Annotated in this window: 230 protein-coding genes, 1 riboswitch and 1 other annotated feature (2 of these 232 only partly in view); of the genes, 25 read left to right on the plus strand and 205 right to left on the minus strand. The window is 47.1% G+C overall.

Annotated features, from left to right (window positions below):
- From B9Y93_RS07265 to B9Y93_RS07355, 19 genes are all read right to left on the minus strand, one after another.
- Positions 1–1,129, minus strand: partial view of an acetate kinase gene (locus B9Y93_RS07265; protein WP_085493630.1) — the 5' portion only. 77 nt of this gene lie to the left of the window's left edge; 1,129 of the gene's 1,206 nt are visible here — the first part of the coding sequence; its start codon is at positions 1,127–1,129; the stop codon falls past the left edge of the window.
- On the minus strand, positions 1,126–1,998 hold the full coding sequence (locus tag B9Y93_RS07270) for a 3-hydroxyacyl-CoA dehydrogenase family protein (RefSeq protein ID WP_085493631.1): 873 nt from the start codon (positions 1,996–1,998) through the stop codon (positions 1,126–1,128). Before B9Y93_RS07270 ends, B9Y93_RS07265 begins: the two co-directional genes overlap by 4 nt.
- 145 nt (positions 1,999–2,143) lie before the next feature.
- Positions 2,144–3,667: an AAA family ATPase gene (locus B9Y93_RS07275; protein WP_085493632.1), complete on the minus strand. Its 1,524-nt coding sequence runs from the start codon at positions 3,665–3,667 to the stop codon at positions 2,144–2,146.
- Positions 3,639–4,199 carry a hypothetical protein gene (locus B9Y93_RS07280; RefSeq protein ID WP_139829144.1) on the minus strand — a complete coding sequence of 187 codons (561 nt, stop codon included), beginning with the start codon at positions 4,197–4,199 and terminating at the stop codon, positions 3,639–3,641. The genes B9Y93_RS07275 and B9Y93_RS07280 overlap by 29 nt, the downstream gene beginning before the upstream one ends.
- A 225-nt stretch (positions 4,200–4,424) precedes the next feature.
- A complete protein-coding gene (locus tag B9Y93_RS07285) occupies positions 4,425–4,964 on the minus strand; it encodes a cell wall elongation regulator TseB-like domain-containing protein (RefSeq protein ID WP_085493634.1) in 540 nt (179 codons plus the stop codon).
- Positions 4,965–4,978: 14 nt separating this feature from the next.
- Positions 4,979–6,289: an amidohydrolase gene (locus B9Y93_RS07290; protein WP_085493635.1), complete on the minus strand. Its 1,311-nt coding sequence runs from the start codon at positions 6,287–6,289 to the stop codon at positions 4,979–4,981.
- Positions 6,264–6,935, minus strand: coding sequence for a redox-sensing transcriptional repressor Rex (locus B9Y93_RS07295; RefSeq protein WP_085493636.1), 672 nt, complete (start codon positions 6,933–6,935; stop codon positions 6,264–6,266). The genes B9Y93_RS07290 and B9Y93_RS07295 overlap by 26 nt, the downstream gene beginning before the upstream one ends.
- A 51-nt stretch (positions 6,936–6,986) precedes the next feature.
- Complete coding sequence (gene dinG, locus B9Y93_RS07300; RefSeq protein ID WP_085493637.1) at positions 6,987–9,839, minus strand: ATP-dependent DNA helicase DinG; 2,853 nt, start codon at positions 9,837–9,839, stop codon at positions 6,987–6,989.
- Between the two features lie 107 nt (positions 9,840–9,946).
- Positions 9,947–10,708, minus strand: a complete 762-nt coding sequence (locus B9Y93_RS24530) for a tetratricopeptide repeat protein (protein ID WP_085493638.1) — start codon at positions 10,706–10,708, stop codon at positions 9,947–9,949.
- A 118-nt stretch (positions 10,709–10,826) separates the two neighbouring features.
- The gene (gene panD / locus B9Y93_RS07310) at positions 10,827–11,210 is read right to left on the minus strand and encodes an aspartate 1-decarboxylase (protein WP_085493639.1); all 384 of its coding nucleotides are present in this window, start codon (positions 11,208–11,210) and stop codon (positions 10,827–10,829) included.
- On the minus strand, positions 11,195–12,097 hold the full coding sequence (panC, locus tag B9Y93_RS07315; protein WP_097675942.1) for a pantoate--beta-alanine ligase: 903 nt from the start codon (positions 12,095–12,097) through the stop codon (positions 11,195–11,197). The genes panD and panC overlap by 16 nt, the downstream gene beginning before the upstream one ends.
- 1 nt (position 12,098) lies before the next feature.
- Entirely contained in the window at positions 12,099–12,965 is an 867-nt protein-coding gene (gene panB, locus B9Y93_RS07320) for a 3-methyl-2-oxobutanoate hydroxymethyltransferase (RefSeq protein WP_085493641.1), read from the minus strand.
- 266 nt (positions 12,966–13,231) lie between these two features.
- Positions 13,232–14,200 (minus strand): biotin--[acetyl-CoA-carboxylase] ligase, encoded by a 969-nt coding sequence (locus B9Y93_RS07325; protein WP_085493642.1) that lies wholly within the window; start codon positions 14,198–14,200, stop codon positions 13,232–13,234.
- Between the two features lie 159 nt (positions 14,201–14,359).
- On the minus strand, positions 14,360–15,760 hold the full coding sequence (locus tag B9Y93_RS07330; protein WP_085493643.1) for a CCA tRNA nucleotidyltransferase: 1,401 nt from the start codon (positions 15,758–15,760) through the stop codon (positions 14,360–14,362).
- Positions 15,761–15,805: 45 nt separating this feature from the next.
- Complete coding sequence (gene bshA, locus B9Y93_RS07335) at positions 15,806–16,972, minus strand: N-acetyl-alpha-D-glucosaminyl L-malate synthase BshA (protein WP_085493644.1); 1,167 nt, start codon at positions 16,970–16,972, stop codon at positions 15,806–15,808.
- Positions 16,973–17,105: 133 nt separating this feature from the next.
- Positions 17,106–17,822: a bacillithiol biosynthesis deacetylase BshB1 gene (gene bshB1, locus B9Y93_RS07340; protein WP_176228866.1), complete on the minus strand. Its 717-nt coding sequence runs from the start codon at positions 17,820–17,822 to the stop codon at positions 17,106–17,108.
- Complete coding sequence (locus B9Y93_RS07345; RefSeq protein ID WP_085493645.1) at positions 17,822–18,247, minus strand: methylglyoxal synthase; 426 nt, start codon at positions 18,245–18,247, stop codon at positions 17,822–17,824. Before B9Y93_RS07345 ends, bshB1 begins: the two co-directional genes overlap by 1 nt.
- Positions 18,248–18,359: 112 nt before the next feature.
- Positions 18,360–19,163: a 4-hydroxy-tetrahydrodipicolinate reductase gene (gene dapB, locus B9Y93_RS07350; RefSeq protein WP_085493646.1), complete on the minus strand. Its 804-nt coding sequence runs from the start codon at positions 19,161–19,163 to the stop codon at positions 18,360–18,362.
- A 2-nt stretch (positions 19,164–19,165) separates the two neighbouring features.
- The gene (locus tag B9Y93_RS07355; protein ID WP_085494008.1) at positions 19,166–19,483 is read right to left on the minus strand and encodes a nucleotide pyrophosphohydrolase; all 318 of its coding nucleotides are present in this window, start codon (positions 19,481–19,483) and stop codon (positions 19,166–19,168) included.
- Between the two features lie 213 nt (positions 19,484–19,696).
- On the opposite strand from B9Y93_RS07355, the gene B9Y93_RS07360 reads away from it, so the two are divergent.
- Positions 19,697–20,569, plus strand: coding sequence for a YitT family protein (locus tag B9Y93_RS07360; RefSeq protein ID WP_085493647.1), 873 nt, complete (start codon positions 19,697–19,699; stop codon positions 20,567–20,569).
- Positions 20,570–20,657: 88 nt separating this feature from the next.
- Here B9Y93_RS07360 and B9Y93_RS07365 read toward each other — a convergent pair whose 3' ends face one another.
- The 13 genes from B9Y93_RS07365 to B9Y93_RS07425 all read right to left on the minus strand — a co-directional run bounded on the left by B9Y93_RS07365 (position 20,658) and on the right by B9Y93_RS07425 (position 29,877).
- The gene (locus tag B9Y93_RS07365; RefSeq protein ID WP_176228867.1) at positions 20,658–21,557 is read right to left on the minus strand and encodes a sporulation protein YpjB; all 900 of its coding nucleotides are present in this window, start codon (positions 21,555–21,557) and stop codon (positions 20,658–20,660) included.
- A gap of 154 nt (positions 21,558–21,711) precedes the next feature.
- Positions 21,712–22,182 carry a VOC family protein gene (locus tag B9Y93_RS07370; RefSeq protein WP_338113912.1) on the minus strand — a complete coding sequence of 157 codons (471 nt, stop codon included), beginning with the start codon at positions 22,180–22,182 and terminating at the stop codon, positions 21,712–21,714.
- Positions 22,183–22,364: 182 nt separating this feature from the next.
- The gene (locus B9Y93_RS07375) at positions 22,365–23,015 is read right to left on the minus strand and encodes a DUF1405 domain-containing protein (RefSeq protein ID WP_085493649.1); all 651 of its coding nucleotides are present in this window, start codon (positions 23,013–23,015) and stop codon (positions 22,365–22,367) included.
- 100 nt (positions 23,016–23,115) lie between these two features.
- Positions 23,116–23,988: a c-type cytochrome gene (locus tag B9Y93_RS07380; RefSeq protein ID WP_085493650.1), complete on the minus strand. Its 873-nt coding sequence runs from the start codon at positions 23,986–23,988 to the stop codon at positions 23,116–23,118.
- A 17-nt stretch (positions 23,989–24,005) separates the two neighbouring features.
- Positions 24,006–24,677, minus strand: coding sequence for a menaquinol-cytochrome c reductase cytochrome b subunit (gene qcrB / locus B9Y93_RS07385; RefSeq protein WP_085493651.1), 672 nt, complete (start codon positions 24,675–24,677; stop codon positions 24,006–24,008).
- Positions 24,678–24,693: 16 nt separating this feature from the next.
- Positions 24,694–25,236 carry a QcrA and Rieske domain-containing protein gene (locus tag B9Y93_RS07390; protein ID WP_085493652.1) on the minus strand — a complete coding sequence of 181 codons (543 nt, stop codon included), beginning with the start codon at positions 25,234–25,236 and terminating at the stop codon, positions 24,694–24,696.
- 165 nt (positions 25,237–25,401) lie between these two features.
- Positions 25,402–25,845 (minus strand): DUF2487 family protein, encoded by a 444-nt coding sequence (locus B9Y93_RS07395; protein WP_085493653.1) that lies wholly within the window; start codon positions 25,843–25,845, stop codon positions 25,402–25,404.
- An 83-nt stretch (positions 25,846–25,928) separates the two neighbouring features.
- A complete protein-coding gene (locus tag B9Y93_RS07400; RefSeq protein WP_085493654.1) occupies positions 25,929–26,108 on the minus strand; it encodes an IDEAL domain-containing protein in 180 nt (59 codons plus the stop codon).
- 26 nt (positions 26,109–26,134) lie between these two features.
- The gene (locus B9Y93_RS07405; RefSeq protein WP_085493655.1) at positions 26,135–26,641 is read right to left on the minus strand and encodes a gamma carbonic anhydrase family protein; all 507 of its coding nucleotides are present in this window, start codon (positions 26,639–26,641) and stop codon (positions 26,135–26,137) included.
- 90 nt (positions 26,642–26,731) lie between these two features.
- Complete coding sequence (locus B9Y93_RS07410; protein ID WP_085493656.1) at positions 26,732–27,865, minus strand: hypothetical protein; 1,134 nt, start codon at positions 27,863–27,865, stop codon at positions 26,732–26,734.
- A 172-nt stretch (positions 27,866–28,037) separates the two neighbouring features.
- Positions 28,038–28,625: a histidine phosphatase family protein gene (locus B9Y93_RS07415; protein WP_085493657.1), complete on the minus strand. Its 588-nt coding sequence runs from the start codon at positions 28,623–28,625 to the stop codon at positions 28,038–28,040.
- Positions 28,626–28,691: 66 nt separating this feature from the next.
- Positions 28,692–29,294 (minus strand): zf-HC2 domain-containing protein, encoded by a 603-nt coding sequence (locus tag B9Y93_RS07420; protein WP_085493658.1) that lies wholly within the window; start codon positions 29,292–29,294, stop codon positions 28,692–28,694.
- 7 nt (positions 29,295–29,301) lie between these two features.
- Positions 29,302–29,877 carry an RNA polymerase sigma factor gene (locus B9Y93_RS07425; protein WP_085493659.1) on the minus strand — a complete coding sequence of 192 codons (576 nt, stop codon included), beginning with the start codon at positions 29,875–29,877 and terminating at the stop codon, positions 29,302–29,304.
- Positions 29,878–30,708: 831 nt separating this feature from the next.
- Here B9Y93_RS07425 and B9Y93_RS07430 point away from each other — a divergent pair.
- The gene (locus B9Y93_RS07430) at positions 30,709–31,506 is read left to right on the plus strand and encodes a DUF2935 domain-containing protein (protein WP_085493660.1); all 798 of its coding nucleotides are present in this window, start codon (positions 30,709–30,711) and stop codon (positions 31,504–31,506) included.
- A gap of 132 nt (positions 31,507–31,638) precedes the next feature.
- Positions 31,639–31,935 (plus strand): phosphatidylinositol kinase, encoded by a 297-nt coding sequence (locus B9Y93_RS07435; RefSeq protein WP_085493661.1) that lies wholly within the window; start codon positions 31,639–31,641, stop codon positions 31,933–31,935.
- 471 nt (positions 31,936–32,406) lie between these two features.
- Here B9Y93_RS07435 and B9Y93_RS07440 read toward each other — a convergent pair whose 3' ends face one another.
- From B9Y93_RS07440 to B9Y93_RS07575, 27 genes are all read right to left on the minus strand, one after another.
- A complete protein-coding gene (locus B9Y93_RS07440; protein ID WP_085493662.1) occupies positions 32,407–33,495 on the minus strand; it encodes a prephenate dehydrogenase in 1,089 nt (362 codons plus the stop codon).
- A gap of 2 nt (positions 33,496–33,497) precedes the next feature.
- Positions 33,498–34,595, minus strand: a complete 1,098-nt coding sequence (hisC, locus tag B9Y93_RS07445) for a histidinol-phosphate transaminase (protein WP_085494010.1) — start codon at positions 34,593–34,595, stop codon at positions 33,498–33,500.
- A gap of 47 nt (positions 34,596–34,642) precedes the next feature.
- Positions 34,643–35,449 (minus strand): tryptophan synthase subunit alpha, encoded by an 807-nt coding sequence (gene trpA / locus B9Y93_RS07450; protein ID WP_085494011.1) that lies wholly within the window; start codon positions 35,447–35,449, stop codon positions 34,643–34,645.
- A gap of 2 nt (positions 35,450–35,451) precedes the next feature.
- A complete protein-coding gene (gene trpB / locus B9Y93_RS07455; protein ID WP_085493663.1) occupies positions 35,452–36,669 on the minus strand; it encodes a tryptophan synthase subunit beta in 1,218 nt (405 codons plus the stop codon).
- Positions 36,635–37,360, minus strand: a complete 726-nt coding sequence (locus B9Y93_RS07460) for a phosphoribosylanthranilate isomerase (RefSeq protein WP_176228868.1) — start codon at positions 37,358–37,360, stop codon at positions 36,635–36,637. The genes trpB and B9Y93_RS07460 overlap by 35 nt, the downstream gene beginning before the upstream one ends.
- A gap of 11 nt (positions 37,361–37,371) precedes the next feature.
- Positions 37,372–38,199 (minus strand): indole-3-glycerol phosphate synthase TrpC, encoded by an 828-nt coding sequence (trpC, locus tag B9Y93_RS07465; RefSeq protein ID WP_085493665.1) that lies wholly within the window; start codon positions 38,197–38,199, stop codon positions 37,372–37,374.
- Complete coding sequence (trpD, locus tag B9Y93_RS07470) at positions 38,189–39,229, minus strand: anthranilate phosphoribosyltransferase (RefSeq protein WP_085493666.1); 1,041 nt, start codon at positions 39,227–39,229, stop codon at positions 38,189–38,191. Before trpD ends, trpC begins: the two co-directional genes overlap by 11 nt.
- Positions 39,226–40,647 (minus strand): chorismate-binding protein, encoded by a 1,422-nt coding sequence (locus B9Y93_RS07475; protein WP_085493667.1) that lies wholly within the window; start codon positions 40,645–40,647, stop codon positions 39,226–39,228. The genes trpD and B9Y93_RS07475 overlap by 4 nt, the downstream gene beginning before the upstream one ends.
- Positions 40,648–41,019: 372 nt before the next feature.
- Positions 41,020–41,397: a chorismate mutase gene (gene aroH / locus B9Y93_RS07480; protein WP_085494012.1), complete on the minus strand. Its 378-nt coding sequence runs from the start codon at positions 41,395–41,397 to the stop codon at positions 41,020–41,022.
- Positions 41,397–42,521: a 3-dehydroquinate synthase gene (gene aroB / locus B9Y93_RS07485; protein ID WP_085493668.1), complete on the minus strand. Its 1,125-nt coding sequence runs from the start codon at positions 42,519–42,521 to the stop codon at positions 41,397–41,399. The genes aroH and aroB overlap by 1 nt, the downstream gene beginning before the upstream one ends.
- A 9-nt stretch (positions 42,522–42,530) precedes the next feature.
- The gene (gene aroC, locus B9Y93_RS07490) at positions 42,531–43,700 is read right to left on the minus strand and encodes a chorismate synthase (protein WP_085493669.1); all 1,170 of its coding nucleotides are present in this window, start codon (positions 43,698–43,700) and stop codon (positions 42,531–42,533) included.
- Positions 43,701–43,893: 193 nt separating this feature from the next.
- A complete protein-coding gene (locus B9Y93_RS07495; RefSeq protein WP_139829145.1) occupies positions 43,894–44,121 on the minus strand; it encodes a hypothetical protein in 228 nt (75 codons plus the stop codon).
- A 114-nt stretch (positions 44,122–44,235) separates the two neighbouring features.
- Positions 44,236–45,102 (minus strand): CheR family methyltransferase, encoded by an 867-nt coding sequence (locus tag B9Y93_RS07500; RefSeq protein ID WP_085493671.1) that lies wholly within the window; start codon positions 45,100–45,102, stop codon positions 44,236–44,238.
- Between the two features lie 159 nt (positions 45,103–45,261).
- Positions 45,262–45,705 (minus strand): nucleoside-diphosphate kinase, encoded by a 444-nt coding sequence (ndk, locus tag B9Y93_RS07505; RefSeq protein WP_085493672.1) that lies wholly within the window; start codon positions 45,703–45,705, stop codon positions 45,262–45,264.
- 208 nt (positions 45,706–45,913) lie between these two features.
- Positions 45,914–46,888, minus strand: coding sequence for a heptaprenyl diphosphate synthase component II (hepT, locus tag B9Y93_RS07510; RefSeq protein ID WP_085493673.1), 975 nt, complete (start codon positions 46,886–46,888; stop codon positions 45,914–45,916).
- Between the two features lie 8 nt (positions 46,889–46,896).
- Positions 46,897–47,775 (minus strand): menaquinone biosynthetic enzyme MqnA/MqnD family protein, encoded by an 879-nt coding sequence (locus B9Y93_RS07515; protein WP_085493674.1) that lies wholly within the window; start codon positions 47,773–47,775, stop codon positions 46,897–46,899.
- Positions 47,765–48,370, minus strand: a complete 606-nt coding sequence (locus B9Y93_RS07520) for a UbiX family flavin prenyltransferase (RefSeq protein ID WP_085493675.1) — start codon at positions 48,368–48,370, stop codon at positions 47,765–47,767. Before B9Y93_RS07520 ends, B9Y93_RS07515 begins: the two co-directional genes overlap by 11 nt.
- The gene (locus tag B9Y93_RS07525) at positions 48,370–49,239 is read right to left on the minus strand and encodes a UbiA-like polyprenyltransferase (RefSeq protein WP_085493676.1); all 870 of its coding nucleotides are present in this window, start codon (positions 49,237–49,239) and stop codon (positions 48,370–48,372) included. The genes B9Y93_RS07520 and B9Y93_RS07525 overlap by 1 nt, the downstream gene beginning before the upstream one ends.
- Positions 49,232–49,969 carry a demethylmenaquinone methyltransferase gene (locus B9Y93_RS07530; protein ID WP_085493677.1) on the minus strand — a complete coding sequence of 246 codons (738 nt, stop codon included), beginning with the start codon at positions 49,967–49,969 and terminating at the stop codon, positions 49,232–49,234. Before B9Y93_RS07530 ends, B9Y93_RS07525 begins: the two co-directional genes overlap by 8 nt.
- 78 nt (positions 49,970–50,047) lie before the next feature.
- Complete coding sequence (locus B9Y93_RS07535; protein ID WP_085493678.1) at positions 50,048–50,881, minus strand: heptaprenyl diphosphate synthase component 1; 834 nt, start codon at positions 50,879–50,881, stop codon at positions 50,048–50,050.
- 119 nt (positions 50,882–51,000) lie between these two features.
- Positions 51,001–51,561 carry a hypothetical protein gene (locus B9Y93_RS07540; RefSeq protein WP_085493679.1) on the minus strand — a complete coding sequence of 187 codons (561 nt, stop codon included), beginning with the start codon at positions 51,559–51,561 and terminating at the stop codon, positions 51,001–51,003.
- Between the two features lie 106 nt (positions 51,562–51,667).
- Positions 51,668–51,895, minus strand: coding sequence for a trp RNA-binding attenuation protein MtrB (gene mtrB, locus B9Y93_RS07545; RefSeq protein ID WP_085493680.1), 228 nt, complete (start codon positions 51,893–51,895; stop codon positions 51,668–51,670).
- Between the two features lie 225 nt (positions 51,896–52,120).
- Positions 52,121–52,393, minus strand: a complete 273-nt coding sequence (locus tag B9Y93_RS07550) for an HU family DNA-binding protein (protein ID WP_085493681.1) — start codon at positions 52,391–52,393, stop codon at positions 52,121–52,123.
- A gap of 168 nt (positions 52,394–52,561) precedes the next feature.
- Positions 52,562–53,575, minus strand: coding sequence for an ABC transporter permease (locus B9Y93_RS07555; protein ID WP_085493682.1), 1,014 nt, complete (start codon positions 53,573–53,575; stop codon positions 52,562–52,564).
- Positions 53,576–53,580: 5 nt separating this feature from the next.
- Positions 53,581–55,173, minus strand: a complete 1,593-nt coding sequence (locus B9Y93_RS07560) for a sugar ABC transporter ATP-binding protein (RefSeq protein WP_342351851.1) — start codon at positions 55,171–55,173, stop codon at positions 53,581–53,583.
- A 30-nt stretch (positions 55,174–55,203) separates the two neighbouring features.
- Complete coding sequence (locus B9Y93_RS07565; RefSeq protein WP_085493683.1) at positions 55,204–56,328, minus strand: sugar ABC transporter substrate-binding protein; 1,125 nt, start codon at positions 56,326–56,328, stop codon at positions 55,204–55,206.
- A 273-nt stretch (positions 56,329–56,601) separates the two neighbouring features.
- Positions 56,602–56,871 carry a hypothetical protein gene (locus tag B9Y93_RS07575; RefSeq protein WP_085493685.1) on the minus strand — a complete coding sequence of 90 codons (270 nt, stop codon included), beginning with the start codon at positions 56,869–56,871 and terminating at the stop codon, positions 56,602–56,604.
- A gap of 375 nt (positions 56,872–57,246) precedes the next feature.
- On the opposite strand from B9Y93_RS07575, the gene B9Y93_RS07580 reads away from it, so the two are divergent.
- On the plus strand, positions 57,247–57,708 hold the full coding sequence (locus B9Y93_RS07580; RefSeq protein ID WP_085493686.1) for a DinB family protein: 462 nt from the start codon (positions 57,247–57,249) through the stop codon (positions 57,706–57,708).
- 136 nt (positions 57,709–57,844) lie between these two features.
- On the opposite strand, the gene spoIVA is transcribed toward B9Y93_RS07580, so the two are convergent.
- The 27 genes from spoIVA to B9Y93_RS07710 form a co-directional block, all read right to left on the minus strand.
- Positions 57,845–59,323 (minus strand): stage IV sporulation protein A, encoded by a 1,479-nt coding sequence (gene spoIVA, locus B9Y93_RS07585; protein ID WP_085493687.1) that lies wholly within the window; start codon positions 59,321–59,323, stop codon positions 57,845–57,847.
- Positions 59,324–59,639: 316 nt separating this feature from the next.
- Positions 59,640–61,316, minus strand: coding sequence for a glutamine--tRNA ligase/YqeY domain fusion protein (locus B9Y93_RS07590; RefSeq protein WP_085493688.1), 1,677 nt, complete (start codon positions 61,314–61,316; stop codon positions 59,640–59,642).
- Positions 61,317–61,756: 440 nt separating this feature from the next.
- The gene (locus tag B9Y93_RS07595; RefSeq protein ID WP_244903309.1) at positions 61,757–62,476 is read right to left on the minus strand and encodes a hypothetical protein; all 720 of its coding nucleotides are present in this window, start codon (positions 62,474–62,476) and stop codon (positions 61,757–61,759) included.
- A gap of 30 nt (positions 62,477–62,506) precedes the next feature.
- The gene (locus B9Y93_RS07600) at positions 62,507–62,854 is read right to left on the minus strand and encodes a 2Fe-2S iron-sulfur cluster-binding protein (protein ID WP_085493689.1); all 348 of its coding nucleotides are present in this window, start codon (positions 62,852–62,854) and stop codon (positions 62,507–62,509) included.
- Entirely contained in the window at positions 62,851–63,456 is a 606-nt protein-coding gene (locus B9Y93_RS07605) for a nucleotidyltransferase family protein (protein ID WP_085493690.1), read from the minus strand. Before B9Y93_RS07605 ends, B9Y93_RS07600 begins: the two co-directional genes overlap by 4 nt.
- Positions 63,457–63,489: 33 nt before the next feature.
- The gene (locus B9Y93_RS07610; protein WP_085493691.1) at positions 63,490–63,810 is read right to left on the minus strand and encodes a 2Fe-2S iron-sulfur cluster-binding protein; all 321 of its coding nucleotides are present in this window, start codon (positions 63,808–63,810) and stop codon (positions 63,490–63,492) included.
- Between the two features lie 11 nt (positions 63,811–63,821).
- Positions 63,822–64,001 carry a DUF2768 family protein gene (locus B9Y93_RS07615; RefSeq protein ID WP_085494015.1) on the minus strand — a complete coding sequence of 60 codons (180 nt, stop codon included), beginning with the start codon at positions 63,999–64,001 and terminating at the stop codon, positions 63,822–63,824.
- A gap of 116 nt (positions 64,002–64,117) precedes the next feature.
- Complete coding sequence (locus B9Y93_RS07620) at positions 64,118–65,749, minus strand: helix-turn-helix domain-containing protein (RefSeq protein WP_244903310.1); 1,632 nt, start codon at positions 65,747–65,749, stop codon at positions 64,118–64,120.
- Positions 65,750–65,855: 106 nt separating this feature from the next.
- Positions 65,856–66,872 carry an ABC transporter substrate-binding protein gene (locus B9Y93_RS07625; protein WP_085493692.1) on the minus strand — a complete coding sequence of 339 codons (1,017 nt, stop codon included), beginning with the start codon at positions 66,870–66,872 and terminating at the stop codon, positions 65,856–65,858.
- A 254-nt stretch (positions 66,873–67,126) separates the two neighbouring features.
- Complete coding sequence (locus B9Y93_RS07630; protein WP_085493693.1) at positions 67,127–67,408, minus strand: stage VI sporulation protein F; 282 nt, start codon at positions 67,406–67,408, stop codon at positions 67,127–67,129.
- A 79-nt stretch (positions 67,409–67,487) separates the two neighbouring features.
- Positions 67,488–68,519 (minus strand): NAD(P)H-dependent glycerol-3-phosphate dehydrogenase, encoded by a 1,032-nt coding sequence (locus B9Y93_RS07635; RefSeq protein ID WP_085493694.1) that lies wholly within the window; start codon positions 68,517–68,519, stop codon positions 67,488–67,490.
- The gene (gene plsY / locus B9Y93_RS07640) at positions 68,509–69,123 is read right to left on the minus strand and encodes a glycerol-3-phosphate 1-O-acyltransferase PlsY (RefSeq protein WP_085493695.1); all 615 of its coding nucleotides are present in this window, start codon (positions 69,121–69,123) and stop codon (positions 68,509–68,511) included. The genes B9Y93_RS07635 and plsY overlap by 11 nt, the downstream gene beginning before the upstream one ends.
- 11 nt (positions 69,124–69,134) lie before the next feature.
- Positions 69,135–70,457 (minus strand): ribosome biogenesis GTPase Der, encoded by a 1,323-nt coding sequence (gene der / locus B9Y93_RS07645; protein WP_085493696.1) that lies wholly within the window; start codon positions 70,455–70,457, stop codon positions 69,135–69,137.
- A gap of 72 nt (positions 70,458–70,529) precedes the next feature.
- Positions 70,530–71,144 carry a hypothetical protein gene (locus tag B9Y93_RS07650; RefSeq protein ID WP_085493697.1) on the minus strand — a complete coding sequence of 205 codons (615 nt, stop codon included), beginning with the start codon at positions 71,142–71,144 and terminating at the stop codon, positions 70,530–70,532.
- 96 nt (positions 71,145–71,240) lie between these two features.
- A complete protein-coding gene (rpsA, locus tag B9Y93_RS07655) occupies positions 71,241–72,446 on the minus strand; it encodes a 30S ribosomal protein S1 (protein ID WP_085493698.1) in 1,206 nt (401 codons plus the stop codon).
- Between the two features lie 109 nt (positions 72,447–72,555).
- Complete coding sequence (locus B9Y93_RS07660) at positions 72,556–73,146, minus strand: lysophospholipid acyltransferase family protein (protein WP_085493699.1); 591 nt, start codon at positions 73,144–73,146, stop codon at positions 72,556–72,558.
- A 3-nt stretch (positions 73,147–73,149) separates the two neighbouring features.
- On the minus strand, positions 73,150–73,851 hold the full coding sequence (cmk, locus tag B9Y93_RS07665; protein WP_244903311.1) for a (d)CMP kinase: 702 nt from the start codon (positions 73,849–73,851) through the stop codon (positions 73,150–73,152).
- 161 nt (positions 73,852–74,012) lie between these two features.
- Positions 74,013–74,273 (minus strand): hypothetical protein, encoded by a 261-nt coding sequence (locus tag B9Y93_RS07670; RefSeq protein WP_085493701.1) that lies wholly within the window; start codon positions 74,271–74,273, stop codon positions 74,013–74,015.
- A gap of 141 nt (positions 74,274–74,414) precedes the next feature.
- Complete coding sequence (locus B9Y93_RS07675; protein ID WP_085493702.1) at positions 74,415–75,068, minus strand: flagellar brake protein; 654 nt, start codon at positions 75,066–75,068, stop codon at positions 74,415–74,417.
- Positions 75,069–75,538: 470 nt separating this feature from the next.
- Complete coding sequence (gene ypeB / locus B9Y93_RS07680; RefSeq protein ID WP_085493703.1) at positions 75,539–76,876, minus strand: germination protein YpeB; 1,338 nt, start codon at positions 76,874–76,876, stop codon at positions 75,539–75,541.
- Positions 76,877–76,986: 110 nt separating this feature from the next.
- Complete coding sequence (locus B9Y93_RS24535; protein WP_169027933.1) at positions 76,987–77,136, minus strand: hypothetical protein; 150 nt, start codon at positions 77,134–77,136, stop codon at positions 76,987–76,989.
- 114 nt (positions 77,137–77,250) lie between these two features.
- The gene (gene prsW / locus B9Y93_RS07685) at positions 77,251–77,994 is read right to left on the minus strand and encodes a glutamic-type intramembrane protease PrsW (protein WP_085493704.1); all 744 of its coding nucleotides are present in this window, start codon (positions 77,992–77,994) and stop codon (positions 77,251–77,253) included.
- A gap of 151 nt (positions 77,995–78,145) precedes the next feature.
- Positions 78,146–78,754 carry a genetic competence negative regulator gene (locus tag B9Y93_RS07690; RefSeq protein ID WP_085493705.1) on the minus strand — a complete coding sequence of 203 codons (609 nt, stop codon included), beginning with the start codon at positions 78,752–78,754 and terminating at the stop codon, positions 78,146–78,148.
- 296 nt (positions 78,755–79,050) lie between these two features.
- Positions 79,051–79,509 (minus strand): hypothetical protein, encoded by a 459-nt coding sequence (locus B9Y93_RS07695; protein ID WP_085493706.1) that lies wholly within the window; start codon positions 79,507–79,509, stop codon positions 79,051–79,053.
- An 85-nt stretch (positions 79,510–79,594) separates the two neighbouring features.
- Positions 79,595–80,422 carry a metallophosphoesterase gene (locus B9Y93_RS07700; protein ID WP_244903312.1) on the minus strand — a complete coding sequence of 276 codons (828 nt, stop codon included), beginning with the start codon at positions 80,420–80,422 and terminating at the stop codon, positions 79,595–79,597.
- Between the two features lie 16 nt (positions 80,423–80,438).
- Positions 80,439–80,804, minus strand: coding sequence for a hypothetical protein (locus B9Y93_RS07705; protein ID WP_085493707.1), 366 nt, complete (start codon positions 80,802–80,804; stop codon positions 80,439–80,441).
- Entirely contained in the window at positions 80,801–81,391 is a 591-nt protein-coding gene (locus tag B9Y93_RS07710; RefSeq protein WP_085493708.1) for a CPBP family intramembrane glutamic endopeptidase, read from the minus strand. The genes B9Y93_RS07705 and B9Y93_RS07710 overlap by 4 nt, the downstream gene beginning before the upstream one ends.
- Before the next feature lie 669 nt (positions 81,392–82,060).
- Between B9Y93_RS07710 and serA the strand changes: the two genes are divergently transcribed.
- Positions 82,061–83,650 (plus strand): phosphoglycerate dehydrogenase, encoded by a 1,590-nt coding sequence (serA, locus tag B9Y93_RS07715; RefSeq protein WP_085493709.1) that lies wholly within the window; start codon positions 82,061–82,063, stop codon positions 83,648–83,650.
- 158 nt (positions 83,651–83,808) lie between these two features.
- Here the strand turns inward: serA and B9Y93_RS07720 are convergent, their stop codons facing one another.
- The 30 genes from B9Y93_RS07720 to B9Y93_RS07865 all read right to left on the minus strand — a co-directional run bounded on the left by B9Y93_RS07720 (position 83,809) and on the right by B9Y93_RS07865 (position 113,052).
- Positions 83,809–85,254, minus strand: a complete 1,446-nt coding sequence (locus tag B9Y93_RS07720; RefSeq protein ID WP_085493710.1) for a HAMP domain-containing sensor histidine kinase — start codon at positions 85,252–85,254, stop codon at positions 83,809–83,811.
- 1 nt (position 85,255) lies between these two features.
- Positions 85,256–85,972: a response regulator transcription factor gene (locus B9Y93_RS07725; protein ID WP_085493711.1), complete on the minus strand. Its 717-nt coding sequence runs from the start codon at positions 85,970–85,972 to the stop codon at positions 85,256–85,258.
- Positions 85,973–86,041: 69 nt separating this feature from the next.
- Positions 86,042–87,295: a cytochrome c biogenesis protein CcsA gene (gene ccsA, locus B9Y93_RS07730; protein WP_085493712.1), complete on the minus strand. Its 1,254-nt coding sequence runs from the start codon at positions 87,293–87,295 to the stop codon at positions 86,042–86,044.
- A complete protein-coding gene (resB, locus tag B9Y93_RS07735) occupies positions 87,292–88,962 on the minus strand; it encodes a cytochrome c biogenesis protein ResB (protein ID WP_085493713.1) in 1,671 nt (556 codons plus the stop codon). Before resB ends, ccsA begins: the two co-directional genes overlap by 4 nt.
- A gap of 16 nt (positions 88,963–88,978) precedes the next feature.
- Positions 88,979–89,512: a thiol-disulfide oxidoreductase ResA gene (resA, locus tag B9Y93_RS07740; RefSeq protein ID WP_085493714.1), complete on the minus strand. Its 534-nt coding sequence runs from the start codon at positions 89,510–89,512 to the stop codon at positions 88,979–88,981.
- A 178-nt stretch (positions 89,513–89,690) separates the two neighbouring features.
- Positions 89,691–90,434 carry a pseudouridine synthase gene (locus B9Y93_RS07745; protein ID WP_085493715.1) on the minus strand — a complete coding sequence of 248 codons (744 nt, stop codon included), beginning with the start codon at positions 90,432–90,434 and terminating at the stop codon, positions 89,691–89,693.
- 153 nt (positions 90,435–90,587) lie between these two features.
- Positions 90,588–91,121, minus strand: coding sequence for a spore maturation protein (locus tag B9Y93_RS07750; protein WP_085493716.1), 534 nt, complete (start codon positions 91,119–91,121; stop codon positions 90,588–90,590).
- Between the two features lie 39 nt (positions 91,122–91,160).
- Positions 91,161–91,766 (minus strand): nucleoside recognition domain-containing protein, encoded by a 606-nt coding sequence (locus B9Y93_RS07755; protein ID WP_370738989.1) that lies wholly within the window; start codon positions 91,764–91,766, stop codon positions 91,161–91,163.
- Between the two features lie 67 nt (positions 91,767–91,833).
- Positions 91,834–92,961 carry a D-alanyl-D-alanine carboxypeptidase family protein gene (locus B9Y93_RS07760; protein ID WP_244903313.1) on the minus strand — a complete coding sequence of 376 codons (1,128 nt, stop codon included), beginning with the start codon at positions 92,959–92,961 and terminating at the stop codon, positions 91,834–91,836.
- A gap of 199 nt (positions 92,962–93,160) precedes the next feature.
- Positions 93,161–93,616: a GerW family sporulation protein gene (gene ytfJ, locus B9Y93_RS07765; RefSeq protein ID WP_085493718.1), complete on the minus strand. Its 456-nt coding sequence runs from the start codon at positions 93,614–93,616 to the stop codon at positions 93,161–93,163.
- Positions 93,589–94,236 (minus strand): DUF2953 domain-containing protein, encoded by a 648-nt coding sequence (locus B9Y93_RS07770; protein WP_176228869.1) that lies wholly within the window; start codon positions 94,234–94,236, stop codon positions 93,589–93,591. Before B9Y93_RS07770 ends, ytfJ begins: the two co-directional genes overlap by 28 nt.
- Before the next feature lie 221 nt (positions 94,237–94,457).
- On the minus strand, positions 94,458–95,165 hold the full coding sequence (locus B9Y93_RS07775) for a metal-dependent hydrolase (RefSeq protein WP_085493720.1): 708 nt from the start codon (positions 95,163–95,165) through the stop codon (positions 94,458–94,460).
- Positions 95,165–95,773: an SMC-Scp complex subunit ScpB gene (scpB, locus tag B9Y93_RS07780; RefSeq protein WP_085494019.1), complete on the minus strand. Its 609-nt coding sequence runs from the start codon at positions 95,771–95,773 to the stop codon at positions 95,165–95,167. The genes B9Y93_RS07775 and scpB overlap by 1 nt, the downstream gene beginning before the upstream one ends.
- Positions 95,742–96,533, minus strand: a complete 792-nt coding sequence (locus tag B9Y93_RS07785) for a segregation and condensation protein A (protein ID WP_085493721.1) — start codon at positions 96,531–96,533, stop codon at positions 95,742–95,744. The genes scpB and B9Y93_RS07785 overlap by 32 nt, the downstream gene beginning before the upstream one ends.
- A gap of 67 nt (positions 96,534–96,600) precedes the next feature.
- Positions 96,601–97,068 carry a 6,7-dimethyl-8-ribityllumazine synthase gene (ribH, locus tag B9Y93_RS07790; protein WP_085493722.1) on the minus strand — a complete coding sequence of 156 codons (468 nt, stop codon included), beginning with the start codon at positions 97,066–97,068 and terminating at the stop codon, positions 96,601–96,603.
- Positions 97,069–97,155: 87 nt separating this feature from the next.
- Positions 97,156–98,388, minus strand: a complete 1,233-nt coding sequence (locus tag B9Y93_RS07795; RefSeq protein WP_085493723.1) for a bifunctional 3,4-dihydroxy-2-butanone-4-phosphate synthase/GTP cyclohydrolase II — start codon at positions 98,386–98,388, stop codon at positions 97,156–97,158.
- Between the two features lie 84 nt (positions 98,389–98,472).
- Positions 98,473–99,141: a riboflavin synthase gene (ribE, locus tag B9Y93_RS07800; protein WP_085493724.1), complete on the minus strand. Its 669-nt coding sequence runs from the start codon at positions 99,139–99,141 to the stop codon at positions 98,473–98,475.
- Between the two features lie 2 nt (positions 99,142–99,143).
- Positions 99,144–100,268 (minus strand): bifunctional diaminohydroxyphosphoribosylaminopyrimidine deaminase/5-amino-6-(5-phosphoribosylamino)uracil reductase RibD, encoded by a 1,125-nt coding sequence (ribD, locus tag B9Y93_RS07805; RefSeq protein ID WP_085493725.1) that lies wholly within the window; start codon positions 100,266–100,268, stop codon positions 99,144–99,146.
- 393 nt (positions 100,269–100,661) lie between these two features.
- Positions 100,662–100,816: riboswitch (FMN riboswitch) on the minus strand.
- 243 nt (positions 100,817–101,059) lie between these two features.
- The gene (locus B9Y93_RS07810; protein WP_085493726.1) at positions 101,060–101,494 is read right to left on the minus strand and encodes a peptidylprolyl isomerase; all 435 of its coding nucleotides are present in this window, start codon (positions 101,492–101,494) and stop codon (positions 101,060–101,062) included.
- A 168-nt stretch (positions 101,495–101,662) separates the two neighbouring features.
- Positions 101,663–102,994: a diaminopimelate decarboxylase gene (lysA, locus tag B9Y93_RS07815; protein ID WP_085493727.1), complete on the minus strand. Its 1,332-nt coding sequence runs from the start codon at positions 102,992–102,994 to the stop codon at positions 101,663–101,665.
- Between the two features lie 96 nt (positions 102,995–103,090).
- Complete coding sequence (locus tag B9Y93_RS07820; RefSeq protein ID WP_085494020.1) at positions 103,091–104,767, minus strand: spore germination protein; 1,677 nt, start codon at positions 104,765–104,767, stop codon at positions 103,091–103,093.
- 336 nt (positions 104,768–105,103) lie between these two features.
- Positions 105,104–105,859, minus strand: coding sequence for an RNA polymerase sporulation sigma factor SigF (sigF, locus tag B9Y93_RS07825; protein WP_085493728.1), 756 nt, complete (start codon positions 105,857–105,859; stop codon positions 105,104–105,106).
- An 11-nt stretch (positions 105,860–105,870) separates the two neighbouring features.
- Entirely contained in the window at positions 105,871–106,317 is a 447-nt protein-coding gene (spoIIAB, locus tag B9Y93_RS07830) for an anti-sigma F factor (RefSeq protein WP_097675987.1), read from the minus strand.
- The gene (spoIIAA, locus tag B9Y93_RS07835) at positions 106,317–106,670 is read right to left on the minus strand and encodes an anti-sigma F factor antagonist (protein ID WP_085493730.1); all 354 of its coding nucleotides are present in this window, start codon (positions 106,668–106,670) and stop codon (positions 106,317–106,319) included. The genes spoIIAB and spoIIAA overlap by 1 nt, the downstream gene beginning before the upstream one ends.
- A gap of 86 nt (positions 106,671–106,756) precedes the next feature.
- On the minus strand, positions 106,757–107,905 hold the full coding sequence (locus tag B9Y93_RS07840; protein WP_170936546.1) for a D-alanyl-D-alanine carboxypeptidase family protein: 1,149 nt from the start codon (positions 107,903–107,905) through the stop codon (positions 106,757–106,759).
- A gap of 368 nt (positions 107,906–108,273) precedes the next feature.
- The gene (locus B9Y93_RS07845; protein ID WP_085493731.1) at positions 108,274–109,602 is read right to left on the minus strand and encodes a pyrimidine-nucleoside phosphorylase; all 1,329 of its coding nucleotides are present in this window, start codon (positions 109,600–109,602) and stop codon (positions 108,274–108,276) included.
- A 40-nt stretch (positions 109,603–109,642) separates the two neighbouring features.
- Positions 109,643–110,476: a purine-nucleoside phosphorylase gene (locus B9Y93_RS07850; RefSeq protein WP_085493732.1), complete on the minus strand. Its 834-nt coding sequence runs from the start codon at positions 110,474–110,476 to the stop codon at positions 109,643–109,645.
- A 71-nt stretch (positions 110,477–110,547) separates the two neighbouring features.
- A complete protein-coding gene (locus B9Y93_RS07855; RefSeq protein ID WP_258960862.1) occupies positions 110,548–111,738 on the minus strand; it encodes a phosphopentomutase in 1,191 nt (396 codons plus the stop codon).
- Between the two features lie 73 nt (positions 111,739–111,811).
- Positions 111,812–112,753, minus strand: a complete 942-nt coding sequence (locus tag B9Y93_RS07860) for a tyrosine recombinase (protein ID WP_085493733.1) — start codon at positions 112,751–112,753, stop codon at positions 111,812–111,814.
- Between the two features lie 62 nt (positions 112,754–112,815).
- On the minus strand, positions 112,816–113,052 hold the full coding sequence (locus B9Y93_RS07865) for a DUF4227 family protein (RefSeq protein ID WP_085493734.1): 237 nt from the start codon (positions 113,050–113,052) through the stop codon (positions 112,816–112,818).
- A gap of 243 nt (positions 113,053–113,295) precedes the next feature.
- Between B9Y93_RS07865 and B9Y93_RS07870 the strand changes: the two genes are divergently transcribed.
- Positions 113,296–114,687, plus strand: a complete 1,392-nt coding sequence (locus B9Y93_RS07870; protein ID WP_085493735.1) for a S8 family peptidase — start codon at positions 113,296–113,298, stop codon at positions 114,685–114,687.
- Positions 114,688–114,731: 44 nt separating this feature from the next.
- Here B9Y93_RS07870 and fur read toward each other — a convergent pair whose 3' ends face one another.
- The 4 genes from fur to B9Y93_RS07890 all read right to left on the minus strand — a co-directional run bounded on the left by fur (position 114,732) and on the right by B9Y93_RS07890 (position 117,895).
- On the minus strand, positions 114,732–115,196 hold the full coding sequence (gene fur / locus B9Y93_RS07875) for a ferric iron uptake transcriptional regulator (RefSeq protein ID WP_085493736.1): 465 nt from the start codon (positions 115,194–115,196) through the stop codon (positions 114,732–114,734).
- A 106-nt stretch (positions 115,197–115,302) separates the two neighbouring features.
- Positions 115,303–115,923 (minus strand): stage II sporulation protein M, encoded by a 621-nt coding sequence (spoIIM, locus tag B9Y93_RS07880; RefSeq protein ID WP_085493737.1) that lies wholly within the window; start codon positions 115,921–115,923, stop codon positions 115,303–115,305.
- Positions 115,924–116,029: 106 nt separating this feature from the next.
- Positions 116,030–117,277, minus strand: coding sequence for an endonuclease Q family protein (locus B9Y93_RS07885; RefSeq protein WP_085493738.1), 1,248 nt, complete (start codon positions 117,275–117,277; stop codon positions 116,030–116,032).
- Positions 117,278–117,292: 15 nt separating this feature from the next.
- Positions 117,293–117,895, minus strand: coding sequence for an NUDIX hydrolase (locus B9Y93_RS07890; RefSeq protein WP_280522881.1), 603 nt, complete (start codon positions 117,893–117,895; stop codon positions 117,293–117,295).
- Between the two features lie 118 nt (positions 117,896–118,013).
- On the opposite strand from B9Y93_RS07890, the gene B9Y93_RS25035 reads away from it, so the two are divergent.
- A complete protein-coding gene (locus tag B9Y93_RS25035; RefSeq protein WP_258960861.1) occupies positions 118,014–118,145 on the plus strand; it encodes a hypothetical protein in 132 nt (43 codons plus the stop codon).
- Positions 118,146–118,393: 248 nt separating this feature from the next.
- Here the strand turns inward: B9Y93_RS25035 and B9Y93_RS07895 are convergent, their stop codons facing one another.
- The 5 genes from B9Y93_RS07895 to B9Y93_RS07915 form a co-directional block, all read right to left on the minus strand.
- Complete coding sequence (locus tag B9Y93_RS07895) at positions 118,394–119,497, minus strand: Gfo/Idh/MocA family protein (protein ID WP_085493740.1); 1,104 nt, start codon at positions 119,495–119,497, stop codon at positions 118,394–118,396.
- Positions 119,494–120,354 carry a sugar phosphate isomerase/epimerase family protein gene (locus B9Y93_RS07900; RefSeq protein WP_085493741.1) on the minus strand — a complete coding sequence of 287 codons (861 nt, stop codon included), beginning with the start codon at positions 120,352–120,354 and terminating at the stop codon, positions 119,494–119,496. Before B9Y93_RS07900 ends, B9Y93_RS07895 begins: the two co-directional genes overlap by 4 nt.
- A 116-nt stretch (positions 120,355–120,470) precedes the next feature.
- On the minus strand, positions 120,471–121,643 hold the full coding sequence (locus tag B9Y93_RS07905; protein ID WP_085493742.1) for a Gfo/Idh/MocA family protein: 1,173 nt from the start codon (positions 121,641–121,643) through the stop codon (positions 120,471–120,473).
- Between the two features lie 444 nt (positions 121,644–122,087).
- The gene (locus tag B9Y93_RS07910; RefSeq protein WP_085493743.1) at positions 122,088–122,963 is read right to left on the minus strand and encodes a helix-turn-helix transcriptional regulator; all 876 of its coding nucleotides are present in this window, start codon (positions 122,961–122,963) and stop codon (positions 122,088–122,090) included.
- Positions 122,964–122,999: 36 nt separating this feature from the next.
- Complete coding sequence (locus tag B9Y93_RS07915; protein WP_085493744.1) at positions 123,000–124,127, minus strand: M20/M25/M40 family metallo-hydrolase; 1,128 nt, start codon at positions 124,125–124,127, stop codon at positions 123,000–123,002.
- An 80-nt stretch (positions 124,128–124,207) separates the two neighbouring features.
- On the opposite strand from B9Y93_RS07915, the gene prli42 reads away from it, so the two are divergent.
- Positions 124,208–124,312 carry a stressosome-associated protein Prli42 gene (prli42, locus tag B9Y93_RS07920; RefSeq protein ID WP_085493745.1) on the plus strand — a complete coding sequence of 35 codons (105 nt, stop codon included), beginning with the start codon at positions 124,208–124,210 and terminating at the stop codon, positions 124,310–124,312.
- Positions 124,313–124,412: 100 nt separating this feature from the next.
- On the opposite strand, the gene lipB is transcribed toward prli42, so the two are convergent.
- From lipB to lpdA, 5 genes are all read right to left on the minus strand, one after another.
- Complete coding sequence (lipB, locus tag B9Y93_RS07925) at positions 124,413–125,144, minus strand: lipoyl(octanoyl) transferase LipB (protein WP_085493746.1); 732 nt, start codon at positions 125,142–125,144, stop codon at positions 124,413–124,415.
- 54 nt (positions 125,145–125,198) lie between these two features.
- On the minus strand, positions 125,199–126,569 hold the full coding sequence (locus B9Y93_RS07930; protein WP_085493747.1) for a dihydrolipoamide acetyltransferase family protein: 1,371 nt from the start codon (positions 126,567–126,569) through the stop codon (positions 125,199–125,201).
- Between the two features lie 158 nt (positions 126,570–126,727).
- Positions 126,728–127,711, minus strand: coding sequence for an alpha-ketoacid dehydrogenase subunit beta (locus tag B9Y93_RS07935; protein ID WP_085493748.1), 984 nt, complete (start codon positions 127,709–127,711; stop codon positions 126,728–126,730).
- A complete protein-coding gene (locus B9Y93_RS07940) occupies positions 127,711–128,739 on the minus strand; it encodes a thiamine pyrophosphate-dependent dehydrogenase E1 component subunit alpha (RefSeq protein WP_085493749.1) in 1,029 nt (342 codons plus the stop codon). The genes B9Y93_RS07935 and B9Y93_RS07940 overlap by 1 nt, the downstream gene beginning before the upstream one ends.
- Before the next feature lie 252 nt (positions 128,740–128,991).
- The gene (lpdA, locus tag B9Y93_RS07945; protein ID WP_085493750.1) at positions 128,992–130,413 is read right to left on the minus strand and encodes a dihydrolipoyl dehydrogenase; all 1,422 of its coding nucleotides are present in this window, start codon (positions 130,411–130,413) and stop codon (positions 128,992–128,994) included.
- 234 nt (positions 130,414–130,647) lie between these two features.
- On the opposite strand from lpdA, the gene B9Y93_RS07950 reads away from it, so the two are divergent.
- Positions 130,648–130,968 carry a DUF2627 domain-containing protein gene (locus B9Y93_RS07950; protein ID WP_085493751.1) on the plus strand — a complete coding sequence of 107 codons (321 nt, stop codon included), beginning with the start codon at positions 130,648–130,650 and terminating at the stop codon, positions 130,966–130,968.
- A gap of 55 nt (positions 130,969–131,023) precedes the next feature.
- Here the strand turns inward: B9Y93_RS07950 and B9Y93_RS07955 are convergent, their stop codons facing one another.
- The 28 genes from B9Y93_RS07955 to B9Y93_RS08090 form a co-directional block, all read right to left on the minus strand.
- A complete protein-coding gene (locus B9Y93_RS07955) occupies positions 131,024–131,623 on the minus strand; it encodes a hypothetical protein (protein ID WP_085493752.1) in 600 nt (199 codons plus the stop codon).
- A 144-nt stretch (positions 131,624–131,767) separates the two neighbouring features.
- Positions 131,768–132,973: a VanZ family protein gene (locus B9Y93_RS07960; RefSeq protein WP_085493753.1), complete on the minus strand. Its 1,206-nt coding sequence runs from the start codon at positions 132,971–132,973 to the stop codon at positions 131,768–131,770.
- Between the two features lie 713 nt (positions 132,974–133,686).
- The gene (gene spo0A, locus B9Y93_RS07965) at positions 133,687–134,505 is read right to left on the minus strand and encodes a sporulation transcription factor Spo0A (RefSeq protein WP_085493754.1); all 819 of its coding nucleotides are present in this window, start codon (positions 134,503–134,505) and stop codon (positions 133,687–133,689) included.
- A gap of 179 nt (positions 134,506–134,684) precedes the next feature.
- Positions 134,685–136,082 carry a SpoIVB peptidase gene (gene spoIVB / locus B9Y93_RS07970; protein WP_085493755.1) on the minus strand — a complete coding sequence of 466 codons (1,398 nt, stop codon included), beginning with the start codon at positions 136,080–136,082 and terminating at the stop codon, positions 134,685–134,687.
- A 122-nt stretch (positions 136,083–136,204) separates the two neighbouring features.
- Positions 136,205–137,926, minus strand: coding sequence for a DNA repair protein RecN (gene recN / locus B9Y93_RS07975; RefSeq protein WP_085493756.1), 1,722 nt, complete (start codon positions 137,924–137,926; stop codon positions 136,205–136,207).
- 29 nt (positions 137,927–137,955) lie between these two features.
- Positions 137,956–138,405 carry a transcriptional regulator AhrC/ArgR gene (gene ahrC / locus B9Y93_RS07980; RefSeq protein WP_085493757.1) on the minus strand — a complete coding sequence of 150 codons (450 nt, stop codon included), beginning with the start codon at positions 138,403–138,405 and terminating at the stop codon, positions 137,956–137,958.
- 94 nt (positions 138,406–138,499) lie between these two features.
- Positions 138,500–138,967 (minus strand): hypothetical protein, encoded by a 468-nt coding sequence (locus tag B9Y93_RS07985; protein WP_085493758.1) that lies wholly within the window; start codon positions 138,965–138,967, stop codon positions 138,500–138,502.
- A 107-nt stretch (positions 138,968–139,074) separates the two neighbouring features.
- Positions 139,075–139,923, minus strand: a complete 849-nt coding sequence (locus tag B9Y93_RS07990) for a TlyA family RNA methyltransferase (protein WP_085493759.1) — start codon at positions 139,921–139,923, stop codon at positions 139,075–139,077.
- A gap of 25 nt (positions 139,924–139,948) precedes the next feature.
- Positions 139,949–141,847 (minus strand): 1-deoxy-D-xylulose-5-phosphate synthase, encoded by a 1,899-nt coding sequence (gene dxs, locus B9Y93_RS07995; RefSeq protein ID WP_085493760.1) that lies wholly within the window; start codon positions 141,845–141,847, stop codon positions 139,949–139,951.
- Positions 141,848–142,008: 161 nt separating this feature from the next.
- Positions 142,009–142,959 carry a polyprenyl synthetase family protein gene (locus tag B9Y93_RS08000; protein ID WP_085493761.1) on the minus strand — a complete coding sequence of 317 codons (951 nt, stop codon included), beginning with the start codon at positions 142,957–142,959 and terminating at the stop codon, positions 142,009–142,011.
- Complete coding sequence (gene xseB, locus B9Y93_RS08005; RefSeq protein ID WP_085493762.1) at positions 142,904–143,164, minus strand: exodeoxyribonuclease VII small subunit; 261 nt, start codon at positions 143,162–143,164, stop codon at positions 142,904–142,906. The genes B9Y93_RS08000 and xseB overlap by 56 nt, the downstream gene beginning before the upstream one ends.
- The gene (gene xseA / locus B9Y93_RS08010; RefSeq protein WP_085493763.1) at positions 143,154–144,524 is read right to left on the minus strand and encodes an exodeoxyribonuclease VII large subunit; all 1,371 of its coding nucleotides are present in this window, start codon (positions 144,522–144,524) and stop codon (positions 143,154–143,156) included. The genes xseB and xseA overlap by 11 nt, the downstream gene beginning before the upstream one ends.
- Positions 144,525–144,538: 14 nt before the next feature.
- Positions 144,539–145,399, minus strand: coding sequence for a bifunctional methylenetetrahydrofolate dehydrogenase/methenyltetrahydrofolate cyclohydrolase FolD (gene folD, locus B9Y93_RS08015; RefSeq protein ID WP_085493764.1), 861 nt, complete (start codon positions 145,397–145,399; stop codon positions 144,539–144,541).
- A 152-nt stretch (positions 145,400–145,551) separates the two neighbouring features.
- On the minus strand, positions 145,552–146,046 hold the full coding sequence (gene nusB / locus B9Y93_RS08020; protein ID WP_085493765.1) for a transcription antitermination factor NusB: 495 nt from the start codon (positions 146,044–146,046) through the stop codon (positions 145,552–145,554).
- A 135-nt stretch (positions 146,047–146,181) separates the two neighbouring features.
- The gene (locus B9Y93_RS08025; RefSeq protein WP_085493766.1) at positions 146,182–146,412 is read right to left on the minus strand and encodes a DUF2273 domain-containing protein; all 231 of its coding nucleotides are present in this window, start codon (positions 146,410–146,412) and stop codon (positions 146,182–146,184) included.
- Positions 146,413–146,426: 14 nt separating this feature from the next.
- Positions 146,427–146,960: an alkaline shock response membrane anchor protein AmaP gene (amaP, locus tag B9Y93_RS08030; protein ID WP_085493767.1), complete on the minus strand. Its 534-nt coding sequence runs from the start codon at positions 146,958–146,960 to the stop codon at positions 146,427–146,429.
- A gap of 66 nt (positions 146,961–147,026) precedes the next feature.
- A complete protein-coding gene (locus B9Y93_RS08035) occupies positions 147,027–147,434 on the minus strand; it encodes an Asp23/Gls24 family envelope stress response protein (RefSeq protein WP_085493768.1) in 408 nt (135 codons plus the stop codon).
- A 114-nt stretch (positions 147,435–147,548) separates the two neighbouring features.
- Positions 147,549–148,892: an acetyl-CoA carboxylase biotin carboxylase subunit gene (gene accC / locus B9Y93_RS08040; protein ID WP_085493769.1), complete on the minus strand. Its 1,344-nt coding sequence runs from the start codon at positions 148,890–148,892 to the stop codon at positions 147,549–147,551.
- A 44-nt stretch (positions 148,893–148,936) separates the two neighbouring features.
- On the minus strand, positions 148,937–149,431 hold the full coding sequence (gene accB, locus B9Y93_RS08045; RefSeq protein ID WP_085493770.1) for an acetyl-CoA carboxylase biotin carboxyl carrier protein: 495 nt from the start codon (positions 149,429–149,431) through the stop codon (positions 148,937–148,939).
- Positions 149,432–149,679: 248 nt separating this feature from the next.
- The gene (locus tag B9Y93_RS08050; RefSeq protein WP_085493771.1) at positions 149,680–150,393 is read right to left on the minus strand and encodes a SpoIIIAH-like family protein; all 714 of its coding nucleotides are present in this window, start codon (positions 150,391–150,393) and stop codon (positions 149,680–149,682) included.
- Positions 150,394–150,423: 30 nt separating this feature from the next.
- Complete coding sequence (spoIIIAG, locus tag B9Y93_RS08055) at positions 150,424–151,089, minus strand: stage III sporulation protein AG (RefSeq protein WP_085493772.1); 666 nt, start codon at positions 151,087–151,089, stop codon at positions 150,424–150,426.
- 99 nt (positions 151,090–151,188) lie between these two features.
- Positions 151,189–151,977 carry a stage III sporulation protein AF gene (gene spoIIIAF, locus B9Y93_RS08060; protein WP_085493773.1) on the minus strand — a complete coding sequence of 263 codons (789 nt, stop codon included), beginning with the start codon at positions 151,975–151,977 and terminating at the stop codon, positions 151,189–151,191.
- Positions 151,978–151,998: 21 nt separating this feature from the next.
- A complete protein-coding gene (spoIIIAE, locus tag B9Y93_RS08065) occupies positions 151,999–153,249 on the minus strand; it encodes a stage III sporulation protein AE (protein WP_244903314.1) in 1,251 nt (416 codons plus the stop codon).
- Positions 153,250–153,267: 18 nt separating this feature from the next.
- On the minus strand, positions 153,268–153,657 hold the full coding sequence (gene spoIIIAD / locus B9Y93_RS08070) for a stage III sporulation protein AD (RefSeq protein WP_085493774.1): 390 nt from the start codon (positions 153,655–153,657) through the stop codon (positions 153,268–153,270).
- Positions 153,658–153,667: 10 nt separating this feature from the next.
- A complete protein-coding gene (gene spoIIIAC / locus B9Y93_RS08075; RefSeq protein WP_005546700.1) occupies positions 153,668–153,871 on the minus strand; it encodes a stage III sporulation protein AC in 204 nt (67 codons plus the stop codon).
- An 11-nt stretch (positions 153,872–153,882) separates the two neighbouring features.
- A complete protein-coding gene (gene spoIIIAB, locus B9Y93_RS08080) occupies positions 153,883–154,404 on the minus strand; it encodes a stage III sporulation protein SpoIIIAB (protein ID WP_244903315.1) in 522 nt (173 codons plus the stop codon).
- Positions 154,397–155,392 carry a stage III sporulation protein AA gene (spoIIIAA, locus tag B9Y93_RS08085; RefSeq protein WP_085493775.1) on the minus strand — a complete coding sequence of 332 codons (996 nt, stop codon included), beginning with the start codon at positions 155,390–155,392 and terminating at the stop codon, positions 154,397–154,399. The genes spoIIIAB and spoIIIAA overlap by 8 nt, the downstream gene beginning before the upstream one ends.
- Positions 155,393–155,494: 102 nt before the next feature.
- Positions 155,495–155,764, minus strand: coding sequence for a YqhV family protein (locus B9Y93_RS08090; protein WP_085493776.1), 270 nt, complete (start codon positions 155,762–155,764; stop codon positions 155,495–155,497).
- Between the two features lie 182 nt (positions 155,765–155,946).
- Between B9Y93_RS08090 and comA the strand changes: the two genes are divergently transcribed.
- The 3 genes from comA (at position 155,947) to B9Y93_RS08105 (ending at position 158,191) form a co-directional block, all read left to right on the plus strand.
- Complete coding sequence (comA, locus tag B9Y93_RS08095) at positions 155,947–156,765, plus strand: phosphosulfolactate synthase (RefSeq protein ID WP_085493777.1); 819 nt, start codon at positions 155,947–155,949, stop codon at positions 156,763–156,765.
- Between the two features lie 64 nt (positions 156,766–156,829).
- Entirely contained in the window at positions 156,830–157,561 is a 732-nt protein-coding gene (locus B9Y93_RS08100) for a 2-phosphosulfolactate phosphatase (RefSeq protein WP_085493778.1), read from the plus strand.
- Between the two features lie 165 nt (positions 157,562–157,726).
- A complete protein-coding gene (locus tag B9Y93_RS08105; RefSeq protein ID WP_085493779.1) occupies positions 157,727–158,191 on the plus strand; it encodes a DUF441 domain-containing protein in 465 nt (154 codons plus the stop codon).
- A 56-nt stretch (positions 158,192–158,247) separates the two neighbouring features.
- Here B9Y93_RS08105 and B9Y93_RS08110 read toward each other — a convergent pair whose 3' ends face one another.
- The 5 genes from B9Y93_RS08110 to B9Y93_RS08130 form a co-directional block, all read right to left on the minus strand.
- The gene (locus tag B9Y93_RS08110) at positions 158,248–159,501 is read right to left on the minus strand and encodes an aspartate kinase (protein ID WP_085493780.1); all 1,254 of its coding nucleotides are present in this window, start codon (positions 159,499–159,501) and stop codon (positions 158,248–158,250) included.
- A gap of 218 nt (positions 159,502–159,719) precedes the next feature.
- Positions 159,720–160,277: an elongation factor P gene (gene efp, locus B9Y93_RS08115; RefSeq protein WP_085493781.1), complete on the minus strand. Its 558-nt coding sequence runs from the start codon at positions 160,275–160,277 to the stop codon at positions 159,720–159,722.
- Positions 160,278–160,315: 38 nt separating this feature from the next.
- Complete coding sequence (locus tag B9Y93_RS08120) at positions 160,316–161,389, minus strand: M24 family metallopeptidase (protein ID WP_085493782.1); 1,074 nt, start codon at positions 161,387–161,389, stop codon at positions 160,316–160,318.
- A gap of 42 nt (positions 161,390–161,431) precedes the next feature.
- The gene (gene aroQ, locus B9Y93_RS08125) at positions 161,432–161,881 is read right to left on the minus strand and encodes a type II 3-dehydroquinate dehydratase (RefSeq protein ID WP_085493783.1); all 450 of its coding nucleotides are present in this window, start codon (positions 161,879–161,881) and stop codon (positions 161,432–161,434) included.
- Positions 161,882–162,071: 190 nt separating this feature from the next.
- Positions 162,072–162,632: a YqhR family membrane protein gene (locus B9Y93_RS08130; RefSeq protein WP_085493784.1), complete on the minus strand. Its 561-nt coding sequence runs from the start codon at positions 162,630–162,632 to the stop codon at positions 162,072–162,074.
- Between the two features lie 313 nt (positions 162,633–162,945).
- On the opposite strand from B9Y93_RS08130, the gene B9Y93_RS08135 reads away from it, so the two are divergent.
- A complete protein-coding gene (locus B9Y93_RS08135) occupies positions 162,946–163,827 on the plus strand; it encodes a DUF1385 domain-containing protein (protein WP_240968203.1) in 882 nt (293 codons plus the stop codon).
- A gap of 32 nt (positions 163,828–163,859) precedes the next feature.
- Complete coding sequence (locus tag B9Y93_RS08140; RefSeq protein ID WP_085493786.1) at positions 163,860–164,180, plus strand: hypothetical protein; 321 nt, start codon at positions 163,860–163,862, stop codon at positions 164,178–164,180.
- Positions 164,181–164,208: 28 nt separating this feature from the next.
- On the opposite strand, the gene B9Y93_RS08145 is transcribed toward B9Y93_RS08140, so the two are convergent.
- From B9Y93_RS08145 to mntR, 3 genes are all read right to left on the minus strand, one after another.
- Positions 164,209–165,210, minus strand: coding sequence for a patatin-like phospholipase family protein (locus B9Y93_RS08145; RefSeq protein WP_085493787.1), 1,002 nt, complete (start codon positions 165,208–165,210; stop codon positions 164,209–164,211).
- A 156-nt stretch (positions 165,211–165,366) separates the two neighbouring features.
- The gene (locus tag B9Y93_RS08150) at positions 165,367–166,920 is read right to left on the minus strand and encodes a family 10 glycosylhydrolase (protein ID WP_085493788.1); all 1,554 of its coding nucleotides are present in this window, start codon (positions 166,918–166,920) and stop codon (positions 165,367–165,369) included.
- Between the two features lie 95 nt (positions 166,921–167,015).
- On the minus strand, positions 167,016–167,441 hold the full coding sequence (gene mntR, locus B9Y93_RS08155) for a transcriptional regulator MntR (RefSeq protein ID WP_085493789.1): 426 nt from the start codon (positions 167,439–167,441) through the stop codon (positions 167,016–167,018).
- Positions 167,442–167,764: 323 nt separating this feature from the next.
- On the opposite strand from mntR, the gene splB reads away from it, so the two are divergent.
- Positions 167,765–168,817 carry a spore photoproduct lyase gene (splB, locus tag B9Y93_RS08160; protein WP_085494025.1) on the plus strand — a complete coding sequence of 351 codons (1,053 nt, stop codon included), beginning with the start codon at positions 167,765–167,767 and terminating at the stop codon, positions 168,815–168,817.
- Positions 168,818–168,887: 70 nt separating this feature from the next.
- Here splB and B9Y93_RS08165 read toward each other — a convergent pair whose 3' ends face one another.
- The 19 genes from B9Y93_RS08165 to adhE form a co-directional block, all read right to left on the minus strand.
- Positions 168,888–169,604 (minus strand): cytochrome c biogenesis CcdA family protein, encoded by a 717-nt coding sequence (locus B9Y93_RS08165; protein ID WP_085493790.1) that lies wholly within the window; start codon positions 169,602–169,604, stop codon positions 168,888–168,890.
- A gap of 39 nt (positions 169,605–169,643) precedes the next feature.
- Positions 169,644–170,453, minus strand: a complete 810-nt coding sequence (locus B9Y93_RS08170) for a metal ABC transporter permease (RefSeq protein ID WP_085493791.1) — start codon at positions 170,451–170,453, stop codon at positions 169,644–169,646.
- Positions 170,454–170,477: 24 nt separating this feature from the next.
- Positions 170,478–171,224, minus strand: a complete 747-nt coding sequence (locus B9Y93_RS08175; protein ID WP_085493792.1) for a metal ABC transporter ATP-binding protein — start codon at positions 171,222–171,224, stop codon at positions 170,478–170,480.
- 38 nt (positions 171,225–171,262) lie between these two features.
- Complete coding sequence (locus B9Y93_RS08180) at positions 171,263–172,294, minus strand: metal ABC transporter solute-binding protein, Zn/Mn family (RefSeq protein WP_425320334.1); 1,032 nt, start codon at positions 172,292–172,294, stop codon at positions 171,263–171,265.
- Positions 172,295–172,549: 255 nt separating this feature from the next.
- Positions 172,550–174,532 (minus strand): methionine--tRNA ligase, encoded by a 1,983-nt coding sequence (metG, locus tag B9Y93_RS08185; protein WP_085493793.1) that lies wholly within the window; start codon positions 174,530–174,532, stop codon positions 172,550–172,552.
- Positions 174,533–174,628: 96 nt separating this feature from the next.
- Positions 174,629–174,912: a binding site (T-box leader), on the minus strand.
- Between the two features lie 108 nt (positions 174,913–175,020).
- Positions 175,021–175,296: a membrane protein insertion efficiency factor YidD gene (gene yidD / locus B9Y93_RS08190; protein WP_085493794.1), complete on the minus strand. Its 276-nt coding sequence runs from the start codon at positions 175,294–175,296 to the stop codon at positions 175,021–175,023.
- Positions 175,293–175,739, minus strand: coding sequence for a Fur family transcriptional regulator (locus tag B9Y93_RS08195; protein ID WP_085493795.1), 447 nt, complete (start codon positions 175,737–175,739; stop codon positions 175,293–175,295). Before B9Y93_RS08195 ends, yidD begins: the two co-directional genes overlap by 4 nt.
- A 148-nt stretch (positions 175,740–175,887) precedes the next feature.
- On the minus strand, positions 175,888–178,110 hold the full coding sequence (locus B9Y93_RS08200) for a stalk domain-containing protein (RefSeq protein WP_244903316.1): 2,223 nt from the start codon (positions 178,108–178,110) through the stop codon (positions 175,888–175,890).
- 435 nt (positions 178,111–178,545) lie between these two features.
- Entirely contained in the window at positions 178,546–180,180 is a 1,635-nt protein-coding gene (gene nagZ, locus B9Y93_RS08205; RefSeq protein ID WP_085493796.1) for a beta-N-acetylhexosaminidase, read from the minus strand.
- A gap of 93 nt (positions 180,181–180,273) precedes the next feature.
- Positions 180,274–181,878: a response regulator gene (locus tag B9Y93_RS08210; RefSeq protein WP_085493797.1), complete on the minus strand. Its 1,605-nt coding sequence runs from the start codon at positions 181,876–181,878 to the stop codon at positions 180,274–180,276.
- The gene (locus tag B9Y93_RS08215) at positions 181,875–183,788 is read right to left on the minus strand and encodes a sensor histidine kinase (protein WP_085493798.1); all 1,914 of its coding nucleotides are present in this window, start codon (positions 183,786–183,788) and stop codon (positions 181,875–181,877) included. Before B9Y93_RS08215 ends, B9Y93_RS08210 begins: the two co-directional genes overlap by 4 nt.
- A gap of 105 nt (positions 183,789–183,893) precedes the next feature.
- Positions 183,894–184,724, minus strand: a complete 831-nt coding sequence (locus B9Y93_RS08220) for a carbohydrate ABC transporter permease (protein WP_170936525.1) — start codon at positions 184,722–184,724, stop codon at positions 183,894–183,896.
- On the minus strand, positions 184,724–185,608 hold the full coding sequence (locus B9Y93_RS08225; protein ID WP_085493799.1) for a carbohydrate ABC transporter permease: 885 nt from the start codon (positions 185,606–185,608) through the stop codon (positions 184,724–184,726). Before B9Y93_RS08225 ends, B9Y93_RS08220 begins: the two co-directional genes overlap by 1 nt.
- Before the next feature lie 123 nt (positions 185,609–185,731).
- Positions 185,732–187,102 (minus strand): ABC transporter substrate-binding protein, encoded by a 1,371-nt coding sequence (locus B9Y93_RS08230; protein WP_085493800.1) that lies wholly within the window; start codon positions 187,100–187,102, stop codon positions 185,732–185,734.
- 305 nt (positions 187,103–187,407) lie between these two features.
- The gene (locus tag B9Y93_RS24830) at positions 187,408–187,749 is read right to left on the minus strand and encodes a GNAT family N-acetyltransferase (RefSeq protein ID WP_244903317.1); all 342 of its coding nucleotides are present in this window, start codon (positions 187,747–187,749) and stop codon (positions 187,408–187,410) included.
- Positions 187,701–188,003 carry a hypothetical protein gene (locus B9Y93_RS24835; RefSeq protein WP_244903318.1) on the minus strand — a complete coding sequence of 101 codons (303 nt, stop codon included), beginning with the start codon at positions 188,001–188,003 and terminating at the stop codon, positions 187,701–187,703. The genes B9Y93_RS24830 and B9Y93_RS24835 overlap by 49 nt, the downstream gene beginning before the upstream one ends.
- A gap of 333 nt (positions 188,004–188,336) precedes the next feature.
- Positions 188,337–189,077: a pyruvate formate-lyase-activating protein gene (pflA, locus tag B9Y93_RS08240; RefSeq protein WP_085493801.1), complete on the minus strand. Its 741-nt coding sequence runs from the start codon at positions 189,075–189,077 to the stop codon at positions 188,337–188,339.
- 148 nt (positions 189,078–189,225) lie between these two features.
- A complete protein-coding gene (pflB, locus tag B9Y93_RS08245) occupies positions 189,226–191,487 on the minus strand; it encodes a formate C-acetyltransferase (protein ID WP_085493802.1) in 2,262 nt (753 codons plus the stop codon).
- Between the two features lie 563 nt (positions 191,488–192,050).
- Positions 192,051–194,666: a bifunctional acetaldehyde-CoA/alcohol dehydrogenase gene (adhE, locus tag B9Y93_RS08250; protein WP_085493803.1), complete on the minus strand. Its 2,616-nt coding sequence runs from the start codon at positions 194,664–194,666 to the stop codon at positions 192,051–192,053.
- Positions 194,667–195,170: 504 nt separating this feature from the next.
- Between adhE and B9Y93_RS08255 the strand changes: the two genes are divergently transcribed.
- Complete coding sequence (locus tag B9Y93_RS08255) at positions 195,171–195,884, plus strand: Crp/Fnr family transcriptional regulator (RefSeq protein WP_085494029.1); 714 nt, start codon at positions 195,171–195,173, stop codon at positions 195,882–195,884.
- A 62-nt stretch (positions 195,885–195,946) separates the two neighbouring features.
- On the opposite strand, the gene B9Y93_RS08260 is transcribed toward B9Y93_RS08255, so the two are convergent.
- The 7 genes from B9Y93_RS08260 to B9Y93_RS08290 all read right to left on the minus strand — a co-directional run bounded on the left by B9Y93_RS08260 (position 195,947) and on the right by B9Y93_RS08290 (position 202,954).
- Positions 195,947–196,738, minus strand: a complete 792-nt coding sequence (locus B9Y93_RS08260) for a hypothetical protein (RefSeq protein ID WP_085493804.1) — start codon at positions 196,736–196,738, stop codon at positions 195,947–195,949.
- Positions 196,739–196,857: 119 nt separating this feature from the next.
- The gene (locus tag B9Y93_RS08265) at positions 196,858–198,813 is read right to left on the minus strand and encodes an FtsX-like permease family protein (protein ID WP_085493805.1); all 1,956 of its coding nucleotides are present in this window, start codon (positions 198,811–198,813) and stop codon (positions 196,858–196,860) included.
- Positions 198,788–199,597, minus strand: a complete 810-nt coding sequence (locus tag B9Y93_RS08270; protein ID WP_280522882.1) for an ABC transporter ATP-binding protein — start codon at positions 199,595–199,597, stop codon at positions 198,788–198,790. The genes B9Y93_RS08265 and B9Y93_RS08270 overlap by 26 nt, the downstream gene beginning before the upstream one ends.
- Positions 199,594–200,664 carry a sensor histidine kinase gene (locus tag B9Y93_RS08275; RefSeq protein ID WP_085493806.1) on the minus strand — a complete coding sequence of 357 codons (1,071 nt, stop codon included), beginning with the start codon at positions 200,662–200,664 and terminating at the stop codon, positions 199,594–199,596. Before B9Y93_RS08275 ends, B9Y93_RS08270 begins: the two co-directional genes overlap by 4 nt.
- Positions 200,661–201,380: a response regulator transcription factor gene (locus tag B9Y93_RS08280; protein ID WP_085493807.1), complete on the minus strand. Its 720-nt coding sequence runs from the start codon at positions 201,378–201,380 to the stop codon at positions 200,661–200,663. The genes B9Y93_RS08275 and B9Y93_RS08280 overlap by 4 nt, the downstream gene beginning before the upstream one ends.
- 246 nt (positions 201,381–201,626) lie before the next feature.
- Entirely contained in the window at positions 201,627–202,490 is an 864-nt protein-coding gene (locus tag B9Y93_RS08285; RefSeq protein WP_085493808.1) for a DegV family protein, read from the minus strand.
- A 146-nt stretch (positions 202,491–202,636) separates the two neighbouring features.
- A complete protein-coding gene (locus B9Y93_RS08290) occupies positions 202,637–202,954 on the minus strand; it encodes a MazG nucleotide pyrophosphohydrolase domain-containing protein (protein ID WP_085493809.1) in 318 nt (105 codons plus the stop codon).
- A 216-nt stretch (positions 202,955–203,170) separates the two neighbouring features.
- Between B9Y93_RS08290 and B9Y93_RS08295 the strand changes: the two genes are divergently transcribed.
- A complete protein-coding gene (locus B9Y93_RS08295) occupies positions 203,171–203,713 on the plus strand; it encodes an acyl-CoA thioesterase (protein WP_085494031.1) in 543 nt (180 codons plus the stop codon).
- A gap of 79 nt (positions 203,714–203,792) precedes the next feature.
- On the opposite strand, the gene B9Y93_RS08300 is transcribed toward B9Y93_RS08295, so the two are convergent.
- Positions 203,793–204,176 (minus strand): winged helix-turn-helix transcriptional regulator, encoded by a 384-nt coding sequence (locus B9Y93_RS08300; protein WP_085493810.1) that lies wholly within the window; start codon positions 204,174–204,176, stop codon positions 203,793–203,795.
- A 172-nt stretch (positions 204,177–204,348) separates the two neighbouring features.
- Here B9Y93_RS08300 and rbsK point away from each other — a divergent pair, with 172 nt between their 5' ends.
- The 6 genes from rbsK (at position 204,349) to B9Y93_RS08330 (ending at position 211,189) form a co-directional block, all read left to right on the plus strand.
- On the plus strand, positions 204,349–205,350 hold the full coding sequence (gene rbsK / locus B9Y93_RS08305; RefSeq protein WP_085493811.1) for a ribokinase: 1,002 nt from the start codon (positions 204,349–204,351) through the stop codon (positions 205,348–205,350).
- Between the two features lie 533 nt (positions 205,351–205,883).
- A complete protein-coding gene (gene nhaC / locus B9Y93_RS08310) occupies positions 205,884–207,287 on the plus strand; it encodes a Na+/H+ antiporter NhaC (RefSeq protein WP_085493812.1) in 1,404 nt (467 codons plus the stop codon).
- Between the two features lie 266 nt (positions 207,288–207,553).
- Positions 207,554–208,387 (plus strand): 5-dehydro-4-deoxy-D-glucuronate isomerase, encoded by an 834-nt coding sequence (kduI, locus tag B9Y93_RS08315; protein ID WP_085493813.1) that lies wholly within the window; start codon positions 207,554–207,556, stop codon positions 208,385–208,387.
- A gap of 51 nt (positions 208,388–208,438) precedes the next feature.
- Positions 208,439–209,206, plus strand: coding sequence for a DeoR/GlpR family DNA-binding transcription regulator (locus B9Y93_RS08320; RefSeq protein ID WP_085493814.1), 768 nt, complete (start codon positions 208,439–208,441; stop codon positions 209,204–209,206).
- A gap of 31 nt (positions 209,207–209,237) precedes the next feature.
- Positions 209,238–210,008, plus strand: a complete 771-nt coding sequence (gene kduD / locus B9Y93_RS08325; RefSeq protein ID WP_085493815.1) for a 2-dehydro-3-deoxy-D-gluconate 5-dehydrogenase KduD — start codon at positions 209,238–209,240, stop codon at positions 210,006–210,008.
- Positions 210,009–210,037: 29 nt separating this feature from the next.
- A complete protein-coding gene (locus tag B9Y93_RS08330) occupies positions 210,038–211,189 on the plus strand; it encodes a glycoside hydrolase family 88 protein (protein ID WP_085494032.1) in 1,152 nt (383 codons plus the stop codon).
- Positions 211,190–211,360: 171 nt separating this feature from the next.
- Here B9Y93_RS08330 and B9Y93_RS08335 read toward each other — a convergent pair whose 3' ends face one another.
- Complete coding sequence (locus B9Y93_RS08335; RefSeq protein ID WP_085493816.1) at positions 211,361–212,218, minus strand: AraC family transcriptional regulator; 858 nt, start codon at positions 212,216–212,218, stop codon at positions 211,361–211,363.
- Positions 212,219–212,451: 233 nt separating this feature from the next.
- Complete coding sequence (locus B9Y93_RS08340; RefSeq protein WP_085493817.1) at positions 212,452–213,141, minus strand: TerC family protein; 690 nt, start codon at positions 213,139–213,141, stop codon at positions 212,452–212,454.
- Positions 213,142–213,520: 379 nt separating this feature from the next.
- Between B9Y93_RS08340 and msrA the strand changes: the two genes are divergently transcribed.
- Entirely contained in the window at positions 213,521–214,471 is a 951-nt protein-coding gene (gene msrA / locus B9Y93_RS08345; protein WP_085493818.1) for a peptide-methionine (S)-S-oxide reductase MsrA, read from the plus strand.
- Between the two features lie 245 nt (positions 214,472–214,716).
- On the opposite strand, the gene B9Y93_RS08350 is transcribed toward msrA, so the two are convergent.
- Positions 214,717–215,268 (minus strand): hypothetical protein, encoded by a 552-nt coding sequence (locus B9Y93_RS08350; RefSeq protein WP_085493819.1) that lies wholly within the window; start codon positions 215,266–215,268, stop codon positions 214,717–214,719.
- A gap of 292 nt (positions 215,269–215,560) precedes the next feature.
- Here B9Y93_RS08350 and B9Y93_RS08355 point away from each other — a divergent pair, with 292 nt between their 5' ends.
- Positions 215,561–216,424: a DegV family protein gene (locus B9Y93_RS08355; protein WP_085493820.1), complete on the plus strand. Its 864-nt coding sequence runs from the start codon at positions 215,561–215,563 to the stop codon at positions 216,422–216,424.
- A gap of 126 nt (positions 216,425–216,550) precedes the next feature.
- Here the strand turns inward: B9Y93_RS08355 and B9Y93_RS08360 are convergent, their stop codons facing one another.
- From B9Y93_RS08360 to B9Y93_RS08400, 9 genes are all read right to left on the minus strand, one after another.
- Positions 216,551–217,087: a hypothetical protein gene (locus B9Y93_RS08360; protein ID WP_085493821.1), complete on the minus strand. Its 537-nt coding sequence runs from the start codon at positions 217,085–217,087 to the stop codon at positions 216,551–216,553.
- Positions 217,088–217,157: 70 nt separating this feature from the next.
- Positions 217,158–218,933 (minus strand): sensor histidine kinase, encoded by a 1,776-nt coding sequence (locus B9Y93_RS08365; protein ID WP_085493822.1) that lies wholly within the window; start codon positions 218,931–218,933, stop codon positions 217,158–217,160.
- Between the two features lie 16 nt (positions 218,934–218,949).
- Entirely contained in the window at positions 218,950–220,530 is a 1,581-nt protein-coding gene (locus B9Y93_RS08370; protein ID WP_085493823.1) for a response regulator, read from the minus strand.
- A 396-nt stretch (positions 220,531–220,926) separates the two neighbouring features.
- On the minus strand, positions 220,927–223,455 hold the full coding sequence (locus tag B9Y93_RS08375) for a beta-mannosidase (protein ID WP_085493824.1): 2,529 nt from the start codon (positions 223,453–223,455) through the stop codon (positions 220,927–220,929).
- A gap of 118 nt (positions 223,456–223,573) precedes the next feature.
- Positions 223,574–225,250 carry an extracellular solute-binding protein gene (locus B9Y93_RS08380; protein WP_085493825.1) on the minus strand — a complete coding sequence of 559 codons (1,677 nt, stop codon included), beginning with the start codon at positions 225,248–225,250 and terminating at the stop codon, positions 223,574–223,576.
- A gap of 138 nt (positions 225,251–225,388) precedes the next feature.
- Entirely contained in the window at positions 225,389–226,285 is an 897-nt protein-coding gene (locus B9Y93_RS08385) for a carbohydrate ABC transporter permease (RefSeq protein WP_085493826.1), read from the minus strand.
- A gap of 31 nt (positions 226,286–226,316) precedes the next feature.
- Positions 226,317–227,273: an ABC transporter permease gene (locus tag B9Y93_RS08390; RefSeq protein ID WP_085493827.1), complete on the minus strand. Its 957-nt coding sequence runs from the start codon at positions 227,271–227,273 to the stop codon at positions 226,317–226,319.
- 307 nt (positions 227,274–227,580) lie between these two features.
- A complete protein-coding gene (locus tag B9Y93_RS08395; protein WP_085493828.1) occupies positions 227,581–229,257 on the minus strand; it encodes an extracellular solute-binding protein in 1,677 nt (558 codons plus the stop codon).
- Positions 229,258–229,519: 262 nt separating this feature from the next.
- Positions 229,520–230,686: the 3' portion of an extracellular solute-binding protein gene (locus B9Y93_RS08400; RefSeq protein WP_085493829.1), read on the minus strand. The gene runs 495 nt beyond the window's last position; the window shows 1,167 of its 1,662 coding nt (coding positions 496–1,662); the start codon falls outside the window, past its right edge; its stop codon occupies positions 229,520–229,522.

Here is a 230,686-nt window from a genome sequence, read left to right on the forward strand (position 1 = left end):
CCACTTTAGAATTCGGCGTGGAAATACGGCGTGGCTCTTTTGAACGAATCTTGTTCAGCTCCGGATCAATTTCAACACCCAAGAATGTCAGCTTCTCACATGTATGTTGTCGGATAACGGCAGAGTTCTCACCTACACCAGCCGTGAACACGATCGCATCGACGCCATCCATAGCCGCAACGTAAGAACCAATGTATTTGCGAAGACGGTACACGTACATTTCAAATGCAAGTGTTGCATTTGGCTCGCCTTGCTCCATACCTTCTGTAATCTCGCGCATATCACTGGATGAACCGGAAATCGCCAACAAACCGCTGTGCTTATTCAGCATGGAATTGACTTCATTGACCGTCAAGTCTTCCTTCATCATAACAAAAGGCACAATCGCAGGATCCAAATCACCACTGCGCGTACCCATCATCAAGCCTTCAAGCGGAGTCATACCCATAGAAGTATCGACAGATTTGCCGCCTTCAACAGCCGTCAAGCTTGCACCGTTACCAATGTGGCAGGTAACAATCTTAAGATCTTCAACAGGGCGGCCAATTGTCTCTGCTGTCACTTTACTTACGTAATCATGCGATGTTCCGTGGAAACCGTAACGACGCACCTTGTGCTTCTTGTAAAGCACCTTAGGAATCGCATACATGTACGCTTTCTCAGGCATTGTGGAATGGAATGCCGTGTCAAACACCACAACTTGCGGAATGTTAGGCATATTTGCCTCAACAGCGCGAATCCCCATCATATGTGCAGGATTATGAAGCGGAGCCAAGTCAAACAGACTTGTAATCCCAGCTTTTACTTTTGCATCAACGATTACAGACTCCTTAAACAAGTCGCCGCCCTGTACGACACGGTGTCCTACAGCATCAATCTCCTCGATGGATTTGATAACGCCAACTTCAGGGTCAGTAAGCTTATCAAGAACTTTACGAACAGCCGTCGTATGTTCGAGAATTTCACTTACTTCAGTCACTTCATCTGTATGATGCGGCTCATGAACGAGAATAGACGAATCCATTCCAATACGCTCAACACGACCTGCTGCAAGAGCCGTTTCGGTTGTCATGTCATAGATCTGATATTTAAGCGAGGAGCTGCCTGCGTTAATTACGAGAACTTTCATATTCTATCCCCATCCTTGTTATACTTGAAGAATCCTTCTCCAGTCTTCATTCCAAGTTGATTCGCACGGACCATCTTCTTCAGTACGACGGAAGGACGATACTTAATGTCTCCAAATTCGCGGAACATACGCTCCATAGCTGCGAGTACCGAATCCAAACCGAAACGGTCAGCCATTTCAAGCGGGCCGTACTGGAAATTATATCCGATTCTCATTGCGTTGTCGATGTCTTCTGCAGTTGCAACACCCTCTTGGAGGACGTGGAGTGCTTCATTGATCAACACGCAAATAATCCGTGAAGTGACGAAGCCTGGCGACTCATATACCATGACGCCTTTCTTCTGAACAACCTCTTCAACAAAGCGTTTTGTTTCATTAAACGTTTCGTCAGAAGTTTTTAACCCACGGATAATTTCTACCAGCTCAACATTGGCAACTGGGTAAATAAAATGCATGCCGATGACGCGATCAGGATATTTTGTGTTGCTTGCAAGTTCTGTCAGCGAAAGTGTTGACGTGTTGCTCGCCAAGATCACATTGCTCGGGCATACATTGTCAAGTTCTGCAAATACTGCTTTTTTAGCTTCTAAATCCTCAGAGATTGTCTCGATAACCATATCGCAAGCACTAATCTCTGCAAGATGTGTCACTTTGTGAATGCGGGACAAGATAAGCTTCTTCTCTGCTTGGGTAATTGCCCATTTTTCAAGCTGCTTGTCCAGACTTGTTTCAATCATTTCATAGGCATGATCAAGCTTCTCTGTCGTTTGCTCCACCAACAGCACGTCCAGGCCTTTGACTGCCAGCATCTCTGCAATGCCTTGGCCCATTGTACCGCCGCCGATGACGCCGATTTTTTTGAAAAACATGGTCTCTTCCACCTTTCAATGTTGCTAACACTGTTCTAATATTGTGTCCGACAACTCCTCAACAATATTAAACAAATTAATGCATAGGTAACTCACTTTATATTACCATGTTTCCTTCCCTCATAATGAAAAAACCAGCCATTTTTCAGGCTGGTAATTGTTTACTGTCACATAATAGACAACGGAACTGCTCTCCAGAGAGCGTCTCATCTTGAATCAGGATATCAAGCGAGCTTGTAAAGGTGGAACGGTGAGCTTCTAGCAGCTCTCTTGTACGGGTAATGAGCTGATCCAGTATCTCATTCATCTCTTTGGACAAAGCCTCCAATGAGACATGCTTGATCTTGACGATGCCAAGGTTCGTTAGACCCGAATTGACCATTGTTTCAACAATTTGCAGAGCTTGATCGAAATCTCCTTGTGAGCCTGTACTGCGATGTCCGTAGAACATCTCTTCAGCAACTGCGCCTCCGAGTGAGATCATAATCTGCTCTTCCAAATAAGGAAGAGTGTATAAATAACGATCATGCTGCGGCTGGTGTCGTACATAGCCAAGCGCTTGTCCCCGCGGACTAAGGGATACCTGAGACACAGATTGAGGACGAAGGGACTCCGCTACGATGGCGTGGCCAAGTTCGTGCAGCGCAACGCGCTTGCGCTCTTCTTCATTGGTCTCGCGGTCTGTCTTCTCACCCATCATCACCTTGTCGATGGCATAAGACAAATGTCTGGCTTCAATCCATTCTCGCTGTTCTCGCATCGCATAGATTGCGGCTTCATTCAGCACGCTTTCAAGCTGTGCGCCAGAGAAATTAAATGTCTCCTCTGCAACCTTGTCCATATCCACATCCTCAGCCAACGGCTTATTCGCAGCATGCAGCTCCAAGATTTGCTTTCTGCCCTTCTTATCCGGCATGTCCACTTGAATATGCCGATCAAATCGCCCAGGTCGCAGCAAAGCCGGATCAAGCATCTCCTTGCGGTTTGTTGCTGCCATAATTAGAATTCGAGGCGACTCCTGCTCATACAAGCCGTCCATCTCCGTAAGAAGCTGGTTGAGCGTCTGGTCATATTCTCGCTGCTGTCCGCCCTCGCGCTTGCCTCCAATCGCATCAATCTCGTCTATAAAGATGATGGCATTCGACTTCTTCTGCTTCTGAGCAGATTGCCGAGCCTCTTTGAATAAGGATCGAATGCGGCCTGCGCCCACACCGACATACATCTCAACAAATTCACTGCCTGATACGCCGATAAATACGGCATCGGAGTAATTGGCTGCTGCCTTGGCCATCAGGGTCTTGCCTGTGCCTGGAGGTCCAGTCAGCAATATCCCCTTTATTGGACGTATGCCAAACTTGGCGATTTGCTCAGGCTTAATCAGAAAGTCAAGGGCTTCAATCAACTCATTCTTCGCACGATCTTGACCCCCAATTCCCTCGAACGAATACTTGCTTGAATGATCAGCCGAACGAGATGCTGCCGCTCCGCTGCGAAACAACTCTTTGCCATTGGCACCGCCACGGAATTTGACGGCCACAGCCAATAATCCAATTGCAGCGCCTGCGATTACAATTGGCCATATGTTAAGTCCGATATAAGCCAAAAACAACAACAAGATAACAGCAAAACCAGCCGCCATCTCAGGCCATCTCAGATTGTGGTTCTTCATTCGGCCACACCCCTATTCGGCTTCCATGAAGCGGAAGCACAATGGATTTGAATCCTGCCTTATCTGTTAAGCTGATATAAATATTTCGTTCATCCATAGCAGTATCCACCTTCACGGTTGGATCTTGTTTCATTAAATCTTGTAAGCGTGCCGGGATATCGCCATACCGCTGGTGGCTCATTGCCTCAGCTACTGAGAATAGCGCTGTTGACCAGAACTGCTCCAAATGCTCATTAGTAGCTTGATTCATAATGTTCACTTGAATATCGCGCGATTTCGCTTCTTTTCCTGCAAGCTTGTATACCTGCTCCATAATCGCAGCCAGCTTGCTCGGTGACTCAAGCGTCAATTGAACCTTCAATTCACTTGGGCTCCAAGCGACTTCAGCATGCTCTACATGCTCTATATTTGACAGTGCGGTGGCAAGCGGCTTCTCCATCCATTGAGCACGAAAGAATGTATAACCTCCAAACAGCACACCAGCACTTATAACCATAGTCAGTAAAAGTGGTACTACACGAATCCTCTTCAATCCATATCCCCCCTAATCACTATTTCGCTGACGGCGAGTATATAGGAAAGTATATCATATGAATCTATCAAACTGTGTATGCAATGGCTGGAAGAGCATTCAACTGCCTGCAATGTAGTTTCCCTCTTGCAGCAAACTCCTCCCTTCGCTGGAAGAATGACTTCACTTCTATCATTCCAACAAAAAAAAGCGCCAGACTCTTTGCTTCGAGTCTGACGCCCTATTCTATTGATTAGGCATGGCGTACGCATCACCTACGGGAGAACCATCGCTGAAGCGGAAAAATTGATAGTACACTCTTTTTTTTCCTTCTTCATCTTTTCGGCGAACTTGGGTTTCCCACACATATTCAGCTTTTTGATCCAGGTTCACTTTATTCAAAGAAATACGTATAATGCTGGCTTCTGGATACAAGGCTTTCAGCTGATCTTGAATCTGAGCTTTTGTCTTGCCTTCCGACGCTTTAAAAGCCTTAACATCGTCATCCTGAACCCATACCAGCTGTTCTTCTCCACTCGCATCGGTCCCTCTGACTACATACGTCACCTTATCCCACACAGAACGCTCCACATCAAGCACCTGCTCCAGTTGAACAACCTGGTTAGCCTGTTCGATGGCCTTCTGCTCTTTGGCATTCTCCACCGAATCTATGGAGATCATATAGCGAATAAATAGGACAATTGCTAAAAGGAGCACGACTGCAGCGCCAAAAAACCATAACCCCGCCCGGTTGCGGCGTCTATATCGACTTCTACTTCTCACCATGGGAACAACACCACCTAACGCGTTAGCAAGCCTTCGAACGCACGAGCTGCTTCATCGCGAATGCGCTCCTCATCCATGGTCAGGCATTGGCCATCCTTCACAATATGCTTGCCATCAACAAATACATGGGCCACATCTCTGCCTGTAGCAGAATAAACCATATGCGATACAAGATCCGTATGCGGAAGCAGATGCGGCTGATCAATATTAATCGCGATAAAGTCAGCCTTCATGCCAGCCTCCAATAGACCAACATCTTGAAGCTGAATCATCTTCGCGCCATTCACCGTAGCGATTCGCATCGCTTCAGCAGCAGGTACTGCGGTTGGATCGCCTGATACCCCTTTGTGAATCAAAGCGGTTAGGCGCATCTCATCAAACATATCAAGATTGTTGTTGCTTGCAGCCCCATCTGTTCCCAAGGAGACCTGAACACCAGCCCTCATCAGATCTGGAATCCGTGCAACTCCACTAGCAAGCTTCAAATTGCTAGCTGGGTTGTGGGATACCCCAACGTTATACTTGGCCAGCACTTCAATCTCCTCATCCGTCAAATGCACCGCATGTGCCACAAATGATGGACGACTGAAGAATCCGAGCTTCTCTAAGTGAGCCACAGGTCTAAGGCCATAATCGGTTACATTCTGCTGAACCTCAGCCTCAGTCTCTGACATATGAGTATGAAGCATAAGATCAAGATCATGAGCCGCCTGTACAAACTTCTCGATAAACGCTGGTGGACAAGTATAAGGCGCATGTGGCGCCAGCATAGTCGTAATTCGTCCATTTGCCGCATGATTCCAATCCTTAGCAAATTGAACAGCTTCCTGCAGCTTCTGCTGCTGAACCTCTTCACTGCAAAGGCCGATCGCGCCTCTCATCAGCGCAGCTCGAATTCCCGATTGCTCACATACCTTAGCCACTTCGTTCATATGGTCATACATGTCGACAAAAGTGGTCGTTCCTGTCTTGAGCATCTCAAGCACAGCCAGAGCAGTGCCTGCGCATACATCCTGATCGGTAAACTTCGCTTCCATCGGCCACATTTTATTTTGCAGCCACTCTTGAAGCACCATATCATCCCCGTAGCCGCGTAGCAGCGTCATAGCAGCGTGACCATGTGTATTTACAAGGCCCGGCATGAAAAACAGCCTTGAGCCGTCCATTTCCTCTGCGTCATCTGCTGCATATTCTGAAGGCAGTGTTTCACCAACATATACAATGCGGTCCTCTTCTACAACCATGAAGCCTTGAAGGGTCGTTTGCTTTGAATCAGCACCTAACTGGGCAAATCTGCCGTTACGAATGATTAACCGTTTCGCCATTCTCCACTTTTTCCTTTCCATCTTCTTCTTGCAAATAATAGGCAAGACTGAATAAGTCTGTCGTAAAGTCTGCTGCGTGCACTCTAATATGTGAAGGAACCTTCAGGATGACTGGTGCAAAGTTCAATATCGCCTCTACCCCAGCTTCCACAAATTGATCAGCAACATGCTGCGCTTCTGGAGCCGGCACTGTAATGATACCAATGCGAATATTCAATCTACGGACCGTATCTCTGAGATCGTCCATAGCCATTACGGTCAAATTGTTAATCTGTGATCCAACCTTATTCGGCATAGCATCGAACACAGCCACAATCTTCATGTTGTCATTAAGATAGACAGAATAGTTGCAGAGCGCATGCCCTAGCTTACCTGCACCGACCAAGCCAACATGAACCTCTTGATCCAATTTTAGAATGTGGCGAATCTGCTCAATGAGGTAAGACACATCATAACCGATTCCTTTTCTTCCAAAATCTCCGAAATAAGCAAGATCTTTTCGAATTTGAGCAGGATTCAGGTCCAGCTTCTGCCCTAGGTCCTGCGAAGACACTGTCAGCACTTCACGCTGCTTCAATTCCATCAGATGCCGCAAATAAATCGGCAAGCGTCTGACAACGGCCTCAGAAATCTTAAGAGTTTTCATATAAAAGCGGCTCCTCCCAATAATGTATTCTAATAGTTCTTGTCCGCGAGCTTATTCTTGTTCTTCGAACCATGCCTCAATGCGAGGGACAAGCTGATCTGTAGCCATATGCTCCATCTTAGGACCTGGCAGCGAGTATAAGAAATGCTTGCCATAACTCGTCTCGATCACTCTCGTATCATAAATAATAACGATCCCCTTGTCTTGAGATGTTCGTACAAGGCGCCCGAATCCCTGCTTGAAGCGAATGACAGCTTGCGGTACCGCAAGCTTGCGAAACGGATTCTGCTTATTGCGCTTTAACCGCTCAGATTTGGCTTCAAAAAGCGGGTGATTCGGCGGTTGAAACGGCAGCCTGACAATTGCAAGACAAGTCAACGCTTCCCCAGGAATATCTACCCCTTCCCAGAAGCTGCTCGTTCCAAGCAGGACGGAAGCGGAGTTCTCCTGGAAGCGCTTTGTCAGCTTGCTGCGGTTGCCGCTGTCCATGCCTTGGCCCAAAACTTGTATGCCGTCCGGCTGCAAAGCGTCCTTCAACGGCTCGTATACATCCTTAAGCATGCGATAGGATGTAAACAACACGAGCATTCGGCCTTTGGTCACGCGCGCAACCTCAGCCAAGGACTCCGCAAGTTTACCGTTAAAATGAGCATCATAAGCTCCCCGCACGGTCGGGAAATCTCTTGGTATGACGACGAGCGCTTGCTCTCGATAGCGAAAAGGCGAAGGGAGGATAACATCATTTAGCCGTCCGCTCGCTTTTGCATCCTTAAGCCCGATCTGCTCTTCTATATACTGAAAAGACTTGTCCACAGACAGTGTTGCCGAAGTTAAGATAACACTTTTCTTCGGCTCGAAGAAATAACGATTCAGCTGTTCGCTAACATCGACAGGCACCGCATACATTTGCACGGATTTGAATTTGAACTGCGCATTGGCCTCCATCCAGTACACAATATCTGGATCAGTGCCTTGGATGAACTGTCTAAATTCATCCCGTACTGCTGCGATCTCCTTGAAAAGGCCTGCTACATCTACAACAGCGCCTTGAAGCTCCTCATCATCGATATCCTTCCATTCGTTGACAAGCTTCTCTCCCGTACGTACGATATCATTTAGTCTAGTATGAACGTCCTGCTCCAACTCATGAACCGCATTCCATGAATCCGGCCGACTTGAAGCTTTCAGACGCAGCACGGTCTGACCCGCTTCAGCTTGTCCGGATTCAGCTGACGGCATGAGCTGATACAAAGCTTCATACAGCCTATCCCACACTTCGCGTGCATCCATAAGCTGTGCGTACTGCTTCTCAATACCTTCTGCCCAAATAAGCGCCTTCTCATTGCCGGATAGACGAAGCTTGGTCTGTAGAAGAGCAAGTGCTCCATTCTTACTATCTTTAAACAATTGAACAAACGGATGAATCAAGGAGAAATATTGCAGATGAACCCCGAGATGCTTGCCTGCTGTCTCTTCAAAATGGTGCGCTTCATCAATGACCAAATGTTCATAGGTTGGCAGCAATCGATGGTCCGCAATCACATCTGTAAAGAGCAAGGAATGGTTTGTAATCACCACATCAGACAAATTAGCGTCATTTTTGGCACGATGATAGAAGCAGCGCCTAAACCAAGGACAAGCTCGATTCAGGCATGAATCACTGTCACTTGCAACCGTATCCCAGAATTCAGGTCCCTTGTGAATGAGATGCAGTTCTTCATCATCACCTGTCTCGGTCTCGCTAAGCCATACCATCATCTGCGCCGCGGTCAGCACATCATCTCTTGCATGGACAAATTCTCTATAGTTAATCTTATGCTCGAATTTGCGCAAACACAAATAGTGGCTTCTCCCCTTCAAGATCGATGCTTGGAAGGGAACAGGCACAATCTTGGCTAAGAGCGGCAAATCCCGCTGTCTGAGCTGCTCCTGAAGATTGATCGTGTGTGTGCTAACAATCACTTTCTTTTCGTTCTTAACACTATGATAAATCGAAGGGAGCAAATACCCTAGCGACTTACCGGTTCCTGTACCCGCTTCTATGAGAAGGTGGCGATCCTCCTCCAAACACTCATTAACAGCGTTAAACATCTGTTCCTGCGCATCGCGCGTCTCATAATTAGCTAACTGCTCTTGAAGATTATTCTTGATCTGCTCCATAAAGCTCTTAAATGATACATCTTCTAGAGAAACGTCCTCCAATCCTTCTCGAGGCGGCAATTCATCTGTCCAATCTTGAACCTTGAAGGCAATCTGCCGGAAGGGATTGACCTCGCCTTCGAATTGGAGCCTTGCTGCATCTTGCTCGCGCTCCAGCAGCTTATTGTACAGAAGCCAGCCAAGGTCACGCTCCTCCTCGCCCAGCAGATCTACGATTCGCTGAAGGGTTAGCAGCGGAAGGTCATCTATAGCCTTAAGACAGCGGATAAGAATATCCGCCGTTGCGAGCGCATCACTATCTGCTTGGTGGGGCCGATCATGGACGATGCCAAAATGATTCGCTACAATGCTGAGCTGATAGGAGGTCAACGATGGGAACAAAATTCGCAGCAGTTCAATGGTATCTAGAATTCGCCCCGTAAACGGCAAATATCCCGTACTTTCCAAAGCTTGCTTTAAGTATTGAAAATCAAATGCCACATTGTGGCCGACAAGAACGACATCATTCAATAGAGGAACCATGCCGGTCATTGCCTCGTCAAGATCAGGGGCATCTTTGACCATCTGATCTGTTATTCCGGTTAATTGGGTGATGAATTCAGGGATGGATACGCTGGGCCGTACCAAGGTATGATATTCATTCTCAATCTTAAGCTCATCACTAAGAACAACCAGTCCAATCTGGATAATCTCATCGCCAGGCTGGTTGCCAGTCGTTTCAAAGTCCAAAACGGCAAATCTCATTCTCACAATTCCTCTCGACTCTAATGCTTTTAGCATAACAGATGTGCGCTCATTTGGAAATGACTAGAGGGCAACATCTTGCGAAAAGATGTTCCCCTCCTGCCTGTTCAAGCCATATATTCCATTCTCTTCTCCCCGTATTGAAGGCTGCCGCTGTTCAGCATACATACCTTAATATTTGAGATTGGCTCAGGTATGGTTGGATCTGCAAAATGGGATTTCTGGAAGTAATGCTGAGCTTTCTCCGTATTTTTTTGCATGGCGGATATGCATCCAAGAGCATTGTACGCTAGTGCCTTTAGTTTATTATTGTCTGTTAGTGGAATCATAAAATGAAAATGATTGCAGGCTTCTTGAGCACGTCCTAACAGCAAATAGGAATAACCAAGATAAATGCGCGCCTTCATCGAATCGGGCTGAATGCGAACTGCTTGTTCCAGATGCCTGATTGCATGACTATACATTTTAAGCACAAAATACCCTTGTCCACACTGTATGGCTTCTTCGCTCTCTGTCTCGTCAATAACAACTGCCGGTTTTACCGCTATTTTATCCTGGCAAGCTTGAAGCAGCTTAGCTGAGGATGCAGGGTTCCCAGACATTCCTGCCTCTGTCGAAGACGATCCAGCTGATGCTTGATTCATTCCTCCTTGAGCGGTGAAATGAACAGCATCGATATTGTTTTGAGTGCGAACAAGTGCCAGCTTCTCTTCAAAGCGAAGCCACTCCTCCACAATTTGGTCACTCATGGAGTGAAGCAACGTTAACTGTTGGTCGAGTTCTTGTTTTTCCTTATCCTTTGCTGATGGATAATGCTTCAAGATATCATCGAGCAACTCATTCATCGTCGCGAACATGTGCTGCAACACGTTTCATCCCACCTTCTGCTGTGATGCTTACGATTGTTGTGCGGCTCATGTTCATTTTGTGTACAGAGGGGCTATTTCATCCGAACCAATGTTTCCTGCCTCACGCCAGCATCTTCAATTAGCGAATGGTTGCATGCAGCTCTTCCTTTGCAATTTCAACCGGCTGATTGCGGTCATTGACAAACACCACTTTAGGATCGTATGCTCTGGCTTCCTCATTCGTCATGGTGGCATAAGAGATAATAATGACATTGTCTCCAGGCTGTACCAAGCGAGCAGCGGCGCCATTCAAGCAAATCACTCCAGAATGCCGCTTGCCGGTAATGACATATGTCTCGAGGCGCGCTCCATTATTATTATTGACAATTTGAACTTTTTCATTAGGCAGAATGTCAGCTTGCTCCATCAGCTCTTCATCAATCGTAATACTGCCTACATAATTCAGATTAGCCTCTGTGACGGTGGCGCGGTGGATCTTCGATTTCATCATTTCACGGAACATGGGAAGGATTCCCCTTTCTTCTTCGTAATCCGAATGTTGTCAATTAGACGCGTGCTGCCAAAGCGAACCGCAAGCGCAATTAGCGTATCCGCATCTTGAGCTGGAAGAAGCGTATCTTCTGACAGCCTCTCAAGGGATGGGAAGGATATGACTTCCACATACTCGATATCAGCAAGCGGCGCTTGACTTATCCTCTCAATAATACCAGCTTTCACCTGCTCCACAGCCAGCACATCTTCCTCCAGCTTGCCGACTGCCTGTAGCAAGGATTGAGACAGCATCAAAGCTTGTTTACGCTGCTCTGGAGACAAGTACACGTTTCTTGAGCTGAGCGCAAGCCCATCTGCTTCTCGAACAATTGGACAAGGCACGATTTCAACGTCCATATTGAGATCTGCAACCATTTGAGTCAGGACTGCTACCTGCTGAGCATCCTTCATGCCAAAGTAGGCGCGAGTCGGCTTCACCATGTGGAACAGCTTCGATACGACTGTTGTTACGCCATCAAAGTGGCCAGGACGCGAGGCTCCGCAAAGCAAGCTCGTCAGTTCAGAGACAGCCACTTTCGTCTTGGTTGTCGTCGGATACATTTCCTCAACAGTTGGCAAAAATGCGATATCAACCCCAGCACGTTCTGCTGTCGCCAAATCCCGTTCCTCATCTCGCGGGTAGCGATCCAAGTCTTCATTAGGGCCAAATTGAATCGGATTTACAAAGATACTCAGCACAGACAAGTCATTTTCTTGACGAGAACGCTCCAATAGGCTTGCATGTCCTTGGTGGAGATATCCCATCGTTGGAACAAAGCCAATCGAAGAGCTGGGCTGCTCCACCTTATATGTTCTAATCGCAGCGACCAGCTCTGCTACTGTACGAATGACTTTCACTTCATGACTCCACCTTTCTATGCCCATACAGGCTTTCAAGCACCTGATCATCCGCTCGGAATGTATGCTCCGGTGCTGGGAAGGAGCGCCCCTTCACTTCTTTTACATATTGGGACACACTGTCTCTAATAACAGCACCAAGATCCGCATAGGTCTTCACAAAACGCTTTTCACGATAAGACGGCGTATACTTCAAGATGTCATGGAACACGAGCACCTGTCCATCCGTTACTGAACCCGCACCAATGCCTATTGTAGGAATGCTCAGCTTCTTCGAGATCATCTCTGCAACCTGCTCCGTTACAAGCTCAAGCACAACGGCGCATGCGCCTGCTCGTTCCAGTGCCAGGGCATCTTGAAGGAGACGCTCTGCATCCTCACGTGTCTTGCCTTGAATCCGATACCCGCCGATCTGGTGAACAGCTTGAGGCGTTAATCCAATATGGCCAACTACAGGGACGCCAGCCTTCGTACAGGCATCCACCATTAATGCGATTTCAACGCCGCCTTCCATCTTAACTGCATTCGCATGACCTTCCTGCATGAGTCGACGCACACCACTTAGGGTCTCGCTCACCGTGCTGTTGTAGGTCATGAACGGCATATCCGCAACCACGAAGGTATTAGGAGCACCTCGTCGAACCGCTCTTGTATGATAGACCATGTCATCGATCGTCACAGGCAGGGTGGAGTCGTAGCCAAGCACAACATTACCTAGCGAGTCTCCTACCAGAATCATATCAACCCCTGCTTCTTCCACGAGCGCAGCAGAAGGATAATCGTAAGCTGTGACCATCGTAATCGGTTCGTTCTTCTCCTTCATCTGCTTCATCTTCACAATGCTGAGCGGCTGTTTGTGTGCTGCCATTCTCATCAGCTCCTTTTCATCGGACTTCTCTTTTTAGTTTGCGCAAAACAAAAAAACCTTTTAGTGTTTCCACCAAAAAGGTCCCAAAGCAAAAAAGAGGTCGCATGCGACGCACTTTCTGTCTCGGTCCCCACGGCTCAGAGCAGAATTCGCTGCAATAACAAGGAATATGTACTTGTCTGTCAGCATTGACGCTTTGTTTTGCGAGTGCAGTTCTTTTCAGATACCGCCTACGTGCCTAGTATAGCAAAAAATAAATCGTTTCACTACAAAAAGTGAACATCCCCTGAGAACACTTTACGATATTGTCCGTCACGGCCAAGCAGCACCAGCGCACCGCTCTCATCCAAGCCCTGCGCAACACCATTTACTTCTCCATAAGGGGTGTTTACACTTATCGTACGTCCTATCGTTATGCTTTGTGCTTCCCAAAGCGTACGCACTGGCCCGAATCCTTGCTCCTCATACAATTGGTACAGCTGTTCCCATTCATAGAGAATCTCGGCGACCAAAGTGGCACGGTCTATCTCTTTGCCAGAGGCAATCTTGAGCGAGGTGGCTTTATCCTTAATCCCTTCTGGATAATCCTGCTCATCCAGATTCACACTTATGCCGATCCCTGCAATGACACTGAGCAGACGCTCATCTTCAGCGAAGGACTCAAGCAGAATTCCGCATATTTTACGCTCGCCAACCAGTAGATCATTCGGCCATTTGATGCCGACATCAACAGGAACTACACGCTTAATCGCTCTGCACACGGCAACAACCGTCAACAGTGTAAGATGCGGCGTGAATTGTAGCGGAATCTTCGGCTTCAGCACCATACTCATCCATATCCCTTTGCCTGGCGGTGAGTGCCATGGACGGTTCTGACGTCCCCTGCCTGACGTTTGCTCCTCCGCAAGCACGAGCGCGCCTTCTTGCGCCCCTTCTTTTGCCCAAGACAAGGCTTCGTTTTGTGTCGATTCCGTTTTGCTGCGAATTCTGAGCTGTCGGCCAAATCGACTCGTTTTGAGCTTCAGCAGCAGCGTACGCTCATCAAGTCGAGTAGGCTGCTGAATCAGGCGATATCCAAGCTTCGGCACAGCCTCAAAGTCGTAGCCCTTGGCTCGTAAACGATTGATTTGTTTCCATACTGCTGTACGCGATATATTCCATTCTTTGCTAATCTCTTCACCTGATATATATTCATCAGGATGATTCTGAAACCATTCCAGCAAACGATCACTCATAATAAACACTCCTTCCTATACAACATATAGTTGAGTTCATAAGCAAAGAAAAGAATGAAACCTATTTCTCTGATCCCTTGGCATGTCTGCCGTTTTTTCTTAAAAGAAGCAGAAGCTACCAACTGTTGTCAAGGGAAGTTTCTTCTCCGATCATCAGGCTCAAGCGCCATGATGCGCACGAAGCCACTGCTCAGCCTCCTGCAGCAGAAGCTCCGCTTCGTTCAGGAGCAAGCCCTCTGCCGTCTTCAGCCATACATGCTCCAAGCATGCGCGGACCCAAGGTCCGCCTTGACGAGTCGTGACGGCAAGGAGGTCCTTGCCGCTCAGCTTAAGCTGAGCAAGCGACTTGGCAGGCATCGCATCGATCCATGCCGATGCGTGCTCATATAGAACGTGCATGCCCTCATGCTGATAAGAGGGCAGCACGGATACGTCTTGGCCAAGGGCAGCGCGCATGCCTGCACGCGCTTCCCGCTTGGCCGCACATGGCGCGGCCGCCTCCGCCAAGGCGCGGCTGCACGCAAGCGCTCCGCGCACGGCGTTCTCGCCATAGGCAAGAAGCGCCTGCGCGACAGCGAGCCGCATAGGAGCAAGCTCCCCTTGCGCGGCTCGCCCGCTTGAGACGGCCGGCCGGTACGCATGTGCGGCCGCCTCAAGCCTTGCGAAGGCTGAGAGGACGCTCACGATGGCGTCCTGCTCCGCCTTCGAGAGCCGCAGCGCTTTCGCGTCCTGCGCTGCGGCTTCAGCGGTCGCGCCAAGGCCTATCGCGACCGCCGCCAAGCGCTGCTCGGGCGTATCTACCCGCCCGAGCGCGCCGTAGACGGGCAGCCATGCCGGCCCGTCCTCCCGACCATAGATGCGAAGCGGCTCCTTCGTATGCCTAAGCACGCCGCTTCGCACCAGCATGCTCCAGCCCTTGGCAGGATCAGGGCCTGCTGTCAGCTTCCACAGCTCATCGCACACGCGTTCCATCGCAATGTGGCGAAGCAGCGTTTTCTTCGCCATGATGCCCCGCCATACACTCTTTGCAAGCCGCATGCGAAGCACCGAGGCGAAGCGAATGCCTCTAAGCATGCGCAGCGCATCTTCTGCATATCGTTCCTCTGCTTGTCCCACGGCACGGATCCATCCATGCTCTAGGTCGGCTGCCCCGTGGAACGGATCATGCAATTGCCCATACCGGTCCATCGCGATCGCATTCATTGTATAGTCCCGCCGCCTAAGATCTTCGCTCAGATCCTGAATATAATGGACTTCAGAAGGTCTGCGATAATCGGAATAACCAGCTTCTGATCGGAAGGTCGTCACCTCAAAGGTATAGCCATGACGAACAACGGTCACCGTTCCATGCTGGAGTCCAGTTGGAATCACTCGCTCAAACAAGGAAGCCACGCGCGCAGGCTCTGCGGACGTGGCAATGTCAACATCATGAACGGGTCGATCGAGCAATGCATCCCTAACGCATCCGCCTACCAAATACGCTTCATACCCGTGGGCTTCAAGCACCTTTATCACTTCATAGGCTTCCTCAAACAATGAATCCTGCTGCGATCGCTTCATTCATAATGCTCCTTTTGTGTTTTCATTGATCATTTCTTACCACCCTTAATCCTCGCACAGCGGAACCTCAGTTGACACTTCTCTGCCTAGTACGCGGTGATAGATCTGCTCATATTCCCAAGTGATCTTATCATTGCAGAACACATGCTGGGCTCGGTACAAGCAGGCTTCCTTCATGCGAGTGGCCAGCTGGTCATCGCTAAGCAGCAGAGCAGCATATTCCGCCATTTTCTCCGTATCCCCAATCGGAGCCAAGAACCCGGTCTCCCCATGAGACACCAGCTCAGGCACACCACCGGTAATCGAACCAATCGTCGGCACACCGCAGGCCATCGCTTCCAAGGCAACAAGCCCAAAGCTCTCCTTCTCTGATGGAAGCAAGAGCACATCCGCAAGAGAAATCACTTGAGCAATCTCGTCTTGCTTGCCTAAGAAATGCACACGATCCTCTAGGCCCAGCTCACGAATTCTGCATTGAACCTTCGGCATATCCGGTCCTTCACCAACCAGCATTAAGCGAACAGGCATCTTTTCAGCAACGCGCTGAAATACATCTACTACATCGGATACTCTCTTCACAGGACGGAAGTTCGAGATATGCATCATGATCTTCTCATGAGGATAAGCGAACTCCGAGCGAAGGTGCGAGATTTCTCTCGGATAATAGACACGTTTATCGATAAAATTATACGTTAAATCAATATCTCGCGTAATATCCAACAGATCCCTCGTCTCCCGAATGAGATCTTGCGATACCGCCGTCACTGCATCACTTTCATTAATGGCAAAACGGATCATGTCTTTTAAAGACTCGTCTTGCGCAAGCACCGTTATATCGGTGCCATGAAGCGTAGTCACAACCTTTAGATTCGGATGCGCCAGCTTCTTCGCAAGATACGCACATACCGCATGAGGCACTGCGTAATGAACATGTAGAATGTCCAGGTTCTGCATATTGGCCACCTGCGCCATCTTGCTCGCCAATGACAAGTCATAAGGTGGATAGCGAAACACATAATAGTCATTCACATCAACTTCATGATAATGAATGTTCTTTTGAAAAGTAGTGCCTAATCGAAATGGAATATTATGAGTAATAAAGTGAATTTGATGTCCTCGTTCGGCGAGCAGCTTGCCAAGCTCTGTCGCTACAACACCTGATCCGCCTAAGGACGGATAGCATGTAATGCCAATTTTTAGTCCATCGCCCAAGACGTTCCCTCCTTTAATCTTCTGCTGGCTGAACAATTAGAGGAACCTGACCAGCTCTGTTCTCTCGGAGTCGCTAGTTGTTGATTGACTGCAATTAGAGAGGGTGTGAATTGCCAATAAGAAGGATATCGTCTTAACGTAATGTTTCATTCTTATAGGGCAAGAAATATGAAACGGCAAACGGACCCTTTGATATGAATCCTTCCGCTAGCAGCATGCCGCGGCCTTGCCCAAGAAGGCTGTCCCTTGCCTCCACTCGCTCTACATAGCCCTGCGTTAAAGGTGTTGCCACTGACTCTGAACCGATCGGTGTAAATTGTGACTGATAGGCACGCAGCGCCATGCGCTTTTGCTCATAGAACTCCGACACATCCACCACTAGATCGGCCTGTACCGTATCATTGATAAAATAGTAATAGGCTTGCTCAACCGTATGGGCTGGCAATTCAGGCATATAGCGTCTTAGCTTCGCATTAAACACTGCCTCTTGAACGATGCGCGAGCACATTACATGATCAGGATGCCGATCCTCCCAATACGGAGCGAATACAAGCTTAGGCTTGTGCTTTCTAATAATGGCTACGACAGCATCAATATGCTCCTTGATGAGCTGCAAGCCGCGATCAGGAAGACCAATCGTTCCTCTAACATCAAGGTTGAGAATACGACTCGCTTCCTGCGCTTCCTCTTGCCTAAGCTCAACGCTGCCATTCGACGACATCTCCGCGTAGGTCAGATCATATATGCCGATCCTGCACCCGGCCTGCTGATGCTTGGCCAATGTTCCGGCCATGCCAATCTCCACATCGTCAGGATGCGCTCCAATAGCGAGAATATCGAGCTCGATCATTAGGCTTCATCGACTCCTGGCTTATATTTGTTCGGCAGTTCTCTCCATGCGAATTCTCCGCGCTCTAACGCCTTGACTAGAATCTCAGCTGTCGCAATATTGGTCGCGACTGGGATTCCTTGAACATCGCACAAACGAAGCAGAGCAATAATATCCGGTTCGTGAGGCTGTGCCATTAACGGATCACGAAGGAAAATAATCAGATCCATCTCATTTCGAGCAACTAGTGCGCCGATCTGTTGATCGCCGCCGAGCGGTCCGGATTCAAAACGATGAATGGTCAAATCCGTCTGCTCCATAATTCGAGTGCCTGTCGTACCTGTTGAGAACAACTGATGACCTTCAAATACTTTTTCGTACGCGATGACAAAGTTCACGATCTCTGATTTCTTACGATCATGTGCAATAAACGCAATGTTAAGCATACTATTCTCTCCTCCAGCCTGCCCTAGTAAGTTGTATTTTCATCATTTTAGCCGCAATTGCAGTGCGCTGAATGGTGTTATTATTATCGTATCTGTCTATGTCTTGTGAAGATCAATCCATCAAATGCTCGAAGCCGTATACGAGTTCATGAAGCTCCATAACCTTCTTAACAGCCAGATTGACACCTGGCATGTATCCTGCACGCTCATAGGAGTCGTGACGAATCTTAAGCGATTCGCCATGCCCGCCAAAGATCACTTCCTGCTGTGCGAAGATGCCTGGCAAGCGTACGCTGTGAATCCGAAAGCCATTGTAGTAGCCGCCGCGTGCGCCTTCAATCTTCTCTTCTTCGTTCGGATTGCCTTGGCGTCGCTCCTCGCGCACCTCTGAGATCAGTTCTGCCGTCTTAACAGCCGTTCCGGATGGCGCATCAAGCTTCTGATCGCCATGATACTCAATAATCTCTACATTAGGCAGATACTTCGCCGCTTGCTTAGCAAACTGCATCATCAAAAATGCTCCGATCGAGAAGTTCGGAGCGATGATTGCACCAATACCCTTGTCCTTGCACAGCGTGCGAATGTCATCGATCTCCTCTGTAGACAGGCCCGTTGTTCCTACAACAGGACGAACCCCATGCTGGATGGCCGTCACCGTGTTCTTCATAACAGATGAAGGTGTTGTAAAGTCAACAATCACATCGGGCTTCGTGGAAAGCAGCGCTTCCTCAAGTTGGGAGGTTACGATAATACCTGTCGTTTCCACTCCGACGAGACTGCCTGCGTCCACTTCACCAGCAGAATGATCAACTGCAGCAACAAGCTCCAGCGCATCATCTTGCAGCACCATCTTTACAACTTCCTTACCCATGCGGCCGCCTGCACCGACGACACCAACTCGAATGCGATCTCCCATGCTTACACTTCCCCTTCTTTGTCTATTCTCGTCCAACGATCGGCATCTCTTGTATTGAACTTATGCATGACTTCATCATGCGCTTTAGTGAGATCAATCCCTAAAGAGTTGGCAAAGCACAATAGAATGAACAAGAGGTCACCCAGCTCAAGTGCAATGGAATTATCCTCTTCCTCAGGTTTCTTTGGCTTCTCGCCATATGCGTGATTGACTTCACGCGCGAGCTCTCCCGCTTCCTCTGTTAGGCGCGCCATCAAGGCCAATGGACTGAAGTACCCTTCTTTGAATTGCGAAATGTACGCATCCACTTCACGCTGCATTTCAGCGAGCGGCTTCTTGCGAAGCGTATCTAGAAATTCCTTATGGTTGCTTGTATTCAAGGTATCCCCTTCTTCTATTATGTAGCATTTTAATACAGTCACATGTATTAACTATGTTATCTCAAAGCACACTGGAAAACAAATGCTTTTTATCCCTGGTTGATTTCGATATACTAAGAACGCATGAGAATAATGGAGTGAAGGAGACCTACTATGAATGCATCGGTGCTCTTCAAGAAGATCGGACAAATATATCTTCCTATTACAATTGGAACCGCAATTTATGCTTTCGGATTAATTTACTTCATTCTGCCGAACCAGCTCATGGAAGGTGGCGTTACTGGGATCACCGTACTGCTTAATTATGCCCTTGGCGTTTCGCCGTCTCTGTCTACCTTATTGATCAATATCCCCTTGTTTTTAATCGGATGGCGCTCGCTTGGCCGTACGCAAATGATCTACAGCATTTATGGCGTCCTTTCCTTAACCTTTTTTCTATGGCTGTTCGAACAGGCGGTTAAGCTTGGTTACTTGAATCCGTTCCGAACCGAGAATGATATTATACTTGCTACATTATATGCCGGGGTTACATTAGGTGCAGGTCTAGGTATCGTCTTCCGCTTTGGCGGCACCACTGGCGGTGTCGATATTATTGCCAGAATAGCCAATCGCAAGCTCAGTGTCAGTATGGGACAATTCATCCTCTTCCTCGATATTTTCATCATCGGCTCTTCTTTGTTCTTCATTACGAAGGAGAAGATTCTCTACACGCTCGTTACGGTCTTTATCTCCTCCAAGATGATTGACTTTATTCAAGAAGGAGCTTATGCTGCCAAAGCCTTCACGATTATTACAAATGAACCGCATCAAATCGCCGACCAAATTACGAAGGAACTCGAACGCGGCGTAACGCTTATACCTGCTATCGGATATTACTCTAAGGAAGAAAAGCAAATGGTCTATTGTGTCGTCAGCCGCTCTGAGCTGAGAAGAATCAAATCAATCGCAAAAGGCATTGATCCAAAAGCCTTCATTATCGTAAGTGAAGTCCATGACGTGCTGGGAGAAGGCTTCAAGGAAGATTAAGCGCCCATACATAAAGAAGAGCCGTGATGCCCTCTCAAGGAGAATATCATCGGCTCTTATTCACATGGATGAACTTGGCCCCATACGGTTACGAAGAAGGATTCCAAGGTCCTGATCGTATTTGTTCTTCGTCGTCTCGATATTTTTGATAAGCCACATAAGCCAGCGTCACCGTAACGATACATGTCAGCCAGATGATCGCTCGCAGCGGCAGCGGCTCTTCATTATTCACCGAGAAGGTAGTCAAATCCTTGGAAGCCCCGAACAACTCCTTCATCCACATTCCCTCGTAGTCCTGCAGTGTACGCTTCACCTGCTCTATTGACACTTTTGATTGATGGGATTGCTGGATCAATGCGACAACCGATTGTATCATTTCAATCGTATTGGCAGAACGCTGCAAGGAGGCCGCCGGCAGAATTCGATCCATATGCTCGAGCCACTTCAGACTTGTCTCTTTCCACTGCATGGAATCTACTGCTTGCAGCATTTGATCCATATCATTGCGTAAAATATCCGCATACTGCAGCCACATGGGCTGATCAGGATGCGTTATCGTATCTGTAGCAAAGCGAAACCTTGCAACTGCATGCTCTAACGCATCATCATCACGCTTTGCTGCATGAAATTGTTTCTTCAATTGAACATAGCTGTCTGTCAGCACATGAATGTGCTCTGCCTTCCACTCATCAAACAGATGAGGTGCGGCCAAGGCTTTTTCCAACTGGACAAGAATTTCAAAGGCGCCATTGGCGTCACCTTCAACGATCTTCCGATACATCTGCTCTGCCGTACGGTCCACAAGTGCCCACTCTTGACTTGCGGAAGGATTCATAGAAGATAATTTGGATGAATCTTGTTCGGCTGCCGTTCGCTCTTGTGTGATTGATGCAAGCTCCGACTGCTCGTTAGCAAATATCGTCGCAGGTATCAGCATGCTCATGACAATCATTACAGCGAGCACATGTAGGAAACGCGTTCGTAGCATGGACATCCCTCCCCCATTACTCTATGGGTTTAGGAATTGAAATAGAACGTGCAGTGAGTACATCGCTGCATTCCTTTTACATATCATTGAAGTTCTCACAGCTAGCTTTGATTTCACCTATTCAACGGTATTGACTTTCATTCCTGTATCCAGCTTAGGGACGGTCCTTTTGATCGTATTCCAGCAGCTCGATCAGTATCTTCAAGTCTTGCACAGTATCCATTACTGCATATCGCCCACCATGAAATACTCCAGTCTGTTCTACAGGCATTCCCTTCGCTTCCATATCCGCTTGCTGTCCATGAATATCCTTCACCACAAATGCAATATGATGCGGACCTTCGCCCTTCTCATCCAAATGGTTTCGCCACGAGCTCGGATGATGGTCAGGCTCAATAAGCTCCAGTTGAAGTTGATCTAGATGAAAGAATGCTATCTTAGCTCGTGCATTCGTATTCGTTCCTTTATAGTTTGTTTTCGATTGCTCTGGTGCCCCTGTCCAAAACCATTCAGGCTGTTCCATTCCGAAAAAGGCTGCGTATGATGCAAGCGTCTTTTCGATATCATGAACCACGATGGCGATTTGTGCGATCATGTTTGACCCTGATGAATGTTTCATATTCATGTTCTCCTCCTTCAATACAAAACTTTATTAATAGCAGATCAATCAAGTTGAATCGAAATTCAAAACCCTATCTATCCTGCTTAACTTCGTCACAAGAAAAAAAGAAAACAACAGCAGGCTATTGAGCCAAACTGCTGTTCTACCTTTGATCTTGGTGCTTTCCTTGAAATAACAACCCTTGATTACAATGACATTTTCCTCTCCAAGCGTTCACGGTACATCCAAGCAGCCAAAGCCGCGGCAGCACTCAACCCTGTCAGCACACTTGTAAACACCGCTACTTCCCTTACATGTTCATAAAGTGGAGCAGGCAGCCAAGGGAAAATATCGTATGTATAATCCAAAATATCATTTAGCCAGGTCCACGCTGCTGCAACACCAATTGCGACAGCCCCAAATCGGAACAATCTAACAAACAAAAGTGCTTCGACTGCCATTGCCAAATGAGAAGCAACAAGCATCCAATCCTGCCAGATCAGCGATTCGCCATGATACGCGCCGGCAAAGATAATGGCACAAGCCCAAACGCCATATTTGACAGACGTTACGACAGCAAGCGCCTCGATGATGACCCGAACATAATAAAGAGGCCCCTGTGTCTTTTTATGCCCGCAAATAAGGAACAAGATCGCCAGCGTAAAAAACAAGCTAGCCGTCGGACTATCCGGCACGAAGATGATTTGCCACTTCAAATCATGCTCCCATGTATACTTCAATTGCCCCCCATACCAGTAGTACCCGTATATCGTACCTAGCAAATTGCTTATGAAGAGAGTCCACAGTACCCAACGCTGCGACAAGAATGAACGGCTCCAAAAAAATGACAAACGCAACCTTACACCTCCATAATGTCCTCCAACCTTTATGTACCATCATACCGCTCTTGTTAAAAAAAATACAGCCTGACCGATCATACGGCCAGGCTTGCATTATTTATTCTGTTGATGACTTCTGCTTGGCAAGCCATGCAGCGATGCTTGTAATCTCATCTTCGGTTACACCCGCAGCAAGTGCCTGCTCATACTGTGCTTTCATAGGACCTTCATGCAGCACTTTAAGAATATCATCTTGGGATAAGCTGTCCCCTAGGCCTCGAAGGCTAGGTCCCACACCGCCTTTGAGATCGGTGCCGTGGCAGCTTAAGCAGCCGGCTTTCTTCATCAGTTCCATCGCCGGATCGTCTTTATCCACAAGCGCAATCTCTTGATTCGGCTTCGGCTGGCCTGTAGGCTTGCCTTCCATGGCAGCCTCACGCGCCTTCTCCTCACGCTCGATATGCTCCGGAATGATATTCAGCTCTTTCAATTCGTGCTGGTATTCATTCCAAGCTGTCTTCGTCAAGAAGACCACTGCAATCAAAGATACAATCATCATGGAGCTTGCAATCGGACGGCGGTAGAAGCGGCGCTCTTTGCCAGTATCAAGGAATGGCGCCAGCATTAAAGCTCCGAAGGCGATTCCAGGAATGAGCACGGTGCCGAACACGACATAGCTTCCTGATGCATATGGATATTTCAAAAATTGATATAAGAACAAGAAGTACCAATCTGGGATAGGAATAAAGCCTGTGTTGTTTGGATCGGCTGGGTAGCCTAGAGGTGCAGGTTCTGAGATGGTCAATACTAAGAAGGCAACTAGCGCGACACATCCTACCATCCATTCTTTAAGCAAGAAGTTAGGTATGAATGCTTCAGACTTTCCCGGAAAAGCAGAATAGTCTGGCTGAAGCAGTGGGTTCACTCTTTTCTTTACACGAGAATCACCCACATAAATGACTTTCTCTTTCGGTGAATGTCCATGTGACATCTAACGCTCCTCCTCTCTTATAGCGGTCCCGAAATGCCTTGTCGGCGGATCATAATAAAGTGAGCACCTAACATGGCTAATAGTGCCGCTGGCAGGAAGAAGACGTGAATCGCGAAGAACCGGGTCAATGTCTGAGCCCCTACAATCTCACCGCCCTGCAGCAATTCCTTCACGTAAGGCCCGATATAGGGAACAGTGTCCGCAATCTCCATACCAACCTTTGTTGCAAAGTACGCTTTGTTATCCCATGGCAGCAGATAACCGGTGAAGCCAAGGCCCAGCATGATAAAGAAGATCAGCATGCCGACAACCCAGTTCATCTCACGAGGGGCCTTATAGGAACCCGTGAAAAATACGCGAAGCGTATGTAAGAACATCATAACAATAACCAAGCTTGCTCCCCAGTGATGCATCCCGCGAACGATCTGGCCAAAGGCCACCTTCGTCTGCAGATACTCTACACTGTAGTATGCATTAATAATATCCGGTACATAATACATGGTAAGGAACATGCCGGATAGAATCTGGATGACCGTAATGAAGAACGTCAGGCCGCCGAAGCAATATACGAAGGCCGAGAAGTGATGCGCAGGGTTAACGTGCTCTGGCACCTCATGGTCAGCCACGTCTCTCCACATCGGCGTAATATCAAGACGCTCGTCAATCCAGTTGTACACCGTTTTAAACATCTGTCTTTACGCCTCCTTATTGGACCCTTGTATTCGATTGCTTGCTGCCCAAATAAACAAAGCCGTCTTCGCTCACCTTGACCTTATACTCATCAAGCGGAGCACGGGCTACAGCCAACTGCTTGCCTTCTTTGGTATAGTGCGCACCATGACAAGGGCAGAAGTATTGGTCTTTGAATTTCTCATTGTTGTTCCATGATACTGTGCATCCCAAATGCTTGCATGTAGGTGACAAAGCGAGTATTCCCTTTTCATCCTTGCATATCCAAGCTGTCATTGTAGGCTTGCTCTCGTACCAGCCATCGACCTGCAAGACTTCGAAATTGAACTCCTGCGGCTCAGCAGTCAGCTTGCTTACTTCAACAACCTTGACATAATCCGAATCGGTCTTCTTCTGCAGCAACGGGTCTACTGCAAAGCGAACCATTGGCAATGCCGCTCCGCCGATCATGAAAGCGCTTGCCCCACCTAACGTGTAAGAAAGAAATTGTCGACGTGACATTTCTTTACGTGCCGTCGGTCCGTGAGGATTGTGCTCGTTCTCATGCGGTTTGCTCATCGTCTCTTACCCCCTTTACCCAACCGTTCTTGCAGCTTAGCGTGATCATTATCACATCATAACTAGGACATTCCTATAATATCCCAGCCCCTAAACACCGTCAAGAATTTACCAATTAATTTGGCAACTTTAGCCATGCACCTTCATAGAAATGTTGGTATTTTGTCACAATTGTTCACTGAATTGTGAACGATTCCACAGCTCTTCCACTTGTTTTCGGACTTGTCTCTCATCTGAAGCGCTCCCATTGCCGCTTGGCGCTAATACCAAATCAATCGCTTCACAGGATTCTCCCGGAAGCTTGTTCCAAATGCTCATTACCACAACATGCCGAAAGCCGTACTGCTTCAACTGTTTAGCCACTTCATCCAATCGTCTCCACTCAGATCGAATGTCAGATTCATTAACATAGTGATAGGCTGGGTACGTCACTGTCCTGCCCATAAACGGAACTTCGATCAAGTCAAGAAAATCTCGCAACTGCTCCAGCTTGTTTACCGCTTCAAAGGGAGCCTCATTCCCGGACATCCCTGTAACGGGTATGACGCAAGTGTCCAAGTAAGGCTTTAGCTCTTGCCATGATTGCTCTGTAATTTCACTGAATTTCATGTTGTCGCCTCCACAATTTTCCTATTGCCTTTCCCTTATTATACTTGTCCCGAAAAAAAAATGAAGAACCACTTATCGGTTCTTCATTGCAATGTTTTCAATTCATTGGTCAACATCCGGAACGCCGCTTCATCTCCGGCTGCTAATGCTTCGTCAATGGCGACGTAAATCTTGTTCGTCCGATGCTTCTTGATCGCATCGTCCCATACCATCTCAGCGGTTAAGCTCAGCATGGCTTCATACGTTTCTTTCATTTTGTCCATAGGATGCACCCTCCAAACCTTAACGATTAAGAGATCCTATATTCCTTTCCCTTCAACACATAACTATCCGTTGTACGCTTCATCCGTAGTAAATCCTCTTCTGTCAGCTCGCGAACAACACGAGCAGGTGTGCCTAAAGAAAGGGTATAGGCCGGTATCTTCGTGTTTTCGGTTACTACCGAACCTGCCCCTATTAAAGCATATTCACCGATGTCTGCCCCGTTCAGTACAATAGCCCCCATGCCGATCAATGTACCTTTGCCTATGCGGCAGCCATGTACGATAGCGCCGTGTCCCACAGACACGTGATCTTCTATGATTAGAGGCTGATTCGTATTGACATGCCCTATCACACCATCTTGAATGTTGACGCGATCGGCAATATGAATAGGTGCCAGGTCACCACGGAGTACCGCGTTAAACCATACAGTCGACTCTTGACCGATAGTAACCTCTCCGATGATCTTCGCTCCTGCTGCGATATAAGCAGAGGAAGCGATTATTGGTTTCTTTCCTTGATATGGTATAAACATCCGCAACCCTCCAGCCTCCCTGTTCCGATTATGTCGCACATGCTGCGCATAACAGAGCAGGAAAAAGTTGGTCTCATCTTAGCAAGCAGGTTACGGCTTGTCAACGACAAGCGAGATCTTCTCTTCATGTGGAACATAGATGTCCTGAATCAATGTTTGACCACGCTTCGTAATCAGCACAGAAGCTCCATATTCAGGATCTTCTCCGTAACGAAGCAATCCTAGGTGAATCATCATCTTAAGAATACGCTGTCCAAGAATGGATTCTGGCGTATCATAATAAAATGGCCTGACATATGGAACTAAGGTTTGCTGCAGCGATTCTGTCGTGGTCCATTTCTCTGTGCAGCGCTGTATCCAGTGGACAAGCGACAACAGATTCGGAATCGCGTTCTTGTAGAGCTTGAGCCAAAAGCGATACACGGGTTGAAGCGCTTCATATGCCGCACCTTGTGTAAGGCGTTCTTCTCCGGCCGCCGTTAAGTTCAGACAGCCATTGCCTTCTTCGATCCAGCCCCGATAAAAGGCATAGTCATAAATAAGAGAGAGTCGATCCGGATAGTTATGAAATCTCCTTCCATAACCAAATCTCCATTCCCCCTTGGCAATTACCGGCTCTCGAACAGCGAGCTGCTCCAGCAGCTGCTGCTGCGAACGCTTGTACATAACCCCTTCGCTGCTTAATTGGACCATCTCTTGATCGATATAGCGAAGCAAGAAGATAATATCTTCTCCTAAGCGCCCATCTTCGTCTCGGTAGGCCTCTGGACTAGGGACCACATGCAATTGCTCTTTGAATCGCTGGTGAAGAACATCTCTGAACCTAAGCTTCAAATCTGAGGGAATATGCAGCAAATACTTCGTCTGCTGCGTGCATCCATTAAACAACCAACCACTGTGCTTGAATTTAAGGATTGTATCCCTAGGGTTAAACACCTGACTCGAATTCGGGTCAGAATCAAATCGAGCTTGCTGTACACGCGCAATCAACTCTTCGATGCTGAAGAAGCCTTGCTGGTCGAACAGGAGCGAATTCAAAAAGCGTGTTTCTTCAATCGACATCTTGCTCACATGCTGCTCAAACAATTCTTTTCTGCCAAGCTCTAATAGAATCGATTGAATCAATTCATGCTTGGAGTTTATATTGCATTCGCACTCATATTGCTGAGCAATTCGTGCTAGCTGTTGAATATCCGCATAGCTCAGCATATCCGCCAAGTTCATTGTTCACCCCCACTCTACTCGATGGCGAGCCATATCATGTTGTACAGTATCCATTATTGGAATTTTCGTTTCATTTATACGAGTGGACTGGAAAACTTTTAATTATTCTATGAAAACCAAAAAAAGCGCGCCCTATAATAGGGCACGCTTCGAATGGATTGATATCTTCCATTTATGATTCTACATGTGCTGAACAGTTGAATAATAGCGGCTTCCAGCCAGCGTCGGATCGTTCGATGACGGTAAAGGACAAATTCCCGATATGACCACTGCATTCTTCGCCAAATAAGGAGATAAACAGCTGTGCAAGCCAGCTTCCATGAGATACAATCAGTACATTCTGATCCCGTGTGCGCTCGGCAATCTGCTCTAAGGCTGCCGCTGCTCGTTCTCTAAGCTCTGCATCACTCTCTTGGCCAAGCGCCTGGGAACGCCAATCCGCTCCCCACTTTTCCTCTCGTTCTGCTGCCGTGGTTCCTTCAACAACGCCAAATGCTCGTTCTAACAAGCCTTCATGAGGTTCGAGCAGCGGTAGTCCCAGCTCAGCAGCAATAATTGTTGCTGTCTCTTCCGCTCGCTTCAAGCCGCTAGAAATGACAAGATCAAAATTATAATCCTCGTCTTTAAGACGATGTGCAAGCAGCAGTGCCTGTTCCCGACCTCGATTATTCAGCGGGATGTCCGTCTGACCTTGAATGCGCCCTGCCGCGTTCCAATCTGTTAATCCATGTCGAACCAAACCAATTCGTTGATGCTTCATCTTGTTCTCCTACTGCATATAGTCTGCTCACCTTTGTCTACAAGCGCACTCTATCCTTATCGAATGCTAACTTCGGACTCGAGTCAGCCAATTGACAAGCAATAGAGTAGCAATAATGCCGATAAGCGATAGTGCGATCCAATACCCAGGTATGGTAGGTGCCACATGCAGCAAGAATGGTTCGCTTGTACCTGCTCCCGGCAGTTCAATCTGAATCGCATTCGGACTCGTCTCTCCTGCAATCGCGGTTGGAACAAGCCCTGTAGTGGGAATACTAGGAATCTCTTGATCAGCTCGAACCGCAAGCACAACGATACTGCATATAAAGATGGACACACAAAATGCAATAATGCCAGCCAGCTTATTGCGAAGCAGCGGACTCATCCGGTAGCCTCGACGCTGCACAGGCATCAGCCAGCCACTTTCGTTATAAATTCGCTCCATGACAAGCTCGGGTCGGAATGAGGAGGACACTTCCAACTCGTTCTCCTCTTCATCCTCCCAGTCAATCAGCGATTCGTCCCATTCTTCACTTGCCGCCCATATTCGGTACTGCTCCGCACAAGCTTCGCATTCCAGCAAATGTTCCTCAATCGCTAGACGTTGCGGATCGTCAGCAGGCATACCAGCATATTCCGGTAACCACTCGAGCGCTTCCGCACACTCCATCCTACCGTCATCCCTTCAATCCGGGCTCCGATACATATCCTTCCAGCTGCACCTTGATGCTAGCACGCGCTCGGAACAGCAGTGATTTCACTGAGCTTACGGTCTGTCCAAGCTGCTGCGCGATCTCTTGATAGTCCAATTGATCGTATTCTCGGAGAATGAGAGCCGATCTCTGCTTCTCTGGGAGATTGTTGATCGCTTGGCGCACAAGGTGAACCTTTTCGTTTCTAAGTAACGCATTCTCAGGCACAACTTCACTCGGCGCTTCCGGAACAATGCTGTAATCCTCATCAAGCGATACTTGAATGCTGCGCTGCTTTCTCAGCTCGCTTAGAACGGTATTCCGGGCAATCGTGTAAAGCCACGTAGAGAATGAAGCTTCCGCTTCACGGAACGTATGTAAACTTCGGAACGCCTTATAAAATGTATCTGCACATAAATCTTCAGCCAATAATTCCAGCTGGGTATTCTTCAACATGTGATGAATAAATGATAAGACCTTGCGTTGATAGCGGGTCATTAATTCCGCGTAAAGATCTATATTGCCTTCCTTAATCTCGCGAATAATATGGGAATCCGTCATGGATTGCAATCCTCCTAAGCTTTCCATTTCGTTCCCGATACGCTACCTTAACGTGTATACTTCATAAGAGGGTAAAAAGTTGCGGATCGGATTGCTTTTTATAAGGTTGAAATTCGTATAAAAAAGCATGAACCTGACAATTGATGCATAACTTTGTCAGACAATAAGGGATAATGTTATTTTATCACATGCATCTTTTCATGGACCTTAATTTTTCTTAAGAATTGGGATTGTTGGATAAACGTCCTATCCATCATACGTTGCAGACCGATGATCTAGAACGCCTATTCTGCATCATGCATTGGGTCTAACAACCGTGTAATCGAATACACGGCTGTGTTTGGCAAAAAGCAATCATACACAATAATTAACGCACCGACGAGGACATATGTTACATCCAAAATGGCTTCCATTTAACTTTTCTTCCTTACGATACCAATTCCCTATGCTACTGAATCTTCATGTTCTTTTCAATCCCTTTACCTTATGCATTTATGACAAATCAAGGACAAATGGCAATCCGATAGTGAACTGCCTTTTTAATATTGTCTAGGTTATCCTAGTATCAATGTAGAGAAAAGAACAGAGATTACTTAACAAATTAATAGGACATCTGATTGCTCAAGACCTATCCGTTTCCTATACATCTCTGATTCATAATCATCTTCTTTAGATCCAATATCACTTCTCTATCTGTTCTTTCAACATGCGACAATGGATAATCACATAAGTAACTGAGCTGCTGCTTTTTATCGGAATATGCATTCATCAGCTGGAATAACTTATACAAAGTTTTTGAATGATTGCTACTCATGCTGGAGGTGAGATGGTTTGTCCAATATTTTTGTGTCACGATCTTTAGATGAAATTCGCTTCTGGTCACGGATTATGAAGGAACACTCCCTATTTCTAAAACTCGGATTTAGATGCGAGGATACACAGCTCATTAATGAAGCAAACCAGTTTTACGCGCTGTTTGATCAACTTGAAAGGAAATCACATGACTTTACCTTAGATGCAGATCCCCAACAAATCGTACGTTTTAACACGGAAGTGCATAATGCTGCAGTACATATATGGGCATTTAAACGCAAAATATTAGGACTCGTGCTGACATGTCAAATGCCTGGTGCAAATAACTTCCCCTTGCTCATTGATCATACAAGCAGAGAAGCAAATTACTTCAGAACACGTTTGGAACAATTAAATAGCGGACAATTAGATCCTCTTCCTGATGCAATTATTAATGAAAATGTGTTCTTTCTGCGAATCATGGCTGATCATGCTAAGTTTATTGGCCACCTACTTGATCCATCGGAAAGACAGCTCGTTGAGCAAGCTCGCAACTTCAGTCACGACTTTGACCAGCTGTTATTTCAAGCAAGAGATTTAGACTCCATGCGGCCTCAATCCTTAACACAACCCTTACTTGATCAATTTTTAGATCAGAATCGTGTGTCAGTAGCCTCCCTTCGTGATTTCAAAAAAACCGCTAGAGATTTGATTGAAGCCTGCAAAATCAAAAGTATTATTCATCCTTTGCTAGCTGATCATGTATTTCGCGAAGCTGAACGCTTTCTTGAAATTATTGATTTGTTTGAGCAAAGCTTACTCCATGTACAACCGTAATCATCCAAAACATTATCGCTCCCCACACAAGGACGGTTTCCCCATCTTTGTTCATATAGACTTTCGCCGTGATCGACAAGAATTTGCAGTAATAGACTGTTGTTGTAGTTACAATACCCTGGGAGGTTGGAAATGGACCAGAACTACCTTCGACAGTTGTGTTGGTGTTGTATGAACAAATATGTTGGCATCAAAACCAACGATGGTAAATCCTACGACGGTTTTATTGCCGAAGTCGATCAAGATCATGTCATCCTTGCCGTTCCCACGGATGAGATGATGGAGCAAATGCAAGGGCAATCTGCCGAACGCGCTTCATACAGGCAATTTGGTTTTCAGCCTGGATTTTTTCCCCGCCGCCGTTTCTTTAGGCGCCGTATCCCCTTTTCAACAATAGCCGCTTTATTTCTATTGCCGTTCTTCATCTAACAAAGATCATCACTTTAGTTTAGAGCGGCATAATAAGCCGCTCTAATGGTATTCATAAAGCATAGAGTATACAAGTTTAAAGCAAATGATTAGGCATAAGCACGTTATGATAAATGCCTAAAAGAAATTAAACGATAACAAGAAGACTTGGAATTCCACTTTCCCCGTACTTACAACTTCAAATGAGGGGGTTGTACCGAGAGGCTCTACCTAATAAATCAACCTACAAAAAGTATTGAACATAACCAAAAAAAAACCGCCTACGCAATGTAGGCGGTTGCACACATCTATGTGTACAATTTGGATAGGAGTGGAGAGAAACCATACTGTACTGCTATTATAATGTATACGTTTTCAAACTGTCAATAACTTCTACTAACTTTTTTCTTCATTTTTCAAATTTTTCCGTTTCGTTCGATATTCCCCAATAAAGTGATAGAGGCTTCCCATAGGAAGCCTCCAAATACTTGCTTATACAAACACATTATAACCCATAGCAGTTAGCAGCTCATTAGATTGCTCCCAATCCTTCTCTTGACGGAAAGATAAACGAAGCACGCCTGGTACATCTTCGCGGCTCTCAATGATTTGCAAATTGCTAAGATTCAATTGATGGTTCCCTAGAAGGGTGGCAATCTTCCCGATAATACCTGGCGTATCCGGTACTTCAATGTGAAGATCATACAAGGAGTGAAGCACGCCCTTGCGGCGTTCTGGCATACGACTGCGAAAATCGCCTGATTCCTTAAATGCTTCTCGAATCCGCTCCCCATCCTCCTTCTCCAATGTCTCCATCCAGTTCTCTACAGAATGCTTCCAATCCGCAAGCAACTCCAGCACAACCTCGCGATTGTTCAGCAGGATATCCGACCAGATGACAGGATCGCTGGAGGCAATTCGCGTAATATCGCGAAAGCCGCCAGCAGCAAGATGAACATACATATCATTGTCGTCATTGTATTTCTTGACTTGATTAACAAGTGCGGATGCGACGATATGAGGCAGATGGCTGATTGCTCCTACTACTCGGTCATGCTCCACGGGATCCAATCGAATGATGTGCGCTCTCGTATATTGAAGCAGCTGAACGAGGCGCTCATACGCCTCTTCATCCACGTCATTTTCGGGTGTCAGCACATAATAAGCATTCTCAAACAGCAATGTAGAGGCCGCCTCAACGCCAGAGCGCTCCGACCCAGCCATCGGGTGTCCACCAATAAAGTGAATGCCTTCCCAAGCAAGCTCTCTTGCCTTCCTCGTTACCGACGCTTTGGTGCTTCCAACATCAGTAATTACACAACCGCGTCTAAGCGGTAAAGCACGAAGTTCTGATAATACGTTATCCAGAAGCCCTACCGGGGAGCATACAAATATTACATCCGCATCAATTACGGCCTCTTCCAGTGAGGTTGTGGCCTTGTCTACAACGCCACGCGCGACATACTTAATTGTAGATGCTTCATTTGGAGAGTATCCAACCACTGTAATGCCGGGCTTTCCCTTAAAACAAAGGGCGAGAGACCCACCAATCAGTCCCACGCCCAGAATGGCAATGTTCATGCTCATGATGTCACCTTAGTCTTCTCTAGAATTCGCTCAATCGCTGCAATGAGCCCTTCGTTCTCTTCTTTGGTCCCAACTGTCACACGCAGGTGGTTCGGATATAGTTTATGCCCGGCTCTTGTGATATAACCTTCATGCAGCAATAGCTCGAACATTTCCTTCGCTGGCATCTTCACATCGAACATAATGAAATTGCCATGTGCAGGGAAGCTCTGGATATGGAGCCGCTCGAATGCTTGTTGCAAATAAACGATGCCCTCCGCATTCTTCACCTTGCACGTTTGGACAAAGTCCTGATCCTCAATTGCTGCAATCGCAGCTGCTTGGGACATGCGTGTCGTATTAAATGGCTCGCGCACCTGATTGATAGTGTGAATCACTTCAGGGGCACCAATGCCATATCCAATACGCAGTGACGCCAACCCATAAATCTTCGAGAACGTGCGAAGCGTAATTAAGTTGTTATAGGCAGGAAGAAGCTTGAATACATCCGGGTATTCCTGATCCGTTACATATTCGCAATACGCTTCATCAAGTACAACCAAAACCTGGCTTGGAATGCGCTCCATAAAGGACACAATCTCCTGATGGCTTACGATGGTACCCGTTGGATTATTAGGATTACAAATCCATACAATCTTGGTCTTCTCGGTTACCGCTTGAAGCATGGCCTCTAGATCATGCGTGCCGTCCTTCATTGGCACTTCAATGCTGATTGCCCCTTCAATCTCCACATTATGCTTATACTGAGGGAAGGTCTGATCCGCCATAATCGTTTCATCACCTGAAACCAGATAAGCGCGGCAAATCATCAAAATGACATCATCAGAACCCGCTCCGAATATGATCTGATTCGGTTCAACCTGATAATGCTTGGCCACAGCTGAAGTAAGATCAATTGCAGCACCATCAGGATACAAATTCAACTGCTCTGCCTCAGCAAGCATCGCCTGCTTGACTTTGGATGAGGACCCATATGGATTCTCGTTCGATGCAAGCTTAATCACTTGATCAAGTCCGTATACGCGCTTCACGTCCGCGATAGACATGCCGGGCTGATATACGGGAAGATCGACTACTGAACGTTTTGGTTGCACGACAACCACCCTTTCCATATTTCCTCTAAAGGTAAGAGTTTACCAAATTATGATTTCAATTGTCGCACAAATTGTGAAATTTGCAAGACCCCATCTTGAGCTGTGCTCGGATCTTGCAGCAGCGGTATGCATTCTTCGACCTTGCGGACGATCGCACTGCCTACAATAACGCCATCACAGTGAGGTCGGAATCGCTCAACATGCTCGGGCTTGGAGATCCCAAAGCCAACGGCAATCGGCAGCGCTGTCGAGCCTCTTACTTCATCAAGGAAGCGATCCACCCGCTCGTCGAAGCTGTCTCTCATCCCTGTGACCCCTAGTGTGGATACACAATAGATAAAGCCTCTTCCCTGCTCAACAATTTTTGCTACCCGCTCCTTTGATGTTGGAGCAACAAGCGGAACAAGATGGATGCCGTGTCGATCTGCGATTACTCTAATCGGATCACTTTCTTCAATAGGAAGATCCGGAATGATCACGCCGCTAACCTCATGTGCCGCCATTGCTTCGAAGAATCGCTCTAGCCCATATTGAAGCACAGGATTAAAGTACGTAAACAAAACATAAGGAATCTGAGCGCCCGCAAGGCGTGCTTGTTTAGCAAGCTTCATTCCGTCTTCAACGGTAATCTGATGCTTCAACGCTCGTCCTGAAGCTCGCTCGATAACCGGACCATCGGCTAGCGGATCAGAATAGGGTATGCCGAGCTCTATCAGATCTGCGCCCGCCTTTTCCAGCTCCAAGAGCAGTTCAAGGGTAATCTCCTTAGATGGATCGCCTACTGTGATAAAAGGAATCATCGCTGTTTCTCCGCGCTCACGAAGAGATGCAAACGTTGTATCAATACGATTCACGCTCATTGCTGCTCCACTCCTTCCAGTGCTTGCATAATGGTACCTACATCTTTATCTCCTCTGCCGGATAAGCATACGACAATAATATTCTCCGGATCCAGCTCAGGCGCTACCTTCACGCAGTGAGCCAGTGCATGAGAAGATTCAAGCGCCGGCAGTATGCCCTCTGTGCGGCAGAGCAGTTGGAGAGCTTCAAGAGCTTCCGCATCCGTAACAGACACATATTCTGCTCGCTTCACATCCTTCAAGTGCGAATGCTCAGGCCCAACCCCAGGATAATCCAATCCAGCTGAGATGGAATGAGCAGGTTGAACTTGCCCGTATTCATCCTGCAGCAGATAGCTAAGGGAACCTTGGAATACACCTGGTCTGCCCAAGGTCATCGTTGCCGCATGCTCTTTTGTATCGATGCCTCTGCCAGCCGCCTCAGCCCCGATTAAACGCACCTCTTCATCAAGTATGAACGGGTAGAACATGCCCATCGAGTTGCTGCCACCGCCTACTGCAGCGATACAGACATCTGGAAGACGGCCTTCCGCCTCCAAGATTTGCTTTCTCGTTTCGTCTCCTATAATGCGCTGGAAATCGCGGACAATCATCGGATATGGATGAGGTCCTACGACAGAGCCCAAAATGTAAAAGGTATCTTCAACATTTGCAACCCAGTAGCGAAGCGTCTCATTGCCTGCATCCTTTAAAGTACGCGTACCTGACGTTACTGGAACTACTTCTGCTCCAAGCAGACGCATGCGAAATACATTGAGTTCCTGGCGCTTCATATCTTCTTCGCCCATAAACACCTTGCACTCCATGCCGAGCAATGCTGCAACCGTCGCTGAGGCCACGCCATGCTGACCCGCGCCTGTCTCTGCGATAATTTTGGTTTTGCCCATCCGTTTGGCCAACAATGCTTGGCCAATCGTGTTGTTGATCTTATGAGCACCCGTATGGTTAAGATCTTCGCGCTTCAAGTATATCTTTGCTCCACCAAGCTGTTTGCTTAGTCTTTCAGCATAATAGAGTGCTGTTGGCCGTCCTGAATAATGTTTGAGCAGATGAATAAGCTCTGCTTGGAACTCTGGGTCAGCCGTATGCTTCTTATAGGCCTCCTCAAGCTCCATGAGCGCGTTCATGAGTGTCTCTGGAACGAATCGTCCTCCAAAGGAGCCGTAGCGTCCTGCTGTATCAGGATATGGATAAGTTAGTACTGGATTGGTCATGGCTTCTCACCCTTTCGATGAATTGTTTCACTTTTTCGATATCTTTTACGCCTTTGGTCTCTACACCGCTTGATACATCTACTCCATCCACAGGATATTGAAGCAATGAAGCAACGTTGTCAGCGGTCAATCCGCCAGCAGCATAAAGTGGCACATCCATTTCTCTTATCTGCTCTGCTATTAGGGGAATCAGCTCCCAGCGGAAGGACTTGCCGCTTCCCCCTCCATGCACGGGGTCATGCGTATCCAGCAAAAGACCGCTTATTGCATGTTTGATGTGATTTACTTTTGCCAAGGCTCCAGCTTGCAGCTTCTCGCTAATAGCCCCATCTGACGATAGATGTTCCACTGATTGTGCAATGGGTACCGTTACCCAAATATCCACGCCGTAGCGTTCTCTTACAGTAGGAATCCAAGTGACGTCCTCCGGTAGATGAAATTGCACAGCATGAAGCGGCACCTGCTTCAACACATCACTGAGTTCCTGCTCACTCGTGCACCCAAATACGCCGACATATTGTACGGATGAGCCGCAGGGCTCTGCTTGAAGACTTTCAATAATACGAGCCGCTCCTAGCGGATCAATCTGACGTTTGCTTTTCGTAAATACAAAGCCCATATAATCTGGTTTTAATACCGCCACTTGGCTCGCAATGCCAGTTGTAGTGATTCCGCAAATCTTCACCTTCATTGCTCGATCCCTCATTTATCGCTGGTTGCAATCGTTGTCGCTTCATTCACCTTCAGGCCGCCCATAAGGTCAAGGACGCCTTCTGTAACATTTGGCTGTCTCATAAAATGTTCTCCGATCAATACCGCATCGACACCCTCCTCAGCAAGCCGTGTCATATGGGAAGGAAGATGAATTCCACTTTCACTAACCGTTACAACCTTGCGAGTAATGTTGGACAGCAGTCGATACGTCTGCTCAATATCGGTCTCGAATGTTTTTAGATTGCGATTGTTAATCCCGAGCAGTTCAACACCATCCAGCTGCTGTACACGATCAAGCTCCTCTTCATCATGAACCTCGATTAACACTTCCATTCCTGTGCTTGATGCCAAGTGAATGAATTGCTGCAGCTCTCGATCAGTCAGAATAGCCGCGATCAGCAGCACTGCATCTGCCCCGATTAATCTGGCTTCAATAATCTGCTCTTCGCTGATGATGAACTCCTTGCGAAGCAGCGGAAGGTTAACGGCATGCCTAACTTGCTTGAAAATGTCCACGCCGCCTTGAAAATATTGAACATCGGTTAGTACAGACAAAGCGTCGGCTCCAGCTTGCTCATAGCATTGGGCTATGCTTATCGGATCAAAATCTGTCCGGATTAGCCCCTTGGAGGGCGAGGCCTTCTTCACTTCTGCAATCAGCCCGACCTCACGATGCTTCTCACTTGTCAATGCAGCTTTGAAGCTCGTGCAGGGCGGAAGCTTTGCGATGATCTCTTCCGCTTCCTTCCGATCAAACACGCTTCGCAGCTGGCGTACCTCTTCTTGCTTCGTCTTCACTATGCGATCAAGAAACATGGCTAAGTCCCCCTGACGTTTCAATCCATTGCTCCAGCTTGCTTTGTGCCTTGCCTGAGTCGATCGCATCCGCGGCTATTCGCACGCCCTCTCGAATGCTGTCAGCTTGCCCAGCTACATAGATACAAGCTGCTGTGTTGGCGAGTACAATGTCTCGAATCGCTCCGCGCTCACCTTGAAGCACACGATGCATCAGCGAGGCATTCAAGGTAGCGTCACCTCCCAGCACTTCCGTCAGCGGCTGCGTTCGAAGCCCAATATCCTCCGGAGTCAACTCATAGGTCGTAACTTCACCATGCCGCAGCTCGCTTACTCGCGTGGGTGCGGACAAGCTGATCTCATCAAGCCCATCCTCGCTAGATACAACCATCGCCCGCTTCAATCCCAACTCCCTTAATACAGCAGCAACCGTCTCCGTGCGAGAGTGGTCATAGATGCCAAGAAGCTGCCGATCCGCTCCCGCAGGATTCGTTAATGGTCCCAGCATATTAAAAATTGTGCGAACACCGAGCTCTCTTCTCGGTGCGGCCGCATGCTTCATCGCAGGATGGTACACCTGCGCGAACATAAAGCAGATTCCGATCTCATCCAAGCATTTCGCCGCCTGCTCGCTCGTAAGGTGAATGTTGACGCCAAGCGCCTCAAGCACATCGGCGCTTCCTGCTTTACTCGATGCTGAGCGGTTGCCGTGCTTGGCAACGCGAACCGATACCGAGGAGGCGATAATCGCAGATAATGTAGAGATATTAAACTTGTGAATGCCAGACCCTCCTGTGCCGCACGTATCGAGCAATTGTTCTCGATTGGTCTGAACCAGATTGCATTTGCTTCTCATCGCTTCGGCAAACCCTGTGATTTCTTCTACCGTTTCACGGTTTAAGCGAAGCGCTGCTAAAATAGCCCCGATCTGGGCGGACGTTGCATGGCCATCCATAATGTCTTCCATCACTTGCCGTGCTTCTGCTCTCGCTAAGTGTTCTCCCATCACGACGCGCGAGAGCGCTTCTCGAATACGTGTATCTTGATTCATCCCAAGATCCCCCTCTCCATATTGTCCATAGGTGATTCCAGCACCATAAAATAATCTTGATTGACTTGAGAGAATCGTTGGAGTGGGAAACTTCTTGGCGCATGAACACAACTCTCTTTTGCCTTCATTCCAAACATCTGCTCAGCAGTGTGTACGATGTGAAGCAGCGATCTTGCAGCATCCATCAACTGCTGGGCTTTCGCTTCCGGGGCATCGTCAGTGTTTATTTGCAGACCAGCTTGAACATATGCCTTGCCATATTTGAACACGATATTGTTCTGAACGGTACAAAAGTCTGGCTTATTGCTAAAGCTTATATAACCAACAGCTCCTCCATACATTCCTCTAGCATGATGCTCAAGCTGTGAGATCATATTCAGCGCAGCTGCCTTAGGATTGCCAATCGCCTCTTCACTCGGAAAATGGGTGGACAAATCAGCGATAAAGTCCTTTTTCTGGTCTGTCTTGGCGTATCCTGTGGCCCCATGCAAGCCTGCAGCATCAGAACTAGGCTTCATGAAGGAGGCTTCGGAAGAACCCATAATCGTCTCATCTGCCAGCTTCAATAGATACATATAGGCGGATGGTTTGGATCTACGCAGCATTCGATAGGCATCTAACGGATGCACTTTAGTGGAGCATTCCAAGCGCTGCGAGACCACAACCTTGGTTATCTCGCCTTGAGCAATGCTCTCTTGCGCTTGTTTGATCTTTACGGTTAGTGCTGCTTGTGTATTATCCTGATCGTCAATAGATGCGCCCTGTTGCCGTTCCAATCGGTGTATCGAGCGTTTCTGCTTCAAGTGGTTCATTCCAGCGATGATGGTTCGTTCCAATTGAAGAAGCCGCTTGCTCGCAGCTTCATAGCTTGCTTGAAGCTCTTCGTCAGTGACACCTTCAGGAAGATGAATATTCACGATCATTCGCATCTCTTGATGCAGATGATCGAACACAATCAATTGATCACAAAACATGAGCTGAAGATCGCTAATATTCAGATCATCCAGGGTGTGTCTTGGCGAGCTTGCCAATTGCTGAACCAGATCGTATCCCAAATACCCTGCCACTCCCGCGGTTAAAGGCGGCAGCTCTGGCAGCGCAGGACTGCGATATGCCTGCAGCAGCTGACGCAGGGCGCTGGTTAGATCCTCATCCAGAGTCTGCTGCTGATCTCCTTCTTGTAGAAATAGCACCCCATTCTTCCCCCTTAGGATAAGGAATGGAGCCATGCCGATGTAAGAATATCTGCCCCACGTTGTTCCGTTCTCAGCGCTCTCCAGCAAAAATGCATAGCGTTCCTGCTTGAAGCACTGATACACGCGAATCGGAGTTTCCATATCTGCGAGCATCACACGTGAGATGGGAATCACGTTGTATTCTTTTGCTAGTTCCATCACTTGCTCCATTGACGGATACATGATCTTCACTCCTTCTCTCTCAACCGTCTGGTGAGAAAAATGAAGCAGAGGGTAATAAAAAAAGCCTCTACCAAAGTAGAGGCTTCATTTCACACGATATGAGTAGATCGCAATAGCAAGCAGAAAGTAGGTATGATTCAAATAAGAGATTCGTATTCAAATGAATACAGCTATCCCGCGAATCGGCTTCTGCTGCCTGCGTAATTATTCCGTTAACTCAACTCTGCTCTACTCAACTCATCTAAAACTCTGCTCAACTCTGCTAATGCCACTATACACCATATCAAGTTTGATCGTCAATCCGCAATTTGAATGAATCCAAAGCCTCATTATCCACGCAAGACGAAGCAGGGCTGAAGCTGTATTATGCGATTAAACCGTCTTCCGATTGACCAGATCAGGCCTTAGCTTCGCGGCTTCATTCAAATAGACATGTTGAATGTCGGCTTGACCTTTTGTTGTATTCACATGAAGCATAATGCGTACGCACAGCGGCAGACTGCCGGGAACCGGCATTTCAACCGAACACATAATCGGTACAAGCTCCCATCCTGGAAGGGAACGAACGGCCACTGCCGGGAAGACCGCATCAATATCCTCTGTTACGGTAATCCATATGCTGGCGATGAATTCAGGCTCAATGCCATTTTGCTCTACAATTTGATGCAAGAGCTCTGTTGTCGCTTGGAGAATCTCTTCACGATCATTAGCTGTGACCGTTGTAGCTCCACGTACTCCTCTAACAAGCATCATCCTCGTGCTCCTCCTTTCAGCTCGTCTACGATCTCACGCACGAGTGCGACCGGCACATCGCGCCGTATCTCAACCTTCCCTATTGCTGTAGGAACTACGAAGACCATCTCGCCCTCGCTAAATTTTTTGTCATGCATCATGGCTGACATGATATCCTCTGTATCGTAGGAAGCTGGTATCTGGGTAGGAAGTCCAAAGGCTTCGATCATCCGACGCGTGTACGGGAGGATATCCGCTGCTTCGCCTAGCCGTTCTGCCAGCATCGCTGAACCGATCATGCCAATCGATATCGCTTCGCCATGCAGCAGCTCGCCGTATTGCCCTACGGCTTCTAATGCATGACCTATCGTATGTCCGAGATTAAGAATGGCGCGCAGATCCTGCTCCCGCTCATCCTTGGATACAACCTGAGCTTTCACCGCGCAACCAGCATAAAGGCCATATTGAAGCACTTCTTCCCGAAGAGACAGCAGTTCATCTGCATGCTCAAGACACCAATCTGCAAAGCGCTGATCCCAGATCAGTCCATGCTTAAGCATCTCCGCAAGGCCTGCTCTCACCTCCCGCAATGGGAGGGTTAAGAGCGTGCTTGTATCATAGACGACCATCTCGGGTTGATAGAAGGCGCCAATAATATTTTTGGCAAGCGGATGGTTGACCGCAACCTTGCCGCCAACACTGCTGTCATGAGCCAGTATCGTGGTCGGTACCTGAATAAAGCGCACACCTCTCATATACGAAGCCGCGACAAAGCCAGCTAAATCCCCGACAACGCCCCCGCCAAGCGCAACAACCGCAGATTTGCGATCTAGTCCTGCTTCTAGCGCTGTCGTTATGCAAGCCTCCAGATGAGAAAGCGACTTGGAGCTCTCTCCTGCTGGCACAACATGCACAGCAACACGATATCCAGCAGCTTCAAGCGATTGTTTGGCTGTGCTAAGATGCAGTGCTTCTACATGTGTATCCGTAATGATCATCATCGGACTTTTCGTGGACAGCTGCTTGCTAAGACAAAGCTCCCCAAGACGTTCAACCAGCTTGGAGCCAATCCAGATCGGATAGCTTCGGTCTCCAAGCTCTACGCGCAGCTCCGCTGCTTGCAATTGCTCATTTATATGCATAGCGCTCACCTAGTATTGAGAGATTTGTTCAAGGTAGTGATTTAGGTTAGCTTGAATTTCTTCCATGGAATCGCCGCCAAACTTCTCAAGAAAGGCTCTGGCCACTTCCCAGGCAACAACGTGCTCCATGACAACACTTGCTGCAGGCACGGCGCACGCATCCGATCTCTCTACTTGAGCTGTAAAGGCCTCACGCGTATCAATGTCTACGCTGCGGAGCGGCTTGTACAGCGTCGGTATAGGCTTCATCACACCGCGAACCACGATCGGCATGCCATTGGTTGTGCCTCCCTCGAAGCCGCCAAGGCGATTCGAGGCGCGAGTATAACCCGTTCCTTCATTATACTCAATCTCATCATGCACTTGAGAGCCGCGGAGCTTGCCTGCTTCAAAGCCAATGCCGATCTCCACCCCTTTAAAGGCATTAATCGACATCACCGCTTGTGCAATCCGTCCATCCAGTTTACGGTCATATTGTACATAAGTGCCCAAACCAACGGGCACGCCTTCAATGATGCACTCCACGATTCCGCCGATAGAGTCTCCTTCTGCTTTGATCTGATCAATATAAGCTTCCATGCGAGCTTCCGTGTCCTTATCGACAACCCGAACGGAGGATGCTTCGGTACGTTCAATCAGCTCATCAATGCCAAGCTGATGCGGTGGAGCCTCGATCTCGCCGATGCGAATCACTTGGCCAGCAACCTTAATGCCAAACGCCTGCAAAAACTGTCTCGCGATCGCACCGACAGCAACGCGGGCAGCAGTCTCACGAGCGCTCGAACGCTCAAGAACATTGCGCAGATCCTTCAAATTATACTTCAGACCGCCGTTAAGGTCGGCATGTCCTGGACGCGGGCGATGAACTCGGCGCTTCTCCTCATCCGTCCCTTCCATTGGCTCTACGTTCATAATCTTCGTCCAATGTGTCCAGTCATTATTCTCGACGACAAGCGCAATCGGCGCTCCCGTTGTGCGACCGTGGCGTACACCGCCTACAATTTGCGCTGTATCCTTTTCAATTTGCATGCGCCGTCCGCGTCCGTAGCCTTTTTGGCGGCGGTGCAATTGGAAATTCAATTCTTCAAAGTCAATGGTCAAGTTGCTTGGCATGCCTTCGATAATGGCAGTCAATTGAGGACCATGTGTCTCTCCAGCTGTTAAGTATCGCAAACTCACAGTAACTCCCCCTATTACTTTGCCGCTGTAAATGGCTAAATTTCCAAAACTCTTTTGCTCATTATAGTATAGCAGTTAACGTTTGACAAGAAAGCAAAAACACGCCGCCATCGCATGCAATGATGCTTTGGGACGTGTTTTATCATGAAGTAGCACGATAAAGAACGAAGTTCTGAGCTAGAACGAGCGTTTGTTAATTGTCAAAGCGGCCTCTCGCAGACACGATGAACTCATGCTCTGACTGGACCGAGGACAAAAGTTTTGCATAAGACCACTCGTACTGCTGTCTAAACTCGCGATCATATCTCCACTCCTCTACACAGCGCTCCATCGGACATAGTTCAAGCCCCAAAATCTGTGCACATTCCTGAAGAGACAGAAGCCCTTTTCGATACGCTGAGATGACTTTTGCCTTATCCAAGCTGATTACCTCCGTTGATGTCAACTCATCGGTCGTCCTAAGGCTCCCCCTCCTTTTTCAAGAACGAATCCCGATACCCCTAGTATTCGTCTTTCGCTAGATTCTATACTCCCCTTACTTCTTCCGATAGAAAAAAGTCTCCAGAGATTCTAGGTTGTACTGGGAGGGATTGAAGATTTGCTCGGTGCTGCCTACAAACAGCACACCTCCTGGCCTCAGCGCCTGCGAGAATCGCATATATAATTCCTGCTTCGCTTCTTCCGTGAAGTATATCATCACATTTCTGCAAATAATCAGGTCATGCTGTGTATCAAAAGCATCCGTAAGCAGATTGTGCTTGCGGAATTGAATGCCTCGCTTCAGCTGATCTTGTATGCGAAGCATCTCCCCTGATTGGGATGCATAGCGAGTCTTGAACGGAGGAGGAACATCCTTGAAGGAACGCTCCAAGTAAAGTCCCTCCTTCGCTCTTGCCAGTACATTATCATCAATATCTGTAGCGATAATCGTAGATTGCGTTAACAGCCCAGCGTCATCTAGAATCATCGCAAGACTATAAGGCTCCTCGCCCGTAGAGCAGGCTGCACTCCAGCACTTTAACCGTTTAGAGTCCTTGAGAAGCTCTGGAATGATCTGATCCTTAAGCGTATGCCAGCGGCTCGGATTTCTCCAGAATTCGGACACATTTATCGTCATTCGATCGAGAAATTCGTGGTAAATCTGAACGTCCTTATTCATCGCATCTGCAAACGCTGCGAAGGTCTCGAAGCCAAGCTTCATGCGTAACGTGTTCAAGCGTCTGCGCATTTGCGCTTCCTTGTATTGCGCTAGATCAATACCGCTTTTTTTCTTAATGCGCTCAATAAAGGCAACGTAATCTCTTGTCTCTTCTTCTGTATACGTGATAATGCCAGAAGGAAGCTCCGTCGGCAGTTCGAGTGCCGGCTTAGGCCTTCTATCTTTTTCTTGTCGATCCAACATGGTTTCTCCTCACCTTCAATCCACGATCCTAACTAAAATAGCTTACTATATATATCGAAAAAAACACGGTCGAATGTTACATCCGCCGTGTTCATTCCTTATGCGTTATATCATGAAAGCTCTTACAAATGTCAAGGTGTTGAACAAACAGCCCTCAGCTTACAGCCAAGGCTCAATGGAACGATCAAAGCGAACCAATTCCTGTTCAATAAACATATTGCCAATCTCACGCTCCGCACTTTCCACAGAGTCCGAGCCATGCACAAGGTTAAAATTCGTATGTGATGCAAAGTCTCCACGGATGGTGCCAGGTACAGCGTCTGTTACCTTTGTCTTGCCAATAACAGTACGTGACAGCGTGATGACATCATCACCTTCCCATACCATCGCAAATACAGGTCCTGACGTAATAAAATCCACCAATTCACCAAAGAATGGCTTTTCCTTGTGTTCAGCGTAGTGAAACTCAGCCTGTTCACGAGAAACGAGCATGAATTTACCGCCAATCAGCTTTAGACCTTTTCGCTCAAAGCGAGTTACAATTTCACCGATAAGACCGCGCTGCACGCCGTCTGGCTTTACCATGATGAATGTGCGTTCCATACGTTCACTCCTTGATAAGATGGTTATGTCCTATAACACAAGCATTATACCAAATTTTTCATGTTCGTACACGCAAAAGTTTGACGCTCAGAAAAGAAAATGAACTCAGCATCAGATGAGTTCATCCTTCTCACTCGATAAATTGGCGATTCATCGACCTTGTCTAAGAGGTTATCTTGGCCAAGTGGCCTTGTGCAATGAACGATGGTCAATGAGAACGATTCGCAATAAAATGTGCAATGTCCTTTAGGCTTTTCTTCGCACGCTGGTTAGGCAGCGCCTTCAAGGCTTCGAGCGCCTTGTCCAGATATCGATTCGCCAGTTCCTCTGCTGTGCGAATGCCTTGGCTTCCACGAATAAGCTCCAGCGCTTCTGTCACATCAGTTTCGCCATTTCGCTCCCGAATATGATGAATGTGAGCAAGGAGTGGTTCGCGAAGCTTCGGCTCCTGTAGAGCATACAGAACAGGAAGCGTAATATTCCCCTGCTTAATATCATTGCCAGGCGGCTTGCCTAATTGAGCCTCTGTTCCTATGAGATCCAGAACATCGTCTCGAATTTGGAAGGTCATTCCGACATTGTAGCCATATCGATACAGAGCTTGGCTGACCTTGGCACTCGCGCCCGCTGCTAATGCGCCAAGCTGACAGCTGATCGCAATCAGAAGCGCAGTCTTTCTGCGAATGCGAAGCAAATACTGACGAACCGATTGCTCCGTGTTGAAGAAATCCCGAATCTGCTCCATCTCGCCTAAGCACATCTGCACCATGGCTTTAGACAGGATTTGATGGATGGACGGATTCTTAAGCTCCGTTATGAGCATCAAAGCTTTCCCATAAATGTAATCGCCGGTATACATCGCAATGCGATTGTCCCATTTCGACTTTACCGTCAAGTTGCCTCGCCGTGTATTGGCATCATCGATGACATCATCATGTACGAGCGAAGCCATATGAATAAGTTCCAATGGGACCGCAACCCGCTTAAGTTGTTCCAAATCGTATGTACCGAATTTGCCAGCAAGCAAGACGAATACAGGCCGTATCCGCTTGCCTCCTGACTTTAAAAGATGCAGGGAAGTCTCGTTCAACAGTTCATGATCAGAAACAATCGTTCTCTCCAACTCACGCTCAATAAACGAGACATCCGATTTCATTGTTGCGTAAATGTCCCACAGTTTCATGCTTTCACCTAACCAACCGTATTTTCCGACCAAATGTCAAGACGTACCTCATGATCGATTAATCCTAATTCATAGGCATATTCAAAATAAAGCTGCAATCCTCGCTGCTGTGCTGAACCAAAATCGTGATTAAGGCCAGCGAAATAATAGCGCCAATATTGTGCTGTACCCCCAATCTGCTTCACAGCCTCTTGCACAAGGGATTCAGGATTCGCAATGCTCAACTGCTTGCTTGCCTCAAACGCATCAACAATCTCTCTAATCTCTACAGGGCAGCGCTCCACAATATCTTTGCGAACCGCCCACACAGCAAAGGTCATCCATTCACCAGTCCAGTCATGCCAGCTCTCGCACAGATCCATAACCTCATACTTCGGATTCTGCACATTGTCCCAGTAAGCGCGAATGGCATGGTCGCCGATTAACAGCGCTCCATCGGCTGCTGCCATCATCTGTTCCAGCACAGGCTCCATCGACAGATACTCAGGTGACGCTTGGTAACGCTTTGCCACAATGATCTTCAGCAAGTTAATCGACGTTGCCGAAGTAGTCGTCAAAGCAATCTTCCCATGCAGCACTTCACTGAGCGGCTTCTTCAGGAAGAGAAGGATCGAATTCACCTTGCCCTTGGCACTAACAGACAGATCCGGGAATAGTGCATAGCTGTCGCTGGATACGCCATAAGCAAAGGAGGAGATAGGTCCCATATCAATCGAACCTTCCTTCATCGCTTTGTTCAAGGTGGCCGGCACTGCTGGAATCATCTCAACCCGAGCCGTTTGGAGCTTGGGATTGAAGTGATAGAACATAGGCCACACATTCGTATAGTTAATGCGCCCGATTCGAATTGTTTCTTTTTCTTGCTCATGCTGTTGTTCATGATTCATTCGAATCCCCCCACCGTGTAAACAGTTGATGATCAATATCGAGACTATCCAATACTTTCCCAACGAGGAAATTCACGATATCATCTAGCGTTTTCGGCTTATGATAGAACGCCGGCATCGCCGGAATAAGCTTCACACCCATCTTCGACAGCTTCAGCATATTCTCTAGATGTATGGCATGCATTGGCGTCTCTCTAGGTACGAGAACAAGCGGACGTCCTTCCTTCATCATCACGTCAGCTGCTCTTGCCATCAGATTGTCCGATGCCCCATGGGCAATCGAGGAGAGCGTCCCCATCGAGCAAGGCATAATGATCATGCCTTGCACGCGAAATGATCCGCTCGCAATGGTTGCACCGATATCAGCAATCGGGTGAACTTGAATGGCAGCCTCAGCCCCAAAAGCTTCTATAATCGCATCTTGACGCTTCGTCGCTTGCCAGTCCAACTCTTCCTTCAATACCCGCCATCCGGCTTCCGTAATCAGCAGATGAACAAAATGCCCTGCGTCCAGCAGAGATTGAACAAGGCGAACGCCATATATGGCTCCGCTCGCCCCAGTTATGCCTACAACCCAACGCTCTTTCTCGTTCATCAGCCCAACACCACCATGTCAAATAAAGTGAAGAAGAAGACAACCATGCTGAGCGTTCCATTCATGGTAAAGAATGCCGTATTCAGACGTGTCAGGTCATTAGGCTTTACAATCAGATGCTCATAGATTAAGAGACCACACGCAATCACAACACCAAGAATATAGATCCAGCTCAGATTAGTAAGCCAGATGAGCAGTACGAATCCAAGCATGGTTACAATATGAAACCCTCTTGCAATCTTCAAAGCACCCGGAATGCCAAAGCGCACAGGAATAGAGTGCAGACCTTCCTTCTTGTCAAACTCATAATCTTGGCAGGCATACACGACATCAAAGCCTGTAGTCCAGCAAGCGACGGTAATAAAGAAAATAATGGCTGGCCAGTCAATCACATTCGTGACCGCAACCCAGCCGCCTAATGGAGCTAGTGCAATTGTGAACCCTAAGATTACATGGCACAGCCAAGTAAAGCGCTTTGTAAATGAATAAAAAACAAGCATAAACACGGCGATCGGAAGTAAATAGAAGGATAATGGCTCAAGCATCCACGCCGCTAGTATTAGAAGTCCAAAGGACACCCCTGTGAAAAGAATGACTTCTCCTGCCTTCAAAAGACCCGCAGGAATAGCGCGATTGGCTGTGCGAGGATTCTTCGCATCAATCGCTGCATCTATGAGACGATTAAGGGCCATTGCTGCGCTTCTAGCACCTATCATCGCAACAAGCACCCAACCGATCTGGGCCCAGGACGGCAGATGGCCCTTTTCAACCATTGAGCCAACTAGAGCCCCCATAAAGGCAAAAGGAAGGGCAAACAGCGTATGCTCGATCTTAATCATCTCAAGAAAAATTTTAACCTTTTTAAACATGTTCATTCCCCTTTGTTCCGATGTGCAGAGCAGCGATTCCTCCCGTCAGCGGGTAAGCATCCACATTTACTAATCCCGCATCAACGAACATCTGCTTAAGCTCTTTATGGTCAGGGAATGAAGCTAATGATTCCGGTAGCCATTTATACTGATCGTATCGCTTCGCGACCCACTTGCCAAGCATCGGAAGCAACCGTTGGAAATAGAAATAATAAATGCCCTTGAATGGCTGCCAAGTAGGCTTGGACAATTCCAAGCATACAACCTTGCCGCCCGGCTTCACCACTCTTCTCATTTCTCGAAGGACCTGCATATAATCAGGTACATTGCGAAGACCAAAGCCTATCGTCACATAATCGAAGGTATTATCTTCAAAAGGCAGATCCATCGCATTGCCTTCTATCAAGCGAATTTGCTTTGCGAGTCCTAGCTTATCGATCTTTTGCTGCCCATACTGGAGCATATGCGGGCTGAAATCAAGCCCCGTCAGTTGACCGGTCTTGCTTTTTTCAGCCATCTGAATCGTCCAGTCGCAAGTGCCGCAGCACAAATCCAGCGCATTCTGCCCGACTTGCATGTTCATCTTGCTCATGGTGAATTTTCGCCATGCCTTATGTCTGCGGAAGCTCATGATGTCATTCATAATGTCATACTTCGGCGCAATACTTTCGAATACAGAGTGAACGTACTGCTCCTTTTGCTTCCCGGTCTTTGGCGATTGTGTATTCAATTTACGTCACCCTTCCCCCTATTAATCGCCTTGCCTTATGATAATGGAAGGTTCTAATCTATCCGCGCTAAGCAGCTTCTAAGTGGACAGGCTCGGCACTTCATTCTCAATCACTTCAACATCTAGTTGAAGCTGACGCTTGCATTGATTCAATACGTCCCCCACTTGCTTGCTCGCCTGCTCCAGCATGCTTTCTAGTGCGGATTGAACTTGATACTTCGTAATAAGTTCCTTCCATATGCTCTCATCCCATGCTCGATCCTTCAAGAGAGCCTGTTCTTCTGATGTTCCCTCCTGCAGAATGCGCCAATAGGCGTAGCTTCCATCAAAGGATGAGTGTGATTCTGTTTTCTTGATCTCTTGCTCTACGACCTCAAGATGAGACAGATCATGCAGCGCCTTCCCCCACAATTCAGCATCTTGGGCGCGCATTCCCGTATCCCACGCTTGAAACACACATTGCTTCAGCTTCGTGCGCTCCAGCATATAGGATTCTGCAGTCATCTTAAACTGCTTCATCTTATCCACCATCGTCATCTTCATGCGATTCACTTCGCATACCGCGCGACTTAACAGATAGATCGCATCAATCTGTCCAGCTTGCGCAAGAAGGTGATAGAATCGGCTGCTAAAATAGTCTCCCGCAAGCACCTTCAATTGTCTCGAACGCATATTGCGATCATCTCCATGCTCACTTGCAAGCTCGACCGTATCATGAGTATCGAGAGCTAGCTGAACAAGAGATGTCACGATCTCAGGCAGCCGGCCTAGCTTCGCTTGATGGCTCCGACTCATAAAAGCACACAAAAGACCCACCCTGGCACTAGCCAATTCAGGCAGCTTTGTGTGCGCTTGAATCATATCATGCGACGCATAGAAATGTACAAGTTGCGGTATACGGTAACCCTTCATGTAAAATGCCTCCGAGTGCTGTCATCCTATCGGATGTCGTGATCTAAATCATTATAGCATAGGTTATATTCATGCGGACAACATTTCTTACCCATCAATATCCATACTCTCCCAGTTTTTTAAGGAAATGATGACAGTTTTGGGTCAAATATCTTGTGCCAGATCGATGTGTACGTCATGCGAAGCGCTTGCTCTGTCTCTTCTGACAATCGAGCATCCGCTTGTTTCATTTCAAGAATGCGCTCCATGGTGGCCTGCTCCTTCAGCGCATCAAGCCCAAGCAGAATTTGCTTCTTGTGCGCTTTGCGATCATCAATGACCATGCGAAGCTCCAGCCTGTTCACATTGTTCATCTCATGGAAGCTGAAGTTCAGCCAGTGCGCCATCTCTTCATACAAGAGCGCTGGATTCATAATGGAGGCAGCCACCTTCACATCCAGAATCAAGCTTCCGTCTTGGTTAAAGTGTACACGTGATATCGGCAAAGAATGATTAGCGCTTTGCAATTGATCGACAAGCAGTTCCTCTTGCAATTGCTTAACCGAACGATCGGGAGTAAACACGGGCAGATCACCGCCTTTGTCGCGTTCGCGTCCATCAAGCGACGCCAAAGCGCCTAAGCCTGCAGTCAACGTAAGTGTCATAAGGATGGAAAGGAGGAATAAACGAAGCTTCTTCAAGCAGATTCACCTCTCAAGCATTTCCCTCGCATCTAAGATTAGTCTCGTCGGATGCAAGGATGTCCATACCTCATTCTACAACGAAAAAAAGCAGGCTATGCCTGCATTATTCATCCTTATCGGTATGAATGACTCCATGCTTTGTCATAATGACTGCTTTTCCTCTTACTTTCACGGCAGAAGTATGATCGGTGAACTGTGCGATGAGCACCTCATTCTTATCAAGCTTCTCCATATGATGAAAACGGGTATCTTGTCCACGCGTCAATCCGATAACTTGTACCCCTTGTTCTTTCGCTTTGACCACAATATAATCATTCTGATTCTGTTCCATAACGCTGTATCCTCCTCTAGCGTACATGCCGTTCTGCAAACATTCAGCATGTCTGTCCATATCTTAATCATGAATGCTTGCCAAGGGCTTGTCAACTGTTCTGGCGGCTTGCGTTTCGGATCATTGACCTTGTGGTCATTGCCTAATCATGTGAGCATCGAATCCTTCATAGAATCAAGCCGTGACAATACGATGCCACGGCTTGAATATTGATGTCATATATGATTAGTTAATCCCGTCTTTCAAAGCTTTACCTGGCTTGAAAGCAGGCACTTTGCTTGCAGGAATCTCGATCTCTTCACCCGTTTGAGGGTTACGTCCTTTGCGAGCAGAACGCTCACGAACTTCAAAGTTACCGAATCCTACTAGCTGAACCTTATCACCGGTCTGAAGGGCATTGGAAATCGCATCAAATACGGCATCCACCACTTTCGTTACGTCCTTCTTCGAAAGTTCAGTCGTCTCAGAAACCTCAGTAATCAATTCAGATTTGTTCATCTTAAGCTCACCTCCCAATTGAAATATGCCTATGCTCCCATTCTTGCACGGAAATCCTATACTTTATACCTTACAAACCGCAGAATCTCGCAATTTATAGGCCTTTTTGCCATGACAACAGATTTATAGTAATATATGGAGATTCGAATTGCAAGAAAATTCATCCAATTATGCGGCGCGGCGCTTCTTTACGACATAGAAGGTAACCGCTAACGCCAAGATGAGCACAGTTCCTTTTATGATGTCATGCGTGTAGTACTGCAAGTTCATCATCGTCAGTCCATTAACCAGCACTCCGATCAGCACAGAACCGATAAAGGTGCCGAGCACGTTCGGCTTGCCTGCGCCAAACACAGAGAATCCGACAAATACCGCCGCAACCGCCTCCATCAGGAGCGGCGCTCCTGCATCTATCTGCCCTGTGCCGACTCGTGAAGCAAACAGGATGCCTCCTACAGCTGCACATATGCCAGACAGCACATAAGCCCATGTCCGTACCCGCTTCACCTTAATGCCTGATAAGCGCGCAGCTTCTTCATTGCCGCCAGTCATGTACATCTGTCTGCCAAAACGCGTGTAGGCCAAAAATATATGCGCAGCAGCAACGGCAAGCAGCATGAGTATGACGGGAATAGGAACCGTGAAGTTCCCTACATAGAATTCCCCTTGCCCTATCGTCAAAAAAGCATTGGACATAACGCCAGGCGCTTTCGTGCCATCAGTCATCTGCATATTGTTATAAATGGAGTAGCCCTTCGTGTATGTTTTATGTATGCCTGCCACGATATACATGACGGCTAACGTAGCCAGCAAATCTGGAATCTTGAACCTTACAATAAAAAAGGAGTTGATAAGGCCAACGCAAGCACCGATCAAAAGCGGAACGATAATGACGATAAACAGCGGCATCTCATACCAAACCATCAGGGAGGCTGTCACCACTGTTGTCAGCGATACCGTTGAGCCAACAGACAGATCAAAGCCGTCCACGATGAGGGAAAAGGTGACTCCAATCGCTATAAACGTCACAATCGATATTGATCTTAAAATATCAGCGATATTGGAGCCGGAAAAGAAATATTCCAGCTTGATCGCAAAGAAGGCAAATACCCCTAGGATGACGATAATCGCCCCATAACGAAATGCAAATTGCAATAACTTATCTCTATAGCTTGTTTCCATGTAGGTTATTCCTCCCGCCCTGCGCTTGCATAGAACAGCAATTGCTCTTGCGTTACTTCATTGCGGCCAAATTCCTTTACGAATTGCCCATCGCACATGACAATCACTCGATCTGCAATGCCTATGGCCTCGCCAAGCTCACTCGTAAAGTAAAGAATGGCTTTTTGCTGAGATGCAAGATCTCCTATAATTCGAAAAATATCCCGCTTCGCTCCGACATCCACACCCTTTGTCGGTTCATCGAAAATATAAATGACAGCGTCGCTTCCCACCCATTTTCCAATGGACACCTTCTGCTGATTGCCCCCGCTCAAGTAGGCAACCTCGGTCTCACGAGAAGCCGTCTTGATCCCGAATTGCTCGATAACACGCTCAGCGATTGATGTCTCTTGTTTGCGATTCAAAAAGCCGATGCGGGTCAGTTTATTTAAGATGGGGAGCGTGATATTGGTTCTCACGGATTCCTGTACAAAGACTCCTTCTTTTCTGCGCTCCTCAGGAATATGGGCAATACCTGCTAATAAAGCATCCGCAGGATCCTTCATGTTCAGCTTGATGCCTCTAACACGCACTTCTCCGGCCTGCATAGGGTCTGCACCGGACAATAGCCTTGCGCATTCAGACTTTCCCGCTCCAACGAGCCCGACAATGCCAACAATTTCTCCTGCTCGAACCTCTAAATCCACTCCTCGGACTTTAGTTCCAGCATGAAGGCCTTTGGCTTCCAGCAGAACATCATGGATGTTTGACGTCCTAGGCGGAAATTGCTCTTGGAACGGCTCACCAAGCATCTCTTTGATAACCTCATCTGGGTTTGTATCTGCAACTTCGGAGGTAAAGACATGCTGGCCGTCCCTCATTACGGTCAAGCGATCACATTCTCCAAACACTTCAGGGAGCCGATGCGATATAAAGATAACGATAAACCCTTGATCGCGCATTCTTCGCATTACCCGAAACAGCACTTCAGTTTCCTGCTGGCTTAACGGCGCAGTAGGCTCATCAAAGACAACCACCTTGGCCTCTTCGATTAATGTTCGTGCAATAAGCACCATCTGTTTCTCTGCTAGACTTAACCGTTCCACAACATGAGAGAGAGGGAGGTGTACCCCTAGCTGATCACAGGCTTGCTGCGCCATTCGTTGAATGGAAGAGGGATTCACCCATAGGCGCTGCTTCGCATCTGCCATTCGATCGAGCATAATATTTTCAGCGACGCTAAGCTGCGGCACTAAGGCTGTATCGACTTCCTGATATACGCAATGGATACCCAGTCGCTTCGCATCTGTAGGCGTCTTGATCTCAAGGCGTTCCCCATGAAGCTTGATCTCCCCGCGATCCAGCGGATAGGCTCCTGATAAGATTTTCATCAAGGTGCTCTTGCCCGCTCCATTCGCCCCTAATAGAGCATGGATTTCTCCCCCTCGCGCTTCAAAATCCACTTGCTTCAAGGCTTTAACGCCGCTAAAGGCTTTTTCAATTCCCTCCATACGAAGCAAGGAACGGGAAATGCGTGTAGCCGCACTTCCCGTTGAGTGTAGAGACTCCTTAGTTTGAGCTGCAGAGGATTTGGAGGCTGTATGGTCTGGTTTGCTCATGTTCATCATCACTCCCACCTTGTTCACCCATTACTTGCTGTATTCGCTCATCCAATCCTGCTCGCCTTGTGTGCTGCCGCCCCAGCCCTTTACATACTCTCCAAGCTCATCTGTAGAGATTTGCTTATCGGCAGGCAGCTGATCACGATGCACATAGACAGGCTCAAGAATAACCTTGTCCTCGGTCTGGTCGCCATGCAGCTTCTGGAACAAATAGCGAACTTGAATGCGTCCGATATCCTTTGGATCTACAGCGGCACTAGCCACCCACGGACTTGCAGGGTTCTGCAGCATTTGCAAATCCTCATCACTCATGTCAATTCCGTAGATCTTGATATCCGTACGTCCCGCTTGTTGGATCGCACGCGCCGCACCCTTGGCAAATTCATCATAGGATGCCCATACCGCTGTGATCTCGCCTTCCTTCGGATATTGCTTAAGAATTGCTTCCATTTTGGCTTGTGTATCAAGTGCTGTACTATTCGATACACTTCCAAAGGCTGCAATTTCCTTAATGTCTGGATATGTATTCAAAAATTGCTCATAGGCAACCTGACGTCGCTCCATCGGTGCAAAACCTGCTGTCCAGATCTTAACGATATTCCCTTTGCCCCCTGCATCCTTCGCGAGCTGCTCCAACGTCATCTCCGCCATCTTCTGGTCCCCTTGCTCGATGACTGTAATGCCTGGGATCTCAACTAAGGCATCAAAGGCAACCACTGGAATGTTCGCCTCTTTGGCCTTGTTCATGCCAGCCGTTAACGTAGCTGCGTCACCATGGTCAGTCAGGATGCCGTCGAATTTCTGGTTCACGGCCATCTCAAGCTGCGAAGCCATCTTGGACTTGTCCGTTTCTGCTACAAAGGTTGTCAGCTCGCCGCCAAAGCGCTCCACTTCCTCCTTTACGCCTGCCAAGTACTGTTGGGAGAATGTGCCTGAATTGAACTCCATCACTAAGGCGATCTTCTTGCCTTTAAGATCTGAAGCTTGATCTGCCGATGTTTCCGTTACCGGCTCAACCTTTCCCGATCCTGATCCAGCAGGCTCGGAGCTGCCGACAGTCTTGACGCCGCAAGCACTCACAAGCATGGCGAGCATCAGCAGCATCGTCAGGATTATGGCCTTTCTCTTTTTACCGTGCGCAATTTGTGTCATCACTTTGTTCTCCGCCCGTAATCCTTTTCTTCTTGTTGAACGTCCATCCAAGTTTTTCCTCACGTTCATAGACAATAATATAACGACTAATTCCTAGTATGTAAATCGGTTTTGTTAAATTTATGCTGAATTTTTTAATCAAATGTCGAATAAAACGCATTAAATGGAAAAACAAGCTATAAAAGGCGCATTCCAATAAAAAAACAGAGGCGCCAGGACCATATTCATCCCGCTTCCTCTGTCTTGTGATCATGGCATGAGCCATAAATTATGTTATTGTTCGGACTCCTGCTCAAGCGCTGCATCAAGCAGTGCATCAAACAAATCATCATCATCCGTTAACCGCTGATCAAGCTTCAGGAATTCCTCTTCATCGCCCGATTCAGACGTGAAGTGAAGGCTGTAGTCCCAGTCTCTCCCCTTCTTGCTAAAGAAAGAAATCTCATACGGGAATTGATAGCCTTCCAAACGGAACACCACATTCCCCTGCAGCGATTGATCTGCGTTCTTGGTCATATTTGCTTCTTGAATATGCAGTTCCATCTTGTTGAACCTCATTTCTTATGTACTCTACTTTTACAATCTCTGTATCCCTAACTTTATCATAACCGAAATTACGCTTCTGTACAGACCTCACACGCAAAAAAGCACGCCGAATCAGACTCTTGGTGACAGGACACAACGAACGCCCAGTTTCATCGCTCGCTCCCATTCTTAAACAGCAAAGCTAGGTTAAACCATGTTATTGATCATTGATTTTATCGAACATACGTTCTATAATAAGCGTGGCATCTTGATCGGAGATGATTAATCGATGAATTTAAAGAAATGGAATTGGCCAGCTGATGCCTTGGACCTTTGGAAGACCTATTCCATTAGCCTATACGAATTGTCAAAATGATATTGGAGGAATGTAATGTGGCGACGATTACTGATGTCTGTCGAGACTTAGATAAATTGACTGTTTTTATTTCCAATTTGACCCCTTACTCTGATGATGTACTTTGCAAACAAATCATTGGCACATGGTCCATTCGGGACATTATCAGTCATATTATGGGCTGGGACAAAAACGTTATGAAGACCCTTAATCAGATTATCCATAATGAAGAAGTAGAACTAGAAGAACATCACGATGTGCAGGCATTTAACGAAGCATCTGTTGCTTTCGGTAGAAAAATGAAACCGCATGATTTATTACAGGAAGCAATCTTGCAACGCAAACAATTGATATTAACACTGCACTTGGTTTCTGAAAAAGCATTCATCACACAATTCCATAATAGCGCGTATACACTAGAAGCCTTTCTAAAAGAAATGTTTATTAATCATGACCAGCATCACGAAAAACAAATCATGCAGCACCTTCAAAACGGTTAGATAGCATGCGATCAATAACCGCCTCTCATTGGGCGGTATTATCGTCATCAATAATCAACAATACAAGGAAACAGAACCAATAGCAAAAAGAGTTCACACATTGGATGGCACCAATGAAATGAACTCCTGTTTGCTTCTAGAGGATGATGGCGATAAGACCGCCAGATCCTTCATTGATAATACGTCCAAGGGTTTCCTGCAGTTTATAGCGAGCGTTATCCGGCATCATGGCAATCTTGCCTGATATTCCTTCACGCACAATGGAATGAAGGGATCGTCCGAAGATATCCGACTCCCAGATCTTCGTTGGATCATTCTCGAAGTCCTGCATCAGATAGCGCATCAGCTCTTCACTTTGCTTCTCAGTGCCAATAATCGGTGCAAACTCTGATTCTACATCGACACGTATCATGTGGATCGATGGTGCTGTAGCCTTCAGACGAACGCCAAAGCGCGAGCCCTGACGAATAAGCTCTGGCTCATCAAGAGCCATCTCAGCGAGCGTAGGTGCAGCGATGCCGTAGCCTGTTGTCTTCACCATCTCCAGCGCCTCTGCAAAGCGGTCATATTCACGCTTCGCATGCGAGAATTCCTGCATGAGCTGAAGCAGATGGTCTTTGCCGCGAATCTCGACGCCGACGACCTCCATCAAGATCTGATCGTAGAGCTCATCAGGCGCATACAGATCAATCTCAGCGACACCTTGGCCCATATTCATACCGCTAAGTCCTGCGCGGTTAATGAATTCATATTCTAAGAACTGCTGCACGACGCGATCAACATCGCGAAGTCTGCGAATATCCTTTACCGTATCACGCACTGAATTCTCATAGGAGCTGCGGAGCCAGTGCTGCTCTTGAAGCACCATCACCCAACTCGGCAGGTTGACGTTGACTTCGTGAACAGGGAATTCGTAGAGCACCTCACGAAGAACCCCCATCACATCATCCTCATTCATGCTGGCCGCGCTCAGTGCGAGCACTGGAATATCGTACTTGGTTTGAAGCTCATTACGAAGCGCCTGCGTCTCTTCACTCTTCGGGCGGGTGGAGTTGATGATCATAATGAACGGCTTTCCTACCTGCTTTAGTTCTTCAACCACACGCTCTTCTGAGGAGACGTATGAGTGGCGAGGAATCTCAGCAATCGTACCATCCGTTGTAACCACAACACCCAAAGTGGAGTGCTCTTGAATGACCTTGCGTGTGCCAATCTCAGCAGCTTCCTGGAAAGGAATTGGGTCTTCAAACCAAGGTGTGCTGATCATTCTTGGCCCATTCTCGTCTTCATATCCCTTGGCGCCTTCGACGGCATAGCCTACACAATCAACCAGTCTTACATTCACTTCAAGACCTTCATCAACCTTAATCTGCACCGCGTTATTCGGTACGAATTTGGGTTCCGTCGTCATGATGGTCTTGCCTGCTGCGCTTTGCGGCAGCTCATCGACTGCACGTATGCGGTCTGATTCGTTTGTAATATTAGGCAATACGACGGTTTCCATGAAGCGTTTAATGAATGTCGACTTCCCCGTGCGGACCGCACCAACGACCCCGAGGTAAATATCCCCGCCGGTACGCTCGGCTATGTCCTTAAAAATGTCTACTTTCTCCAAATGATATCCCCTCCTCAATTAATTCCCGACGGACCTTGTGTTGCGACGAACGCCGCCACCGTCCATCAGAAACGATTGGCACCGTTGCTAGATTTGAGCTGTTGCCGTTGTCGCCAGTGTTCGCCGCCGAGCTAGAACGTCGTACATGGGCATTGCGACGCAACTCGTACATGCTCTTGGACTAGTATCATCTTATTTAGAGATTCACGAGAATATGACGCTCAGCACAAAAATATTTCGCATAAAAGGAATCAGCCCGCTTTTTTCCTTCCTAGCTAGGTATATGAGGGATTGGAGAAAGTATGCGCAATACGCGCTATTTCTTCCACGAGTCTTTGAGAGCAACAATACGGTTGTATACCTTTCGCTCTGACGAGGAATCCTTCATGTCTTCGATAAAATAACCGTGGCGTACGAATTGTACCCGCTCGCCGGACTCCACTCGGGATAGAGAGCCTTCTGCTATAGCGTTCTTATAAGTGACAAGCGAATGAGGATTAAGAAGCATACTCCAGTCCGGCTCTTTCTCATTGAACTTGGCGTCTGAACGCAGCAAGGAATGATAGAGTCGCACCTCTAGCGGCACCGCATCGCTAGCAGCCACCCAGTGAATGGTTCCCTTGACTTTTCTGCCTTGAAAGCCTGACCCGCTCTTCGTCTTCGGATCATATGTGCAATGCAGCTCCAGGATATTCCCTGTAAGCTCATCCTTAACCACATGATGGCAGTGAACATAATATGCGCCTTTTAACCGCACTTCGCCTCCTAGCGTTAAGCGGCGATAGCCTTGCTCCGGGACTTCCATAAAGTCTTCCCTCTCAATAAACAGCTCCCGTGTAAAAGGCATGGCCCGACTGCCAAACACATCATGTTCGGTATGAAAGGGAATGTCCAACCACTCCGTCTCGTGCTGATCCCTATTCGTGATGATGAGTTTGATCGGATCAAGGATGGTCATGTACCCTTTGGTGCTGCCTTGCAAATCAGCGCGAGTGATATGGTCCAATGTATGAAGATCAACAACGGACTCATGTCGAATCAGCCCGATCTCCGCCACCCATTGACGTATATGCGAGGCTTGATAGCCTCTTCTTCGCATCCCCATGACTGTCGCGAGCCTTGGGTCATCCCAGCCATCTACATCGCCACGCTCGACAAGTTGACGCAAATAGCGTTTGCTTGTGACGCTGTCTTGAAGGTACAGCCTGCCGAATTCCCTTTGTCGTGAGGGTTCAGCCAACTCCAGCTGCTCTTGCACCCACTCATACAAGGGACGATGATCCTTGAATTCGATGGAGCATAATGAGTGTGTAACGCCTTCGATCCAATCTTGAATCGGATGGGCAAAGTCATACATCGAATAGATGCACCAGCTGTCCCCAGTTCGGTAATGGCTGGCATGTATAATCCGGAACAATATCGGATCGCGCATATTCATATTCGCACTTGCCATATCAATCTTCGCTCTCAACACACACGCGCCTGATGCATATTGCCCGGCGCGCATTGCTTCAAACCGCTGTCTGTTCTCCTCGACCGAGCGGTTGCGATACGGACTTTCCTTCCCGCTTTCCGTTAATGTTCCTCGGTATATCGCTGTATCCTCTGCGCTCAGATCACATACATACGCAGCGCCACGTTCAATCAGCTTAAGGGCCGCTTCATAGATCGTCTCCGCATAATCTGAGCCATAGTAAATGTGGGGTCCGGGATCATATCCCAGCCAACGAATATCTTGAAGGATCGCCTGAACAAAGGCCTCATCTTCCTTTAGCGGATTCGTATCATCAAATCGGAGATGGAATTCTCCGTCAAAGACCTTGGCTAAGCTTGCATTCATATGGATCGCATACGCACTGCCAATATGAAGATATCCATTGGGTTCTGGGGGGAATCGTGTGCATATCGGCCGATGAAACACCTGATGCTCACAATCCTCCTTTATCATCGTATAAAAGGCATGAGGGTGAGTAGCTTGAATGTCTTCTTTCATTGTCTATTCCTCCTTCGTATAAAATAAAAAATCTCGTCCCCAAGACGTATTGTCTTGGGGACGAGATTCTCGTGTTGCCACCCCTAATTTATCGATATGTTGCCATATCCACCTTATCAGGTACGGCACAGCTAGTGCTGTGATTATACCCTAGCTCTATAACAGGAGCTCCTGTCACACCATCACCTACGGATCCGATGTGCCGCTCAGAGGCTTGGTTCACGTGTTCACCAACCTCCCCCTTCTCAGCTAACGGGGTTCTCTGTACAGGTCAGCTCATCGCTACTCTTCTCGTCATTGCGCATGTCACAGTATTCCATTCGTTCAATCGTGAATTTATGATAATGTAGCATATTCGAGTTCATGAATCAAGCTCCTCAATCAGCCTCATTCTACGATCCTGTATGCATGGAACTAATCCTAAATGCATGTACTAGCCTCTAGGGTACAGGAACTGGCTTCTCACCAATCCAGCGATAAGCGGTTGACTTCACGGGCGAGTATAGGCCTTGTTCAATTAAGATCGGTCTAAGATCCTCATCTGTCTCCTGCGGTTGTATCTGAGACTGTTCAATAGCCTGCATAAGATCACGAGCGTAGTCTGCAAACACTTGTCCCTGCTCATTGAGCATAAAAGAAAGCTCCTCGCCGCTGTAAGGACTTCTAATAGGCTTCTCATTTGCTTTAATTGCAGCCAGATCAATCTCATAATAACCCTCATATCGCCGTTCACCGAGGGGGAGCTTCCCATTCTGCTGCTGGTACTGCTTGATCTTTCTCTCTAGATCATTTGCTCGTTGAGCAGTCTTCAGGTCCATGACTCGAACGGTCGGATTCGTCTCTTCATCAAGAATCAAATATCGATTCATTCCGCCGCTTTCAAACGCATCACGAGGGATTGTATTCAATACATCCTTTGCCTGCAGCTCCTGAAAGTCGATTTCAAACTTCTCATAACGAGAGACGGTCTCATCTGCCGTAATGAGCGGCAGCAGACCTGTCTTGCGCTGATAATCATCTACCGCATGCTGTACAAGCACAATCCCATCTTTAGCCGAGCTTAGATTCTCTTTTCGCTGCTCCTTCGGATACAAGCAGCCTTGCAGCAGCGCGCACATGAGAACAATGACAACGGCAGTCCAACCATGTCTTGGCTTCACGATCTGGCTCTCCCTCCCGACAATCTCAAGCTACCATAACGAGTCATCCTCTTGTTCCAATAACTTCTGACGAATAATGGCTTTCAGCCGATCCTCAGGCACGCTCACCGTAATGTCCGCTCCACTATCGCGGCCAACCCGTGCCTGGCAGGCCAGACGAAGCCCATTCTTCTCCTGAACCCCAAGCTTCAAGCGTTCTTGCTTCGAAGGCGGTTCTATTCCTTCTCCTTCAATATGTACTTTGCACATCAGGCAAGCTGCGCGTCCCTGACACCGTGTTCGGATAGGAACACGCGCTAGACGTGCAGCATCAAGCACACTTTGGCCGCCCCTTGCCGTAACCCACTTGTCATCTGGCATAAATCGAATACGCGTCATCGTGCCAATCCTTTCATGCAGCCTGGAATAAGCTCATGGAGTCTGTCCTTGATCGTCTCGACAGGTTCGCAGCAGCCGAGCACATATGCAATTGCACGCTGATGCTTCTCTGGCTCTGCCTCCATGGCTTTGGCAATGGGCAGGAATCGATCCTCACGCTCACGCAGCAGATTAAACACAAGCTCATGGGACAGCGGCATCAACCGAATCTCCATGCCCTCTTCCTTCCACAAAATGGCGTGTTGATCCAGTCCGTCACGGACCGTTGTATGGTAGCTGCACCAGCTTGTCCGCACATGGAATTCACCCACAAGTTCGACTGTGGCAGCACCGATCTGATAATGGCTGAGCAAGGAGCGGTACATCGATGTCTCATTCCATTCTGACTGATCCATTGACCACTGCTCCCATTGTTCCTGCAGCCTAATCGCATCTTCTTCATTCGCATATATATCGATATCTTGCGGTTCTTTATCCAGCGCCACCCTTTGCAGCAATAATGCGCAGCTGCCTCCAAGCAGCCAAGTTGTTGAAGGAGGATCTATTGCTTTAAGCTTCTGCAAGGCACTAGTTAGCGTTTCATTTAACGGGGTTGTACTCATTATTCTGACTCCAATACTCTGCAATTTCCATCATTACCCGCGGGCAAGCCATGATCTAAAATATGGCCGATGCACCGCATAAATATCGCCAGTAGATTCAATCACTGCTTGGCAGCTTAAACGATAGCCTTCCTCGAATTCTTCCTCGTCCATTCGATTCCATTCGGCATCGGTAATCTCATTCAAATGTTCAGCGCCCTCAAGCACCTGACATCTACAGCGGGCACAAGTGCCTCTTGAACAATTATAATTCCAATCAACCTTTAACTGAAGAGCGGCATTAAGGAGCGTGCTCCCAACAGGTGTAACCATCGTTTGCTCCTGCGTTCTTCCCATTAAACGAAGTCTAGCCATGAGTTCACTCCTTAAAACATTGATATTAGTCCATACAAAGCGCCTACCATCAGCATGATAAACGCCACAAAGGTCAGTACGCCTCGAATCCAGCCTTTCGTCTTATGACGAGCGAAAGCAACGATAATCGCAGAAAATGCCATGAGGCCGATTCCTATTAACGATACCCACATCTTCGTCATACTGTCCATGCGCATGTCTCCATTCTCCCAAAAGTATCCTTATTATACCATTCGACAAACGAAGAAGAAATACTTATCCGGCAGCCGACATTTTTTGCAAGGATTGTGCTAGCTGCTTGCTTGCGCTAACCTAACGCATCTAAGACGTCCTTTATTTTTTGCAAATGAGAGAGCACCCCATAGTTCATCCAGGTGAAAAAATCCACTTCGTAAACACAGCTTGTCTGTACTGCTCGTATGGATCTCCACTCAGGCGTTTGTGTGATCGCTCGCTCCTCCTCTGTATACCTCGAATGACCCTTGTCAAAAGTGATAAAGAGATGGTCTGCTTGAAGCATAGGCAGCTCTACCATGGACAACAGTATTTTCCTCTGCTGCCTCGTGCGCCTCAAGACAAAAGGATCCGGAGCCAAACCAAGATCCTGATGCAGGATGGGACCTGTATAACCATGCTCGCTGCTCGAATATAAGCTGATGCTGCCAGCGGAGATGCGAAGAAAAGCAACGGTTTGCCCATTCATCTTCTGCTTCAGGCTCAACTTGGCTAAGCTTGCTTTATGCCGGTACTCATCAATGATGTTCTCAGCTGTCCCCCTTTTCCCAAGCAAATCTGCCACTGTTCTTAATGTCAGCTGCCAATTCTCACCGAAATGCCTAACGACATAGGTTGGGGCAAGCTTCTGCAGGCTTTGCGTAGAGAACCACCGATCTGAGCCTCCATCAAGCACAATAAAGTCAGGTTTGTAGGAGCTCAACTGATTGACATCTTTCTTACATAGATCATAAGCAGGCACATGACAGAGGTTAAGATAATCCTGCTTGCCCCAGCGGTCATGACTGCACTGCATAACGGGCGTGATGCCAAGCGCCATCAAGAAATCTTCTAGGAAAGGGGCAAACACACGCACATTCTCTCGATGATTGCGGCGATACTGGCCAGGAGAGATGCCAATGTCCTGTTTGAACTTGCGGCTAAAATAATGCTCATTCGCAAAACCAACCTGATCTGCAATATCAGACAAGCGATCATGCGTGACCAGCAGCAGTTTCCTCGCCTGAATCATGCGCTGCATGTTGATAAACTGCAGTGGATTTTGTCCTGTCAACTTCTTAAAGATACGAGAATACTGCCAACGAGGCACCTTATACCGATCGGCAAGCTCATCTACAGTCAGTATATCGTTGTAATGGAGCTTAATATAAGCGATTGATCGTTCAACGGATTGCTTCATACTCTCTTCAAAGCTCGGTGCTTTATTTTGCTGCAACAGAAATAGCAGCAGCTCTTGAAAGCGCACCTGTACCAGAAATTGCTCAATGGGATCTTGGCTGTTCTTGTATTGATCCATTTCTTCCACATAAGCCACGACCTGGGAGAATGGCTGACCATGCAGCTCACCTATGCGCTGCAAAGCGGTTGGCATCGCAAGCTTAGCATTCCTTTGATTATGGGATGATGGGCCATCTGGAGATGATACCCATTCTACAGCCCATTCCAATATAAAGAGTTGAAAATCCTCGGATTCACTTCTGATGGCTGCTTGATTGCAGGTAGATACGATATACGTTCTTCCTCGACTCAATCGAATGGATGCACCGGGATAGATCAACTGACCTTCACCATGCAGTACCACGAGCAAGCTAGATGTCTGCTTCAATTCAAATACCATCTTCTTGTTGTCTAGTGAAGCCATGTGCTTGACGTTCGTTAGTCGATAAATCCAAGGATGCTTATGAAAATCATTGAAGCTAACCATAACTATACTCATCCCTCTTGTTGAGAATTATTATCAGTGTAACTATATATAAAAAAAGAAAGCGAATCAACAACAAGTTGATCGCTTCCTCTTCAGCATTATTTCGTTATGGTACCATCCACTCGATGAGATCATCCGCCTTCTTCATGTTGGCAACAACAGCGCCTGATTGCCAGTGCGTTCGCTCCGCTCTATACACATGTCCGGCCTTTACGGCAGGAAGGGACTTCCAGAGCGGGCTGTCAAGCAGCGACAGCACATCTCTATTCTCCTTAGAGGCCCAAGTTCCGTTGGAAGGGAATATAATGATATGATCAGCATTAAGCTCAGGAATCTTCTCCTCTGATAAAATCGCTTGAGAATCTGTCATGTCACGAACAAATGGATGTGGAGTTAATCCCATTTCGCTGTAGATGCTGCCCGTATAGCGATTGTTAATACCGAATAAAGCAAGCGTCTTATCTCCGGCATTCAATCGAAGGACTGCTACCGTGTCTTCATGGACAGCTTGAACGAGCTTGTCCTGGGTATCATTCATTTTCTTCGTATATTCCTCCATGACCTCTTCACCTTTTTCAGGCATATTTAACAGTTCAGCGATCTTCTTAACGATTTGTGCTGGTTCTTGAAGAATTGCTTCTGGCAAGCGATAAGTAGGTGCAATCTTGGAATACTGTTCATACTTGGCTGCGTCGACTGCTCCATCCACAATAATGAGATCCGGACTAGCCTCCAGCAATACTTCCATACTGCCTGTAATATCGAAGGTCGGCACATCGAGATTCAAATAATCCTGCTTGCCCCAGCTAGGATGATACCACTGCATGACTGGCGATGTCCCTAGTGCAGTTAAGTAGTCCTCCAAATAAACGCCCATTACTCGTTTCGGATTTACAGGTATCGTAACCTCACCGAACTCATCTCTCACCACTTTTGTTGCTGCTGGCTCTGTTTGGCTAGACTCCTGCATGCTTGCTTGTCCTTTTTCAGAAGCTGAGGCTGTCGAAGGCGAATTCTCTGTTGTCGCCCCTTGAGATGCCCCGCAGCCTGCCACAGCAATCGCCATTAGCAGGATGAACAGTGCCCTGAATGGCTTTCGTGTTATTCTTTTAACTCCAAACATATGTCCCCACTCCTATAATACACTTAATAGGTATTGTGCATGAATATCAATGATAATCATTCTCACTAATACATGTTTCATTTTACCTTGACTCCTTACCTACCACAATACACATTTTCGATCATTTTTTTATACAAATTTAAATGTCTGCCTAATAGCCGAAGCACTTAAAGTCCGGAAGTACAGTATCCGTTAGCAGCACAAAAAAGGCGACAATGTCGTAACATTATCGCCTTCTTCTATGTCGATTCACTTTATTTCTTTTTCATGAGAAGTCCCATTAGCGATTCAAGATTGCCCGCATTCATCCCGCTCTTCTTAATCGTAGAGACGATATCATTAACCGTTGATTCGGTAACGGGAACCTTGGCCATCTGCGCCACCTGCTTAATCAACTGACGAAGCTGAGCTTCATTTTGCAGGGTAGAGGCATTAACCGAGCTCGCTACTTTCTTGATTTGATTCTCAGTAATAGGCTTCTTCACTTTTTTATTAATGGCATTAAGCGCATCTTTGGGAACTTTGCCGTTACTCATATGGACCCTCCCTGGCTTTGTACTCCGTATAGTGTATGTACAAAAGCTTAGAGTGGTGAGCCCAGTCAGCCCTCAGCCATTAGATCCACTTGGTCTGCGCAACATCTTCCTGCTCATTTTTCCGAACACGGCCCATCAAGAGCTCTACCCCTGTCTTAGGCGCCATTCCTTCAAACAATACATGATAGAGCACGTCAGCAATCGGCATCTGCACCTGATACTGCTTGGCCAGCTGGCATGCGGCCTTCGTCGTCCGAATGCCTTCAACCACCATACCCATATTCTCAAGCACCTCAGCGAGTGCCTTGCCTTGTCCAATCATATATCCCGCACGCCAATTCCGGCTGTGCTTACTTGTTGAAGTAACAACGAGGTCACCCACGCCTGCTAGTCCTGCAAAGGTCAATACGTCTGCTCCCATCTCCACGCCTAAACGCGCGATCTCCGCAAGTCCACGCGTAACTAACGCCGCCTTCGCATTGTCTCCATAACCTAGCCCGTCCGATAAGCCTGCACCAAGCGCAATGATGTTCTTCAAGGCGCCCGCAAGCTCAACACCGACCACATCGCGATTGGTGTACACTCTAAAGTAAGCATCATTCATGAAGACAACCTGTGCCTTGTCCGCCGTCTCCTCTGAGGTAGAGGCTACAACGACCGTCGTCGGCCGCTTCATGACTACTTCTTCCGCATGACTTGGTCCAGACAGCACCGCAATCTGATCCTCACGACATTGAAGCTCTGCATGAAGGACTTGCGACATCCGCTCCAAAGTCTCGATCTCAAAGCCCTTCGTTGCATGGATAACCGTCATGGCATCTGACACAAACGGCTTCATTTGCTTCGCTACCTGCCTCATAGCAGAAGATGGGGCTACGACAAGACAGAGCTGCGCATCCTTCATAGCCTCTTCGATATTCGTTGTGGCAACAATCCCCGGATGGAGCGTACTGCCTGGCAAATACTTTGAGTTCGTGTGCATCGTGTTGATCTCGTCGGCCTGTTCTTGACTGCGCGTCCAGACCATCACCTTATGCCCGTTATCCGCGAGCACCTGACATAATGCCGTCCCCCAGCTTCCCGCAACGATTACCGCAACCTTATCTGACACGAGATACGCCTCCCTTGTTAGACCCTAGTCGATTCTCTGTACCCTGCACCAGCTTCTTAATATTTGTTCGGTGTCGGTATACCGCAAAGACAAATAAAAGGGCACTACCAAGAATATTGCTCAGATGATCCCCGTAGATCCACATAAAGATCGGCGTCAATCCGGTAAAAATAAGAGAGCCTAGTGATACATAACGCTTCCACACAATCGCAAGTATGGCAATAATGCCGGCAATAAGAGCTGGAATAAAGGAGAGCATCGCAAGCACACCGATCGTTGTCGCGATTCCTTTTCCACCGCGGAACCGAAAAAAGATCGGCCAGTTATGCCCCGCTATCGCTGCAATACCGCAAACGACAGGCACCCAATCAGCATCAGCCACCAGCCGCCCGATCACGACGGCAACTATGCCTTTAAGAGTATCCAGCAGCAGCACACCGATGGCAGGACCCTTGCCCAGGACACGCAGCGTATTAGTTGCTCCTGCATTGCCGCTGCCATGATGTCTAATATCAATTCCTTTTAACCATTTTGCAATAAGTACACTAAAGCTGACAGAACCCAATAAATAACTGCACACGATCGCAATGATTGGCAATGTCACGTTCGTCTCACCTAACCTTCATCTGATTTTCTGCGAGTAAACAGCCTAATCGGTGTACCCTCAAAATCAAATGAAGCACGAATCCGGTTCTCCAAATAGCGTTCATACGAGAAGTGCATGAGTTCTGGATCGTTGACAAAAATAACGAGTGTTGGCGGCTTCACCGATACCTGTGTAACATAATTGATGCGCAATCTTCTGCCCTTGTCCGTTGGCGGCGGGTTATAAGCCACTGCATCCGATACAACATCGTTCAACAAGTGGGTAGAGATACGCTTCGAATGCTGCTCTGCCACATGCTGGATCACAGGGATCAGCTTATGCAGGCGCTGCTTTGTCTTTGCAGACAAAAATACAATTGGCGCATAAGACATAAACAGGAAGTGGTCACGAATGGACTGCTCGAATTCCTGCATCGTACGATCATCTTTTTCGACCGCATCCCACTTATTGATGACAAAGAGCGTAGCTTTGCCTGCCTCATGGGCGTAACCAGCGATATGCTTGTCCTGCTCAATAATGCCTTCCTCGCCGTTAATGACGACCAGCACAACATCTGCACGCTCAATCGCCTTCAACGAGCGCATAACACTGTACTTCTCCGTAGTCTCGTACACTTTGCCGCGCTTACGCATTCCAGCAGTATCGATGATGACGTACTTCTGTCCGTCCTTCTCGAACGGGGTATCCACTGCGTCACGCGTCGTACCGGCGATTGAGCTGACAATAACACGCTCTTCACCTAAAATCGCGTTTACCAAAGAGGATTTCCCTACATTCGGTCTTCCAATCAATGCGACCTTAATGACATCTTCGTCATATTCATCATCTTTTGGCTCAGGTAAATTCTCAATGACCGCATCCAACAGATCGCCAATACCTGTCCCATGTGAACCAGAGATTGCGATCGGATCGCCAAAGCCGAAGCTGTAGAACTCATAGATGTCATCCATACGGTTCAGATTATCTACTTTATTGACAGCAACAATAACTGGCTTGCCAGAACGGTAAAGGATCTGAGCAACCTCTTCATCCGCCTGCACAACCCCAGACTTTGCATCACACATAAAAACGATAACGTCCGCTTCCTCAATCGCGAGCTCCGCTTGCATGCGAATAGAGCGCAGAATTTCATCTACGCCGTCAATTTCAATTCCGCCGGTGTCAATGATGTTAAACGGCTTCCCGCCCCATTCACCTGAACCGTAAATCCGATCTCTCGTCACGCCAGGCTTGTCTTCTACAATTGCCAGTCGGTCGCCGATGATGCGGTTAAAAATCGTGGACTTTCCAACGTTCGGACGCCCGACGATGGCAACAACGGGTTTTGCCATGCAGTTCACTCCTCATCTTCTAAAAGCATATACACGTACTTCATCATATCAAAAAATGTTCGGATTGGCTAACTATTCCGAGCTTCTAAGCCCGAAGAATTGTTGAAAAATCATGATCACTGCTGCACAGCAGCGCGCCGTGCCAAAGGCCAGCCACCATACATCAAAAGTCGACAAATTCCCAAGCGTTATGCCATTCATCCCAGTTACTCTCCATTGGATAAGACCTTCGCCAATCCATAAGCTGATCGTCAGGATCATCCATTGTCCCCTCACAGTAGGCGTGGACAATAAAGCAACAACACCCGCAAACAAAGCATAACCCCAAAGAGGGATAATTGGGATGAATCCTCGACCTGAATAACGCTCCATCTCCAAAATAAAATAACAGCAGGTAAGGATCATCATATGAGAAAAAATAAGCAGCTTCGATCCAGTATCTTGCTCGGAACGAAGAAAGGTTCTGCCTCCAAGCAGGCCAACACCCCCCCAGATCAGCCAAGCAGCATTAATCTTGAAGCTGTATAATGCCAATTCATACCCAGAGAGAAGCAGCCATAAGGCCATCATTACAATGAGCAGCACAGGAATGCTTTGATCAAAAAGCAAGCTCCCCCATCCTGTAAGCACAAGAACAATCAAGCAAAGAACAATAATCATAGAGAGCACGCCAGGCAAGTATTCCATGCTTCTTCCCTCCTTCAAAGCTTAGTATTTGAAAAGGAGAGAAAAATAATCGGCGGGCTTCAAGTCAGCCCGCCGATCGTGATCTGATTCAAGATATTATTTAAGCTTGTTCAACTTGTCTCCAAAGCGCTCAGCAAGCGTAAAGCTCATGCTTTCGTTGCTCAAGGACACGTTCGGATTATTCAGGTTCTGCTGTTGCTGCTTTGCCTTCTTCTCTGGCTTAGGTGCAGCAGCTGGAGCTTCTTCTGTTTCTTTGATGCTCAAGCTGATGCGTTTTTCGGCAGGGTTGAAGTCCAGCACTTTCACTTGAACCTCTTGGCCTTCCTTCAGAACCTCGAATGGCGTTCCAATGTGGCGGTGTGAGATTTGGGAGATGTGCACAAGGCCTTCAACACCGGGAGCAACCTCAACGAATGCACCGAAGTTGACAAGGCGCTTTACCGTACCTGTAATGATATCGCCAATCTTGAACTGCTCTGCAGACGTTTCCCAAGGACCAGGCAATGTTGCTTTAAGGCTCAAGCTGATCTTGCCGTTGCCTGGATCTACTTTCAGTACTCTAACCTTAACCTGCTGTCCTTCTTCAACTACATCAGAAGGCTTCTCAACATGATGCCAAGCAAGCTCGGAAATATGAACGAGACCGTCTACGCCGCCAACATCAACGAATGCGCCGAATTGTGTCAAGCGTTGTACCGTTCCTTCCAGCTCTTGTCCTTCCTGCAGGCTTTCAAGCACTTGCTGCTTGTTTGCTTCGAATTCAGCATCAAGAACATCTTTTTGAGAGAGAATCAACTTGTTGTTCTCACGATCGATTTCTTTTACTTTCACACGAAGCGTGCGGCCTTTGTAATCACTGAAGTCTTCAACAAAATGACGCTCAACCATCGAAGCAGGGATGAATGCGCGAACGCCTACATCTGCAACAAGACCGCCTTTTACGACGTCTGCCACAACAACTTCGAATACCTCTTGGCTGTCAAAGCGTGCTTGAAGAGTTTCCCAAGCAGATTCACTGTCTACTTGACGCTTCGATAGAACCAAACGTTCTTTGTTGTCATCTACGCTAACAACCTTCGCTTCAACCTCTTGACCAACTTCCACAACATCAGAAGCCTTGTCAACAGTCAAGGAAGACAATTCGCGTACTGGAATAATACCGTCATATTTATATCCAATGCTTACAACTGCTTGATCATCGTCGATTTTGACAATTGTACCTTTGACGGTATCTCCTTTTTTGACAGCAATCATATTATCCATTGCTTCTTGTTGCTCGTTGACTTTTGTTTCCTCAGACATGTCATAACCTCCTCGATTAGAACCCCATTTATAGAAACCTGCATGATTGCAGTGTCCATAACCATGAGCATACAAAATAATACCTGTAGTATCTTACCAATAGTGCAAATTATGCACGAGTTCCTTGTTCTTCCTGCAAGATACGATGGATGTGCTCCATGATTCGTTCTGTCGCCTTCTCCAACATATCACTGCTCTTTTCTTCAAGAATGTCGGTCATGTCGATCGCAGGACCATAGACAACTCTTGTCTTGCCAAATAACTTATAGGAGCCCACGACGGCAACCGGAACAATGGCAGCACCGCTTTTCAGCGCGATCATCGCAGCGCCTTTTTTGGCAGCTGCACCGCCCGTATTGCGGGTTCCTTCCGGGAAGATTCCCATCATCTTGCCTTCTCTGAGAACTTTAAGGGCCTGCTTGATGGTATCCTTACCTACGCCGCTGCGGTTCACAGGAAATGCCCCGAGCTTCGCAATGATCGATCCAAGTAACGGCACGTCAAAAAGTTCCTTCTTGGCCATAAAGCTGATAGGCCGCTTTATGAATACGCCGATCGCAGGAGGATCCAAAAGACTAATATGGTTGGAGCATAGAACGACGCCCCCGGTCTTCGGGACATAATGCAGGTTCTTCGCTTCAAGCCGGAATAATAGTTGATAAATAATCTTAAGTAAATTTTTCGCAAAAGTATAGAACATCAGCTATTGTTCACCCTCAATTCGCGACAACGTCTCCTTGACCATCAGCTCTACGATCTCGTCAATCGACATATGTGTTGTATCAAGAAGCAGCGCATCCTCCGCTTGTCTAAGCGGTGAAATGACTCGATTCTCATCTTGCCGATCGCGTTCTGCGATCTCGTGCTTAAGCTGCTCAAGGGTAACCTCTGATTTGTCTTTCAGCTCAGCATAGCGCCTCTTTGCCCGTTCGTCTACCGAAGCTGTCAGGAACCACTTGAATTCCGCTGAGGGAAGAACGATTGTCCCAATATCGCGTCCGTCCATGACGATGCCTTTCTTCGTCGCAAGCTCACGCTGCATCGCAACCAGCTGTTCTCGAACATCTTCATGCTGAGCAAATTGTGAAGCCATCAGACTGATCTCAGGAGTTCGAATTTGACGAGTCACATCAAGCCCATTCAGTAATACGCGTTGGCCATCTTCACCAGGCAGCAGCTCAATACGTATATCTTTCATTGCCTGCTTAGCCTTGCTGGGCTCAGATGGTCGAATTCCTTGTTCAAGCATATGTAAAGCAACTGCTCGATACATCGCGCCTGTATCAATATAAATATATCCTAGCTTACGGGCAACGTGTCTTGCAACGGTGCTTTTTCCTGCACCAGCAGGTCCATCAATCGCGATGTTAAAGCGAGTATTCTTCTGCTGATAAAGTGTGCTCAAACCGGGCCTGTCTCCTCTCATCCATCATCCGCATAGGTATCGGAGCCCACCTCAAACAAAAAGCAGGCTTTGCCTGCGGACGTGAAAATTATACCACACCTTGAAAGGGGATGCAAAATAAGAATAGCCTCCTTGCGCACAAAGACAGAGGCTTCAAGAGTCTATTCACGCTGTATCGTCTTAGCATAAGGAATCCCTTCAAGCTCCTCTACAGGGCACAGCCACTCTCGAATATCCGGCTGAAGCAGCAGCGCTTGAGCGATAACACATAACACAGCAAATGCAACGAGACAGCGAGCGATAATGCGAATGATGTGATCCCACCACTGAATGAGCATTGCGTGCCATTCACGATCACTTATGTTTCTCCGATTGTGATCTTTATCTTTCCGATGCGCACGTTTACGATGTTGTTCCTTCAAGCTGCCTCACCTCTCGCAGTCATCATTACGAGTAGTGTGTCATATGCTCACATATCCTATGCATAAAAAGAAGGAATCCTGTTCGAACACATCGCTCGCTGACTTATGAGATAAAAGCTCGAAGGTTCGATTGCCTCACCTTTATCCCTTTAGCCGTTTGCGATCCTCGATTTGCTTGTCGAAGCAGTAGCGAATAATCTTCTCACGATCTCCATCCATAATGGCTTCAAACTCCACCATGATGAGCTCTGTCACTTCGGTCCTGAGTTCGGTTCTTACTATGCGCCCTCGAAAAGAGATATAGTCATTGCCCGCTGGCTTTTGCGGAATATACAGCGTACAGGTGAGCGCTTGATTGCTTTTCATGCCCCATCTCTGCTGTGCCGTAAAGGACAGCCCTCCTCCACTGATATCAATTGTGCGCACCTCAAGCGTCGGCTCATCATCTTGGTGCACCTTCAGTTCCAGATCAGCTTTGACACGCAAGTAAGCTCGTCTTTGCAGCTTCCTTAATTCCTCAGCCTTCGGCTTCGGTACGGCAAGCATGACAATGCCATCCTGTTTGCTTCCAACCACCTTTGCAAAAAAGGAGTGCTTCATTCCCTCCTCCTGAACATATTCGATCTCGAGCCGTTCGTGGCTGAACTTGCTGCTTCTTGCTGTTCCCTCTTGTATCGGGAGCTCAAACCATATTCTTTTATCATCGACCTCTGTTACCCTTGCCTTATAGACTCCATCCCCTGGTGCAGCAGAATCTGGAGTGATAAAGAGCATATCATTGATTTTGGGCAGCATTGCAACGTCCTCCTAATGACCCCATATTCATTCAATCATCCTTTATCCTCAAATACAGTTGATGGTATGTAAGGATGATGTTTGCTTTAATAGTCCATTATACCTATTTAATTATAGGCAATGAAGAGGAGGATGGGAATATAAATTTTCTGTCCTACTGAATTCTTCTCATTCTTATACGTTCAATTCACTTCAATGTCTCGTTTCCTCCACATTTATACAGCCTCGCTATGCTATATTAAAACTTGATGAATACGAGGAGGTGCGGATATGAGTACTGGGCATTCATGCGTGGGATGGAAGAGCTGTAAGCGCCTCAATCCAATCTAGACGCCTGATCTATTCCTGATCAACATGAAGGTTGTCCATAAGAAATGTGCCAATCTATACATCTTTACCTAGAGCCGTAGAATATCAAAAAAAACGCAATGGCCATATTTTGCTGACCATTGCGTTAGTTCTATTCATCATTAGCTTGATACGGGTTCAATGCTCTCTTCGAGACCTGTATCTGCATTAATGTAAATTCGATACCCTTGTTTGTCAAACGAACCGCCAAATTCATAGCAGAGCACTTTTTGCGACACTTCATTGTTAATCAAAGCTAGGCGGGAATAATTCACCTTCATATCCGGGTTCACATGTGAAAGGGCTTCATCCTTCGTAAGCTTCGGCTTCAGATTAACCTTCGTCTTGTCCGCATGATGATACACATAATCTGAGGCCTGCAACCCCGTAATCTCGCCATTATCAAGCGCAACGCGCACCTGCAGCTGCTTTGGATACATATAGATCCCATTTTCTACAGGGACAAAAGTCAAGCTCTCGATATTGTCGTTTACTTGATAACGAACGGGCTCCATTTGGGGATAGCCGTGTTTTTTCAAAAAGCGCGACGCGCTCATCATCGCATCATCGTTAGAAATGTCCTTTTTATCCACGTTGCGTGAATTAAAATAGGAGAGAAGCTGTCCTTGAAGCGTAAAGTCAAGGCTGATCTTGCCGTTGCCATCCGTGCGCATTGCACTAACCGTATACGTCTCATACTCCTTGGAATTGCCATTCTTCTGCACCTTGATATCCTTCACTTCATAAGCTCTTAAGAACTTCATCGCTTTGTTCTTAACATCCTGCTCGCTTATAGGCGGCCCTTCTAGCATTCGCACTGAACGCTTCGCATAAATGCTTGCGACTGAAGGCCCCCAGTTAATCTCTGGATATTGTCCAACCTTGTTGTCCACTGTCTTAAAGCCATCAATAATCGTATTGTCATTGATCTGTTTTTCGGTGGCAATCGCGGATTCAACATCCATCCATCTGAGATTTTTATCTATGACACTTTTCTCTACCTTCAGCAAGTCATCGGATATTTGCTTCGAGTTGGCATATAACGTTTTTAAGGTTTTCATTTCATCTTGGTTAAGCGGCTCCTTCGTCATATCGCGAACCGCAGCGCGATAGGCAAAGTTCGAGATGCGAGACAAGAAATCCTCTGTCTGGCTGAATGGCATTAAGGTCAGCGGCAATTGATTGATTTCGTTTTGCGCCTCACTCGTTAAACGCCACACATTAACCAAGCTTTTGCGATGCATCCCTTGTGAAGCAGAATGCACAGCCAAAGTCTGACCCAACTCATTATGTAGCTTATTCATGTGATAGGACAGGTCGTGGAAGGCACGCTGATATTGGTTTTCTGCTTTTAGCAAAATGCTGTTTTTCTCTTGATGCTCCTGATAGCCCCAAATGACCGCTCCTATTAAAAAAAGCGTGACGATGGGAAACATCACCGCACTCAATCGTTTATACATGAACACACATCTCCTCACACAGCAAATTAGACGATTTAAGGCTATTTTGCTAGTTATCGAGTATCTTTATGCATTCATGGTTACGAAGGCAATGTTTCACACATTCACGCTTACCCATGCTGTTCTTCAATCATGAACTCTTCGCGGTTATCGCAAAGGCACTGCTTGAAGCCTGTTTCAATCTTTCCTTTTTCCCGTTTGCCGCGCAAAATAAATTTCTCACCGCAGCGCTTGCAGCGTATGGTTACCTTTACTCGCATCTCTTGTGCAGCACTCCTTCTTTATCCATCTAAACCCACCTCATAATCGTTAAAAGGACGTTTAGGTGTTGTCCAGTCAATAGAAGTATGCCCACAAGATATTTTTTCCAACCGTTAAGACGGCAGGTTGCTTGAATCATCCTCAGCCTTCATTAAGCGAAACGGAGATCTTAAATTAGCCCGCTTCACCTTCCCCATGCCAAAATACCACAAGAACAGCATCAGCGGCACAATAAACCAGAGCCAATTCGTCATCGTCAGCATGATCAGATCATAGATTCCATGCCAAAAAATAGGGATAAGCAAAGAAAAACATAAGTATCTTTTCTCAAGATGACCTTTGGAGAACTTCGCCTTGCCCATGTAGTAGCCCATCAGAACGCCAAATAAAGCATGTCCCGATACAGGCAGCAAGGCCCTCACCAGCAAGAACCCAAATGATGCAGGATTGGATAATGCATACATCACATTCTCAACTGTGGCAAAGCCTAATGAGACAGCTACTGCATAAAGAATGCCATCATAATGTTCATCGAATTCAATATGGTTGTAGATTAAGTAATACAGCACAAACCACTTTACCGTTTCCTCTACCCCAGCAGAGATCAAAAAGGAGTAGCTGAGCGGATGGCTGCCCCATAAGCTAACAAAACCATGCTGAATCGCCATAATGGGAAGCACAATCAGGAATCCCACAAGAAATATTCGGAGCACCATTACAATGGGCTCGGAAGCATAAATGTCTTTTAAGTAAAAGTAAACCAACAGAGCGATGCCTGGAGCAATTGCTGCTGTTAATATGGCGGCAATTGGAGTGGATATTGTTATGGACTCTAAAGCTGCATCAACGTAGTTCAAGCTAACATCACTCCTTTATCGACATCATCATGTCTTGCCCCTTCGATGGACACCTCTTCACACGAACATGCATATAGTAAACATGCAGAAAGCAATAGAACAGCAAAAAGGAGCGCCAACCCCATGGCTGAGCACTCCCTAAGCGGTGTACTTATACACTACGCGGTTTGAAGTGTTGAACCGTAACCGCGATTGCATCTTCTGCAATAATCACTTTCCCATATTCCTCCAGAATTGCCGTAGTGACGGAAGTCGCTTCACCATATTCTGCAAGAATTGCGATCAGGGCTTGCAAGCGGCTGCCCTCTAGAGTTGCTGGTTCAACATGATATATCCATTGGCCGTTATATTGATAAAGCGCCCCGGATACGTCGAATTGACCGTGCACTCCATGAGCTGCCTCGATGAAATCATCAAAATCACGGAAGGCAAATACAACCGTATCGCTTTCCTCTAAAGTAACTTCCATCTCGTATACATCATCCAGCTCATCATCTTCAGCGGCTTGAGCCCCTTGCCAACGCGTGCGTGTGACAATCACGACCATGCCTTGGGCTGGCATTGCGTATACTTCAACGGCTAATGGTCCCGTCGCATCAAATCCGAGTTCTGTATATGCTTGATCCATCATCTCTGCAAAAAGATCCTGCAGCTTAGACATTTCCTTCCACAGGTCTTCCCGCTGGATCCCGCGTTCTGATAGGTCGTCGAACGTAAGAAAAATACGGATTTTATCTTGGCTCAATCGTTCGATCTTCATGACAGGACCCTCCTTTACTACTCCAGTTATAACAGATTATGAAGCAACATATAATATGTGCTGAAAATGGTTCTATGTAAAACATGTTATCATTATTTTTCAGCTTTTGCACCTACTATTATTAAAAACCTCCGCTTCTACCATCATATGAGAAGAATACAAGAAAAAGCCGTTGAAATATTCAACGACTTTTTCATTCGTATTCAAGTACTCCTTAAGAAGCCCTATCCCTACATCGATTTGATGTTATGACGGCGATGATGGCGCTTCTTTCTTCTGCGGACAAGCTCAGCCTTTCAATGGGGCGTCGCTTGACCTCCCTTATTGCGTGCTGAATCAATGGACTTCACATCTGTATGCGTGTGGCTAACTGCAGAAACGTGGGGCTTTGCAGTCCCGCTCTCACGCATGATGGCATCAACTTGGCGCTTCACTTCAGGATCACGCTCAATAAGTTCCTTCACATGCTCCAAGGTGTAGGATGGCTGTGAAGAGGATTGAGTCGTGGAAGATGTGCTGGCAGCTTTGGATGAAGAACCAGAAGAACCACCCGCCATTTGAGAAGCATCTGTGTTTGTGGCTACCTGGAAGGCTGTCTCCATCACTTTTCCTTTTGCTTTGCCCATCACATCCGTGACCATATCTCCAGCTAATTGGATCTTGGATTGAAGATGGGAAAGTGATCGGCGATCTGCCATATACATGCCGGTTAATGCACCAATCGCCATACCTGCGATAAATGTTGTGATTCTCACCGCTGTTCCCTCCTTAAGGATTTAGGATCAGTTGTAGTGTGAGCACAACACGGGTCCCACATTCGCTTCAATTTTAGGAAAACGTTCATTTGGAGCGTAGCGTTATAAAATGCGCCTCTGGACTGGAGAACAATCTCAAAGGCACATGTGAGGTGCCAAATCCTTGGCTTATGAATAATCTTAGGGGAGTTGTCCCCTCTCTCGCAATGTCATACCAGCCGGCTCTATACGTGCGGTACATGGCTCCTGTGCGTATCGGGCCATAAAAAGGGATATTGATCTGTCCGCCATGGGTGTGGCCACAAAGCAGGAGTTCCACTTCGGATGGGATAGGCTTTTTAATCACGGCTGGATCATGACTGATCAATATGGTGCAGTGAGGTTCTTGGACCACTTCTTCCATTGCACACGCAAGATTGGTTCTTCCTGAGCGAAGATCATCTATGCCAACGAACCACAATATACCATCATCTGCTTCACAGCGCATCGCCGCATTGTCAAGAATGCGAATGCCAAGCGATTCCACTAGATTATCAAGTGTTCTGGTATCCGCCTTATTGTCATGATTGCCATGCACAAATACAGCTGGCCCGAGTTCCCTCAGCCGCTCTAGATTCGCCTTGCAGCAATCAAATGAATGTCCCCGCTCAATAACATCTCCACCAATGACAACAAGCGCTGCTGCTTCATGCGCATTGATCTCTTCCATATGTGCATCGGTAAGACGCCTAAGATGCAAGTCACTAATAAAAAATAGCCGGGTGCCATCAAAAGCTGGATGTAATCCTGCAAGCGTAATTGTCTCTTCGGTTACTTGGAATCGGCGCGCCCATAGATACATAATCAGGAGCAGCACACATCCAAGCAACATTGCGGTTGCCAAGCAAATGATCAATAGGTCTATAAAGAACACTCCTTCACTACCCTTCTCATGCTACCATATGACGCCCCCATAATAACAATGATACCAACACCGCCAAGAAGATAATAAATAGGAGGTTGTAGAACCATTTTGTAATTTGGGTATAATTCGAAGGAAACAGTTCTTTACGAGAAGGCAGCTCACTCTCGGCAGCCCCTTTTTCCTCTAACAGACGCTGACGTTCAAGTTCTTGTTCCATCTCAATAATCTGTCGCTCAAGTTCCAATTCCTTGAACTTTTGCTCCCGGCTTTCCTTTAAGCTCTTCAACGCCTGAAGAGCCGGACTATTCTCTTCATCACCGATCGATACGTTCGCACCATTTCGTCTTTGTTCGTCTGTTTGATAATAAGATGTCCACTGCGTCTTACTCATACTTCCCTCCGGTATCGAAGAATCAATCCCATAATGAGATCAATAATAAAATGAGCCGTTATAGGTGCCCATAGCGATTCCGTGTATTGATAAATGTAACCTAGACCGTAGCTGATACCAAAAACCATTGCAGTTGGAATCCAATGCTTCAAATAACGGACATGAATGGCCGCAAATACAATGCTCGTCCAATAGATCCCTAATGTGTGCTGAATCGCCCCCCGAAACAACAACTCCTCACAAATGCTGACTATTAGCGCAATAGCGACGATATGCCATACAGGACGTTCACGGAATAGTCGCTCATTAATGCCCCCGTCGTCTGTTGCTTCCTCAGGAACAATGCGCGACACGATCAGATCGAGGATAATCGCAGCCGCAGCAAAAGCAGCTCCCCATACAAATGGCGTCGACGATATTGGAATGTCGAGCAATGCGATTGGATTTCTTCGACTGAATAGGATCCAAAAGATTGCAACAACTAGCGTAATCGCTTGTGTCAAATATAAATTCAGCAGGAGCATGCGATCATCTATCTGGTCGATTTGCACTTGCCTTGTTTTAAATTCATTCCATTTTTTCTTCATGCCATCCCTGCCTGTGCTTTATTTCATATCATTTTCACTTCTTTTTCTAAAGTCTATCATAACGCACAAAAGTACAAATGTCAGTTTCGTTCGACAATATTCTTATTAGACTGTCTTAATGTGTAGATTCCCTTCTGTTTAGCGACAAATTCCCCCTTACTCATTTTTACAAGGAATACAATCCCATTACCTTCGTTTTTTACAATCACCTCTGCTTCCAACACCTGTAATGTCAGCAGTTATTTTCATTCATCTTTATGATTTCTTAACAATAACATATGATGTTGTTAATATCATTCGTGTTTTAACCTATTGACAGAGGGTCTTAGGCATGGTACATTTAGTAAAAATTTCATGAGTTAGAAACGATGAAGGAAACGAACCGTGATGATGTCCTCAGAGAGCCGATGGCGGGTGTGAATCGGTGGCAGCATGACAAAGTTCCAGCATTCCAGAGTTATTGAACTGAAAGTCTAGTGACGATTAGGTCCAATCGAGTAGAACCCGTTAGCGTTCTTGATCTTCAATAGAAGATCCCAAGGGTAGCTGTGCGAACAGTTATCGAAAAAGGGTGGCACCACGAAACCAACTCTCGTCCCTTACTACGGCCGTAGTATGTGATTGAGAGTTTTTTTATGCATTTATTGCGTTTACTAAGGAGGAATTGCCATGTTTAAAGTATTAGTATCTGATCCAATCAGCGATTTTGGTATTCAATTATTGATGGACGCTCCGGATGTCACTGTTGATAAGAAGCCTGGGTTATCTGAGGATGAGCTTATCGGTGTGATTGGAGAGTACGATGCGCTGCTCGTGCGAAGCCAGACAAAAGTAACCCCTCGCATTATGCAAGCGGCCAAGAAGCTCAAAGTCATTGGACGTGCAGGTGTTGGTGTCGATAATATTGACTTGGACGCTGCAACCAAGAGCGGGATTATCGTGATTAATGCTCCTGATGGCAATACCATCACAACATGCGAGCATGCCTTTGCTATGATGATGGCACTTGCAAGACATATTCCACAAGCTTATGTAAAGACGATTCAAGGCACATGGGATCGCAAATCCTTTGTTGGCGTTGAGTTGAGAAACAAGACGCTCGGTGTCTTGGGCATGGGACGCATTGGCAGTGAAGTTGCCAAGCGCGCCAAAGCATTCGGCATGGAAATCATCGGTTTCGATCCGTTTATGACTGAAGAACGCGCAGAGAAGATCGGGGTTAAGCTCGGAACTGTTGATGAGATTATTCGCCAGGCTGATTTCTTGACGGTACATACGCCGTTGACAGCGGAGACGAAGCATATGATCGCTAGACCGCAATTCGAAGTCATGAAGAAAGGCATGCGTATTGTCAATTGTGCGCGGGGAGGAATCATTGATGAGCTCGCGCTTGTAGAGGCAATTGATGAAGGCATTGTGGCTGGAGCTGCATTTGACGTCTTTGAAGCGGAGCCGCCGCAGGCTGACCATCCGTTCCTTACTCATCCTAAGATCATCGTGACGCCGCATCTCGGGGCATCCACGATTGAAGCGCAGGAGAATGTTGCCATCGATGTATCCGAGCAAGTCCTGCATATCCTTCGTGAAGAGCCGTTTAAAAATGCGGTGAATATGCCGCCAGTACCTGCTACAGTCATGAATAAGATTCAGCCTTACTTTGGTCTGGCTGAGAAGCTTGGGTACTTCACGGCACAAATGTCAAAAGGACCATTGCTTGAAATCGTAGTCAATTATTCGGGTGATCTTGCGGAAGTGGATACGCAGCCTATCACGCGCTATATTGTGAAAGGCGTGCTTCGCCAGCATCTCGGCTCTGATGTCAATGTTGTCAACTCCATGCATCTTGCCAAAGTAAGAGACATCAATATTATTGTGCAGCAATCTTCTGTCGCCAAGGGCTTTACAAATCTGCTATCTGTAACGCTTCGTACGAACGAAGAGGAGCGCCATGTTGCAGGTACGCTGCTGAACGGTTATGGCGAACGCATTGTTCAGATCGACAAGTATCCTGTAGATGTTGCTCCTGAAGGCCACTTGCTGCTAGTTAAGCATAATGACAAACCAGGCCTAATCGGTTCTGTAGGTACTTTACTTGGCGACAATGGCATTAACATCGCCACGATGCAGGTTGGACGCAAGATCGTAGGCGGTTCGGCAATCATGGTTCTGTCTGTCGACAAGATCGTTACTGCAGAAGTGATTCAAGCACTCAAAAATATTCCAGATCTAAACAAAGCAAAAGAAATCGTATTCTTCTAGAATCGCCAAGTGTTTCACGTACAACAATATTTAAGGTGATAAAATGACGTTTGTCGTTGGCAAACGTCATTTTGCATGCTTCAGGCACATCTAATACTCTTCATCCTCGACAAAAAGAAGCCTGCCTATTGGCAAGCTTCTTTAATCGTTGTCCTTATTCACATAATCATCGTTTCTTCAACAATAGGTGACACTGGTATTCCAATCGAGAAGGTCGTTCCTTTACCAAGGTCGCTGCTAACCTGAATAACCCCTTTATGAGCTTCTACAATATTGCGTACAATGGCGAGGCCCAAGCCTGTTCCAGCTGCCGTGCCTCTTGTTCTCGCTTTGTCTGCCTTGTAGAAGCGTTCAAAGATGTACGGAACATCTTCCTTCGGAATGCCTTGTCCGTGATCTTGAATGTGAATCCACACCCTCGCTTCATCCTGAAGTGTTGCAGGCACGTAATAGGTGCGCAGAATGATCGGTTCGCCAGATTGAGAATGTCTAAAGGCATTATCCATCAGATTGGTCATCACCTGTTCAAGCCGGTCTTCATCAGCACGCTCTAGCTCAGGCAAGTCCTGTTCACATTGTGAGACAATGCCAATATCTCGTTCACTAGACAAGACATTGTATTTGCGAGTTACCTTATCAATAATACCATTTACCTCTACTCGACCCCAGTGCATCTGCATGTGACCTGCTTCCATTCTCGCTAGATCAAGCAAATCTCGAACTAAGCGGCCCATTCGCAGCGACTCGTCATGAATGACCTGAACAAGCTCTTTTCGTTCTTCTGGAGAAGAAACAATGTCGTCGAGCAGTGCTTCTGAATAACCTTGAAGCATGGATAATGGTGTTCTAAGCTCATGAGAAACATTGGCTACAAAGTCCTTGCGAAGCTTCTCAAGCTTCACTTCTTGCGTCACATTACGGAGCACGGCAACGACGCCCCGGACCCGATCTGAATTATAAAGAGGGCCCATCACAACAGACCATACTTCTTCCTTCACATGTATCCGATCCGAAACTTCGGTCGCTTCCTGAAGGACTTGCTGATAGAGCGCACGAAGCGGTCCAGGAACTGCGTTCGTATCCGCAGCTTCCTCCTCATCCCACTCCAGCGAGTTCCATCGGCTTAGATTCACTTGTCCATGAGGATTCGCAAGCAGCACATTACCATCAGCATCGAACGTTATCACAGCATCCGTCATGCTTCGCAGGATGCTGAACAGATGTTCTTTCTCTTGATGAAGATCCTGAATGACAAATTGCAGCTCCTCAGCCATATGATTGAATGTTCTTGCCAATTCTCCAAGCTCATCCGTGGAGCGGATCTCCACTTTCTTCGTATAATCACCCTGTGTTATGGTATCGGCTGCTTCCTTAAGCTGCCTTAGCGGTTGCGTAATCTTCGTAAATAAGAAAAAGGCAAAAAAGGTCGTAAGCGAAAAACCAATAATCGCCGTATAAATAAACAGTCGCTTAATATCATTTGGATGGGCAAAGTTGCTGTCTATGTAAGGCAGCAAATAAATGCCTAGAAACAACAACACGCACGCCACAAGCCCAATAATCGTCATCCACAGCTTACCAACAACACTTCGCCAAAAACTCACGTTATTTAGGCACCTCTAATTTGTAGCCGACTCCCCATACAGTCGTAATCATCGAAGCCGCTTCCGGAGATACTTTATTCAGCTTCTCACGAAGTCTCTTCACATGCGTATCGACAGTGCGAAGGTCGCCAAAAAATTCGTAATTCCAAACATCTTTAAGCAGCTCTTCTCTCGAATACACTTTGTCCGGGGACACCGCAAGATAATGCAATAGCTCATACTCCTTCGGCGTCAAGCTGATTTCTTGGCCTCCCGCTGTTACGCGGTGAGCATCATGCTCAATCACAAGATGAGGGAACACGATATTATTGCTTGTCTTCGAATCACTAGATAAGTAGGCAGTCGCAGAAGAGCGTCGAAGCACTGCCTTCACGCGATAAATGACTTCTCGCGGGCTAAAAGGCTTGACAACATAGTCATCTGCCCCAACTTCGAAGCCTTGCACCCGATTCATCTCTTCACCTTTTGCAGTGAGCATAATGATCGGAGTGGATTTGACTTGGCGAAGCCTTGTTGTTACCTCAATGCCGTCAATGCCTGGCAGCATCAGGTCAAGGAGTATCAAGTCAAAATCTTCATTTATGGCTCGACGAAGAGCTTCTTCTCCATCCTCAGCCTCCGTAATGGCAAACCCTTCTTTTTCTAGGTACATTCTCAGTAGTCTTCTGATTCGTTCCTCATCATCAACAACGAGTATACGATTCACGTGTTCGGTCATGAAAATACCCCTTTCCAGATCGGTAACGTGCATTGATGTTAGCCTCAATTAACTTCCATGACTTGCTGCTTACACGCCTGCATAGGAATGCAGTCCGGAAATAATGAGGTTCACCCCCAACAAGGTAAACATCACAATAATAAATCCGATCACGGACAGCCACGAGGACTTGGCCCCAATGTAGCCGCGTGATAGTCGGAGATGTAAATATGCACTATAGAATAGCCACGTAATCAGCGCCCATACTTCCTTCGGGTCCCACGCCCAGAATCTTGACCAGGCAATCTGAGCCCATATCATGGCAAAGATGAGCCCTCCTAGCGTAAATACAGGAAAGCCAATGGCATTCGCTCGATAGCTGATCTCATCAAGATCTTCTGGATCAAGCCCAGACAAGAGAGGCTGCAGCGCTCTTGCGATCGGCTTGCGAATAATGAGTCTTACAATACCATACAACAACAGCCCTGATAGGATGGACCATGCTACTGTATTCAGCTTTCTTCCCGCCTGAGCGCCCTCCATCCACTTAGGAGCTTCCAGAAGCGGCAGCTTAATGCCTAGGAGCTTCTGATCTTCTTTCACTTCTCCTTGATATGGAGCAATGAGAGGTGGCATTTTATACATAATTGTTTCTATTGTACTATTGATCTGACCCTGATTGTCAACTGTCTCTAGCCTTTGATCAATAGCAACCTCATAATCTGCCGAACGATAGCCAAACACCACTGCAACAAACCCTACAATGATCATGATCAGCACCATAATAACTTCGAGCGAACGCTGTGCACGCTTGGCAGATGAATTATCCCACTGAACGGTTCGAATTAAGTACATGAGTCCCGCAACGAATCCAATTGCGAAGAATGCTTCACCAGCAGCTGCCAGGGTTACATGGATTTTCAGCCAAATCGAGTCCAATTGAGGAATAAGCGGCTGAACTTCACTCGGGAACACAGACGCATACGCCATAATGAGCACGGCGAGCGGAAGTGCAAATACCCCCATAACATAGGAGCGATAGATAAAGAATATAACGATATAAGCGCCGATGATCATCATCGCTAAAAATGACATAAACTCATACATATTGCTGACAGGAATGTGTCCGCCGCCAATCCAGCGTGTAATAAAATAGGCAAGCTGAGCAACAAATCCAAGAAGGGCTATACTAAAGGATATTCTTCCCCATTTTTGTTCATGTGCTGCGGGATCTTTGGTTTTCATTTTCCGTCCGGCAACTGTAAATACGAAGCTGATAAATCCAATACAGAACAAGAAGAATGCTACAAGATACGAATCCTGACTAAAGGCTAACCAGTTCACGCCTTATTCCCCCCACGATCAATTGCCTTGCTATCCACTTCCATGCTTATCTCCTGCAGAACGCGTGCAACCTCATGCCGTAGGCCATACCAATTCTTATTCGTATGGGCACCAAGGACAAGATGATTGCCGTCCAACTTGAGCCACATTCGTCGATGCTGCCAATAGAAGCCCATTACCAAGCCGATCATGCTGATCGCCGCGCCAACCCATATCCAAGGAAGCGCAGTATCTTTTCGAACATTAAGATAGCTCTTGGAGTCTGATATCGTTACATCGTTCATGGATTCCACGTCGATGATGATATGCTGCATGATGTCCTTGTTCAGTACATTTTCTTTGAATCGCAGCTTGTCTTTTTGCAGCGGAAAGTACATGTAAGGCTCACCATGCGCTTCAAGCCCTGGGCCTCTCACTAGAAACACAAATGCTGGAGCATTAGGTTCTGGCGATTGAGTCCTTGGCTCACCGTTCTCGTCGAGCGTAAAGTCTAGATACTTTTCTTTGAGTTCGAGTGTATATGGACCGATCTCATAAGTGGAAGCCGTATTGCTCATTTGAACCTCAAAAGAGCCGAGCACTTCACCGCTACTGGCATCTTTTAGGACCGGTTTAACAGCTACAAGCTTAGGTGTAAGGTCAAAGTCGTATTGATATACCATAAGACCATCGTATTCCAAAGGATCATTGACTCGAATGTCATGCTTTGCTACCTCAACGAGCGTCGGCTCCTTCACGGGATCATCACAGTCAGCCGTGCATCGGAACAGCGTTGCTTTCGTCTCAAACAGCTTGGGCATGATCCTTCCTTCTTCTACGAATTGTTCAGGCATCTCTTCATCGCTGTAGTATTCAACTGTAAACTTATCGTTCTGTAAATAATACGAAGTGTCAGGGATTGGCTGAGGCGTCCCCTGCGGAAAAGCTGCATAATATTCCATATGCCATCCAGGAATGCTCCGAGCCAGCACCGCTAACAAAAAAATGATGAGTCCGATATGATTAATATAAGGTCCCCAGCGGCTGAAACGATTCTTCTCAGCCATCAGTGCTCCATCTTCTGCAATTAACCGATAGCGCTTCTTCTTTAATGCGCTTCCAATCTGCTCCAAAGCCTCTTGTCCGGCAATCCCTTCTGGCAGATCAGCATCGACCACCACACGCTGGCGCTTTAGGAACTGGTCGTGCTTGCGAACCTTCTGCTTATGAAGCGCTCGATATAAAGGAAGCACCCGATCCAAGCTGCATATGACAAGAGAAGCTCCAATCATCACAAGCAGCAGAATAAACCACCAAGATTCGTATGTATGAGACAAACCAAGCAAATAATAAATATGCCCAAGCGTCCCGTAAGTCTCCTTATAATAGATGGAGGCATCCAAGTTAATGAATTGGCTTTCCTGCGGATAGATGGTACCAAGCGAAGCGCCTATTAATGTAATGACAATCAAAATCACGGCAATTTTTACGGAGGAAAAGAAGTTCCACACCCTATCAATGATTCCGGGATTGGCCTTTTGAGATTTGCGCGCAACGCCATCATAGCGCATCTCAAGGATCTCTGTGCTGGAATTCTCCTCGGTCAAAGGCTTGCCGCAATGCTCGCATAATACGGTTCCCAAAGCATTCTGATGCCCGCATTCACACTTCGTGTTCTGAAAGGCCATAACAAGTCCCCCCCTATCACGATGAGGCTGCATCGATCATTTGCATTAGATAAGCATCCAGCTCTTCAGCGGTTACTTCTCCTTGCTTGATCGCATGCACCTTGCCGTCAGGCTGAACAAAAAAGGTAGTCGGTAGGGGGCGAATGCCAAAGGCTTTGGCTGCCGTCTTCTTGCTGTCAAGCCACATTGGGAATTCCACGCCCATCTTCTCGATAAAATTCGATACGACAAGCGCATCTTCTCCATAATTGATGCCGACAATGTATACGCCCTTATCCTTCCACTTCTCCCAGGCGCTCTGCATAGCAGGCATCTCCCGCTTGCATGGCTCACACCAGGTTCCCCAGAAGTTGAGCACCATAATACTGCCCTTATAATCGGAAAGGGATTGAATATCACCGTTCAACTCTTGGAGCTTGATGTTGGGCACAGAGCTGCCCACAACTGGCACTTCATTCGATTGAAGCAACGAAGGAACGATCGCAAATCCACCAATGATTAGAATGACCGCAAGAATGGCAATCTGTACAACTTTGTTGCGTTTTCCCATGAAAGATCGCCCTTTCTATGAATTGTTTCACAAATGAGCAACGATTTCGTGACAATTCTACGACATCGTTTCCATCCATTATAATCCATTAGCAAGGGCTGACCTCTTCCTTAATATGAAAATTATGTGTCATAGATTGACAAATTTTAAACTTTAGGCAGTCGTCATCTCGACCGCGCTATTGCTTCGTATCCTTGTCAATCTTGATGGACTGCTTCAATTCATTAACCTCAGACTTGGTCAACTTGCGATGAGTGCCTCTAGCAAGCCCTTGAAGCGTAATATTGGCGAACTGCACGCGCTTTAGCAGCGTTACCTTATGTCCAATCGCCTCGAACATGCGGCGAACCTGACGATTCTTGCCTTCATAAATGATCATGCTGATTGTCGCTTCATTTTTGTCGGGATTGACGTCATAATACTCCACCTCTGCAGGCTGAGTCATGCCATCTTCAAGCATAATCCCCTGCTTCAGCTTGTCTAAATCGTCCCCATGCGGAACCCCTTTAACAGTCGCCAGATACATTTTGCCTACATGATGCCTAGGATGCATCAAGCGATTGGCAAGCTCTCCATCATTCGTTAATAAGAGCAGACCCTCTGTGTCATAATCCAATCGACCGATCGGATACACACGCGTCTTAATTCCTTTAAGGTAATCCTTAACGGTTTTGCGTCCTTCTGGGTCCGACATGCTCGTAATAACACCTTTTGGCTTATAGAGCGCAATGACAATCTTCTCAGGCTGCCTGAGCGGTCTTCCATTAATTGTAATCACATCTGTATCCGGATCCGCCTTAACCCCAAGCGTCGTAACAACCTTATCATTAACTTGAACTTTTCCTTCAAGGATGTATTGTTCACACTTGCGCCGTGACGCCACACCTGCATTTGCTAAGATCTTCTGAAGTCTTTCTTCCATGTTTGCTATTCACCTCAACCCTTATCATATCTGTTTGTGAACAAGACCACAAGCGAAAGTTCAAACTTTTGCCTTATATTGACGAACGCCTCCAGCATTAAGCCAGAGGCGTCGGAGATGCTGCTAGGATTCTAACGATGCTGCTTTACTTGATCAGGAAAATACAAAGAGACAAATCATAACTGCCGCAATAAATCCAATTAGATCAGAGAATAAGCCAACCTTAAGGGCGTATCGCCCTTTTCGTATACCTACTGCTCCAAAGTAAACAGTTAGCACGTATAAGGTAGTATCTGTGCTTCCTTGAATGGTTGATGCAATGCGTCCTATCATGGAATCAGGGCCATAGCTCTTGATGAGGTCAGTCGTGAAGGCAAGGGAACCTGCTCCAGTGATAGGACGCAGAAACGCGAGCGGAAACACCTCGCTTGGCACACCCATCCATTCCAAGTAGGGCTTGAAGAAACCCAAGATCCAGTCCATGGCTCCCGAGGCTCGGAATACGCTGATTGCAACCATCATGCCAACCAATGTCGGTATAATGTTGATCGAGGTCTGAAATCCATCCTTCGCACCTTCTACAAACGACTCATACACCGGCACTTTTCGAAAAAATGCATACAAAGGAATAAACACAATAATCGCTGGAATGGCCCATGTTGATATGGCCGATATGATCGAATACAACCGCCTTCCCTCCTCCCCATGGTGGTCAAGCTGTCTTCGTTATCCTGTTCGTTCTAACGGCATTTTAGGTGATGTTGATCTCTTTGCTGGCGGAGCATGGCGATTGCGGTACCAGCGATCTGCAATAATGGCTGCAGCTGTAGCGATCATGGTTGCAATAAGGGTCGTACCGACAATCTCTGCAGGGTTAGCGGAATTGAAGTTCATTCTAATCGCGATAAGTGTGGTTGGAATTAAAGTGATGCTGGCTGTGTTTATGGCAAGCAGCGTACACATCGCTGGAGAAGCAGTCTCTTTGTCCGGATTTAACTTTTGCAGCTCCTGCATTGCTCGAATCCCCATTGGAGTTGCTGCATTGCCAAGACCAAGCAGATTGGCGCTCATGTTCGACATAATGAATCCTAGCGCGGGATGATTTTTAGGAACATCGGGAAACAGGAAACCCACGATTGGACCTAGCAGTTTGGCAAGCTTCTCCAACAGCTTGGCATCCTCTGCAATACGCATCATGCCAAGCCAAAAAACCATTACGCTAATTAAGCCAAAGCTCACACCTACTCCCGTCTTTGCCCCATCAAAGACCGCCTCGGTTACAAGCTCAATACGTCCCTGTGCGGCGGCTGCAATAAAACCAACAAGCAGCATAAATATCCATAATGCATTAATCAACGCGATCCTCTCCCCTCTCGCGAATGATGTACCGATTTGTATGTTAATCTAACTGCTTCTTGTCTAGAGACTTCGCTCTTAAAGGAACCTGTCCGATCCGCTCATTGTCAAGCCAAATCTCAAGCTTTGCTGGCGAGCCGAATTTGTACTCCGGGCTGCTTGGCTGGTTTGGTATAATCTTGGTTGCAATCCGAGTTTTCTCTTCATTAGATAGCGGATAACTCCACTCAAGCAGCGATACAAGATCGCTTCCTTCAATCTGCTGGCCTTTTCTTATAATCTGCTGTGCTGGATACACCGTAAACCCATAATCAAGCATCCGGCTGTGGTCTACCCAATCACTGCCATCATTTAGCGTAACCGCGGCCAGTTGCTGCCCATTGCGTGTTGCAGAGCTAACGAGACATCTTAGCGCCGTCTTCGTGTAACCCGTTTTCACTCCATCTGCGCCTTCATAGAGAGAGAGCATTTTATTTTTGTTCAACCATTTGTAATCCCAGGCATCGTTCGGATTCGGGGCGGTCTTAACCTTCGTCTTCACAATATTTCGAAAAGTTGGATTATGGAGCGCATAGGCGGTGATCTTAGCTAAGTCATTCGCTGTTGTATAATGATCTTTCGCATCTAGACCATGCGGATTGCGAAAGGAAGTATGCTCAAGTCCAAGCTCTCTAGCCTTTTCATTCATGAGATAAACAAATCCCTCTTCTGAGCCTCCTACATGCTCAGCGATGGCGGTAGCCGCATCATTGCCTGAACGAAGCATGAGCCCATATACCATATCCTCAAGCTTCATCTTCTCGCCTAAGCGCAGATAGATGGAGGAGCCTTCTTTTCCAACTGCATGATTGCTTGTCTTGACGATCTCATGAAGCTTCCCTGATTCTATCGCAATAACCGCTGTCATGATCTTCGTAGTGCTCGCCATCGGAAGCTCCACATCCCCTTGCTCCGAATACAGGATCCGTCCTGATTCCACATCAATAAGCGAGGCTGCCCTTGCATTCGTTCTAGGCAACCCGCTTCCTTCTTGCTGCTTCGCCTTTCCTTTTGCAGTAATAGCCTCTATGCCTGCATGTGCCGCATGGACTTGAGCACTGTTAACTACACCAATAGTAGCGATCATTATTGCTATTGCCGATATATAAAGTTGTCGTCTTGCTCTTCGCATGTGAGCCTCCTTGAGATGTAAGCCTGTACCTAAGAAGTTAATTCATTGTATGCAGCCAAGCTCCAAGGTATGTCCACCTTGTCTTAAGCAGCACATCAAGATGAAAAAAATGCGTCAATTCCATTTGCCAAGGCTTTTGTTTCATGATCGGACCTCGATCACAGCCTACATAAACGGAGTTGACGCCTTGAGCAATCCATCATGGAATAATAATATCCTCATGATGATCATTCTTATTCATTTCTTTTCCTCGAAACAAAGCGTCGATTCTGTCGATAACCTGTGGAACAGCATCAATCAGCTTTTCAATAAGATGCGTTTGATTATCTGCGGATACCACTTGAACTCCTTGCTTGCCCACAATCAAAAAGGCAATCGGTGTAATATATAATCCACCACCGCTACCGCCACCAAACGGCTTGGTTGTGTGGTCTGAATAGTGTTGATCTTCGTGTTTTTTATCTTTATCTCTGCGTTCAACAATCTTGAGATCGCTTCCCCCTGCTGCAAACCCAAGTGCCACTCGGCTAATCGGAAGAATTACGCTTCCGTCAGGTGTCTGAACAGGATCGCCTACGATCGCGTTCACATCAACCATTGTTTTTATATTTTCTAAGGCCGCCCTCATTAACCCTTCGATTGGATGTTCTGCCATACCTTATGTCCTCCTTTGAAGTCCAGCAAACGAAATATAAGCGTAACTACTGCAGCAGTAGCTTTTGCAATACGAACACGGGATATACACACCATGCGGGTAGAAAAACACAGTTCTTGAAAATTCGGCTCAACCTGCAGCCTAGGCATCGTGTGAAAACTTAAATATTGAGTTAATAGACCCGTTCCATATGCTACGCTTCCCCAGACTGCTCCTGTAGCCATTGCAGTTAAAGGAGCTTCGTCGAGACCAATCTCGGTATCCCATATAAACGTATCTACTTTCACCACTTTGAGCCAATTTAATAGATCAACCATATCCAGCAAGACTGACAGGTCAACATTCATATTCAATTTCGCCTTGCCTTGATTAACTGGGCTAAGCCGCTGCTTCTTTTTAACACCTAGGTCGACATGTTTCACCCCTTTGAACTGTACACTGCGCACTTCATATCGCCACCTGAATAACCCATACCACATTCGAATTCCAATCCAGATCCGCTCATGTCTGCCTGACTTCTGTATGACGATTTTGCATTCAGCATGGGATAGCAGAAAGCTTATTACGACCAACAGCACAAAGGCAAGGATGCCTAGCAGAGTCCACAGCCACACGCTCATCGCGACACCTGCCTTTTCCATTCTAAGGATATTATGACCAACGAGAGGAACGCTCATTCTTCCATTTCAAAAGAAAAAGCCAAGATAGAAATTGACGCTTAAGAGCACCAAATGTTCCATCTTGGCTTGTTATCCATCATGCATATAACAAGATTGATATTTTCACACCTCATCTTTACTTACCTGCACACTCAAAGAAAGCAATATGCTGAACGATTAATCTACTCTTGTACAGACCATTGCTCCGTATTCAACACCTGGCCTGGCTTCATATAAATACCGTGAATCCCCATGCCTTGCAGACGCTCTACATAATCTCGTCCATCCTGCACAATAGGCGGGAATGTGTTGTAATGAATAGGCACAACGTGCTTAGACTTTGTCCATTGGGCAGCAAAGAGCGCATCCTCTGGGTCCATCGTGAAGAAACTGCCTATAGGCAAGAACGAGAGATCCGGCTGATACCGTTCCCCGATTAGCTTCATATCACTGAACAAGGCTGTGTCTCCTGCATGATAAATCGTTAATCCGTCCATCTGAATAACGAGGCCTGCCGGATTGCCCATATAGATCGTTTGTCCATCTACTGTTAAGGAAGAGCTGTGCAGAGCCGGTACGAACTTCACATTTCCAAAGGCCAGTGATGCTCCTCCTCCTAAGTTCATGCCGACGGTGTTGTTTACGCCTTGCAGCGCCATATAATCTGCTAGTTCAACAATGGCTGCAAGCTGTGCATCATTAGATATTGCAATAGCTGCCGCGTCAGCAATATGATCGCCATGCCCATGCGTCAATAGTACATAATCGGTCTTGATGTCATCTGCCTGAACAGTTGCTTGCGGATTGCCGGTCAAATAGGGATCGATGATGACATTGTGGTCCGTTCCGTGCAGTTGAATACACGAATGCCCATGAAAGGTGATATGCATTAAGCGCCGCCTCCTACATCGTCTATCGTTAGTTGCCTATTATTTAATTTCTCGAACAGAAGGTTCGTATCCTCCTCAAGCCCCTCCGAAGCATCAAATTGATTGGCTTCTGGAAGCTCAGACAAATCAGCTAATCCGAAATAATCAAGAAACGCTTTGGTCGTCCCATACAAGATCGGTCTTCCAATCGCTTCAGCGCGTCCGACCTCTTGAATCAGGTCTTTGTTGACAAGCGTATGGATGGCTCGCTCAGACTTTACACCTCGAACTTCTTCAATGTCCACACGTGTAATCGGCTGGCGATATGCAACAATGGCCAGCGTCTCCAGCGCCGCTTGAGACAGAGAAGATCTTGACGGCGAATATGCCATTCGCTCAAGGTATGGAGCATGCTCAGGCAAGGTAGCTAACTGATAGGAACCCGCTATCTTTACAAGCTGAATCCCTCTCTTGTCTCGCTCCAGTTCTCCTTTAAAATCATGAATCGCATCTTCAACCACTTCCTGCCGCATCTCTGTAATCTCAGCAAGCTGCTTTAAAGTGAGGCCTTCCTCCCCTACCATAAACAGCAGCGCTTCAATAATCGATTTCAACTTCTGAAATTCCACCTTCATCCAACTCCCCATGCCATTGAATCACAATATCTTCAAATAATGAATCCTGATAACATTTTATCTGTTTCATCTTCATCAGCTCTAATAATGCAAGGAACGTAACGACAATCTCATGCCGAGACATGCTCTCGTCAAGCAGCTTGGAGAACATCACTTTAGAGCCTCTCCCGCTTGGCTTAAGTGTGGTAATAATGTCCCTTATGCGATCCTTCACTGATATCTCATCGCGATGAATGGTAGCGACCTGATCTCGTCGCGAGGCTTTGCGAAGCGCCTTCTGGAAGGCCTGAACAAGATCATCGATATGAAGCCCCTCAACAGGGTTGCTTGGCGTTGATGGCATAAAGGGGGACAAATCCTCTGCTTCCTTTGAAAAAATCAAACCTCGTTCTAATTCCTTATCCTTTAATTGCTCAGCAATGTTTTTGTATTTGCGGTACTCAATGAGCTTGCGAATAAGCTCTTCTCTAGGATCAGGCTCATCATCATAGTAATCTGGGAACTCCTCCCACTCCATTACCGGGGGCTTTGGCAGAAGCTGATGAGATTTCATAGACAAGAGTGTTGCAGCCATAACCAGAAACTCGCTCGTAATCTCAAGCTCAAGTTCCTGCATGCTTTGCAGATACTCCATATATTGATCCGTAATTTCATGAACCGAGATATCTTGAATTTGAATCTCGGATTGATCAATGAGATGGAGCAGCAGGTCGAGCGGACCCTCAAAAGACTCCAATTTATATGTAAAGGGCACTCCCTCATACCTCCTGAAAAAACAAATGTAGCACCCAACCGAAGTTAGGCACTACATTAAATAAGCACTATTTTAACTGATTAGTCAAGTTCGCCATTTCAATTGCGGTAGAAGCTGCTTCCCAGCCTTTGTTGCCTGCCTTCGTTCCTGCACGCTCAATCGATTGCTCGATGGAATCAGTCGTCAGGACGCCGAAGATGGTAGGAACACCCGTCTTCATGCCCACTTGCGCAACGCCTTTTGCAACCTCGCTGCATACATAATCAAAGTGAGGTGTTGCCCCGCGAATAACTGCTCCTAGTGTAATGACAGCGTCATACTTGCCGCTCTCTGCCATTTTTTGTGCGATCAAAGGAATTTCAAATGCACCCGGCACCCAAGCGATATCAATCTCGTTATCCTGTACGCCATGGCGCTTCAGTGCATCAAGAGCTCCCGATACAAGCTTCGATACGATAAACTCGTTAAAGCGTCCGGCTACGATACCATATTTTAATCCATTCGATACTAGATGTCCTTCAAATACGTGTGGCATGATCCATCATCCTCCAAATATATATAAAATGGTTGTACTTCAATGATTTAGCGCTTGTTCGTTAAACGAGATCACAAGCGGTAACACTTACTGTTCATTTTGTTCGATATCGTCGAACTTCAAAAGATGTCCAAGCTTCTCCTGCTTCGTGTGAAGATAGCGAGCATTATCCTTGTTCTCTGGCATTTGAATCGGAACTCGTTCCACGACCTCAAGCCCATAGCCTTCTAGGCCCTTAATCTTGCGCGGATTGTTCGTCATCAACCGAATGTGGCGCACTCCGAGATCCTTCAGGATCTGCGCACCGATTCCATATTCTCTGAGATCCGCAGGGAAGCCAAGCTTAAGATTTGCTTCAACGGTATCATAGCCCTGCTCTTGGAGCTCATATGCCTTCAGCTTGTTAATCAACCCAATGCCTCGTCCTTCTTGGCGCATATACAGCAGCACGCCATTGCCTTCGTTCTCAATCATCGTGAGAGCCGCCTCTAATTGAGGTCCGCAATCGCAGCGATGGGAATGGAACACGTCTCCGGTCAGGCATTCAGAATGAACGCGCACAAGGATTGGCTTGGCACTGTCAATCTCGCCTTTGATCATAGCAACATGTTCTTTATGATCGACGTCGTTCGTATAGGCCGCGATACGAAATGTGCCGAAGTCTGTCGGTAGATTCACTTCAATCTCGCGATTAACGAGGCTTTCCTTCTCATTGCGATATCGGATAAGATCGCGAATGCAGATTAATTTCATATCATGCTGCTTCTTAAACTCCACGAGGTCGGGCAATCGAGCCATCGTGCCGTCTTCTTTAATAATTTCACAGATCACCCCAGCAGGACTAGCCCCGCACAATTGAGCGAGATCAACAGCAGCCTCAGTGTGGCCGGCGCGTCTTAGCACGCCTCCTTTTTTCGCAATGAGCGGGAATATATGTCCTGGGCGTCTAAAGTGCTCAGGCTGCGTCTTCGGGTCAATCATAGCTTTAATCGTTAAGGAGCGCTCATAAGCGGATATCCCCGTGTCCGTGTCCACATGATCAATGGACACCGTAAACGCAGTTCCATGATTGTCCGTATTGCGTGCTACCATGGGAGGCAGATCCAACGACTCTGCCCGATCTGGTGTAATCGGCACACAGACTAGTCCTCTGCCTTCGGTGATCATAAAGTTAATAACTTCAGGCGTTGCGTAATCGGCTAATGCGATAAAATCGCCTTCGTTCTCACGGTCTTCGTCATCGACGACAATCACAATCTTGCCTTCTTTAAGATCCATAAGTGCATCTTCGATCGCATCAAAAACAATAGGCTCCTGCATGATTTGTTTCTCCCTTCTCGACTATCCTGTTGTATGCCTATTCACAATAAAGCTTCAGCTTCCAGCGCTGTGAGGCCATGCTGATTATAAGAAACCATTCTCTTCAAGAAACGATTTGCTTATTGAGGAACGAGGCTGTGCTTGATTGGACTCTCCTTTTCCGTAACGCAGCAAATGCTCGACATACTTTCCAAGCACATCGCACTCGATATTCACGCTATCTCCTGGATGCTTATGTGCAAGCGCCGTTTCCTGTAAGGTGTGCGGAATAATGGAAACCGCAAACCCATCCTCGTCCGCACGCGTTAACGTTAGACTAATGCCGTCGATCGTAATGGACCCTCGCGGGATCAAATATTTCGCTTCAATGGTACCATCGACAGGGCGAAATTCAAATCGGATCGCGTTCGCATCAGGAGTTCGATTTGTAATGATTGCAACCCCGTCCACATGGCCTTGAACGATATGACCACCAAAGCGTCCGTTGGCAAGCATCGCTCGCTCTAGATTGACTGGGTCCCCAGGCGCAAGATCTTTAAGCGTCGTATGGCGAAACGTTTGCGGCATAACATCTGCAAGAAAGGATTGACCTTCCAAAGCCGTAGCTGTCAAGCAAACCCCGTTCACAGCAATGCTGTCCCCAATCTGGACATCCTTCATCACCTTCAATGCTCGAATTCGAAGCACCATCGCTTCTCCTCGCTTGTTAACCGCTTGAAGGGTCCCCACTTCTTCAACTAATCCCGTAAACACGTTCAAAGCCCTCCTTTCTCTTGGCTTGGATAGAGCGGCACACCACTGATAATTACATTATCACCAATCGACTCCACCCTTACTTGTTCCAATTCAAGAGCATCGCTCATCTTCTCCGGTCCATCAAACATGAAGCTGCCGGGAGCTTCCTTATGCCCTACAATCTTAGGTGCAATCATGAGCACGATGCTGTCAATCAATCCAGACTGCAGCATCGCTCCATTGAGCGTTCCCCCGCCTTCTAGCAGTATGGACCCGATCTCTCTCTTGCCAATTTCCTTCAGGGCTTCTCTCATGTCCACCAAGGGTCCATCATTGACAACGATAACACTGACACCCCGCTTCTCAAGCTCGCTTATCTTTGCTTTGCTTGCTTGAGACGTAGTCAAGATCCAGGTTGGTGCAATCTTGTCTTGAATGACTTTCGCCTCCAAAGAGATGCGAAGCTTAGAATCAACAATGATACGAACGGGATGGAGTGCGGGTACGCTCAAGCGTGTCGTAAGCGATGGATTGTCCGCTTCAATCGTTCCGATGCCAACCATAATGGCTTGATGACGATGGCGCATCGTATGGACGCATTCTCTGGCTAGTTCATTCGTGATCCATTGGCTGTGCCCTGTATGCGTTGCAATGCGGCCATCCAAGGTCTGAGCTGTCTTCTGGGTGACATAAGGGAGTTTGGTCGTCATGTACTTGGCGAACATCTCAATCAAATGGAATGCTTCTTCTTGCAGAACACCTTGTTTAACTTCAATCCCATGCTCTTCTAGGATTCGAACGCCATTGCCTGCTACGACAGGGTTTGGATCTGTGCAAGCAATGACAACCCGCTTCACCCCAGCTTCAATTAAGCGAAGGCTGCAGGGCGGAGTCTTGCCATAATGACTGCAAGGTTCTAAGGTCACATATGCAGTAGAGCCAGCAGCCTCAGCTTGAGCCATTCGAAGGGCATGCACTTCAGCATGGCCTTCCCCACGTTTCAAGTGCGCACCAAGACCAACCACACGTCCATCCTTCACAATGACGCACCCTACAGCGGGATTAATGCTTGTTTGACCAATCACTCGTTCCGCTAAGTCAATGGCAAGCTTCATATAGAATGTATCATCCATTATCGGCAGCATATCGATCACCTCTCTTCACGATGATTCACCACTTGCGTTCCATTCATTCGCCAACAAATAAAAAGGCCCTTCGGAGAGGTTTCCGAAGGGCAGTATGTTCGAAATTGATTCAGGACAAATAAGCAATGTGATGCTGGCCAACATACGCAGGCATAATGACTGCGCGAACCATATCAAGCAATCTAAGGCGATGAGCACACAAGACCAACTTGATATAGACATGACTGCACCATTCATCTTGTTCACGTGAAAAAATGCACAGAGAAATAACAAAAATCTCTTGTTTGCTTCATGTGAAAAAATGAACACCTTAAGCGTACGACCACTTTTACGTCTGTGAACAAATGAACAAACAAGTGTACAAACATAAAAATAGAACATACCTCTTGTCCTGACTCCCTTCTCCCATCCAGACTATACTGTCGGCCTCGGATTCTCACCAAGTCCACCGTGCAAAGCTCAGCTTCACAACGGGTCACGGGCTGAAAACAAACAAGTGTTTGCTTAATACCGCCGGTCGGGAATTGCACCCTGCCCTGAAGGTTTGTCTGATCTCCTGCATGCTATCGGATTATCGAAGCATACATGAAGATTTTCACTTAGTTTATCATTGTCATGATGCAAATTCAAGTGCTTGATCCTTTTTTCACAAGATCATTCTGATTGTAGAGTTGTGAACTCATGATCGTACATAGTTGTTTTGCTGTATCGTCTTTACCGAACAAACAGAAAAAGCCCTTTTATCCAAAATCACATAAAAGGGCCGTTCCCAAAAGAAAGAATATATTCTACTATTCTTCGACGACTGTAACTTCCTTCATCTTGTCGCCTTGCTTGATGGCATCAACATGCTCAACGCCTTCGATTACTTGTCCAAACACAGTATGGACACCATCGAGATGCGGGAATGCATCGAAGCAGATGAAGAACTGGCTGCCGCCTGTATCTTTGCCTGCATGCGCCATCGACAATGCGCCTTTGACATGCTTGTGCGGGTTGCCTGCTGTCTCGCACTTGATCGTGTAACCTGGTCCGCCAGTACCTGTGCCGCTAGGACAGCCGCCTTGGGCAACGAATCCTGGAATAACACGATGGAAGTTAAGTCCGTTATAGAAGCCTTCATTTGCAAGCTTTTCAAAGTTTGCTACTGTCCCTGGAGCTTCCTTTTCAAACAATTCAATGACCACAAGGCCGCCTTTTTCTAATTCAATCTTCGCTTTTTTCATGTTCATGAACATCCTTTCTCATGAGCGGAAATAAAAAACAATGTGTTTAGTATACCATTACAGCTCCTGAAGATACAACAAGCGCCTCTGAGCATCTCCACCATACAATCGGGGAGCGTCATAGGCGCTAAATGCAGGCTTCAACAACCGCTTGTAACGGCTGACAGCTTATTGATGCACTTCTTGCTTAGCAAGACGAGCAGGAATCACATCATTGCCGATGATATTGTCATGGGATTCGCGCTTAACCACAAGATCCGATTGACCATCCTTTACAAACACGACTGCCGGCTTGCGTATACGATTGTAATTGCTCGCCATCGCGTAATTGTAGGCACCCGTACAGGATACCGCAAGCAAATCGTCATGATTCACTCGTGGAAGGTTTACATCCCAGATCAGCATGTCTCCGCTCTCACAGCACTTCCCTGCAATCGATACAACCTCAGCAGGCTCCTCTGCGGCACGATTGGCGAGTACTGCTTCATACTGCGACTCATACAGCGCAGGACGAGGATTATCCGTCATTCCACCGTCGACTGCAACATATTTGCGCACGCCCGGAATATCCTTAATCGACCCAACAGAATACAGCGTCGTGCCCGCATCTCCTACGATACTGCGGCCTGGCTCTACCCAAATCTCTGGCAATGCATTATAGATGGCGCTGAAGTTCGTCTTCACCGCATCCGTAATGGCCTTAACATATTCGGAGACATGCAGCGGCGTATCCCCTTCGATATAACGAATGCCAAAGCCGCCGCCGAGATTCACGACCGTAAATTCTATCCCAAACTGCTGCTTCACGTCAGCGGCGAACGCTGCTACTCGAGCAACAGCCATTTGGAAGCCTTCCACTTCAAAAATCTGTGAGCCAATATGGGAGTGAACCCCTAGCAGTTCAAGCCCCTCTGCATCTTGTGCCTGCTTGATGGCTTCAAGCGCAGTGCCATTGCCAATATCAAAGCCAAACTTCGAATCCGTTTGACCTGTGGAAATGTACTCGTGAGTATGCGCTTCAACCCCTGGTGTTACACGAAGCAGAATCTTCACCGAGACACCGCGTTCTTTGGCCATATCGTTCAGTATATGAAGCTCGAAGAAGTTATCGACGACAAAGCAGCCAATGTTCGCATCAAGGGCCATCGCTATCTCATCAGGCGTTTTATTGTTGCCGTGGAAATGAATGCGATGAGCAGGGAAGCCTGCTTGCAGAGCGGTGTACAATTCACCGTCAGACACAACATCCAAAGACAGGCCTTCCTCTTCTGCAATGCAGCACATGGCCATCACACAAAATGCTTTGCTTGCATAAGCCACTTGGAAATTCAACCCCGAAGCCTTAAATGCATCCGTATATTGACGGGCACGTTCACGAATAAGCGCTTCATCTACAATATATAATGGCGTGCCGAACTCAGCCTTCAAAGCCGTAACGTCACACCCACCAATGGTCAAATGTCCTTTTTCATTAATCGTACTCGTACCGTGTAAATACACTCCCATTCCCCCTACGATTCCCAAGTCATTCCTTTCATCAAATTATAGCAAGAAATGGAGAACGCGCAATATGGATTTTCGTGCGGATCATTTGCATTAATCCGTTTCATTTGGGCGCATCTTTGTCGAATCCTTGGTTTTATTGAAGCTCGGTCGATTTTTATTGTCCAAAAGCGGCATGCGGAACAAGATGCTGAACATCGCCTTCGCATTGAATGGAATGAATGGCCAGAGATAGGATGAATTGTAGGATCGATGGATCGCAAGACCTACAATAAACAGCGTCGTCCCAATGACGAAGCCCGGCACCTTAAAGGCAGCGACAGCAATAAGCAGCGCGAGCCTTACGATGCGGTTTGCCAGAGACAGCTCATAGCTTGGCGTAGCAAACATTCCTATTGCGGCAACGGACATATAAAGAATAACCTCATTTACGAATACCCCTGTCTGAACTGCGATGTCACCCAGCAGGATCGCTGCTACCAAGCCTATTGCCGTAGCAAGCGGCGTTGGGGTGTGAACGGCAGCCATCCGAAGCAGATCAATTCCAAGCTCTGCCAGCAAAAACTGCAAAATAATCGGCAGCTTCGCACTCTCATGGGGGCCAACAATTTGCAAAAATGCCGGCTTAAGCTCAGGCTGCATCACAAGCAGCAGCCACAATGGAAGCAAAAACAGCGATGCAAAGATTCCGATAAAGCGCACCCAGCGTAAATAGGTCCCGATAAAAGGAGTTTGACGATTCTCCTCCGCGTGCTGGCACAAGTCAAAAAAGGTTGTTGGCAATATCATGACAGATGGAGAAGTATCGACAAACAGCACGACACTGCCATCCATAAGATGCGCAGCCACCGAATCCGGCCGCTCAGAGTACCGAACTAGCGGATAAGGATTCCATCCCTTGTTGATAATCGCTTCTTCCAGCTGTTTATCTGCAAGCGGAATGCCTGATAAATTTACTTTTTTAATCTTATTGCGAACCGATTCCACCAGCCGTTTGTCAGCTACATCATCAATGTATGCGATACACACATCCGTGCGCGTCCTTCTGCCTACTTGAATCATCTCATATTTGAGACCGGGATCTCTAAGTCTTCTTCTTACAAGGGTTACGTTCGTCAACAGGGTCTCTGTAAAGCCATCACGCGCTCCGCGAACGACTCGCTCCAAGCTCGGCTCATCGGGTCCGCGGCTTGGAAATGTCTTGACATCGGCGACTAGCGCTGTCTTCTCATGCTCAATAAAGAACGCACTGCCTCCAGCAAGCACCTTGTTAATGACTTCACTGAACTTTGTTACCTTCTCCACTTGAATATGCGGAATATAGTAGTCAAAAAAAGCCTTCAGCGCATTCGAGCTGACCTGAGACTTGTCAAGCATCGATAGACGCGCTAAGATCATCGTCATCACTTCATCTTTGGCGAATCCATTCAAATAGAAGATGCCGACATTATGATCGCCAAACGTCATTTCACGAACAATCACGTCAAATGACTCCCCAAGGCCGACAACTTCCTTAAGAACGCGCTTAACCTCTCGAAGATGACGCGGTATTAGATCATCATGCTGCCAATACTCAATTGACTGCACCAGATCATCTGATCGCTCGTGGTCCCGCATGCTTTGCACTCGTCTCTCGTAAGCAGCTACTGGTCCTTTGTTATGCGGTTCTCCCGATGAATCGTCGCTTGCTTCTTCCGCAGCATTGGAAGCTTGCTTTTGCGGATCGTGCCGCTCGGATGTATGGATATCATTGCTGGAAAAATCGGTCATCCCCTTTAAGCCTTCCTGTTGTTCATCTCCACTCTCCTTCTGATCCTTCTTCTTTGTATCTTCCTCATGATCTGTCCCCATTAGGTGAGCCTTAATCTCTTCTAATAGGCCGTGTTGTCCTGCATCCGATCCTGAACCTTTCTCTGCCACAGATCATCCCTCCTCATACCTTCACATCTGACTTAGCAAACAAAAGCGCGTTTGCATCATGTGTAACTATCGCTGGTGTTAGTATGGGACAGAATGCACAACTTCATGACAAGCTTGCTGAAAAAAGAAAAAAGCCGAGCATTCAAAGGTTGATAACTCCCTTTGAGACAGCTCAGCTTTCGAACGCTATTGTGCAATTTGAGATTTGATGGACTGCAGGATTTTCTTCTCCAGCCTAGATACCTGGACTTGAGATATGCCAAGCCGGCTCGCAACCTCAGATTGCGTCTGGTCTCGGAAATAACGAAGATACACGATCAATCGTTCACGCTCATTTAGGCCCTCAATGGCTTCGTTTAGCGCCAGCTTATCAAACCATTTCTCCTGTGAGTCATCCGAGATTTGGTCCATGAGTGTAATCGGATCTCCATCATTTTCAAATACGGTTTCATGAATCGAGGTCGGGGGCTTGTTCGCCTCCTGAGCAAAAACAACATCCTCAGGCGACACCCCTAGCTCATCCGCTACTTCGCTAACGGTTGGCAGTCGATTGTAGCGCTTTGACAGCTCATCTTTTGTCTTGCGCACCTTATTAGCCATTTCCTTGAGAGAACGGCTAACCTTAATCGTTCCGTCGTCGCGAAGAAAGCGTTGGATTTCTCCAATAATCATTGGGACCGCATACGTTGAGAACTTGACATCATAGGACAAATCAAACTTGTCCACCGACTTCAATAGACCAATACAGCCGATTTGAAACAAATCATCCGGCTCGTAGCCGCGATTCATAAAACGCTGAACCACGGACCATACAAGTCGAATATTGCAGTTCACCAGCCGTTCACGAGCCAGTCCGTCTCCCGATTGACTTAGGGCAATGAGTCGCTTGACCTCAGCGTCGTCCAGATAGCTGTTTGACGTTTGCTTCATATCAACATCCATTGGCTCAACCCCTAATTGTACAGCGCTTTTTTGGACTCGATGCGCTTTTTCATCCGAATGCTAGTCCCTGCTCCAGGCTCGCTGACAACCTCGAACTGGTCCATAAAATTCTCCATAATCGTAAAACCCATGCCTGATCGTTCCATGTCAGGCTTTGAAGTATAAAGCGGCTGTCTTGCCAGCTCAATATCCTCTATGCCATTGCCTTCATCTGATACGGTGATGGTAACCTCATCTCCTTCAATCTCAGCACTGATGCTCACCATGCCGTCTGTCCGGTTCTCATAGCCATGAATGATGCAGTTGGTTACTGCTTCGGAGATCACGGTCTTGAGATCCGTCAACTCTTCCAAGGTCGGGTCCATTTGAGATACAAAGGCTGCGACTGTAATGCGGGCAAAGGCCTCATTTTCCGATCGGCTCGAGAACTTCAGGTTCATTCGATTCATCTCATCCATCATGACACAACCTCCAAACCGTTCAGCGCATTGCGCTCGTTTTCATATACACTAACGATCTTGAATAGACCTGATAGTTCAAATAAACGGCGAACTGCCGGATTAAGCTCGCATACAGCCATGGTTCCTCCCTTGGCCTTCAATAGTTTGTAGCGTCCAAGTATGACACCAAGGCCAGAGCTATCCATGAACGTTAACTCCTTCAGACTTAAGATCAAGTGGCTTACCTGTCCTCGTTGAATGGCATCATCCAGTTGAATGCGTACAAGCTCAGCAGTGTGATGATCCAATTCCCCTCGCAAACGGGTAATTAATACATTGCGGCGGTGCTCAAGATCCACCTGTAAGTTCATGTCCTTCACTCTCCTCCCATGTTGCGATACCATTTCGTTGCGAAGACTTCCATATCCTGCTTGCCGACAAAACTAGAAGCTAGGTTCTATTCCTTGACAAAAAACAACTTGCTGCAGGTCCGTTTGAACATCGTCCACCAGTCAGCTTTCGCAACGGATTGCGCAGATTCGACAGGATATTCCTTTACCGCTTTATCGCCTTGATAGACCACGATCTTGCCAAGCGATTGTCCCTTTTCAATAGGAGCCTTAATAGACTGCGGCGCGACAAGCTCGTAGCGCACCTGATCCTTGGCATCTCCTTTTTTGATCAGCACTTGATAAGAACGCTCTGCATGAATGTTCAACTTGGCGTCCATTCCTTTTTCTACCTTGACTTCACCAATGGGATCTCCCTTTTTGATCAACGGAACACTTGCATATTGGGCAAAAGCATAGTCAAACATTTGCGATACTTCATTATTGCGTGTCTTTGTGTTGGGTTCGCCGAGCACAACAGCAATAACTCGAAGATTATCCCGTTTTGCCGTCGCAGACAAACAGTATTTCGCTTCAGACGTATAGCCCGTCTTCAGCCCATCCGCGCCTGTATAGAATCTGACCAGCTTGTTGGTGTTGACAAGCCAGAATTTCTTGTCCGTATTCTGTCGCAAATAATCCTCGTACGCCCCAGTGAATTTCGTAATCTCTGGGTATTGGAGCAATGCCTGAGACATCAAGGCTATATCGTGTGCAGAGGTATAATGATTGTCAGCAGGCAGGCCATTGCAATTCACAAAATGCGTATCGTTCATGCCGAGCTCTTTTGCCTTATCATTCATCATCTGAACAAAGGCTTGCTCTGAGCCTGCAATCTTCTCTGCCACTGCAACCGATGCATCATTCCCAGAGGCCATCGCGATGCCTTTCAGCATCTCTTCAAGCGTCATTTCCTCTCCTGGCTCCAAAAAGATTTGCGAACCGCCCATCGAAGCGGCATATTCGCTCGTACTGACCTTGTCTGTCATTTTCAGCTTCCCATCACGGATCGCATCCATCGTAAGCAGCATGGTCATAATCTTCGTAATGCTTGCTGGCGGGAGCTTATCGTGACTATTCTTCTCGAAAATGATGGTTCCGGAATCGGCATCCATCAGTACTGCAGAGCGAGAATTCTGAGCAAGCTGAACTGTTGCCTCTGAAGATGCGGCTGGCAGCGTTTCGTCTGCCCCGTTGATTTGCCCAATACCCTCCATCGGTGGAACATCAAGCGCCGATACCTTCGCTTGGGCAGGCAATAGCAATGAAGCAGTCAGCGTCATAACCGTACAAAAGTAAACCCAACGATTCAAGATCGTCCCCTCCTAAACACATGTTGCAGCATCTATACATCATGATGCTGACCAACTAATTTGGCATAAGCACGCTAAAAAAGGCGTGAGTCTGTTACACATTCTTGTCCGATTGCATGCAAAATATTCCTGCATGATCACATGATTGCAAGATTACTCCTAATTATTTGCCCATACAAAAAAATCGGGCGCCTCAGTATTGAGACACCCGATTGCAGCAAGCTGCCAGACAGATAAAATATGATAGTGAGGATTCATTCCTCTATGATCATTTACACAAAGCGCTGAACGCCATCCTTTGAGACGATTGCATAGACAAGCGGCTTCTGCTCTACAGCTGAGGAAGACAGCTGATAGGCCTTCACAATCCGGGCGGATGCTTCGCTTGCTCTAGATTCATCATTCACATGAAGAATCGCAAGTACGTCGCCTGCTTGAACTGGGTCGGCTACTTTTTTGCGCAGATCAATGCCTACCGCAAGATCAATCTGGCTTTCCTTGGTCTCACGGCCTGCGCCAAGAAGCATGGCGGCAATCCCGATGCTTTCCGCTTCGATCGCAGCAACATATCCTGAAGACTCGGCCTTAACCTCAATCTTCTTCGCCGCATGCGGCAGACGTTCAGGGTGCTCGATCATATCTGCATCCCCTTGCTGAGCCTGTACGAGCTGCTTCAAGCGCTCGAAGGCAGAACCATCTTGGATGTGAGCCTCAAGCTTTGCTTTCGCTTCATCAATGGTTCCTGCCTGTTCGCCTAAAACGAGCATATGCGAGCCGAGCGTCATGCAGAGATCATGCAGATCGCTTGGTCCGCGCCCTCGCAGCGTATCGATTGCCTCTTCAACCTCCAGCGCATTGCCGATCAAATGTCCAAGCGGCTGATCCATATCCGAGATGATCGCTACGGTTTGTCTGCCAACTTCTGTACCGATATCCACCATCGCTTGTGCAAGAAGAATCGAATCATCCAGCGTCTTCATAAATGCTCCGCTGCCCGTCTTAACATCAAGCACGATTGCATCTGCTCCTGCTGCTATCTTCTTGCTCATGACAGAGCTTGCAATCAACGGGATAGAGTCCACTGTTGCCGTAACATCACGAAGCGCATAGAGCTTTTTGTCGGCAGGGGTAATATTGCCGCTCTGCCCAATAAGCGAAACCCCAATCTCATTGACTTGCTTGAAGAATGCTTCTCGGCTCAATTCCACCTGAAACCCTGCGATAGATTCCAGCTTGTCGATCGTTCCGCCTGTATGCCCAAGCCCTCTTCCCGACATTTTAGCAACAGGTACGCCCGCTGCCGCTACCATCGGCGCAAGCACCAAGGTCGTTTTGTCGCCCACTCCGCCAGTTGAGTGCTTATCAACCTTAATGCCGTGAATGGGGCTAAGGTCGATCTGATCGCCAGACTTCGCCATTTCAAGCGTGAGATGCGCTGTTTCCTGTGCATTCATGCCTTTAAAATAAATCGCCATAGCAAAAGCGCTAATCTGATAATCAGGAACGGATCCTTCACTGTATCCTTGAATCATAAACGCAATCTCTTCTTGGGACAGAACCTCTCCATCGCGCTTTTTATGAATGATGTCAACTGCTCGCATGTGTCAGCCTCCTTGATGTGGGTTCAACTTACTTGCAGCATTAAGCCATTGCCGGAATAATATCTAGAACAAGCTTCAGGAACTGCTCTCTTACTTTGTCAGCAGTCTCCATCACTTCCTCATGGGACAATGGCTGATCCAAAATACCTGCTGCCATGTTGCTAATGCAGGATATGCCAAGAACCTCCATACCTGCATGACTTGCTACAATTACCTCAGACACTGTAGACATGCCGACAGCGTCTGCTCCTAACGTTCTTAACATTCGAATCTCCGCTGGCGTCTCATAGTTAGGACCTAGCAAGCCGGCATATACGCCCTCGCGGAATGTAAAGGAATGCTTGGCAGCAACCTCATGAGCTGCTTGGCGGAGCCTCTTGCTGTAAGCCTGAGACATGTCTGGGAAGCGTGGACCAAGCTTATTGTCATTGGCGCCGATAAGCGGGCTTGTCCCTGTCATGTTCAAGTGATCGCTGATCAACATCAGGTCTCCCGCTTCAAAGGAAGTATTTACGCCGCCTGCCGCATTCGTTACCAGCAGCTGCTTTACGCCAATCGCCTTCATGACTCGCACGGGGAATGCTGTCATCTCCGGGCCATAACCTTCGTACATATGGAAGCGCCCCTTCATAAGCACAACGCCGCGGCCTTGAATTGTGCCGATCAACAGCTCCCCTGCATGTCCTTCAACTGTGGACTGTGGAAAGTGCGGAATGTCGCTGTATGCGATCGTTGTAGGATTCTCAACGAGATCAGCTAGCACGCCTAAGCCAGAGCCTAGAATAAGACCCACCTCTGGGGCAACCTCTGTTTTTCCTTTAATGTACGAAGCTGCTGCTTCAATGTGTTCAAATGACAACCTTGCTTGACTCATGATATGATCCTCCATTTACCCATGTATTATGGTACATTCGCTTTGTTAATCTATTCTAACATCGGTCAGGCTTACAGTTCAGATAAGAAGCTAGTACCGATCTTAGGCATCTGCGCACCAAAATTATCTGCTATTGTTGCGCCTAGATCCGCATAAGTGGCGCGTACGCCAATGGTGCTTCCAGCTTTGATAGATGGGCTGTATAGCAGAACTGGAACATACTCCCGTGTGTGATCCGTACCCGGGTGAACAGGGTCATTGCCATGATCTGCTGTAATCACAAGCAGATCCTTCTCCCCTGTCCGCTCAAGGAAATCCGGAATAGCCGCATCGAACTCCTCCAGCGCCTTCGCATAGCCTTCTGGGTCGCGCCGATGTCCATATAATGAATCGAAATCCACAAGGTTCGTGAACAACAAGCCTTCAAATGGCTTCGTCATCTGTTCTAAGGTGACTTCAATCCCATGGGCATTGCTCTTCGTAGGATAGGACTCCGCAATGCCTTCGCCAGAGAAGATATCATTGATCTTGCCAACAGAGATGACATCCTTCCCTTGGTCCTTAAGCGCATTCAACACGGTTGGTTCAGGCGGCTTCACAGCATAATCATGGCGATTGGATGTTCTGGTGAAGCTGCCAGGCTGTCCAACATAAGGTCTGGCAATAACTCGTCCGACTGCATAAGGCTCTTCAAGGGTCAATTTTCTAGCAATTTCACAAGCGCGGTACAGCTCGTCTAGCGCAATAACGTCTTCATGCGCCGCAATCTGGAATACGCTGTCTGCAGACGTATAAACAATCCATGCCCCCGTCTTCATCTGTTCTTCGCCATATTCAACCAGAATCTCTGTGCCTGAAGCAGGCTTATTGGCTAGAACTTTTCGCCCAGTGGCTTCCTCAAATTGCTGAATAAGTTCTGGTGGAAAGCCGTCAGGGAACGTGTTGAATGGTGTTGTAATATGCAGCCCCATCAATTCCCAATGCCCCGTCATCGTATCTTTGCCTGCTGAGATCTCTGCCATCTTGCCAAACATTCCTGCGGGCTTATCTACGCCGCGAACAGTACCGAGATCCGCAATATTGCCTAGTCCAAGCTGCTGAAGGTGCTCAAGCTTGATATTAGGAACCCGTTCAACAATATGTCCAAGGGTATGCGACCCCTTATCGCCAAACTGCTCTGCATCCGGCAATTCACCGATGCCAACACTGTCCATAACGATAACGGTGATCTTGTCAAATTTTTGATTGGATTTTTGTGTCAACGCCAATCACTCCTCTTTTATCTTCTAAGTTAGTCTGTCTTCGAATGCTTGTCTCCATTCCAGCTAAAAGTCATCATGTTGACTTGCGTGCACGAGGGTGAGCCTGAGTATATACTTCCTTCATGCTTAATTTTTTTGGAGATATGGCATAGCGCTGGGTTGTGGCAGGGTCCGCATGACCGAGCATCTCTTGAACTGCACGTACATCAGCTCCATTTTGAAGCATGTGAGCGGCAAACGATTGCCTTAACGTATGAGGCGTCAAGGATGCAGGCAGCGACAGCACCTCAGCATGCTTTTTCAACAACTTCCAGAAGCCCTGTCTTGTTATGCGCTGTCCTCTCGAATTAAGAAACAATGCTTGTCCATGAGAAGCCGTCTCCCTTAACTCACTATCCACTTCAGCATGTCTAGCATACTCCGGCCTTCCATGCTGCAAATAGAGCTGAAGCGCCTCTATAGCCTCTTGTCCAAGCGGAACAATCCGCTCTTTTCGGTTCAGCTCCAATCGAACAAACCCTAGCTGCAGGTGAACATCTTCAATATTCATTTGAATCAGCTCTGAGATTCGCACACCCGTTCCATACAGCGTCTCAAGCATGGCTCTGTCCCGCATCCCTTGAACCGATTCAGGGTCAGGCTCTGCCAAGAGCTGCTCTACCTGTTCAACAGACAGCAGCATCGGTTCTTTCTTTGACGGCTTGGGAAGCTCAATCGCAAGGGCAGGATTAACTGCCAGTTCGCCTTCTTTCACGATGTATTGAAAAAAGGAATGAAGCGCAGCTCGATGGCGTTGTACCGTGCTCGCAGCCTTGCCTTCTTGCCGCAGTGTGCCAATATAATATTGAACATGATGAGGGGCAAGCTGAGCTGGTTCTTGCAAATCTTCTTTTTTTGCATACTGTATAAAGGCGGTAAGGTCTCTTCTATATGCATCAAGGGTATGTACCGACAGCTGACGCTCTTCCTTTAAGTATTGTAGGTAAGGTTCAAACAGCCTATCCCATTTTGTCATTGGCAACCCCCCACTACTTGTACTTTCTCTATCATACATCATGCTCTAGCCTTATTGCACCATCATTCCCCCAACCAGTAAAACAAACGAATTCTAGAAGTGATGGAGTCTGATTCCAACTGAAGATCTGGGTCCGATTGAAACACCTTCACCGCTCTGCCGTGCGGAATTCTATATTTGTCAACAGGAGCAATCCAGTCTGTCACCGTATTAAATATTTGTACCACTGCATAGGTGCAAATTAAAAAGACAGCAATGAACTTCAACCGATCAAGCCACTTGCGTACCGAGATAATCAAGAGAATCCCCCCGTATTTTGGGTTAGCTTGGTGACAAGCATTATTTGTCCTTCTATCACGATATGAACCCCGCAATCGCTTTATGCGCTTCACAGGCATTCTAAATGGACTGCATGACATAGCCTTGGCGTTCAATGGACCTGCAGGATTTACTCCGCATCATCACCGTTTCATAGGCGGCTACATACTATAATTCATCTTGACACGTTGCTTGAATAACGATTCGTCAGGAGGATGAACGACATGGCAAAAAAGGTATCTCAGCTCTTAACGGCAGCCATACGGAGTGTTCCGGAGGAACGCAAAATTCGCAAAATGATCGTGATGAAAGATCACGACAGTTATCTTGAGTGCATCCAGCAGCTATACGATCAGGGCTACAAGCCAATCAAAACCATAGATACTGCTCATCTTCTATGCTGCCATCTCGATGCACAGCTCTTGAACGATTCTCTCCTCCAGCATCCAGCTATTCATCATATTGAGACCGATGTGAGAGTTCATGTTCATCCCATAGGCAGCAAGAATCAACGGATGCATCAAGTGCAATCCTCGAAAAAGAAGAGGCAGCAAAGCATCCGAATCCCATGGGGCATCCGCGCCATACATGCTCCTGCTGTCTGGCCGCAGACACGAGGAGCTGGCGTCAAGGTTGGATTTATTGACACAGGCATATCCCCTCACCCTGACTTATGGATTCAAGGCGGAGTCAACACCATCGCCTATGGCGAGTCGTTTGAAGACGATAATGGCCATGGCACACATATCGCGGGAACCGTGGCTGCTCTTGGCAAGCAGGGCATGCTGATTGGTGTTGCTCCTGACATATCCCTATACGCTGTAAAATCCTTGGACAATCAAGGCGATGGATATGTATCCGATATTTTGGATGGTATCGAATGGTGCATTCGAGAGCGCATGCATATGATCAACATGAGCCTTGGACTTGATGCACCGAGCCGCTCCTTAAGAAACTCGATCCGCAAGGCACAGCAGCAAGGCATCATCATCGTCTCCTCCGCAGGAAACAGCGGACCGAACAGCCGGATCATTGACGAGCCTGCCAGCTATCCTGATGTGATAGCCGTAGCAGCCTCCAATCAAAAAGGACGAATCGCCCCATTCAGCAGCAGAGGAAGAGGCATTACCATTACCGCACCCGGTGTAGACATTCTCTCGACCTCGCGTGGGGGCGGATTCGGGACCGAATCGGGGACATCCATGGCTGCTCCTCATGTGACAGGTACGATCGCATTAATGCTGAGCTTAAAGCCCAACCTAAGCGCAAGCGACATCCAACAAATCCTGATCAGCTCCTCGCAGCGTCTCAAAGGATATCGCAACAATTCTCAAGGGGCTGGACTGCTCAACACAGCACGCGCCATTCAAGACATGCACACAGGCGCAGATAAAAAGATGCCATCTGCTTCTTCCAAGCCAATAGATGCTTTTAACACCCCTAGTCTCGCATTACCCCTCCGACCCTTCGTTCAAGCGAGCAAACATCGAAAAAAACGTCATATCCCTAAGAAAAATAAATCTTCGATCCCTCTGCTTGTTGAACCTCAAGTCAAAGCAACCCAAGCTGGAAATCGCAAAGTTAACTCCTTGAAAAAGAACACGAAAAAGCCCTAGAGATGTCTCCAGGGCTTCCTTCGTTCGTTATATTGAGTTCCGCGTCACGACTCGGTATCCTTCTTCTGATCCTTCTCCTGGCAGCTCTTGCAGATGCCTTGGAAGTCCAGTCGGTGATCAATGACGTGAAAAGAGTATTCCTTCTCCAAACGTTCCTCTAAAGGTCCAAGCCAATCGTCCATTATCTCTTGCATGCTTCCACATTGAACGCAAATCAAATGGTGATGATGATGCTTCGTATCGTCACCACGCAAATCATATCTCGCTACTCCGTCTCCGAAGTTAAGCTTATGAACAACGTGCAGTTCACTTAACAATTCCAATGTTCGATACACGGTGGCAAGACCGATTTCAGGAGCTTTCTCCTTGACGAGCATAAACACATCTTCTGCGCTAAGATGGTCTTCTTCATTCTCTAAGAGTACTCGTACTGTCGCTTCACGCTGCGGTGTCAGCTTGTATCCTTGGGATTGAAGCTGCTGCTTAATCTTATCAATCTGCGCTTCCATGGTCTGGTCTCCCCCCTTGCCGCCTAGCCACAATTCGACTCACTTCTACCATTATAGGTGCGAACAGTAAGGAGTGTCAAATGATTTGCTAGAAGTTAAATGCAGATTAACCATGGATGATCGTAGAACCGACCCAAGTCATAAATAAAGGGCTTACCCAATGCACAATTGCAGCCGCTGCAACAAGTCCTATACATGCGCTTACCTGAACTACCGCGTAGTTCAAAAATGGCGTGCGAAGCGACTTCATCTTCGGAATCATAAGCCGATTCTTAATGACGTGCAGCGAAAAAGCAAGCGAGGCCACACTCGCGATGAGCAGCAGGGGAATCGCAATCATATTCTGAGGCGCAATCGTAGCTGCTGCAACAACAATCCCTTTCCAGGAGTATTGTCCGACAAGCGTTCCGACTGTAAAGCCCACAAACACTCCCTTGGCGAAGTCCATTACCAATATGAGCGGGAATCCAATAATTGAAATGCCAAACACAGCAATAATCAGGATCCAGCGCCAATATTGCCACAATGCCTCCCAGAATGCGGCGTTTGTTGTATTCTCTCCGGCGCTTTGGAATACATGCTGCAGCTGCCGAGATAAGTCCTCCTGCTGATCGAGTGTTAATGCATTCACGAGGAGTGCTCCAAACACCACTCCTGTTATAAAGATGATCGACACAAAAATATATAGGTGAAGATGCTGACGCACGCTTGGCATCATAGAAGGCATAACATTCTCCCCTCTCTAGTGAACATTCTATTGCTCGTTCACATCCTATGCGAGAGCATGTCCAACTATGCCAAGGAAGAATAGTACGATTCATTTGTACATATGATCAGCCTCGTTCAATCCGTCCGTAGATGCCGCCGCCGCCGCTCTGAATCTTCACTTCGCCGCTTCTTGCTGCATGGAGGCGCTCCGCAAGCTCGGAGCCAATCACATCCCTTAATTGTTCTACCGTAGCCTGATGAAGAACATTCATCTCGGTATGGAAGACTGCAAGCAGTTTCTCAAGCGTCTTGCTGCCAATGCCAGGAATGTATTCGAGCGGAATTTGATAATGATAAGGCGGTCTTTGCTGACTAGCCACCTTCGCCAAATCCTCGCTTCGATCCGCAATTGCCTCTATGCGGTCATGCACTCCCCGAACAAGACGCTTGCTTCCACATACTAAGCAGCGAAAGCTTCGTTCCCATGCCGGATTCAGTGCTGCTTGTTGAGCTTCTTCATGAGCTAGAAGATGGCCATTCAAACAAGTCGTGCGATGATACTTGCCAAGCTGCGGATTAAGGCCATAATTCGCGGCAATCCTGCAGCCTTGCTGGTCTCTAAGCGCCATGGACCATTCCTTGAAGGATGCGTCATGAAGTACCAAAGCATTGTACTCTCGCGCAATTTTGTTTAAGGAGTGCGCATCGGAGTTTGTGAGAAACGAAAAGCGATCAAGCTCAGACAACCGTTCTGCCATGCAAGTATCTGCACTTAATCCAAGCTCAACGCCATCCACGGAATCGAGATCAAGAATCGACGCCATCTCTTTCGTACAGCTCCCAAAAATACTCTTATGGGGTGTAAAGATATGAGCGGGAATAAATAAGCCGCCATGAGACATCGTCTCCGCTTGCAGTGTTCTTGCATCGACATAGATCCGCTGCGTGGACAAACTCATGTTGCGAATGTGAGCGGACATCCATTGTGAAAAATGCTTCATCGCGTAGAAGCTTGGCATGTAGCACAGAACATGCGCCGAACCTGAGCCCTCGCGCACCTCGATCTCCGCACCGAGCATGATGGTTGTATTTTTGTAGCGAATGCCTCCATCTGGATGCTCTGTCATTTCCCCTGCCAAAAGAAGATCCTCGATGTCTTTTTGTACCCCTGGAGCGTGACAATCAATGATGCCAATAAGATGAAGACCTTTCTTATCCGCTGCCTCATGCGCAATATTTTCGAATGTCAAGCTGCGGCTGCCGCTCATCTTCACTGGACGACCTTCTGATGTAGCACCAATATGAATGTGAAAATCCCCATAATATAGCGATGGGGATTGCTGCTCTATATGTGTTGTTGGATGATTACTCATGCTGACGCACCTGCCTTATATTGGCCATTGTCCTGTCAGTTCATAGATTTGCCAGGCATAGATAGCATTAACCGTCTTCGCATCTGAGATTCGTCCATCACGCATCGCCTCAAATGCCTCTTCAAGCGTTATTTCCAATACTTCTAGGAATTCATCTTCATCGGTATGCATCTCTCCAGGCGTCAAATGATCTGCTGCATAAATGTGAATGATTTCATCTGCAAATCCAGGCGAGGTATATACAGAGCTCAGATGGACTAAATGTTCCGCCTTATAACCCGTCTCCTCCGCAAGTTCTCTTCTTGCCGCTGTCTCAGGCTCTTCGTCTGGATCAAGCTTGCCTGCAGGTATCTCAATTTGAGAGCGGCCCAAGGGCTTGCGATATTGATCAACAACGATCATCTTACGGTCATGGATCGCGAGCACAGCAACTGCTCCTGGATGCCTTACAATTTCCCTTGTTGCGGTTGAACCGTCTGGAAGCGTTACGGTGTCGACCTGCAGGGAGATTACTTTTCCTTTAAAAATATTTGTCGATTCAACAGTCACCTCTTCGAATCGCTGATAGGGTGACCGAGCCTTGCCTTCATCCTGCCCATTGCGTTCAGTAAATGCCACACCAATTCCTCCTTCAATCATTTAACTCGTTAGGAATAGATCCGTTCATCAAGTCATACACATTATACCACTAGTGCTTGTCCAACAATCAATACACGATAAAAAGGGGCGTTCTTCGATGAAACAATATACGACGGATCAGCAACTATGGCTTAGTGGAAAACCAAGCGAGATAACTGCAGCATTAAGACGCATGGTGATCCGAAGCGGCAAGGAGACCACACTTCAACAACTGCTTCAAAAAAAGTAGACTGGCTGTCAATCTTTCACGATCGTTTGCGGTCATTGATTTATGCATCTTCAAGTATCAGCAATAGTTTGGGTGCTGGTGTCGGAGTTGGTGCCGCATAATCTTGTTCATGTGATGCAAAAAAGGCGCCTCCCGCAGCGGAAAGGCACCTTTTTTTATAGCGATTCGACAGTCAATGGTAGTTAAACTTGAGGTCTAGGAATGACGACTATCTATCGCACCTAACATTCACGCATCCATAAAAGCAGTCATCCCTGGTGCAATAGTTCGTGATTGGAATTGGTGATATGAATGGCTTGCTTCTGCGCTAACAGGCACAACTCCGCTGCTTTGAAGGCATGAGCTTGTGTCATAGCATGCTCTGTACGATGAATGCAATCCAAGATCAGTTCGCCAAAGAAGGGATAGCCGACTTTGCCGTTGACATGCTCATGATGCTCGCCAGCTTGATTCACCCAATAGACATGATCGCCTTCTGTGGAGCGGGCAACATCAATATATTTTCGAAGCTCAATATACCCGTCTGTTCCTAAAATGATGGTGCGGCCATCGCCCCAAGTCCCAAGGCCATCAGGCGTAAACCAGTCTACCCGAAAATATTGCGTGGCGCCGTTATCTCCGACTAAGGTAGCGTCGCCAAAGTCTTCAAGCTCCGGATAAGCCGGATTATGATAATTCCCCACTTTACTATGGAGTACCTTCGCATCCTTACAGCCAGCATAATACAGAAACTGTTCAATTTGATGGCTGCCGATATCGCATAGAATGCCGCCGTACTTTTCCTTTTGGAAAAACCAGTCTGGTCTAGTTGAAGCATTCAGACGATGAGGACCCAATCCCATCACTTGAATCACCTTTCCAATCGCGCCTCGCTCAATCAGCTGTCCCGCATACACTGCACTTTCCACATGCAGACGCTCGCTAAAGTAAACCATATATTTGCGGCCCGTCTCGATTACTTTGCGCTTTGCCAGTTCAAGCTGCTCAAGCGTCGTAAATGGCGTCTTATCGGTAAAATAATCTTTACCATGATCCATTGCCCGCAGCCCAAGCGAGCAGCGCTGAGAAGGAACTGCTGCAGCCGCAACAAGCTTGACCTCTGGGTCTTGAAGCACTTCATCTTCACTGCTCGCCACTTGAACATGCGGGTAGCGCTCCTTAAAAGCCTGAGCTTTGTCTGGATCAGGATCGTATACCCACTTGAGCTTAGCGCCTGCCTCTTGAAGTCCGTTGCACATCCCGTAAATATGCCCATGATCGAGCGCAATCGCTGCGAAGATGAATTCACCGGGCTGCACGACAGGCTTGCTGTCATGCATCGGCGCATACATCATGCCATCTTGACGATTCATCGAGTAACACCTCTAACCTGATCATTAAGCTTTGATATCCATTGTACATAGTACGCAATCATATCTTTAGTAGAGCGTGTGCCGCTAAAGTCCTCAACGCCGCAGAAACCGTTGTAGTTGACTTGAGCCAGATCCTCGAGTACTTGCGTCCAGTTCACAAGGCCTTCCTCCATGGGACTCCACGCAAAGGCTTGGCCAGAGCGTTGTTCCTTTGGCACAGCGTCTGCATTCTTCACATGGACATGCGCCAAATAATCGCCCAGCAGCTCAAGCCCCATACGATGGTTCTCGTAGCCCTCGAATACCATGTTGCCCGGATCAAAGAGCACGCCATATACGCTCGAATCAAATGAGCTGACCAATCGATATGCCGCACTAGCGCTGGCGGAGATCGTCATGTGGTGGGTTTCCACGACTCCCTTGATGCCATGATCACGCAGCATCGGCTCCAGACTCTCCATATAACGAAGCTGTTCGTCCAGCAGTTCATTATACGAGCGCTTGCGGTTGTAGCCATGCACGCCGATGCGAACAATCGGAGCTTCAAGTGCTGTTGCTACACGAAGAACCTCTTTTGCTGCATCCAGATCGCCAACGCCAAGATATGGCATAACGCCTGCTGGTTCTATGCCATGCTCTTTGCACAAAGCTTTGATTTCCTTAAGCTCGACATCGGAAATGCCTGGCTCAATCGTTGCCATATTATTGCCCCAGAACGATGCTGGTTGAGAGCGCTGATCCGCCGGTGTCTCCTTGAATCTCCACTCCAATCCTTTAAGACCCGCTTCAGCAGCATATGGAATCAGCTCTTTTACGGACAAATCAGGAGAAGCTACTGTAAACAACGACCATTTCATATCTCGCACCGCCTTCATAAAATTATAGAGCTTGTTAATATCCGTTCAACATTCTGATCACAATGATTGCGTATCGTTTCCGTAAAAAGTGAATGCTAGTAAAGGGCTTGCCACTGTTATCCAAATGTCTTTGACATATCCACAGTGCCCGATGTCGCTTCCGCTTTAGGCTTTTGGTAGCGGGAAGTCTCAATTCGCTGGTTGAGCTCAGACAAGAACAGCTCCTCATCAATCGGCAGATCGACCCAATTGTCTGTCCAAGTAGAGAGCAGCATCGCATTGGACAAGGTTAAGCCATGAATGCCTTCCTCGCCTGGTGCAAGCAGCGGCGTGCCGTGCTGAATGCACTTCACCCAATCCATCATAATGCCATCATGACCCGTCATTTGGCCGTGGATGGGAATGTCGCACTTCCAGCATTCAGGCGCGCCAAATGCGCCTTTAAAGGTTTGATTGAATTCTGGCTCAGGCGTACGCAAGCGCCAGAAGGTCATCTTATCGTTTTCAATGACCACCTTGCCACGATCCCCTGACACTTCAAATCGGTTCGTACCTGGCGCTTCTCCCGTTGTCGTGATAAAGACGCCTGAAGCTCCGTTTGCATATTCCACATAAGCCGTGACATCGTCTTCAACCTCAATATCGCGATAATGGCCAAAGCGGCAGAATGCGCGCACACGCGTAGGCATCATGCCAATGCTCCACTGCCAGAGATCCAATTGGTGAGGGTCCTGATTGATCAACACGCCGCCGCCTTCGCCAGCCCAGGTGGCACGCCATGCGCCAGAGTCATAGTAGCTTTGTGAGCGATACCAATTCGTAATAATCCAATTTGTCCTTCTGACCTCGCCAAGCTCGCCACTCTGAATCAAATCTCTTAGCTTCTGATAAAGAGGATTCGTGCGTTGGTTGTACATAATGGAGAAGACCTTGCCGGATTGCTGAGCCGCTTCATTCATCTGACGCACCTGCTTGGTATAGACACCTGCCGGCTTCTCAATCAGCACATGCAGTTCATGCTTAAATGCCTCAATGGCCAAGGAAGGGTGGCTATAATGCGGTGTAGCAATGATTACGGCATCAATCAAACCCGATTGAAACAGCTCGTTTTCATTAGTGAAAAAAGCGATGTTTGAGCCTAGTTCCTTGCTCACCCACTCCTTCTTCTCCTCCACAGCATCGCAGATCGCTGTTAAGACAGCCCCTGTAATTTTGTTTGCTGCTAATTGCTTGGCATGATAGGCGCCCATATTGCCTACCCCAATAACACCTACGCGAACTGGATTCATCTTATAGCCTCCATTTACGATTTATCGTCATTCTAGATCGTGTTCCATGTCCTTAACGTACCATAGAGATGAGCGAATACGCTTACATCCTATTGCCTCATTTGATCTTTCATTTAACTCTGGTTGGCATACCCAGTTTCACATCTCCTTCTCATCCATAACCTTAATATCAGGGGACGCCTTGGTTATCACGAAGGCAAGCTAATGCCTTCCAATCCTCAACATACGTACGATGTCGAACAGTCACTGGATTCTATTAAAAATTTGCGGCATTATGATATCGAGAATGTGATTTGTTATCATGGAGGGTTATGAAGGATAACGTGAACGAGCGAATTGTAGAATTGTCGGAATGGCCAACATGGTGAAGGGTTAAACGAACTCGATCATGACAGCATCTAAAAAAGGTGCACCCACTTCACATGGGTGCACCTTTTGTATGGATTAAGATAAAGACAAGTAGGACTCCATCTGAAGCTGCACTTTTTTCCGATACGCTTCGGGCGTGCAGCCTACAATCTGCTTGAACATGCGTGAGAAATGAGGAAGGTGCTTGTATCCGACTGCATAGGACACCTCCGTTACTGGAACCTGCGGCTCTGCAACGAACATCACCTTAGCCTGATTGATGCGGCGGTGGTTCACATACTGGAAGATGGTAAAGCCCGTAATCTCCTTGAACAGCTTGCTGACATAGTGCTTATTCAGATGCACCTCTTGTGCAATCTCATCTAGAGACAGTTCTTCTGTATATCGCTGTTCTAACACACGAATTACTTCTTCGACATGTCGCTCTCTGTCACGCTGGTGTTCAAGCTGAGCAAGCGGTTCAGAGAACCAATCGTAGATGCAGTACAGAAGATCAAGCATGGCAATCTTAGCACGCTGGCGGCCTGCATAGCTTTGTTCACGAAGCTTCGTTTCCATATGCATAAACCGTTGTTCCGCCTCTATCCTCCGCTCCTCAGACAATTTAAGACGCGCTGTCTTCAGCTCAACAAATGGCCGAAGCAGCTCTCCTTCTTGTCCTTCTCCCCGTGCAGGATCAATGTTGTTCACAAATCTTGCATCAAAATGAAGAATCGAGCGCACATAAGGGGTGCGATTATCAATAATGGGCCGATGAAGCGTCAGTCCGTTCATAATGATGAGGTCCCCTGGCTCGAGCATATAAATTCGATCCCCGATGAGGTACTGCACACTTCCCTCATGAAACAGGTACACTTCATAGTTCGTGTGAGAATGAAAAGACGGTGTTCCATAAGGAACTGCTGAACGGTACTGAACATCAAATATTTCATTTTGATGAATCCAGGACATGCGCCTCTCCCCCTCATTAGGCTGCCCTAAGCTCCATTACTTCGTTGCTTCGTTAATAATTGCAAGCACAAGCTCAGAGGTCTTCACAAGATCATTCGTATGAATACGTTCCTTCGTTGTATGAATATCCATATAGCCAACTGCTAAATTCACCGTAGGAACACCATGTCCATTGAAGATATTCGCATCGCTGCCGCCTCCGGAATGGAACAGTCGAGGTGTAAGGCCGAGCGATTCGATCGCACGAGATGCAAATTGAACAACCTCGTCTTTTTCGCCAAAATTAAAGGCAGGATACATGATCTTGCTATCGAATTTTGCAGTTGCACCGAATTCAGACGCAGCAGATTCCAATGCTTCTTTCATCGAAACAAGCTGAGCTTCCACTTTCTCCTGTACAATACTGCGAGCTTCGGCATCCAGCTTTACATAATCCGTTACAACGTTAGTCGGTCCTCCACCTTCGAAGCGCCCAATGTTTGCAGTTGTCTCGTGGTCGATGCGGCCGAGCTTCATGCGGGAAATACCTTTGGATGCAACCTGAATGGCACTAACGCCATCCTCAGGATTCACTCCTGCATGCGCAGACTTTCCAAGGATCTCCATCGTGATCTTCGCTTGAGTAGGCGCTGCAACTGCAATAGCTCCAACTTCGCCGTTGGAGTCAAGCGCATATCCGAAGTCCGCTTGCAGCAGGCTGCCGTCCATGGCGCGAGCACCGTTCAGCCCTGACTCTTCCCCAACTGTAATGACAAATTGAAGCTGGCCATGCGGCAGGTTTTGTTCTTGAACGACACGAATAGCTTCAAAGATGGCAGCAAGTCCTGCTTTGTCGTCAGAACCGAGAATGGTCGTTCCATCGCTGTGAATGAGTCCATCCTCATCAACGATAGGCTTAACCCCCTTGCCCGGTGTCACGGTGTCCATATGGGAGGTGAAGAATAATCGCTTCGCTTGCTCATGACCTGCTGCGGCCGGCCAGTTTACAATCAGATTGCCAGCCTCGTGGCCTGTCACACTTGTGGTATCATCTTCCATCACCTCAAGGCCAAGCTCCGCAAATTGCTTTTTCAGCTCATCGCAAATGGCTCTTTCAAATCTGGTCTCGCTATCGATCTGTACTAGCTGTAAAAAGTGATTGACCAAACGTTCCTGATTTACCATGATGACTTTCCTCCAAACATCATTTTCGTTTACAATATAGACAAGACTGATGGATAATCGGAAAGGAGTGTATCCGAAACATGAATTCAAAGCGCTGGTTTCGTATCGTTGTCTACGTGATGTTAGCGGCAATGATTCTATCCACCTTGTTTGTCCTTATTGAGCCTCTATTGTACGGGTTATAAGAGGCTATGCCCGCATAAAGCCATGCCGCTATTGGCATGGCTTGTTTGCCTATCTGCTGATGAACGCGAACTTACATATCCTCATTCAGATTAGCAAGCTTTAGCGTAAGCTGTCTGCCTCACTGATATGACGATACCCGAAGATAGATTCAAAATAAGGCAGAAGCTCTTCGCCTACTTGCTCCACCGTAAAGGTCTTGCCTGTCATGTCCTCAAGTGAGGTCACGCCATACTGCTGAATGCCGCATGGGACAATTCCTGAGAAGCCTTCATGCTGTATGCCCTTTTTAATGTTGAATGCGAATCCATGGCTCGTTATGAAGCCCTTTCTCGTTCGAGAACGATTGAACTTCACGCCTATGGCTGCTATCTTGACATCACCGATCCAGACACCGGTATAGTCTTCCTTGCGGCTGCCTTCAATACCAAATGAAGCGAGATATTGAATAATGACCTCTTCCAAGCGCCGCAGGTAGCCATGAAGATCAAGGGATGCTCCCTCTAGCAGAATAATCGGATAGCCGACTAGCTGCCCAGGTCCATGATACGTAATATCACCACCACGGTCGATTTCATACACCTGAATCCCCTGGGCCTTAAGCTGGTCTGGTGATAGCAGCAGATGCTCAGGATGACGCTGCGAGCCAATCGTATATGTAGGGGGATGTTCTAGAAGAAACAGCGTTTCCCTAGCCTCTCCCTTATCCACCGCTTTAACGGTTTCCCTCTGCAAGTCCCAAGCTCTTTGATAATCGATTCGACCGCATGCACGAACGACGAGCGGTTTGACGTTATCTCGATTTGAATCGTTACTCTGCACCCATTCGTTCATAAGAATTCACACCTTCTGCTAGAAAACTTAAAATCCTACCCTTCTAGCATGCCTCTAATACAGCTTCGTTTCAAGGTTGTAGGACTCAATATTTTCCTTAACGCGCTGCAAGAACCGGCCGCAAATCACGCCGTCCAAGATTCGATGGTCAAGCGACAAGCACATATTGGCCATTGAGCGCACTGCGATCATATCATCGATTACAACCGGCTTCTTCACGATGGATTCAAATGTAACAATTGCAGCCTGCGGGTAGTTGATGATTGGATAAGACAAGATGGAACCGAAGGAGCCTGTGTTATTAACAGTAAAAGTCCCGCCCGTCATATCGTTCAGCGTCAGCTTGCCTTCACGTGTCTTACGGGCAAGGTCCTCGATTTCCCGAGCAAGACCCGCAATATTTTTCTGATCCGCCTTGTGAATGACAGGAGTCAGCACCGAGTCTTCTGTGCCAACGGCGAGCGACAAGTTGATGTCTCGCTTCACAATAATCTTATCTACGGCCCAGACGGAGTTCATAATCGGATAATCTTTAATCGCATTAACGATTGCTTTCACAACAAATGCGAGATAAGTCAGGTTAATGCCTTCTTTACGCTTGAATTCATCTTTTAGCTTATTGCGAAGCTGAACCAGATTCGTAACATCCACCTCAATGGTGGTCCATGCATGTGGAATCTCGGACACGCTCTGTCTCATATTCCGAGCAATCGAATTACGGATTGGCGTTACATCAATCAAGTATTCGCCTCTTGCTGTATGCGCTTCGGATTCAATCTCAATCTTCGGAAGACGCGGAGTCTCGCTGAGATGGATACCGGAATTGCGAACTTGAGACATGGCAGCAGAAGATGTAGATTGCACAGCTTGCTGAGATTGCTGAATGTTTGACTCAGCAGGACGCGGAACAGAACGGCTATGCTCCGATCTGACTGGAGCTGCGCTAGTTCCTCCTTGTTCGATGCTTTGCAGCACATCCTTGCGGGTAATGCGGCCGCCAAGCCCCGTTCCCTGCAGTTGGCCAAGATCAATGCCATGCTCCTGCGCAAGCTTCTGGACAGCTGGAGAGAATCTTCCTCTCATGCTGGTATCTTGTGACAAGGATGCGCTCATAGGCTCGCCTGCATTTGCAGTGCTGGACGAAGCCGGAGCTTGAGACACTGCGGCTAGCTCGTGGCTCTTCATGCGGCAAATGACTGCGCCTACTTCCACCGTTTCGCCTTCATTCGCAATCAATTCCTGCATAATTCCGCTCTCTGTAGCAGGAATCTCAGCAACAACCTTATCTGTTATGACCTCGCAAATGGGTTCATATGCATCTACAGCATCACCAGGCGCTTTTAACCATTTCCCAATTGTTGCTGACACCAATGACTCAGCGAGCTGAGGCATTGTGATCTCTATCCATTGGTCTCTATCTGCCATATTGATGATCACTCCTAACCTGTTAGTGGACTCCATGCGATTAACCTCTAGTTCGCGACAGCTTCATCAGGCAGATCTGCTACACTAGAGGTTATCATCCAAGTGAACGGATCGAGAATGTCTTCTATCCGAACGAATCGATATGAATGTAATAAGAACTAGAATAAGGCCAACTGCTTCATCGCTTCTTTGACTTTATCCTTATTGAGCATATACTCGCGCTCAAGCGGCGGGCTGATTGGCATTGCAGGCACATCAGGTCCACACAAGCGCATAATTGGAGCATCAAGCTCAAAGAGCAGTTCCTCCGCGATGATCGCAGATACTTCAGCCCCTACCCCGCCTGTTTTGTTGTCTTCATGGACGATAAGCACTTTGCCTGTCTTCTGTACAGCCTCAAGAATCGCCGTCTTGTCAAGCGGCTGCAGGGTGCGCAGATCTAGAATATGAGCGCTTATCCCCTCTTGCTCCAGCTCTTCAGCAGCCTCCATCACAAAGTGAAGCGGAAGGCTGTAGCCAATTACCGTAATATCTGTTCCTTCACGCAGCACATTAGCTTTGCCGATTGGCACTATATAATCCGTGTCAGGCACTTCACCAGATACCATGCGGTAACATTTCTTATTTTCGAAGAACAATACCGGATCTGGATCTCGCACGGCTGCTTTCAACAGGCCTTTTGCATCATATGGGGTATATGGAGCAACAATTTTAAGTCCTGGTGTTCCGAAAAAGACGGATTCTGCACACTGAGAATGATACAGCCCGCCGAAGATGCCTCCGCCAATCGGTGCACGAATAACAACCGGACAGCTCCAATCATTATTTGAGCGATAGCGAATCTTTGCCGCCTCGCTAATTATCTGATTGGTTGCTGGGTACATAAAATCAGAATACTGCATCTCGGCAATCGGCTTCATGCCGACCATAGCCGCACCAATTGCAACACCTGCAATGGCAGACTCAGCCAGCGGGGTGTCTAACGCGCGATACTCGCCAAACTGCTCATACAACCCCTTGGTTGTTGTGAATACGCCTCCCTTAACGCCGACGTCCTCACCAAGCACAAAGACCTCATCGTCTCGCTCCATCTCTTCTTTCATCGCGAGACGTATCGCATCAATGTATTCCATCTTTGCCATCAGAATGCCCCCTCCTCTGTCTTAGCATACACATGCGTGTAGGTCTCACTCGGATGTGGGTATGGCGCTTGCTCAGCATAACGCGTCGCTTCATTAAGTTCAGCAGTAAGCTCTTTAATTAACGCCTCATCCTGCTCCTCTGACCAAATACCGCAATCGATCAAATATTGCTTGAACTTAGGCAGTCCATCCTGCTTGCGGTATTCCTCCACTTCTTCCTTCGTCCGATAGGCCATATCATTATCTGAAGTGGAATGCGGCGACAAGCGATACATCATCGCTTCAATTAGGGTAGGTCCTTCTCCTGCTACCGCTCTTTCTCTTGCTTCTTTCACCACACGATAGACTTCCAGCGGGTCTGTTCCATCCACGCGATATCCAGGGAAGCCGTAACCAAGCGCACGATCTGCAATGCGTCCTGCAGATTGCTTTGCAAATGGGACTGAGATCGCGTATTGATTATTTTCACACATAATGATAACCGGCAGCTTATGAACACCAGCAAAGTTGCAGCCTTCGTGGAAATCGCCTTGGTTGCTTGACCCTTCGCCGAACGTCACGAATGATACGTTATCCTGCTTGCGCATCTTGGCAGCTAGTGCAATGCCAACAGCATGAGGCACCTGAGTCGTCACGGGGCTTGATGCGGTCACGATTCGATGCTGCTTAGAACCAAAGTGTCCCGGCATCTGTCTGCCGCCGCTTGATACATCCTCCGCCTTAGCGAAGTTCGCCAGCAGCAAATCCTTAACGGTTAATCCAACTGAGAGTACAAACCCGTAGTCACGATAATACGGCAAATAGTAATCGCGTTCCCGATCCAATGCAAAGGCTGCTGCTACTTGTGCAGTTTCTTGACCAATGCCGGATACATGAAATGAGATTTTGCCAGAGCGCTGCAAAAGCATCGCACGCTCATCGTATTTGCGAGCCATTAGAATCATGCGATACATATCGATCGCTTGTTCGTCTGACAATCCGAGCTGTACATGACGAGATACTTCAGTCGTTGAAGATTTGGGTGTCATGGCGTAGCCTCCTTTATAAAAAGCCGCTAGGCTTCGTAGTCTCATACAATTTGTTACCAGGTACTAATACTTGAACCTAAATGTATTATACTCTTAGCCAGCAAAAAAGAAAACGACCGATGTAAGGAAGTGATTAAAATCGTGCTGTAACATGCTTCCAGCTGCATCACATCAAGGATGCACAAGGCAGGTTCTCATCGCAGCAAGCATGGTCCTTCGCTCAAGCATTGTCTAGTAAACACCGAACAACAATTATATAACGAGCGCTTTGCCTTCGACTGCAAGCATCACTTCACTCATGATCTCAGATAAGGTTGGATGAGCGTGAACCATCTGTCCCAGCTCCCATGGAGATGCGTTCAATAGCTTCGCCAAGGAGGCCTCACCAATCAATTCCGTTGCATGCGGGCCGATGATATGAACGCCTAATACGTCATTTTGCTTCTGATCGACGATGACTTTGACGAATCCATCTGTCTCCCCTTGCACCAACGCTTTGCCAATTGCGCTGAATGGAATCTTACTTACCGTAAGTTCATATCCTTCCTTGCGCGCTTCCTCCTCGGTATATCCAATAGAAGCCGCCTCCGGCTTTGAGTAGATGCATTTAGGAATCATGGTATCCACCACCTGTACACCATGCTCCCCGTTAATATGCTTCACCGCAGCAAGCCCTTCTGCTGAAGCAGCATGTGCAAGCTGCAATCCGCCAATGCAATCCCCGATCGCATAAATGTGCGGTTCATGGGTCTGCATGAACTCATTGACCTGGATAACCCCTTTATCCACTCTCACATTTGTATTTTCAAGCCCTAGATGATCTACATTCGCAGCTCGTCCTATGGAGACGAGCACCCGTTCTGCTTGTATGTTCACGGGTTCTCCTTGCTTCCCTACGATCATATGCACACCCGCTTCATCCTTCGTAACCGCTTCAGGCTCTACATTTGCATTCGTGTGGATTCGTATGCCTTTTTTCTTCAATAGCTTTTCCATTTCCCTGGAAATATCTGCATCCTCCAATGGAAGAATGCGTGGGCCAGCTTCAATCAGATCAACTTCCACCCCAAAGTCATGCAGCAATGACGCCCACTCTACGCCAATAACTCCTCCGCCGATAATTGCTGCGCTCTTCGGCAGACTTGTCCATTCTAGCGCCTCATCGCTCGTTGCGATCTGGTCGCCATCTGGCTCAAGGCCTTGAATGACACGAGGACGAGAACCTGTTGCAATAATAAGCTGCTTGGGAACGACTGTGATTGCCTCATCATCTCCAAGCTCAACGGCAACTGAACCGCTCTTTGGAGAGAAGATGGACGGTCCCATGACTCGGCCATTGCCATGAATAACTTCAATATTGTTCTTCTTCATCAAGTATTGAACACCGCGATGAAGCTGATCAACAATCGCCTGCTTCCTCGATTGCACTGCTTCAAAATCAACTCGAATGCCTTCAATATGTATGCCAAATGCTTCGCTTTGCTTGGCTTGTGCAAGCACCTCAGCGCTTCTCAGCAGCGATTTGCTAGGAATGCAGCCTCGATGCAAGCAGGTTCCTCCTAATCGATCCCGTTCAATCACGACAACGCTATAACCAGCTTGCGCTGCTGCAATGGCAGCAATATACCCACCTGTTCCTCCACCTAATATCGCGACATCTACTTGCTTTGTCATCCATCTTCACTCCTATTCCACAATATAATGAAAGAATTCATCCATTCTCTAATCTATGAATATTGATACTATAGTTGTATGCACAGCTACTATAGTATTGTACCTTCTTTTTGGATCAGAGCCAAACATGTCGTATTCTCCATATGTTCAAATTTATCGAAATAATCGACAGACATTGTTTTTCAGGTTAAACTAATTATTGGAATTATTTTATCCAAATTGAGGGATTCTAACATGAAAACAACGTTGTCTCGATTCATAGCTGTATTATTGCTTGTCATTCCTGGATTTATGGCGACTGCTGGGTTTCTGTTCATGAAAGATGCCATCTTCTATTATATTGCCGATCATGGCAATGAGCTTGTAGCGAACCCCGCTTTTGAATGGATGAAGTTCATCGGAGGACTGCTCTTATTTGCGATTGGCGCCGGCTTTATTGGAGGATGGGTATTCTTTAGAGACCGCAAACGCAATTATGTAGCTCCAAGGTTTCGCAAGAAGAAGCCAAGACCGGCTGATCGTCCTATTCGACGAGGCAATGGTCAAGCACAATAAGCAAAAAAGTGAAAGAATGCAGCAAGAAGCACCTCTAATCGAGTGTGCTTCTTGTTTATGCTTTAGGATATTTTCGATATTTCTTGACTCGTTTTGTACGTTTTGAGTCCTGATCTTGGTTTCTCGATTGGAGCTTTCTCTTTCTCTGAGCTTCTATAACCGCAGCTGTTTCTTCGGCTGCTACAATATCTGGAGCTAGCTCCGTATCTTCCAATGCCTCAAACAATCCCAGCCCTTGATTAATCTCCTGATTAAACAACATATCGGGTGTTAATCCGAGCTTCGTGAAATCACCGCCCAAAATGACTTGCACATTCTTATTTCGACTAACGATGACCGATTCGATGACGAGCCATTCATATAGAAGCGCCGCAATTAATGCCGTCTTCTGCACGGTTAATGGCCTTCTCGGCGGTTGAGGCGGAAGAGGGGGCCGCTGTCCTTGTGACGGCGGTGGTTGGCCCTGTGGCGGAGGAGGCGGCGGCTGGCGCTTCGCGTTCCGGTATTCATTACCCTTAGCCTTATGCTGCTTCTTCTCCGCTTCTGCCTGTGCCTGAACCCCAGAGATAGACGGTATATGCCAAAGATCTTGAAGATCACATGTATGTGGGTCCACGTGAGATTGGCTCGGAACATGCGAATCCCTCGACCGCATTCACAGTCCCCCTTTTTCCAACAACAGATCGTCATTGGACAATTCTATGCTGCCATAAACAAGGCTCAAACCTAGTCTGTTATAGTATAGTCGAGGACAAAGAAAATGGTGAAGGCAAGCGCATATTTCATTTGAACAGACGATTTAGCTCGATGTACCCTGATGATCCTCCATCTCTTCCCTTAACGTAATCACATTTCTGGTTCCACTAACCCGCTCGTAAAATAAAATTTTATTTCCCCTGAACAGTTGAATCACAAAATACGCGCCAAGAACAAATACAAACACGGCTCGCACTAGCAGCAAGGCAACATCCGCGTATGCGGGAAGTTCCCCATAGTTGGCAACCCATGCCATAAGGGAAAATAACCCGTAAACACCGTAATACAATAAAGCGTACCGCTTGACGAGATCCATAAAGGTAATTTCTTGCAGCTCTCCTTCCCGACGGTCTGCGATAACATGAATGCGTGTGATCCATTTGCCCAACGTCCGCCCTCCCGTCACCGTAGGGATAACCATAAAGTAGATCATGATCACGATCACGAAGCTAAAGGCGTTAATAAAAGATTTTTCCAATGATCCTATGTCTGTTGTCTGAAGCACTACAGCTGAGCTTGCTGAGACAATCATTGACAAGATCGAGGTTGCAATTCCAATTATGATATTATCGAAAATATAGGCAATACCTCTTCGAATAAAGCCTACCGTCATTTTGTCCAGTTCCACGTCCTTATCTAGATTCTCTGTCTTCGGCAAGAAAGCAGCCAGAATAGGCGTGATCCAGTATCCGATAATACCACCAAGCGTGTTAAGCATCAGATCATCCACATCAAATAAACGATAAGGGCACTGATAAATGCCATACAGGCCCGTCAGCTGCGTCAATTCGAAGAATAAGGACAGGCCCAAGGAAAACAAAAGGGTCGCGCCAAGCCCTTTACGAAAATAATATCTAAGATATACCCCCGCTGGGATCGTTAAAAAGATATTGAACAATGCTTGTAAAAAGGCCCGTTCCTTAAATAGATGCATGAACGAGGCTGGTTCGCTCCAGACGACTCTGGTTTCTTTTAACGTATCGGATATAAAAGTGAATGGTCGAAGCTGCATATAATGCGTAAGCGCTTCTCGGGTCGTACAATTGTTCACATTCGCCGGCAGCGGCAGAATGACCAGATAGTATGCTGACATCGCATACAGCAACAAAGAATAAAGGATAAAAGCTCGGTATTTATTGACATAGCCATATTTTCTATACTGGATGATGAGAAATGGAAGGGTTAGAAAAAAGGCGGCAATCGGAAAAGTAAACAGTGCGATCTTGATCGGAAATAAATACTCATTCAATTCAAAAACCTACTTTCTTGCGTCTTCATGATGTTCTTATAGCATCTCCATACCTGTTTCGACCAAATCAAGCGCGAAGCATCTCAAGCATTTCCTTATGTTTGAATACTGAGGGGCTTCATCATTGTACCTTAATGCGGTGCCTTGACAAGGTTCTAATGCCGAGATTCAAAGAAATGTCAAATTTCATGAAGCTATGACGTAGTAAACGCTGCAATTCACGTCATTTTTTACTACTAACCTCTCTGACAGACGTCCCTAACTAATTTGGGCCTGCCCTTGCTTGGATTTGAAATTGGACTATATTGTTTCACGCAAATAACCTCGGCGCAACTGGCGTCGAGGCATAATGATTCATTTAGCATGAAGTTCAGTTAGAATTAAGCATATGCTATGCGTTCTTCCCTTACTAAAATAAACAACGCCTATTCAACGAAAGTCTTGGCATTGAATAGGCGTGTATGGTATACAACATAACTGTGAGAAATGCGAGGATTCACTGGAATCAATATCTGCACAAGCCTCACTGTGCTAGCCAGCGAGAAAATGCTCAGCAAGAAGATCAATCCGTGATCAAAGTGGAGGTTAAGAGAAAAGGTCCAATGGTATCATCATGGCTTTCATCATACTTGACGATATGCTTGCAGCAGATCCTGAGAATTGCTAGTCAAACAATCGTTAGCCAAAAGTTAGATCCCTTGTTTTGCATGGCATCAGGATACTTTATGCTCAATTCTCAGCTTATCCGCTACCATCGCAATGAACTCCGAGTTCGTTGGTTTAGACTTGCTGATATTAATCGTGTAGCCAAATAGACGGCTGATGCTGTCGATGTTGCCGCGGGTCCAAGCAACTTCAATCGCATGGCGAATGGCGCGTTCAACGCGAGAAGGCGTCGTTTTGTACTTTTCCGCGATTGCGGGATACAATGTCTTCGTAATGGAGCCGAGAATCTCAATATTGTTGTACACCATGGTAATCGCTTCACGCAGGTATTGATATCCCTTGATATGAGCAGGAACGCCAATCTCATGAATGATTGAGGTAATGTTGGCATCCAGATTTTTCGTTTTCGCCATCGGCACGACATTTGACTTAATGATGCTGGACATGAAGCTGTTCGCACTGCTGCTTGTGGCTTGCACGACACTCGTGCCTGCCAATTGACGAATTCGGTTAGCCAGGACCTCCATGTCAAACGGCTTCAATATGTAATACGAAGCACCAAGCTGTACTGCACGCTGCGTAATGCTCTCTTGACCAAATGCGGTCAGCATAATGATCTTAGGCTGAGGAGACAAATCCATCTGACGAAGACGCTCCAGCACACCAAGCCCATCCAGATGCGGCATGATGATGTCCAAGATTAGAACGTCAGGGATTCTGTCTGCTTGCTCCAGGAACTGCAGCACCTCTTCACCGTTATAAGCAATGCCAGCAACGGCCATATCCTCTTGTTCGGTCAAGAAATCCGATAACAGGTTCGTAAATTCTCGGTTGTCGTCCGCTAATAATACCTCAATCTTTTGCACTTAGGATCCTCCCTTAAACAAGTTTCGCAACACGTCTTCGTTGAAGCATGGTGAATTTCTAATTTTCGTTCTCTGATCATGTTATTCGACACCCCAAATAAAAATCCTTCTGTCGAAATCATTTTTTATGATTTTTTTCTTTATTTTTTTGAATAAAACGATTATAATAATTAATTTGTTTAAAAAACTACACCATTCTCAACATTTCGCTTCATTTCGACAAATGAAGAAAGGTTCACGCGCATGCTGTGAACCTTTCCTTGCTCATTCCATTCGGCTTCTGACAAGACAATGCCGGCATCCTGAAGCATCCACTCAATAAAGCACCCATAACCTGAGCTCGGATTGTTAACAAAGACATGCGTAACAGCTCCGATTAATTTATCGTCTTGAATAATCGGACTGCCTGACATCCCTTGTACGATGCCACCTGTCTTCTCGAGCAGCCGCGGATCGGTTACTCGTATTACCATGCCCTTCGTTGCGGGGGAGGATTGTCTTGTGACATGAACGATCTCGATCTTGAACCGTTCAACCTGCTGGCCGTTAACGACTGTCAAGATCTCGGCTGGACCAGGCTTCACTTCTTCATTAAAACCAATAGGAATAGGCTTCGTGAACAGACTATGATCGGGATTCGCTGTCATCTTGCCGAAAATGCCAAACGGTGTATTGCGCTCCACATTGCCGAGGACACGGCTTTCTTTGACAAAATTAGCTCGTTTTTCACCCGGCTCGCCATTTTGACTCTTAGAGATCGAAGTTACGTTGGATTGCAAAATTTCTCCTTTTCCTACAACGATCGGAGTTTGAGTGTCCATATCCGTAATGACATGACCTAATGCACCATATACCCCTTGATCCGGAGCATAAAAAGTCAAGGTACCGACACCAGCAGCAGAGTCGCGAATATACAAGCCAAGCCTCCATAGTTTATCTTCAACATCATACGCAGGTTTAAGCTTTGCATTGATTTGCTGTTTGCCTCTTTTTACCGTTAAATCAAGCAGTCGATTCGATTCGCCCGCTTTCTTTACGACATCAGCTACCTGAGACACATCTTGGATCTTCTGTCCATTCATCTTGACGATAAGATCGCCGAGCTGGATGCCTGCCGTTTCGCCTGGAGAAATTTTCTCGTTTTCCCCATTATTTACGAGATGATGACCTACGACCAGAATACCATCAGACTTTACCTTTACCCCAATGGTCTGCCCGCCTGGGATGACCTTGAGATCAGGCACCACATTGACCTTAAGCGTCTTTAAAGGAATACGATTGAAGAGCTTAAGCTTAAGTTCTGCTTGTCCTGCCCGCTGTGAAGAAAGGGATATTGGACGATTAGGCATAACATCGAGCGAAGCGGACTTTACTCCATTTACTTGCAGGATGTCCGGATGATCCACCTTGGCGCTTGCCATGACAGGAACACCTAGACTCAATTGCTTTTGCTGACCTTCAAATAATCGCAACTTGCTTGGTAAAGCAGCATAAGTGCGGAATGGGGTCGTTGTGCAGCCCACAATAATCATGATGACAAGCACAAGTCCTAACAGTCGTTTCAAGTTGGGGTTCAAAGGTGATTCACTCCTTTGCAGTGAGGCTACCGACTTCAAGGGGCACCCCCCTCAAATCGTAACTTTAAGGTAACCTTGACCCCCCTGTTTTATAAGTGAAAATGATTCCTCAATCCCTTGATTTACGCACCTTTCTGACGTTCCGCCAACTTAAGCATTTCCTGTGCATGATGGAACGTTTTCTCGGTCACCTCAACTCCGCCCAGCATGCGCGCAAGCTCTTCCACACGTCCAGCTTCATTAAGCTCTCGTACTTTAGTGGAGGTCCGCTCATCGATTACCTGCTTCTCGATATAATACTGATGATCTGCCATACAAGCTACCTGAGGAAGGTGCGTAATCGCAAACACTTGTCCATTTGCAGCAACCTGCGACAGCTTCTCTGCGATAGCTTGTGCCGCACGTCCGCTTACTCCAGTATCCACTTCATCAAATATAATGACAGGAATTCGGTCCACCTCGGCAAAAATGGTTTTTAGAGCAAGCATTATTCGTGATAATTCACCGCCAGAGGCGATCTTATGCAGTGGCCGCAAAGGCTCGCCAGGATTGGGCGAGATGAGGAATTCCACATCATCAAAGCCTTGCTTCGTGAATTTTGTTTCCAAGCCATCTACTTCAACGCCATTTGACTCCTGCAGGCGATCTATGCGAATGCCAAGGCGTGTCCGCTCCATCTGAAGATCCTTAAGCACCTGCTCAATCTTCACAGTAAGCTCATCTGCCAGCATTCTGCGCAATTGAGAGAGGGCCTTCGCTTGCTTCGTTAAGCGTGCTAGCTGTTCTGCTTCCTGCTGCTCAAGCTTATGGATGAGATCATCTTTATTCTCAAGCTTCTCCACCTCGGCTTGAATATGCTCAAGATGATTCAGCATGTCTTCAATTGTTGAACCATATTTACGCTTAAGAGATGTAATGAGATCAAGGCGGTCTTCAATATCAGCAAGACGTTCAGGATTAAATTCAATCTGTTCCCGATAGTCGCGCAGCTGATAAGCAGCATCCTCCAGCTGATAAAAAGCATTATTGAGCTGCTCAACAATGGGCTGGAACTTCTCAGGATCGACGTTTACAATCTGCTCCATTCGATCGACAGCAACCGTAACCGCCTCCATCGCGCCATTTCCATACAGGCGTTCGTACGCTCCAATTACATGGTCCATTAGTTTTTCTGCATTGGATAGTTTGCGCTTCTCTTCCTGCAGCCATTCGTCCTCGCCAACTTTTAACTGTGCGGATGATAGTTCATCAATCTGGAAACGATAAAGATCAAGCATCTGATACGTTTGCTGACTCGTCTGCTTCAACTGCTCGACTTCTTTTCTGATGCCGACATATCGGTTATATTCGTTTCGGTATGATTGCTTCACTTCTAACAAAGCTTCGCCGCCATAAGCATCAAGCCAATTCAAGTGCTTGTCTACACGCAAAAGGGATTGGTGCTCATGCTGTCCATGAATGTTGATCAGCATTTCTCCCACTTCCCTAAGCATAGTCAGATTGACCATATGTCCATTCAAGCGGCAGGAGCTCTTGCCTTGAGCCGTTAGCTCACGACGAATAATCAGCATCTCATCCCTAGAGGCCGTTAGACCAAGGCGTTCGATTGTATCCCATACAGGATGATCTACATCTAGATCAAATGCGGCTTCAACCTCAGCCTTATCACAGCCATATCGTACAAAGTCTGCTGACCCTCTTGCACCCGCGACTAAGCTAAGAGCATCGATAATGATTGATTTCCCTGCTCCTGTCTCCCCAGTTAATACATGAAAGCCTTGATGAAAATAAAGCTGTACCGATTCAATAACGGCCAGTTGGCGTATCGTTAGCGCTGCTAGCATTCGGGTCCCCCTCCCAAACTGTTCCCAAATTAGGACATGTAGCCCATCACTTGGTCGATGACTTGCTTTGTCTTTTCCTTGGATCTGCAGATCATCAGGATGGTATCATCTCCGCAGATCGTACCCAAGATATCGTTCCATTCCAAGGAATCCATATGCACGGCAATGGCATTAGCTGTTCCCGGCAGGCATTTGATTACGACTTGGTTCTCCGCACTATCGATGCTTACGAATCCATCCAGCAGCGCCCGCTTCAATTTTTGAGCGGGATTGAAGCGCTGATCGATCGGAAGGGAGTATTTATATCTTCCGTTATTCATCGGCACCTTAATCAAGTGCAGTTCCTTCATATCGCGAGAGACGGTGGCTTGAGTCACATGGTAACCTGCCTTGCGCAAGGAATCGACCAATTCATCTTGCGTCTCTATATCGTTGTTCATAATAATTTCTTTAATCTTAATATGCCTTTGTCCCTTCATACGGACCTCCAAGTCAATTCATCAATTGGTTTGTTATGTTTATTTTACACGATCTTTGTTAGGATTACTTCTGTTAACAGCAATGAAAAAACATTCATTCGCTAGTTGATGCAGGCTCTCCTACTTCCATACGGATCAACCTTACACTTCGTTCCGCCAGATTCACCACAAGCACGCCGTCAGCATCGGGAAAAGCGTAAAAGTAAGGAAGCCATTGCTTTCTCAGTCCAGCAGCATTCCAGTCCAACTGCATGCGCTCACGAGCAATACGAACCACATACCATCGTTCCTCCTGCTGCGCCACTAGATCAACCCACAATCTGCTCGGGAGCTCTTCACTGTCATCTAGATAAAAAGACATCGGCACATGGAACTTCCCGCCAATAATCTCAAAGCCCTCTTTCTCAAGCAGAATCTCGACTTCTTCATCATGAACGTAATATTCAGACAAAAAAAGCTGCTCCAGCGGCTCTTCTCGGTAAAGCGAGCGATAGAAAAACACGACTACCCAGATCACGGCAATGACGATGATCAATATAAGCACTATTCCCTCGTTAAACATTGCTTATCCAACACCTGCCCTGTAGGTTGGTAGGAACTACTGGCTTTACGCCAAAAGAAACCCACCCTAGAGGAGTGAGTTTCTTGGTTGCTGCTTAGCTAAGACGCTTATGAAGACACGGAACGAAAGGTTCGATTCGCTTCTGTAACAACGTCATCAATCCTATCTCGGGATACGTAGGCTGCTTGCGGTTCAGATGATTGCCCCTCTATAGGAACAACCTGCCAATAAGCTAGAAATTCAATATTTCCTTCTCCGCCTGTGATGGGAGAATACGTTAGTCCTTTAAGCTCAAAGCCCATATCTGCGGCAAAATCCAAAATATCACGCAGTACCGAAATATGCGTGTTTGGGTCCTTGACTACTCCAGTCTTGCCAACCTTGTCTCTGCCTGCTTCGAATTGCGGCTTAATCAAGGCGATGACCGTGCCCGGCTTCGCAATAATGGCTTTGAGCGGTGGGAGAATCAGCTTCAACGATATAAAGCTGACATCGATCGTCGCCATATTTGGCGTCGGACCATCCAAGTGCTCACGCTCAACATATCGGAAATTAGTACGCTCCATGACCTTGACACGCTCATCATTGCGAAGAGACCAATCCAGTTGGTTGTAGCCCACATCTATAGCATAGACGAGACTTGCACCATGCTGAAGCGCGCAATCGGTAAAGCCTCCCGTTGAAGAGCCGATGTCCATCATCGTAATGCCGTCCATATCAAGCTCAAATGTGCGAATAGCCTTCTCCAGCTTAAGGCCGCCTCTGCCCACATAAGGATGGGGCGCACCTTTCACCGTAATCTCAGCTGCCCGCGGGATCTTCATCCCAGGCTTCTCAATACGTTCGCCATCGGCGAACACTAATCCTGCCATAATCGAGGCCTTGGCTTTCTCACGGCTCTCGAAGTAAGCCTGCTCGACCAGCAAGACATCAATGCGTTCTTTCGAAGTTGACATGCCTTAACTCCTGTCTATATGGCTGCTATGCTCGACTTAAGCGATTATCCCCTCGAGAATACAGCAGCGCTCTCATTTCCTCAACAAGATGCTCTGCGGTTAATCCAGCCTCAGCCCGTTGTTCCTTAATGCTTCCATGCTCAACAAAATAATCCGGAACCCCAATTGGATATACGATCTGGTTGAAGATATGATGGGTTGCATAGAACTCCAATACCGCGCTTCCAAGCCCGCCTGCAAGACATGCTTCTTCAAGCACAACCATCGGCAGATGCTCTTTTGCCAATTGCAGCAGCATCTCTTCATCCAACGGCTTGATGTATCTCGCATTAATGACTCGAATATTCAAGCCCTCGCGCTTGAGCAATTCACTCGCTTCCTCCGCAACTGGAATCATCGGGCCAATTGCCAGAATGGCGGCACTGTCCCCTTTTCGCACGATCTCCCATTGACCGATTGGTATCGGGGTCAGTTCTTGATCGATGACAGCCCCTGTGCCATTAATCCGAGGATAGCGAACAGAGATCGGCCCTTCATTATAATCAACAGCCGTCTTCATCATCCGGCGAAGTTCATTCTCATCCTTCGGCATCATCATGACCATATTTGGAATATGACGCATAAAGGCAATATCGTACACCCCTTGATGGGTCTCTCCATCAGGCCCAACAAAGCCCGCTCGGTCAATGGCAAAGATGACATTGGCATCCTGACGGCAAATGTCATGCACGACCTGATCATAAGCGCGCTGCAAGAAGGTCGAGTATACCGCAAAGATAGGCTTCATCCCTTCTATTGCCAGAGCGGCACACATCGTCGCAGCATGCTGCTCCGCAATGCCGACATCGATCATCCGGCCTGGGAATTTCTCTGCGAACTTGAGCAGCCCAGAACCGCCTGGCATTGCAGGTGTAACGGCTACAATTCGTTCATCCTGGCTTGCAAGCTCCATGAGCACATTGCCAAATACCTCGGTGTACATCGGATTGCCGACAGCCTTCATCACTTGGCCAGATTCAATCTTATAAGGTGTAATTCCATGCCACTTGTGCGAATCAGCCTCGGCAGGCGAATAGCCCTTTCCTTTTGTCGTCATGACATGTACAAGCACAGGACCTTCTACTCGATTGGCCTGCTCGAACGTCTCCAGCAGCTTGCTGACATCATGGCCATCGACAGGTCCCAAATAAGTAAAACCAAATTCTTCAAACAGCATTCCTTGAACGACAAGGTATTTGAAACCGTCTTTTACACGCTCCGCTGTCTTTGCGAGCTTCCCGCCAATCGCTGGGATTTTCTTGAGAAGCTGTTCGAGCTCTTCCTTTGCCTTCACATAGGTACGATCCGATCGAATTTTGGACAAATAGTTATGCATCGCACCAACATTTGGCGCAATCGACATCTCATTGTCATTCAGAACGACCATCAGATTGCTCTTCTCATGCCCAATATGGTTCAAAGCCTCAAACGCCATGCCGCCAGTCAAGGCACCATCGCCAATGATGGCCACTACTTTGTTGCTCTCACCCTTATAATCTCGGGCAAGCGCCATTCCCATAGCAGCCGACAAGGAGGTGCTGCTGTGTCCAGCCTCCCATACATCATGCTCGCTCTCCGAGCGCTTAACAAACCCACATAGACCTTGATATTGGCGAAGCGTATGGAAGCGGTCCTTGCGACCCGTTAATATCTTATGAACATAGGCCTGATGCCCAACATCGAACAAGAACTTATCATCAGGACTGTTATACATGTAATGAAGGGCAATTGTGAGCTCGACTACACCAAGATTCGGTGCTAGATGTCCACCAGTTGCAGATAATTGTTCAATTAAATATTGTCTTATTTCTTGAGCAAGCGTTGGCAGTTGCTCTACCTTAAGCCGCTTCAGATCACTTGGTTGATTTATCTGTTCGAGCAGCACGGGAATTCCCTCGCTTTCCTCATTCCGTCTATAGCCTTAACAGAAAGGATCAAACCTCACTAGGCATCATGAATGATAGGTGGTTTGTGATAATGAACATTATCATTCCATTCTACATGGGCATTATTATAACATAATTTACGAAAAATCACGCTTATCGATCAATGATCGCGATTCATCAAAAAATCAGCCAGCTCTAGCAGGCGCGCAGCATATGGAAGATCCACTTGGATCACGCCTTCCTTGGCTTCGCGAGTCAACCGCTCCACTGCTTCTTTGGACGCCTCTAATCCGATAAAGTAAGGATAGGTTACCTTTCCACTCTTCTCATCGCTGCCCTTAGGTTTGCCAATCACAGCTTCGTCACCAACGATATCGAGAATATCGTCTTGGATCTGAAAGGCTAGGCCTAGCTTGCGTCCATAAGCGGTCAAGGCATGAAGCTGCTTCTCAGAGGCCCCTCCGATCATAGCGCCTGCTCGAAGAGCAAATACAATCAAGTCGCTTGTCTTATGCTGGTGAATATATTCAAGTTCTTCAATGGATGTTAGGCCCTGTTCTCCATTCATATCGGCCATCTGTCCGCCTACCATGCCGCTCATCCCTGCATATTGAGCCAGTTCGGAAGTAATCTTCAGTATAACCTCTGCTGGCACATTCGCTTCACTGCTAATCTGGCTGACACAATAAAAAGCATGCGTGAGCAAAGCATCGCCCGCAAGAATGGCTGTAGCTTCACCATACACTTTATGATTGGTAAGCCTTCCACGACGGTAATCATCATTGTCCATTGCCGGCAGATCATCATGGATAAGAGAGTAGGTATGTATCATCTCAACAGCGCAGGCGGCGTGCAGGGCTGCCTTGCGATTGCCCTTCAAGCTCTCACAGGCGGCCATTACAAAGATGGGACGAAGCCTCTTACCGCCTGCCATAAGAGAATAGAGCACAGCTTCCTTTAGAGGTTCGGGAACAAACCAAGACGTCGGGAATGCTTTAGGGAGCGCTGCTTCGATCTCGTCTTTCAGCTCATTTAGATACGAGGAAAGAGACGCTTCACTCACCTTGATCACCTGCTTCCACCTGGAACGGCGCTTGAATCCATTCCCCATTCTCTTCTGTCAGCATTTCAATCTTACGCTCGACTTGGCTGAGCTTAGTATTGCAGGATTTAGAGAGAAGCATTCCTTCTTGGAAGAGCTCAATTGCTTGTTCCAAAGGCACATCCCCATTTTCTAACTGCTCAACGATTTGCTCTAGTCGCTCCATTGCAGCTTCAAATGATAATTGTTGAATCTCTGTCGGCTCATGACTCATCCTTGTCTCTTCCTTTCATCGACCATACTTGACAATCCAGCTGACCGTCCTCCAGCTTAACATGAACGATATCTCCCAGATCAACCTGAGATAAACTTCGAATTAGCGTCGTATCCTGTTCATCATACACAAGGCTGTAGCCTCTCGACATTACCTTCAATGGGCTGAGTGCATCCAGCTGCTTCATCATAAGATGCAGCTCTCTTTGGTGCTGATTCCATCGCCCGTTCATGATCACCTTGAGATCTTTGGTGTGCTGAGCCAGCTTGCTGCGGGCCAGCTTGGCTTGGTGAGATGGAGATTGCTCCTTAAGACGGGCAGTCAGGCGTTCTTTCTCCATCGAAGCGCGTTCAATGACTGTCCGGCTTCTAGCGGCAAGCCGATCTTTCAAACGTTCAAGACGTTCCCTATGAATCATGACGCTTTGCTTAGGCTTTCGCAGTACAGCAGATTGCTCAGCACGAAGCAGCCGTTCCTGCTGCACAGCAACTAGCCGTTCCATTCCACGGGCCATTCGTCTGCGCAGATGCTCCAGATGCTGCCTCATATCGTCTTGATGCGGTACTGCCAACTCTGCAGCAGCAGTTGGTGTCGGAGCTCGCAGATCCGCAACAAAATCAGCAATCGTAAAGTCCGTCTCATGTCCAACCGCAGATATGATTGGAATGCTCGAAGCAGCCATGGCTCTCGCAACCGCTTCTTCATTGAATGCCCACAGTTCCTCTAATGATCCTCCGCCTCGACCTGCAATAATAACGTCGACTTGACCATGACGATTCAGCTGCTCAATGGCAGCTGCTATGCTGCTTGATGCCTGCTTGCCTTGAACGAGAACAGGAACAAGCAGTACAGGCACAGAAGGATGGCGTCGCTGCAGGGTGGTCAAGATATCGCGCACCGCAGCTCCTGTCGGTGAGGTGACAACACCGATGGCCCTTGGAAAGGCAGGAACCTTGCGCTTTCTCTCTTCTGCAAAAAGTCCCTCTTCATCCAGCTTCCGCTTCAACTGCTCATAAGCAAGATACAAGCTTCCAATCCCATCAGGCTGCATGTGCTGGGCGTAGAACTGATACTGGCCATCGCGTTCAAATACGGTAACATGGCCCCGAGCAATCACGCGCATGCCTTCTTTCGGACGAAAGGCTAACTTCTGATTGCTCGAAGCGAACATAATGGCTCGAATACGGCTGTCTGCATCCTTCAATGTAAAGTACATATGTCCGCTTGAATGGTGCGTGAAGTTAGAGATCTCGCCGCGCAGCCAGAAGCTCTGAAGAAGATCATCGCCATCCAGCTTCATTCGGATATACCGATTCAATTCTTTGACGGATATGATCCGGTCCTCACCCGTTCGTGCCATGTTATCCTCCCCTGTTACACTTCGATCTGATGAATCCGTTTTGCTGCCTTTAGGGTATTATGCATCAACATTGTAATGGTCATTGGGCCAACGCCGCCTGGAACCGGGGTAATCGCGCTGCTGAGCTCTCGAACAGAGTCAAAGTCGACATCGCCGGCAAGCTTGCCATTATCCAAACGATTCATGCCCACATCTATTACAACCGCGCCTGGCTTCACATATGATGCATCAATGAACTTCGCTTTTCCAATCGCAACGATCAGGATGTCCGCTTGCTGTGTCAGCTCCTTCATATTGCTCGTGCGCGAGTGGCACATCGTTACAGTAGCATTCTCGCGTTGAAGCAATAAGGATACTGGCTTGCCTACAATGTTGCTGCGTCCAATTACGACAGCATGCTTGCCTGCAATCTCGAGATTATAGCGTTTCAAGATCTCGATTACGCCAGCAGGGGTGCATGGAAGCAAGGAATCATCGCCCAGAACCATATTTCCTACACTAACAGGATGGAAGCCGTCAACATCCTTGTGTACGGCAATGGCGTCAATGATGGCTTTCTCATGAATTTGAGCAGGCAGTGGCAGTTGAACGAGAATCCCATGGATAGTCTCTTGCTCATTCAGCTTGTGAACCAACTCAAGCAGTTGTTCTTCAGTCGTATCTTCCGGCAAGCGATGAACCTCGGAATAATAGCCGAGCTCAAGACATGCCTTATGCTTATTGCGAACATACACTTGCGATGCCGGGTCTTCTCCGACAAGCACAACTGCAAGACCTGGCTGCAGATTCACTGCCTTTAAGCGTTCTACCTCTTGCTTGATCTCTTCGCGAATCGCTTGAGAAACATCCTTACCGCTTAACAATAATTCTGACATCATGATCTCCCCCGAGTTTATGTGATAAGCTCATCCCTTACCTGCTTAGCATTCATTTACAACGCAATCTTGTGCCCTATGAACGCAATTATGGATGAGAAAGCTTGACGCATGGTATTGATGTGATGATGGAATGTGGATTGTTATTCGACTTACTCCTTGCTTTCCTGCCCTAATTCTTTTGCCGATTGCTCGAGGCTTGTCCCTTGAGCTTCAAACTCGCGAAGCATTTGTCCAAGTACGCCGTTCACGAACTTGCCGGACTCGTCTGTACCGAAGTGCTTTGCTAGTACAACCGCCTCATTAACAGCGACCTTCGGCGGTACATCTTCGCGGTGCATCAGCTCGTAAGCCGCAAAACGAAGAATCTGGCGATCGACTCTCGACAAACGATCCACCTGCCAATTTTTCAAATATAGCGCCAGGCGCTCGTCGATAGCTGCTCGCTCTTCCCACGTCTTGCTGACCCATGCTACGACATGATCAAACATCGCCTTCGCTTCACGCTCATGCACGCTGCTGATCTCGCTTTCTTCTTGTTTCGCTTCATCCATGACCATTTCAACAGCCTGTTCAGGATTAACGCCGTTCATTTCCATCTGATACAGACTTTGAATGGCCATTTCTCTAGCGATACGTCTTTTCATTGTTGACCTCCTGCGATCATTTACATGTCATTTCATTTGTATTGTAGCCTTTTGAACGAAAAAATCCTATGCATGTACCCCGAGCACTCCATCGGATGTCCGAGGATGACGCAGTCGTTCGGAGCCTGCATAGGATTACTTAAGCCATCTCCAACGCTCAGATAACCACATTCTTATCTGCTGCAGAGGAAATACCGGCCCTAAGTTCAGATCTTTGTGCTTCCCAAAGGTATACCCGATAAATACGAGAAGCGCAACGAACAGCATATTCCAAAAGCCTACGATTAAGTATAGAATGCCAAGCGCACATCCAGCGATTATTCCGATGATGCGCCCTCCATGGCTCTCCCATAACTGCTTCCACATGGAACGTTCACCACCTATTCAACGCGTGACTTAAAGGTCTGAGTTTGAATGACGTTCGCAACATACACAGACACATTCGACACCGGAATGCCTGTAATCTCATGAACATAATCTCGAACATTGCGTTGAACTTCTTCAGTCATTGCAGGTATGGACGTTTCCCCATCCACTACAGCCCGAATCGTAATATCAAGACCCGCTTCATTCACCTTAATACGAGCTTTAAGATCCTTCATTCCACGCACTCGCGCCGCTGCCTTCAAAGCAATATTCTCTACCGTCTCCATCGAAATGCGAATATCGCCAATCTCTGTACGCTGATCGATTGAATGGAGGGAAGTGCGCTCACGGCGAAGTGAAACGTAGAAGAAACGAACGCTTAGAATAAACAGTATGGATGCTACTACAATTAAAGCTGTAGGCAGCCATGCCGGTGCCACGAACTTCCCAGGCACTAATCCTGTCGCCAAAATGATCAGCGCTGCAGACAGCACGCCAACCGCCAAGCTATATATAAATAACAGCAGTCTATCGAATATTCTGCTCAATAGTCGCGCCTCCTTGTTGAATTGCAGTAACCCCCTGCCATATGGAGGGGGTTCTCACATCCAGCATTATTTAACGCGAGAAGAATCCGGCTCTTCCAGCTTCTCTTGCGACTTGAAGTGAACACCGTGTACATGCACGTTAACCTCAATGACATGAAGCCCTGTCATCATCTCAATGGAGCGCTTCACATTGCTTTGAATATTCGAAGCAATCTCAGGAATTGGGTTGCCATACAGCACAATAATAGATACATCAACCGCAGCTTCGCGTTGACCTACCTCTACTTTTACACCTTTGGAAAGATTTTTGCGCCCGAGCAACTCAGCAATGCCGCCAGCAAAGCCGCCGCTCATGCCAGCCACACCCTCTACCTCAATCGTTGCAAGACCTGCAATAATTTCGATAACCTCAGGTGCGATCTGGATATTGCCTAGATCAGTACGCTCGAAATCAGGGATCATAATTTCACTCATCCTTATTCCATCTCCTTTACTGTATTCATCTTCATAGCTAATCCTGTCCACCTATTAATCCATACTATATCATTTGCCTGTTGCTTATGACAAACGAGTGGTGATTTCCAGCGATTATACCTCATTCTCTTCTAGGAATTTAATGTCAAAGTCGCCTCGAATAAAGGTTGGATGCTGCAGTAAGCGCATATGGAATGGAATCGTGGTATGGATCCCCTCAATGGCAAACTCCGATAGTGCACGCTTCATTCGTTCAATGGCTTCCTCACGAGTAGGCGCCCATACAATCAGCTTCGCAATCATGGAATCATAATGCGGAGAGATTGTGTATCCTTGGTAAGCAGCTGAGTCCACACGAACGCCATAGCCCCCTGGAGGCAGATAAAATGAGATCTGACCTGCTGAAGGCATAAAGTTGCGGGATGGATCTTCTGCGTTCACTCGACATTCAATTGCCCAGCCATCAATAACGATGTCGTCTTGAGTCACAGACAATGGCGTGCCTTGAGCAACCATAATCATCTCTTTGATAATATCGATGCCTGTAATCATTTCCGTTACAGGATGCTCCACTTGGATACGCGTATTCATCTCCATGAAGTAGAATTCACCAGTTGGGGCCAGCAGGAATTCCAGCGTGCCTGCGCCGCTGTAATGAACAGCATGCGCTGCCTTGACAGCTGCCTCGCCCATCGCTTGACGGATGTCCTCGCTGATGACCGGACATGGCGCTTCTTCAACAAGCTTTTGACGTCTGCGTTGAACAGAGCAATCACGCTCACCAAGGTGAATGACGTTGCCATGCTTATCCGCTACGATCTGAATCTCGACGTGCTTCATTCCTGTCAGGAACTTCTCAAGATAGACGCCAGCATTGCCAAAGGCTTTCTCCGCCTCTTGCTGTGCTTGAGACATCTGCTTAATTAAAGACGCCTCGTCTTCAGCTATGCGAATCCCTTTGCCGCCGCCGCCGGCAGTAGCTTTTATGATAACAGGATAGCCAATGTCGCGCGCAATCATGAGCGCATCTTCCAGATCTTCAACAAGACCGTCGGAGCCTGGAATGACAGGCACTCCTGCATCTTTCATCGTTTGCTTCGCTACAGACTTGTCACCCATGCGCTCAATGGCATCAGCGGATGGTCCGATAAATGTAATGCCGCAGGAGCTGCAGATCTCAGCAAAGTCTGCATTCTCTGCCAAGAAGCCGTACCCTGGATGAATAGCATCACATTCTGTTAGTGTAGCGACACTCATAATATTCGTAAAGTTCAAGTAACTGTCTTTGGACGCTGTTGGCCCAATACAGTATGCTTCGTCCGCAAGACGGACGTGAAGCGCATCGCGGTCTGCTTCTGAGTATACAGCAACAGAAGCAATGCCCAGCTCTTTGCATGCACGAATGATGCGCACGGCAATCTCACCGCGATTGGCGATCAGAATTTTTTGAAACTTCATCTTTCACCCTCCCTTGGCTTATGTAAAGCATCTTTCCTGCTGCCTCATTCAGGCTTAACCAAGAACAGGGGTTGTCCATACTCAACCAATTGACCATTTTCAACGAGAACCTTTACGATCTCGCCTTTGACTTCCGCTTCAAGTTCATTCATCAGCTTCATCGCTTCAAGAATGCAAACAATCGATTTCTCGTTTACCTTGTCCCCAACTTGTACATAGGAAGGAGAGTCAGGGGATGGCGCTGAATAGAATGTGCCCACCATTGGAGATACGATTTGGTGCAAGCCTGCATCGCTATCTTCCTTCGCTGGTGCTGCAACTGTCTCTGCTGCAGCTGGCGCTGGTGTCGCTTGTACCGCCGGAACGGCTTGAGGAACCGAATACACAGGTGCTGGCTGTGACGCTTGAACAGCAACCACCTCGGTTTTGCCTGGTTTGCGGATCGACAGGCGGAATCCTTCATTCTCCACCTCTAACTCATGAACCGAGGTTTGATCTAATAGCTTGATGAGCTCTTTAATCTCACTTATTTTGAACAATTCATTCACTCCTCTTGACCGTATGTATCACAAGTAGCGCTGCCTGAGCATCATTGCCCAATCGTACGATAGCATGTCTCCCCAGCTCGTACAGCAGCTCTTGTGGATCAGGATGCACCGCGACGGATGCAAGTTGTACAGATCCTTCACAACATAACCTAGAATGTACAAACTCAATATAGACGTATGTATTATATCATAATCGGAACAAATGGAAAGAGCCCAGTTTGGACTGGGCTCTAGAGCGCTTATTCCGATACGTATTGAACGCTGATCTTATCCTGCGTTACATTGAGCTCTTTCATCACTTTATCCATAATTCCGACAGCTTCCTTCACTTCTAGCTTCGGACTTTGTACGACCACTTTGAACTTGTCATTTTCCTGAGTAATGACGGCGCTGTCGAATTGCGCTTGCAGCTCATTTTCGAGACTCGTAATTTTTTGTTCCCGATCATCCAGATTTGACATTTCATCATACGCCTGCGAGAGCTCTTTGCCGTTAATATTGTCGGCGTCATTGATGATGCCAAGCAAGCGCTCCATTTCTTTTTGATAGTTCTCATTGCGATCCATTTGCAGGCCCTCAATTGTGCTGCGCTTCATTACACCTTGAGCCTCCGCTTCGTCCAGCACGGCTTGATCTTCAGGGGTAATGGTTTCTTTGCTTGCTGCACCTGATGATGGTTCTGTGCTCTCAGAAGAGTTCGCTTCTTGCGTTGCAGCTTGATCTTGGCTCAATCCATCTTCGGTCGTGCCTGATACCTCTGTAATCTCAATGTCTCCTGCTTGGGTTTGTCCGACTTCAGTAGCATGATCCTTGACCATGGTTTCCGTCTGCGTCTTGTTGCCGGTTGCCGTTTTGCTTGGGTTTGTATCCTCTGTAAACAAATAATAGGCGGACAATACTACCATCAAGCTAAGCATCGAAACTAACCAGATCGTTTGTCTTTTTGTATTCATTCGTGAATACCCTCCTTATGCTTAGAGCAATTATTCCGCGACCTTGCGCGGTACGACCGAGATTCGATAGGCAGGCACGTTCAGTCCTTTTTCTACCGCATCGGTTATGAACTGTTTTACGGTTTGGTTTTCTGCACCCTTGGCAACGACGATAACTCCTCTGATCTTTGGCTTAATGCGCTTCGTGACGATCGGTTCATTATTGTCTGGCGTCTCTACCATGACGATTTCCCCATCTCGCGAGTACTGCGTAATATGGCGCTTGCCGCCATTCGCATCCGTTTCTTCGGTAACCTGCTGCTGATCCTTCATATTGCGCTGAATGACCAACTCCTCTGTGGAGTCAATCGTTACCATTACTTCCACTTGACCCACACCAACAACATCTTCAAGAATGGACCGAATTCTTGTTTCAAACGAATTCTCGATCATCTCAAAAACTCCCATTGGTTGTGAACCCGGCGACCCATCAACACCTGCTGGCAGCGATGTATTCATAGTTGGAGGTTCACGTCCTTCATTGCCCTTCAAGAGATTCCCTGCTCCTTGCAGCGGGTTCAATGAGCTAAAGAGCACAAGACCGACACCAACGAGGCCTAGCAGAAGCAGCCACCGAAATGACTGCACTCTTTTGGATCCGCCCTCCCCGCCGCCGATGATGGATTCCATTTTTTGCAGCCATTTCGCCACCTTCATCAACCGCCTTATTAGAGTATGATGGACGGGCTTTACCTTGTCCTTAATTCACCTATACGCGACTTGTCCAGATTTATGACTGGTTTGTCCAAAAATCATTCATTTTTTCTCATCCCACACAAATGCAATCTGATCTTTCTGTACGAGCCATTGTGTCGTAAGCGCTTTGATAATTAGAGACTCCGTCTCTTTAACAACCTGAGCACGCGCTTCCTGAGCAGTCATGTTGACTATTTGTTCTTGCTTCGAGTCGCTGACGGAGGTCGAGCCGATATCTATCTTTGGCACAGCCTGCACAGGGTCAACTTCATTTGATGAAGAAGAGGCCTCGTCAGAATCACCTGCTTGTCGAGAGGGAGAACCTTTTGTCACATTCAAAAAAACGACAATTTTCTCAATTGCAGGCTCTCGTTTTCCTGCAGCCTGCATTAATCTCACTTCCACACGTTCCGTCTCAGCATACAGTCCTTGCTGCACAAATACAGGAATGTCACCAGACTGGGACGATCCATCTTCTGGCCATGCCGAAGCTTGAAGCATCTCATTCACATGTCCCTTCATGTTAGAGCCAAGCTGTGATGCCGCGAATTGACGCGCCTGCTCCTCTCGCTTTGCCGTAAGCTTGGCCGCTTCACGTTCAATGGCCGTTAAGGAGGTAAAAGCGCTTGTCGTCTCCATTGCCGCCTTATTCCACTCATTAGCGACATCCTCCGCAATATTCTCATGGAACAACTTCATAATCGGCGTTAACAGAATCAAGAGAATAATAAGGCTCAGCATCAGCTTGACGTAGCGCTGCATGGATCGATTAGGCAGCAGCAGATCGATAAAGGTCGCAAGCAGGATGACCATAATGATTTCTTTTAACCACTGGCTTAACCAGCTCATAACAGGCCTCCTTCCTGCAAGCTAACGCATCATAACGGTGACATTGCCTGCTGTCAGCAAGATCGTGATGGCAAGAAAAAACATGAGGCTAACCGCTGCAAGCGCTGCAAATACATAGATCATGCTCTTCCCGACCGTCTTCAAGCAGCCGACGACTGGTGTGTCGCCAAGGGGCTGCATGATGGCAGCAGATACATTGTATATAAGGGAAAGCGCGAGAATCTTGATCGCTGGAAACGCACATAGAAACAGCAAGATGATAACCCCTGTGAGGCCTACGGCATTCTTCACAAGCAAGGACGCGGATATCACGGTATCCGTAGCGTCCGAGAATACCCTTCCGACGACCGGCACGAAATTGCCGGTAATATACTTCGCCGTCTTCAATGCCACTCCGTCCGTAACAGAGCTTGTCACCCCTTGCACGGAGATGACGCCAAGGAATACGGTAAGCAATACCCCTAAGAGCCCCACACTGATGTTGCGCAGCAAATTAGCAAGCTGCGTTACCTTGTATTTGTCCGTAATCGTGCTGACGATATGAAGTACTGCGGAAAAGAACAACAGCGGGAAGACTACCATATAGATCAAGGTTCCGATAATATGAATCATAAAAATGATCAGAGGATGAAGCACGGATACAGTAACGACATTGCCTAGAGAGGCTAGCAAGGTGAACAGAAGCGGCACCATCGCCATCATAAAGTGGATCATGCTGGTGATGGCGTCCTTCGCATAGCCAATGGCTATGTTAAAGCTGTTGATGGCCAATATGATGATGACCAAATAAGAAATAGAGTAGGCAATTTTGCTAACTGCGTTGCGTTCAAAGGCTGCCTGCAGCGTTTCAAGCACCATGCTGAAGACTGCTAAAATGACGATCGTAACGATCAGCTTTCCATTTAACAGCACCTCTTGAAGCATGAAGCCTCCAAGTGCTTTTAAGGCATTCTCCATCGTCAGCCTCTCGCCGCCAGGAAGAATAAGGTCCGCAAAGCTTGGCAGCGAATCTCTTGGGAAAAAGCCTCCATACTTGTCCAACAGGTCCTGCCAGTATTCCTCCACTTCACTTGTCGCTAGTTCACTCGCCTGCTTCTCCATCCAATCCTGCGTAATGCCTTGATCCACCGGAGTGGCTTGTACGCTGCCTGCACCAGCAGAAGAATTGTGTTCAGATGAGGCAAATGCAGCACTTGTCCCGAACATCAGCAAGCTGAGCATGATGAGCACTATTGCAATGACAATGAAGCGCCTAGGGGACCATAGCTTCACCTGATACTCCTCCTTCCTTTATGCAGGCAGCAGTTTCATAACCGTTTCGATGACGACACTAATGATGGGAATGGCAAGCACCATAATTAATACTTTGCCAGCGAGCTCGATCTTGGAGGCAATACCATCCTGACCAGCATCACGTACGATCTGAGCGCCGAATTCCGCAATATAGGCAATGCCGATAATTTTGAGTATCGTTTTTAAATACACCGGTTCAATGCCTGATCGCTCAGCTAGATCCTCAAGCACTTGAATAACGGATTCAATCTTCCCAATGAGAAACAAAAAGATCACAATACCCGTAAACGTCGCGATAAGAAATGCGAACATCGGTTTCTGTTCCTTGACGACAAGTACGAGTATCGCTGCAATGAGTCCAAGACCGACGATCTGAATAATTTCCATCGCGCTTCACCTACTGAAAGAGAAAAATGGTCTTGATTTCTTGGAAAAGATGATCCAGCAAGCGAACGACCATAAACAGCACCACCACGAAGCCAATGACAGTTACCCAATGGGCCATGTCTTCCTTCCCCATTTGCTTAAGGACGGTGTGAATCATGGCAATAATGATGCCGATTCCGGCAATTTGAAAGATTGCACTGACATCCACATTCATGCCGCAGCACCTCAATACATCAGAATAACGAGCATAATTCCACTTAATACCCCTAGACTTTTCGACATCCTGCCGAATTGCAAGTAATCATCTCTTGCTGCACTTTCCTCCTGCTCCAGCCGCTTCACAGCATGTCTCAAATGATTGCGTTGATCTTCGCGGTCACTAACCCCTAAGCTTGCTCCAAGCTCATATAATATGCGCAGGTCTTGGTCTTTCATGGAAAGCCTTCCCTTGTAAACGTGAAGCGCCTTCTCCCATGCATCCTTTGCTGTAGTCACCCCTGCTCTAGACTGCATGAGATCAGAAGCATAGCCGAACACCTGCTTCAAGGGAGCGGCAGCCTGGTGGGACAGATCCCGAAAGGCCTCATCAAGCGGTGTATAGCCATACATGATTGAGGTTTCCAGCCGCTCTAATGCATGAATCATTTGTCTGATCTGACGAACTCGCGAGGCATAGCTGGACGACTGCACCCAGCCGATCGCTGTGGCTGCTGCAATAATCATGGCAGCACCCATAATTTTAAACACGAGCACCACCCCTCACCGTATCGATCAGCATGGCTCGCTTCTTTTCATCAAACACTCGAAACGTCATTTGTTTCTTTGTCCTTTGCAAGAACACGATTCGACGAAATACGCCTTCTGTCAGCAGCTCGCTTAAGCCCGGTCGTCTGACCAGTTCGTCGAGCGCTTGTCCGTGGGCTGTCGCAATGACCGATACGCCCGCATGAATCGCTTCTCTCATTGCCAGAACGTCCTCCATTCGTCCAAACTCATCTACGACGAGCACCTCAGGAGACATGGAACGTATTAGCATCATCATGCCTTCGGCCTTCGGACAGCCATCCAGCACGTCGCTTCTCACCCCAAGATCGAAGCTCGGCACACCTTTGATGCAGCCGGCAATCTCGGAACGCTCATCTACAACGCCTACCTTCATTGCCTTCCAAGTTGCATCAGCATGACACCATTCTCCACTTGAGATCATGCGCACCAAATCTCGAAGGAGCGTTGTCTTCCCATGCTGTGGCGGCGATACGATTAACGTGTGATGCACACCCTTCTGACCAAAGTCCAATAAATAAGGAAGAATTGGCTTCCCAACTCCCTTAACTTCTCTAGCAATGCGAATGTTAAAGCCTGCAATATCTCGAAGGTGACTCACCTTGCCTTGTGACAAGACGGTGCGACCAGACATCCCGACACGATGCCCTCCTGCCACCGTGACAAACCCTCTCCGAAGCTGTTCTTCCATCGTATATAAGGAATGATTGGTCATAAGATCAAGCAATCGATGACAATCCTCCTTATTCGGCTTGTAGGCGCCAGAAGACAGATCCGTCAGCTTCCCTTCACTCGTTACAAATCCATAGCTTCCGCCAAAAATAACTTCAAGCGGCCTGTCCTCACGCACTCGAACTTCTTCTAGCTCTGCGAGCACGCGATCTGGCAGCGACATGATCATCGCCCGCACTTCTGGAGGCAAGATGAGCGACCAGTTTGCATTTCGTTTCATGACGAACGCTCTCCTTTTGTCACACAGTCAACTTGACTAGGAACATGTCCATACCTGATATGTATGGGACATCCCTTCACCTTATGACTATGGAACAACGCACTACTTTTTCAGAATGCCGATTAGCAGGCACATCACGCCAAAGCCAATCCAAATAAACTTCCCCCAACTCAGCTTGTCAGCAATACCAATCAGGCCAATGGTCGTTGTTGCAATCAATACCATTGGACCAACTAACGCAAGCATGGAATTCACAAGCAGCGCTTTTTCAGGATTGTTGAAGCGAAGCATCAGGACTGCAGCAAGTAGCTCCAAGCTTCCAGAGACCATTCGCAGGCTTGCCATGCTCAGCACAAATTTATCCCAAGGCATTGGTGCCCCTCCTTTCTCATAGATCAGGTTAGTACATGCTATGCAGCGGCTGTACATTTTAGAGCTATCGATCAGCAATACATCTCATGGATGAATAGGCACCTGTCAGGGAGGGCACGCATATATTGCTTGCATATATACTCCATCAATAGACCTCGCTGATAAGAATGGGAGGAAGAGAAATGAATCCTACAAGTCCCGCTTTGGATTGGCCTAAGCTGCTGCTTGATCCTAGCTGCAGCCGCTTGAGCAAGCCGCGAGCAGCCGGCTTAACCATGGTGATGGATAAAGGAATGGGCATGCATGCATTTGAGGACATGATCATGACCTCTCATGAACATATGGATGTGATCAAACTTGGCTTCGGCACGAGTGTGATTGTTCCAAGAGCAATTATCGAAGCAAAAACGAAGCTTGCCAAAGCACATAATTTGCTGATTATGCCAGGAGGAACACTGCTTGAGCTTGCCTTTATCCAAGGTGTTGTCCATGACTTTTTCCATATGATGCGTTCACTCGGATTTAACGCCATTGAAGTATCGGATGGGACGATCTCGCTGTCACGCAAGGAACGCAACACCTTGATCCACTTAGCCATTCAATATGGATTTCACGTCAGCACGGAGTACGGAAAAAAACTTGAGCACAGTGAATTCGTACTGGATCAGCTTGCAGAAACGTATTTGGAAGATCTGGCAAACGGTGCAGAATGGATGACGCTAGAGGGCCGTGAATCTGGGGCAGGTGTGGGAATCTATCATTCGAACGGAAGCTGTGACCAAGAACTAGTCGATGCCATTCTGAACAGCATTCCTCATCCAGATCAGCTCATGTGGGAGGCTCCAAATAAAAACCAGCAATTGTTTATTCTAAAGCGAGCAGGCACGAATGTTAGTCTTGGCAATGTAGGATCTCAGGATATCATCGCATTGGAGGCGCTGCGGCGGGGGCTTCGATCAGACACGATGATCGACCATGTCGCTTATCATTATGACATTTAGTTCATTTCTTCCTCATGCTTCTAGCTATCGTCGTCCACTTCGAGTAGGAAGGAGGTATACACCGATGCATATAGATGTTATCGCCAGTATCAACGAAGCTAGAGCCATTGATCTGAGTCAGCGTACCGTAATTGTAATTGATGTTCTCCGGGCGACAAGCACGATCGTGACCGCACTTGCTCACGGAGCCTCAGGCGTGATTCCTGTAGAGACAATCGGTCAAGCCAAGCAATGCGCCGGAACACACGATCTGCTTGGAGGAGAGCGGTACTGCAAGAAGATTCCTGGATTTGACCTTGGCAATTCCCCGCTCGAATATACGGGAGCAAGTATGAAAGGCAAGAGAATTATTCTGACCACAACGAACGGTACACGCGCCATCCAAAAGTCCTTGAAGGCAGAGTATATCTTTGCAGGAAGCCTCCTGAATGCCAAGGCTTGCGCCATGACTGCGCTTAAGCTTCGCAATGATATCGCACTGTTATGTGCGGGCACACAAGACAACTTTGCCTTTGAAGATGGAATATGTGCCGGCATGATCCTTCATGAGATGCTGCACCTGCCTCTCCCATCGGAGTTGAATCTTGTATACAATGATCTTGGAAAAATGGTCCTGAGCGCGTATCGACATCATCAAGACAATATGCATATGGCTTTGATGGATTGTGCTAGCGGCAGACGCTTGATGAAGATCGGCTATGCCCAAGACATTGAGCATTGTGCCCAATTGAATGCCATCTCACTTGTCCCCCGCTTTGATAGGCATATGATGATCCCTTTCTCTCTTGCAATATAACACCGGGATACCTGCTTCAATCCCTTCATCATCATGCGTTGTTCTAATCTGTGGGGCAGTGCTCATACATCTAATATGTAGCTTGTACTCACTCCCAGTTCAGCGCCGATTCTTAGACGATGCATAGAGAATCGGCGTCGAACCTTTGATCAAAGGAGCACGATTATGAATGGTGAACTCGTTCTCGTTACACTCATTGTCATCGGACTTGTGAGCCGCTCTTCCATTTTGACGACGGCTGCCTGTATCCTTCTTATTGTCAAGTTGGTTCAGCTTGAACGGTTCTTGCCTTCCATTGAGCGCAGAGGCATGGAACTAGGTTTGTTATTCTTGACAATTGCCGTTCTCGTTCCCTTTGCCGCTGAACATGTCACATACAAGGATGTCGTTCGGACGCTTACATCCTGGACAGGCATCTTGGCTATCCTTGGCGGTGCAATTGCAACACTGATGAATAATCAAGGGCTTGATCTATTAAAAAACGATCCTCAAATGATCATTGGCCTTGTAGCAGGCTCGATCATCGGGATCGTCTTTATGCGCGGAATTCCTGTCGGCCCCTTAATGGCAGCAGGCATCACCGCAATCCTTATTCAAGTATTTAACTGGATAACCTCAAAAGGAGGTTAACCAGATGAATATCAGACAAGCATGTCATATTCATCTTCCAAGCTGCTCTTTGTGGCTTAACGACGATCTTGTGGACCACCGACGTAGGCCTGTTCCAAGGTATCAAGGCCATAAGCCGTATGCAAGGCTGTGACCACGTCCTGCAGCTTGTTGTCTGCAATAACGCAGGACACTTTAATCTCAGACGTGCTGACCATCTTAATGCTGATGCCCGTTCCGGAGATGACCTCGAACATCTTAGCTGCAACACCTGGATGGCTGACCATGCCCGCGCCTACGATGGACACCTTTACAAGATCAACTTCAGATGTTACTTCACGGTATGGGAGCGTAGCACGCAGCCCTTCAAGCACAGCAATCGCACGATCATGATCATCACGAGCTGTGGAGAATGAGAAGTCCGCTTCGCCATCCATGACACCGCTTTGCACAATAATATCGACATCAATGCCAGCATCGGCCAATGCACCGAATACCGTTGCCAATATGCCAGGCTGATCAACCACGCCTAGAATGCTAATACGCGCTACATTTTTATCATATGCGATTCCGCTTACAACGACTCCCTGCTCCATGACTGCATCCTCCTTCACGACCGTTCCTTCATTATGATTAAAGCTTGATCTTACGACCAGACATACATTGTTGTGCTTCGCGTACTCTACCGCTCTTGGATGCAGTACAGCCGCTCCCAGATGTGCCAGCTCCAGCATCTCGTCATACGAGATTTCTTTAAGCTTGCGAGCGCATCTTACAATACGAGGGTCGGTCGAGTAGATGCCGTCCACGTCCGTATAGATTTCGCATACATCTGCTTCAATTGCAGCCGCCAAAGCAACCGCTGTCGTATCAGAGCCTCCTCGGCCAAGGGTCGTAATCTCCCCTTGATCCGACATTCCTTGGAACCCTGCAACGATCACGATGCGACCGTTATCAATTGCTCGCTTAACACGTTCTGGCTGAATATCCAATATACGCGCCTTGGAATGGGTATCATCCGTCTTGAAGCCAGCCTGCCAGCCTGTGAAAGAAACCGCTTCATGTCCTAGGCCATGAATAGCCATTGACAACAGGGCAACGCTGATCTGCTCTCCAGTGGTGAGCAGCATGTCCATCTCGCGCGCTGGAGGCGCTTCGCATAACAGCTTCGACTTATCAATCAGTTCATCCGTCGTATCTCCCATAGCAGACACAACAACAACACATTGATGGCCTTCCTCTTTCTTCTCCACAATTCTCTTGGCGACCCGCTTCATGCGTTCGGTATCCCCAACAGAGCTTCCCCCGAATTTCATTACGAATAATGCCACAGAAGATTCACTCCAATCCCGACGGAATGTATTTATTTAATTGCATATTATACCACATCTTTCCCAAAGCGGTGGAAAAAGATTGACGGATCCGCATGGAAAATATACTGAAGCGCTGGAATATTCGTTTTATGCGGTCGCAAACAAAAAATCCCCCATCTACGATAACGGGCAGCACAGCAGCCTTATTACCATAGATGGAGGATCCATGCCCCCTACTAAGCGCGGGAAATATATTTGCCTTCGCGTGTATCGATAAGAAGCACATCGCCTTCGTTAATGAAGAGCGGAACTTGAACGTTAAGGCCTGTTTCCACCGTTGCGCTCTTAAGCGCGCCTTGTGCCGTATTACCTTTAACGCCTGGCTCTGTCTCAATAACTTTCAGCTCAACACTGTTTGGCAAGTTAATACCGATGATCTCGCCTTGATAGCTGACGATATTAACAATGCTGTTGTCCTTCAAGAAGTTCAATTCCCATTCCAATTGATCTTTGGACAAGGAGAATTGATCATAGGATTCGTTATCCATGAACGTATATTCGTCACCGCTGTTGTACAGGTATTGCACTTCACGATTGTCGATTTGTGCACGGGAGATCGTCTCGCCAGCACGGAATGTTTTCTCTGTTACGTTACCATTGCGCAGATTGCGAAGCTTGGAACGAACGAAAGCAGCGCCTTTACCTGGTTTTACGTGTTGGAATTCGATGACGGAGAAGATGTCGCCGTCTACTTCAACCGTCAAGCCTGTTTTAAAATCGTTAACTGAAATCACTAAATTTCCCTCCTAGAAAACGTACATGCTGAGCTTGACTATACATCCAGCAGCAGCAACTCTTTGGTAGAATGTGTTATTATTTCAATCCCGTTCTCTGTAATGACAATGTCATCCTCAATGCGAACACCGCCAAAGCCAGGTACATAAATACCCGGTTCAACCGTTACCACATGGCCGGGAGCTAACACCATATCGCTTGTTTTTGCCAAATTAGGCGATTCATGAATTTCCATACCGATACCGTGTCCAAGGCTGTGCCCAAAGTTCGGACCATAGCCGTGCTTCTCGATAATATCACGAGACAGCGCATCAGCTTCCTTGCCGGTCATGCCTGGACGGATGTGCTCCAGCGCATGCAGCTGAGATTCAAGAACAATATTGTAGATCTCTTTATGTTTGTCTGTCGGCGTACCTAAGAATACCGTACGCGTAATGTCAGAGCAATACCCTTTGTAATATGCACCAAAATCCAGCTTAACGAACTCATTGCCTTTGATGATGCGTTCGCTGGCTACACCATGAGGCAGAGCAGAACGCTCTCCTGATGCAACAATCGTATCGAACGAGCTTGAAGTCGCGCCATTCTTGCGCATGAAGTATTCCATTTCAAGCGCAATATCCATCTCCGATACGCCAGGCTTCAAATAGCTCAGAATATGGCTGAAAGTCCGATCTGCGAGCTCTGCTGCTTCCTTCAGAATCTTAATCTCTGATTGATCCTTGATGCGGCGCAGGTTCTCAATGATTCCGCTCGTTGGCACCAATTCCACAGGCGTAAGCTCTTCTTGATACTGTACAAAAGAAGCATAGCTTACATGATCCTGCTCCATAGCAAGCGTCTTGATGCCATTGTCGTGCAGCAGTTCCTTCAGTGTATCCGTTACCTTGCCATGCTGAATGACTTCAAAGCCAGCAGCCTGTTCAGGGGCTTGCGTCATATAACGGAAGTCCGTCAATAAGATCGCACGATCCTTCGTGATCAGTACGTAGCCGGAGGAACCTGTGAAGCCCGTCATATAGCGACGGTTAATCTCACTGGCGATCCAAATCGCCTCCAAACCACGCTCGTCCATCTCCTTGCGAAGTCGTTCTACACGTGCATTACTCATTGCGATCATCTCCTGTTCTCGTTTCATCCCTCGTGGTGAATGCTACTGTTCCTTGGACTTGATAACGGCTTGATGGAGCGCATAAAGCCCTAAAGTATAGCTGTGTGAACCGAATCCCGCGATCTGTCCCACTGCAACTGGAGCGATCACAGAATGATGGCGAAATGCCTCTCGCTTATGAATATTGGACATATGAACTTCAACCGTCGGCAATCCGACTGTGCTTATAGCATCCCGCAGGGCATAGCTGTAATGCGTCCATGCTCCTGGATTAATAAGAATGCCGTCTAGCTGTCCATAAGCTTCGTGGATGCGATCAATGACAGCTCCCTCATGATTGCTCTGGAAAAAGACTAGAGCAACGCCTAGCTCCTCAGCAAGAGCGCTTAGCTCTGCCTCAATATCAGCAAGGGTATGGCGGCCATACACCTCAGGCTCACGTATGCCGAGCATATTCAAATTCGGTCCATTCACTACTAAGTAAGAAGTCATCCTCTTCTCCCACCCGTCAATATACACGCTTCTCGCGTTTGTTCCTATGTAGATCCAGCGGCAATCTGCCGATGGTGTGCAGACGAATACTCACGTATTTTATCATACGATAAGGCGATTGAGAAGCACTAGAGCGGATACAATCCGTACACGATGATAAAAAAAGCAAAGGAGCATGCTTTAGGATCACTTATTGCGTAGAAGGACTTGGCTGTTGATTGTTCATATTGCTCCCATTCGATTGATTATCCGGTTCGCGCAGGCGTTCATCATTGAACTCCATTGCAACGGTGTAGCCAATGAACAGCCCCCACAAAATAAACAGACAACTGTCTGTCCAAATCGTATTCCAAGTCGTCTTGGTCACTTGAGGCATCAACCCAATCATGGGACCAAATGCAACAAATAAGAGGAGCCACCACACAAAGCCATAAATCATCCCGCCCCAAGGCCCCGTATATTTTTTGAATAGAAAGGTATAGATCAAGCTGGCCACGATAGAGAACAGGATAAAGGATACTAGACCCACAACTCCTCCCTTCCATGTCAACAGATACTTATGGCTGTAAAAGGGCTCGACCAAAAAACCTGGAACCACTTTCGTAAAACTCAAGGCATAAGACATCCATCGCATGCATCCCCAAATCAACCCTGCAAAAAATCCAAGCCGAACAGCAAACAAAAAAGGATTTGTACGCTGCTGCTGCGTGTCCTTATTGTTCTGCTCTCTGCGATATTGAAATTCCTTCATGCTGAAGCCTCCCTTATTCTTGAAAGTCAGGTTGATGAATAAAATTAGTATGCGCCCTTCACTTTCTTTTCATGAGACAATAAGCCTAAGCGCAAGTTATCAATCCCGCCCGTGTGAATGCTTTGCCAGATGATTCATGCGGACCAGATGCCTAGCAGCTGCATACAGTAGCGCGAACGTTATATTTTCGCTACAATAAGACTATGCAAAAGGGCATTAAGTCTGAGTGTTACGGATGAGGAAGGTGAAAGATTTGTCTAACAACCAAGGAGCAGCGGCTATTTATGGCGGACAGGCCGTCATTGAGGGGGTCATGATGGGAGGCCGTCATGTCAATGTGACAGCTGTTCGACGCAAAAACAATGAAATATCCTTTTACGAAGTGCCTCGTGCAGATAAGGAATGGGTAAAAACGCTAAAGAAGATTCCATTTATACGAGGTCTGGTATCCATTATAGATTCCAGCGCTAAAGGAGCGAAGCATCTGAACTTCGCAACAGAGAAGTACGCAGAAGATGAAGAAGGACCGATTGAGGAGTCTGAGAAAAAAGGCTGGGATATGACTATGGTGCTTGGCGTGGCCGTCGTCGGGATCTTATCCTTTATTTTTGGCAAAGTCATCTTCACCGCAACTCCTGCAATTATTGAGCAGATTTTGTTCGGCAAGTTATTTGATGGCAAGGTTCTTCATACGATGATTGAAGGTGTTATTAAAATCATTTTACTGCTCGTTTACTTGTATGTGATCTCCTTAACACCGCTAATCAAACGGCTATTCATGTACCACGGAGCAGAGCATAAGGTGATAAGCGCACATGAAGCAGGCGTCGAGCTTACGGTCAGCAATGTCCAAAAATTCAGCCGGCTCCATTATCGTTGTGGAAGCAGCTTCATCGTATTTACGGTTATCGTCGGTGTCATCATTTATTCCTTTGTCAGCTATGACACGCTCTGGGATCGCGTCTTATGGCGCCTTGCGCTGCTGCCTGTGGTCATCGGCGTCTCCTATGAAGTGCTTCGCATGACGAACGCAGTTCGCGAGATTCCTGTTCTGCGCTTATTGGGTTATCCAGGGCTGTGGCTGCAAAAACTTACTACCAAAGAGCCGACGGATGATATGGTAGAAGTATCTATCGCAAGCTTCAAGCGCATGCTGGAGCTCGATCAGCAAATGAGCCTGAATAAAGTATCCTGAATGGACCAATCACGATGAAGGGATGGATGTGAATGAAGATTCCCTCTTGGCTTATTTTCGTTCTGCTTGCACTTGCAGGTATCGGGCTGATCAGTCAAATTGGCACGAATCCGTCAATGTTTATCATTCCCATCGTGCTCGTCGTCATCATCTTTGCTGCCTACAAGTGGGGACCTAAGACTTCGAAGCCGCGAGTCAAGAAATCTGCTCGCACAGAGGCAAAGGTTAAGGCCATGACACAACAGCACAAGCAAAAAGCAAAGCCGGTTAAGGCGGTTCGCAAGAAGTCCCAAGCGAAGCTTCAAGTCATTGAAGGACATAAAGGCAAGTCGCGCGCACAATCTGGTGAATAAGCAATAGGCATAGTAAAAGGAGAAGACATCAATGGTCTTCTCCTTTTTTACTGAACTGAACATGTATATTCGGCTTTGTTGTATACTGCTTGAACATGTGCTCATACTGCGTGTAGGTCCATTGATCAAAAAAGGCTTGACCGGCTGCTTCTCCGGATTGATACAGCGCAAGACTCATCTCTTCGGATACATCAAATTGGGTAACCCCCACCCCTAATGTAGGAATCTTGATGGTGCGGAACCGATTGCGCTGTTCAATATATCGCTCATCATGCGCGGACAGCATCGTCTCGACCATGGCCTGCAGCATGGATATCAAGCCATGAATGGAATGAGGCTGGCCTTCATTCTTCCCTACGAGCTGAAAGCCTATCGTCGGAACCATGCGTTTGGTTCTGGGATCGGTCTCATCCTCGAACAGCCATAGCGGGAAGTTGCTGAGCAGGCCGCCATCCACAATATAGGTGAACGACTTGCGAAACGGCTTTTTTCTTCCGCTCTTCAATTGCTCCCTCATCATCACAGGGTCGAAAAAATAAGGAATGCTTGTACTCATTCTCACAGCTTTGCTTATCGGAAAATGCTTCGACTGAATGCCGTATTGATGAAGATCATCCGGCAATACAACGATGCGGCCGTTGGTAATATCAGATGCGATAATGCGCAGGCGATCTTTCCCTATATCGCCAAAGGTTCTCACGCCTTTTTTGCGCAGCAGCTCGTCGATCCAATATTCGAGCGCATCCCCGCTGTACAGCCCTTTTCGAAGAAGCAGTCTCATTGCTGGCCCAATCCACTTGATATTAAAGATCGAAGCTCGCTTTAGAAATGAGGAAAAGGGCATTGTCAAAATAATATCTTTCATTTCTTCAGCCGTATATCCTGCTGCCACCAAGGAAGCTACGATTGCTCCTGAGGAAGTGCCCGCCACCCGATGAAAGGTAATCCCCTCTTGCTCCGCAGCGTGTATGGCTCCCGCCAGCGCGATCCCTCTTACACCTCCGCCTTCAAACACCGCATTGATCTCCATCTGTTACCCCTCCCATGGGAAACGAGATCAGATACTTGAAGAAACGCTCATCTGAGCCTCATCAGCACGCATCTTGCATACTGTTATGTATGCAGTAAATGGGAGGGATATGTGTATAGATGATGTATAGATGCAGATATGGATTAAGCCATGAAGTTAAGGCGCTTCATAATATTGCTTCAAGCGATCAGCTACTTGCTTTGTATTGTTGACAAGATCCTTGGCACTAAAGAATACAGCGCCTGAGATCTGCTCATACTGAGCGATATAATCCAATTCCTTGATTAAGGTATCAGCAGTAGCCCAATCCTTCTCTTTCGCATCCGCCAGCTTATAAGCGGCATGACCAATATAAAGGTCGACTCCAGTGCCTTTTGTCTCGTTAAGCCACCAATCCACAACCGTCTTGTAATCGGCTGCCGTATGGCCGATATGCCAGTAAACTTGAGGCATCACGTAGTCAATCCAGCCATTTTGAATCCATTTGCGTACGTCGGCATACAGCGAATCATAACTCGTGATGCTTGCCTTCGTATTGGAGCCCGTTGGATCGACACTGGCGTTACGCCATACGCCAAACGGGCTGATGCCGAATTCCACTTGAGGCTTGACTGCATCAATGCTCTTCTTCACCTGCTGCACAAACAGGTTTACATTATTTCGGCGCCAATCCGCCTTGTTGCTGAACACTTTATTATAGTCTTCATATGTCTTCTCATCCTCAAATGGGATTGTGCCGTATGGATAAAAATAATCATCAAAATGAACGCCATCAATATCGTAGTTAGCAACAACTTCCATTATGCCTTTTAATATAAATTCCCTTGCAGCTGGAACGCCCGGATTAAACAATAGCAGATTGCCGTCCTTCACTACCCAGTCCGGGTTCTTTCTGGCCGGATGATCTGCCGACAGTTTTGTGATATCATTTTGCACACTCACGCGATACGGGTTAAACCATGCATGAAACGCCATTCCCCGGTTATGTGCTTCCTCAATCATGAAGGCAAGAGGATCATAACCTGGGTCCTTGCCTTGTGTTCCAGTTAGCCATTGGCTCCACGGAAACAGCTTGGAAGGATAAAACGAGTCTGCTGTAGGACGAACCTGAACATATACCGTGTTCAGTCCCATCCCCTTCAGCTTGTCTAACAGTGTGATGAACTCCGTCTTTTGCTTGTCCGCATCAAAGCCTTTTTTCGGATCACTTGGCCAGTCAATGTTATAGACTGTTGATACCCAAGCTCCGCGAACTTCCTGCACATGCTGCTCTTCTCCTGTTGTAATCTTGACCGTCTTCGTCAAATTGTCCCAATTCACAACAACACCAAGACTCTCGCCAACGAAGCGCAGCGGAACCATAGCTCGCCCGTTCTTGTTCTTTGCCCCCATATCGAGCGCAACAACCTCACCATTTACGATCGCTTTGTTTTCTCCGATCGTGAATTGAATATGGGTCGTCTCCTTGCTGAACTCGACCTGCTTGTTCTCTGGCTTCCATTCGACATTGGCGCCCAGCGCCTCGCCAATTGCTCTAAAAGGCAGCATCGTAATATTGTTCTCCAGATAAGGCTGAACGTCTGTCGCTAGTTTTTTGTTGTCAATCAGTACCCGAATTTGCGTGTCGGCATGAACCGCACTCCACGGCATAATGGTTGACATAACCAGAGCCGCCAACCCAAGCAGCAGCTTCTGTCTCCATCTTTTCATGATGATATTCTCCCATTCTTATGTATTATGAATCATAGATTCATATATAGTTAGACGCACAAAATAAAAAATCTGTTTCGCTTGAAACAGATTTTTTAGGAGTCTTTATCTAATTCGGCACGAATGCTTCGCAAATCCTCGACACGGGTCGGGTCTTGCTTGAAGTATTGAACCAAAGATTCAATACACGCAATCGAATCCCAGCTAAGATGATGCTCTATTCCTTCAACATCCGTATAAATAAATTCTTTCTGCACACCGATCATGCCTAAGAATTCTTCAAGTAACTGATGACGATCAACAAGACGCTTGCCGATCTTCTTTCCCTTGCTTGTCAACACAAGGCCGCGGTATTTCTCATAGATCAGATATTGATCCTTATCGAGCTTTTGTATCATCTTTGTCACGGATGAAGGATGAACCTCCAGCCCTTCCGCTATATCCGATACTCGGGCATACCCTTTCTCATCGATAAGCTTGTAGATGCGCTCCAAATAATCCTCCATGCTCGGTGTTGGCATCAAATTCCCTCATTTCATCACATTCAAAGCCGACTTGCAACCTATTATCAAACAAGAAACTCTTATTATTTTACATGGTTTGGACAATAAGTTCAACCTTAGCCAGTTTTTTTGAATTTTTCCTCTCGTGATTTCCCCTTGTCTAGCCCACAATAGTAAAGACCATTAACGATTATCCCTGTATGCTTACGAAGTTCAATTCAACACCTCATTGTCCATACCGATCCTCTTCACAAAAAAAGAAGGGAGCTTATCGCATGCCCATCACTGCATCAGAACCAACCATCATTAGAGCTCGAAAAAGCACAAGCGACGATCAAAAAATGAAAAAAAGCAAAAAAAGCAAAACAACCGGCTTCTTTATCCCTGATTTGGTCTACTTTGAGCCTGATGCACTTCAATATCCAAAAGGCAAAAAGATCTTAGACTGGGTGCAAAAGCAAGGAATCGATTATCAGATGACCACTTCCCATAATCGAATCATGAACTTCCCAGGCGATACCGAGACGGAAAAGTACCGTCTAGCCAAACGAACGCTTGTCGTAGGCATTCGCAAGACATTAAAATTCGATCAATCAAAGCCCTCTGCTGAATATGCCATTCCAATCGGGACAGGCTGCATCGGACATTGCCATTATTGCTATTTGCAAACAACTTTAGGTGCCAAGCCTTATATTCGTGTCTATGTCAACGTGGATGAGGTCTGGGATCATGCCAAGCAGTATATAGAAGAACGCAAGCCAGAACGGACTCGCTTTGAAGCGTCCTGTACATCAGATCCACTAAGCATTGAGCATATTACAGGCAATCTTTCCTTTTTGATTGAAAAGATGGCTGAAGAAGAGCATGGAAGACTTCGGTTCGTAACCAAATTTCATCATGTTGAACCGCTGCTCTCCCTTCATCACAACAAGCACACAGAAGTCCGTTTCAGCATCAATGCAGACTATGTGATCCGCAACTTTGAACCTGCTACGTCGCGCTTCGAAGAGCGAATCAAGGCAGCCGGCAAGATCGCTCGCGCAGGTTACCCCTTAGGCTTCCTCGTTGCCCCGATTTATCGTTATGAGGGCTGGAAAGAAGGTTACGAAGAGCTGTTTGCGCGGTTAGCCAAAGAGCTGCCTGAAGATATTCGATGGGATTTGTCCTTTGAGCTCATTCAGCATCGATTCACAAAGACCGCCAAATCCGTCATATTGAAGCGCTATCCGAACACGAAGCTTGTGATGAATGAAGAGGAGAGAAAATACAAATGGGGGCGTTACGGCCAAGGCAAATATGTCTACCCTGATGAGCAGGCAGGAGAATTGAAAGACTATATCTCAGCTAGAATTTATCATTACTTTCCAACAGCACGCATTCTATACTTTACCTAGGGATTATAATCAAAATGATGAAAAGACCACGATACTCAAGTGTTCGTGGTCTTCGCCGTTGCATAAGGCGCTATGTATTATTCAACAGCCAATCCGGTGTGAATTGTAACAGCCAGATATTAATCTTGGTGAGCTGATCAGTGAAGAGCAGCACACCCATCACAATCATGAGCACCCCGCCGATCTTCATCAAGAGCGCGGAGTACTTCGTCAGCCATCGTGTGGAGCCAATAAAGAATGCTAAGATGAAGAAAGGGATCGCAAAACCAGCGGCATATGCGGTTGACAACCAGAACCAAGAGCCCGGGTCCTGTGTTGCGAGCGAGAGAATGGCGCCCAGGATAGGCCCAATGCATGGAGACCATCCTGCGGAAAAGCCAACGCCAAACAGGAAAGAGCCCACATAGCTTCCCCGTTTGCCTGCAAGCTGCCATTTGCGCTCCTTAAGAAGAACCTGCGGCTGAAAAATGCCTAGCAAAAACAATCCCATAAAAATAATTAAAAGTGCTGCAATCTGTCTTACCACATCGCGATATTGAACAAGCAAGCTGCCGAATACCCCCGCACTCAGACCAAGCGTGTAAAATACCGCACTAAAGCCAAGAATGAAGAATAGCGTATGGCTGATCGTCTTCCAACGCACCTCTCGCTTCGTTCGCTCATTCTTCAGCTCATTTACAGACATCCCGGTAATAACAGACAAATAAGAAGGGTATAAAGGCAGGCAGCAAGGTGAAATAAAGGAAACCATGCCTGCCCAAAACGCAATCCATACCGTTACGGTCATCGCTTCACTGCCTCCATATCACTAGGTCATATTGACAGTTTATACCTTTATCCCTTTGCGTACAAGCATCGTTATGATAAGGATGGCGATCAGCAGCAGCACAATCGTTGCGCCAGGCGCCAGATTCCATACCCCAGCAGCAATTAATCCGCCAATTACAGCCAACTCTGACACGAGCACAGATACGATAATGGCTTTCTTGAAGCTCCTAGCAATCAACAAGCTGATAGCGACAGGTATCGTCAAGAGCGCGGACACGAGCAATGCACCGACAATCTTAATCGCTGCGCTAATGACAAGGGCTGTCAGCACTGTCAAAGCAAGATTGAACCATCGAACAGGCAAGCCATTAACAGCTGCAGTGTCTTCATCGAAGCTTAATAAAAACATTTCTTTGAAGAAGACCATCATAAAGCCAATGACGATCAAGGTAACCATACCGACAATCGCCAAGTCAAGCATATTTAACGTATAAATGCTGCCAAAGAAATAATTATTCACATTCGCATTGAAGTTGCGCCCTAATGTAAAGAATAAAGAGGCAAGCGCAACGCCTCCCGACATAATCACCGCAATGGACAATTCTGCATATGTCTTATACGCTTTGCGGAGCTTCTCCACGGCAAATGATCCAATAAGTGCAAACACTAGCCCTGCCCAAATGGGATATACCCCGATTAGAAATCCTAAGGCCACGCCTGCAATCGTTACATGTGCAAGCGTATCACCGATCATGGACAGCCGCCGAAGCACAAGAAAGATGCCAAGCATTGGGGCCGTCACACCAATTAAGACACCGCCCAGCAATGCACGCTGGAAAAATTGTGAGGTTAAGATATCGATTAACATAAGTACTCCTTTTTTAACATGGAATTAGCTCATCACGCTATGGGTTAGATCCTGCTCGATGCACGGTTGATCATGGGAATGCTTACGGTAAAAATTCAATTTGCCGCAGCACTGAACAGGCTCGGACCCAAGCCAAGAATTGACCAGTTCCAAATCATGAGACACCATAATAAATGTCATCTCATGATGGGCATGAAGATGCTGAAGGAGCTTGAAGAAGTCTTTTTGCGTCTCGATATCAATGCCTACAGTCGGCTCGTCCAGAATGAGCAGCTCTGGCTTATTCACCATTGCTCGGGCCAGAAAGGCTCGCTGCTGCTGACCACCGGATAGTTGTCCGATGCGTTTGTCAGCTAGATTCTCAATTTTCATCACTTTCAACGCATCCAGACATTTTTCTTTGTCCTCATGCGTCAACCGACGGAACATCTTCCGCCGGTTATACATGCCTGATTGAACGACTTCCATTACGGTCGCAGGAAACAGCGGGTTGAAGCTGTTCTTTTGCGGCACATAACCGATTCGCTCCCAGTCCTTGAACTGCCGCACTGGGGTTCCAAATAATCGTACTTCGCCTGAGGTAGGCTTAAGCAAGCCTACCATCAATTTCAGCAGAGTCGTCTTACCTGCGCCATTTGATCCAATCAGTCCTACAAAGTCACGTTCGTATACTTTGAAATTAACATCCTCGAATACATTTTGATTGTCATATCGATAAGCAACATGCTCTAATGAAATAATTTCATTGTGGCATTCATTCCATTCATTCATGTGATTCGCTCGCTTTCCTCGCCTTGTAGCGATTCCGCTTACTTGAGAGCCTTCACCAGATTCTCTAGATTACGTTCCATAAGCGAAATATAATTGTCCCCCGCCTGCTCTTGCTGTTCTGTCAATCCTTCAAGCGGATTCAACACTAATGTCTCCACATCTGCTTCATTCGCCAAGGTTGATGCAAGCTGGTCGGTAACTAACTCCTCAAAGAAAATATACTTCAAACCTTGTTCCTTCACAAGCTTGGATAAACGCACAAGCTCTTGCGCAGTTGGCTCCGCTTCTGGAGACAAGCCCATAATGGAGTGCTGAGCAAGCTGATAATCCCGTGCTAAATAACCAAAAGCTTGATGAGAAACGACAATCTCTCGATGGCTCAAGTCCGCAAGCTGATCCATATACTGCTGATCCAATGCCTCGAGCTTCTCATGTAAAGCCTGGTAACGTTCTTCATAAAGGCTCTCGTGAGCCGGGTCCGCATCAACTAGCGCCTGCTTGACATTCTTAGCCATAATCAACGCAGACTTCGGACTTACCCAAGTATGAGGATCTACTCCGCCATGATCATGGGCATGGTCATGCGCTTCTTCCGCTGCATGATCGTGATCTTCCGCAGCCTCATCATGCGCATCGCCATCATGATCGTGATCGTGGTCCGCTTCTGACTCCTCTGAAGCAATCAGCGAGATGCCAGTGCTTGCTTCCACCAGCTTAACCTGTGAATTGGAGTCCAGCCCCTTCTTAAAATCATCAATCCAGCCCTCGAAGCCAGAACCTTGATAGATGAGAACTTGTGCTTTAGATGCATTTTGAAGGTCTAGGCTTTTAGGCGTCCAATCATGCGGTTCGACCCCGGTTGGGATCAAATTCATCACATTAACCTCATCTCCGCCTATCTCGCTTGCCATATAATATAATGGATAAAAGCTGGTCACAACATTAACTTTGCCTTCTACAATCTTCCCCTGACTTGTATTTCCACAGCCTGCAGTGAAAATAAGCAGGCTTGCCATCATGACTGAAGCAATAACATACAGCGCGGACTTCCTTTTCGGTGTTACTCTCACGATACAAATCTCTCCTTTAACTCCCTGTACTATGTAAATCAATACGCTCTTTTTGTTCGTAATGATTACTATTAAGATTATAGGCAGAGTTCGTTGAGCTGTCAATCTTTTTATTCGTAAATATTACTATTAACCATCCAAAGAAGTCAGCCTGCCTTATTATTTGCAGTAATACAGCAACATAATCGCAAATAGCCGCCGCATCCTTCAACAAGAATGCAGCGGCTATTCTTACGTTATCGAACGCTCACGCGTTTATTTTACAATCGCGCCATTCGGCATGCTATCTGCTACTGTTGCAAGCGTAAGCTCGCCGTCTTTCGATGCCGCAAGCACCATCCCTTGAGAGAGAACGCCGCGCAGCTTCACCGGCTTCAGATTCGTAACGACAATGACCTTTTTGCCAACAAGATCCTCAGGCTTATAGAACTGTGCAATGCCAGATACGACCTGACGTTCTTCGTAGCCAAGATCCAGTTCAAGACGCAGGAGCTTATTGGCCTTTGGTACAGGCTCTACATGCTTCACTTGTGCTACACGAAGCTCGATCTTCGCGAATTCGTCAATCCCGATCTCAGGCAGATGCTCAACCTCTTCAGCTTCTACCTCTGCCTTAGCAAGCGTAACGGGCTCTTCAGCCGCGACTTGTGCTTTCGCACCACCCATATCTGCCAAGATATTCGCAACCTCAGCCTCCACCTCAAGACGAGGGAAGATTGGCTGATCCTTCACTACTTTCGTCCCTGCAGGAATCATGCCGAAAGTTCGCGAAGACTGCCATGCTGTCAGTTCTCCAGCTTGAAGGCCAAGCTGGCTCCAAATCTTCGCAGGAGCTTGGGTCATGAACGGCTGCAGCACGATCGAGACAATGCGAAGGCTCTCTGCCAGATGGTTCATGACAGAAGCGAGCTCACCGCGCTTCGCTTCATCCTTGGCGAGCACCCAAGGCTGCGTCTCGTCGATATATTTGTTCGTGCGGCTGATAAACTGCCACAAGGCGCTGAGCGCAACCGAGAACTCCATATTCTCCATCGCTTCATCAACCTTGTTCAATGTCTCCTCCGCAAAATCCTCAAGTGTCTGATCGTAAGCCGTCACTTGTCCTTCGTACGTCGGAATAACACCGTCAAAGTATTTGTCAATCATCGCTACAGTACGGTTCAGCAAGTTGCCAAGGTCATTTGCCAGGTCGAAGTTGACACGCTCTACAAAGCCTTCAGGCGTAAAAGCCCCATCCGAACCAAACGGTACTTCGCGCAGCAAGTAATAGCGAAGCGCATCCAATCCATAACGGTCAATCAGCTTCACAGGATCGACAACGTTTCCTTTAGACTTGGACATCTTGCCGTCCTTCATCAGGAGCCAGCCATGTCCGAATACTTTCTTCGGAAGCGGAAGATTAAGCGCCATAAGCATAATCGGCCAGTAGATCGTATGGAAGCGAATAATCTCTTTACCTACAAGATGAACATCCGCAGGCCAATATTTGTCATACAGCGTCGTGTCTTCAGTGCCATAGCCAAGAGCTGTAATATAATTGGATAATGCATCAATCCATACGTATACAACATGCTTCGGATCACCTTTAACCTTAACCCCCCAGTCGAAGGAGGTACGGGATACGGCAAGATCCTCCAGCCCTGGCTTAATAAAGTTATTGATCATCTCATTTTTGCGGGACTCTGGCTGTATAAAGTCTGGATGCTCTTCGTAGTACTGCAAGAGACGATCCGCATACTTGCTCATGCGGAAGAAATAGCTTTCTTCTTTCACAAGATCAACCGGACCGCCACAATCCGGACAGCGTCCGTTGTCCAACTGGCGTTCGGTGAAGAACGATTCGCAGGACGTGCAGTACCAGCCTTCATAAGTGCCTTTGTAAATGTCGCCTTGCTGAACGAGTTGGTCAAAAATGGCCTCGACTACTTTTTTATGGCGCTCTTCGGTCGTACGAATAAAATCGTCATAGGATATATCAAGCTTGCTCCACAGCTCCTTAATCCCTACTACGATGTCATCGACGAACTGCTGCGGCGTTACTCCCGCTTCCTTCGCCTTCTTCTCAATCTTTTGACCATGCTCGTCGGTACCAGTCAAGTAACGAACATCATAGCCGTTAAGGCGCTTGTAGCGTGCCATCGCATCACCGGCAACTGTCGTATACGCATGGCCAATATGCAGCTTGGCGCTTGGATAATAAATAGGCGTCGTAATATAAAACGTCTTCTGTTCACACATCTTGTATAACCTCCTCCATAAATTCAACAAGCTTAAACTTAAGCCAACTTAGATCTTGTGCTTAATCTAAAAAAGAACACAAAAAAACCCTCACCCGCTTGGGACGAGAGTTAGCTCACGTGGTACCACCCAAATTCCCGCTATGCCTATGAATAGATAGACATCATGAATGCATAACGGCTTCATTGCAGCTGTGTAAACACAGCACAGATTCCGTAACGGGAACGAACCGCCTGATCCTTACGGCTCTTAAAGAATAGAACGCGCTCGAGTCAGGACCCTCCTGGACCATCTTCTGAAGCAAGGCCATACCGGTTCTCAGCAAACGCCGGCTCTCTGAGATGGCTTCAACCTCATACTCATCCATTCATAGGGAATATTCACAATATTATGATCAATATATCGCAAGGATTGTACTCCTGTCAAGGACAGTCCTTGTTATAGGTTATCCATTCATTGGACTTTGAATACGAAAAACCACTACAGCCCTATTGCTGCTTCGGAGGAACCTTGTCAATTCCACCAGGATGAAAGGGATGACACTTGGCAATCCGTTTCATCGCTAGCAGGCTTCCCTTCGCTGCACCATGAACCTCAATGGCTTCAAGCGCATACTGAGAGCAGGTCGGATAGAAGCGGCAGGTCGGCGGCTTGAGCGGTGATATATAGCGACGATAAAAAAGCACCGGTGCCTTAGCCACTCTGAGGCCAAAAGAATTCCTGCTGTCATGTGGCTTTAACGATTCGTCATGGGATTCACTCATTCGTTCCCACCTGACTTCAACGGGTGATCCTCTCGTTGGCAAGTCTCACAGTAGCCAAATACCTCAAACTTGTGCTTAACCACTTGGAAGCTTCCCGGCACATCTGTCATCGGCATAGGGCAAAAGTGAATGGGATACGTCTTCTCGCATTGCAAGCAGATCATATGATGATGGTGCTCGCCAGCAGCGCAATGCACACGAAACTTCATCCCATCTTCAAACACAATCTGCTCCAGCACACCAAGCTCATGCATCACCCGAAGATTGCGATATACCGTATCAAAGCTTAGCCCCGAGTACTGGCGGCCCATATACTCATAGACGTCCTTCGGCGACAAATAACCATCTGTCTCTGCAAACAGCTTAGCAAGCGTGCGGCGCTGATCGGTAATTCGAAGACCCTTTTCCGACATGCGATCCAAGATTTCTTGAGTGTTCAACATTGTTAAGCCCCTCCTGCTTCTATAATGCTCCATCTGACTTTCCTTGTCAAACCAAGGGCTTCCAGCAGCAGCACAAAAGCAGAGGAGCATTAACTCCCCTGCTTCAATGTACAGCTATATAATAAGATAAGACATGTAAATCAACGCTTTAGGAGTGCGCCTTCGGGATCTGTTGGAAGATCAGGTTAACAGGCATGGAGCTTCCTGCTGCTGGTGTGAACAGGATCTCTACCTTCTCTTCTTTGTCCCCAGTGCGATAGACGATGTTGGCTTTGTTCGCGTCTCTTAGCACGCCATTCGTCGGAAGCTGAACGGTCTCTCCGTTGACAAGCAATGCTCCCGCATAAGAGCCGCCGCGTCCGTTAAAGGAAATGGCGGTATTCGGCGCCACACGGTTCAAGGTTACTTTGTACAATACGCCGTAGTTCCCTGCATTTTTGCGCTGTTGGCCTGTAACAGCATCCCAGCCCTGAATTATCGGGTCATTCGTATTGTCGCCGAATACGAGACGAGCATCGGTGTCCCCGATAAGCTCATCAATGGTAAAGGTACGATCAGCATTGTTGAAGGTTCCGCGAATATGATTGTCCTTGGATTCAAGAATCTCAAGCTTGGACAGCTCTTTCATGACATCCTTGTTGGAATCAAGCGCCACAATCTGGTATTGAACATTATTGTTCGCAAAGAAGTCCGCATACATCGAATAAATATGTTCTGGCTTCAATGGCGTTTGGCTAAGCTCAGGAATAAATACTTTGGCTTCGCCCGGCTTCAATACTTGCTGAGACATGATGCCGCTAATATTGCGGAAGGAGTCAAAGTACTTCACCGCAGCGCGCTTTCCTGTCTCCTGCGGATAAGGGTTCGGACCTGCTAATCCATAATGCTCTACTTCTACCGTTGTAGGCGTAGAGGAGATATTTTTAACCACAATATATAAGTTCATGTTCTTGCTTGTTGCGTTCCTATGATGCATGAAGATCCGTGTGCCGCCCGTAATCGTATCTTGATAAATGATGCCATTCTCGACAATAGACTCTGGACTATTGGAACGGAACATCGTGCGCTGGTTATGACGAATCGTTGGCTTCAGAAGCTTCATCGATGTAATCGAGCTGCCCTTGAAGTCATATACCTCGCCTGGTTTTGAGTAGACAAGATTGAACTCCTCGAAGGTGTAAAGAAGATCATTCGTTACCGTAATCGTCTTCGCAATCTCATTTTGATAACCAAGATTATCGGTGACGCGAAGCGTAATGGTATAGCGGCCTGGCTCGAAGAAAGCCGGCTTGTTGTTGTTCCATTCGTATTCGAGCGTAAAGCCTTGATCAGCGGAGCTGAGATCGGTATATTGAATGAGCTCACCCATCTTATACGTCTCTTTATCCGTTTTAAAATCAGCGACTGGCGGCTCATGCTTAGGCAGTACATTGAACGAAACGCTGTACGGCTCACTCCATGCACCAGATTCATCTTGCACCCGCAGGGTTACGGTATGCAGCCCTGGCTCTGCATAGTAGGTTTCAAGTCCTGTCCACTCCTGATTAATAATCTTAAGACCACGAGGATGGTAGGATTCGTCTGTCACCTTCACCTCTGTTTGAGTCGCATAAATGTCTTTTGGAGCGATTGTGAACTTCGCAACGGGCTCTGCAGCAAGCTCAACGATGATTCGCTTCGTTGCCGCCTCCCACTTATACGGCATTTGGAACGCTTGCAGCGCTGAAGTAAGCGGCACCATAAAGGTCCCATCCTGCAAATATGAGGTTCCGCTCATTGCTGCGGCAGTGCCATCCACCTTATAGGACTTTGTTCCAATCTGGTAACGAAGCTCCTTGCCCGCAAAGGAAATAATCGATTCCTTCGTCTTGCTATCATAATCGAGCTGCGCTCCGAAGCGTTCAACAAGCGTTCGCAAGGAAACAAAGGAAACGCCATTTTTAACGGTAATTGGCTGCGGCGCACGGTACTCTACATTGTTTAGAACCATCAGATTGCTGTTCGCAACAATGACAAGAATATCATCGCCATAAATGCTAGTATCAATGCCCGATGCATTCACTGCTGCTTGATCTTGTCCTGATTCAGTCTCGGCGTTGCTTTCACTGCCTACCAACCCTTCAGAACCTTGATATTCCTCAGCCTCTTGCTCCGGATTCTCCATTTCTACAGCTTTATTGCGCTGACCTTCGTTCGAATTCAAAGCAGGGTTCACATGGGTCCCCTCTCCTTGACTTGGTTGTTCACTAGATTGCTGGCTGTCTGCTTGAGCAGGCACCCGAGCTGCTTCTGCCGAAGCTACATTGGCCACTCCTGTTAGCTGTGTAGCCAGCAAACAAGCTAATAGTAGACTTTTCCACTTCATGCTCATGATCCGATCTCCTCATCCATCAATCATTCTATCTTACGATTTATCCATCACCATGCATGTGAACATGACTGTGTTTACACATACATAATCATAGACGTATAACTTGTTAGAAAGTTGCTGTAAGCTAATGACATTTCTACAGCTGATTGGCTCTTCCCCGCTTAATACCATGTATGTCCTATGTATGTTTCAGCCGCCTTAAGCATCGCTTTCCGTTTACACAAGCAAACTATATATTAACATTTAGTCTATTATTCGTAAACGTAATCTCTCTAATTGATATCCGACCTGATCCTTAGAATGTCATGGCATTTGCTTGAATTGACGGCTTTGTTGCAGTGAAGCTTCCATGACAAAAAAAGAAATGACCGCTATGCCAGCAGTCATCTCTATATTACGCATTCTACATGTAACGAATCGATTAATGAAGTCCGGTTATTGCTTCTGCAGCGAAGTATGATAGCCAAATGGATATTGTTCATTGATGCTGACAGGCAGCTGTCCTTCGGCAGGAATAACCCCAAGCAGCACCTTCGCCAATGCGTCCATCATCATTGGGCGATTCTCATAAGCACATACATAAGTCTTCGCTTCAGGGAACTGGTTCAAGTCGTAAGGATTGCGCGATGCAGCCACAATGACCTTCAAGTTCGGATTAGCAGCGAGCTGCTTTACTATGTTCACTTGCCCTTCATGCAGCGTAGCAACCGCATTATACGTAACGACGACCACCTGCTCATATTGCTCAGCATGAGCTACCGCGGCTTGCACCTCTTCTGCCTCAGGATATGTTCCGATGCGGTATTCATCAACATTCGGCATGTACTTGGACAGCGCTGAAGCCAAGGTATACGCTTGAACGATTGGCTCATCCACCTCAGTACGCTGTCTTACCTCTGGCCAGATCACCAAAGTACGCGCTTCTTTGGCCACAGGAAGCTGCCCTTCGTCCTTCACGAGGGTAATGCTCTTCTCATTGATCTTTTCCACAACGTCCTTAGAGGATGGTGCGCCAAAGCCTTCAGCGTAGTGTTCGTCAATCGCAATCAACTGCTCCATCTGACGCTTCGCCTTCAATGCGAGGATGCGATCCACAGAAGCATCAATCATCTCTTCCGCAATTCGGCCTTCGCGAACAGCTTCTACCAACGCTTCAATCGCTTTGGACTGTTCTTCGAAGCGATGACTGATAAGGATAAGATCTGCACCCGCTTCAACAGCGCGAATCGTGCCTTCAGGGATGCCGTATACGCCAGAGATCGCTTTCATCTCCAGACAGTCTGTGACGATAACGCCTTCAAAGCCAAGACGCGTGCGCAAAAGATCGGTCAGCACCTTGCGCGACAGCGTAGCCGGAACATCATCAGGCTCAAACGCAGGGAACATCACATGCGCTGTCATAATGCAGTCTACGCCTTCTTCAATAGCTGTGATGAATGGGGCGAGCTCCACATTGAACAGGCGCTCCTCATCGTGAGGAACAGAGGCAAGGCCATGGTGAGAGTCAACCGCTGTATCGCCATGACCAGGGAAATGCTTCGCAGTTGCCGCAACATTAGCATCTTGCAAGCCGCGAATCTGTGCTCTCCCCATCTGTGATACAAGCTCTGCGTTCTCTCCATAAGAGCGTACGCCAATAACAGGGTTCAACGGATTGTTGTTCACATCCACGCTCGGGGCAAAGTTCATATTGATGCCCATGCGCAGCAGTTCTTCTCCACAAATGCGGCCGGACTTATAGGCAAGCTCTTTGTCTCTAGCAGCGCCAACGGCCATATTGCTCGGAATGAGCGTAATGTCATCCCAGTCAATGCGGGCCACCATGCCGCCCTCTTGGTCGATGCTGATGAACAACGGCACATCGGAATGCTTGCTGTTCAACTCTTGAAGATCAAGGGACAGCTGTCCCACTTGCTCCTTGTTCAATACGTTGCGACGAAAATAAATAATGCCGCCAACATGATACTTTTCAATCAATGCTTTGGCATTCTCATCGATCTCTGGTGTCGGGAATCCGCACATCACCATCTGACCGATTTTTTGCTCTAGCGTCATTTGCTCTCTTTTCATCTTATCCCACCCTCATCCTTTTTTCTCAGCAGTATGGATCATATGATAATTAAAGCCCTTTCATTTACATCATAATGCCTAGGGTGCTAAGAGTCAATTTGGTTCTGCTTGTTTTTCATTTTCTCGGAAATCTGACGGCGTCATCCCCGTGTATCTCTGGAATACTTTAGTGAAATATCTACGTTCCGAATAACCAACCAGACCGCCAATCTGCGTAATGCTCTTATCTGTCATAACAAGCATCGACTTGGCCAGGTCCATCCGCTGCTTCGTCAAATATTCCACGAACGTCTCCCCGAATCGGTTCTTGAACAGCAAGCTGAAATAGCTGCAGCTGATGCCTAGATAGTCCGCGATCTCATCGACGCCAATATCAGAGCCAAGATTGCGATGAATATAGTCCTTCGCAGAGATCATCAAGAGCTCGCTCGATTTCTTGTTCATTGCGTGCTCCTTCGACTGATCCAAGAGCTGATTCAGCACATTGAGCAGATCCTTCATGCTGACGCTGTGCTGCAGCTTCTTCCACATGCTCTCTTCTTCATGCTTGTTCAACAGCTCAAGCTCTCTCATCTCACGAAGCAAATGAATAATAATATAATGAAGGAATTTCTCCGCACGAAGAATCGACTGCTCTGACATCAGCATGAGGCTGTTCTGCAGATCAATAAGCCCCTGCTCCACCCGCTGCTTATCGTTGGATTTCATGCCGGACAAAATTTCTTCGACTAGATGCCATTGAGAAACTGAAGCAGCCTGACGGGCTGTTGAGCTCTCATCGACAGAGACAAGCTGCTCATCATCGGGGTGCAGCATCAATACGCGCTGCAGACGCTTGTAAGCATGAGGCAGCGCAGGCATCGGAATCGGACCTGAATCCCATGCTACGCTTACCGACATTTTGACATGCTGCTTAACCGCCTGCTGAATCGTTATCGACCAGTTCTCCGTATCCTTCTCGTTGGCTTTATAGCGATCCTTCATGAATTGAAGCAGCACGCACCACTCCCCTTCACGAGTTTGCAGCACAGCATACTTCAGTTCATCATCAGACAGCGCATCCTGCAGCACATTGCGCACGGCGAAGTTCCACAGCCGCCGTTCGCTGTCTGACCAGGAGACGGTATTCTGCGCATAGCCGTCCAGATCAACCATGATGACGGTATAGACAAGCTGATCCAGCTGAACATCCTCATCGACGATCGCATAGCTTGGGTTGCTTGAGGTGAAGCCCATAATCACATCAAACATCATCTTCTCATAGGCAAGACTAACAACCTTGCCCCATCGGCGTTCAGCCATTTTCTTCTCCATCTTGGAGGAGCGGATCTCATCGGCCAGCTTCACTATCGTGAGCTCAAGCTCTTCATAATTGATTGGCTTCAGAATATAATCACGCACCCCGTGCTGCAGCGCTACTCGCGCATATTCAAATTCCTGGTAGCCAGTAAGCATGAGTACTTCGCTCTCCTGCCCCATCTTGCGGAGCTCCTTCAAGAATTCCATTCCGTCCATAATCGGCATGCGAATGTCGCATAGTATCAGGTCGGGGGCATGTTCCTTCACGAGATCCATCGCTTCTGCACCATTGCGCGCGGTGCCAATGATCTCAATGCCAAACTCCTGCCATGGTATGACAATCTTCAGATTATTAAGAATATGAATCTCATCGTCAACTAGCAATGCTTTTATATTCATACGTTTTCACCCTGCTCATATCTCGGTATTGTGCATTGAATGATCGTGCCTTGTCCTGCTTGGGAGCACACATACAAGCCATAACGCGGACCATATTGGATACGAATGCGATCCGCCACACTTCGAACCCCTAAGCCTCTTCGCTCTACATTCATCGTTTCCTGCAGCTGTGGAACAAGATTGTTCGTATCATCTGTATCCATATAGACGAATCGCTGCAGCTGCTCATTAGACATTCCCACTCCATTATCCTCCACAATGAGGTAGATGCGCTCTGCATCGCTATGGGCGGAGATCCGAATCCACCCCATCTCGGTGGTCCCGTCAAAAGCATGCTGGATGCAATTCTCGACAAGCGGCTGAAGCGTCAGCTTCTGAATCATGTACTGCATCAAATCATCCGGCACATCAATCTCGAAGTTGAACACCTCATCGAAGCGGAATTTCTGAATCTCCAAGTAGCTCCTTAAGTATTCAAGCTCTTGGCGAATCGTAATCTCCTCTTTGTCCTGAATGCTGATGCGAAGAATATTGCCTAAGCGGTATACCATTTGACTAACCTTGCGGCCCTGGTTTTGAATCGCAAGCACGTTAATGGATTCCAATGTATTAAACAGGAAGTGAGGTTTGATCTGCGCTTGAAGCACCCTCATCTCTGCTGCGGTCTTCTGATTCTGCTCTTGCTTCACCTGATCTATGAGGCCATTGACTCGGTCCATAAGCCGGTTGTAGCCTTTTGATAGGGTCGCAAGCTCATCCGTTCCTTCTTCCACAACACGAGCATGCAGATCACCGTCTTCTACTTTTCTCATAAAGCGAACGATGCGTCCGATATGATTGGTGATTCGATTCATAAACAGCATATTGAACATGAATGCGCCAATAATACAGATGGCGATAATGATTGATACCCAGCGAATATAATCGACCATCTCATTGGACAACGAATTCCAATCGCGTATGGAGACGAGATGCCAATTGTACTTAGGCATCTCATAGGAGGAGATAATGCTTTGATCCGCATTAAACTTATCCTTATAGCTGTAATAACCTTTGGTCAGCTTCAGCGGCTTGGTGAGCATATCCTGAAGCGTTTGCCCGGAATGGGACTTTTTGTTGTCATATATAATGAATCCCTGATCATTGACAATAAAAAATCGGGTATTCTCATTTTCATTCGCCGTGTAAAACGTGTTGAAAAACGAATCGACTTCCCATGCCTTCATCTGAACAACGGATATGCCAATACTCTTAAGCGTTGTCAGGTTCTTTACCGCCCGAATCTGGGTGAAGACTGGCTCCGTTCCTGTAATTTCCGGGTATTCATTTGGACCAATCCAGAGCGGCTGTCCCTTGAGCTCCATCACTTCCTTATAGACAGGATGACCCTTAAACTCATTTAAAGGCATCTCTTTAAAGCCTTCTTTTGTGAAGATTCTCACGATCTCAGAGTCGGAAAACCCTCGCAAATTGTACAAAAAGGCATAGCTGATGGTCGGATGATTGAATAAAAGCTTCCTGAAGTTCTGCTGTCGTTCATTCTGTCGAATATAATCAATGCCCTCAAGTCCGTCCCCTGATTGTGACTCGTCCACCTTGTCTTCGGTTGGAGACTGTCCGGATTCAGCAGCAGGATTATTAGAGCTGATCAGCTCCTGGCTCGTCGGATCCGGAGCACTGAGCGCTTGCTTGAATACATCATTTGCGATCCCGCTGTCGGTTACGATATTAATCTCATCAAAAATATACGATAAGCTCTGACCAATCGCCCTCATGGAAAACTCTGCTTGCTCACTATACTTTTTCTCCAACAGGTGGAACGTAATTAAAAAGGTAGTGGTGGCAAAGAAAAACAGAGGGATAATGATCAGAAGAACAAACCCGCTAAACAGTTTATAACGTAAGTTCATCTTTTCATTACCCCTTTAATTGATAAAATGATGTTAGTCTGCGATAGACAGTACCCACATTTTAACATGAATGCGTTTAAACTTCACTAGTATTTGGTGAGAATCTTAGCCCTTCACCGATCCAGCAGTCAACCCGTCGATGATCTGCTCTTGCAGCACCGCGTAAATGACCATGACAGGCACAACGCTGTACACAATACCTGCCGACATCTGCGCGTAGTTTGTGTTATACGCATCGCGGAAGCCGACCATCCCTACTGGCAGCGTACGCAGTTCGTCTGTTGAGATAAAGTAGTTTGCCAGCAAGAACTCGTTCCAGTTGCCAAGGAAGTTCACGATGAATACGGTAACCATCGCCGGAATCGTTAGCGGTAGAATCATTCGAGTAAAGATTCCGAATGGGCCAAGCCCGTCCATGACTGCCGCCTCCTCCAATTCACTTGGAATTGAACGCATAAAGGCAGCAAGGATAATGACCGAGAACGGTATCGCGACCGCTGTATACGGGATATAGAGCGCCCAATGGGTATCCAGAATGTTCATCTTGCGAACCAAGCCATAGATCGGCAGAATCAACGCATTGCCTGGAATCAGCATGCCAAGCAGAATGAATTGGAATAAAAACGTGCTCATTTTTCTATAACGCATGCGTGTAATCGCATAGGAGGCCAGTGCTGCAATCGCAATTGTCGTAATCGAAGCCAGTATCGAAATATATAAGCTGTTGAAGAAATAAGTGCTGATCTTTGCATTGACCCAAGCCTTAATGTAGTTATCCCAGACAAAGGTGGTAGGAATGCCGAACGGGTTTGATGAGATCTCCGCATTATTCGATTTAACGGAGGAGAACAGGACGAATAAGAAAGGGAATAAGATGATGGCCAAATAGCCTAGCAAAAAGATGTGATTGACGCTTTTTTTCAACGATTTGATCATCAGTATTCAATCCTTTCTACCCGACGTGCAACCAAGAACTGATATAGAGCCGTGATGACTAATGTGAACACGAAGATCAGGACGGCGATACTATTGCCAAAGCCATACTTAAAGCTTGTGATCGAGTTGCGCAGCATGAACGTTGCCATAACATCTGTAGCGCCAGCCGGACCGCCTTTTGTCATAACGAGAACAATATCCGCTGCCTTCATCGCTCCTGCGATGGACAGCATAATTACGACGGATATGATTGGCATAATAAGCGGTACCGTGATGCGGATTGCGCGCTGTACGCCAGTCGCTCCATCAATCATCGCTGCCTCATCGAGCTCCTTCGGAATCGAGAGAATCGCAGCCAGCACCATGACTATATAGAAGCCAGTCCATTGCCAAGCGTTTGTGATAAGAATCGAGATCATCGCCCAGCTCTTGTCCGATAACCAATAGATCTTCTCTACGCCAAACACAGAAAGAATCTGATTGAACAAGCCGATATCCGGCTCATAAATGAAGCCCCACAAGATCCCAATAACGGCTGTTGACATAACCGACGGCATAAACACCGCTGTCTTATAGAGCCCTCTCAAACGCTTGACATTGGAGATGAGCAAGGAAAAGATAATAATGATTGGAACCTGAATGAATAAGGAGAACAAAATAAAGTAGCCGTTATTCTTGACAGAGCTCCAGAACTCACCATCGCTCATCACTGTGGTATAGTTTTCAATCCCGATAAATTTCACATTTTTCGATATGCCGTTCCAGCTTGTAAAACTGTAGTAGATCGCATCCATAATCGGGTAGATAAAAAATGCGATGAACAGTATGAGCGCTGGTAAGACGAAAAGTATATAGGTGAGTGGTTTTCTTAGTGTCTTGTCCATGGTCTCGCCTCCGTCCGTTCCTCATTCGTTAAGCCATCAGCCTACGAACTTGTGTCTATTGCTTATAAGGGAAGAGGACACCACCCTCCAAGGATGGTTAGGCAGTGTCCTCCTTCATATTACTTATTCGCTTGCATTGGCCTTCTCTTGAACTGCTTGAACCTTGTCAAGAACTTCCTGTGGAGTTGCTTCTCCACCAATCATTTTTTGAATCTCTTTGCTAAGCTCTGTATTTACATCGGCTTGAACAAGAGCGTCAAATGCAGGCCATTTGTATTTCACATCAGCCAATGTACCGATAATTTCTTTCATCAGATCATTAGTTACTGCTTCATTCATCTTCTCTGTAGGAATCTGCATCGCTGGCAGCAAGCCATCCTCTTTCAAGCCACGAATTTGCATTTCTTCACTGTAAAGGTTCTTAATGAAAGACTTCACAGCAGCCAGCTTTTGAGGATCATCTGCTACTTTTGCAGAGAACGAATAACCATTGTTGGAGTCCTGCATAATGCTGTAACCGTCACCTGCATTAAATGGAGGCATGAGGAAGAATCCAATCTTGCCAACCATGTCGCCCGATTGCGCAGGATCCAAGAAGACGGAGTTTGCCCAAGATCCGTCAAACATCATGATCGCTTCGCCGTTGATAATTTGGTTGCGTTGGTCGCCGTAAGCTAAACCAAGCTCGCCTTTTTTGTAGTAGCCCTTTTGGATCCATTCTTGGTGCTTCGCCAAGGCTTCCACCATTTTTGGATCATTCCATTTGGTTTCGCCCTTTTTGAAGCCGTAAGTAAAGTCAGAGCCTGCTGTATAAGCCCACAGGTTATTGGTCGTCATCAAAGGCACCCATGCATCTTTGGACGCTTGTGCAAACGGAATCTTGCCGTCTGCCTTGATCTTCTCAGCTAATTGCTCCAGCTCCGCGATCGTTGTTGGCACCTTCAAGCCTTTTTGTTCAAAATATTCTTTATTATAGAAATAGCCTTCAATGGAACCCCCGATTGGTGTACCGTATACTTTGCCATCCACTGTCCATGGATCAAGCGACGTACCAAATCTTTCTTTTATGCCAAGCTCTTCAAGAATAGAGGTTATATCAAGAACCAAGCCTTCCTTCGCATATACGCCTACGTCTGGAGAACCGAAGGCATCGAAGATGTCAGGCGGATTGCCCTGTGCCATCTCACCGCGAAGCTTCTCTTTACGGTTAACCTCAGAGTCAACGCCGTCAAGCTTGATCGTTAGTCCATCAACCTCAGCTTCCGTTGCTTTTACAGCATCTTCAAGAATAGCAAAACGATTTTTCTTTGCTTCTCCCAATTGAGTGTGACGAAGCGTCAACTCAAATGGCTCGACCTTCTTCTCTTCTGCTGGCTTGGAGTTGTTTCCTGCTGCAGTATCACCTGAGTTGCCAGAGGAAGAGTTGCCGCACGCTGCAAGCAATGATGTTGCCACGAACAAGAGTGTAAGCATCATAACCAAACTCTTTTTCATCTTTACGACCTCCCTATGGTTTAGGACTTCATTTCTTGTTTGCTACACCTTCATTATAAGAGTTGGCGCCGTTCCTGATAAGGTCGTCATTTCAACAGAAAGGGGATAATATTATCTACATTCATAAGAAATAAATCCCCCCTGCCACAACCCTAATACAGGTTGAACAAGATTTACGCCTCATATTGCTCGTATCTGAGGTTTTGATTCTGTATGAAATGCTTAAAAGGAACATATAAAAAGGCTGCCTCGAAAAGAGACAGCCTCCTATCCAATCATCTCGTGACGAGATCCATACATTCTAATTACTCTCCAAGCACCTCAGGATCTAAGCACATGCCATATTGAATCAGTGAGCTGTTCGGAATGGGGTGCTGGTGAATCACTTGAAAACCATAGCGCTCATACTTGGGAAGATTGGCCTTGTTTTGCGTTTCAAGGGTCAGAACGGAATTCATCCCTCTGCATTGATCCACTAAAGAGCTCATAAGAGCTGTCATTAGCCCCTGTCCCCGATAAGGCTTCTGTATGACCAGCATATCGAGATGCATATAGCTTCGCTCGCCAAGCATCTCAAGCCACGCAGAGCTTGCCTGGTTCAAGATCCGAAGCCCGCGCCAGTAGCCCTGTAATCCGATGGGCGGCATATAGGCAGCCCCCTGCCAATGGCCTTCGCCACTCGCCATTGATACAAGAGCCGTGAGGAGAGCGTGTCTTTAAAGCGATCGGAGTAAAATACAAGCGCGACGGCTTCCATGCGCTCCGAGCTGGCAAAGACATCGGAATACGGATACAGAAGTGTTAAATACGATTGAAAAAAATGGATCAGCGCCTGCCGGCGGCTGCTGACGTCTGGCAGTATGAACTCGTATAATGGATCATCCACAAACTGCTCCGCCATGACGATTCCAGCTTGATTCAACTGTGCTCTAGTTAACGTTAGGAGCGTATTCGTTCGACAAATAGTTCCACCTCTAATCTTGGATGTAAACAAGCTTCATGCTTGGACAGCTCTTAGAAAGCGAACTGCTGTCCTAATGATAGTGCCTTCTCTCTGCAGATGCAATGTGCGCTACCCTAAATATGTACATCCACGATTGCGATTGCAACGTACATTGAAAGCCGCATATTATCTATAAACATTTAATTGCACTGGGTAAAAATCAAAAAGGCACCCTCAATGAAGGTGCCACTCTGTTAAACGGTAGTAATTGGATTATTGAATATAAGTGCACTATGCCCCTTGCTGCTGTGCTTCTTGTCTACCCTGCTCAATCAAGCGCTTCGCCCGTTCAACCTCTTCATCCGTCGGAGAAGGAACGCCTTCCAAGGGATACTTTTCTCCAAGCGCTTCCCACTTGTAGATCCCCATCTGATGGTAAGGGAGAATATCGATCTTTTCTACCCCGTTTAAGCGGCCGATAAAGCGGCCCAGATCCAGCAGATCCTGCTCGTCATCGTTCTTTGTAGGAACAAATACATGGCGAATCCACATCTTCTTGCCATGATCAGACAGCCAGCGCGCCGTCTCCAGCACCCGAAGATTCGGAACTCCAACGAGATCCATATGCTTCTCATTGTTGATATGCTTAATATCAAGCAAGAAGAGGTCTGTCACATCATACAGCCCTGCTAGCTTGTTCGGATCATTAATTCCATTAGTATCAAGCGTCGTATGAAGGTTCCAGCGCTCCTTCACCGCTGTGAACAGCTCTTTAACAAACTCGCCCTGCAGGGTCGGCTCGCCGCCGGACACCGTAAGACCCCCGCCAGAAGAACGATAGTAGTTCAGATACGGCTCGATCTCGCTTAGCACTTCCTCAAGCGTCATCTCTTTGCCGCCTTTAAGATCCCAAGTATCGCGGTTATGACAATACTGACACTTTAATGCACAGCCCTGCATGAATAAAATGAAACGAATGCCCGGTCCATCAACCGTACCGAAAGTTTCTAATGAATGTATGCGTCCAATCATGCCAATGCCATTCCTTTCATTTTATGACCTTGTTCGAAATAAAGAGAAAGGACGTACCCGGGCTGAACGAACACGTAAAGTACCGTATAGGTTCAGCTGCAGATACGCCCTATTAGCATGCGTTTCTCACACGCTCTTCATGCTGTTATTACATGGAGCTGTGGAATGTACGATGAATGACATCAAGCTGTTGTTCACGAGTCAATTTGATGAAGTTAACCGCATAACCCGATACACGGATCGTAAGCTGCGGATAATTTTCTGGATGCTCCATTGCGTCAAGCAGCTGCTCACGGTCAAACACGTTAACGTTCAAGTGGTGAGCCCCATTATGGAAGTATCCATCCATCATCGACACGAGATTGCTCTTGCGAATGTCGCCATCTTTACCCAGTGCTTTTGGCACGATGGAGAAGGTATTGGAGATACCATCCAAGCTGTGCTCATAAGGCAATTTAGCAACAGAGTTCAAGGATGCAAGCGCACCTTTCTTATCGCGGCCGTGCATTGGGTTCGCACCTGGTGCGAATGGTTCGCCAGCTTTACGTCCGTCAGGCGTAGTACCTGTCTTCTTACCATATACCACGTTGGAGGTAATGGTCAATACGGATTGTGTAGGCAAAGCATTGCGATAAGCTTTGTGCTTGCGAATCATGTTCATGAATGTTTCAACCAATTCAACAGCGATGTTGTCAACACGATCATCGTTGTTACCGTAGCAAGGGAATTCGCCTTCTACTTCAAAGTCAACAGCGATGCCTTGTTCATTGCGGATTGGTTTAACTTTTGCGTATTTGATTGCGCTCAAGGAGTCAGCCGCAACAGACAGACCTGCGATACCACAAGCCATTGTGCGAAGAATCTCACGGTCATGAAGCGCCATTTCGATACGCTCGTAGCTGTATTTATCATGCATAAAGTGAATGACATTCAATGTATTCATGTAGAGCTTAGCAAGCCATTCCATCATTTGCTTGAAGCGTTTGATCACTTCATCATAATCCAGTACATCACTTGTGATAGCTGGATATTCTGGACCTACTTGAACGCCAGATTTCTCATCTTTACCACCGTTGATCGCGTAAAGCAAGCATTTTGCCAAGTTTGCGCGAGCGCCGAAGAACTGCATTTGCTTACCGATGCGCATTGCGGATACGCAGCATGCTATACCGTAGTCATCGCCATAGATTGGACGCATCAGATCATCGTTTTCATACTGGATGGAGCTTGTTTCGATCGATACGCGAGCACAGAATTTTTTGAAGGCTTCTGGCAGTTGCTCAGACCAGAGAACAGTCAAGTTAGGTTCTGGCGCTGGTCCCAAGTTGTACAGGGAGTGCAAGAAACGGAAGCTGTTTTTCGTAACAAGCGCTTTTCCGTCCACAGCCATACCGCCGATGGATTCTGTTACCCAAGTAGGGTCGCCAGAGAACAGTTCATTATAGTCAGGTGTGCGCAAGAATTTAACGATACGAAGCTTCATAATGAAGTGGTCAACCAATTCTTGAGCTTCTTGTTCTGTCAATGCTCCTTCTTTCAAATCACGCTCAACATAGATGTCGAGGAAGGAAGATACGCGTCCAAGGGACATTGCCGCACCATTTTGCTCTTTAATAGCTGCCAAGTATGCGAAGTATACCCATTGGAAAGCTTCACGAGCGTTGTTAGCTGGCTTAGCCATATCGAAGCCATGCATTTGCGCCATTTGCTTAAGCTCCTGCAAAGCACGGATTTGCTCGGAGGTTTCTTCACGATCGCGAATCAAGTCTTGATCCAAGTGATCAAGTTCCATATCGAGAAGATCGCGTTTTTTCTCTTCGATCAAGTAGTCAATACCGTACAATGCAGCACGACGATAGTCACCGATGATACGACCGCGGCCGTAAGCATCTGGCAAGCCAGTGATGACACCGGAGCGACGTGCAAGACGCATTTCAGTTGTATAAGCATCAAATACACCTTGGTTATGTGTTTTGCGGATGTTTGTAAACATATCTACGATTTCAGCTGGAACTTCGAAGCCGTATGCTTTACAAGCATCGATCATCATTTTAATTCCGCCAAATGGTTGAAGGGAGCGACGGAAAGGAGCATCCGTTTGTACACCTACAACTTTTTCTTTGTCTTTATCAAGGTAACCAGGTTGATGAGAAACGATGGTGGAAGGAGTATTTACGTCTACATCCCATACGCCGCCACGTTCACGCTCTTCTTTGGACAATTGGCTTACGATATCCCATAGATCTTTCGTATCTTGGGTAGGACCTGCCAAGAAAGCTTCATCGCCTGTGTAAGAAGCAATGTTTGCATGAATAAAGTCGCGTACATCAACATGCTTTTGCCATTTGCCTGCTTGGAATCCACGCCATGCATTTTGAGTTTCTGTTTGATTCTTTTCCATAACCGACATCGAAATCCCTCCATGTTAAGTAGGTTTTCTTTATATAGTCTTGCTTATTCTATAGACGTACTTAGCTGTGCTTCCTTTAGGTAGGATTCTGTGCAAGCAATGTCCGCACGCGATGAGCCAAGTACTGTTGCAGCAAGCTTATCACAATCTGTTTCGTTTGTGTGGCTTTCTTGCTACATCCTTATTGTACTCTTTTTCACTTCCGGATCATGTGATTTATATCACAAAATCACACTATTCCGTGAAAAAAATCACAGGAAATGATTTCCTATTGTTTGGTTTCCAGTCTGATATCATGACTTGATCATGATTACCCATAGCCAGATAAGTCCAATCAAGCTTATTGTGTCTTTTTTTGCAACAGTGCTGCTGTATCATTTTTGAATAAACTGCTCCAGCAATCGGATCACATCACCTTTCGCTCATGTTTCATTGCTGTAGAAAAAAAGACAGCAACTAAGGTAGGCTGCTGTCAAAAAGAAAGGTGGTTGATCATTGCTTAAGGGAATGGGAGCGGACAAATCTGTCCTGCTCCCTGAGCATCTATTCAAATTATTATTAGCTTACTCAAAGCGGCCGTAGAAGGCATCGCGGTAAACATCTGCCAACTCTGGTACAAGCGGCATCTTCGGATTCGCAGTTGTACATTGATCTTCGAATGCACGGTCTGCCAAGTAATCCACACGGGATTCAAAGTCTTTCTCATCGAAGCCAAGTGCTTGGAACGTTTCTGGAATGCCGAGCTTTTGGTTCAGCTCACGAATTGCGTTGATCAAGCTCTTCACGCCTTCTTCAGTCGTGCTTGCAGGAAGGCCTAGGATGCGAGCGATCTCTGCATAGCGCACGTCAGCTTGGAAGTGGTCGTATTTCGGGAAGCTTGCGAACTTCGTAGGCTTCTTCGCATTGTAGCGAATAACGTGCGGCATGAGAATCGCATTGGTGCGGCCATGCGCTGTATGATATTGAGCGCCCCATTTGTGCGCCAAGCTGTGGTTGATTCCCAAGAAAGCATTCGCAAATGCCATACCTGCGATCGTAGAAGCATTATGCATTCTCTCACGAGCATGCGGGCAAGCTTCGTTTGCAGACTTCTCAAGATATTGGAATACCAATTGGATCGCTTTGATCGCAAGGCCATCTGTATAATCATTTGCCATAACAGATACATATGCCTCGATTGCATGCGTCAATACGTCCATCCCCGTATCTGCTACTGCAGTACGCGGCAAGCTGTATACGAACGCTGGGTCTACAATCGCTACGTCTGGCGTTAATTCGTAGTCCGCGAGCGGATACTTTGTATTGCCTTTTTCTTTATCCGTAATAACGGCGAACGATGTTACCTCAGAACCTGTACCTGAAGTTGTTGGAATCGCAACAAACTTCGTTTTTTCCAGGCGAGGATATTTGTACGTACGTTTGCGAATATCCATAAACTTTTGCTTCAGATTGTTAAAGTCCACCTCAGGGTGCTCATAGAACATCCACATGCCTTTCGCAGCATCCATTGGGGAACCGCCGCCAAGTGCGATGATGCAGTCTGGCTCGAAGCTTCTCATCATCTCAACCCCGCGAGCAACGGTAGTAGTAGATGGATCTGGCTCAACATCCGAGAATACTTCGATCGCCACAGGCGTTTGGCGCTGACGGAGATAGTACTCCACGCGTTCCACATAACCAAGCTTCACCATCATTGGGTCTGTTACGATCATAACACGGCTGATGTCCGGCATTTTAGCCAAGTACTGGGTCGAATTCTTCTCGAAATAGATCTTGTTAGGGACTTTAAACCATTGCATATTCACTGTACGCTTCGCCACCCGTTTTATGTTAATAAGATTCACTGCCGTTACGTTGCTCGAAGTCGAGTTACGTCCATAAGAGCCGCAGCCGAGTGTCAAAGATGGGATGTTCGAGTTATAAATGTCGCCAATCGCACCGTGTGTCGATGGAGAGTTCACCATGATGCGGCAAGTTGGCAGCTGTTCACTGAACTTCGCGATAACGGCATCGTCATTTGTATGAATAACAGAAGAGTGACCCATACCGCCGAAGCGAACGATTTCCTCAGCACGCTTGATGCCTTCATCTGCAGACTTCACTTTGTAGCAGGCAAGGATTGGGCTTAATTTTTCGGCAGACAATGGGAATTTAGCTCCTACTCCGTCGATCTCCGCAATCAAAATCTTCGTATCCGCAGGTACTTTCAACCCTGCCATTTCGGCGATCTTAGCAGCCGGCTGACCTACGATTGCTGGATTCACGGCGCAGGTGTCCGCTTTGATTGCCATTGCTGTCAATTTCGCTGTTTCTTCTTTGTTTGTGAAGTAGCAGCCGTAGTATTGCATCAGCTTCTTCACTTCATCGAAGATAGGCTCTTCAATAATGACCGCTTGCTCAGAAGCACAGATCATGCCATTATCGAATGTCTTCGACAGAATCAAATCTGTTACAGCTTGCTTGATGTCTGCGGTCTTTTCAATGAAGCAAGGCACGTTACCAGGACCTACGCCAAGTGCCGGCTTGCCTGCGCTGTATGCTGAGCGAACCATGCCAGATCCGCCAGTTGCAAGAATCAAAGCCACATCAGGATGATTCATTAGTCCATTTGTTGCTTCCATGGATGGCATCTCGATCCATTGTACGCAGTGCTCAGGAGCGCCGTACTTCACCGCTGCATCATTTAGGATGCGAGCTGCTTCCGCACTACACTTTTGTGCAGATGGATGGAAAGCAAAGATGATCGGGTTGCGTGTCTTAATGGAGATCAAAGCCTTGAACATCGTTGTCGATGTTGGGTTCGTTACTGGTGTAACCCCCATTACGATCCCGACAGGCTCAGCAATCTTCATGCAGTTCTCAAAGTCGTTCTCTTCGATCACACCAACTGTCTTGTTATACTTAATGTTGTTCCAAATATACTCGGTAGCAAAGATGTTCTTCGTAATCTTGTCTTCGTAAACGCCGCGGCCAGTTTCTTCTACTGCAAGCTTGGCAAGATGCATATGCTTGTCAAGACCAGCTAACGCCATCTCATGCACGATCTTGTCAATTTGTTCTTGGTTCATGTCCATAAACGCTTCTTGAGCTTTCTTTGCTCGATCAATCAGCATTTGAATGTGCGCTTCGACCGTTGTTTCTTTTTTCTCCACAGTAGGTTTAACTTCAGCTTTTGCCATGTTCTCCGCCTCCATTTTTACAGGACTTACTTCAAACAATCCGTTTGCTTGAGTATGGTTTTTCTGTCCGTCTTTTATTTATTTCAAAACGGTTGTTTGAATTCGTTTTTTGTTTGTGAATCATTTCACAACTCAATAATACAATGGATTTTAGGTATTGTAAAGTGATTTTTTTCACGAAGTCTGAAAATTACCCATTTTTTATTGATTACTTTCAGTATATTTTTCAATACATTATTTGTAAACCCTTACATTGTAAATTATTGATGAAATGCGCTGTTTCCGCATAAATTAAGTCAAAGTGATGAAAATCATCGCACTTTCTAGATTTGTAACAATTTAAATTCTTAATGAAATTGACATCCTGCACAGAAACGCTAATATAGAGTTATCAGCGATTATAGTGAAAGATGTCACAAGGATATTTTTACCTTTTATCCATTTACAAGCCCAAGTTACGTATCTTGAAGCACTTACAACTTGGAGGAGAACGGAGTGAATCAGATGATTGAAGAGAGATACGATACACGATGCAATATCTCAAGTTTCTCAGATCAGAATCGAGAGCGCCTTTTAGATATCGCTAAGGACCGCACTTATCCAGAAGGGTCTCACCTATTCTGGGAAGGAGATACGGCGGATAAGCTGTTCTTCTTAAGAAGCGGCCGTGTGAAAGTGACCAAGTCGACGGATGAAGGCAAGGAACTTATCCTATATATGTATCAAGCTGGGGATCTCATCGGGCAGATGGACCCTTTCCACAGCACCAAGCACAGCTACACCGCTGAGGTGATTGAGGAGGGAGAGGTCGGCGTCATTGAACAGCGTGATCTTGAAGTGCTTATCTGCCAGCATTGCGACTTCTCCATCGACTTTATGAAGTGGATGGGCATTCACCATCGCCTCACACAAACGAAATTCCGTGATTTGATGATGTACGGCAAGCCTGGCGCGCTCTGCTCCACTTTGATTCGATTGTCGAATACGTTTGGCGAAGAACAAGAGGACGGTTCGATTCTCATTAATAAAAAAATTACCCATACGGACTTGTCCAATATGATAGGCGCGACACGCGAGAGTGTTAACCGCATGCTGAGTGACCTTCGTAAAAAAGGAGTGCTCGAATACGACAACGGCATGATCGTCGTTAAAGAAATTGATCATCTTAGAGATGTGTGCCATTGTGAGATGTGCCCGAAATCAGTTTGCCGCATTTAAAACCACAACAAGACGAACAAAGCCCTGACCAGGGGATAACCTGATCAGGGCTTATTCTTTGTTTATTTGCTGTTCCATTCGATGGTCAGATGCGAGGCGGGTTCGATACGTATGGCATCGAGCTTGGACACATCTACCCTTTCGCCGTTCAGGCTTACACGAACATCTGATGCTTCTGTTATAGGGTCATCCTCAATGCTCTGGATAGCAGTATGATCTGGAGACAGTTCTACTGGTCCAAATTGATTCAAGATATCCGTCAGCTTGGAAGAAGTCTCCCAGGGGATAACAAACGTTGATGTATGCACCTTCGCATGATTCTGCGCTTCCTGCAGTGTAATGGTTATATCTGAAGCAGCCGCACTGCTTGTCTTCACTTCCAGCTTCTTGACGTATACGACAAGGCGATCCTTTGCATATACTTGCTTGTTAAGCTGTTGAGGGATGAGAAGCTCCTTGTCATTGAGCGTAACTCCCCAAGCCATATTGGGATCTAGGGAAGCATCCGATACCGAAGCAATGGACTTCTGGTCTTCACTAAGCTTAATGACGCCTGAAGCCTTCAATACATCTGAGACTCGCATTCCAGATTCCCAGTTCAGCTCATAATGATGGGTCAAATCAGGTATATACGTTCCGCCATCCACATCTAAGACGACAGTATCTTTAACTTCTTCAATCGCGGCAGCCTTCATCGATTCACGTTGCGTCTCCTGCTTGGACGTTGTACAGCCAAGTGGTATCAGCACCAATAACAACAGCAAGGGAATGATGCCCGTGCGAAAATGTCCTTGTCTCATCTCTCGCACTCTCACTTTCATCTCATTCATAAGCGAATGATAGTAGGGTTTCATCGATTTCTTCTATTATGCCTAATGCATGTATTGAAAAAGTATCAAACCCGTAACTTTTACGCGAGAAATGTAAGCGCATTCTCTGACTGATGTTAATACATCCCAGTCTGCCTTTATTTCTAGGAATCACGAAATTGCTTTTTAATCTTATGCAAATAGCCCTGTCTTACCGCAATCAAGTAAAGAAATTGCACCATCATATATCCAAATATTACTACCGAAGAATACCCTATTATATTGGTATACAACAAATTGCTCAGCGTCTTCATCGCAAAGATCGTATGGATGCTCGCAATGAGACAAGGCAGGAAGAATATGATTCCTACTTGAACCGTGATCACTTTCCTGACTTCCTTCATGGATAGCCCTATATGAAGCAGTGAGGTGTAATACTTCACATCTCGCTGCAGATCAGTCATGATCTTGAAGGTCAGGATACTGCCGCATGCAATGTAGAACAAGGTACCCATCATCATGCTAAGTACAATCGCAAGCGAGGTCACATATTCAACATCCGACAGTTCCCTGACGCGGCTTCTTAGATTATAGGAGCGATCCCCCGCTAATTCTTCGAGCTTCTCAATAAGTGGGAGATTGCGCTTGGAATCCTTCCACTCAAAATTGTACAGCTGCATAATCGAATCGGTAGGAGACGAACCTTCCACTTGCTTCATGTCATCATTTGAAACAACCAAAAGCAAGGGTCTTGTTACTTCAGTGGACAATAGAAGCTGACGTCCCCTCCCTTGAATCTCAAAGGTATAGACCGGGCCATCCTCTGTCACTCTGACATGCTGTGTCTTGGATCTGATTCTTCTCTGTTCATCAGGTGACATAAATTGTTCTTCGCTATATATGGATTGATCCACCCAGTATGCCTCTCCCTTATGAATGGGTGAGAGAGCTGGATAATGAAGCGCCGCAGCTAAACGATTGTACTCCTCTAAACTAATCAAGGTCACGGAACGATTAAAGTTCGGGTCTTTCATGATTTCAGCGGTGATTACCTGTGCTTCATAGAGCGATGTTATCTCATGACCGTAATCCTGGGCGGTCTTTTTCACCTTATCAATCGGAATGGGAAGCTCCTCCTCCCCTTGTGTCCACATCATAAGGTCAAAAGGATTCGAAAGCATGGCGGAATGCTGGTACCCTTTATTGAAGGCAAAAAAGGTCGAGGTGCCCGATAATACAAACGAACAGAGCATCGTAATAACAAACAGAACCCCTGCGTTCTCTCTAAGACGATGGATGGCGCGCGTTACATGCAGGAGCGTCTTCCCCTTATAGTACAAAGGCTTGATGCGCTTGATGCTGCTTAGCAGCGCATAGCTGACATGAGAGAACAAGAAGTATGTTCCAATGCTAGTCAACAGCACAGTAGGAACGAATACAATGAAAACAGACCACAGGTTTGCTTTATAGGCGAGCAAGTAACCCCACCCTATACATCCAATGCCGATTAAGGTAAAAAGCCACTTGAAGGCAGGAGCGTGCCTCTGTTCCCTGCGCGGCTTCAACAGCTCAATAATAGAGGCCTTGCCGATGACACGAATGCTGATCAGCGCCACGATGAAGAACAGCAGGCTGTAGCCATATACGGTCGACAAGATCGCATTTTTGGATAAATAAAAGGACATTGGAACCTCTGCCCCAAGCAGCTTCGACATGACCATTAAGAACAGCTTCAAGAACAAGGCACCCGTTACAATGCCTGAAGCGATCGCGAGAATCGCAATCGCCATTTGCTCATAGATCATCATTCGACGAATCTGCCACTTCGTCATGCCAAAGAGAGTGAGCAATCCAAACTCCTTGCGTCTAGAATGAACAAAGGACTTGCTTGAATATAACGTAAACAAAACAGCAAAAGTCATGATCATCACTTCACAAGCATAAAGCATCGCACTTAACGAAGAGCCGCTAGGAATGCGGTCTCCAATCACATCCGGATGATGCGTGTAGGAGGAATATAAGAAGGAGATCATCACAGAGAACATGCAGCTTAGAAAATAAGCGCTGTATCGCTGCCAGCTCTCTACAATATTTTTAATGGCGAGGCGTCGAAAGGTCATCGAAGCTGCCTCCTAACAAGCTTAGCGTATCCAATATTTTCTGAAAAAAAGCCTGACGATGGCTTCCTTTTCGGATTTCCGTAAATAATCGTCCATCCTTTATAAAGATCACTCGCTTGCAATAGCTCGCAGCGAAGGGATCATGGGTTACAATCAATATCGTACGCTTCTGAGCCTCATTCATGTCTTCAAGCGCCTGCATGACATCTTTGGCTGATTTGGAATCCAGATTCCCTGTCAGCTCATCGGCCAGCAGCAGGCTCGGTTGATGAATCATCGCTCTAGCGATCGCTGTGCGCTGCATCTGGCCTCCTGATACTTCATAGGTCCGTTTATCGAGAATCGATTCAATGCCTAGCCAAGCGGACATCTCCTGCACTTTGGCTTCGATCTCACGGGCAGAGGTGCGTTCAAGCGCGAGCGGCAGCAGGATATTCTCCTTTATTGTCAGCGTGTCAAGCAAGTTGAAATCTTGGAAGACATAGCCTAAGGCGTGCCTTCTAAACAGAGCCAGCTTCCGATCAGACAGCACCGCTGGATTGACATCATTAATGTACACTTGTCCAGCCGTCGGCTTGTCAATCGTTGCCAATATATTAAGCAAGGTCGTCTTCCCGCTTCCTGACGGACCCATAATGCCGACAAATTCCCCCTCTTGAACCTCTAGGTGAATATCTTGGAGTGCGGTATACGTCCGTCTTTTTTTGTTGCCATATATTTTGGTTACTTGTTCTGCTCGAAGAACCGTGCTGATCGGACTCACTCCCTTTCTAGTCAGTGTCACCCCATAACATGCTTGTGTAGGCTATCGCCAGTAAACGTTACCGTAAATTCCGTACCTTCATGCAGCACAGAAGATACTTGAATGGCATGCCCTAACCGGCCGCATACCTGTCTTACAAGATAAAGGCCCATCCCTGTGGCATCGCCTTCTCTGCGTCCGTTCTCCCCTGTGAAGAAGGGGTCGAAGATTCTTGGAATATCCTGCTCTGCAATGCCAATTCCCTCGTCCTTTACATGAAGGAGCACTGAATTCCCCTTCTTCTCAATCGTAAACAGCAGCGTCTTGGAACCCTCTTTCTCACGAGAATACTTAATCGCATTGGTGACAAGCTGCGTTAGAATGAATGCCAGCCACTTGCTGTCGCTTTCGACCATGACATCATCCCCCACGATCTTAGGAAAGATATGCTGGCGGATCAGCAGCTTCTTGTGCTGATTGAGCACCTGCCTGACCACATGGCTCAAGGATAGCTGACTAACATTCAAATCCATCTCAAACTTGTCCAACCGTGCGGTAGACAGCATGAGTTCAAGCCCTCTCGTCAAGCGTTCCGTCTCCTCCTGCACGCTTTGCAGCAGCTCCTCCGTCTCTGTCTTCGACATTGGGGTAGGCGGCTGCTGCGTAATCAGATGCAGAACAGATACCGGCGTCTTCATATGATGCACCCATTGGTTTGTAAAATGAACATGCTGCTCACGTTGCTTGCGCATCATCAGCAGCTCATTCATAAAGGCATGGTATTGTCTGTTCAGAAGCTCATGAATAACCTTCTGCTCTCCGGTAACAGGATGCTGAAGATACAAGTTCAGTTCAATCTCGTCCCGGTTCTCTGATTGTCTTGCGCTTTTTATTTCGCGAAACCATGCCCGTTGATACAAAAAATCAAACAAAAGCCCTCCTGTAAGCACGCAGGCACCAAGGACAAAGCAGTACGTGATGCTGGCACCACGGACAAATTCCCGTCCTGTTGAGAGATCAAGATAGATAACAAGAAAGCTTAAGGAAAGCGAGATGAGCCACGTAATAATAAGAATAATACGGTCTTTCACATATTGGTGAAAGCTCATGACAATGAACTCTCCTCAGCCCAAGTCATCAGCAGGCGATAACCCTGTCCACGAATGGTTTCAATCGCCTTCTCAATGCCTAGCTCTTCAAGCTTCTTACGAACTCTCGTTACGTTTACGGTCAAGGTATTGTCATCGACAAAGTCGACATCATCCCATAAGGTCTCAAGCAAGGTCTCTCTCGATACGATCTGATCAACCCGATCCATCAAGCAGGCCAGCAGCAGCGCTTCATTCTTCGTCAGATCGATGCGCTTCTCCTTCCATTCTAAGGTATTCTTCGCCCGATGCAGGATAAGCCCCTGCAGGCTCAGCTCCTCCCCACTGCCTTCACTTGCTCGAACTGCATACTCACCATACGCACGACGAAGCACGCTCTTGACCTTGGCAAGCAGCACATCAAGATGAAACGGCTTCGTAATAAAGTCGTCTCCCCCGTTCTCGATCGCCATCACCTGGTCCATTTCGCCTGTTCGAGCCGATACAAAAATAATCGGCGCATTCGTCTCCTGGCGGAATTGGCGGCACCAATAGAAGCCATCATAAGCAGGAAGGTGGATATCAAGCAGAATCAGATCCGGCTTGATCTGAAGCAGGTCCTGCTTCAAGTCTTTGAAGTCCATGGCCCGCGATACTTCATATTCATATTTCTCCAAGGATGATTGCAGAATGGATGCAATCTTGTCATCATCCTCGACGATCATGATCTTATACATGTAATCATTCCTCCATCAGCAAGCATCTATCTACCTGACGATTGAACCCTTCCGCATCCCTTCAGTCCATCTTAATATACACGGATGCTTGAAGACTTAACCCTATGTACATCTTGAAATGCCGGCATCACCTAATAGAAGCCCCATTCGCATGGAAAGGGGCTTCTATTGTCAGATAGGATACAATTACGACTAACGCATGTTAATCATATCATCATACCTGTTCACTAATCTTCAATGAATGGATTATTCATAATCCTTGCTTGCGTCCTGAAAAGCGATCAGAATCCCGCCTTCACCCGCATAGGTGCCAATCACTGGCCCCATATTGAGATACAAGACATTCTCAAACGGATATTTCTCCATGAGATTGCTCATAAACTGCTTCGCGCGCTCCTCGCAATTCGAGTGAGCCAGCGCGATCAGGCTGCGGTCTGCATACTGCCAAGCGTCGCCAACCTTATCGATCATGCGCTTTAATACACGCTGTGTGCCGCGAACCTTTTCAACCACTTCAATCGCACCTTCATCACTTGCCTGCATCAATATCTTGATATTGAGCATCGAAGCTACTGTTCCCTTCAGACGGCTCATGCGCCCGCCTTTGACCACATTCTCTAGGGTATCCAAGGAGAAATATGTTCTCGTCTGCTTCACGCACTCCTTAAGCTTCTCCTGAAGCTCGTGGAAGCTATGACCCGCCTTAGAGAGAAGGGCTGCCTTCACCGCAAGGAAGCCAAGGCCAGCAGAGGCTGTTCTTGAATCAATTACCTCTATTTTATTCGTGTAGCCTTCTTCTTCGTACATATCTTTAGCCATTAGAGCATGGTTATAAGTGCTGCTAAGCTGAGATGTTACACACAAGACAAGGATATCCTTAGACGGATCCAAGGATTTGTAAATATTATAAAAGTCGCCAGGAGACGGACTTGAGGTCTTGGGAAGTTCTTCTGAATCTCTCATCTTTTGATAGAACAGATCGGTATTCATCGAAGAATCATACGTCTCGCTTCCAAAGTGAATATGGAGCGGCACAATGGAAATGCCAAGCTGATGAATGATCTCGGTGGACAAATCGGAGTTGCCGTCGGTAATAATTTGGATGGTCATGTCATTCTCCATTCTAATCTAGGTTAGTGTTAAACCCTCTATACGCTGTTCGCTTCATTATATAGGGCGAATCTCCCCTCTGACAATGACTAAATGCAGGGAGTACAAGGGTTGAGCCTCATTTGTGACACGATCGTTAACTCCTCTTAACCATCCTTATGATATCGCTTCATTAATTTATGTTTATGCGCTTCAAGAATTTGATCCAAGGTCAAATCATACATGTTGGCAAGGATCATGATATTACCCATCACATCGCCAAGCTCTTCGACGAGCTCCTGCTTCTGCTCTTCAGAAGAACGAAGAGACTCATCCGGTCTGTCTCTGCCGATCTCAATCGTTCGCACAGCTCTTGCGGTCTCTCCAACCTCTTCCATCAAAAATCCTACTCGTTCAAATGGGCCGTATTGCGACCAGCCGCGCTCTTTATAAAACTGATGAATCCAATCTTGAGTTGTTGTCATTCTTCTTCCACCCTCTTTATCTTATCACTGCTCGAATAGATGAACGGCGAGTCTTCTCCTTTATCATACCATAATTTGCACATCAGCTTGACATGGATCATCGGGGAGAATGAGAAGGGTTCTATACCGCACTGTGTTACAATTGTTATGTTCAGCACCCATTGGATGCACTATAATAAGGTTTCGAACACGAACGGAAGAGAGGATTTTAACATCATGATTCAAGAACAACCTGCATCTTTGACCAAAGAGACCAAGACATGCAAGGAATCCCGCGTATTTAGAACGGGACGAGTGTTCCCTAATGATATGAACAACCATAAAACACTGTTCGGAGGCAAGCTCATGAGCCTGATTGACGAGGTGGCTTCCATCTCAGCTATGCGCCATTGCCGGACAGGCGTTGTTACCGCCTCGACAGACTCCGTCGACTTTCTCCGCCCCATTCATCAAATGGATTCTGTCTGCTTGGAATCTTTTGTTACATATACAGGACATACGAGCATCGAAGTATTTGTGAAGGTGATCGCGGAAAATTTATTATCTGGCGAACGTGTCGTCGCTGCAACCTCCTTTATTACTTTTGTCGCACGGGATGCTGACGGCACGCCAACAGCCGTTCCGCGCGTTATCCCTGAGACTGATGAGGAGCAGCTATTGCACGAAGGCGGCAGCAGACGCTCTGAGTTTCGCAAGGAACGCAGACGCAGCAGCAAGCTGCTCGCTTCTCAGCTTACGACGGATAAGTATTGGGACTAAGCACAAATTAAAAACGGCTGCTGATCTTCATCAGCAGCCGCCTGACACTAACCTTATCCAAAGCGCCTCAATTTGCAGGTTACTTGCTCGCAGTCGTGTCATGGTTTTCTTTTTCATTACAGCAAGATATGGACAAATCTTGATCGTCATCAACCCAAGTGCTTGCCCACTCTTGAATCGCTGTCATGACAGGCTCAAGAGCTTGGCCTTTGGTCGTAAGCGAATATTCAATCCTTACCGGGGTCTCCGGATACACGTTGCGCTCCACGATGCCAGCGCTCTCCAAGTCTTTCATTCGCTCACTCAACATCTTATCACTCATAGTTGGGATCAGTGCAGAGATGTCCTTGAACCGTTTTGGACCGCTAAGCAAACCTTGAATCAGCAAGCCATTCCAACGCTTGCCGAGAATGCAAAATGCAGCTTCAAATCGAGGACACATGCCAGAGTGGTTATGTTCCATCACTTCATCCCTCCTTCATAAACTTACTAAATGTAAGTATATAGATTTTACCATATCTTTTCGGAAAAATAAAGTTTCTATCGCTACAGTATCATACCTTCATATTCTTTGTTAAGATAGAACCCAACGATAACGGAAGAGACGTTTTCAATGCGTAAAGGAGAATGAAGCAATGAATGCATCACAAGTAGAAGCGAGCAGCCCATCTCGGGTTGAACATAACCTAACAGAGCCCGTTATTGTTGTCGTTGGCAGTCTGAACATGGACCTCGTTACCGTCACGGATCATGTGCCCGATGCAGGAGAGACAGTGCTTGGCTCCTCCTTTCACACCTTCTGCGGGGGTAAAGGCGCCAATCAAGCGGTAGCGTGCGCCCGGCTTGGGGCTAAGGTGCATATGATTGGATGCATCGGCGATGACAGCTTCGGGCAGGACCTGCTTCACAATCTGGAAGCTGAAGGCATCGATTGCTCAGGCATTACTACAATTCAAGGGCAGTCCTCAGGCACAGCCGCAATCACGATCAATGAGCACGATAATCGCATCATCGTCGTCCCTGGAGCCAATGGAGAATTTACGGCCACTCTCGTCGAAAAACATAGGGAGCTGATTCAAGCAGCTGATCTCTTGCTTATGCAGCTGGAAGTGCCAATGGAAACCGTAAAAGCCGCTGCCTTCATCGCACAAGAGCATCGCGTTCCTATTATGCTTAATCCCGCTCCTGCAGCTCCACTCGATGCTGCATGGATGGAGACCATCAACTGGTTTACGCCAAATGAGCACGAGCTCTCGATCATGCTCGGTAATCAATTGAAGATGGAAACCGATTCCCCATCAGCGATGGAACACTGGGGAGCGCTGCTTGGAACTTGCCCTGAGCGAATCATCATGACAAAAGGAGCCGACGGCGCCCTATGGACAACGGCTGATGGGCAGGTTCAGCATACAAAAGGCTTAAACGTTGAGGTGAAAGATACAACCGGCGCTGGCGATACATTCAACGGCGCATTAGCTGTGTCTCTTGCTGAAGGGCGATCCTTGGAAGAAGCAGTCAAGCGTTCTGTCGCTGCTGGCGCATTATCGGTGACACGCTTTGGTGCTCAAGGCGGCATGCCAACTCGCACAGAGCTCGAAGCATTCCTGCAAACAGGAAAAACCTCTTCTTCGTCATAACCTCCAATTCATCGGTATAGATATAAGCATCTCTTGTTCAGATCTGCTTGTACAGAACGGCTGCTCTTGAAGCGAGCGAGTGTGCAAGTGATCCCATGCAGGTGAGATGCTTTTTCTTTGCCACTGCCAGAATATTCTCCATCTTAGCTATAGGCGTACCCAGGTCAAACCCCTTTCGGATAACTCTTCTTATCTCTTTTAGCCTTTACTTGTAAATCAACGTCTTCTATTGCAATCCATGACCTTCACGAGCAACTCATCGTTTCCAAATCTACTTTTAAATTGCACATTCAATTAATAGAAGCATCACTCTAGCCTCCCGAAAAATTACACATAACCGTCATATAATCCCATTTGACCTTGCCATGTATTGCATGTACAGTAATACCTGTTATTCGAGTTTGCTTTATTACCAAAAAGCGAGGAAGCATAAAAGTCAAATGTGTGAACAACTTTTCATGATTGCACCATCCCTGCTCGATCATATTAGCTAGACTCGGATGTTTGATAGACAGCTTAGAGGAGAGAGAGACATGAACCAGCACGAAGAATCACCAGAATGTTTAAAAGAAATATCATTTGGCCAAAGTCTATCGATCTTTGTCGTGACCATGAGCTGGCTGCTGCTCACCATCTTGTATTGGCATGCAGAACCTTTGATCCCGCTTCTAACGGCCGCTGTGTTCACAGGCCTTATGCTCATGAGCTTTGGCATGACGTGGGCGCAGGTTGAATCGGCTCTTATCAGAGGAGTTCAAAGCTCTGTCATGCCAGCTATCCTGCTCGTGCTTATCGGCATCTTAATTGCCACTTGGATGATGAGCGGCACAGTGCCTACCCTGCTCGTTTATGGAACATCATGGTTCCAGCCGCAATGGTTTGCATTTAGCGCACTCGTACTTACCTGCTTGGTATCGGTATGTGTCGGCAGTTCGATCACAACCGTAGGAACCTTTGGGGTTGCGCTGGTTGGCATGGCTTCCTCCATGGGACTTAATCCTGCACTCGTAGCAGGAGCAGTTGTCTCTGGCGCCTGCTTCGGCGACAAGATGTCGCCATTGTCAGATACCACGAACTTTGCCTCAGCCGTAGCCAAAGTGAACATGACTGCTCATATTCGAAACATGACGTGGACCACGGTCCCTGCCTTTTTGATCACAAGCGCTGCTTTCTTGATATTTGGCCACACCACGAATCAAGATGTCATGCAGCTCACTGACATGAAGGCGGCAATGGAGAGCGCCTACCACATTCATCCAATGGCCTTGCTGCCGCTTGCGATTGTGCTCATTGCAGCCATCTTGCGTGTCCCCATTATTCTCACCATGCTGCTTGGCATCAGTTCAGGACTTATCGTGACAGGACTCGTACAAACGAATTGGTCCGCTACAAATTGGATGCAGGTTATGCTGCATGGTTATCAGTCCAATATCACGAACGAAGCGATTGCTGCTATCGTGAACCGAGGAGGCGTGATGTCCATGATGTGGTCGATCACCTTGATTGCGACCGCCTTTGCCTTTGGTGGTCTGCTGCAGCACGGTGGTGTGATTACAGCCTTGTTCAAAAAGATCATCGCGCCCATTAAACGAAAAGAGAGCATGGTCGTCTCTACTGGTCTAAGCGCGATTGGGGTTAACCTGTTCACAGGCGAGCAGTATATGTCCATCCTGCTGCCGGGGCAAATGTTCCAAGCCGAGTATGAACGGCGCGGCATTCCCGCTCTCACATTGTCCCGAACACTTGAGGACTGCGGAACGCTCGTCAACCCACTTATCCCTTGGGGAGTAAGCGGTGCGCTGATGACAGCAGCACTTGGTATGAGCGTGCTCGAATATGCACCGTACGCTTTCTTCCTGCTGATCTCGCCGCTATGCACCTTTGCCTTCGCCCTTCTGCCAGGACTGAAGACACGTACGCTGAACAACAGCAATTAGCTGCTGCTGTTGTATCCCATGAGGCCATGCATGTGCCCGCCCAATCATTAGGAGACAAACGATATCGGTTATGTCCCGGACTAATGATTCGGCAGCCGTGCATGGTTTTTATTTTTGACACAAGGGCTGTTCAAGTTATACCAACAAAACAATTATGAACATTAATAAACCATATTGAACATAATTGAACTCTAGACTATAATGAAGGCAATCCTTACCAACTTTATTATCATTCATCATAAAAGACTCTAGGAGGTACTGTAATTATGGATATTCGTTATGCCAACAATCCACAAGATGTGAAAGGCTATGACACAACAAGACTGCGCGATGAATTCGTTATGGAGAAGCTGTTCCATGCGGATGAACTGACACTGACTTACAGCCACGCAGATCGCTTTATTACTGGCGGTGTGCTGCCGGTTCATCATACAGTCAAATTGGAAGCGGATTCAAAGGACATGGGTGCGCCCTACTTCCTCGCTCGCAGAGAGCTCGGTATTATCAATGTGGGCGGCACAGGCAGCGTTACTGTCGATGGCGAGACCTATGCAATGGCGAACAAGGACTGCTTATATGTTGGACTAGGCGCCCAAGAAGTGCTGTTTCAAAGTGAAGATGCGGCTAACCCTGCGAAATTTTATTTGAACTCAACACCTGCTCATAAGGCTTATCCGACAGCTAAATCTCCGATCAGTGAAGCAACACCGGTTCATTTGGGTTCTATTCAGTCCTCAAATGAACGCACCATTTACAAATATATTCATGAAAAAGGGATTCAGAGCTGCCAGCTCGTAATGGGCCTTACGATGCTCAAGCCAGGCAACATGTGGAATACGATGCCTTGCCATACCCATAATCGCCGTATGGAGGTTTACTTCTACTTTGATATGCCTGAGGATGCGGTTGTCTTCCACCTCATGGGCGAGCCAACCGAGACCCGCCACCTCGTCATTCGCAACGAGCAGGCGTTAATCTCCCCTAGCTGGTCCATCCACAGCGGTGTTGGCACGAACAACTATACGTTCATCTGGGGAATGGCGGGTGAGAATCAAGACTTTGATGATATGGACATGGTTGGCATGAAGGATTTACGATAAGAGGAACTACCCTTGGCTCGCATGAGCCTGAACATAAAGGAATGAAGGAAGATGTCCAACATCAAGCGGCACCAACAAATTATGGAATTACTGATTCACCACGGCGAGGTTAAAGTATCTGATCTAAGCCAGAAGCTTGATGTCACTGGCAAGACCATTCGCGGCGATTTGGAGCAGCTTGAAGAACAGGGGCTTCTAACTCGCGTCCATGGCGGGGCGATGCTCCGCAACGCAGCCGATCGCGGGATGCTCCCGCTCCAAACGCCCAATCAGCAGCATTTGAATGAAAAAGCTGAAATCGCAAGAGAAGCGCTCAAGCTTATTGAACCCCATGACATTATCGCTTTGGATGGCGGCAGTACAACCCTCGAAATGGCAAGGCTGTTAGGCGACGTCCCTGTAACCGTCATCACCAATGATCTATTCATTATTGCGGAGCTGACTCGCAAGCCTGATATTCGATTGGTTGTACCTGGAGGGTATCGCAATCGCAACCTGCTCATTGGCCCTGAGGCAAACAGCTTTATTCAGAAGCTGAATATTCAAAAAGCATTTGTCTCAGCCACTGCTATTCATCCCGATCATGGGCTAAGCATTTATACGAGCGAGCTCTATGAATTAAAGCGAGCTTGGGTAGAGAGCGCCAAGCAAGTGTTTGCTGTAGCCGATCATACGAAGTTCGACAAGGTCGCACTGCTCACCTTTGCTGAGCTTCATGAGATGCAGGCCATCCTTACAGATCATCGCCTATCCGACGATACCGCATCTCGCTATGAGGCTCATGGCGCAAAGCTCATGCTCGCAGCAAGCTCTACCTGATATCGAAGATTCTTAACGAGGAGGAAGAGACATGCAATCCGCACTCTCTTTATTTCATCTTCAAGGACGTACGGCCGTTGTAACTGGAGGAGGCGTTGGACTTGGGCTCGGTATGGCTAGAGGCCTTGCCCAAGCGGGAGCCAATCTTGTGCTCATCTCACAGCGTCCGCTGCAAGAAGATGTCAAAGCAGAACTCGCCAGCTACAACGTAAATGTCCATACGCTGCAGGCCGATCTGTCCGTGCTTGGCGACCTTGCCAAGATCGCGGAGCAGTCCGTTGCCCTTGCAGGAGGCAAGGTGGATATACTTATTAACAATGCAGGCATTATTCGCAGAACCCCTGCCGCTGATCACCCGCTTGAGGACTGGCATGATGTGCTGCGCTTGAATTTGGACGCAGCCTTCTATCTGTGCCAGCAGTTCGGCAAGCATATGATCGCTAATGGCTATGGCAAGATCATTAATATCGCATCCATGCTGTCCTATCAAGGCGGCATTAATGTGCCCGGCTATACCGCCTCCAAACACGGCATCGCTGGGATAACGAAAGCGCTCGCCAATGAGTGGGCATCTAAGGGGGTAAATGTAAATGCGATTGCCCCTGGTTATATGGCGACAGATAATACGTCCGCACTTCGTCAAGATGAGCAGCGAAGCGGTGAGATTCTAGGCCGCATTCCAGCACATCGCTGGGGAACGCCTGAGGATCTTGCCGGTGCAGCAATTTATTTGTCTTCGTCTGCTTCTGATTATGTTAACGGTCATGTATTATGCGTGGATGGCGGTTGGATGAATCGATAATCCTTGGAGGGATGAATGTCATGGAACCAATGTGGAAATCGGCATTAGACGATATTGTATCCAAAACAAAAGCGAACATTGCTAGATTCGGTAATCAATTTCCTCATGTCAGCAAAGACGACAAGTATCTGTTGAATGATAATACCGATTGGACTGACGGCTTCTGGAGCGGAATTCTGTGGCTGTGCTATGAGTATACAAAAGACCCTGTATTTGCTCAGGCTGCCTCTCAGACGGTTGACAGCTTCCGCGAGCGCCTGCAGGCAATGCGCGTATTGGATCATCATGACATCGGCTTCCTCTATTCTTTGTCCGCGAAGGCTCAATGGATGATTCAGCAGGATGAGAAAGCCAAGAAGTTGGCCATTGATGCTGCAGATGCGCTGCTCGCTCGCTGGAGAGAGGATGGCCAATATATACAAGCATGGGGTTCCAAGGGCGATGCCGTTAATGGCGGACGCATCATTATTGATTGCTTAATGAACCTCCCGCTGCTTTATTGGGCAAGCGAGCAGACAGGAGATGTTAAATATGCTGCGATTGCCCATAAGCATGCGGAGCTAAGCCGCCGTTATCTCGTTAGAGGAGACGATTCTTCCTATCATACCTTCGTATTCGATGAAGCAACAGGCGCTCCAATCGGAGGTTCCACTCACCAAGGCTATACGAACGGTTCCACTTGGACGAGAGGTCAAGCATGGGGTGTGTATGGATTTGCACTTTCCTATCGCTATACGAAGCAGGAATCATTTTTAGAGACTTCAAGACGACTGGCCCATTACTTTATCGATCATCTGCCTGAGGATCAAGTCGCCTATTGGGACTTTGATGCGCCAATAGAGACTGCAACTCCGCGTGACAGCTCTGCGTCAGCCATCGTTGCTGCGGGACTGCAAGAATTGCTTGAGCATCTGCCTGAAGATCATGTAGACCGCGAGAAGCTGACGACTGCACTGCACCAGATGGTTCATTCCCTTATCGTCAACTATTCGACTGTGAATGAGCCGGATGCAGAAGGGCTGCTTCAGCACGGCTCCTATTCGGTACAGCATGGCAACAGCCCGGATGATTATATGATATGGGGAGATTATTACTATACAGAGGCCCTGATGCGCCTTGTCACCGGAACAACAGGTTACTGGTACGAGCGTGAAGCGAAGGCTGCTTCTATCCAAGGCTAATTCGTGCATCCATGCACAACCTGACAAGTGAGTCTTGTGCGCAGCGGAAGTGAATGGCTCCTATGTCATCTAGATTGCTGCTGAGCGAGATAGCGGACTGCTATCCTGGCTTTTATACGGTTCACCACCATCACAAAGCCCCGCAGACTTGTTGTCTGCGGGGCTTCAATGTTAATGATCCACATGCAGCACCTGATATTCCTTTCGATAAGCGGTTGGCGAGTGTCCGAACGTGCGCTTGAACATTTTCGAGAAGTAAAGCGCATCCGCATAGCCTACAGAAGATGAAATCTGCTCGATCGACAGCTGAGTCGTAAGCAGCAAGGTGCGGGCCCGCTCCATCCGCAGCCGAATCAACAGTTGGATCGGCGATTCCCCTGTAATCTCATGGAACATTTTCGAAAAATAAGTGCGATGATAGCCGTACTGTTGAGCCAGCTGTTCGATCGATATCGAACTGTAATAGCGAAGCGTAATGTATCTAACTGCTTGTTCGATCTGGCGTTCAATCTCGGTTCTCACCTCAGGGTTGCTCATCCGTTCATGCTCATGGGCCTTGCTGTATTCCGCCAGCGCAATTCGCACATACCCCTCTGCCTCAAGGTCGCCTGAGAAGCCGCCTTGCTCAAGCGAGGACTGAATCCGCTCAAATAAAGTATTCAAGCGCTGATAAGACGCTGGCCGCACAATGGGACGATGCGGACCTATGCCGCTGTCTGCGAGCAGCTTCTCAGCTTGCGAGCCTCTAAGCGCGATCCAGCGATAAGCCCAAGGATCTTCGTCATCTGAAGCATAGAAGGCAAGCTCTCCCGGGAAGATAAAGAAGCTGTCCCCTTCTTGCAATTGATAGGTAGTGTCACGCATTTGGAGCTGGCCTTTTCCGGATTGTACATAATGAATCAGAATATAATCAAACATATTGGGTCCTACTGTATGAGCTTTGTCTGTTTGAGATTGACCGCTGAAAAGCACTGTAATCTCACCCTTGCTGGGTGACTCATTCATTACAATCGTTAACGTCTCTGACAATCAACACGCCCCCTTAAGCGCTTACAAGGAAGAACTATAATACAATTGTACATGGGAGCAGCTAAAAATACTACAGGAATCCATATGTCATTTAAGATTAAAAAAAGAAAAGGCGCTGCAGCATATTTTGTTCTGCAACGCCTCGGTATGAATCAAATGCGGCATCAAGCTAAGTCTATTCAGCGCGATGGATTCAAATATCCATTTATAGCCCGATAGCAGCTAGCATCTTCTTATGCATGCCCCTCCTGCAAGGTTCTCTTCTCCGCCTGCTTATGCTTAATGACTAATCCTGCTCCAATGACAGCCACAATCATGAAGATCTCGAAGCCGTATTTGATTACAGGATTCACGAAGAAGTCAGCCAAGAATCTTTCCTTCACAAACATCTTGGCTGCCGTCCAGCCAAGCACCCCTGCACCAATCGTGATAATAATAGGAAAGCGCTCAATAAGCTTCAGCACCATCGTGCTGCCCCATACCACAATCGGCACACTAATCGCGAGTCCCATCACTACGAGCAAATAATCATGCTGCGCAGCCCCTGCTACCGCAAGCACATTGTCAAGTCCCATCGCAGCATCGGCAATAATAATGGTGCGTATCGCAGCCAGTATGCTAGTCGAAGACTTCACCTCATGCTCTTTCTCGTCTGTCATCAGCTTTAAGGCAATATAGATCAGCATGAGCCCGCCGACAAGCAGGAGACCAGGAATTTGAAGCAGATATACGACTGCCATCGTGGCAAGAACACGGATGATAACAGCTCCTACCGTCCCCCAAATAATAACCTTCTTCTGGTCTTCCTTTCTCAGGTTGCGTGCAGCCAGACCAATAACAATCGCATTATCTCCAGCAAGGACCAGATCGATCATAACAATTGATAATAATGTCGTCCAAAATTCCAGTGTAAAGATTTCCATGGTATACCGCCTCCAACGTTCTGCTCCATACACGTAGCATGCACAATCTTCATCATTTCATAAAAACAAAAAGCCGTTACCCTGAGGTAACGGCACTAAAAAAGAGACCTCCCCCACGGTGGGCAAAGGTCTCGCAAACAACGAAGATGACGTTGCCGATAAAGCCGAGGATTGCGCCCGCAACTCCCGTCATGACGACTTTATCGAACTGCTACTCCCCTATAAATAATAGGTTAAGTTGTACTGATGTAGATCATAATAACATGTGTTGTCCATATTTGACAAACCTTTTTTTGGTTCTAAAATTCTAAATTTCAAGAGATGTTGATCTCCCTAAAAAATATGGTTATGATAACCATAAGAAGGAGGTTAGATACCGATGACTACGGAACTTGCTACATTTGCAGGGGGATGCTTCTGGTGTATGGTCACCCCTTTTGAAGAGCTCCCAGGCATTCAATCCATTCAATCCGGCTATATCGGAGGCCACACCGATAACCCCACATATAAAGATGTATGCTCAGAAACAACAGGTCATGCCGAAGCCGTTCAAATCCGCTTCGACCCTGAGGTATTTCCTTATCGCAAGCTGCTCGAACTCTATTGGCAGCAGATCGATCCAACAGATGAAGGCGGCCAGTTCTATGATCGGGGTCATTCCTATCGCACGGCTATCTTCTATCATTCAGAGAAGCAGCGGCAGGAAGCAGAAGCTTCCAAGCAAGAGCTTGAAGCAAGCGGCCGATTCGATAAGCCGATTGCAACGGAGATCTTGCCTGCCACAACGTTCTACCCTGCGGAGGAATATCATCAGAACTACCATAAGAAGAATCCTGCTCACTATAAGCGCTATCGCTCGGCATCTGGACGCGATGCATTTACAAAGAAGTATTGGGGCGTCTCAACTGAGCAGAAGCAAAGCCTTAAAGATTCGCTGACGCCGATTCAGTATCAAGTCACACAGGAAAATGGCACGGAGCGTCCGTTTCAAAATGAATTCTGGGATCATGGCGAAGAAGGCATCTATGTCGATATCGTCTCCGGCGAGCCCCTATTCAGCTCCAAGGACAAATATGACGCAGGCTGCGGATGGCCAAGCTTTACACGCCCGTTAAGCGCCTATCATATTGAGGAAAAACTTGACACGACCCATGGCATGGTAAGAGTCGAGGTGCGAAGCAAGCTTGGCGATTCTCACCTTGGCCATGTATTCGATGATGGCCCTGGGCCGAATGGACTGCGCTATTGCATCAATTCAGCCGCTCTGCGATTTGTTCCCGTGTCCAAGCTGGAGAGCGAAGGCTACGGCGAATACATGAAGCTGTTCTAGCCTTCGAGTCAATTAGGCTTGCTGATAGGAAGATGAGGCTTTCCCGAAAGTGTCTGCAACATATCGGTAATGACCTCCAATCATACGCGAAAGGACCTCGGCATCCACGAAGTGGTGGCCGAGGTCCTTTTTTACAATAAAATTCCGACTCGAAGTGGGACTGCTAAACAAGTGAAGGCTGGTGGTTGGTGCTTGGTACAGTCCCTATATCATTTTTTATCCGTGTAAAGCATGGCTTATCTTACTTATAATGCCTTAGCCGAAGCTCTGTTGAACAAGTACAAAAGCATTAAGGTAACGGTAACGTAAGCAATCAGCACCGGAATGACGAGCATCGTGAACCAATAAGGCGAGATCAGAGCAACTCCGAGCATAAGCAGCATCACAATCATCATGATGATAAAAGCGATGGCACGCTTCCTTGCCTGAAGAACCAAGTCGGACTCTCCTTTTTTCTCTGCCCATGCCGATAACCCTTTGCAAAGCTGCCATACAAGCCATACATTAAAGCCCGTTGTAATGATTGAGCTGATCAAGGAGCTCCAAGCGACAACATAAGGCTCCAGCGCAGCAGCTAGAATGGGAGCGATCAGATCGTAGATGCTCAGCACTAGCAGGATCGGTATCCACTTCTTCACATTAGCAAAGTGAATGGAAGTATCCGCTAACAAAAATGCGCCTCGGTAGATCAACAAGAAACCTACAATATCCGGTAAAATGTCAAAGCCAAATGGAGAGAAATCGATAAAAAACAAGATCCCCCATGAAATCAGTTGAAACCCTCTCTTTGCGGTCACGCTGTATAATCTTCCTCTCTGTCTATTTTATGTACCAAGTCAAAGAGCGATTCTTCATCAGATTGACGCTGTAACCTCATGTGAATCGAATCTACATCAGTATACATGTTCGCAGCAGGAGAAGGCAACTTCAGCTGCTTCACAGGCTGGAAATGGAATTCCCAGCATTCGGAAACAGGAAGAGAGTGCTGGAAACTAACTTTTCAAGTATAATAGGGTTGGACATACATACGTCATGACATGTGACATTCCATCTCATAGATAGCATAATTGTTCAGGAGGAAGGTTAGATATGAGTAGCATCAAGATTTTTTCAGATAGTACAAGCGACTTGCCTAAATCGATACTCGAACAATACGATATCGGCATTGTTCCCTTATATGTGACGTTTGGCGATCAGGATTATCGTGACGGGGTTGATCTCCTGCCAAAGAGATTGTATGAGCTCGTCGATCAGCACGGTGTTCTGCCAAAGACTGCCGCTCCGTCACCTGGTGATTTTGTGAAGGCTTTCGAGCCTCATGTCAAGGAAGGACGCCATATCATCTATATTGGCTTGTCTTCTCATTTGTCAGCTACCATTCAAAATGCTACGCTGGCTTCGCAGATGCTGGAGGAGGAACCAGGCTCCGTCACCGTCATAGACTCCTTGAACCTGTCAACAGGCATCGGGCAGCAGGTGTACCGAGCAGCACTGCTTGCTGAAGAAGGCCGCACCGTGGAAGAGATCGTCGTGCATATTGAAGAAATGAGAAAGCATATTGAGACAGAATTTATTATCGATACGCTGGATTATCTATATAAAGGCGGCCGCTGCAGCGGACTGCAAAACATCGTGGGCACTCTTCTTCGCATCCGTCCTGTCATCAAAGTCATTGACGGCAAGATGACACCTGCAAATCGTGTCCGCGGCAAGCGTGAAAAGGCGCTGGAGCAGCTTCTTAATAATGCCTTGGCACTCAAAGAGCAAATGGATGATGAGACGATCTTCGTCACACATTCTTTCTCTGAAGAAGATGCAGCTTATATTCAGGCTCAGCTCAAAGAGAAGACGAATGCCAAAAATGTGTTCCTATCCGATGCTGGCTGTGTTATTTCGAGCCATTGTGGAACAAATACGATCGGTATTGTGTTCGCCAAATCTTCTACAACCTAGACCACATGCGCGCTGCCTATAAGAACGCCTCTTTCCATAACGAAAGAGGCGTTTTGACGTATTCTGCATCGATGAGATTCGTAGGTGACCTATGTAGATCCACAGATGAATCACAAGACATCGGATCTACAGCGAGGTATGCTGCTCTCTTCTAACCAGCCCTTTGGATACGCCGTAAGCGAACAATAGCAGGATCAAGCCGATCAAAGCTCTGAGGAATAGGAGAACGTATTGCTCCATGCCAAGCATTTCCCTCGTTGATTTGGACAGCAGCATATTGGCTGCTTCCGGAACAACTTGAATCAAGACGACGGCCCCTATGATATGCATGCCTACTGTAAGCAGCATAACCATCCATTGTTGAGAAGTAAGATTGGACAGCCAACTCTGTTCGCTGCCTTCTTCTTGTGCGCATACAATCTGCCGTGCTAGCCTTGGCGCCATCAGCCACAAGCATAAGGACAACAATACCATAATCAAGCCTGGAACACATGCAGCTAAGAACAGTAAAGGGAACTCATGTTCAAGGCCAATGAACACATGGCCCAGTCGATTCGATTGAACATACAAGGATAATACCTCGCCCCATTTGCTGATACCCATAATCATAAGTATCACTGCGGCAACCCTTAGCAGAATAACTGTGAAATCTTGTGTTCTCATAAGAGCACCTCCTCATTTCATCAGAATATATCTCCCTCCTTATTATACATGTTTTTCCATTAAAGGAACATCATTCGTTCTCCTTCATGCTGTCCGAATGAATGCGCTTCGCTGGAATGCGAATGTCTACAGCAGTCCCGATCCCCAGCTTGCTTGCAATCTTCACGCCGTAGGCAGCGCCGTACTGCAGCTTAATCCGCTGATCCACATTGCGAATGCCATAACCTGCATTCACATGTTCTTTAGGATGGAAGATCTGATCGATTCGTTCCTGACTCATCCCAATTCCGTCATCGATAATTCTAAACAAGATGTCATCGCCATCTTTTGCAGCAACGATGCGCAGATGGATGCGATCACCACACCATGCATGCTCCAGCACATTTTCGATAAAAGGCTGAAGCACCAATTTGACGGTTTCATAAGGCCAGATGTCTGGGTGGACGTCAAACCTTACATCCATTCGCTCGCCATACTTGATCTTTTGAATCTGAAGATACGCATTAGCCTGTTCAATCTCTGTTCTGACCGGAATCATCGTCCGTCCCTCATTAAGGGTAAGACGATAGAACTTAGCAAGCTCCAGCACCATCCGCTGCAGCTTCTCCGTCTCGCCGAACTTCGCCAAGCGGTTGATGGAAGATAACGTATTGTACAAGAAGTGGGGGTTGATCTGCGATTGCAGAATTTCGAGCTCCGCTTCTTTCTTTTCGATCTGAGTCAGATACACTTCCTCGATCAGCTCGCCGATATTCTCCCCTACATCATTGAGCGCTGTAGCGATCTGGGCAAATTCATCCTTGCCGCTGTAACTGAAACGCTTGCTGAGATCTCCTTCTCTAAACGCATTCAGCACAGATACAATCTTCGTAACCCTTTTTGAAAAATACCGCGAAATGAAGATGCCTAAAAAAGTGAACACGACAAAGCAAATCAAGCAGACCATAAATGTAAACAAGCGTACCTTGAAGGTATCCTGATCAATAATCGTCATCGGCACATAAGCTTCTAGCTGCCATGGCATATCAGCAAGCTTCTCATTAATCGTTAAATAATAGCCGCTCTTCACATTCGATACATCGTCCGTTGTACGCTCGCCAGAATGATAGATTACCTTGCCCGCATCATCCTTAAGCATGAGCACGCTGCCTTTGCCTATCAGGCTGTAGTCAATGCTCTGGAACAATTCAGCCTTGCTCACGCTGATTCGGATAAAGCCGAGCTCCTCTAGATTTAGCGGATTATGATTATCAATCAATCTGCGCAAAAGAGAAATACGATTGAAAGATAAGTCTTTTCCTACTGACTGCCAGCTGATTGTCTCGCCATAGATTTCCTTAGGGAAGTTCTTATACCATTCTTTGTCTTGTATTCGGGACATTTGATACATATTATAATTGCGCCCGATCGTATCTGGATGCTCGGATTCATACACGTCATAGTAACGCTCAGGCAGACTTTCATTTTTTAAATAGATTGACATCCAAATATTTTGTCCGGTCGCATTCAATGCGGCGCTGAACTTGGGCATGATGATGTTAACCGTTCGATCGTAATTATCATAGCCCTCGCTGTAGATGCGCAGCTGTCTAGCTAGCGTGGCATCATTATAGAGCATGTCCGAGATGCGCTTCACATCCTGCAGCTTATAGTATACGTTGTCCGAAATCTGCTTCAGTGTGCTGCGCAGGTTCATCTCCGTCTGCTTGCGAATGGAATCCACGTACATCGAATGTGACACAAACCCGATAAGCAGCACCGGTATGATAATAAAGACAAAATAACTAAGCATGAGCTTGAAGCCTACTGGAATATAACGCACCTTTCTTCTTCCCGCTTCTTCCATCCTTGTATCCTCCGCTTTAGTCCCGCTTGCGATACTCCATCGGCGTCATGCCGTAGGTTTCTTTGAACTGTCTGCTGAAGTAAGGCAAATAGCGGTATCCGACCTGATTGGCCACCTCATAGATTTTGAGCGTAGGGTCCTTAAGCAGTTCCCCAGCACGTTCCATTCTCATCTGGATCAGCATTTCACTGAAGGTCTTCCCTACCTCTTCCTTAAATAGTGTGCCTAGATAATTGGGCGAAAAGGAAAATTGATGGGCGATATCCTTAAGCGTAATATTCTCATGCAATTGATCTTGAACCACGCGCAAAATCTCACGAATAAGCGGACTGTTCTTCGTGTTGTTCTTCTGATGAAGTTTCTCTGAGATCTCAAATACTTTGCGAACGAGCCATGATCGTATGTCCTGCACTGTCTCAAATTGATGTAGAATATCTAGATTCTGCAGCTCAAGCCCAATCATCTCCACAAGGTTCTCATCGATGGACTGCAGGTACTGATTAAGCTTCATCACAATGGTGACAGCTAGATTATAGATCGTAAACTTCGACTGAAGCGTTAAGACAGACTGAAACAAGTTGTCGATCTCATCATGTATGCGGACAAGTTCATAATCGGACATCGCGGTAAATAGCGCTTCTAGTCGTTGATCCAGTGTTCTCGCATCCTGCATCTCAGGCGCTTTGCGCACATCTTCATAGGCGATCACACTGCCCTTGCCAAGAAACATCTTACTGTCAACGGCTTCCAAGGCCTGCTTATATGACAGGTGCAAATATTCAAGCCCATTAACGGCAGAGCCGAGCCCAATCGTCATCGTAAAGGGGTATTTTCCCTGTAAGCGCTTATACATTTGCTCCAAGCAAGTGCTGCAAGACGTATCCTCAATAAGCAAAGCCAGCCGATGCCTGGACAGCTTGACACTGTGTTCTGCCCCAAATTGGCGGCTTAGTGTAATCATATCATTACAAAATTGGTTCAGCAGTTCTGGTATGCTCTGCTCTTCGCTCTGGTGAAGCTTCATTGCTACATCATCAAGCTCTGTAATGACGACGCGAATCGGCCAATGCAAGTCCATCAACCCATAAGATGATGCGAGCTTAACCATGCTGTGATCTCTTCCTAGATTGAATTCCCCTTCAAAAAGTCTAAGCATTAATTCATTCTTAGCCATCGGAATGAGCTGCTTGTAGTTCTCTTCTTCTTCTTTCTTCCGATGGAGCATGTCGAGCTCATCCTTCACTTTTCTAAGCGATTCAATGAGCTCCTCATCTTCCATTGGCTTTAGCACATAGCTGCAAGCATTCATGGAGAGCGCCTGCTTTACATAATTGAACTCTTGGTATCCGCTTACAAAGATCACCCGAGTATCCTGCTTCTTCTCTAGGGCGCGCCGTGCGAGCTCCAAGCCGGACATGTTCGGCATATGTACATCCGTTACTAATATATCGATCTCCTCGCGCTCAAGCACTTCACAGCCAGCAAAACCATTCCCTACGGCTCCGATGATCTCCATTCCGAGCTGGGACCACGGGATAAACTGCTTCATCCCTTCCAGATCGAGAATCTCATCATCAGCCAACAGCACCTTATACATGTAGCAGGCCACCCCTTAGATATGTGTCACCTCTATGAATCTGCGATAAAGAGGCCATATTGTCAGTATAGTATTATAGTCGTGATTTTTCTATAGCGCCTTACAGATTAAGACGAATTTGCTTTATCCTTCCTCTACAAGACCTAACACTTTATACCTAGATAGATCATGATCCCCACAAGATACTTTTGAATCGTATACGATTATCCTATCACGTTTCTCTCCTCTATCGTTATGCCAAAAATCTGCAAGTCGCTTAGGCGCCAGCATTTTCCTGTTGATAGCATGACATGGTTCTCTTCTCTTGGCAAGCTGCCAGAGTAAAATGTGAAAAAAGAGCTGTGCCTAGGACACAGCTCTGCTATTTACAGCTCAGCTCGTTTCAAACCTATTTATCTAGCAATAATCCGTCATTGAATGAATCGTAATCTGCTCTTTGCCAAGTGCCGCTGCTTGAGAATCTCTTGGCTGAAATGCCACTTCATACGGGATGCCTGGAATAAGGTCAAAGTAGTTATCGCTCATATAACCCTCAACCTCATGCTCAAGCCACACGTACTTAGCGAGCACATCCGTCATGAGTGTAAAGGTTGCGCGTTCGGCCCCTTCGACCTCGGTAATCGTAATTTGCGGCTTCATTAGCGCAAGCTCAGTTGCCGGAAGCATATAATGAAGCTTCTCATCGACGATCTCTCCATTCGATAGCAGCCTTGCCTTGAGAACAACCTGAGCAGGATCCATGCCTTCCAGCCATTCCTTGTAAACGAGTGTAAGAAGCTTCGTTGAAGCGTTGGCTTCACCGGTAACCTGGCGCTTCTCCACTCTCAAACACTCTCCATCAAAGCGATACAAGCTCCATTCCAGTTCACCATGGAACGTAGACAGAGCATCCGAACAGATGTATAGATCCGCTTGGGTATGACTGGTCCCATCAATGGACAGCATGACATCCTTGAAGCCCTTCTTCGCAAAAAACTGCATCGCCTTCCAGCGTCCGTAGTAATCAACTCCGGACCATGAGGCCACAGGCCAGCAGTCATTCAGCTGCCAATAGAGGGTCCCCATGCATAATGGCCGATGGCGACGGTGTGCTTCAATCGCTGCCTTCATCGCTTCCGCCTGCATAATTTGACTCATATAAATAAAGCCGTAGAAATCAGTCGGCAGTCTCAAATACCGTTCCATATAAGTCCGCATCTTGTCATTGCCAGAACCCGTCTTCTGATGCGCCTTCATAACCTCGCTCATCAGATCCATATCAGAAGACTCAGCATAAGCTTCAACCGTCTTCCGTTCAGGGAACGATTGGAACCCATATTCGCTCATAAATCGGCCTATCGTGACATTGTAATTCTCAATCGGCTCCAACGCGTGCCACACGCCCCAGTAATGCATATCCCCTCTTGTGGATGAGTATCGAGCATGCTGGGATGCATCTCCTGTTATGTCCTCCATCGGCGAAGAAGCCCAATAATCGGTATGCGGCGCATAGGCTGCGACCACTTCAGGAAGCAGCTGATGGAAGATACGCTCATACGCCGTCCACATCTCCTCGCGCTGCGCTTGCGTATAATTCTGCTTCCATCCCCAGCCAAGCTTCTCTTCATAATGGCCCCATGCCACATCTATCTCGTTATTGCCGCACCAAAGGGCAATACATGCATGATTACGGAGCCGCTTCACATTGTACTCCGCTTCCAGCCTTACATTTTGCAGGAACGCCTCATCCCCTGGATACATGCTGCAGGCAAAGAGGAAGTCCTGCCAGACCAGAATGCCATGCTCATCGCACAGATCATAGAATAGATCAGGTTCATAAATGCCGCCTCCCCATACGCGCAGCATATTCATATTAGAAGCGACAGCCGTCTTCACTTCATACCGATAACGCTCCTCTGTAATATCAGGAAGGAAGCTGTCATTTGGTATGTGATTGGCGCCTTTCGCAAATACTGGCACTCCATTCAGTTCAAAGTAGAAAGAAGTCCCATAGGAATCTTCTTCACGTACTAAACGTATCTGTCGTAATCCTACCTTCACTTCGCTTCTAGCCACTGTATTGCCTTCAACCACCAATTGCGCTGTGAACGAGTAGCGGTGTGCCTCGCCTAATCCTCGACTCCACCATAGCTTGGGCTGACTGATGACAATTGAAAGTGAACGCGCGTTTATTCCAGGCAATAAAGAAACCTTGCTCTCCCACACTTGTTCGCCATTCGATAAAAGGATAACACCGTCGCACGCCACCTCGGACTCGATCTCTAGATGAGCAGCCAAGTTTGCCTGTTCTTGAGTAACCCTCACCTGCTCCACATAAAGATCTTGAATACGAGCACCTTTCCAGCCTTGCAAATAAACGTCACGCCATATCCCGCTCGTAACAAATCTCGGTCCCCAATCCCAGCCATAATGATAGGGCGCCTTGCGAGCATATACGCTTAAGTGATGCTCTCCAATCTCCCCCAACTCGGATTGGTCATTCGCGGCCGGAAAATTGTATCCGCGCTTCTCTACCTTAGGCATGTCCTCTCTGATTGGGGAGCGGAAACGAACTTGGAGGGTGTTATGCGAAGGTTTAAGATAAGGCTTCACATCCACAACCCATCTCAGGAACATATTATTGGTGGACAGCACCCGTACACCATTCACCTCAATATCCGCATAGGTATCTAGTCCTTCAAAGACCAGCTCAAGATTAGACATCGCGAGCAGCGTTTCCTCAACTTCAAAATGGGCTTCATATTCCCAATCCTTCTTATCCATCCACTGCAGTCGATGCTCATTCGTTCCTTTGAATGGATGTGGAATTCGACCGTGCCGGAGCAGATCTGTATGTACCGTTCCAGGCACTTTCGCCGCTAGCCACTCTTCATCATCGCAAGCCTTGAATGTCCAGTCGGTTAATTGCATGATTCGTCTGTTCATGGCATCCTCCATACCTTATGTAAGCGTTAGACTTCAACCTATATACTACCGAAATCCAGCTAAAATAGAAACCGGGAGAAGTGAAAAAATCACTTCTCCCGATTCTTGATGCCGGTTATTATTGACCAGCAATTTTCTTTTTGTTTTCCTGCCATCTTTCTGTCTTGAAGTCAAGCAGTTTTTGATAATCGTTCGTCATTGCATCTTCTTCTGCTTTCTTCAAGATTGCTTCCACATCTGCATCGGACTTCGCATAGATCGCTGCTGCGCGTGCTTGGAGATAAATCTCGTCGATACGCTTCGCAATGATACCTAGATCCGTGTTAGGTACTGGATTCAGGTTAATGAATTCGGTAGCATTCGATTGTGTCTTCCAAGTTACATCATTTTGCCATTTTGTTACCCAGTTGCGCTGCTCTTCTGGCAATGTCGCATCGAAGTCAGCTTTTGTACGGTCTGCAAATACTGTATTTCCTACCCAAGCAAAGTTCGTCGATACACCTTGGTACTCAAGCAAGCCAGCTGAATCGTTAATGTATTCTTCGGTGAAGATTGGTGTAATGCCGTCTTCTTTCAGACCTTTCCAGTACTTTCCTTCTGGACCCCAGAAGTTGATTGTTTGGCCTTCCGGACCAGTGAACCAATCCAAGAATGCGAAGATTGCTTCAGGATCTTCAGCTGCTTTCGTAATAACGGCTACGTTCCAACCCAATGTTGTATACGTACCTGGGAAGATCTTGTTCTTATCCAAGCCTTCTTTGTGAATCGGCCATACCATGAAATAACCGGCATCTGGATCTTTCTTCACAAGCTCAGGATGAGCCTTTTGTGCGATATCTGTAGGGCTTGCACCTGCATAAACCGCAACATTGCCTGTCATAACAGACTCCGTAATTTGGTCAAGCGTCTGCGTGAATGCATCCTGTGTAATCAGCTTCTCGCGGAACAACTTGGATGTATACTTCATCGCCTCAACGAATTGTGGATCAGCAAAGATCGAAGTCAGCTTATCGCCGTTAGGGACAGCACGCATGCCAGGGAACTTGTGATCGTTCTCTTTGAATGCAGAGTACAATACATCGATACCTTGACCATCATTCGCCAAGCCTGGCTGATACGGAATAACTTTAGGGAACTTCTCTTTTACAAGCTTCAAGTAGTTGTAAAGATCATCCGTCGTTTCAAGCTTCGGAGAGCCAAGATCTTTATAAATTTTGCTGTTAATGACATAACCTGCGTTACCATTCGGCTGGTTTGTATACCAGTTCGGGAAGCCATACAGATGGCCGTCTTCAGCGCGAAGAATATTGATTCCAGCGTCGCCAAGCCATTGCTTCAGGTTAGGGTACTTCTCAATATACTCATCCAGCGCAACGAGAAGACCTGCTTCACGAAGTCTTTCGAAGTCCGCTGCGCGGTCCAGCCAGATGACATCTGGAAGCGCATTGGTTGCAATCATCGTATTCAGCTTCGCTGCAGGATCGCTTCCTGCGCTGATTGCTTTAACTGTAACCTTTTTGTTGTCTTGAATCCACTTCGTACCGACATCCCCACCCCAAGGAGGCATGGTGTACCAGCTATAGTGACCATAAAGGGAAAACTCAAGCGGTTCCTTGCCTAGCTCATACAGCTTTGGTGCATTGTCAGTGCCTGTTTCTTCTTTTGACGCGTTTTCTGTGTTTGTCTTCGTTCCATTACTGGAGCTTCCGCTATTGCTGCCTGAACAAGCTGCTAGGAATGAAGCCGTCATTAAAATCGTGATGAGCGTTAAAAATAATGACTTTTTAAACTTCATCTAGATTAAACCCCTCTCTCATGATTTATATATGGTTAAAAGCTAAGTGCTTTGAACCCTTGTTCAGACGTACGCGCAAATAACTGTTAAGCAAGCGATCTGCGGTACCACTTACAGAAAAACGTGATGAAACGTGGACTACTCTTTTAAAGATCCAACAAGTACCCCTTTAACGAAGTACTTCTGAACGAATGGGTACACACAGATGATCGGGATCGTGGCCACCATCATCGTAGCCATCGTTAAGGATCGGCTGGTGACGCTCTTCATTGCGTTCAGCTTCGATTGAGCAAACGAATCAAGATTGGCCGTCTGTTCGGATACGATATTCGAATCGAGGATTTGACGCAAAATGGTCTGAATCGGCAGCAAATTCTCGTTCGATACATAGATAGAAGGCGCAAACCAGTCATTCCAGTGGGCAATTGCGGTAAACAAGGACAGTGTCGCGATGACTGGACCGGACAGCGGGATAACAATTCGGAAGAAAGTCCCCCAGTTGCCGCAGCCATCCATCTTGGCCGATTCCTCCAGACCTGCAGGCAGGCCTCTAAAGAACGTTCGGAAGATAATCATATTCCAGACACTGATTAACCCTGGGATAATGTATACCCAGAACGTATTTACCAAGCCAAGTCCACGGATCAAGAAGAACGTTGGGATCAAGCCGCCACCAAAGTACATGGTGATGATACACATGATCATGTAATATTTCTTCCCGATCAGGTCAGCTTTGGACATTCCGTATGCGAAGATTGCTGTACACAGGATCGCACCAATCGTACCGGCAATGGTTCTTAAGACCGATATGACAAACCCTCGCATCAGTCTTTCATCCTTAAATACAACCGCATAATTCTCAAAGGTAAATTCACGAGGCCAGAATGTGATGCCTCCCATGGAAGTATCGGTTCCCTGATTGAATGAGATGACCAAGCCATTCCAGAATGGATAGAACGTTGAGAAGCCAAGCAAGATTAGGAACGTATAAATGAATACAATCATGATACGATCCCCAGTTCCAAGGCGAACCACATCTATCCCTCCTTCCGTATAGTATCGTATCTTACCATAAGCTGTTGCCAGATCTTCGAGCGACTGTATTCGCGATGGTCAGCAGGATAACCCCAATGATGGATTTGAACAATCCAACAGCTGCACCATACGAGTATCGATAATCTTGCAAGCCTACCCTATACACAAAGGTATCGATGACATCGGATACAGGTCTGATGATAGGGTTTTTCGCCAGCAGCAAGATATCCTCGAAGCCTGCATTCAACAAGTTACCGATGGCAAGAATCATAAAGATAGATACTACCGGCATAATGCATGGAAGCGTAATCAAATAAATTTGTCTAAAACGGCTCGCTCCATCCATGGAAGCGGCTTCATAAAGGTGAGGGTCTATGCCCGCAATCGCTGCTAGATATACAATGGATCCAAATCCAATTTCTTTCCAAACATTAGTCGTGATGAGAATGCCCCAGAAGTATTCGGGTATCGACAAGAAGTTAATGGGTTCGTCTATGAGGTTTAAAGATTCTAGGAGAATATTGACGCTGCCGCTTTCTGTGGAGAGTAGTGAGATAACAAATCCGGCAACGATGACCCAAGACAAGAAGTGTGGTAAGTAGCTGACGGTCTGAATGACGCGCTTGAAAAACATTCGATTGACTTCGTTGAGCATGAGAGCAAGGATGATAGGGGCTGGAAAGCCAATGCAGAATTTCAGAAGTGAGATGACTAAGGTGTTGCGCATCACATTGAAGAATGCTGGGTCTTGAAAAAACAGTTCGAATTGCTTTAAGCCCACCCATGGGCTGTCAAAGTATCCTTTAAAAATATCGTACTCCTGGAAAGCCATAATAACGCCGTACATGGGAATGTAATTGAAGACAAAGATGAAGGCTAACGCAGGAAGCACCATGAGTTGAATATCAATCTGTTGAAAGAATCGCTTGATCAGCGGCTTCTCCTTTGACTTTGGCAGATGTTCATTCTCTAGTGAAACTTGTGCCATGTCGTTCCTCCTTTGAGCTGCACATTCTATTCAGTTTAATCGCGATAACTTTTGTACCAACCACATCCTCCTACCCAAGCCCTATTGCAATCTGTGTTGTTCAGACCAGAGCTGTTATTTTCTGTATTTACTATACATTCATCATAAACATGTAGACTTGACATGGGAATATGCTCAATCAACGAAAAATTATACAATTCAACGAAATGCCAATATATTCTTAAATCATTTTAAGGTTTGTCCCTCTTTTTTTGAGTAAAACTCTGCCGAAATGTGACACCACTCGTCAGATTCCGGCTCCATTCGCTTACGATTTCCCAGCCAGCTTTTTCTTGTTTGCCTGCCATCTTTCTGTCTTATAATCAAGCAGCTGTTGATAGCCCGCCTCCATCGATGCCGTCTCCGCTTTTTTCAAAATAGCTTCCACCTCTTCATCAGATTGTGCATAGATGGCCTCGGCCCTTGCTTGCAAATAAATTTCGTCGAGGCGCTTGGCTGTCATGCCGAGATCCGTGTTAGGCACCGGGCTTAAGTTAATAAATTCTGTCGCATTCGCCTGCGTCTTCCATGTAATATCATGCTGCCATTTGGTCGTCCAGTTGCGCTGATCCTCTGGCAAGGTGGCATCGAACTCGGCTTTGGTCACATCCGCAAATACGGTGTTTCCAACCCACATCAGTTTGCTGGAAACGCCTTGATACTCTAACAGCCCGGCAGCATCCATGATGTAATCCTCGGTAAAGATCGGTGTTATGCCATCCTCTTTGAGTCCTTTCCAATACTTGCCCTCAGGGCCCCAGAAATTAATCGTTTGTCCTTCTGGTCCTGTGTACCAATCTAAAAAGGCAAAGATCGCCTCAGGATCCTCTGCCGCCTTGGTAATGGCTGCCACATTCCACCCAAGCGTGGTGTAGGTTCCTGGGAAGATTTTATTTTTGTCGAGCCCTTCTTTGTGGATCGGCCAGATCATAAAGTAGCCGCCATCAGGATCGTTCTTAACAAGCTCTGGATGAGCCTTAGAAGCAATATCAGTCGGGCTTGCTCCTGCAAATACAGCAACATTGCCGGACATGACTGTCTCTGTAATCTGATCAAGCGTCTGGGTAAAGGAATCCTGCGAGATCAGCTTCTCGCGGAACAGCTTGGATGTATATTTCATCGCCTCGATATAAGCAGTGTCAGAATAGATAGAGGTTAATCGATCTCCAGTGGGCACAGCTCGCATCCCAGGATACTTATGATCGTTCTCCTTGAAGGCAGAGTACAAGGTGTCGATGCCTTGACCATCTGCAGCGAGCCCTGGCTGATACGGAATGACGCTAGGAAATTTATCTTTGACAAGCTTCAAATATTGGTACAGGTCCGCTGTCGTCTCAAGCTTAGGTTCGCCAAGCGCCTTGTGTATCTTTCTATTTACCACATAGCCGGCATTGCCAAATGGCCGATTGGCATACCAATTAGGGAAGCCATATAGATGACCGTCCTTAGCACGGAGAATGTTAATGCCTTCGTCACCCAGCCATTGCTTCAAATTCGGGTACTTTTCTACATATTCATCAAGGCTAACCAGAAGTCCCGCTTCACGAAGCCTTTCGAAGTCAGCGGCGCGGTCTATCCAGATGACATCTGGCAAGTTATTCGTCGCAATCATCGTGTTCAACTTGGCTGCTGCATCATTGCCCGCATAGATCGGCTTCACGGTCACCTTTTTATTCTCCTGAATCCACTTGGAGCCTGCGTCTGCGCCCCATGGCGGCATCGTGTAAGAGCTGTAGTGACCATAAAACGTGAATTCGAGCGGATCTTGCCCTAGCTCATACAACGTCTCGTTGATTGTGCCCACTTCCATATTATGATCAGGATTTGAGTTCGGATTTGGCTTCGTGTTGGTCAAGGTCGAGCTGCTGTCTGAGCAGGCTGTCAGCAATGAAGTGGTCATTAACAGTAAGGCTAGAAGCAAAAATAATGACTTTTTATCCTTCATTTGATTTAACCCCTCTCAAGATTTTTTATGGTAACAAGCATGGGGCTCTATACCCGTGACAAAAACAGACAAGGTAACTAGATTAGCAAAAATATGGCAGTAATTCAAGTATCTTTATCATGCTCGAAATGACTGCATCGGCCGCAGACTCGTATCCATCCTCATTCAACAAACTCCACAAAAAAAGAGAGCCATCGGGGAACTTGTCCCCGTGACTCTCTTCGCTGAATAACGCGACTTTTACAAAACGCGCTGTATTCGATTAGTTACCAGCAATTTTCTTCTTGTTTTCTTCCCACTTCTTCGTTTTGAACTCCAGCAATTTGTCGTAGCCAGCTGCTGCAGCATCTGCTTGCGCTTTGTCCAAGATCGAGATGACTTCCTCATCGGATTTAGCGTAAACAGCTTGCGTACGAGCCAATTGGTAGATGTCTTCAACACGTTGCTGAATCATACCTTCTTCAGAGTCCGGAAGCGGATTCAAGCTGATGAACTCTGTAGCATTGGATTGAGTCTTCCACGTAACTTCACTTTGCCAGCGAGTAGACCAGTTGCGCTCTTCTTCAGGAAGTGAATCTTCAAACTTCGCTTTTGTACGGTCAGCAAATACCGTGTTACCTACCCATGCAAGGTTGGTAGACAACTGCTGATACTCAGCCAAGCCAGCAGCATCTGTTACGTACTCTTCTGTGAATTTAGGTGTGATGCCGTCATCTTCATAGCCTTTCCAGTACTTTCCTTCTGGACCCCAGAAGTTGATTGTTTGACCTTCTGGACCTGTATACCAATCAAGGAATGCATAGATGGCTTCAGGATTTTCTGCTGCTTTTGTAATTACAGCTACGTTCCAGCCTAAAGTGGTATACGTACCAGGGAAGATCTTATCTTTGTCGAGACCTTCTTTGTGAACAGGCCAGATCATGAAGTAACCGCCATTAGGATCAGAAGCTGCAAGTCCAGCATGTGCTTTCATCGCAATCTCGGTTGGGCTCGCAGAGGCGAATACAGCTACGTTGCCTGTCATGACTGATTCTTCGATTTGATCCAACGTTTGTGTAAAAGCATCCTGTGTGATCAGTCTCTCACGGAACAGCTTCGCTGTATACTGCATCGCTTCACGGAATGCTGGATCTGTAAAGATGGATGTAAGCTTGTCCCCTTCTGGAACCGCTCTCATACCAGGGTACTTGTGATCGTTCTCTTTAAATGCAGAGTAGAGAATATCCATGCCTTGTCCGTCTTTTGCCAAGTGAGGCTGATAAGGGATCACGTTAGGATACTTTTCTTTTACCAGCTTCAAGTAGTTGTACAGATCATCTGTCGTTTCAAGCTTAGGAGATCCAAGCTCTGTGTAGTATTTCTTGTTTACAACATATCCCGCATTACCGTTCGGCTGGCTTGTGTACCAGTTCGGGAATCCATAGAGGTG

It is taken from the genome of Paenibacillus aquistagni (genome assembly GCF_900177815.1).
GTDB lineage: Bacteria > Bacillota > Bacilli > Paenibacillales > Paenibacillaceae > Paenibacillus_B > Paenibacillus_B aquistagni.

Excerpts from the sequence above, each read along its gene's own strand:
- B9Y93_RS07885 (WP_085493738.1), bottom strand. The coding sequence starts at position 117,277 with ATGAGTAATCATCCAACAACACATATAGAGCAGCAATCCCCATCGCTA.
- B9Y93_RS08375 (WP_085493824.1), bottom strand. The coding sequence starts at position 223,455 with ATGAACAGACGAATCATGCAATTAACCGACTGGACATTCAAGGCTTGC.
- B9Y93_RS08260 (WP_085493804.1), bottom strand. The coding sequence starts at position 196,738 with ATGAAACCCTACTATCATTCGCTTATGAATGAGATGAAAGTGAGAGTG.
- B9Y93_RS08120 (WP_085493782.1), bottom strand. The coding sequence starts at position 161,389 with ATGAGTAATGCACGTGTAGAACGACTTCGCAAGGAGATGGACGAGCGT.
- B9Y93_RS07330 (WP_085493643.1), bottom strand. The coding sequence starts at position 15,760 with ATGAAGCGATCGCAGCAGGATTCATTGTTTGAGGAAGCCTATGAAGTG.
- B9Y93_RS07525 (WP_085493676.1), bottom strand. The coding sequence starts at position 49,239 with ATGTTTAAAAAGGTTAAAATTTTTCTTGAGATGATTAAGATCGAGCAT.
- B9Y93_RS07380 (WP_085493650.1), bottom strand. The coding sequence starts at position 23,988 with ATGTCACATGGACATTCACCGAAAGAGAAAGTCATTTATGTGGGTGAT.
- B9Y93_RS07950 (WP_085493751.1), top strand. The coding sequence starts at position 130,648 with ATGAAAACAACGTTGTCTCGATTCATAGCTGTATTATTGCTTGTCATT.
- spoIIIAF (WP_085493773.1), bottom strand. The coding sequence starts at position 151,977 with ATGAGCTGGTTAAGCCAGTGGTTAAAAGAAATCATTATGGTCATCCTG.
- B9Y93_RS07910 (WP_085493743.1), bottom strand. The coding sequence starts at position 122,963 with ATGTCCTGGATTCATCAAAATGAAATATTTGATGTTCAGTACCGTTCA.
- B9Y93_RS07550 (WP_085493681.1), bottom strand. The coding sequence starts at position 52,393 with ATGAACAAATCTGAATTGATTACTGAGGTTTCTGAGACGACTGAACTT.
- B9Y93_RS07360 (WP_085493647.1), top strand. The coding sequence starts at position 19,697 with ATGAATGCATCGGTGCTCTTCAAGAAGATCGGACAAATATATCTTCCT.
- B9Y93_RS07630 (WP_085493693.1), bottom strand. The coding sequence starts at position 67,408 with ATGAGTAACGGCAAAGTTCCCAAAGATGCGCTTAATGCCATTAATAAA.
- kduD (WP_085493815.1), top strand. The coding sequence starts at position 209,238 with ATGCAATCCGCACTCTCTTTATTTCATCTTCAAGGACGTACGGCCGTT.
- nusB (WP_085493765.1), bottom strand. The coding sequence starts at position 146,046 with ATGAAAAGACGTATCGCTAGAGAAATGGCCATTCAAAGTCTGTATCAG.
- trpD (WP_085493666.1), bottom strand. The coding sequence starts at position 39,229 with ATGAATCAAGATACACGTATTCGAGAAGCGCTCTCGCGCGTCGTGATG.
- aroQ (WP_085493783.1), bottom strand. The coding sequence starts at position 161,881 with ATGACTTCTTACTTAGTAGTGAATGGACCGAATTTGAATATGCTCGGC.
- B9Y93_RS24535 (WP_169027933.1), bottom strand. The coding sequence starts at position 77,136 with ATGCGAGTAAAGGTAACCATACGCTGCAAGCGCTGCGGTGAGAAATTT.
- B9Y93_RS07325 (WP_085493642.1), bottom strand. The coding sequence starts at position 14,200 with ATGAGTGATCGTTTGCTGGAATGGTTTCAGAATCATCCTGATGAATAT.
- B9Y93_RS07625 (WP_085493692.1), bottom strand. The coding sequence starts at position 66,872 with ATGTTTGGAGTTAAAAGAATAACACGAAAGCCATTCAGGGCACTGTTC.
- B9Y93_RS07710 (WP_085493708.1), bottom strand. The coding sequence starts at position 81,391 with ATGAAGAAAAAATGGAATGAATTTAAAACAAGGCAAGTGCAAATCGAC.
- B9Y93_RS07605 (WP_085493690.1), bottom strand. The coding sequence starts at position 63,456 with ATGAGTACAACCCCGTTAAATGAAACGCTAACTAGTGCCTTGCAGAAG.
- B9Y93_RS08320 (WP_085493814.1), top strand. The coding sequence starts at position 208,439 with ATGTCCAACATCAAGCGGCACCAACAAATTATGGAATTACTGATTCAC.
- B9Y93_RS08175 (WP_085493792.1), bottom strand. The coding sequence starts at position 171,224 with ATGAATGAATGGAATGAATGCCACAATGAAATTATTTCATTAGAGCAT.
- B9Y93_RS07860 (WP_085493733.1), bottom strand. The coding sequence starts at position 112,753 with ATGACAAAATGGGATAGGCTGTTTGAACCTTACCTACAATACTTAAAG.
- B9Y93_RS07760 (WP_244903313.1), bottom strand. The coding sequence starts at position 92,961 with ATGCGAAGAGCAAGACGACAACTTTATATATCGGCAATAGCAATAATG.
- B9Y93_RS07500 (WP_085493671.1), bottom strand. The coding sequence starts at position 45,102 with ATGTTGGATCGACAAGAAAAAGATAGAAGGCCTAAGCCGGCACTCGAA.
- B9Y93_RS08300 (WP_085493810.1), bottom strand. The coding sequence starts at position 204,176 with ATGGAACATAACCACTCTGGCATGTGTCCTCGATTTGAAGCTGCATTT.
- B9Y93_RS07615 (WP_085494015.1), bottom strand. The coding sequence starts at position 64,001 with ATGGACAGTATGACGAAGATGTGGGTATCGTTAATAGGAATCGGCCTC.
- B9Y93_RS08230 (WP_085493800.1), bottom strand. The coding sequence starts at position 187,102 with ATGAAAAAGAGTTTGGTTATGATGCTTACACTCTTGTTCGTGGCAACA.
- B9Y93_RS08210 (WP_085493797.1), bottom strand. The coding sequence starts at position 181,878 with ATGAATATAAAAGCATTGCTAGTTGACGATGAGATTCATATTCTTAAT.
- xseB (WP_085493762.1), bottom strand. The coding sequence starts at position 143,164 with ATGAGTCATGAGCCGACAGAGATTCAACAATTATCATTTGAAGCTGCA.
- B9Y93_RS07935 (WP_085493748.1), bottom strand. The coding sequence starts at position 127,711 with ATGGCAAAGATGGAATACATTGATGCGATACGTCTCGCGATGAAAGAA.
- dinG (WP_085493637.1), bottom strand. The coding sequence starts at position 9,839 with ATGAGATTTGCCGTTTTGGACTTTGAAACGACTGGCAACCAGCCTGGC.
- B9Y93_RS07840 (WP_170936546.1), bottom strand. The coding sequence starts at position 107,905 with ATGGAGGGTATTGGGCAAATCAACGGGGCAGACGAAACGCTGCCAGCC.
- spoIIIAG (WP_085493772.1), bottom strand. The coding sequence starts at position 151,089 with ATGAAGGTGGCGAAATGGCTGCAAAAAATGGAATCCATCATCGGCGGC.
- mtrB (WP_085493680.1), bottom strand. The coding sequence starts at position 51,895 with ATGGAACAGAATCAGAATGATTATATTGTGGTCAAAGCGAAAGAACAA.
- ahrC (WP_085493757.1), bottom strand. The coding sequence starts at position 138,405 with ATGAAGGGACAAAGGCATATTAAGATTAAAGAAATTATTATGAACAAC.
- kduI (WP_085493813.1), top strand. The coding sequence starts at position 207,554 with ATGGATATTCGTTATGCCAACAATCCACAAGATGTGAAAGGCTATGAC.
- B9Y93_RS08280 (WP_085493807.1), bottom strand. The coding sequence starts at position 201,380 with ATGTATAAGATCATGATCGTCGAGGATGATGACAAGATTGCATCCATT.
- B9Y93_RS07930 (WP_085493747.1), bottom strand. The coding sequence starts at position 126,569 with ATGGCAGATAGAGACCAATGGATAGAGATCACAATGCCTCAGCTCGCT.
- B9Y93_RS07560 (WP_342351851.1), bottom strand. The coding sequence starts at position 55,173 with ATGAGCAAACCAGACCATACAGCCTCCAAATCCTCTGCAGCTCAAACT.
- B9Y93_RS07810 (WP_085493726.1), bottom strand. The coding sequence starts at position 101,494 with ATGAAAAAAGCGAAGATTGAATTAGAAAAAGGCGGCCTTGTGGTCATT.
- B9Y93_RS25035 (WP_258960861.1), top strand. The coding sequence starts at position 118,014 with ATGAAACAATATACGACGGATCAGCAACTATGGCTTAGTGGAAAACCA.
- B9Y93_RS07650 (WP_085493697.1), bottom strand. The coding sequence starts at position 71,144 with ATGGAATACTTGCCTGGCGTGCTCTCTATGATTATTGTTCTTTGCTTG.
- B9Y93_RS08130 (WP_085493784.1), bottom strand. The coding sequence starts at position 162,632 with ATGAAGGAATTTCAATATCGCAGAGAGCAGAACAATAAGGACACGCAG.
- ytfJ (WP_085493718.1), bottom strand. The coding sequence starts at position 93,616 with ATGGCAGAACATCCAATCGAAGGGTTAATGAGGGCGGCCTTAGAAAAT.
- B9Y93_RS07940 (WP_085493749.1), bottom strand. The coding sequence starts at position 128,739 with ATGACACCCAAATCTTCAACGACTGAAGTATCTCGTCATGTACAGCTC.
- B9Y93_RS08105 (WP_085493779.1), top strand. The coding sequence starts at position 157,727 with ATGAATGGTGAACTCGTTCTCGTTACACTCATTGTCATCGGACTTGTG.
- spoIIIAA (WP_085493775.1), bottom strand. The coding sequence starts at position 155,392 with ATGAAACGAAATGCAAACTGGTCGCTCATCTTGCCTCCAGAAGTGCGG.
- trpB (WP_085493663.1), bottom strand. The coding sequence starts at position 36,669 with ATGACCAATCCAGTACTAACTTATCCATATCCTGATACAGCAGGACGC.
- B9Y93_RS08000 (WP_085493761.1), bottom strand. The coding sequence starts at position 142,959 with ATGGGGAATGGATTCAAGCGCCGTTCCAGGTGGAAGCAGGTGATCAAG.
- B9Y93_RS07905 (WP_085493742.1), bottom strand. The coding sequence starts at position 121,643 with ATGAATCCAGTTCGCGTAGGTGTTATTGGGGTAGGCAATATGGGCGCC.
- sigF (WP_085493728.1), bottom strand. The coding sequence starts at position 105,859 with ATGGATGTTGATATGAAGCAAACGTCAAACAGCTATCTGGACGACGCT.
- B9Y93_RS07460 (WP_176228868.1), bottom strand. The coding sequence starts at position 37,360 with ATGAAGGTGAAGATTTGCGGAATCACTACAACTGGCATTGCGAGCCAA.
- B9Y93_RS07955 (WP_085493752.1), bottom strand. The coding sequence starts at position 131,623 with ATGCGGTCGAGGGATTCGCATGTTCCGAGCCAATCTCACGTGGACCCA.
- rpsA (WP_085493698.1), bottom strand. The coding sequence starts at position 72,446 with ATGTCTGAGGAAACAAAAGTCAACGAGCAACAAGAAGCAATGGATAAT.
- pflA (WP_085493801.1), bottom strand. The coding sequence starts at position 189,077 with ATGATTGGACGCATACATTCATTAGAAACTTTCGGTACGGTTGATGGA.
- B9Y93_RS07555 (WP_085493682.1), bottom strand. The coding sequence starts at position 53,575 with ATGGAAACAAGCTATAGAGATAAGTTATTGCAATTTGCATTTCGTTAT.
- B9Y93_RS07515 (WP_085493674.1), bottom strand. The coding sequence starts at position 47,775 with ATGAATCATGAACAACAGCATGAGCAAGAAAAAGAAACAATTCGAATC.
- B9Y93_RS07850 (WP_085493732.1), bottom strand. The coding sequence starts at position 110,476 with ATGAGTCAAGCAAGGTTGTCATTTGAACACATTGAAGCAGCAGCTTCG.
- B9Y93_RS07565 (WP_085493683.1), bottom strand. The coding sequence starts at position 56,328 with ATGACACAAATTGCGCACGGTAAAAAGAGAAAGGCCATAATCCTGACG.
- prli42 (WP_085493745.1), top strand. The coding sequence starts at position 124,208 with ATGAATTCAAAGCGCTGGTTTCGTATCGTTGTCTACGTGATGTTAGCG.
- B9Y93_RS08025 (WP_085493766.1), bottom strand. The coding sequence starts at position 146,412 with ATGTGGAAGCAGTTATGGGAGAGCCATGGAGGGCGCATCATCGGAATA.
- nhaC (WP_085493812.1), top strand. The coding sequence starts at position 205,884 with ATGAACCAGCACGAAGAATCACCAGAATGTTTAAAAGAAATATCATTT.
- B9Y93_RS08255 (WP_085494029.1), top strand. The coding sequence starts at position 195,171 with ATGATTGAAGAGAGATACGATACACGATGCAATATCTCAAGTTTCTCA.
- B9Y93_RS07895 (WP_085493740.1), bottom strand. The coding sequence starts at position 119,497 with ATGAATCGTCAAGATGGCATGATGTATGCGCCGATGCATGACAGCAAG.
- B9Y93_RS07295 (WP_085493636.1), bottom strand. The coding sequence starts at position 6,935 with ATGAAAACTCTTAAGATTTCTGAGGCCGTTGTCAGACGCTTGCCGATT.
- B9Y93_RS07770 (WP_176228869.1), bottom strand. The coding sequence starts at position 94,236 with ATGAGCGTGTGGCTGTGGACTCTGCTAGGCATCCTTGCCTTTGTGCTG.
- adhE (WP_085493803.1), bottom strand. The coding sequence starts at position 194,666 with ATGGCAAAAGCTGAAGTTAAACCTACTGTGGAGAAAAAAGAAACAACG.
- B9Y93_RS08090 (WP_085493776.1), bottom strand. The coding sequence starts at position 155,764 with ATGCCTTGGGATAAATTTGTGCTGAGCATGGCAAGCCTGCGAATGGTC.
- B9Y93_RS08355 (WP_085493820.1), top strand. The coding sequence starts at position 215,561 with ATGAGTAGCATCAAGATTTTTTCAGATAGTACAAGCGACTTGCCTAAA.
- B9Y93_RS08100 (WP_085493778.1), top strand. The coding sequence starts at position 156,830 with ATGCATATAGATGTTATCGCCAGTATCAACGAAGCTAGAGCCATTGAT.
- B9Y93_RS07990 (WP_085493759.1), bottom strand. The coding sequence starts at position 139,923 with ATGTCAACTTCGAAAGAACGCATTGATGTCTTGCTGGTCGAGCAGGCT.
- B9Y93_RS07410 (WP_085493656.1), bottom strand. The coding sequence starts at position 27,865 with ATGAACTTGGCGGATATGCTGAGCTATGCGGATATTCAACAGCTAGCA.
- B9Y93_RS07575 (WP_085493685.1), bottom strand. The coding sequence starts at position 56,871 with ATGGAACTGCATATTCAAGAAGCAAATATGACCAAGAACGCAGATCAA.
- B9Y93_RS08360 (WP_085493821.1), bottom strand. The coding sequence starts at position 217,087 with ATGAGAACACAAGATTTCACAGTTATTCTGCTAAGGGTTGCCGCAGTG.
- B9Y93_RS07355 (WP_085494008.1), bottom strand. The coding sequence starts at position 19,483 with ATGCAGCGTGAAGTGGATGCGTACATTTCGCAATTCAAAGAAGGGTAC.
- B9Y93_RS07475 (WP_085493667.1), bottom strand. The coding sequence starts at position 40,647 with ATGTATCCGTCAATGGAGCAAGTGATGGAACTAGCAAAAGAATACAAC.
- hepT (WP_085493673.1), bottom strand. The coding sequence starts at position 46,888 with ATGAAACTGTGGGACATTTACGCAACAATGAAATCGGATGTCTCGTTT.
- B9Y93_RS07275 (WP_085493632.1), bottom strand. The coding sequence starts at position 3,667 with ATGAAGAACCACAATCTGAGATGGCCTGAGATGGCGGCTGGTTTTGCT.
- B9Y93_RS08035 (WP_085493768.1), bottom strand. The coding sequence starts at position 147,434 with ATGAGTGAAATTATGATCCCTGATTTCGAGCGTACTGATCTAGGCAAT.
- B9Y93_RS08340 (WP_085493817.1), bottom strand. The coding sequence starts at position 213,141 with ATGGAAATCTTTACACTGGAATTTTGGACGACATTATTATCAATTGTT.
- B9Y93_RS08380 (WP_085493825.1), bottom strand. The coding sequence starts at position 225,250 with ATGAAGTTTAAAAAGTCATTATTTTTAACGCTCATCACGATTTTAATG.
- B9Y93_RS07440 (WP_085493662.1), bottom strand. The coding sequence starts at position 33,495 with ATGAACATTGCCATTCTGGGCGTGGGACTGATTGGTGGGTCTCTCGCC.
- B9Y93_RS07610 (WP_085493691.1), bottom strand. The coding sequence starts at position 63,810 with ATGGCTAGACTTCGTTTAATGGGAAGAACGCAGGAGCAAACGATGGTT.
- B9Y93_RS07435 (WP_085493661.1), top strand. The coding sequence starts at position 31,639 with ATGGACCAGAACTACCTTCGACAGTTGTGTTGGTGTTGTATGAACAAA.
- B9Y93_RS07745 (WP_085493715.1), bottom strand. The coding sequence starts at position 90,434 with ATGGAAGAAAGACTTCAGAAGATCTTAGCAAATGCAGGTGTGGCGTCA.
- ribD (WP_085493725.1), bottom strand. The coding sequence starts at position 100,268 with ATGCTGCCGATAATGGATGATACATTCTATATGAAGCTTGCCATTGAC.
- B9Y93_RS08200 (WP_244903316.1), bottom strand. The coding sequence starts at position 178,110 with ATGAGCATGAAGTGGAAAAGTCTACTATTAGCTTGTTTGCTGGCTACA.
- B9Y93_RS07390 (WP_085493652.1), bottom strand. The coding sequence starts at position 25,236 with ATGAGCAAACCGCATGAGAACGAGCACAATCCTCACGGACCGACGGCA.
- mntR (WP_085493789.1), bottom strand. The coding sequence starts at position 167,441 with ATGCCAACACCGAGCATGGAGGATTATTTGGAGCGCATCTACAAGCTT.
- B9Y93_RS08225 (WP_085493799.1), bottom strand. The coding sequence starts at position 185,608 with ATGGACAAGACACTAAGAAAACCACTCACCTATATACTTTTCGTCTTA.
- B9Y93_RS07845 (WP_085493731.1), bottom strand. The coding sequence starts at position 109,602 with ATGCGAGCAGTTGACATCATTCATAAAAAGCGCGATGGAGAGGTTCTG.
- B9Y93_RS08135 (WP_240968203.1), top strand. The coding sequence starts at position 162,946 with ATGATGGGAGGCCGTCATGTCAATGTGACAGCTGTTCGACGCAAAAAC.
- B9Y93_RS07660 (WP_085493699.1), bottom strand. The coding sequence starts at position 73,146 with ATGTTCTATACTTTTGCGAAAAATTTACTTAAGATTATTTATCAACTA.
- aroH (WP_085494012.1), bottom strand. The coding sequence starts at position 41,397 with ATGCTTGTTAGAGGAGTACGTGGAGCTACAACGGTCACAGCTAATGAT.
- folD (WP_085493764.1), bottom strand. The coding sequence starts at position 145,399 with ATGTCAGAATTATTGTTAAGCGGTAAGGATGTTTCTCAAGCGATTCGC.
- aroB (WP_085493668.1), bottom strand. The coding sequence starts at position 42,521 with ATGCATATAAATGAGCAATTGCAAGCAGCGGAGCTGCGCGTAGAGCTT.
- qcrB (WP_085493651.1), bottom strand. The coding sequence starts at position 24,677 with ATGTTTAAAACGGTGTACAACTGGATTGACGAGCGTCTTGATATTACG.
- B9Y93_RS07820 (WP_085494020.1), bottom strand. The coding sequence starts at position 104,767 with ATGACCGATTTTTCCAGCAATGATATCCATACATCCGAGCGGCACGAT.
- B9Y93_RS07285 (WP_085493634.1), bottom strand. The coding sequence starts at position 4,964 with ATGGTGAGAAGTAGAAGTCGATATAGACGCCGCAACCGGGCGGGGTTA.
- B9Y93_RS07535 (WP_085493678.1), bottom strand. The coding sequence starts at position 50,881 with ATGAAGGGTTACCGTATACCGCAACTTGTACATTTCTATGCGTCGCAT.
- resB (WP_085493713.1), bottom strand. The coding sequence starts at position 88,962 with ATGGCCTTTCAGAACACGAAGTGTGAATGCGGGCATCAGAATGCTTTG.
- serA (WP_085493709.1), top strand. The coding sequence starts at position 82,061 with ATGTTTAAAGTATTAGTATCTGATCCAATCAGCGATTTTGGTATTCAA.
- B9Y93_RS07415 (WP_085493657.1), bottom strand. The coding sequence starts at position 28,625 with ATGAAGCATCAACGAATTGGTTTGGTTCGACATGGATTAACAGATTGG.
- B9Y93_RS08165 (WP_085493790.1), bottom strand. The coding sequence starts at position 169,604 with ATGACCGTAACGGTATGGATTGCGTTTTGGGCAGGCATGGTTTCCTTT.
- B9Y93_RS08265 (WP_085493805.1), bottom strand. The coding sequence starts at position 198,813 with ATGACCTTTCGACGCCTCGCCATTAAAAATATTGTAGAGAGCTGGCAG.
- nagZ (WP_085493796.1), bottom strand. The coding sequence starts at position 180,180 with ATGAAAAGAGAGCAAATGACGCTAGAGCAAAAAATCGGTCAGATGGTG.
- B9Y93_RS08220 (WP_170936525.1), bottom strand. The coding sequence starts at position 184,724 with ATGATCAAATCGTTGAAAAAAAGCGTCAATCACATCTTTTTGCTAGGC.
- B9Y93_RS08150 (WP_085493788.1), bottom strand. The coding sequence starts at position 166,920 with ATGAAAAGATGGAGACAGAAGCTGCTGCTTGGGTTGGCGGCTCTGGTT.
- B9Y93_RS07420 (WP_085493658.1), bottom strand. The coding sequence starts at position 29,294 with ATGGAGTGTGCGGAAGCGCTCGAGTGGTTACCGGAATATGCTGGTATG.
- B9Y93_RS08140 (WP_085493786.1), top strand. The coding sequence starts at position 163,860 with ATGAAGATTCCCTCTTGGCTTATTTTCGTTCTGCTTGCACTTGCAGGT.
- B9Y93_RS07345 (WP_085493645.1), bottom strand. The coding sequence starts at position 18,247 with ATGCTTAACATTGCGTTTATTGCACATGATCGTAAGAAATCAGAGATC.
- B9Y93_RS08330 (WP_085494032.1), top strand. The coding sequence starts at position 210,038 with ATGTGGAAATCGGCATTAGACGATATTGTATCCAAAACAAAAGCGAAC.
- B9Y93_RS08365 (WP_085493822.1), bottom strand. The coding sequence starts at position 218,933 with ATGGAAGAAGCGGGAAGAAGAAAGGTGCGTTATATTCCAGTAGGCTTC.
- B9Y93_RS08145 (WP_085493787.1), bottom strand. The coding sequence starts at position 165,210 with ATGGAGATCAATGCGGTGTTTGAAGGCGGAGGTGTAAGAGGGATCGCG.
- B9Y93_RS08290 (WP_085493809.1), bottom strand. The coding sequence starts at position 202,954 with ATGACAACAACTCAAGATTGGATTCATCAGTTTTATAAAGAGCGCGGC.
- spoIIAA (WP_085493730.1), bottom strand. The coding sequence starts at position 106,670 with ATGAACTTACAGGTGGATCTTGAGCACCGCCGCAATGTATTAATTACC.
- lpdA (WP_085493750.1), bottom strand. The coding sequence starts at position 130,413 with ATGACAAAGCAAGTAGATGTCGCGATATTAGGTGGAGGAACAGGTGGG.
- panB (WP_085493641.1), bottom strand. The coding sequence starts at position 12,965 with ATGGCAGCACACAAACAGCCGCTCAGCATTGTGAAGATGAAGCAGATG.
- B9Y93_RS24835 (WP_244903318.1), bottom strand. The coding sequence starts at position 188,003 with ATGGCGGAGCAGTTTGTGGATGATCCATTATACGAGTTCATACTGCCA.
- B9Y93_RS08170 (WP_085493791.1), bottom strand. The coding sequence starts at position 170,453 with ATGTTAATCGATATCTTAACCTCACAATTTTTCCAGCGTGCATTGCTG.
- spoIIIAC (WP_005546700.1), bottom strand. The coding sequence starts at position 153,871 with ATGAATGTGGATGTCAGTGCAATCTTTCAAATTGCCGGAATCGGCATC.
- B9Y93_RS07620 (WP_244903310.1), bottom strand. The coding sequence starts at position 65,749 with ATGGTTAGCTTCAATGATTTTCATAAGCATCCTTGGATTTATCGACTA.
- panD (WP_085493639.1), bottom strand. The coding sequence starts at position 11,210 with ATGTTCCGTGAAATGATGAAATCGAAGATCCACCGCGCCACCGTCACA.
- B9Y93_RS08395 (WP_085493828.1), bottom strand. The coding sequence starts at position 229,257 with ATGAAGGATAAAAAGTCATTATTTTTGCTTCTAGCCTTACTGTTAATG.
- B9Y93_RS07915 (WP_085493744.1), bottom strand. The coding sequence starts at position 124,127 with ATGGTAAATCAGGAACGTTTGGTCAATCACTTTTTACAGCTAGTACAG.
- B9Y93_RS07775 (WP_085493720.1), bottom strand. The coding sequence starts at position 95,165 with ATGCATATCACCTTTCATGGGCATTCGTGTATTCAACTGCACGGAACG.
- B9Y93_RS07705 (WP_085493707.1), bottom strand. The coding sequence starts at position 80,804 with ATGAGTAAGACGCAGTGGACATCTTATTATCAAACAGACGAACAAAGA.
- pflB (WP_085493802.1), bottom strand. The coding sequence starts at position 191,487 with ATGTCGGTTATGGAAAAGAATCAAACAGAAACTCAAAATGCATGGCGT.
- B9Y93_RS07520 (WP_085493675.1), bottom strand. The coding sequence starts at position 48,370 with ATGAACGAGAAAGAGCGTTGGGTTGTAGGCATAACTGGGGCGAGCGGA.
- B9Y93_RS07900 (WP_085493741.1), bottom strand. The coding sequence starts at position 120,354 with ATGAAATGGTCGTTGTTTACAGTAGCTTCTCCTGATTTGTCCGTAAAA.
- spoIIIAD (WP_085493774.1), bottom strand. The coding sequence starts at position 153,657 with ATGGAAATTATTCAGATCGTCGGTCTTGGACTCATTGCAGCGATACTC.
- ribH (WP_085493722.1), bottom strand. The coding sequence starts at position 97,068 with ATGCCACACGTATTTGAAGGACATCTAGTATCGAATGGATTAAAATAT.
- msrA (WP_085493818.1), top strand. The coding sequence starts at position 213,521 with ATGACTACGGAACTTGCTACATTTGCAGGGGGATGCTTCTGGTGTATG.
- B9Y93_RS07870 (WP_085493735.1), top strand. The coding sequence starts at position 113,296 with ATGGCAAAAAAGGTATCTCAGCTCTTAACGGCAGCCATACGGAGTGTT.
- B9Y93_RS08295 (WP_085494031.1), top strand. The coding sequence starts at position 203,171 with ATGATTCAAGAACAACCTGCATCTTTGACCAAAGAGACCAAGACATGC.
- rbsK (WP_085493811.1), top strand. The coding sequence starts at position 204,349 with ATGAATGCATCACAAGTAGAAGCGAGCAGCCCATCTCGGGTTGAACAT.
- B9Y93_RS07725 (WP_085493711.1), bottom strand. The coding sequence starts at position 85,972 with ATGACCGAACACGTGAATCGTATACTCGTTGTTGATGATGAGGAACGA.
- B9Y93_RS07395 (WP_085493653.1), bottom strand. The coding sequence starts at position 25,845 with ATGAAATTCAGTGAAATTACAGAGCAATCATGGCAAGAGCTAAAGCCT.
- accC (WP_085493769.1), bottom strand. The coding sequence starts at position 148,892 with ATGAAGTTTCAAAAAATTCTGATCGCCAATCGCGGTGAGATTGCCGTG.
- xseA (WP_085493763.1), bottom strand. The coding sequence starts at position 144,524 with ATGGCACGAACGGGTGAGGACCGGATCATATCCGTCAAAGAATTGAAT.
- yidD (WP_085493794.1), bottom strand. The coding sequence starts at position 175,296 with ATGAGTGAATCCCATGACGAATCGTTAAAGCCACATGACAGCAGGAAT.
- spoIIM (WP_085493737.1), bottom strand. The coding sequence starts at position 115,923 with ATGCCTTCTATGATGCCAAGCGTGCGTCAGCATCTTCACCTATATATT.
- resA (WP_085493714.1), bottom strand. The coding sequence starts at position 89,512 with ATGGGAAAACGCAACAAAGTTGTACAGATTGCCATTCTTGCGGTCATT.
- B9Y93_RS07795 (WP_085493723.1), bottom strand. The coding sequence starts at position 98,388 with ATGCAGGAGCCTATTGTTTTTGATGCGATCGAAGATGCACTTATGGAT.
- B9Y93_RS07405 (WP_085493655.1), bottom strand. The coding sequence starts at position 26,641 with ATGTTTATACCATATCAAGGAAAGAAACCAATAATCGCTTCCTCTGCT.
- B9Y93_RS08215 (WP_085493798.1), bottom strand. The coding sequence starts at position 183,788 with ATGAACTTACGTTATAAACTGTTTAGCGGGTTTGTTCTTCTGATCATT.
- ypeB (WP_085493703.1), bottom strand. The coding sequence starts at position 76,876 with ATGTATAAACGATTGAGTGCGGTGATGTTTCCCATCGTCACGCTTTTT.
- fur (WP_085493736.1), bottom strand. The coding sequence starts at position 115,196 with ATGGAAGCGCAGATTGATAAGATTAAGCAGCAGCTTCAATCCCAAGGA.
- B9Y93_RS07600 (WP_085493689.1), bottom strand. The coding sequence starts at position 62,854 with ATGACGCGTATTCGATTTATGCCAGATGACAAGTGGGTTACGGCAAGG.
- B9Y93_RS08275 (WP_085493806.1), bottom strand. The coding sequence starts at position 200,664 with ATGAGCTTTCACCAATATGTGAAAGACCGTATTATTCTTATTATTACG.
- B9Y93_RS07290 (WP_085493635.1), bottom strand. The coding sequence starts at position 6,289 with ATGGCGAAACGGTTAATCATTCGTAACGGCAGATTTGCCCAGTTAGGT.
- B9Y93_RS07365 (WP_176228867.1), bottom strand. The coding sequence starts at position 21,557 with ATGCTACGAACGCGTTTCCTACATGTGCTCGCTGTAATGATTGTCATG.
- B9Y93_RS07425 (WP_085493659.1), bottom strand. The coding sequence starts at position 29,877 with ATGACGGATTCCCATATTATTCGCGAGATTAAGGAAGGCAATATAGAT.
- B9Y93_RS08370 (WP_085493823.1), bottom strand. The coding sequence starts at position 220,530 with ATGTATAAGGTGCTGTTGGCTGATGATGAGATTCTCGATCTGGAAGGG.
- B9Y93_RS08195 (WP_085493795.1), bottom strand. The coding sequence starts at position 175,739 with ATGTTGAACACTCAAGAAATCTTGGATCGCATGTCGGAAAAGGGTCTT.
- bshB1 (WP_176228866.1), bottom strand. The coding sequence starts at position 17,822 with ATGATCGAGCTCGATATTCTCGCTATTGGAGCGCATCCTGACGATGTG.
- B9Y93_RS07985 (WP_085493758.1), bottom strand. The coding sequence starts at position 138,967 with ATGTTTAACGAGGGAATAGTGCTTATATTGATCATCGTCATTGCCGTG.
- B9Y93_RS07755 (WP_370738989.1), bottom strand. The coding sequence starts at position 91,766 with ATGCTGCTTGTTGGTTTTATTGCAGCCGCCGCACAGGGACGTATTGAG.
- lipB (WP_085493746.1), bottom strand. The coding sequence starts at position 125,144 with ATGAACGAATGGGTGCAGAGTAACGATTCAAATCGAGATAACGTCAAA.
- trpC (WP_085493665.1), bottom strand. The coding sequence starts at position 38,199 with ATGTTTCTTGATCGCATAGTGAAGACGAAGCAAGAAGAGGTACGCCAG.
- der (WP_085493696.1), bottom strand. The coding sequence starts at position 70,457 with ATGGCAAAACCCGTTGTTGCCATCGTCGGGCGTCCGAACGTTGGAAAG.
- B9Y93_RS07370 (WP_338113912.1), bottom strand. The coding sequence starts at position 22,182 with ATGAATATGAAACATTCATCAGGGTCAAACATGATCGCACAAATCGCC.
- metG (WP_085493793.1), bottom strand. The coding sequence starts at position 174,532 with ATGTGTGAACAGAAGACGTTTTATATTACGACGCCTATTTATTATCCA.
- B9Y93_RS08285 (WP_085493808.1), bottom strand. The coding sequence starts at position 202,490 with ATGACCATCCAAATTATTACCGACGGCAACTCCGATTTGTCCACCGAG.
- B9Y93_RS07690 (WP_085493705.1), bottom strand. The coding sequence starts at position 78,754 with ATGAAGATCGAACGATTGAGCCAAGATAAAATCCGTATTTTTCTTACG.
- recN (WP_085493756.1), bottom strand. The coding sequence starts at position 137,926 with ATGCTAGCAGCGCTAACGATACGCCAACTGGCCGTTATTGAATCGGTA.
- B9Y93_RS07400 (WP_085493654.1), bottom strand. The coding sequence starts at position 26,108 with ATGGACAAAATGAAAGAAACGTATGAAGCCATGCTGAGCTTAACCGCT.
- B9Y93_RS07590 (WP_085493688.1), bottom strand. The coding sequence starts at position 61,316 with ATGAAAGAAGACATTCAAGCTACTCACCCTCATGCCTTTTATACGATG.
- B9Y93_RS07675 (WP_085493702.1), bottom strand. The coding sequence starts at position 75,068 with ATGCTGCCCAAAATCAATGATATGCTCTTTATCACTCCAGATTCTGCT.
- splB (WP_085494025.1), top strand. The coding sequence starts at position 167,765 with ATGAAAAAAAGCAAAAAAAGCAAAACAACCGGCTTCTTTATCCCTGAT.
- B9Y93_RS07270 (WP_085493631.1), bottom strand. The coding sequence starts at position 1,998 with ATGTTTTTCAAAAAAATCGGCGTCATCGGCGGCGGTACAATGGGCCAA.
- ndk (WP_085493672.1), bottom strand. The coding sequence starts at position 45,705 with ATGGAACGCACATTCATCATGGTAAAGCCAGACGGCGTGCAGCGCGGT.
- B9Y93_RS24830 (WP_244903317.1), bottom strand. The coding sequence starts at position 187,749 with ATGCCGCCCATCGGATTACAGGGCTACTGGCGCGGGCTTCGGATCTTG.
- comA (WP_085493777.1), top strand. The coding sequence starts at position 155,947 with ATGAATCCTACAAGTCCCGCTTTGGATTGGCCTAAGCTGCTGCTTGAT.
- spoIIAB (WP_097675987.1), bottom strand. The coding sequence starts at position 106,317 with ATGGATGAGATGAATCGAATGAACCTGAAGTTCTCGAGCCGATCGGAA.
- B9Y93_RS08050 (WP_085493771.1), bottom strand. The coding sequence starts at position 150,393 with ATGAATACAAAAAGACAAACGATCTGGTTAGTTTCGATGCTTAGCTTG.
- dapB (WP_085493646.1), bottom strand. The coding sequence starts at position 19,163 with ATGGGAGATCGCATTCGAGTTGGTGTCGTCGGTGCAGGCGGCCGCATG.
- B9Y93_RS08390 (WP_085493827.1), bottom strand. The coding sequence starts at position 227,273 with ATGGCACAAGTTTCACTAGAGAATGAACATCTGCCAAAGTCAAAGGAG.